Here is a 230686-nt window from a genome sequence, read left to right as displayed (position 1 = left end):
CGAGGGACGCGGCTCGTTCTCGCGCGCGTTCGCCTCGTTCCAGGGCACCGCGAGCGCGGCGCCGGATCAGCGCGACAACCTGGCAGGCCTCTTGAATCTGCTGGGCCGCCCGATCGGGCCGGGAACCGTCGCGCTGACCTTCATGCGCTGACGTTCGCGGCTTGAGCGTGCGCCCGCCTGAGCGGGCGCGTTCGCATTACTGCGGCTGGGCGGCCGCAACCGCCGGCGCGGAAGCGGCTGAAGCCGCGGCCGGCGCCGCCACGCTGCCCGTCTCGCGATCCATCTGCGAGGCATCCCAGCCTCCGCCCAACGCCTTCACGAGCCCCACCGACGACACCATGCGCTGCCCGCCGAGGCTCACGAGCTTTTGCTGGGCGGTGAAGGCAGTGGCCTGCGCGGAAAGCACGTTCTGGAAATCGGTCGTGCCGGCTTTGTATTCGTTCGTGACGATCGAGAGTGCATGCTGCGCCGAATCCACCGCCTGCTGCTGCACGACGATTTCTTGCCCCAGGATGCGCTGCGAAGCGAGGTTGTCCTCCACGTCCTGGAACGCGGCCAGCACGGTTTGCCGGTAGGTGGCCACCTGCTGATCGTAGGCGGCGCGCGCGGCCTCGGTCTGCGCTTTACGCAGCCCGGCGTCGAAGATCGTGCCGGCAAGCGACGGCCCGAGGGTCCAGAAGCGCGACGGCAACTGCAGCAACTGTGACATCACCGAGCTTTCAAAACCGCCGCTTGCGGAAAGCGTGAGCGTCGGGAAGTACGCCGCGATGGCGACGCCGATCTGCTCATTGGCGGACGCCGCCTTGCGCTCTGCCGAGGCGATGTCGGGCCTGCGCTCGAGCAACGCAGACGGCATGGCGAGCGGCACCGTGGGCGGCGTGGCGGTGAGCGGCGACGGCGGGATCGAGAACGTGGAGGCGGGCTGGCCGACCAGCACGGCGATCGCGTGCTCGTCCTGCGCGCGCGCCACACCGTTGTCGATTGCCGAAGCCTGGGCAGACTGCAATTGCGTTTGCGCCTGGATCACATCGGCGCGGCCCGCCACGCCCTGGGCATACTGATTTTGCGTGAGCTGCAGCGACTTCTGGTACGCCACAACCGTGTCATCGAGCAGCTTCTGCTGCGCGTCGAGCGAGCGCAACGTGAAGTAAGTCTGCGCAAGCGTGGCCTGCGCCGATAGACGCGCGTTTGCGAGATCGGCGGCGGCGCCCTGCTGGCTTGCCTCCTGCGAGCTGACGGTGCGGCTCACCTTGCCCCAGAGGTCGGGTTCCCAGGTGGCGTCGAGCCCCAGGCTGACGTTGTTGTTGATGGTGCCGCTCGACAAGCCACCGCTCGAGTTGGCTACGCGCGTGGGCGTGTACGAGCGTGTGCCCGAGAACGTACCGCTGATCACCGGAAAGTACGCCGCGCGTGCCTCGCCCACGAGCGCACGCGCCTGGCGATACGCGGCAGCGTATTGCGCAACGGTCTGATTGCTGGTGTTGAGCTGGTCCATCAGCGCATTGAGCTGCGCATCGTCGTAGATCAGCCACCAGGCGCCGCGGTCGGCGGTATCGGCGGGTTGCGCGACCTTCCATCCCTCGGGCGCTTCCTTGAACGAAGCGGGAGTGGCGGCGCTGGGCCGGTGATAGTCGGGGCCGACTGCGCAGCCTGCCAACTGGAACGCGAGCGCGGCGGCTGCGCACAGCGCCAACGTGGAAAGCGGCGTGGGCGCGCGGCGCGCCAATGACCCGGCGGATCCCGTGGAGGCGCCGGGGCGGACGAAACGGCAAGGCATGCAAGGATTCCTGTCGATGCAACCGGCGCGCAATCGGGCGGCCGGGGGCGCACGGGGTTGTCGCGTCGCGGCAATGGTAGCGCACGCGCGAGTTATTACACGGAATCCGAAAGCTTACGCGTTGGAAGGGTTGGCGGGTGTTACGGCGTGCGACGCGCAGGTTACGCGTCGTTACGGCGGCGCTTCGGTGCGCGGCAGGCGAGCTGGGTGCCTGCGCACGCGGGTGCGGTGGTTGCCGCTGTTGCCGCCGTTGCCTTCGCGGGCGTGGCCGGCACGACCGCCCCCGCCGCTGCGGGTTCTTGCCGCGTGCGCCGACGCTGCGCCCACACCACGGCCACAACTGCGATCGAGCCGCCTGGCAGCGCAAACATGGCCGCGTACAACGCGAGCTTGCGCGAGCGCGCCCACCACGAACCCGCGCTAGCCTTCGCGAAAGCCAGGCGGGCGGTGTCGGTGACGGAACGGCCAAGGCCGCCAAGCGCGTTGATCAGGTAAAGCATGATGCCCAAACGGGTGAACGTAGAAGAATGAAACTGGTTGCCTGTCATAATATTGACTATGCAACCAAATCACAACATACTTTGCAGCGCATCAATGCAACTGTTGTTTTTACGCGCCGATCACTGCGGCAGAGACGGTTGCGGTGCGCTACGCGATTTATCTGCCTGAGCAGCGAAGTAACCCGCTATAATTCGCTCGTTTTTTGAGAGGCTGCAAAGCGAACTGCGATGAGCGACGGTCCTTTCGTCCCGACAAGGCTGGGCGTCGAGCCAAGTCTCGGCTATTTCCTTTCGACTGCGCGCAATGTGCTGGCCGGACGCATCGACCGGGCGGTTGCGCCGCTCGGGCTCACATCGTCGCAAATCGGTGTGATTCTTTTATTGTGGTTCGAGCGCGCCAGCACGCCGAACGAGATGTCGCGCGCGCTCTCGTACGACACCGGCTCCATGACGCGCATGCTCGACCGGCTGGAGAAGAAGGGCTTTCTCGAGCGGCGGCGCAGCGAGGCGGATCGCCGGGTCGTGGAACTGGCACTGACGGATCAGGGGCGCACGGCGGCGCAGCAATTGCCCGACCTGATTGCCGCGGAGATGTCCGAGCAGTTGCGCGGCTTCGCACCCGAAGAAGTCGCGACGCTCGTCCATTTGCTGCAGCGCTTCATCGCGAATGACGGCTCGACCACGCCGCTATGCGCATCGACGGACGACAGCGGTAAAGACGCGCAAGCGCCGACGCAGGAACGCGGCGACTAGCAACGCTGTACGACACGCCGCAGCGCAGCATTGGGTGTAGTTTGATCCAATCACTGTCTGGGCAGAAAATGCACAGACACGGAATAGCAAGTCGGTGTGCGCTGCGCTTCGGGTGCAGAACCGGCCGACTCAACAAGGACACGCAACATGGCAGCTTCCTCTGCGGTGCCCGCGCGGGCCGAACCCGCACCGTTTTCCGGCGGCACGCTCGCGCTCCTCACGGTCGGGCTCGCGCTCGGGACCTTCATGGAGGTGCTGGACACCTCGATCGCCAACGTGGCGGTGCCGACCATCTCGGGCAACCTGGGTGTCGCCAACAGCGAAGGCACGTGGGTCATCTCGTCGTATTCGGTTGCCTCAGCGATTGCCGTGCCTCTCACCGGATGGCTCGCGCGCCGCGTGGGCGAAGTCCGCCTCTTCACGATCTCCGTGCTGCTGTTCACGCTGGCCTCGGCAGCATGCGGCTTCGCGACGAACTTCGAAACGCTCATTGCATTCCGTCTCGTGCAAGGGCTCGTTTCTGGGCCGATGGTCCCGCTGTCGCAGACCATCCTCATGCGCTCCTACCCGCCTGCCAAGCGCGGTCTCGCGCTCGGTCTCTGGGCGATGACCGTGATCGTCGCGCCTATCTTCGGGCCGGTCATGGGTGGCTGGATCACCGACAACTACACGTGGCCGTGGATCTTCTACATCAACGTGCCGATCGGCCTGTTCTCGGGCGTCTGTGCCTACTTGCTGCTGCGCGGACGCGAAACGAAGACGACGAAGCAGCGCATCGACGCCGTGGGCCTCGCGCTGCTCGTGATCGGCGTGTCGTGCCTGCAGATGATGCTCGACCTCGGCAAGGACCGCGACTGGTTCAACTCGACGTTCATCGTCACGCTCGCGATCATCGCGGTGGTTGCGCTCGCGTTCATGCTTGTGTGGGAGGCGACGGAAAAGGAGCCCGTAGTCGATCTATCGCTCTTTCGCGACCGCAATTTTGCGCTCGGCGCGATGATCATCTCATTCGGCTTCATGGCTTTCTTCGGCTCGGTGGTGATCTTCCCGCTCTGGCTGCAAACGGTCATGGGCTATACCGCTGGCCTCGCGGGTCTGGCCACTGCGCCAGTGGGCCTGCTCGCGCTCGTACTTTCGCCGCTCATCGGGCGCAACATGCACCGGCTCGATCTGCGCATGGTCGCGAGCTTCGCGTTCGTCGTGTTCGCGCTCGTTTCGCTCTGGAACTCGACATTCACACTCGATGTGCCGTTCAACCATGTGATCCTGCCGCGTCTCGTGCAGGGTATCGGCGTGGCCTGCTTCTTCGTGCCGATGACGACCATCACGCTTTCGAGCGTTCCTGACGAGCGGCTCGCGAGCGCCTCGGGCCTTTCGAACTTTCTGCGCACGCTTTCGGGCGCGATCGGCACGGCGGTGAGCACGACGTTCTGGGAAGACGCGGCGATTTATCACCATGCCGTGCTCTCGGAATCGGTGAGCCAGTATTCGCCGAACACGATCGCCTACAAGGACGCGCTCGCCAGCCTGGGTTTTGCAGGCCAAAGCCTGACCGCCAAGCTCAACGACGTCGTGACGACGCAGGGCTACATGATGGCCACCAACGACTTCTTCCGCATCTCCTGTGCGATGTTTGTCGTGCTGGCCCTGCTGGTGTGGGTGACGAAGCCGAAAAAAGGCGCGGGACCGGCAATGGGTCATTGACGGTCCCACGAAAGGCCGCCCGCATGAAGCTGCGGGCAACTGGGTGCGCGTTGCGCGCGGCGTTACCAACGCCCCATTTATTGACGCTGCGTAATGCCGCTCGTTTCGATCTCGACGCGACGGTTCTTCGCGCGGCCCTCAGGCGTGGCGTTCGACGCGACCGGCTTCGCGAAGCCGTAGCCGTGCACTTCGTACTGGCTCGCGTGCAGGCCGTGCGACTGCAGATAGTTGCGCACCGTCTGCGCGCGGCGCAGCGAGAGGCGGTCGTTATAAGCCTTCGAGCCGACCGAGTCGGTGTAGCCGCTGATCACGATTGCGCCGATGTTCACGTTGCTGCTTTCCTGGATGAACTGGTCGAGCGTCTGCTTGCCGCCGGGCAGCAGATCGGCCTTGTCGAACGCGAAGTTGGCGTCGGCATTGAGCGTGATCGTGCGCGGCTGGACCTGCGGAGCCGGAGGCGGCGTTTCGACGACCGGCGCTGGCGGCGGGGCCGGCGGCTGCGGCGTCTGACAGATGAACGTGATTTCGCGCGGATCGTCTTCCGGCTTGAACCCGGCAGCGGCGCGGTCCACCGACGAGACGCGCAGCGGCGTCTTGGTGCCGCAGACCTCGTTGACCTTCGCCATGCAGGTCTTGGAGCTTTCGAGCAAGCCGAGACACTGCACGCGGTACGCCTGCGAGCCGTTGGCCAGGGTGACGACGTCGAGATTGTGGGTGGGACCTGAGGCGGTAGTGCAGCCTGCGGCGGCGACGATTACGGCAGCCGCGGCACTGGTGGACAGAAGGCGCAGTTTCATTGTCGATTCGAGTTGTGGATAAGGATGAACGGCCCAGACCACGCAGGCCGAAGCCAGCCCAAGATACGGGCTCCCCAATCCCTCGCTCAATCAGACGATGCCTAAATCGGCAATAGAGGTCCTTCGAAAGTCGTTATGCACGAGTCGTCGCTCTGAGCGCGCGCCAGTGCTACCTGAACCTGGCGCGCCCCGAGTCTTTTGCGGCGATCAAACCAAAGGTCAATGCGCAGAAGTCAATACGCGCTCGAAGCCGGCTCGGCCACCGCCGCGCCAGTCACGCCGGCCGTGTCGCCGCCTGCGCCGGTGGTCGAGTCGCCGGGAATGGGCGCATCGACGCCCGTGCGCACGTACTGCTTGAACGCCGCGCCCGCCGACCACGGGTTGGGCTTGCAGCCGAGCGAGCTGTCGCAGTGCGCGGCGAAGCCGATCGTGGCCGTGCCGTCGGGGTTGGCCGACTTCGTGATTTCATAGGCGAGCAGGCGCCGGCCGCCGCCCGGGCCCGAGGTCTGGATCAGCGTGTCGGTCACGGTCTGCACTTCGTACTTCGAATGACTGCGCACCCAGCCCTCTGCGCGTTGCCACCAGAGATCGCATTCCGCCTTGTTCGAGCAGGTGAGCGGCGCGGTCGCGATCTGCATGACGTCGGGATCGACCTGCCCGCGCGACGCGCAGGCCGCAGCCGTTGCGCACAGCAGGATCGCAAGCATTCGTTTCATGGTGTGGATTCCTCCCGGAGTGAGCCGCGTAGCGCGCGGCCCGTGCATTTTTGGTGTTTTCGGTTTCACTCGCCCGGCGCGCCCGTCGTCCGCGCAGCCCGGTAACGCGGCGCCTACCCTGGTTGGACCGCATCTGCACGCTGGTGTTGCGAGCAAATGCGGTGCCCGGGGCAAACTTCGAGGGGATGTGTGCGCCGCAATGGCGCACTGGCTTGCCGCTCGAACGCGGCCTGGACGCTCTACTCAGACGCTGAAGCGATTGAGCGTATATGCGCGATACGCGGCGACGAACGCGTCGAACGATCCGACTTCGTCGCGCTCGAGTTGCGCCTGCTCTGCGAGCGATTCGCTCGCGAGCGTTTCGAACTCAGCCGTGACCGCCGTGTCGAGCGGACGCGCGAGAAATTGCGCGGCGTGGCGCTCGCTTTGTGCGAGTGCGAATTGCAGGAAGGACTGCTTGTTATCGCGCATGGTTTGCAGCACGCGCGCCGAAGGCGTGAGCGACGGGTCGGCCAGCTTCACGCGTTGTGCCGCGAGCGAGCGCGTATGCTCGTCGCTGCCGTGCGCCGCGTCGAGCACGGCGGCTGCGTGGCCGATTTTCTCGAACAGCTCCTGCGCCCACTCGTGCAGCGAGACGTCCTTGTTCTCGCGCTTGAGCGCGAGACCCGGGCGGCGCCCTTCTTTCGTTACGAGGCCAAAGTTTTCATTCGATTCGGCGTAAGCGTCGGCAGGCAGGAGCGGGCTTTCGTCCAGTGCGCACGCGAGCAGGTAGGCGTCGAGAAACCGTGCGGTTTCGAGTGAAATGCCGATGGGTTCGAACGGATCGATGTCCATACAGCGTACCTCGACGTACTGCACGCCACGCGCGGCGAGCGCATGCAGCGGCCGCTCGCCCGGATGCGTTACGCGCTTGGGCCGAATCGTCGAGTAGAACTCGTTCTCGATCTGCAGCACGTTCGTGTTGATCTGCACCCATTCGCCGTCGCGATGCGTGCCGATCGCCTCGTAAGGCGGATACGGCTGGCTCACGGCTTGCGCGAGCGCGTCGAGATAGCCTGCCAGCGTGTCGTAGTCGGCGCGCAAAGCGGACTGGGCGGTCGTGTTCGAGTAGCCGAGATCGCTCATGCGCAGGCTCGTTGCGTACGGCAGATAGAGCGTGTCGGCGTCGAACGCTTCGAGCTTGTGCTCGCGGCCGCGCAGGAAGCGCGCGTCGAGCGCGGGCGAAGCGCCGAACAGATACATGAGCAGCCAGTTCGTGCGGCGGAAATTGCGGATCAGCGCGAGGTAGCGCTCGGACTGATAGTCGGTGAGCGACGCCGTGGACTGATGATGCGCGTGCAGCACGCGCCACACTTCATCGCTCAGCGAATAGTTGTAGTGGATGCCGGCGATGCACTGCATGGTGCGGCCGTAGCGCAGCGCAAGACCCATGCGATACACGTACTTCAGGCGGCCGATATTCGAGCTGCCGTAGCGCGCGATGGGAATGCCGTCGTCGGTGTCGGGCAAGAGGCCCGGCATCGATTCGTTCCAGAGCATTTCGCCATCACGCGCGAGTACGGCGTAGACGTAGCGGTGCAGCTCGTCGAGCTTCGCGAGCGTGATCGACGCATCGGTCTCGGCAGGCGTAATGATCTCGATCAACGCTTCCGAATAGTCGGTGGTCAGCGACGGATGCGTGAGCGCCGAACCGAGCGCCGCGGCGTGCGGCGTCATGGCGAGGCGGCCGTCGCGCGTCACGCGCAGGCTTTCCTTCTCGATGCCGCGCAGACCGCGCGTGAGCGCGCCGCGATGTGGCCCGTCGCCCAGCACGGAAAGGCGCTGTGCGAGAACGTCGTTCGTGCGTGTTGAGATCGTGTCTGACATTGAGGCAAGTCGGGCTCGGGCCGGCTGCGCGGTGCTGCGAGCGCTCGCCGGCCGGGATTCTTTTCGGTAGCGGGCACTTTAACATCTCGCCGAAAGACCTGCTTGGGCCTGCCTCGGTTGGGGTTTTGGCCCGCCGGCACGCGCTTCCCCGGGGGCGGCGCCCGGTCCCTTGCCCTTCCTTGCTTCGCCCTAGCCGCCGCGCGCCGCGCCCGCTCGATCGGCGATTTCGTTCCACAAATGCATGGCGGCGTACGCGCGCCAGGGGCGCCATGTGTCCGTGCGGGTGCGCTGTTGGGTCGCGCGCACGAGCGCCGGATCGCGCGCCGCGATGGCCTGCATCAGCACGAGATCGGTCGCGGGCCACGCGTTCGCATCGCGCCACGCGCGCATTGCGACGTATTCCACGGTCCACGGCCCGATGCCAGGCAACGCGAGCAGTGCGGCGCGCATCGCGTCGAGATCGGCGGCCTCTGGCGCGATAGTGTCGATTTGTCTGTTTTGGCGCTTGCTACGCGGCTTTTCCTGATCTTTTTCTGCTTTTTCTGCGTAGGCGCGTTCGATTTGCACCGCACCGCTCGCCACGGCCTGCGCGAAGCCCTGCAGCGCGGCCACGCGCTTGCCCGGCATGCCGATGCCCGCAAGATCGGCGGCGGCGAGCGCAGCGGGCGTGGGAAAGCGCCACGCTGTGCGCGCGTGCGCGTGGCCGTCGATGCGCTTGCCCACGCGCTCGACGAGGCGCCCGACAATGGTCGTGGCCGCTTTCACGCTGACTTGCTGCCCGACGATCGCGCGCACCACGAGTTCGAAGCCCGACCACGCACCGGGTACGCGAAGCCCCGGCACGGCCGCGACGAGCGGCGCAAGCCATGGATCGCAGCTCAGATGCGCGGCGACTGCGGCAGGATCGGCGTGCACGTCGAACATGCGTGAGAGCGGCGCGGCGAGTGCCGCCGCGTGCGCGCTGACGGGCCCATCGACCTGCACGACGAGGCAATGCTTGCGCGCGTGACGGCGCACGGCGAGCGTGCCGCTCGCGCCGTTGAAGTCGATCGCGCGCAGCCACGCGCCGTCCTCCACCGCTTCGACGCCCGGCGTCGCGCGGCCGCTGAAAAAGCGCAGAACACGCTGCCAGTCATAGGGCGCGCGAAACGGCAGTTCGAGTGTGGCGCTCTGTGTCTGCGACTCGGTTTGTGCTTCGGGTTGTGGGGCGATGACACTCAAGCAGCGGTCTCCGGTGTTTTGGCGCGGTTCGAGGTCGAACGGTTGTCTTTCGCGCTTTTTGTTGATCGCGTGGTTCCCTGCGATGCACGGATCTCGCCGGCGCGCGATTCAGCGTCGATCAGCGCCGCCTTGCGCTCGAGCCCCCAGCGATAACCCGCGAGCGAGCCGCCCTTCTGCACGACGCGATGGCACGGAATCGCCAGCGCCACCGGATTCGACGCGCACGCGCTCGCCACGGCCCGCACCGCGCGCGGTGCACCGAGCGTTTCGGCGATCTGCGTGTAGCTGCGCGTCTCGCCGTAGGGAATGCGCTGGAGCGCGTCCCACACGCGCTGCTGGAACGCCGTCGCGGCAATGTCGAGCGGCAGATCGAAACGCTCGCGCCGGCCATGCAGATACGCGTCGATCTGCGCGGCGAACGGCGCGACCGCGGCCTTGTCCTCAATGCACAGCGCGTTCGCGAAATCGGCCGTGAGCGCGCCGGTGAGCGTCGTGGCATCGTCGCCGAACGCAATCCGGCAAATGCCCTTTGCCGTTGCCGCGATCAGCACGAAGCCGATCGGCGTGGGCGTGGCGGCGTAGTGAATCGTCAATCCCGCGCCCTTGCGGCGATACGCGGAAGGCGCCATGCCCAGCTCGCCCGGCACGCTGTGATAGAGCCGCGACGACGAGCCGAAGCCGGCGTCGGCGCTCGCGCGCGTGACGTCGGCGCCCTCGCCCAGCGCGTCGCGCAGCACGGCCCCGCGGCGCGCCGCCTGATATTGGCGTGGCGAAACGCCCAGCACGCGCTTGAAGAGGCGCTGCAGGTGAAATGGGCTCAGATGCACGGCTTCGCCCAACTGCGCGAGCGTGAGCCGTTCTTGCGGGTCGGCGTCGAGCGCCGCACAGGCGCGCCGCACGATTTCCAGCTCGCGCGGCAGGCCGCCCGGGCGGCAGCGCTTGCATTCGCGATAGCCGGCGGCGCGTGCGTCGTCGGCCTCGACGAAGAATTCGATGTTTTCGCGCCGCGGCAGCCGCGACGCGCACGACGGGCGACAGAACACGCCGGTCGTGCGCACGGCGTAGAAGAATGCGCCGTCGGCGCGGGCGTCGCGCGACGTGACGGCTTGCCAGCGGTCGGCGTCGTTCGTCCACTCGTGCGCTGGCGTGTCCTTGGCTTTTGCAGGTTTCATCGCTGGTTTCATTTCAGGGACGGCGCTCATTTGAGGGCTCCTCGTGGTGCCTGTCTGTATGCCCTCACTCTAGCTTCGCGTACGGACGATAGCGCGCCGGATCTTGCGCTGTCATTGCGGTCGGCATGGGCCATGAGCGTGCCCTTGCCGGGTACTTATCTGGCACTTTTATGGCCTTCGGTGAATCCCTGGTGGCGCGTTGCCGATTCCCGTGCGACAAAATAGCAACTTTGCGGGTTTTCCCTTAAAAAGTTGTTGCGTCGCGTCAGCCGACTCGGTATAGTGGTTCCTGTCTCCTCCATGTCTCCTCCTGATATGGATTAAGCCCGCTCACAGCAGCGGGCTTTTTTTCGTCCAGCGTTTCTCTCCCCCACCCGCTATTCTCCGCCGATTGCCGTTCGCGAGGCCCGCTGCCATGCGCGCATTCTGCGCAGCCCTGCGTCCACAGGTTCATCATGGAAGCCCTGCACCACCCCGAGGACGCCATGCGGATCAAGATTCGTGAGATCGACCACGTCGTCATTCGAACAGCCGATCTGGCCGCCATGACGCGTTTCTATTGCGAAGTGCTCGGTTGTGAGCCGGAGCGTGAGCAGCGCGATCTCGGGCTCACGCAGTTGCGCGCAGGACGCTCGCTCATCGATCTCGTGACGATCGGCGGTCCGCTCGACCGGGGCGCCGGCGCGCCGCCTGCTGGCGCAAACGGCAACATGGATCATCTCTGTTTGCGTGTGGAGCCGTTCGATGCCGAGGCGCTCACGTCACATCTGACGCAGCATGGTGCGCGCCCCGGCAATGCCGTCGAGCGCTATGGGGCGGAAGGTTTGGGGCCGTCGCTGTATCTGTTCGACCCGGAAGGCAACATGGTGGAACTCAAGGGGCCGCCGCACGCCTGAACGCGCGCGCAGCCGACCGTCAGACGTTTTCGGGGGCCTTGAACACGCTCCATTCGACCGCCACGGGCTCGGCGCTCGTATTGCCGATCCAGGCCGCGCCGTCCTGCACCGTGCATTGCAGGCGCATGGTGCGCTCGGCCAGCGCGCCAAGCGACGCGGCAACGCCCTCGCCCAGCGACCAGACCGTGACGTTGCGCAGGCGCTCGACCTTGTTGCGCACGCCTTGCCACCAGATGTCGGAGGTCCGCCCGCCGTAGGCGATCACGATGACCTCGTCCGCGCGGCCGCTCGCCTTGGCAATACGGCGTTCGTCGGGCTGGCCCACCTCGATCCACGTTTCGATCGCGCCCGTGTAGTCCTTGCACCAGAGGTCGGGCTCGTCCGTATCGGAGAGTCCCTTGCAGAATTCGAGCCGCTCGCTCGCAAAGAGCGCAAACGCGGCGATGCGGACCATCATGCGATCGTCGGTTTCGGAAGGATGGCGCGCGATCGTGAGCGCATGGTCGGCGTAATAGTGCCGGTCCATGTCCGCGATCTGCAGTTCTGCCTTGTAGATGGTTGATTTGAGTGCCATACCGAATTCCGGGCGCGCGAAAGCCGCACATGATAGCGAAGTTTCAAGCAAGCGACGTGCCGGTCGAGTCGACATGCAGCGTGTGTCGATCGCGACGACGCAATGCGGATGGTCTGAGGAGAACGTGACGGGGGTTTGACAGCGGCGCGCGACGCGTTGGATCCGGTCACGGCAGCGTGCCCGTCAATCACGATGGCCCGGCGCACGTGCGTCGGGCCATCTTGCGAGGGGCGCGTTGACACTTCACGAATATCGTCCGGGTGCGACTCGCACGCTTCGCGGGTGAGTGCAATCTCCGGCAGATGGGGATGCGAGCTTATTGCTTGATGAAGCGGTCGCTGGTCCAGAGACCTTGCTCATCGGCGTTCGCCGCGTTGACGAATTCGACGTCATGACCCACCACCTGTACGACGCGGAACGACTGGTTGTCGGGCGTGGACAGACACTGGAATCCTGTGAAGTACTCCTGCATCTGCTGACGCTCGCCGGCCTGCTCGTGCTGCGCGACGGCGTCGAGCTTGTCCTTCGAGAGGCAGCCATAGGAACCCGGCTTGAGCTGCACCGTTTGCTGCGGCTTCACGCCGACATCCTGAGCCTGAACCGCAAAGGCGCAAGCAAAGCTGGCCGCCACGACGGCGATACCGGATAGCATTTTCATGTTTGCCTCCTGCGGAAATTTAGTCAGGTTAGCTATGTATTTAACTCTCATGCCGGACCCGCGTCTTTAAACATAGAAAACGGTTGAAAGACTGCAAGACCGACTTGTGTGCGCTTGCAACAGGCGTGGATGCTTGCAGCATGAAGTCGAGCGGCGCGATGGCATTCGGCTCGCCGCCAAAGGGCGTCAAGCTGCACTCCGAAGCGTTGATTACAAGGCACCGTGCCTTATCCAACAAGCCGCAGCTGGTTATAGCCGGAATAGGACAATCGAACCGGCTTTGATTTAAGCGGTTTAGTAGACGCTTGAATGCGTAATGACGCGGCGCACCTAAAGTCACCTGAGCGCCAATTGCTAGCGGGCGCATTAATGGATTGGCGATAGAATAAAATCGATGCCAGGGCGCGCCTGAAGCTACCAAAAAAAGGTCGCACGCCCTGCTTGCGTACCGCAAAAGTTCGTGGATAAATCGGGCTTCCCAACGGAGGAACCTCCATGACTTTCGCTCACTGGCTGCCGTTCGCGATTGCGTCGGCCATTCTCGTTGCCATTCCCGGCCCCACCGTGCTGCTGGTCGTTTCCTACGCGCTCGGCCACGGCCGACGCTACGCGCTCGCCACCACGGCTGGCGTTGCGCTCGGCGACTTCACGGCGATGACCGCGTCCATGCTCGGGCTTGGCGTGGTCCTGGCGGCCTCCGCCACGCTGTTCTCGGTGCTGAAATGGGTGGGCGCGGCCTATCTGATCTACCTCGGCGCGAAGCTCTGGCGCGCGCCGGTTGGCGAAGGCGCCGCGCCGGACACGTCGGAGACGCGCACTGGCCGCATCTTCGCGCACGCGTATGCGGTCACCGCGCTCAACCCGAAGAGCATCATTTTCTTCGTCGCCTTCGTGCCGCAGTTCATCGACCCGCATGCGGCCATGACGCCGCAGATCGTCGTGTTCGAGGCCACGTTCCTCGTGCTCGCAACGCTCAACGCCGTCTTCTACGCACTGCTCGCAGCGGCCGCGCGCAAGGTCGTGCGCAGCCCGCGCGTGCAGCGCGCGATCAATCGCACCGGCGGCACGCTGCTCATCGGCGCTGGGCTCTTTGCCGCCGCGTGGAGAAAGTCGGCGGCATAACGGCCTCCTTTTTTGGCGCGATTGCGGCCGTGACGCGGGCCACGTTTCGAGGCCCGCGAACCGGGCACGCGGGCTGCTCAGGCTGGCTTGTGATGGTTGGCGAACATTGTTTTGCGCGCTGGATGTGCAAACTGTCGCGTCCCGGCTACAATGCAGTTGCAAACCGCTTGACAACCAGGAGGTTATCGTGATCGAACACGTAATACTGGGCGCGTTTCTGGTGATTCCCCTCGTCATTGTCGTCTTCCTGTTTTCCGACGAAATCCTCGAGGAGCATCGACAGCGCGTGGAAGCGGGCGACGGACACCATATGGACTGGCGTCATCCGTTGCGCAGCCTTTTGCATCACTGAGCGGGCGTACGCATCGCGCGGATGAACGCGCCGAAGCCTATGGGTGGCACTCGTGGAATTCGAGTTCTCCTGGATGGCGTACTTCGTCGCATTGTTCGTGCTGATGGTGCTATCCATCGCGCTCACCCTTCTCTGTCCGTCTGCCGGGCAGCGCGGTAACACGCCGCGCTCGCACGAGGCAGACGCGCACGACGGCGAGCACGCACGCTGACGGGACTCGCTCCCGGCCAGCGCGCGCTGCCAGGCCGCATCTTCCCGTAATTCGTCGTTACCACTTGCTGCACCTGTATCCGGCAATCGGGCTGACAATCGGCCGCATGTTTTCAAAGGTTCTCAGGGAGAACGACATGCGAAAGATGGCAGCCGTTTTGGTGCTGGCGGGGTGTGCGGTGGCGGCGGGCCCCGCGAGCGCGCACGATCACGGCGGTGATGTGGTGGGTGCGCTGGTGGGCGGTGCGTTGATTGGCGCCGCGGTCGGCGCCGTGCTGAACAGCGGCCCGGCGGTGGTGTACCCGGCTCAGCCGGCCTATGTGCAGCCCGCGCCGGTGTATGCGCAGCCAGCGCCGGTCTATGCCGCCGCCCCGGCGGGTGCTGCATGCTACGACCAGTATTCGGGCCGCTATGTGCCCTGCGCGCCGGCGCAGCCCGCGCCGCCTCCGCCACAATACGACGACGGCTACGCGCAGTCCGGCTATGGACAACAGCCGGTTTATGCGCAGCCCGGCGGCGGCTGGTAATTCAGGCAGCGGCGCGCGTACCAAGGCGCGCCGCGCTTCACGCGAGTCATTCCTTGCGCTTAGCCTGTTTGCTCGACTGGCGTCACCCTCAGGTCAAGCCGCTGCGTCAAGCGGATCACACCGATATCCACGGCGCGATCAATGCGCGAAACGTCGAAGAGACGCTGCAGCGTGTCGATGCCGTCCACGGGCAGGCCGTCGATCGTCACGATCGTGTCGTCCACGCGCAAGCCGCCGAGCGCAGCGGGACTGCCCTTGACGATCTCCATCACCCGCACGCCGGTAGTTGCGCTCAGGTCGAAATAGCGCTGCACCCTGCGCGCGATCGGCACCGTGGTGCCGGCAATGCCGATATAGGCCCGGCGCACCCGGCCGTGCGCGAAGAGCTGCGTGATGACCCACTTTGCCGTGTCGATGGCCGTGGCGAAGCAAATGGCCTGCGCACCCGGAATGATCGCCGTATTCACGCCAATCACCTGACCCGCCGAATTGATCAGCGGTCCGCCCGAGTTGCCCGGATTGAGCGCGGCATCGGTCTGGATCACGTCGTAGATCATGCGGCCGGACTCGGAGCGTAGCGAGCGGCCGAGCGCCGACACGACGCCCGTCGTCACCGTTTGCGCGAGGCCCAGCGGGCTGCCCACGGCGATGGCGATCTGTCCGACGCGCAGGCCCGCCGAATCGCCCAGCTGCGCGTGCGGCAGCGCCTCTGGCGCGCCGATGCGCAACACGGCGAGGTCTGTGCTCGGGTCGTCGCCGACCAGGTCTGCACTCTGCGTCGAGCCGTCCGCGAGTGTGACGCTGAGCTTGCTTGCTCCGTGCACCACGTGGCTATTCGTCAGCAAGTAGCCGTCCGGGGTGAACAGGAAGCCCGAGCCGCTTCCGCCGCGTGCGGGCGCTTGGCCCGAAGCGCGCCGCTCGACAGCAATGTGCGCGACGGCCGGCTGCACGCGCTCCAGCGCGCCGATCACAGTGCGCGAATAGGCGTCGAGGAGCGCGCCGTCGTCGATGCCCGCACGCTGGCTCGCGCCGTCGGGAGGGACGCCGCGAGCCAGATCGTCAATGAAGGAAGGTCGTCTGCCCACGATTCTCAATCTCCGAAAAAGTGGGCTGTACATGCAGGGGGCGCGTGGCGTTTTCAAGAGCGCGAGCCGGACCCGTCAAAAGGTTAAGGATTGTTAAATCGGGGCGCAAACCGTTGCTGCGCAAGGGGCAGGCCGCGAGAATGGTGAGGCGGCGACAACCCCTCGGCGCCGCGTAGGATGCCTAATGGCAAGCTCTTGACCGCGGCCCCTGCCGCGGTCTTTTTTGTGCCTGCCGTCCCGGAAAAGAAAAAAGCCCGCTTGCGCGGGCTAATCCATGCTCGGGTGACATGGCGAGGTTAAGCGGGGCGAAGCAAAGTCGTGAACCGGCGAGTCATGCGGCCAGCGCCTCTCGCGCCTTCGTGCCGAAGGCAGCCTGGCGCGTTTCGAGCTCGAGCATGAGCGCGTCGACTGTACGGAACTGGGATGGCGTGATCTGGGCGAGGTCGAGCAGCGCGGAGAGGCGCTCGTACCAGTAATCGAATGAAAAGACGGCCGGTGTCGTGCCAGCGGATAACGAGGGCGCCATTGCGCGCGTGATGTGCGCGATCTCGTCGTCGATGAATCTCATGGTTGCCCCCGTGTGCCGGCCCAGCGTCTTGTAAAAGCGTGTCTCGCCACTTTAGTTCGGCGGTGGCGCGTGTACAGCTATCACATCGGATAGGTCAAGTTCAAAGGTCAGACATCAACCTTTCAAGGGCCTTGTTATGGTCCCCTTAATGTCGCCAGCCGTGGCCGTAATAGCCGCCCACGCCAACCCCGATATCCACCGAAGGCGCCGCATAGTAGCCCGGCGCATAACCGTAGCCATAAGCTGGCGCAGGCGCGTACGCGTATGGCGGCGCCACCACACAACCCGTGAGGCCAGCCGACAAGGCAACCAGAGCCATTGCGCAGAAGAGTGTTTTCATAGTCGTTCTCCTATGGCACCGATTGTCGACGAGCCGCGCCGGGGCAATGGTTTGGAAAAGCAACGATGTGTGTCTACAAATTACAGCCGCCCGCAATGGACGCTGTGGTTTGATGGGGGAAGAGAGTCGTGTTAGCGAGCGGAAGAGACGGGGCGCGCCCGCTAAAGAATCGACTGCTAGTGAATTGATAAATGAATCGCACTACGAATTAAATGACGTTGCAGTTAACTCGTAGTGCGCAACGGAGAAGCTGAACAAGCATTGCTTTTGAGCGCGTCGCCAGGTTGGCTTGGGGGACGGCGGAAAAAGCGCCCAGGCCGTGAGGCCCGAGCGAAGCCGTCGAGTCAACGACGGCGGAGGTATTCATTCAGGTATGCGAAGCGATTGCCGTGGTTCATGGCAAGCGTTTTAGCGATTTTGCCGTGTTACGGATGGTTATACATTGCGTTCCAGTCGGACTTGGGCACCGCCGGGCGGCCCGCATCCGAGTTGCCTGCTGCCGCGCCGCCATAGCCGCTCGTTGCGCCGTTCGCGGCGGCCACCTTGGCTTCGGCGGCGAGAAGGTCGTCGGGGTAGTGCGGGTCGGCCCCTGCGCCCGGACGCCAGCCTGCCTTCTCGAGCTGCACGAGCTCGGCGCGCACCTGGGCGCGGGTAATTGACGCATTCGATTGCGCGAACGACGCCACCGGCACGACGAGGGCAACGGCAACGGCTACGGTCTGGATCAGGGACTTCATGCTAACTACCTCCTTTGGCTTTTGGTTCGGCGCGACAACATGTCTGCATCCGATGAGCGAAAGTCTAGGAGGATTGCCGCCGAGGGTTAACCCTCGTGCTTCGAAGGGATTGTTCCAGGCGGCGGAAGAATGGGTGGGGCGCGATGCGGGGTTACTTCCCGATACAAAACCGGCTGAAGATCACACCCAGCAGGTCATCGGACGTGAATTCACCAGTGATCGAATTCAGCGACTCCTGCGCGAGGCGCAGCTCTTCGGCGAACAGATCGAGCAATTGCGAATTCTGGTCGGCGTGCGCCGCGGCATGGGCGAGATGCTCGCGCGCAGCGCGCAGCGCGATGAGATGCCGCTCGCGTGCGAGATAGACGCTCTGCGCGTCCGCCTGCCAGCCTGCAATGCGCAGCAGCTCCGCGCGCAGCAGCCCGATACCGTCGCCCTGTTTCGCCGAAAGACGCAACTCGCAGACTTCACTACCGCTAACTGCGCGACGCATCGCCACTTCGGGCGCCACGCCCGTCAGGTCGGTCTTGTTGAGCACGCGGACGACCGGCACACCGGCAGGAAAGCGCGCGGCGATCGCCTCGTCTTCGGCGTTCATGCCCGTGCGCGCATCGAGCAGATGCAGCACCACATCCGCGCGGCCGATTTCGCTCCACGTGCGCTCGATGCCGATCTTCTCGACCTCGTCCTCGGTGTCGCGCAAACCTGCCGTATCGATCACATGCAGCGGAATGCCTTCGACCTGGATGGTTTGGGAAATCTTGTCGCGCGTCGTGCCGGCAACGGGCGTCACGATCGCGAGCTCTGCACCTGCCAGCGCGTTCAGCAGCGACGACTTGCCCACGTTGGGCTGTCCCGCGAGCACGACGGAAAGTCCTTCGCGCAGCAAAGCACCTTGGCGCGCCTCGGAGAGCACGTGGTCGAGTTGCGCGCGAATGCGCGCGAGCTTGCCGCGCGCGTCTGCAGCCTCGAGGAAGTCGATCTCCTCTTCGGGGAAGTCGAGCGTCGCCTCAACGAGCATGCGCAACGTGACGACGTCGTCCACCAGCGCGTGGATGTCACGCGAGAATGCGCCGTCGAGCGAGCGGCCGGCCGAGCGCGCTGCCGCTTCCGTACTCGCCTCGATCAGGTCGGCCACGGCTTCCGCCTGGGCCAGATCGAGTTTGTCGTTGAGGAACGCGCGCCGCGTGAATTCGCCAGGCTCGGCCAGGCGTAGTCCGAACTCGCGGCCGGCTTCGATACAGCGCTGCAAAACGAGCTGCAGCACGATCGGACCGCCGTGCCCCTGCAGTTCCAGCACGTGCTCGCCGGTGTACGAATGCGGCGCGGGAAAGGACAACGCGATACCGCGGTCGAGCACGGTGCCGGTCCCGTCGAGGAAAGGCACGTAGCTCGCGTGGCGCGCGACCAGGTTCTGGCCGGTGAGTGCCTGTATCAACGCAGCGGTCGCCGCCGCCCCGGCGCGACCGGCCGAAACGCGCACGACGCCGATCCCGCCACGTCCGGGCGCAGTTGCAATGGCGACGATGGGATCGGAATCGGTGGCGAGCATGATGGACGTGGACCGTGGGGCTGGGCTGGAATCTGGATTGAGTGCGGGGACCGATTACGGCCGCATGCGCACTCTCAAAGCGCGAGGCATTGTAACGCGCCAGACAAAGCGCTTTCCGGCTGGGCAGCTAGCCGAGACTTCTCTGTTTTTATCTTAAATTAGATAAGATTGATCTCAACAAATTCTGTCAGAATTTGGATAGTTTGAGCGGAAGAAGCCACCAATGCCATGCGCATAAGGGAATTTACGGGGATCTCGACCGAAATCATAAGGCCGTCAGAAGCAGGCGAATTATCCCCTAATTACGCTAAATATAGCCTAAATGGTTGTCATCTTCGCTGATTTCGGGCTGCACAATCTGGCCCATGCCGACATCCGACGAAAAAGCCGCCTTTGCCGAACGTCTCAAGTTCGCCATGAAGCGCGCGCCCGAAAAACTGCGCGGCAGTACCGACCTGGCGAACCGGTTCAACCTGCGCCATCACGGCGAGCATCCGGTTTCGCCGCAAACCGCTCACAAGTGGCTCAGCGGCCGCACGATTCCCACGCACGACAAGCTGGAGACGCTGGCGAAATGGTTCGACGTGGATATCCACTGGCTGCACTACGGTCCGCCGGGCAACTCGGGTTCGACCGTGCCGCGGCCCCGCAAGCCTGACGACAAATATCCGGTTTCCGAGGAAACGCTCGAACTGGCCTCGAAGATCGAGTCGCTCAGCGCCCATCACCGCTATCTCGTGCAGGAGCTGGTCGCCCAATTTTATGGCGACGCGGAGAAGAACTAACGCGCGAGCACGAACGCTGCGCTTTGCGGCGTCAAGGAAACGGCAATCCACTCAAGCAAAAAGCCGTCCGGTTCACACCGGACGGCTTTTTTTCGAGCCTTGATTCAAGTGGCGGCGTCACCGCCGCCACTGCACTCAGGCTGCCTTCTTCTTGTTTTTGCCCATCATGCGCGTGATGTAGTACTGCTGCGCGATCGAGAGCACGTTGTTCACGACGTAGTACAGCACGAGGCCCGCCGGGAAGAAGAAGAACATGACCGAGAACGCGATCGGCATGAACATCATCATCTTGGCCTGGACAGGGTCCGGCGGCGTCGGGTTCAGCTTCGTCTGCACGAACATCGAGACGGCCATCAGCACCGGCAGGATGAAGAACGGGTCTTGCTGCGAAAGGTCGTGAATCCAGAGAATCCACGGCGCGCCGCGCATTTCCACCGACGAGAGCAGCACCCAGTACAGCGAGATGAACACCGGAATCTGGATCACCACCGGCAGACAGCCGCCGAACGGATTCACCTTCTCGGTCTTGTAGAGCTCCATGAGCGCCGCGTTCATCTTCTGCGGGTCGCTCTTGAAGCGCTCGCGCAGCGCCTGCATGCGCGGCGTGATCTCCTTCATGCGCGCCATCGACTTGTAGCTGGCGGCGGAGAGCGGGAAGAACACGGCCTTGATGAGCAGCGTGAGCAGCACGATCGACCAGCCCCAGTTGCCCACGTAGCCGTGGATCTTCTCGAGCAGCCAGAAGAGCGGCTTGGCGATGATCGTCACCCAGCCGTAGTCCTTCACGAGTTCCAGACCCGGCGCGATACCTTCGAGCATGCGCTCTTCCTGCGGACCCGCGAAGAGGCGCGCCTGCACGTTGTCCGTCGCACCCGGAGCGATCGTACCGAGCGGCTGCTTCACACCCACGCGGTAGAGCGAGTTGTCGAACTTCTCGACGTAGATGCTGCGCTTTGCGCCTTGCTGCGGAATCCACGCGGTCGCGAAGTAGTGCTGCACCATCGCGATCCAGCCGTTGTCGGCCTGGGTCACGAAGTCCGCCTTGTTCTTGTCGATGTCGCCGAACGTGATCTTCTGGAAGTGATGCTCGTTCGAGTACACCGCCGGGCCGATGAAGGTGTGCGAGAAGCGCGGCGTTTCGACCGGCTCGCTGTCACGCACGATTTCCATGTAAAGCGTCGGCGAAACGGGCGCGCCGCTCACGTTCTGCACCTTCCAGTCCACGCCGATCACGTAGCTGCCGCGCGTGAACGTGTAGGTCTTGGTGACCTTCACGCCGCCTTTCTCGGGCGACTGAAGCGCGATCTGGAAGGTGTTGGCGTCGCCGGTCAGCTCGCGCGGGCCATCGACTGCCGTGAACACGTCGTTGTGGTTCGGGAAGTCGCCGCCGAGCAAGCCCGTGCGTGCAAGGTAGGTGTGGTCGTTCGTGTGGTCGAACAGCGTGATGTACTGGTCCGGACCCTTGCCGTCGGCGCTTTCCTTCACGAGCGACAGCTTCACGAGCGAACCGCCGCGCGTGTCGATCACGCCGTCGTAGACGTCGGTGCGGAAGTGGACGAGCTGGGCTGCGGCCGCAGCCGGCTGGGCGGTGTTCGTCGGCGCCTGGCCCTCGGCGGCAGCGGCCGCCGGCAGGTCGGACGCCCCGTTGGCGGCGCTAGCGGGCGCGGGGCCGCCGGCGGCGGTTTGCGTCTGCGTTTGCGTCGCGTTCGGGAAGAACATCGACTGGCGTCCATGGTCGCGCTGCCAGTTGTCGTACAGCATGACAGCTGACATGAAGAAGATGACCCATAGGACGGTGCGTTTGATATCCATGCGTTGTCTCAGTGTCGATGGAGTGGCGCGTCAGCGCTTTTTCGGAGATGCAGGCGGGACGAGATCGATGCCGCCCGCCGAAAACGGATGGCAGCGGCACAGCCGCCGCGCGGCGAGGTAAGTCCCACGCGCGGCGCCATGATACTGGATTGCCTCGCGCGCGTAATCCGAACAGGAAGGATAAAAACGGCACCGGCTGCCGAGGAGGGGACTCACGGCAAGCTTGTAGAAACGCAGCAGTGCGATCAATACCGTTTGCATGGCGTTGCGGCCTGACTGCGCCGCGCTCGATGACGAACCACGTGCCGCTTGCGCGGCGTCTACGTCGGATAAACCGGACTCGCGCGCCCCGCTCATGATGTGCGGGAACTGCCGTGGTCCGGCGGCGGAACGCTACCGGCCTGGGCACGCGCCGGCTCCTCCGCTGCTTGCCCACTTGGTGCCGCGGCCTGCGCCGCGCAAGGGGTGCGCGCAGATGTCGCAGGCGCAGCGCCGCCACGCCGCGCCACTTCGCGCGCGGCCTTTTCGAGCAGCGTTTCGATCTCGCCGCGGCACAAGGCTTTGAGCCCCGGCGAAGACGCGCCCGGCAGCGCCTTGCGGTCGAACTTCGTATGCAGGCGCAGCAGCAGGTCGAAACCTTCGAACTGCGCACGGCGCACACGAAACGCTTCGCGGGCAATACGTCGCACCAGGTTGCGCGTGACCGCGCGCGGTGCGTACTTCTTGCCGATCACGAGTCCGAGCCGCGCCTCGTTGCCGGTGGGCCGGCCGTACACGACGAAGTGCTCGGTGCGGCGCCAGGGGCGCAAACGAAAAACGGATGAGAACTCATCCGTTTTCAGTAGCCTTGCGGCTTTCGGAAAAGCGGCTTGCGTTCGCGACGGCATGACGCCCCGATCAGTTACCGGGTTCGTCCTGTTCGCCGTGCTCGCGAGCGGGCCGCTACCCGTGATTTCGCTGATAGCGATGCTGCCCGACTTAGACGGCGAGGCGCTTGCGACCCTTCGCACGGCGTGCGTTGATCACTTTGCGGCCACCAGCGGTCTTCATGCGCACGCGGAAACCGTGGGTACGCTTGCGACGGGTAACGGAAGGTTGGAAAGTACGTTTCATGTTGCTCTCACTGTTGAGTTTTGACCGCGGCGAGCATCGCGGAAAAAGGCAATGGCCGGTGGTACTAGGGATTGGTTTTCGAGGAACCCGCTATTTAAGCCGGTTTTTCGTTGGCCGTCAATAGCTTAGGCGATCGAACCTTTTGAAACCGCTGCACCGCACCTGCATTGACTGCTGTAAGGGAACGAACGAACGTGCGTTGATCCGTCCCTGTGGATAACTTCCTGGCGAGGGGATTTCGGCGTTAGAATCTCGCCTATCCCAAGAATCCTGCATGCCGCTCCGGCCCGCCTGCTTGCCGCAAGACCCTTGCCGCGCGGGCTTCCGGAGCAATTGCCGTCGCCTCGTCAGGGCCTCGTCGCGTGTGTGCGACAAGAGCGAAGCGACAACAATGCATGCAAACAAAACGACCACAGCAACTCGATGAACGAATTCTGGCAACACTGTTCCGCACTACTGGAGCGTGAGCTAACGCCCCAGCAGTACGTGACGTGGATTAAACCGTTGGCCCCGGTTGCCTTCGATGCTGCGGCGAACACGCTGCAGATAGCCGCTCCCAACCGCTTCAAGCTCGACTGGGTCAAGAGCCAGTTCTCGGGCCGGATCACCGATCTGGCACGCGACTTCTGGCAGACCCCGGTCGACGTGCAGTTCGTCCTCGACCCGAAGGCGGGCATGCGCGCGCCTCACGTCGCGCCCGCTGCCGCACCGCGTGCGCCTCTGGCCAGTGCGCCTGCGTCGGCTGTCGCCGCCGTCGCGCCGCAACCGGCCGCCGTCACTGGCGGTACGGGCCTCGCCGGCATGGTGCAAGCCGCGTCGGCCGCCGTCGCGCAGGCCACCGCTGAAGACGCCGCCGATCTCGATCTGCCGAGCCTCGACGCCAACGAAGCCGCCGCCGGCCGCCGTACCTGGCGTCCGGGCCAGGGCGCGGCCGCGGCTGCCTCGAACGGCGAACCCGACCCGACCTACGAGCGCTCGAAGCTCAACCCGGTGCTCACGTTCGACAACTTCGTGACGGGTAAGGCGAACCAGCTCGCGCGCGCTGCAGCCATTCAGGTGGCCGACAACCCGGGCATCTCGTACAACCCGCTGTTCCTGTACGGCGGCGTAGGCCTTGGCAAGACCCACTTGATCCACGCGATCGGCAACCAGCTGCTGCTCGACAAGCCGGGCGCGCGTATCCGCTACATCCATGCCGAACAGTATGTGTCCGACGTGGTGAAGGCCTATCAGCGCAAGGCGTTCGACGACTTCAAGCGTTACTACCACTCGCTCGACCTGCTGCTGATCGACGATATTCAGTTCTTCTCAGGCAAGTCGCGCACGCAGGAAGAGTTCTTCTACGCGTTCGAGGCGCTCGTCGCCAACAAGGCGCAGGTGATCATCACGAGCGATACGTATCCGAAGGAAATCTCGGGTATCGACGACCGTCTGATCTCGCGCTTCGACTCGGGCCTGACCGTGGCGATCGAGCCGCCCGAGCTGGAAATGCGCGTGGCCATTCTGATGCGCAAGGCGCAGTCGGAAGGCGTGAGCCTGAATGAGGACGTGGCCTTCTTCGTCGCGAAGCATCTGCGCTCGAACGTTCGCGAACTCGAAGGCGCGCTGCGCAAGATCCTCGCGTATTCGAAGTTCCACGGCCGCGAGATCTCGATCGAGCTGACCAAGGAAGCGCTCAAGGACCTGCTGACGGTTCAGAACCGCCAGATTTCTGTCGAAAACATCCAGAAGACGGTGGCTGACTTCTACAGCATCAAGGTCGCCGACATGTATTCGAAGAAGCGCCCGGCCAATATCGCGCGCCCGCGCCAGATCGCCATGTATCTGGCCAAGGAGCTGACGCAGAAGAGTCTGCCGGAAATCGGCGAGCTGTTCGGCGGCCGTGATCACACCACGGTGCTGCACGCCGTGCGTAAGATCGCCGACGAACGCACCAAGGACGCTCAGCTCAATCACGAGCTGCACGTGCTCGAACAGACGCTGAAGGGGTAACACGCAGACAAGCAGCGCCTGAATGGCGGGGCGAGCGGTCGCATCCGGAAGGGTTTGCCCTGTTTATTTCGCGGATCGCCCCCAATTTAGGGAAGTGGTCCGTTTTCAGGCACAATATGGGTTTAACCGCCCGGCGGTCCGGGGCGGGAAACACGCCGCGGCCTGTGCTGCATCAACCGTCTGAGCGGCGCCGAAGCCGCCGCCCACACTTGCGATTCGTGGGGTCGCGTCGGCAAAACCGGCGCCAGGCGGGCGCGCAGACCGTCACATCAACGAAGGAACTCTATGCAACTGGTCAAGACCGAACGCGATAACCTGCTGAGGCCGCTGCAAACGGTGAGCGGCATTGTCGAACGCCGCCACACGTTGCCGATCCTCGCCAATCTGCTGATCACCAAAACCGGTTCCGACGTCTCGTTCCTGTCGACCGACCTCGAGTTGCAGATCACCACGACCGCCGACTTCGGCGTCGGCAACGACCAGGTGGCCACGACGGTCGCCGCGCGCAAGCTGCTCGACATCCTGCGCGCCATGCCCGACGGCCAGGTCACGCTCACGCTCGCCGACAAGCGCCTCACGGTGCAGTCGGGCAAGAGCCGCTTCGCCTTGCAAACGCTCGCCGCGGACGAGTTCCCCACGGTGGCGCAGGCCAAGGACTTCGGCGCGAACCTCGCGGTGCCGCAGAAAACGTTCCGCCAGTTGCTCGGCATGGTGTATTTCGCCATGGCGCAGCAGGACATCCGCTACTACCTGAACGGCATGCTGCTCGTCGTGGACGGCGACCAGCTCATGGCGGTCGCGACCGACGGCCACCGCCTCGCGTTCTCGTCGATGAAGATCGAAGGCTCGTTCGCGCGCCAGGAAGTCATCATCCCGCGCAAGACCATTCTCGAACTGCAGCGCCTGCTCGAAGACATCGACGACGTGCTGAAGATCGATATCGGCTCCACGCAGGTGAAGTTCACGTTCGGCCAGGTCGAACTGGTTTCGAAGCTCGTGGAAGGCAAGTTCCCCGACTTCCAGCGCGTGATCCCGAAGGCGCACAAGAACACCTTCCAGATCGGCCGCGAAGAACTGCAACGCTCGCTGCAACGCGCGGCCATTCTCACGTCCGACAAGTTCAAGGGCGTGCGCTGCATCATCGAGCCGGGCCAGCTCAAGATCATGTCGACCAACGCCGACCAGGAAGAGGCGCAGGAAGAACTGGAAATCGCCTACCAGGGCGACACCATCGACATCGGGTTCAACGTCACGTATCTGCTCGACGTCCTCGCGAACCTGAAGGTCGACACGCTGGAAGTGAGCCTCGGCGACGCCAGCTCCAGCGCGCTCATCACGATTCCCGAGAACGAGGAATTCAAGTACGTGGTGATGCCGATGCGCATCTAAAAAGCGCGACAGAAGAAGAACACCAGGGGGCGCTGCGCCCCTTTGGCGTTTTTATGGCTTTTTGAAAAAGTCTCGAGCAGTAACACAGGCAGTACGCAGAACCGGAAAATTCCATGACTGATACGAACAACTCGCAACCCGACAACAGCTACGGCGCCTCGTCGATCCAGATCCTCGAAGGTCTGGAGGCAGTGCGCAAGCGGCCCGGGATGTACATCGGCGACACGTCGGACGGCACCGGTCTGCACCATCTCGTCTTCGAAGTGCTGGACAACTCGATCGACGAAGCCCTCGCCGGCTACTGTAACGACATCCACGTGGTGATTCACGCGGACAACTCCATCTCGATCACCGACAACGGCCGCGGCATTCCCACGGACGTGAAGATGGACGACAAGCACGATCCGAAGCGCAGCGCCGCCGAAATCGTGATGACCGAGCTGCACGCGGGCGGCAAGTTCGACCAGAACAGCTACAAGGTCTCGGGCGGCCTGCACGGCGTGGGTGTGTCGTGCGTGAACGCGCTCTCGAGCTTCCTGCGTCTGACCGTGCGCCGCGACGGCAAGAAGCACTTCATGGAATTTCACCGTGGCGTGCCGCAGAACCGCGTGCTCGAAGAGCGCGACGGCTTCACGGTCTCGCCCATGCAACTGCTCGGCGACACCGAAAATCGTGGCACCGAAGTGCACTTCATGGCCGACGAAACCATCTTCGGCAGCGTGGAGTACCACTACGACATTCTCGCCAAGCGTATTCGCGAACTCTCGTTCCTGAACAACGGCGTGCGCATTCGCCTGACCGACCAGCGCTCGGGCAAGGAAGACGATTTCGCCTTCGGTGGCGGCGTGAAGGGCTTTGTCGAGTACATCAACAAGGCGAAGACCGTCCTGCACCCGAACATCTTCTACGTGCAAAGCGAGAAGGACGGCGTGGGCGTCGAAGTGGCGATGCAGTGGAACGACAGCTACAACGAAAGCGTGCTGTGCTTCACGAACAACATCCCGCAGCGCGACGGCGGCACGCACTTGACCGGCCTGCGCGCGGCGATGACGCGCGTGATCAACAAGTACATTGCCGACAACGAAATCGCGAAGAAGGCCAAGGTCGAAACCTCGGGCGACGACATGCGCGAAGGGTTGTCGTGCGTGCTTTCCGTGAAGGTGCCGGAGCCGAAGTTCAGCTCGCAGACGAAGGACAAGCTGGTTTCCTCGGAAGTGCGCGCGCCGGTCGAAGATGTCGTGGCGAAGGCGCTCGAGGAGTTTCTGCTGGAAACGCCGAACGACGCAAAGACAATTTGCAGCAAGATCGTCGACGCTGCACGCGCACGCGACGCCGCGCGCAAGGCGCGCGAGATGACGCGCCGCAAGGGCGTGCTCGACGGCGTGGGCCTGCCGGGCAAGCTCGCGGACTGCCAGGAGAAAGATCCGGCGAAGTCGGAAGTCTATATCGTCGAGGGCGACTCGGCAGGCGGCTCGGCCAAGCAAGGCCGCGACCGCAAGTTCCAGGCAATCCTGCCGCTGCGCGGCAAGGTGCTGAACGTCGAAAAGGCCCGCTACGACAAGCTGCTGTCTTCCGAGCAGATCGTCACGCTGATCACCGCGCTGGGCTGCGGTATCGGCAAGGACGACTACAACCTCGACAAGCTGCGTTATCACCGCATCATCATCATGACCGACGCGGACGTGGACGGCGCGCACATCCGCACGCTGCTGCTCACGTTCTTCTATCGCCAGATGCCCGAGATGATCGAGCGCGGCTACGTGTATATCGCGCAGCCGCCGCTGTACAAGCTGAAGGCGGGCAAGGACGAGCGTTATCTCAAGGACGATTCGGAGCTGAACGCGCATATGCTGCGTCTCGCGCTGCAGGGCTCGGAGCTCGTGCCGAACGAAGGCGCAACGCCAATCTCCGGTGACGCGCTTGGCGAGCTAGCACGCTCGTATCAGCTTGCACGCGGCGTGGTGGATCGTCTCTCGCGTCTGTACGACGAGCGCGCGCTCGAAGCGATCATGGACGGCGTGGCGATCGATCTGTCGAGTGAAGAATCGACCGAGGCATCGGCGCGTGCACTCGAAGCGCAACTGCGCGACGATCCGCTCAAGCCGGAAGTGAGCGTCGTGCCGATGTACGACCAGGTGCGCGAGCAACGTTCGCTGCGCGTGGAGCGCCGCCATCACGGCAACGTGAAGGTCTCGGTGATCGACGAGGAGTTCCAGCTCACCGCCGACTATCAGCAGCTCGTGAACACGGCCAATACGTTCAAGGGCTTGATTGGCAAGAACGCCGTGATCAAGCGCGGCGAACGCAGCATGGCCGTGAACGACTTCAAGAGCGCGATGAAGTGGCTGATCGCCGATGCCGAGCGCAATGTGTCGAAGCAGCGCTATAAGGGGCTTGGCGAGATGAACCCCGGGCAGCTCTGGGAAACGACGATGGATCCGACTGTGCGACGTTTGCTGCGCGTGCAGATCGAGGACGCGATCGCCGCCGACGGCATCTTTACGACGCTCATGGGTGACGATGTCGAGCCGCGCCGTGCGTTCATTGAAAGCAATGCGCTGCGGGCGGGGAATATCGACGTTTGATCGTCCGATGCTGCCGTAGGGCGCCAGAGTAATTGCTACTGGCGCCACAGTTTTGCTACTGCGTGACAAAATAAATGCGACTGGCCTAGAAGAGCCGGTGATTCCTATTTGTGCTATCTCAGTGCGACGGAAAAGTTGCAAAGAGATCGAGAGCGTGTGCGCGGTCGGGGCGAGTGCGGTACGAGGTGCGGCCGCGGACGAGGCGTCCAAAGATAGCGGATTGGAGACATTCCACAGCGGCAGATGTGCCCAGTTCCGCTGTGATCGCTCAGTGCTGGTAGATGGCTTCTAGAGCTACGATCCAATTCGGGGTGAGTGACCCAAGTTCGCACATAACGAATAGCGTCCGGGGGAGGTTGATTTGGCTCGACACGACGATGTGGGTTTGCTGGCATATCATGCGGAGTTCGGCCCAGCGAGGATTTTGAATAGGGAAGGCGATCATCTCACGGTGGAGTTGTTTATCTCGCCTTGGGCGCGCCGAACAATTTCTTCCCCGAAGTCAAAGATTTCGCGATTGGTATTGCAAGAGCAGACCCGTGTTTATTTTCAGCAACGCGGGCAATGGCGCGTCGCCCGCGTGCTTGTTGGCGATACTGCGGCGGATGGTGGCTACGAGTACCAACTTCAACTGCCTAATCGTGTACGTGCGAGTTATCACGAGCGCGACCTGTGGGTCCGGTGTTGGCTACCTCATGATGATCCGACGAGCGCGCTCGCTTGTGGAGGGATGGAAACGCAGTTCTTCCACGAGCGCCGAGTGGCACTTGGAAAAGAACTGGTCGAACAGCGAGCGGCATGTCGTGGGTTGACCGGCATACTGTCGGCGCGCGTTGAATTGGTACCCCATCAAATCGATGTTGCTCGTCGAGTACTAGAGGACCCGCTTCAGCGCTACTTGCTTGCCGATGAGGTTGGCATGGGCAAGACCATCGAAGCAGGCTTTATCGTTCGCCAGTACTTGCTAACCGAGTTGGATGGGCGCGTGATAGTGGTGGTCCCACCTGCTTTACTCGAGCAGTGGCGTCGGGAGCTACACGAAAAGTTCTGCATTGATCAGTTCGCCAACCGCGTGGAACTTCGAGCCAGCGATGACCCCGACCTAGGTGCGACTGTTGCACCAGGGTTGCTGATCGTGGATGAGGCCCACCACCTTGTGAGCGGTGACGTTCCGGGTTGGCTGGTGTCTTGGTCCTCTGAGGCCCAACGCCTTCTTCTTCTTTCTGCAACCCCGACACTGCGCGATCCTGCAGTATTGTTGCGTTTGCTCCGCTTGCTTGATCCGATGAGTTATCAAACGGTGGCGTTGGCGGAGTTTCAGGCCCGATTGGTTCGACAGGACGATTTCGGGGTTTTCGTTCGAGGACTCCGAGTTGATGCGAGCCCCGCGCTTATTAGGCAGCGCTTGCGTCGAATCGACGATCTTTTTCCCGGCGACGAGGTGGTACTGGCTTGCCGGGACACTATTGCGCATGCGATGGAACAGCAGGATAGCCGAGCGCTAGCACTTGAAATGACCCGTTTGCGTTCGCACGTCGCGGACGTCTATCGAATTCATCACAGACTGATCCGTTCACGACGGCGAGATTGTCCAGATTGGGTTTTTCGTCCGCGAGGCAAGAGTCCGTCGCCGCAGGGCGAAGTTGATACTAGCCATCTACGTAGTTCATGGATCGAGGATTCAAGGCTTGAGTTCTGCTTCGAATTGCTGGAGGAATGGCGCGTCGAGGCTGTCGCATTTGTGTCTACCGATGCGTCTGAGCGGCGCGAGGTACGAGACATCTATTGCAGCCTTTTTGAAGCGATGGCCTGTGGGATTGAGTCGTTCGCTCTCGCGGTGAGTTTGGTGCCAAGTCGTTGGATGCTAGATGCGACCAAGGCCGAGTTCGAAAAAGCGATTCTTCCGAGAGGCGAAACTGCGGTTCCGCGGCCCGCTCAACTTGCCGAACACATAAAAAGACAGATCGCTGGAATCCAGCGGACGCGTCCTGGACATAGACCAAAGTTCGCTCTTTTTGGCTCTGATGGTGGAGATCTCGACGGCTGCGCGCGCGCGCTAACCAAATTGTTCGGATCGCGTGCCGTCCTTGACGCTAGGTCTTTCGGACCTAGTGACAATGTCGGCGAAATGTTTCGCTCAAGTCCGGACGCTTTGTTCCTCTTATGCTGCCGCGCGCATGAGGAAGGGTTGAATTTGCACTTTGCGGATGCCCTGGTGCATTTGGATCTCCCTTTGTCTCCGCAACGCATCGAGCAACGCATCGGTCGATTGGACCGATTTGGTCGGTCACATGACGATGTCGAACAAAGGTTCCTCTTCCCTGCGATCGATGAAGATCGCTGCCCGTGGTTAGCTTGGTTCGACTTGCTCGTACACGGTTTTCAAGTATTTAACGTTTCGATTGCGGATGTGCAGTTCGTACTGAACGAGACGGTCGAGATGGCAAGAGACGCGCTATTCGAACAGGGGGCAGTAGGCCTGAAGGCGCTGATCGCGCCCATCCGTGAACGATTAGATACGGAACGTAGCGCGCTCGATGACCAGTACGCGCTTGACCGCGTCTTGCAAGCGGAGGACGAAGCTCATTGCTTCTTCGAACAAATCGAAGATGCGGACGCCCGCGAAGACGAAATGGCTACTGCCGTGCATGAATGGCTAGCACATGCCATGCAATTTGGCGCAGAGCGCCATGGGCCCCGGACGTCATCTTACCGCTGGGAGGACGGCTATACACAACTCCCCGTTATGCCTTGGAAACGGATGTTCAGTAGCGCCCTCAATCAGCCAGTTTCTGCCTCCCGCAAAGCTGTTTGCCTACCCACAAACGGTCGGCGCTCGCAACTCTTGCGACTTGGTAGTCCGCTCTTGCTCGCGATGGAGCGACACTTTCTGTGGGAGGATCGAGGTGTCGCCTTCGCGACGTGGCGTATCGCTCCAGGTACTAGCTTCCACGACTTTCTCGCCTTTCAACTCACATATCTAGTTGAAGCCCGACCGCCGAAAGGGCTTACGCCTGCTGAATTTGCAAGTTGGCGGGCGCGGCTGGATGGAGTGTTACCTCCTTCGCAAGACGTCATTCACGTCGATTCTGAATTGCATCCTATTCGAGATTCTTTCATTTTAGAGTTGCTGCAGGGGCGGTACCGCACTCGTGAAAACAATGGAAACGACTACAACCTCGGCAGCCGTCTTGACGGACTGTATGCGGTGATCGACGCAGCGCAATTCGAGTCTTTGTGTCGTTCGGTACGTGCTCAGTCTGAAGCGATGTTGCGCGCATCGACCGGTTTTCAGGAACGTATGCAGCAGGCGAAAGAGCGTGGCAACGCCAAACTTCTGCAGGGTATCCACCGCTTGCGACAACGTCATGCGCGAACCGATTCTGCGGATGTGCGAATGGATCTGGAGCGCGAAATTGAAATTCATGAAAGCGCTCGTCGAATGCTCGACGATCCGGTGATCCGCCTAGATGCAATCGGCGTCTTTGTGATTAGCGATCGGCCTCCGCAGGGACCGTCGGATAGAAGCATGTCAGCATGATAGTCAACTGCGAAACAGAATTTGCCGCACTTCGCGCTGCTTGCCAGGGACAAGTTGAAGCAGCATCGTTCCGTTGCGTGGCGAAGCCATTTGAGCAGCTACGGTTGGCCTTGCTCGGACCCGACTTAACACGAGAAGAACGACTGGTCCGATTGCGCCACGCTTTGAGGTATGCCGCCACCTCGGATGAACTCGGTCGAATTGATCGTAGCCTGCCACTGCCGCCAGGTGACAAAAACGCTTCCGACGAAGAACTGGCGTTGTTTGGACTCTTTCGTCGCGCATCCCAAGAGGTGGCTGCGCATCAATGGCTTCCTCAATGGTTGAGCGAACATCCCTTACATGGCGTCGATCACGCCGCAATGCAGGCGGCGCCTCGGCCTTGGACACATCGGCCACCCGCATCGGATCCCTGGGTAAAGAAGCATTTGGGCATTGAGGCGTACCGGGGCCCTGGCCAAGCACTGGCCGTCCGTTCGGCTTTGCATTTGGATCATGGGCGGACACTTGCTGTCGTGCTTCCCACCGGTGAAGGCAAAAGTCTAGTGTTTCAGGCGCTTGCGTTGGCGCATCCGAACGAAACTATTGCAGTTGTGGTGCCAACGGTGACGTTGGCGCTGGATCAAGAACTGTCGCTCCAGCGGGTCAATACTAAACACGATCGCTATCATGCCTATGTTGGCGGCGACGAGCAGCGAACGGCCGCTATATCGGCTGCGCTGCGTACAGGTCAACAGGGTCTCCTATTCGCGGCACCCGAGGCGTATGCATCATCGCTGCGTGCCCCACTGCTTCAAGCCGCCCGATTGGGTCGTTTAGCGGCTGTAGTCATTGATGAGGCTCACCTTGTTGAGGCGTGGGGCACCGATTTTCGCAGCGCGTTTCAATGGTTAGGCGCGTTAGTCGCGGAACTACGCACCATATCCCCAGCGGGTGCCAAACCGCGCGTTATCTGTCTCTCGGCGACACTCAGTCAGATTGCATTTGACACACTTGTCACCTTGTTTTCACCTCAAAGCGAGGTTGCGTTAGTTGCTGCCACACGACTGCGACCTGAGCAAGACCTTTGGGTCGCGCCGGTGGCTCCGAGCGTCGACGTTCGTGAAAACCGAGTCATCGAGGCATTGCGGTTTTTACCTCGCCCTGCCGTACTGTACGTTACCCAGCGCTCGGACGCAGACGAGTGGCGCGATCGACTACATAAGTCCGGATTTCGGCGCGTCGGAGTGGTTCACGGAGAGACCAACGCTGCCACGCGTGAAATGGTGCTCCAAAAGTGGCGGGCAGGCGACCTCGATATAGTTGTCGGCACTTCAGCGTTTGGATTGGGCATTGACGCAGGCAATGTTCGTACCGTCATCCATGCCTGTTTGCCGGAAACGCTTGACAGGTACTACCAAGAAATTGGGCGCTCAGGAAGGGATAACCGAGGAGCGGTGGCGCTATTGATTCCTGCCCTCACTGACCTGCCGATTTCCCGCAGACTCAGCCATAAAACGCTTATTGGTGATAGTAAGGGAATCGGCCGGTGGCGCGCACTTTTCCATGCGGGCAAGCGTACCGAAGGCACCGGCCATCGCATCTTGGTTGATATCACCGCCAGACCCGGCTACGAGCCTGACATGCGCTCTGGCCGTAGCGAGGACTGGAATATTAATGTTCTGAATCTCCTCGTTAGGGCCGGCGTGATCCGCTACGCAGGGCTGGAATGGGATGCAAAAAACGAGAGATCGCTGCTGGCAGTTGATATATGTGATCAAGGCCACCTTGATCCTAAGTTGTGGGAGAGTCGAGTTCGTCCGTTTCGTGCACGGATGACAGTAGGAAATCGGCGTGCCCACACCGCGGTACTCTCGCTGCTAGCTAACGAGTCGTGTCCAAGTGCGCTGTTTTCAGGAATGTACCACCTGCAATATCACGGCATCGACTACGACGTTACTCTGGCCTGTGGCGGATGCGTTGCGTGTCGACGCAGTCGCAAAGATGGTTGGTTTGCCAATTGGCCCGTCGCACCTCGCGCGCCCTTTGAAATCGGCTACTTGGCAGGTCGTCTGCAATGCAAGTTTGATGCTAAGGGACGCATTTTTGTGGGTTATGACCGGGACAGTATCCAGTCTCGACGTTTCCAAAGACACTTGCGGCAGTTCATCAGCCTACTTTGGCGTTTGGGGCTTCGGAAGTTCGTTATCGTCGGCGAGAGCCCTAGTGTGCTTCTGGACGTTCTAGAGGAATATCCTTGGTGCGTTGCCGTTGTCGGGCGGACTAGCGGGATTAGCAGCAGTGGGTTACCGCCGGGGCCTTATGCGGTATGGCTCGGAGGGAACGTAAACGCTTCGGAGAGCCTCCTCAGTGAGTCATCGTCGGAAACAAAAAGAATTCTCATAGTCCCCGCTGACCTTTCTGATCCGCGTTACCCTGGAAGTCAGTTGGCCGAACGTCTACCTATGGTGCCGCTCGAGTCGTTGCTTGAGGAATTAGATCAATGACAGTTTTAACTAACTTTCCGGCCATCCCGAACAGAATCGCTATTGCGTGCGAATACTTGCAGGATGCCGGCGCGAGCGGTATTTCTCGCGAACAGTTCGATTCGCAACTTTCGCCTTGGCCGCCCGGCAACGATGAAGAAGAGCGCACAGGTACATCTATGGCGCGTGAGGTACTCCGTGAACTCGAAGCACTAGGCCTAGCGGTCGAAGCGCCATCTGGTATAGGTTTGGCGGGAGAGCTGCCTTTGACGCCAATGAGCTACGGTGATTGGCTGGAATGGTTGATTCCTTGGGCGACGGAACGTTTGAGTGATCTTGGCAAGGCCGACCTGTGTCGCCAAAGCGGGGTTCCGCTTGCATTTGCGTGGCTCTTGAGCCAAGACTCGCGGCGACCTATACGTTCCGCAGGTGCTCACGTTGAGTTGTTGCAGCAGCAGTTCGGGAATGTGGACGCGCTTGGCTTCAATATGAGAAACGATCAACTCTTTCAGAATCTGATCTACTGGGCTCGTTATCTTGGTTACGCTGAGACAATCGGACTTCGCACCAGCCCGAATTCGGGTGGATCCAACTCTGCCAACTACGTCATACCCGATCCCACCAGAGCAATTCGACGTGTCTTACCGCAGATATTCAGCGCCACAAATGAGATGCAAATATCTACTTTCGTAGAACGGTTAGCGGATTTGCTCCCCGTTCTTGAAGAAGGCGGTGCGCGGTTCGAACTTGAGCGGCGATTTACAGGAGCGCTGCGACGAGCCGAACAACACTTCTCCATCGCCACAAGCCTAGCTCTTACGCGGTTGGAGAATGAGGGAATCCTACAGTTGGTATCCGAGTCCGACGCAGACCGATGGGTTATTGGGGACTGGACTGATGCACGATATGTCACCCGCTTACTCTGGCTTGGGGCCCAAGAATGAACGCAATGACGCCTTGTTGGTCACCTGATCAAGTACTGCGAGTCGTGACCTCAGATGCCGAAGAAATATCAGATCACGTATTTAATGCGGTTCACTGCCGCACGGATCTGCAGATGGCAGACACTTGGAACGGTCAACGATATCCAGTGCAAACTGAGGATTTGGTTGAAAAGTTTCTCGAGCCAGGTCGACGTTATGTGCAGGCCGTGGTCCTTGGAGAATCTGGAACTGGCAAGTCGCATTTGATTCAATGGTTGCGCCTGAATCTTCCCAAGCGGTCGGAGGACCTTGTACTGACAATTCCAAAGGTTGGTACGAGTTTGCGTGGCATCGTGGAGCGCATCGTCGAGCGACTTCCTGTGGAAAGCAGGGCGCCTTTCGAGGAAAAGTTGAGAGCTGCGAGTTCGCAAACTACGACACACGAGGCTCGAGTCGACAAGTTTCTATTCTCCCTCGCATGGTCCGTGAAGCACGCCATTGCGGTGCAGTCAAGCGAGGAAATGGACTTGGCCGACATGCTTCCGGATGTCCTAAGCGACCCTAGTTTCCGCAGAGGTTTCTTCAGCGCGGCTGGCGGGACTGTCGACCAGATCGTCCGCCATATCTTTGATAATCCGGAAGGAAGGGATGATCAAGCCGCGCGCCGTCAGTTTCAAATTGGGGACTTGCCGTTGAGTGGCGAACATTACGGGAATGCTGCGCTGCAAGCCCGCGATGCGATTGATTTCATTCGCGGTGAAGCTGGAATGGAGCAGCGTGCAATCGATCTGATGACGAGGGCACTCGAGCCAGCCATCGCACAGACGCTCAACTTTACCGCAGACGATTTGATTGAGTTGATGCGCAATCTCCGAATTCATCTGGCGCAGCGCGGTCAGCGGTTAATTTTACTTATAGAAGACTTTGCTCGTCTGCAAGGGATAGACACGGCACTCTTGCAGGCACTTGTAACTCCGCCGCGCCAAGAAGAAGAGCAACTCTGCGAGTTACGATGGGCTATGGCCGTGACAACTGGCTATTTTCGTAGTCGATTCGACGAAACCGTCCGTACACGTGCCACATTCGTCGTTGACATGGACCGCAGTCAGCCTCCCAGCGTTCCGCAGTTTGCTGTTGGTTACTTAAATGCCATCCGTGTGGGGGAAGCAGCCCTGCTCGCAACACCGTTGGGCGCTCCAATACCGAATCGATGCGATGACTGCGCGGTGCGCACTTCTTGTTGGGAAGCGTTCGGGCAAGAGGGTGGAACTGGCCTGTTCCCATTTAATGCGAGAGCTCTAAACAGTTTGGCGGACCGCGTTGGTGCTCGCCAGGAGGCCGGCTTCAATCCTCGAGTGTTCCTGAAGGCCGTCATCGAACCCGTCATGATGCAACATCACGCCGAGATCATAAACGGCTTGTTCCCCAGCGCGGCTCTGTTGCGCCGAGTTGGTGGCGAAAATCGCTTGCGCGCGCAGACCATCGCTGACCTCGAACGCCGGGACGCTGCTTGGGTTGAGCGGCGAGTAGCACTTCTCGAAATCTGGGACGGCACGGGACAGTTGGTCAATCTTCACCCTGGCATACATCAGGCGTTCGGCTTGCCAGCGCTCGCTAACACGGCCGACTCGCCTCCGGAATCGACCAATCGCGGTGAATCAACTCAAGGGGTAACGCCGACGTCAAGACCTGAATCGCCGCTAATCAGCGCAATTCAGCAGTGGGCTGTTCAACCGGATTCTATTCTTAGTCAGTCTCATGTGCAGAGTCTGCGCGGTCTGATCTACTCTGCGCTCGACGGCTTCATAGACTGGGACGAACTCGGCGTTCAGAAAGCTCTCGCCACGACAGCGTTCCGTCTTGCTAGCATCAACTTTGATCGTCAGCAAACGGCTAGGACGCGCACAGCCATTTCGCTCGAACTGCCACTCCGCACGCGGACGATTGCCCAGACGGCGGTGGCGTTGGAGGCGCTAGTTCGTGTAGTTACCTCGCCTGATACGGGTACAGGCGAGGTAATGCTGGACATAGCTTCACTGCTAAGTGAATTGCAACTATGGGCGAACGAAATCACGGCTCAAATCAAGCGAGTCTTTCGAGGGGACGCGCAATGGGACCCAACTGTCGGTGCAGTCGAGGTGTTGACGCTAACGTTGATGCAAAGCGGCCGAATCAAAGTTGGGGACTCAACGGAGGCAATTGTCGGAAAACTATTCGAGAGGACAGCGCCACCGACAATGACCGCACTAACGTCCACATTTCGCCAGCATAACGAGCGTCTCTCACAACAATATGAGCCTGTTCGGGCGCTATTGAAGGCCTTGTGTTCGGGCTCAAAGGGTGGCCGAATTGGAAATTTCACTCGAATTCAGCCGATATTGCAAGCAGTGCGCGCGCTGCGGCGACGCAATCTACAACTGACTCAGATTCCTCCGACCGAATATGGTATTCAGGATCTTCGACCGCTCGGGGAGCTTTATGGAAGACTACTCGCGGGATACAGCACGGCGTTCGAGGATGAACGAAAAGCGTGGTCGGAATGGTTAGTTCGTGTCCGCCTTGCACTCGGGGACAATTCACGCCGACCTTCGTCGCTTGTAGCGTTGGTAGAACAGTTACTTACCGAAGCTGAGAATGCCGGATTGGACCTAGGTGCCATGCGCGAATCAATGCGTACGCAACTGATGAGCCTGCCAAGTCCAAGAACGATGGACCAAGCCATGGATCATTGGATCGCTCTAGAACTTGCACAAGGAGCAGAAGCCCTGATTCGGTGTGCGCTCGCAAGCGGACAGCGCGTGCAATTGGACCAAGTGATAAATGGCATTGAGGCTATCCTCTCGCGAATTGAGAGCCGGGTCAAAGGAGAGCTTCAGCAAATTGAAGTGGATGTCGGTGAAGGCCTGAATCTCAGCAAAAAGACGATCGGCGAATCGCTGGCCATCTGTGTAACCGCGATCGATCGCTTTGGAATAGAGGAGGAAACAAAGTGAGCGAATCGCATGATGCAGATGCTAGCTTGTTCGACCGCGTCCACGCTGCCCGGAATCAAGTTGGCACGTTGATGGCTCGTCGGCGCGAAAAAGACGAGGCAAAGCATTTCGAGTTGCGTGGTCAGCAACTAAAAGCGCCGAGCGAGTCGCTTCGCGCCTCTGCTTACCGAGGGGTTATTCTTAAGGCTGCTAGGATTCAAGTTCAAGGCATTGATACTGAAGCGTTGGAGCGCTGGCGCAGTCGACTTCAGAACTTACTAGTCGCCTTTGAGGAAGCGCCGACATCCATTCTAGATCCGGTTCCGGGTGACGATGCGCGTAAGATCCTTTTCGAACCGCTGGCGCAGTTTTCTGTGAGCATTCAAACTGCTCTTCAGACTAGCTGGAGATCTTGGGTGCTCGAGCAACAGCCTTCAATTTCCATCGAACTACTAGAGGTGCTCGCCGAGGTCCCCGCCCTCGCAGCGCAAGTTGCGGAAATACGAAATACGTGGGCCAGATTGCGGCAAGTTGCGGGAGCACTGCCTGGTAGCGAGGACGAAATCAGTTCGACCAAGGCGACCGCGGACCGTTTGGTCACTCTGTGGGAGTCACTGGCAGGGGGCGGAATCCCTAGTGAAGTGGTTACATTTTTGCGGTCCGCTGGTCAGCGCAACGGCGCTGCATTCGCTTTGCTCACGACTGAAGTCGCGGACTGGCTTCGAAATCACGATCTTCTAGATACTTTAAGAATCCGTTTGTCATAACGTGAATACCGCTGCTGAAGAACTACTTAATGCGATCGAGCAGGCCGAGATGCGCTCCCTCACTTGGGGCTATGTCGACGGCAGCCTGACCTTCGCGGAAGTCATTCGACTGGCCCAATCATTGGCTGTAGACAAGCAAATGACAAGGACCGCTGAAGACTGTGAGGAACTCGTCGAAGACCTAATCGATGCCCAATTGCTCTTCGAGCGTCGAGGAAGACTGCGCTCCCGCTTTGCTGAGACCGTGCGGCTAGCGGTGCGATCGCGTCAGATGTTCCGGGCCGAACAGTGGCGAGGTGCGCCTCGCCTCGTCGCCGATTTCCGGGTCGATCGTCGACCGAGGCTATTCCCACATCGGGACGTCGTGCCTACGGAAGCATGGGAACACATGCCGGCGATTGTTCGAGAAGATACGCTGCGTCGGAGGTTCTGGGACGCCCTTACCCAAAATGACCAAGGTGCGCCGCTCACATTAGCACGATTTCAAGTTAGAGCGGCCGCACGCTTGCTGAGCGAAACGCCTACCGACAACGCCACAATTGTGACGGCCGGTACCGGGAGCGGTAAGACGTTTTGCTTTTATCTGCCTGCGCTTACAGAAATCGCGACGCAAGTCGCGTCTGGGACCGAGCATACTCTAGCGCTAGCGCTATACCCACGTGTCGAACTGCTTAAGGATCAGCTGCGCGAGGCGGTGCGCCTTTCGGATCGCCTCACGCCACTACTTCAGTCTTCCGGAGCCAGGCCCCTGCGCATAGGTGTCTATTACGGTGATACGCCCCGCAACTGGGAACACTTCGCTTCGCCATATCCGCCCAAAAACTGGAAGCGGCAAGGTCGCGGTTACATTTGTCCGTTTATTCGTTGTCTTAAGTGTGATGGTCCCCTTGCGTGGAGTGAAGACGACGCTGCGGCAGGACAACAGCGCCTGCGGTGTGTCACTGGTCGGTGCAACGGCGAGATTAACAATGTCGTTTTGACGCGAGACGCGTTAAAGGCGGGTGGTTGCGACCTGTTGTTCGTTACAACGGAGTCGCTTAACGCGCGAATAACCGAGAGGGAACTACGGCCCATACTTGGACTTGACCGCCCTTCTAACTCGAAACCGTTGTTCGTCTTGCTGGACGAGGTGCACACATACGCAGGCGCACCCGGAGCGCAGGTAGCCCTCACGATGTCTAGATGGCGAAATGCGCTGGGCCCGAATGCAGCGATTCGCTGGATTGGTCTTTCGGCGACGCTGCGTGATGCAGATGAATTCTTCGCAACGATGACCGGTGTGCCTGCCGTCGACGTCGCAACCATTTCACCTGCAATAGGAGAGTGCTTCGAGCGCGGTGCAGAGTATCAGATTGTCTTGAGAGGAGATCCATCCGGCCAGACAAGCCTGATGTCGACGACGATTCAGACTGCCATGTTAATTGGCAGGATGGCCGACAGCGTAGTCAATCGTACCGGTGGCGTGGTAGGACGAAAGACGTTTTTGTTTACTGACGACCTAGATGTTAACAACCGCTTGTATCACAGCTTGGCAGACGCAGAGGGCTACCTGGTTAGGAACAATCGCCTGTTGCCCGATGGCCAACGTGCTCCGCTAGCAGCCTTACGCGGTGACGGCGCAGAGGCGCTTGAGCGCGACCAAGAGGGTCAACGTTGGTGGGCCGTTGATGAAATTGAGTTGCATAGCTTGGAAAAGCGATTGCCGTTGGGCCGTACGACTTCACAAGACTCCGGTGTTGACGTAAGTGCAACGGTCGTAGTTGCGACTGCTTCATTGGAAGTTGGCTTCAACGACACAACAGTGGGTTTCGTAATTCAGCATAAGGCGCCTCGGGGATCAGCCGGCTTTCTCCAGCGGAAGGGAAGAGCTGGGCGCAGTCAAGCTATGCGTCCGTGGATGATAACGGTGCTATCCGATTACGGTCGAGATCGTGCAGCGTTCGCATCGTACGAGCAACTCTTCGACCCCTCGCTGCCTCCAACAAACCTTCCAGTAAGCAATCTGTATGTGCTTCGAATTCAGGCAACCTTTTCGTTGCTCGAATGGCTCTATCAACGATGGGAGAACAAGCCACCCTTTGCTTACTTGTGGGATGTAGTAGCAAGGCCTAAGGGATACGTGAAATATCGTCGAATCATCGCGGACGTGCTTTCCAGTCTCTTACGAAACGATGATCCATCGCTCCGCCGCACACTCGGAACCCATATCGAGCGTGCGCTGAGAATTCCGCGTGACCGTGTGCAATTACTCCTTTGGCAACCCCCGCGAGGGATCATGCTTGAGGTTATTCCGACGCTGTTACGCAGGCTGTCAACGGATTGGCTGCTCGCCTATCCCACAGAACCGGGTGAAACTGAGCCTTTCGAACGAACACCGCTTCCGGAGTTCTTGCCAAGCCGACTGTTTAGTGAGCTCCAACTTCCTGAGATCAAAGTAACACCGGATCAAGGGCAAGAAGAAGTGATGGCGGTTGGGAGCGCGCTGAATATGTTAGTACCAGGGCGTGTTTCTCGAAGGTTTTCGCCATTCGATTCGACGATTAGTCACTGGCTGCCAGTCGATGTGGAGAGCGCCGAAGCGGCTGTACAGGTCGAGCTAGCGGACTACATACCAATGTACGATCGGGTCGAGATCAACGGCGTCGAATCTCAAGTTGTCCGCCCCCGGCAAATGCGGATGGAGAAAATCCCCGAGCATGTGTTGCCTACGTCTAATGCACGCTGGCAGTGGAACTCAGTCCTGAACGGCGGCGAAGCGCCTGAAATGCTGACCGTTCCCAGCCGAGGTCCTTGGGCGTCACTGGTAAGTCGCGTGGATGCACATACCTATAGTCGCCGCTCCCCGGTTCGGGTGCAGCGTTATGCGGCAGACGGCGAAGCAAGTCTTCGATTGAAATCGGACGGCCGGGTAAGTGAAAGAAGTATCCATTTTGCACTTCGTTTGCATGGCAAGACTGCCGCGGTCGGATTGGAACAAGACGTCGATGGATTGCGTATCTTGATCCATCTGCCCTCGGAGGCGGCTTTGGCCTCTAGGAATAACTGGCCAGACGACGCATTGGCTGTCTGTCGTACGATGCTCTTTCGGGATGTTGTGGTGAACGATTCCCGCTTAAGGGCCTACGGAAACGCATTTCAACTCGATTGGATTGCACAGGTATTTCTGGCGGCAACCATTGTTGCTGCAGACGCGAACGGCTGGGACTTTGCAACGTCATGTGAGCGCGTGACCGTTCGCGAACTCGAGGACGCAGTCGGTATCCTGTTTCCTACCATGGAGACTCCAAACACCGAGTTGACGGATTATCAAGAGGAGGACGATGACACTGATCACGTTGACTCGTTAAACTCCCCGCGAATTGAGCAAAAGCTTGTACGTACTTTGCGACAACTATTCAATGTGAACGCAGTTGTTGCATCACTCCGCGAGTTGGCGCTATCTGCCGCCCAACCCGATGCCGATCTCTGGGGGCGGTGGCTACGAAAATTGCTTTGCGAGACGGTCGCAGTTACGCTTGGCGAGGCTGTTGCATTGATTCTCCCTCGAAATAATGTCACCGATACGTTGTTGTCGGACTGGGAGTGGGACGCAACATCAGAGACTATGACGTTGTGGCTGACCGAGCAAGCATTAGGAGGCGCTGGCCTCGTCGAGGAATTGACGCTCCTCTGCGGCAACGAACCTCGGAAGCTGTTTCGTGCCGCGGAGGCAGCGCTTGCGGCGACAGATGCGGAACGCGCGTCCGAAGCTCTTAGTGCTATGTGCCGAAGAATTTGCTTGGATGATGTTTTTGCCAAGACGGCGGAGCGTTGCGCAGAATCGCTTGGTCATGGACAACGCGTCATGGAACTTGACGCGCTTGCCGACACTCTCCGGCGATCAGGGCATGCGGTTGGAAGGACTTTCGGTGTAAGCGCTAATTCGCGTCTGTTGCGCCCCGGAATGCAAGTTTCAACTTGGCGGCTACTTGTTGAACTGGACGACTATCGAATCGGTTTACAGGCGCGACAAGGTTTCATAGTTGACCTGCGCGTTTTTTGTCGAATTGCAGTAGTCCATCCACAATATGGTACTGCCGTGCGTAGCGAACTTGCTCGTCTTCGTGGAGGCATTCCCGTTGGCGACGGCGAGAGCGCGCAAATTTTGAGCGGAATTTTGTGGCCACAACCTGCCGAGTTGCGTGCGGCACACCGGCCAAGTTGGCATCCCTATCGTGACATCGGAGTAATTGAGACGGGACTCCTGCGTGCACTATTGGATAACGAAGAACCGGCGACGGTCGATGTTTGCGACCCGCAGTGGAAAACGCGGATCGCGGAATATCTAAGCCAGCAGGGAAGCGCTCGCCTGTCAGCGTTCGACGCCGATAGGGAAAAATTGAGTGATGCGATTACTTCCCTAGCTTCAGTTCCGATCGATACGGGGTGGCTTCACCTGTATGCGGCCGTGGAACGTATCGAATCCGCGGAAGGGCGACTCACCGTATTGTTTGAATTGAGGGAGATAGGCTGATGGGCCATCGGGATCTGATTACTCCCCGTCAGCGGCAAGCGCTCGCTGACGTTCTAAGTGGGTGCTTATTGGCGGAACTGCTGGCACCCAGCGAACCGCTGTGGCTAGTATCTGCTTGGGTTAGCGACATCGAAGCCATTGATAACGCAGGCGGCGCCTTTGAGGCCCTTGCTCCGGATTGGCCTCGTGGTCCGATCCGACTGTCGGCTGTATTAGCTCGGATAGTCGAACTTGGTGGCAGTATCTTTGTTGGCATGAACAACGACGCGCACAACGAGAGCTTTGTTGAGCGTCTCAAGTCAATTCACCGATTTGCCCCTCTAAGGGTGCGCTGGGCGGTCGCGGAGCAACTGCATCAGAAGTGCCTTTGCGGCAGCCGATTCGCTTTGCGTGGATCGATGAATGTTACTTGGAACGGCCTAAATGCCAAGGAAGAACAAATGACATTGACCACGACACTGGCCGACGTACAACGGCTTCGACTCGAATTAAACGATCGTTGGGTTAACGCGGCCGAAACTTTCGGAGGGGGGGCATGATTGCGGATTCAGAGGCAACGTCACGACAGATTGCCCTAGACTACGCAAAGTCTAACGTGGTCGGGTCGGAGGCGTCGCGAAGTGTAGCCACTAGTTTAATATCCGCCGATTTCCCGGGGGCGGTCTTTGCGTTTGACGCACGCGTTAATGAGATTTGCGCTGCAGCACCTGACTGGCGACAATGGTATCGTCTTGCGCCGCTGCTCGAGGCAGCTATAGGATATACGCTCAGCGATTTTCCGAAGCCGGCTGAGACAACTTCGGCTCCCGCACGACTCACAGCACTGCTGGGAGGGTATTCGCCAACACTATGGTGCCGCATCCGTCTCTCGGACGATATCCGCCTCAAACAATTGGCTGTCGATGCTTGCAAGTATCTTGTCGTCGAGCTTACTGCTCATGCTGATCTCGTCACTCCCGCGAAGCCGGTTCTCAGTGTGGGTCAGCTCATGGCCCTATTCGAGCGCGCGCTGGATTGCGATGATTTCGGGCGTGCAGATAGTGCGCTACGCGAGATGCAGGAACGGAACCATTTAGATGCAGCGAATGCGCGATTCCTTCGCTTGCGTTGGCTGCATGCGCAAGGTGAGTCGCGGCGCGGCGAGGCACAACAATTGGCTGCGCAAATTCGAGGTTTGGTCGTGCCACGCGAAGTGCGAAAGTTACTTGATTACCTTTAATAAATTGTCAGTAGTCCGGTAAATCAGATTTGGTCCTGAGTGTGCACTTGTCTCCACTTGCCCGACGCGCAACGGAGATGCGAACGAGGCTTGGAAGAGTGTCTTTGAGTTCGTTGAAGAGAAATGTACAAAGATTCTCGAGCGTCGCAGGACCGATCTGGGGAACGTCATCTAGGAATCTGTGATCGAGTAGTTCACGAACCCTCTCAATCTCGCGGCGGACATAGCCTAGATCAATGAGCATCCCGGACCGAGGATCCGGTGAGCCAACTAAGGCAATCTCGGCGTGGTAAGTATGTCCATGGATGCGCTTGCTACCTTCCGCCTCGATCTGCCGGTCAAGAGTATGCGCGGCTTCGAAGAAGAACTCTTGGCTTAGTTCGTAGATCATCGAATCCCAACGATTTTGTGTGTTTGGATGCCAAGATTCCAGCGCGGATTCGCTTGGCAATACGCGATCGCACGAGCGGTGTTGTCAAGTCGCTGGGGGCCGTCCATCGGCTGCCGGTAAAAATTGTCGAAGGACAGTGCAGTGAATCCCGCTGGATCTAGACCGGCCTGCGGAAACACAAGTTTCAACTCGTTTCCGCCGCGAATGGTGAGTTTTGTGCCCGCCTTCGGACTGACGCATATCCAATCTATCCCAGTTGGGGCGGCGACAGTGCCATTTGTCTCAACGGCAATCGAGAAGCCCCTATCGTGAAGTTGGGCGATCAATGCTTCATCCACCTGTAGCAGAGGTTCGCCACCGGTTAGAACTACAAATCGCCGATTACGATCTTCGGACGGCCATAACGCCTCGATTGCGCCAATCAAAGCGACCGCATCGGAGAACTTCCGGCCGCCTTCGCCAGTAGTTCCGACGAAATCGGTATCGCGAAATCGACAAATCGCAGTAGACCGGTCCTCTTCCCGTCCGGTCCACAAATTGCAGTCGGCGAAGCGGCAGAATACTGCAGCACGTCCGGCGTTCGCGCCTTCACCTTGCAAGGTGAAGAAAATTTCTTTCACGCTATACGGCATCGTGCAACTCGCTTGCGAAGCTCTCGTATCCCGCACGCCGCAGATCGCACGCTGGACAATTGCCGCAACCATAGCCCCACGTATGCAGCGTCCGGCGGTCCCCAAGATAGCATGTGTGCGTGTCAGCCTGAATAAGGCTGACCAGTTTTTCACCACCGAGTCGGGACGCCATCTGCCAAGTTTGAGCTTTATCGATCCACATCAGTGGCGCCTCGATCACTAGCGGTTGGCCCATGCCTAGCGCAATTGCCACCTGCAGCGCCTTGAGCGTATTGTCACGACAGTCGGGGTAGCCTGAATAATCGGTCTCACACATACCTCCGATCAGCACCTGCAGACCCCGTCGATAGGCGACTGCTGCAGCCAAAGTAAAAAATAGGAGGTTTCTGCCCGGCACGAATGTATTAGGCAGGCCACTTTCTTGCATCTCAATAGCTTTGCCGACCGTGAGTGCGGTGTCACTGATCTGCCCGAGAATTGAAAGATCGAGCAAATGGTCGCTGCCGAGTTTGGCACCCCATTCGGGAAACTCGTCTCGCAAACCCGTCAATATTTTTTGTCTGCACTCCAGTTCGACTGCGTGCCGCTGGCCATAGTCGAATCCGATAGTTTCGACATGCTCATACCGATCGAGTGCCCAAGCGAGACAGGTCGTCGAGTCCTGCCCGCCGGAGAAGAGAACCAACGCATGCGTTTTCACAAGCAGTTCCTCAATTATGAATTCGCGACCTGACGAGGCTTCCGAAGCGCGCGCTTCATCGAGCGAACGAGATAGTTCGTCAGCAGATCAATATCGCTCGGCGTGTTCTGAATGCCATTCCACGGACGCTCATCGTACGGTGCAAGTCTCCACTGACCGCTCGTCCACGCGGTGTATTCCTTCAGCAGCTTGAGACCATCCTCAAACTCCGTCCGAGTCGTGGCACCCTCACTGGAATAGAGAAACTCCATCACGAATCCCATAGCCACAACACCGGCACCGTGACGCAGACGGGATGTCTTGGGGCTCATACCGACCCATTCACTTCCAAAGACGGTGACAACAGCCTCGAAGAATGCGTTTACGAATTCGTATGCGCGATCCTCAAAATCACCGTCCTTGATGAACTCACGAATAGCACCGTCGGAGGCCGAGTTCATCACGAGTTTCTGCATGGCGGTATCGCTCAGGACTCCCTTGGGGTTCGTATGCTGACGGATTTCACCGTAGAGCGCAGAACCCCTTGTAAAGTTCAGGCGGTCAACAATTCGTGCGGCAAATTTGCGTGCCGTAAAGCGCTCCGGCAAACCCTCGACGTTTGGCAGCAGTTCATAAATGAGCGTCTTGGGCAGCGGACGGGTATTGTTGATCAAGACAAATTGTTGGCGCAGTTCGTTGTAGTCTTTGCAGATGAGAGCGGAGACGAACACCTGGAAGCCGGGCTTCGTGATGCCCGAGAGCGCGCTCAGTCGCTGCTGACCGTCAACGATGAAACCGGGTTTGCCGTCACCAACCTTGATCTCAATGTCCACAACGCCATCGCCCTTGTCCTTCACTTTGACACCACCGATGAAGGCAACAATAAGTGCATTCGGCAAAAGCGCGTCTTCACGCCGGAGATAATCTCGAATCTCCTTAATATGCGTGGCGATCTGATGGCGCTGGAAGCCACGTAGTTGGCCGCTCTCCTCCCGGCCTACGCGTTCAATTTCTGCAAATCCCCAGATCTGTTCCGGGGTTGCAGCAAATGTAAAGACATCGTGCTCCGGGGCCTGTGATGCACGAATTGCCTTGAATCGGTAGACGCTCACAGATGATTCTCCAAAGTACGTTGTACGTGTTTGTGATAGACCCCAAGGTTATGAAAGCCTCGGCGCTTGTTTCGGTTGCTCGAACGGAAGATGATGACGTCGACTCCCGCTTTGCTGCAGATTGAGCAGCGACAGCGTTTCCATGGCGCCTCGTCGAGCGTGCGCTCAACCAGCGTTCGCATCTTCAGGAGTTCCTTTGCATGCTTTTCAATTGGCAGGCCGTCACCAAGTGTCAGGAACTGCTGATAGTCCATAACGGCGTCGAGTGCTTCGGTCGCCTTCCCGCCACCGCTATCAAACTTGCGCAGCGCGGCCAGTGCTTTCTGTTCACGCTTCTGAAGATCTTCAGCACTAAAAATCCCGCGCTTGATACCCTGCATCAGGCGTGGGTTCTCGATAGCCTGCGGAATGCGGATGGCCGCGTAATAGTCCAGCCCCCCTTTGGGTGACTCCATGTAGTAATTCGCCTTCGCATCCTTGAATGCCCGGATAAGCGGAGATGTGGAATCGAAGCTAGTAATGCCGAAATTCGTGAACTGATGGATGCTGTCAGCTTTGGCAAATCCGAGCAGGTGGATATTCGTTTCCGGCTTGATGGCATTACGCAGTGCGTGAAGAACCTGCTTGATGACATCAACCTTCAACGGAACGAGCCCCCCGATCGCCAGATAGCGATAACCCATCTTCTCGAGTCGGACGGCGGCGTCAGCCATGCTCGCGGGCGACCAACCTTGGACGGCTCCCAGCGGTTCGAAGGGATAATCTTCTGCATCCGTCAGGCGCAAGAATTCCTCGGCGTTTGCTAGCGTGATATCAAAGCGCTCAATAACACCGGGGGCCATTGCGCTTTCTGGAGGGTTGTCCGTCAGGCAGTCGAAGATGATGTGGTCAGGTGATACACCATGGGTGAAACCCGCGTCCGAGTAGAACTCAACGACTTCCTGCGGCGGATAGGCTGGAGTTTTGCTATTGGCATAAGCAAATGCACCACAGTCGCCGAGGACCATCGCGTTCTTAAACTTTGGACCGCCATATCGCAGAAACTTACGGACACCATCTCGCAGCATCCGCTGCTCTTCGGCTGTCGAATATCGCACTTTCGAGTTGGCAACACCAGCAGCCTGCCGGACGGCACTCATGGATACGAGCAATCCGTCATACGGCGATGGCGTCATAAGTTCGTGCGCATACATGTCATCCCAGTAGCGACGCCGACCGGGAGCATTTACATCGTTTATAAAGTCGTACCCCGGATCAACATAGTCCTGGGTATCGGAATAGAGAAATTTCATTGTTTCATGGTGTTCGTATAAGCTCGGACCAGTGCTTCCTGCAGCTTTCTGATATCGCGATGTGTGTTCTGGATTTCGTTCCAGGCTAGACCCAGCGATTCCCAGGTTCCCTTAGTCCAGCGGCACGCAGGCGCCATCTTCTCAAGCTCTTTGCGTACCGTCTTGTAGTCCTCGCCAAGTCCTGAGAGACGGGCGTAGATCCGGTCCATAAGCACGCCCATTGCCTCGATGCCTGCTGAGTGCATCAAGCGACTGCTACGCGGATCCGCGCCCCACGCCTCTGGGAATACGTCACGCACTGCGGACCAATAAGTTATGAGGATGTGGTACATGCCCTCAACATCTACGCCATCCCGACCACTTGACTTGTAGGGTGCGAGCGCCCCAAGTGGGTTGTTCATGCTGTTCCGAATCATGGAGATGACGGCTGTATCGGTGATCACGCTGGTACTGCTACCTTTCTCCGAAATCCGCTTGATCAGCTTGTGAAAGGGCGATTCGGGATCACGATTGAGCAGTTTACAAATCTCCGATGGAACCTTGCGCGCACTCAACTCGCGAGGCAGCAAAATACTGCGAGTCTCGGGCAGCAACTCGTTGATTAACCGGGTTGGAAGCGGCTTGGCCTTATTGACCAGAATGAACTGCTCGCGCTGGATTTCCAGACTGTCAGAAACAAAGCCGACGACCGGCACGGGAATGCTCTTACTTCCCGTTTGCGCCAACGCAAGTGATCGCTGCTGCCCGTCGACAATCCAAGCAACCCGTTGTCCCTCGTCGTAGACAGGGATCGTCAGGGTACCCGCTTGCGCAATTCCCTGGTCACCTGTTGGCTTCGTACCACGGGCTGCAGAGAAGTGAACCTCGGGCGACATGGCCAGGATGATCGCGTTCGGGAACAGTACATCCCCTTGATTTAAATAGTCGACGATACCCTTCACATGCGAGCGAATTTCTGGACGCTGAAAGCCCTTGAGTTCGTCGGACTCATCGCGCTCCACCCGCGAGATGTCCGCGACCTTAATGATGTCTGAGCCCTGAATGAAAAAGGCAAAGACATCCAGTTCTACGCCTTGGGTCGTTCGCAGCGCGCGTACCACGATCTCTTTTCTCGCCATGGTGCCATTAGCCCTCGTTGGCCAGATCTTGTTGGAGTCGGTGCCACAGATTGCGGAACCGCGACTGTTCACAGGCAACTAATGCCTCGTCGCGCAGATACCTGAGCAATCGTGCTGACGCGCCGTCAAACCGATCCCAGTTTTTACGCAGAAGAGCCAAAATCTCGCTGTCAGTTTTGCGTTCTCTTGCCGGAATAACTGGCTTCGCTAGTGCGTGCATGGCTGCGGAAACAGATCTCCTAGCGTCATCAATGGAGAGTTGGTGTCCAGTCAGCGCCTCAACGAAATGGCGGAGCGCACGCTGGGGAAAATCGGTGCGCGTGCCAGCATATGACGACCCTTCTAGGCGTTCGTCATAAGGTAGTGCGACATGGCGAGCGTGCTCGGGCACAAGGGTCCGTCCGTGAGCGGACGTGATGATCCGAACTCTGCTAAGTTGCCACTGCGTCAGGGACGCTAGATCTTCAGCAATCAGGGCGATGTAACTTCCCGGAAGCGCGAAGAGCGCGAGGGCATCCGTATTGTTTTCGAGCAATGCACGGACGGAGCGTTGCTGACCCAATTCTGCTGTTAATGCCATCCACCAGTCACTCGGTCTCTTACCTAACTGCGTGAGCAGTGGTTTCAGCGAGTTGTCACCGTCGGCAACAGTCAGGTTGTATGACGGAATTTCCTCCGCAGCACCAACAACCCCTAGTCCCGCAGAGATGATGTGCAGAGTACCGCCTAGCGTGGTGGTTACCTGTCGTGCTTCAGAAAAGGCGCGGCCCATGTAGATGTCCTGCGCCTGGTCTGAGGGAGGGGCTTTCTTGATTGCCCTGCCCCAGCGCGCTGCCACCGATGACAACGAACCGCGCATGTCGGCAGCGGTGAGTGCGACGGTGCCATAACCGGCCCGCTTCCTGTTGGTGCAGTTGGTAACGACGATCACTCTGGAAGTCATAACTGCGTCCACAATCGTAAAATATCTCCCGAAAACTGCACATCAATTAACTGCGTAGTTTCGCACTTGCCGTGGCAAAATTCCAGTGATGCCAAGATTTACCCTTACCCCAATGGGGGGTGTAGCTCGCGCGCAACAGTACACGGAGATTTTTTGGGGACAGATCGTGCCCGAGGTGAGGTGCACCCTGGTAGTCGGGTTAGCCGCGTGCCGTACAAGAACCCGGGAGGACGGGACGCGCACGCCTAAACATGCACTAATTGATCAACTGCCGATCGATATCGCACTGATCCCCCACTAGGCCGCACCCGGCTTACGACAGCAGAGGACTTATGTACGTTTTGATCTATATTGCAGCAGTCGTCGCCGCGAACCTGAGCGTCGCGCACTTTGGACCCGCATCCACGCCGATCAATGCATTCGTGCTCATCGGCCTTGACCTTGCAATTCGCGATCGCCTGCATCTGAACTGGCGAGGCCGTGCACTATGGGCGCGCATGTTTGGCCTGATCGCCGCTGCGGGCGCAGTGAGTTTTGCACTCAATCCAGCATCCGGTGTGATCGCGTTAGCGTCCCTCATTGCATTCAGCGGAGCAGCCGTCGCTAGTGCCCTCGTGTTCCAGGCGGCGCGCCGCCACCCGATTCTGGCACGCGCGAATGGCGCCAACGTCGCTGGCGCCGCTGTGGACTCCCTCATCTTCCCCCTAATCGCATTCGGCACCGTCTTCCCGATGATCGCGGGGCTCCAGTTTCTGGCCAAGGTCGCCGGTGGCGCCATCTGGTCGTGGGTCGTTTTCCGCAACGCCCGCACCATCCTCGGAGCGTTGTCGACTGAATCGGTGGATAGGCCTATGCAAATGTAAGATGCTCAGCGAGACTCCTCCGACAAACGCGTCGGAGTTACTCCCAAGGCCCACCGCCTTGCAGGAAAGCGGCAGCCGCGCGCTCTCTGATTACTTCAGGAGCGGCAGCGACAACCGGCGCGCCATCACGATCGGTTGCGTGTGGACGATTGGAGTACGCTCTCAGTAGTGGTGAGTGCCACGCAGACCCAATAGCAGACGGAGCAACTGTCGACCCAGCCGAATGGTCGTGAGTTTGATTGCCCGTTTCAGCGAGTTCGCGCCCAGCGCGGCCGAGGGGGCATTTCTGGAATAGCGACGAGCCTCTCTGTCGCGCCCGGCGTGCTTCAGCGAGATTATTCCATCCTCCTCCCCACGATGACGAGTGAGGCGGAATCCACCGGCAAAAGGTGAACGCGTTGACTGAGGAACTCTTGGGACGACGTTTGCCTTGATTGCGAGTCGCGCTCGCCCCCCGCGCGCCCACTTACGTCTCTCCCGCGACTCCACGCCGCTCATGTAGATCTGGGTTGGCGCGTAGTACATCGTGACTTTCGTAAAGATGCCTCTTGGCGACTGCCAAACCGACGACCTTATTCAGGCGGCTTGCTCGGACCGGCGACGGCGTCGTGATTCTGCATAGTAGGCGTGAACTGAACGCGTGCATCGCTAGCCCGCGGGAGATCTGCAACATCATTCCGACCTCCCAAATTCTGTGAGTAGGAACCACTCCGATCGCGCTAGGGCACGAGGTAATCTGGGAGTTTCCCGTTTTCTGGCACAGTTCGTTGGCCGTTTTGGACCCCAATCACATAGTGCGTGTAGATCTCTCGCGTAATTGACGATCTGGGGACTTGTAGCATCTTAAAGACAACGACTACCAACGACTGCCACCTGAAAGCAATCTATCGCCTCCCATTCGTTCAAAAAAACAAAAAACAAATATTAATTTGCATCACTAGAAATACATATTCTTAGAGATTCGCCAATTCTCTTGTCGGTGCGATTTCACATCGATTTTGATTCAAAAAAATATGTAGGTCTTGACTTTGCCAAATTTCGCGAAGCAGATTACGCTCGTCTTGTTCCCTCAAAAATTGCGAGACGGATTCTATGAGCGCGCTCGGCGATTTCATACGAGCTAGGCGAAAAATTTTGGGGCTCACCCAAACTGCGCTGGCGATACGTATGGGCGTGGACGACACCTATGTAAGCGCAGTAGAAACCGGAAAGCGGACTCCGGATGGCGAGCAATTCCTGGAATTGATGTCGACGGCGCTGGAGCTCCCTGAGGACCTCAGTCGCTTACTCGCTGCCGCAGCGCGTAAGTCGCAGCGCATTTTCCGATTGCCGGCAGAAATTTCAGCCCGGAAACACGAAGTGCTCCAAGCTCTCGCGATGGACACAGGTCTCACGGACGACGATATGGCAGCGTTTGCAGCTATGCATAGCGCGCTTGCTGCCCGCGGGCGCTGCGTTGGCCAGACAGAAGACTCCAATTTCAGCCAAGGAGGCCCCATGTAAAGAAAAAGCGCCACGAACCCGCAGGCCCGCAGCGCTCTTGGATCAGAACCGGTAAAGATTCGTCTCCTGGACAAAGTCGAGTCTCCACCGATCTGACCTCAGCGTCAAGAGCTTCCTTTCGCCTGCGATTTCCGCCCCCTCCAGATTCGACCATTCGTGATCGATTCGATGGCATCGCGCGCCCGTTGCTCGGGCCTATTCCGACTGGATATTGTCGGAGGGGGAGTTATTTCCGAAACGTAAGCGTCTTCAGCAGACGCGACGGAGCAAACTCTTGCCTAAATTTTCTCAGCCGTTGGCAATTTCTCCTTCATCACGACGCCCGCGCCGCATCGTGACTGTGTCGGGTCGCGGTGTGCGGGGCACTTTCCCCACCCGGAAGTCAGAAAGGCCGGCGCAGTTTGAAAGCCTTAACGAAGCGATGGCGTTGCTGATACTGGAGGTCGCAGCCTCGGTCAAGTCGATCGCCACACAGCCGCAGGTTTTTGAATATCTGCATGACGAATGTCGGCGACGATATACGCCTGACGTCAAAGTCGAGACAGATACGGGTCCCGCGTTCCTCGAGATCAAAGATGACAAGGCGCTCGCCACGCACTCGCAAGCCATCATTCGGTTGAAAGCCGCCATGCAGCATCTTCGGCAACACGGACATCGTTTTTGCATTGTCCTGCGAAGCGATCTCATTGCAGACGATCTCCCGAACAGACTTCAACTACTCCTCTCCGTACGTCCCGCCCGTGGCAGATATCGCCCAAGCCTCAACACGGCCCTCTGGGATCCAGAATACGGAACGTCGCCCTCCAACGAGATATCCGAGAAATGGGAGAACGCAAAGCGTGAATGTGATGATTTACTTCGCCGGGTCATGAAACGCGATCCCGACGATCTCCTGCCTGCCCTGGTTCGATAACGGGAGTTCCAACGTGGCCAACTTCAGAAAAGAACAGATTGTCTTTCGAGGCGAGGGGAAGTATCGCCTTATTCGTACTCAAAACGGTGTCGCCCAGCTCGAAAACGTAGAGACGGGGGAGTATTCCAGCCACAACGAAGCAGATCTTCTGGAAGAATATGTCCGTGGATTTCTGAGGACTGCCGACTCAAAGGAATATCGGCGCCCGCCGAATAACAACGCTATAAGCGATAGTCTCGAAGCTGGTGCCAGTCAATACGCTGACAATCAGGGGGACGCCGAGACGCGCCGCCGCGCGAATTACCTTGTAATGCTTGAACGGTTAGGCGCATTTGGGACCTCTCGATATGAGTTGCGTCGAGCAATCCGCAGGGTCGCCACAGATCTGGACGATCCTAAACCGCCCCATGAGACAACCATATATCGGTGGCGGCGCCGGTACCGCATTGCCCAGTGTGATATCCGCGCTTTGCTAGACAAAACAGACGGCCGCGGTGGCAAGGACCAGTCGAGACTGGATCCCACCGTCGAGGCAATCATTCACGAAAGAATCGAAACCGCTTTCCTGAATAGCAAGCGAGGGACAGCAGAAGATGTATACAACGCCGTATTCCTCGATATCCAGCAGATAAATACTACCCGTATCGAGTCAGAGTGGCTCGAAGTCCCCGGGCTTCGGACTATTCAGCGACGTATCGAACGCATCCCTGCGTTTGATCGTGCACTAGCACGCTATGGTGAGCGCGAAGCGCAACGCAGGTTCGCCGATCAGTTCCGTGCTCGGCGGGTGTCCCGAATCCTGGAACTCGTCGAGATCGACCACACGAAGCTCGACGTCATGTATACGGATGCTAGCGGAAGAACCATCGACCGACCTACCATCACCGTCGTCTTCGACCGCTTTTCTCGATGTGTTCTCGGCTTTTGTATCAGTTCGGCTGGGCATGGTGTCCATGCAGTGTTCGAGGCACTTCGGCACGCGATGATGCCGAAGAGTTACCTGCGAGAACGGTTTCCCGAACTTTCCCTGGAATGGCCGTGTCATGGGTGGTTCGAACGGTTGCTCATGGACAACGGCCGCGAGTTTCACGCGCACGCAGTCGTTGACGCCCTGATGAACCTTGGCGTGATCTGCGAATACGCTGCGTCACGAGACCCGAACGATAAGCCGTTTGTTGAACGCTTTCTCAGAACTCTCAACTACTACTTTGTCCACAAACTTCCGGGAACAACCCTCGCAAAAGTCCACCAACGCATAGGATTCAAGGCTGAAGATGAAGCCTGCCTGACCTTCGACAAACTCAATGAGATGGTCCACGTTTGGATCACGATGGTCTATCACATGAGACCGCATCGTGGACTATCCAAGCGTACGCCGCTCGATGTATGGAAGGAGAGCGCCTCCGCTAATCCGCCGCAGCTCAAATGTAATGCTGACGATCTCAGTATTGAGTTCAGCGAATACGACGAACGCACTCTTCAACACTATGGCATTGATTTTGACGGTTTTTGCTATGTGTCTCCAGAGCTGCTCACGCTTCGCCGAATGCTGCCTGTGAACGCGAAGGTGAAAATCAAAGCACCCTATGAAAACGTTGGCTTTATCTGGGTATGGGATGAAATTGAAGAAGAATACATTGCGGCATACAACACCAATGATCAGTACGAGAATCTGACGCGAGAGCAAGCCAAGCTTTTCAAGGAGATGAGTAAGGTCTCGGATCCCAACCGCCGGACACGAGCACATGGAGAACAGGTAATCCGTGATTCGAGCAACGAGGCAATGAGATCGAAGAAGCTGAGCGAGCGACGGAGGGGGGCTCGCCAGGGTCACCTCACAACAAAACCTCACAATCGTTCGCAACCGGTTGGAGGTCTGTCTGAGATGCTCCCTTCGACTTCTCCACTGACGTCGGAATCAGATGAAATTCCTGTATTCGAGATTGATTCTGTGAACGAAGAGGTAGGTCATGAAAAATAGCCCCGTTCTACGAAAAGCGGTTCAGGATATAAGAACGAGCTTTATCAAGTTTCCTCACGTCAGGAATATCCTGAACGCCATGGACCGATTGTACGATTATCGATGCCTCAACGAAGAACCTGAACATCTAGCGTTGCTTGGCGAGTCCGGTGTCGGAAAATCGACCTTGCTCATCAGATACCGGGATGATCATCCCGCCATAGAACATGATGAACTCACCGAAGTGCCTGTGCTCTATGTGGCGATCGGTCCATCCCCAACCCCAAAAGCGCTCGCGAGTTCAATCCTTCGAGCGCTGGGCGATCCAAAGTGTGACATAGGCAAAGAGGTCGATCTGACCTATCGACTTGTCCTGTTGATCAAGCTGTGTCGGGTACGACTGGTGATCATCGATGAAGCCAACCATCTGATAGATCGCGGCGGTGAGAAAACGCATCACGTAGCGGCCGACTGGCTCAAACGCCTGGTTGATGCCACACGGGTTTCGTTCGTGCTCGCCGGCATTCCACGAACCAGGCGATTGTTCGAAAAAAATGATCAGTTGCGCAGTCGATTTCGAGAGGTCATCGAGATCGACCGTTTCTCGGTGGAGAACGGTTCTGCGGAGTTGCAGTTTCGGGGCGTCCTTTGGGCGTTCAAAAAGGAATATCTGCGCGAAGTTCCGACAATTGATATTTCGAGTGCGACGATGGCACGCAAGTTCGCATTCGCAACCGACGGACGCTTACGCGATATCCGTAGGCTCCTCGTGCGAGCTGTGGAACTTTCTTATCAAGAGAGCGAGCCTAGACTGACCGAAGGCATCCTGTCCGACGCTTTTCGTACGGTAATCCATCCAGGCGCGCCGAATACTCGCAACCCCTTCCACGAGTCATTCAACGAATTGCCACTCGTGAAAGCCGATGAACCTTTTGCCCTTGTGGAGCGCTGACATGGAATTTCCCGAAAGAACCGGCCCGCTATGTCGCCCCAGGCTACTGCCAGACGAGTGGATTGAAACCTACCTTCTTCGCGTCGCACGGGCGAATGGTGTCCCGCGCCCGAAGCTCAGTGACATCGAACGCTTTCGGCCAACGCTCAAGGTCACCGCCGGGACCAAGCCTCAAGGCTATCCAACGTGGGGAGAAGCCTCTTTTCCACGATGGAGTGTGGCTACGCGCGCAAACAGAATCCGATACTGCCCCGCCTGCATGGCCGAGTCACGGCATATTCGTTCGCGTTGGCGTCTGACGACGCTTGAGGTTTGTACGTTGCACCATATCCGGTTGAAGGATGACCTCGCCGAGCCTGTCATGACGCGAGGGCACATGCAGGAAGGGATGCATCTGATCAGCGATATCACTGAAGATCAACTCTGGGCTGGGGCCACCTGCCCGATGCCGGGCGAACGGCGCTATCTTGCCCGCTTATGGGGGGACTTCGAACGATTGATTGTTGAAGGCAATACTTCGGTCGCATTCAATCGGCTGACATACGTCCTGTTTCTGGAGGCGCTGCTCGACGCCCTGGCTACTACCGTACCAGAGTCAGAATCTCTGCCGGTTGATACTCCGCGTTCCACTCGCCTCGCTGCAGTGGTCGAGACGCATCGCCTCGTTTTGGCGGCTGATTCGAACGGCGTTCTTGACTTCCTGGATCAAATCGTAGTCCCTGAGCATCGAAGTGTAGTTCTCAGACGGTTGCGTCGGATGCTGCTCGACGAAGCGTACCGACCGACATGTCTCTCCGCTCTGCCCATCGCAGATCTGCGAAAGCGATTTTTCATGGAGGGGCAGGAGATGTTCGCTTCGCAAGCTGGTAGCGTACGGCTCGGGAGCCGCGAGGTGCCCAAGGGGTGCGTGAGCCTTGAGAACGCAGCGCGGATGATCGGTTGCTCTCAGGATCTCCTGTGGCGCCTTATTCGAAGTCGTATTCTCCAGGGCGCCAGTGCTAGCGGGCGTGAACGGAAGCGATATGCTTACCTCACTCCTCAGGCATTGGAGGCATGTCGCAGGTGGTATGCCTCCATCGCGACACGCGGGCAAGTGAAGGAGCAACTACGGATTGCGCAACGAGGCTATGTGTCCCTGCTCAGTTCGGGGTTGCTGCGCCCGCTACCGTTCATCAAGCGCCCATACTTCCAACGATCAGATCTCACGGAATTGTGCCGTCGGTTCGAGGTGATATCCCAGCCTTGCCCCTCCGATATTTCGCATCTGCAATCGCTGTTCGGGGAGTGGTTGCCCTGTCGAGGCAAATACAGGAGAACCTCACCAGAACTGTTGCAGGAAGCGCTACGTGGTGGCTTTCCCCTTTTCCGTCGACCGGATTGCCCCGGTCTGTCCGCGTACTTTGTTGACTGGAGAGCTATCGATCGAATGGATCGATTCAAAAGGGACGAAGCCGCCAAGCACGCAGGAAAAGCGAGCCCCGTTCAGCAACTTTCGTTGTTCCTGGAATGAATCCCAGTCCAACGCATGAAGCTGATTGGCGCGCCCAAGGAATCGCTCTGTTTGCAGGGCGATTCCTCGTGCGGCCGCGCGCTCACTTCGATGAGAGCTTTCCCGGCTATCGCATGCGGGTTGCGTCAGCCAATGGGTTATCCAATCCATCCTGGTTAGCCTGCATCGATGCCAGGCTCCCGAAAGCAAATGGTATTGCGCGTTGGTGCCCTCTGTGTCTTGCTGAACCTGATTGCTATTGGCGCGAGGCATGGTACTCAGGAAACGCCGCATGTTTTCGACATCAATCCTGGCTCACATCGATTTGCAATACATGCCGACGGCAGTTGCGCTGGAAGCAGGCTCGACTCACGACCTGCATCTGTCGTGCGCAACTGTATGGCGACGATCTAGATGGCTTTTCAGCTGATCTTCAGAGTCTGCTTTCGGCGCCTAATGACTCGAGCATTGGTGCGCTGTCCATTGAGGAGAGATGGAGTCTCGCGCGCTTGCTTGGGGCCTTGTCACAGTTCGGCCTCCAGGGGAAGCCACTGAAGAAGGCCGCTCGACAGAACACATGCATAGAACAAGTGCTGGTGTCTGATGGCGCGTCGCTCATTGTCGATCGAACTGGCTGCTTCAATCTGCTCGATCGGCTGCGCGTGCCTCACGCTAATGCCGGAAATCTTCCTTTGCTGTCGGAGGTCTTTCCGCATTTGCTTGGGATGCTCCGCAAGCAACTTCGTGAAAGTGCGTACACCTGGATGCTGGATCTGCTTGAAGCATATGTCGTCTATTCATCCGAGCATGGAACTCCAGTACTCTGGGAACGAAAGGGTGTTCTGGTCGGCGAAGCATCGCGATGCCAACCTAAAATGCGCAGTTCGACGATTGCTTCAATGCTCTCGCAAACCGGATCGGCAGTGCCAACCAGGCATACCGGAGCCGGGCGGCGGAAGTTCCTTGTCAGTCACGCTGATCTGGAAAAAATGCGCAATGCTCGGAGTTCACTCGTACGATTGAAGGCTGCTGCCCGGTACGCTGGAATGTCGGGCGAACGGGTCCGGGCGCTCGCGAAAGCAAACCTGATTGTCGCAATCGGGAGCCACATCGATAGGAAGTCAATAGACCGTCTACTGGGCGGTATTGCCGAAGCTGGTATCCGGAGCGTTCACGAACTGGACGATCCGATCGGTTTCTCTGAAGCCTTGCGGCTTTATGTGCCGGTCGACGCTTCAGCGAGATTCTTCAGCCAGATCGTGAGCGGCGTTGTGCGTCTGGTGGTCGAGCCAAACGAGATGCCTACACTGCGCACCATCTTCGTCGATCGACAGGATGTGATGGCCCTCATGCAGTTTTTCACGGAGCAGGGAGCCCAAATTTCGATTGTTGAGGCTGCCCGTCGCCTCGGGGTCAAGCAGGAAGTGATGTACCACCTGATCAATGTTGGGCTTCTCAGAACCCGGACTGGCAAACTGCGGCGCCGCGTGGCACGAGTTGTCGAGGTTGACGATCTGAAGAAGTTTGCAGACGAATTTCTACCATTGTCTGCCGTCGCAAGAACCGCGGGAATATCCGTTCGCGAAGCGCCTGGCTGGGCAAAGCAGAATGGTATAGAGATTGTCACCGGACCATCAGTCGACGGCGGGAGGCAGTACTGGATTCGCCGCCCGCGCAGCCCGAATGAGTTGTGAAGCGCGAGCCCAACTTGATCGAGTGAAGCCCGCTTGAAACTTGATTCCATAATGGCGGTGTTTGCCGCGGCCGCTCATCCCCCTCACGCGCTTAAGCGGCGTCAGCGCACGATATGGGCCTATCCAGTGTGGCCACGAATGGTGTGCATCAGCCCCAGGTAGGATGTTCATCGGACAATCCGAGCCATCGCGCGATATCTGCGAGCGCCGCATTACGCATTTCGATGCGTTCTTCTTCGTTTGCTTCCGTCTTGTCAGCAGGCCCGGCGATGGCAGCGCGCAGATAACCGCGAAGTCTTTGAGGAATCGTATGCCCTTCTTCGCGAAACGCGGCAGCGACGTTCGCACGCCATAGTTCGAACTCGCTCCCATTGTCGGGAATTCCGTCAAAAGCCGGTTCGCCATCGCCATTCAGTAGAGCGACGTCATCTTCAGTCCGGTATTTGCTCGGCGATATTAGAGGCCGTTCGATGTGATTGATGAATCCATGCCGCAGGTAAATCGTATGCAGCGAGCTCGCAGGTAGACCGAGCAAGGCGGCGCGCATCGCGATGCCTTCCTTGAGATTTGAGTCGATGCGCACCGAGATCGTCGTCCCAACCCCCGGCTTTGGTGCGACAAACGGCAGACTCATGATGAATAGTTCTTGCGAGTCCGGGTGATGAGTGGACAGCCACTGAATCGCCTTTTCCTTGCTCACCGGCTCCACTTCGTCCACCGTCTTTTGGCCTTCCGGAGCCCAAACCGGTACTTCGCGGTGCGCGATGAAATAGCGGCCCCCCCGGGTGCGGTACAGCTGCTCGACGGCGGCCACAGGTCGCCCGCCATCTACGGGCGGCGCTGTTTGTGTCGAGTCACCCAGGTGGGTCGACGTCCGGGTGTTGTAGGCAACACCGTCGATGACCTGCTTGATGCTTTCAAATTTCTTCATGTTGCGCGGTTGCGAAAGTGTGTGTACGATTGCCTCAGTTTCACGGCACGTAATACAGTAATTTACTGTATTACGTGCCGTCCTCAACTTCGCCGAATCGCCTTCCACGGGGCGAGACGGCGCTCCTTCCGGGGGACCGAAAGATGTGTATCTCGCCCAAACAGATGGATGACCTCGACGAGCGCGCGCGTGCCGTGGAGGATTATGCACGCGCGAACGCAGGCAATAACAGCGCGCAACACGTCGCGGACCGCTACGTCGCCTTGCATGCACAGCATGGCTGGCCGGTTCCCGTTCGCGCAGGCGTGCAAATCGAGCCGCCGCCGGGCCGCCTGTTCCCGAAAACCGTCCGCGGCAAGCACGGCGTCAACTATCAAATCCGCTCGGCGTTTCCGGCCGGCGGTATCTATGTGCGCCTCGAAGACGAGCGCACTGGCGAAGTGGCGGAATACCAGGTCGAGATCAATGGCCTCAACGCCGTCGAGGTCACCGTGAAGCTGCGCTAGCAGCCAGGACAGTGCATCACGCGCTCGCTTTGGCGCGGGCGCGTGATGTTCCGACAGCGAATTAAGGGGCGTGAGAGTGAACAAGCCATCTAAGTTAACGCGTCAAACGCTGTTTGACCTGGGCTTTGCGCACGGAACGGACGTAGATGAGGATCCTTCCGAGCTCGAATTCCGCTCCCGCGTTCGCGAGTACCAACTTGGATATATTGTTGGGCGTAGCTTTGGCGAAGCCGTCAAGCAGGCAAGTCGCCGCGCGGCTGCGGTTGTGGCTGGAGAACTTGGTTGGCGTTTTGGTGTGAGCCTGCCAGAGCTCATGGCTGCTATGAACCTCAGCGAGTAACAACAACAGATCATAAGTCTCGCATATGCGGATGCGTCGGACCCGGATCTGCCACGGCCTGGCGATCGGACGCCACCCGGATAGCAGCAGCTGAGCCTGGCCTATCAGCAGCCGTAGCACACCGCTGGGCAAGTTAAGGCGAGTACCCCCGTTCGAACGACTTTAGTCGCTGGCCGCGACGTCAGTCTGCATCATCGCATAGCGGCTCGCGCGCGCATCAGCGAGCGCGTGATGCCGACCGCCGTGCGTTCGGTAGTAGGCTTCGGAGCGGCGCCGGTCGAGCAAGCCGGCCACATTGACCGCATGCCAGCCAGGCGGCGGTCCGTCGAGCAGATCGCAAAGCAGGTCCCAGTCGCCGCCGTAGTCGAAACACAGCAGCCGTTCCGGCTCGCTGTCGAACTGGCTCAGCCAAACGACGAGCGCTGCGCGCAAGGCCTTGCGCGTGAACACAGACTACGGATGCTGGCCGCGTTGCGGGAGCACCGCCACGCGCACAAACTCGGAACAATTGGTCAGGTCGTACTCCGAGCACTCGCCGTAGAACTCGCGACCGCCATCGGCTACGAGCGCGAGGCTGATGAGTTCGCACTCAAGGAAATCGGTGAATTCGCAATCGACGAAAACGTGCATGATCGTGAGCCGGGTCGGCGATTTCAAAGTTCCAGGCGCTCGCCTGAATGGAGCGGTTCGTTAAGCCTTGGAGTTCCTAGTGCACGCGCAGATTGCCTGCCCGCCCCGCCTCGACAAAGTCGGGCCGCTCATCGTTCGCCAGCATTTCAGCAAATTGCAACGACTGTCGCAAATCTGTGGCGTGCTCCCCTGGAACGGTCTTCAGTGCAAGTGTGGCGTCGAGATCTTGGTCTATTCGGACCGCCATTCAGCGAGCCAGGGCTGCGCCAGCCGGTCCAGCGGCATCAATCGCGTCAGATTTCCGCGCGCCACGCGAGCAGTGCCGGATCGCTGCGCAGCCGTACCGCGATGAGCCGGTACGGCGGGAGACTGCGCCGGTGCTTCTCCGGCCGCAGTTGCGCTGGGTGACCGCCGCAATGGCCTCATTCATCCCGGCAATCGACACATGGCGCGCCGGTATGCGAACGATTCCCCTCAGTTTTCGCGCCATGACGGCCTCAATTCCGACCTGTTTTTCCAGATGACTGAAGTTCAGCGACGTTCTTGCTGGAACGGAATAGCCGCGCGCACCGCCGCCACCACGCGCTGCGACAGTTCGTTGCGCGCGAGGAGCGGGTATTCAGTCTTCAGCGCAGACGGGAGCGTCCCCGTTTCCAGCACGGCCGTGATGATGCGGTCGATGTCGGTATTGGGCCCCTCGATCACGTCCTTGACGCGAAGGCGGGCCTGGGACCACTGGCGTACAGTCGGCGCAGTTAGCATGATGAGGGCTCTCCCTGTTGTGTCGTTCAGATCCGGTGGATGGCCTTCAGCGTGGGAAACGTCCGTCCAGCCAGTCGCGCCAGTCCCAAGCGTAAGCACACTCGTCCTCGCCGCTGATTGCGGGACAGGCTGAGCCGTGCAGTGCGGCGCGAAATGTATCCCGCCAGGGAGTGGGTATGTCCGAGAGGCGCACGTAAGGTGGCCGGCCCTCGCGTTCGATCACGGGCACTGCGTGTAGCGCGGCGCGGCGTTCAGGGGCCTGGGCCAGCTGGCGCAGCCGGAAATTCAGCGCAACCTTGACGCCCGCAGCCGGGGCAATATCGCCCTCGCGCCAGTCGGGCATCGAGACGTGACCGGGCTGCACGCCAGCAGCGAAGAGCAGCTCAGCCATCTCTCGGGGATCATATGCCTCGAAGGTCTCCCCCGTTGCGGGCACCTTGCCGACCAGCATCCCGCGCGCGATGTCATGGACGACTCGCGCACCGATATCGACGCCCGCTGCCGGTCCACCATCGAGCCACACGGCGAGCTCGGTCGGCAGCGGCGCGCCGAACCCACCCCCAGGAGCGGACCCCAGCGCCTGGGCCAGCGCCTGCCTCATCTCGACTGTCGGTCCGTCAACTCCCTCACCATTTTCGAGACGTCTGATTTCGGACTCGGGAATGTTCAGCTGTCCACCCAGTTCTGCCCGTGTTAATTGTCTTGCTTCGCGCGCATGGCGAATCATGTGTCCGTAACAAACCAGCCTTGTGCGCTCTTCATAGCTTTCGCGAAACGCATCTTCCTGCATCAGCTCGTCGCGCAGGTCAGTCAGCCCGTCCATCATTCCCCCTTCACACGTGCAACCGCCAGGGTGACCCGAAACGAGCCGTGCCCGTTCTTGCCATACTACATGCAGGCATGACATCAGGCATCTGACAGAAAGTGATCGCTCCGGGCATAAGACACCTCTATCCTGCACCCGGCCGCGTTCCTTACTTCGACATCCACCTGCGCAGCAGGCGCTGTTTCAGCGCGGCCCGCTCGCGTGGATTGCGCCCCATTTTGCGGGCGATCCGGTCAGCCGTCAGGGCCTGGCGCCCGAACGCCCAGTAAGACTTGCCGTCCTTGTCCATGCTCCAGACGTTACTCGAGTCATTGCGCAGCAGCGTCACGTGATGGGCCAACGCTTCTGGCGATGCGCTCGCCAAGGTAGCGCGCTCACAGGCTCGCCAGCGTTGGTGCCAGCGCTTTTTGTCGTCACGCTCGCTCCCGCTCGTGGTGTGCCCGAAGATTGGGGTTTTGCGTCTGCTTCGGCTCATGTTCTCGGATGCAATGTGATCGGCTCGGTGCGCGTGCAATGGCCATGGGCCTGTCGTGCCCGGTGCTTGTGTTGTAAACGCCATTTATTCATCGGGGTGCTCGCCACGCATGGTGCCAATGAAGCGCTGCGCAAACCGCGCCCTGAGACGCAGACTTATGATCGTGTGCCTGGGGTCAGTGAGTTCGGCCGAGCCGGGCTAACGTAAGGTCATGTGCAAGGCAGGCTACAGTATGCGCGATCGACCGGCAGGTTCGTCCGGATCGATCACATCATCCCTAACAGTGCTGTCTTCAGCGCAATACAGTTCGATAAAACACTGGCCGCCGTTGTAAACGAGTTCGCTCGTGCGGCCATCGCCAAAAGCCCAGTTCGCGAGCGCCTGGAAGCTTGATTCCGGAAGTCGCCATGCACGCGGAACCGCCATTCCACTTTATCGGGCGGCAGCCGGCAAAGAAGCACGATTAATTTGCTCCGTCGTTCTAGCATTGGGACGTCGGTTCCGTCTGCGAAGTGGCGATTCAGACCGCAACGCTAAATTTCGCTTGATTGGTCAATTCCTCGATGGCGCTCGTGTTCCGCCGTTGCCGACTACGTCATGGCAAACGGCCGCAAAGGGCTACGCTGAATCCGTCCCGCCCGGTTCCTCGCTGCCCAGGAATAATAACCTTTCACGATCCTCGTTCTTGAGAAGGATTTCCCACCTGCCTTCCATAAACGTCAGAAGGCGGTGGCCACGATTCCGGATCTGTTTGGGTCCCCACTCGTCGCTCGCCGCCACTTCGATTTCCGAATGCGAGCCATCCGAGTAGCCATTACGAACCTTGGTGCCTGAAGCGTCAAACTTGGGGTGCTTCTTTTTTGAGAACGCGTCGTTCTGTAGTGATGCATTGATCGACATCGACAGGAGCAGCAGGTTGCCGAGAGATCCAGCGTATCGCTGTCTTTGCTCCTCAGGAATGTCCTTGAACGCCGCTTCCCAGTCGGGCGTCGGAGTCTGCGGATATATGTGCTCTATCGAGATACGGTCGCCTCCGGATTTCAGGAGATCGCTCCAGTCCACTTTTTGTTGTCGGGTGTGACGCAGAAGATGCTGCTCGTATTCATAAAGGAAGTAGCGCAGCCCTGACCAGCCGTAATAACCGCGGCCCTCTTCGAATTTCTTGAAGAGGACGTTATGGAATTCATCGATGCGGAGTGTGCCTTCTTGATCAAAGGCATACTTCAACGATGCGTCCAGGCGTCCCGAGATTTTATCGAGCGTCGTCTCGCCTCGATCCAGAGCACGCGCGAGGTTATAAAACTCGCTGCTCCGGTAGTTCGAACGAGCAGAGCCAATCCGGAATGCGATGAAGATAAAGCGCTCGATCCTGCAGAAGATTCGCAATCTCTCCGCTTCGTCCTTGACTACCTTGAGCGCGACCATGACGAGCGGCCGGAAGTACCCCATCCCGATACGGTTGAGGCGGTCAAGCGCGGACCTTTCAACGTCCGACATGTTAGTCGCGAGATGAGGGTAAAAGGAGTTGAACCAGTGGCCGGCGGATTCGCAAAGGCTCGAAACGAAATCCCTGATGTCTTCAGGCGCGAGTTTGCTCCCGTGGGTGTCAGCCGTGCTCTCCTGGATCTCGGTTACCGCGTCGTCGCCCTCGTCAGCTACGGCTTCTGATCGCTGCTCCTCGACGGTATCAAGCCGGACCCCCCTCTCGACCAGATCGCGTACATTTTGGGGCGTGAAATGCTCATCCAGCAGGAATCTCGCGTAATCGCGACCCGTATCACGGGAATACTTGAAATAGGTGATCCAATGGGCTCGAAGGAAGTCGTCGTCGTTCAGCGGCCTGGTTTTGTTCCGCCCGAGTTGGTAATAAACCTCCTTCCACGCGTTATTGATATCGCCGCGGAGAGCTTTTTGACCGGCTAAATCCAGCCGATCGTTCCTATACAACGTTGTCAGATAGATGAGTCTGTTTTTGAGGAGTTCCAGATCAGAAAGCTTTTTCCCACGGTTGTTCATTGTCTCGAAAGCCACGAATACGTCGAACTCTTTATCGATTGCGTACTCGTTGAACAGGAGACGCTTGGTTAGCCTCCTGAACAGATCGGCAAGGCCTTCGAGGCCACTAACAAGGTACATTTCGGCTAGTTGACCGGAAAAGTACTTCTTGGCATTCCCGAGGTTCAACGTGTAGAACGTCTCCTGTACGTCCCGTCCTCCTCGTTCGCCCAAGATGCGGTGGCGGAGGTAATCCTGACTCGGATTGTCCTCGGTATAGCCGAACTTGTATGTCCGGAATCCGCCTCTGGGATTCGTCTTAAAAAGGTAGCGCTCTTCGATGTCCGAAAGCGTCAGACTATCGGTGACATAGATTTCCTTCGCCGGCTTTCCTTCGTACTCGGGCAGTGCGCAGAAGAAATCCACAAACGCCTGGATGAAAACGACGAAAGTCGTCAGGCGCTGCTGTCCGTCGACGACGTGATACAAACGATAGGAATGGTCGTCGACGAGCCAATATTCCTTCGAATCCTTCTCGACCGATGCGTTGCACACCTCCGTCAGCGTCAGCACACCTGTGTAGTGCGACCTGTCCTCATCGAGGTTGATCAAGTCCTCCCAGAAAGCCCTGAGTTGCTCGCGCTGCCAAGCATAGCCGCGCTGGAAGTCGGGGATGCGGAATATTTTTTCTTTGAACAGGCGTTCGAGCGGGATCGGCTTTTCCATCGTAGATATGCGTATTCTCGAGAGTAGTCTGTGGGGCTGCTTACCGAGAAGATTTTGCCCCGAAAATCGAGGGGGAACGGATTGACGAATTCTCAAGACGGGCACGTCGTCGAGCATTTGGCTTGGTTTTGGCGGTATTCGAGAATTTTCTCGGGCCCTTCATTTTCTATCCCTTCTGTCTGCGCGACCTCATTGACGCACTGTGATATGCCGAAAACGAGAACTCAGCGTCGCCAATACTTCCCATATTCTTCAAGCAAACTTTCGTCTAGGTAAATAACCTGATAGTTGTCGTCAAACCTGATCATGCCGTTGTCGTAGGCTCGATGGATGTCGACGCGCAGCGGGATTCCATCATCGCGACTGTTGTCACCGTCCTGCCAACTATGATTCACGAGGTGAGCCGCTTCTAGCAATGCATCCACGGTGCATCCGGTGACCTTACAACGTACTCCATGATAAGCAAAAACTGCCGCTCTGAAGGCCCGTTGATGCAGGCGCTGTTTTACTTCTACCATCCTGTATGTCAGCCAACTGGACGTTTTATCGCTGGGTGCTATGTCGGTCGCCGAATCGAAGTACGAATAGATGACCGCGCCTGACTTCTTGAAGATTTTCTTCAACTCGCGCTGCCGTTCGTCACTGAAGTCTAAATCTACAATTCGAAAGCACTGTGGGTCGCCAACGATGAGCGAATAGATTCCGCTTCCATCACCGTCATCGACGGTTCCTAGATAGTCCCCGAGCCAGAGATGGCAGTTTCGCTCAACGAAATGCATCGCGAACCCCGCTCCGGGTGATACCTGCTTGGGTTTTCCTGGCCAAAATCCGTCAAGCATCTCCCATGCACGTTTCGGTCTGGGTCTGTAGTTCTGTTCGGATTCAGGATCTACGTTTTTTGTGATTACAGCCGGTGCGCCGAGGGTTCTGAGCAACTCAGTCAGTTCAGCGGCAGTAATTGCAGTCGGTTCCATTTTTTGCACCGTCTCTTTGTGGTTACTGGATCTTACCCGAGCGAAGTGACAGAAGCTCGTTTTTTGTAAATTCATAAAGTGTTTGACGATGTAAATGTATATGGAATAGTGCGCCCTTGGCCCGCCTAGGGCGCTTATTGTCACGCTCCGAGGCGCGTTCGAGTGTCGTTGCGAAGCGCGCAGTCGAATCTCGTGCCACTATCCCTTGGGCTGACCGGTCGCTCGAAGCGAGCGGAGACCTTTCACGGCTTCCCAGTTACAGTCAACGACCACTATCAAAGTTTCCCGATCAACGACATCTCATCTGTGGCGACGACACGTGGGCTTTCTCCCTGCCGCCGAGGCCACACCAGCCTTTCTACGGTATGCTTGCTCGGCCGAGCCAAACCTGACTACTTGCACTGACATTTGAGAAATTTGAGAACGCCGCACTTCGCGGCAGGATTTCACAGGAGCATGGGAAATAAGCTGGTCAAAGTTTTTCTTCTCGGGCAAGCACCCACTGTTGAGCGGCCTGTGGACGGGCATCGTCATCGCGCTCACCGGCTTTGTCTTCTCTGAGGGCCTTATCTCGATCACGGACAAACTTCTGCACGCCGCAAAGGCGTTCTGTCAGGGTTGAGATATCTGCGCGGACGTAGACACTGACTGCGGGTAAGGAGACGACTTGCCTCGCCCGTGCCTGCTTTGCAATTGATTGCAAACTCCGGCGGCACGTAAAACAAGTGCAAAGCGAAGAACGTATAGTCGCCGTAACAGCGCCGATATGCCCGTGATCTTGCGCACGCTCTCGCGCCCTCCCTGCGTAGGTGAGTCCGTCGGTTGATTTTGAAAAACGAGTTTTAGAGCGCGTGCGCGGGAGAATTGCGCTCGCATGCGCCAACTCACGGCGTTGCTCTGACTGCAGACACGATGCCCGTGATGGCTATCCTTCTGAGAGCGATGCTAGCCAAAGCAGTGGATTGAAGGGCGACTCGGTCTGCAAATATTTATTACGATCTGCGGGAACGGGGAATACCCCTCAGACTGTTCACTGCTAACGTAAGCATGCTGCATTTCTATCGGTTTCCTACTCAATATCCCTGACGGCTAAAGGCACGAGCCGTCAAACGATGGCTGCAGAGTTGCGGAGGTGAGTCTCGATATGCATGCGATTTGCATATATCTGCACTATTGGTCGATCTCTGGTTACCGTTCAACCGGCACCCGTTCCTTTCATCAGCAACGTCGATAGGGACGGCGCCCGCCGGCGGCATCGTCGCGAGTAGCGATGCATGACCGTGACCTTTTGACAATCGCTGTCTTGCGGCAGATGACCGCAATTCCGAAACGACGTCCCTAAAGTAGTTGCTCCCTCCGCCGATATTGCGTATTCGATCTCTAGCAGGCTGTTGAAATAGCTCCCGCCGTCGTCATCGGAGCGGGGGCGGTAAACGTTGAAGCAAGGGAACGGACAACACTGAGACCGAAACGATGCGCGGAGCGGACGGCTACACCGAGGCGATGTTCACAATGGCGAAACTGGATGACTTCGTGCCTGCCAGCCACCCCTTGCGCCCGATTCGTATCTGGCTGAACGACGCGCTCAAGCGTATGGACCCGTTGTTCGCACGCATGTACGAGAGTGACGCGAAGGGCGGCCGCCCGAGCATCGCCCCAGAGAAGCTGATTCGCGCGTTGCTGTTGCAGGTGCTGTATTCGATTCGAAGCGAACGCATGCTGATGGAGCAAATCTCCTACAACATGCTGTTTCGCTGGTTTGTCGGCCTTTCGATGGACGATATGGTGTGGGACCACTCGACCTTCAGCAAGAACAGAGACCGGTTGCTCGAGCACGACGTCATCGTGGCGCTGTTCAACGAGACGGTTGAGGCGGCGCATGCGCGCGGTTATCTGTCGGGCGAGCATTTCAGCGTGGACGGCACGCTGATTCAGGCGTGGGCCGGGCACAAGAGCTTCGTGCGCAAGAACAAGTCGGATGACGATGCGCCGCCCGATGGCGGTGCGCGCGAGCGCGAGAACTGGCACGGTGAGAAGCGTAGCAACGAGACGCTCGAATCGAGCACGGACAATCAGGCGCAGCTGTTTCGCAAGAGCCGTCGCACCGGTGCGCTGCTTTGCTACATCGGACACCTGCTCACGGATAACCGGCATGGCCTGGTGGTGAACGCGCAGGTGACGCAGGCCAGCGGTACGGCCGAACGCGACGCTGCGGCTCAAATGCTCGCGGACGCAGCGCAAGTTGCCAGCGCCCCCATTACTGTGGGGGCCGACAAGAATTACGACACGGCGGGCTTCGTGGCGAGTTGCCGCGCCAATCGTGTCACGCCGCACGTAGCGCAAAACGACGGCCGCGCGGGTGGCTCGGCAATTGACGCTCGCACGACACGCTGGGCCGGCTACGCTATCAGCCAGCGCAAACGCAAATGCATCGAGCAGGTCTTTGGCTGGGGCAAGACGGTCGGCCGGATTCGTCAGGCTGTGTATCGCGGCCGGGACCGGGTCGAGCAGTTGTTTCTGCTCACTCAGGCGGCCTACAACCTCACGCGTATGCGTACGCTCGCGGGCAGAGCGGCGTAGAAGCGAAATTCGGCGAGGAGACGACATTGGTTCCACCTGAATTGAGAGTGCTCGGCATCAAATCGACTCGGACCAACCCGATGCGGCGACTCTTCGAAAAGAACTGCCGCGCATCGGCGAGGTGTATTTCAACAGCCTGCTAGAACCAAAATCGAGGGATGGCACAAGCATTAAACTTGGACAAGTATTCGGAGTCGCAGCTTTCGCACTGACAGTATGCACGAGTGCATAATTGCAAAATTTGAAAACGGGAATTACGATTTCGTTAGACAGGACGGTGGGTGGCTGCGTAACTATATGTCGTTTTGAGTGTTCGATCGCACGGTATCAGATAATGATTGAGGGGAATGGATAGGTGACTGAGCAACAAAATAATACTGCGACGTTTGATCAAATTCTGGTTGAAGAGGAGAAGCACTATCTCGCGCGGCGAAAGCGCTTAGGCGTGAATTCTAAGGCTGATGCCAGGATTGGGCTCGCTCTTTCTGGTGGCGGGATACGTTCGGCTTGCTTTTGCCTGGGCGTCATCTCTGCCATGCTTGAGCAAGGATGCTGGAGCGAAGTTGATTATGTGTCCAGCGTTTCCGGTGGTGGGTATACAGCAGCAGCCCTCGCACGACGCGTGAAAGGCAACCTGCGTCTTGACGAAAAGATGATAAGTGAATGCCTCGATAGAATGAAATATCGAGGTGGCTTCCTGTCCAATTGGCTGCTACCGATGATTGCTTTCTTGCTCACGTTTGCCTTCTCGGTCGCCCTACCGATCGCAGCGTTTCTATTTGTGGCGGGGACATTGGCAGTCGCCGCGCTACAACACTTGTGGATGCCGGCAATTGCTTTTGGCAGTGGCACCATAATTCTCCTTGCGTGTAGTTTCGTCTCTTATTATAAAAAGAACGATAAATTTTCTAGTTTTCTGGACCTTGCTATCACTTATTTCGTATTTACGGCTCTTTTCTTCATAGCTAGGTCTGTTGGGTTTTCGTCAGGGCATGCCATCTGGTCCTACGCGGCGGTCTCGGCCGGCTTAGTTTTCATCGGTCTTGCCTTGCTATGCGCAACGCCTGACAAACCCCACGTCAGGAGGCGTCAGAAGTGGATCAAGCCCGTCGTATTGCCAGTGGCCATGCTCTCGATGACACTGTGTCTGCTCGCCGGACGAGGACACATAGAGGAGTTCGGGAGTTGGTTGGGACTCGAAAACGTGTCGATCCTGACTATCCTTATCGCGTTGGGTTGCGCGCTGATCGTATGGGTTAGTCCGAACGCGCTGAACGGCGCGCTGCTTTACTACCGATTCAGCTTGCGATGTACATTTAGGCCGTCATGGGAGAGATTTTTTGGATTGAAGCTGCGGGATACTGCGGCAACAAAGACATTTCCCATACATATCATCAACTGCTTTGCGCAATTTTCGCGCGCAAATGGCCGATCAAGAGACGCACTGAAGAAAAGGTTTGAAGGCGCGTCAGTTGATCCAATCCATGAAATGAAGCGACGGGGCGGGGTAAACTTCGCTTGCACGCCTCACTTTTGTGGATCGCGAGCGACAGACTATCTCGCAACCTCGCAGTGGGAATCGCGAGGAACGCTCACGTTGTTCGGCGCGCAAGACCGATTCTGGACGCTTGTCGCCGCGTCGGCCGCTGCGGTCGACACGCATCCAACGCGAATGTCACCACTAAAGCGTATGGCGCTTGCGTTCCTGAATATTGGCTTGGGCGTATGGGTTCGCAATCCCGCCGTAACTGCGAAGCTTGCGACATCTTGGCCGAGCTTTACGTGCAATATCAGAAATTTCCTTGAAGTGAATGCTCCGTCGGACGCGTGGATCCGGTTAAGCGACGGCGGTCACTTCGAGAATCTTGGATTGTATGAACTTGTGGCACGTAAATGCTCGCGAATCATTGTTGTCGACGCGGGCTATGATCCCAATTACGAGTATTTTGACCTTGCGATCGCAACTCGTCGTTGCCTTGAGGACTTTGGCGCTACTATCAAACTGCAGATCGAACGCGGTCGACCGACCGTGGTTACACGCGGAACGATAGAGTATGGCGCCGGAAGCGGTGCGATGCCGGCAGAGCTCATCTACATCAAGCTGTCGGCACTTGAATCGCACTCGTTGCCTTTACGTTTGCGCGCTGCGTACGATGCCGGCTTCCCTCACGAACCGACGGTCAACCAGTTTGTCGATGACGATTTCGTACAGGCCTATTTCTCGTTGGGAAAGGAAAGTGGTGAGATAGCATTGAAGAGCGATGTTACTAATAAGGGAGCATCAGAAGTCGCGCCGTCTGCCGTTGCATAGCTCGTTCACGGTTTCAATCACCGATGCATGTGCGCCAGAATCGCCGTAGCGGACTCGGCACCTAGACCTCCTGAGTCCGCACAATCTATCTGTAACGCTCGCGACTACGTCTTCATCTGGACGGCGCTTCGGCAGTCATGACGCGCGAGCGTTGTGCTCCTGAATCCGCTGTCCGCGGGCCATCCATATGGGGCAACGCATGCAGTAAAAGGGGTGGATTGACGGACGACTGCTTCTACGCTGACGCCTCGAGTGCGGGCTGGTCGAGTGCGATGGTGTCTACGATGGCCTGGAATTCCACGAGCAGATCTGACTGCTGTGCTTGCAGGTACTGATGCACCGATTCATTTTCGAGCAGTCTCGCGAGGTAGCCTTTCGCAAGCACAAGATTGAGGACGTCTTGCCCATATGTCTGCTCCACGAGCTTGTACTGCCCTTGCAGATTGCTCATCTCGCGTTCCATCCTGGCCATCTGCTCGGGAGTTACGCCAGTCAGCCTCCGCGGCTTCTTGCCGTCGACCAGCAGTGAAGCGGTTGTCGCGACGAGCAGCGCCTCGGCGTACGAGACGGACAGGTTGTTTGCGGCAGTCATCAACTCCACACATTCGACCTGTCGTGTCGGCTTCATCTTGCGAAGCGCACGGACCAGTTCCGGCGAGAACTGCCGGTCTTTGAGCAGTTCTGCAGCTTCGGCGCAGATTCCATCCAGCAACGACATCTTCTTGAGGATCAGGGACACGTCAACGGCGAGTGCTTTGGCCAACCGTTCTGGTGAGACGCCTCGCTCGACGGCACGCCGGATCATATGGTGCTCCTGGATCGTCGAAAGACGGTTTACGCGGTTATTGAACGTATAGCTTTCGTCATCCGTTGCGACGAGACAGGAGGCTGCCTCGAATCGAAGGTCCTGGAGCGCGACGAGTCGAAGATGCCCGTCGAGCAGCACATGTTGGCCGGACGTTGGGTCGGCAGGCATGACCGACAGAGGCTCGATCATTCCGACTTCCTCGATTGAGCTTTTGATTTGCCTGAATTTGCGTGTTGCCGTTGCGCCCGGCGATAGGCGTCTGGATGGAAGAACATTCGCGATAGGAACCGTTAGCGGTTCGGGAATGAATCCAAGTGCCACCGTGCTCATACGTTGCTCCCGCCAGGCCATACGCGTTCGGCCAGGTACTTCGGCAACGTAGCCAACGCTTCCGCGCGCAGCAGATTGACGAAGTTTTCGTCGCCGAACAGTTGCCGGAGCGCACCGACCACAAAGAGCAGTCGTTGCTGGGTGAATTCTGCCTTCTTGACCATCGCCTTTTGGCGCCCCACCTCTCGCTGATAGGTCCGCACGAGACTGGAAGTCGTCACGTCCGGAGCCTTTCGGGACATGTTTCGGCCAGCCATTCGCCCGAGGACCTTGCGACGCTCGATAATCCGGCGCGCGTCTATAAGTTGCCGGCCGCGCAGCTTGCCGGAGTCGTATGCCTCCTGCAGGGCAGCCTGAACGGCTTCGTCACTGTCACCAGCGCCGACAATTGAAAGCGCCGCATTCAACGGAATCTTCCCCCTCTCGACTGCAATGACCAATCGCTCCTCGCCGTGACGCAACAACGTAAGAACTCCCTGCACATATTGGGTCGACAGCCCGGTCTTCTCTGCGATGGCCTTTGGTGCATAGCCGCGCTCCTGAAGGTCGCGGATACCGGCGAGCAACTCAAGCGGGCGGTATTGCCTACGCGCGATGTTCTCTGTGAGACTCATAATGAAAGCGTCCTCATCGCTCACGCTGACGACGAGCGCCGGGATGTTCGACTCGCCGAGCGCGCGGAATGCTTTCAAGCGGCCCTCGCCGCAAACAAGAAGATATCGTTCGATTCCATTTGCGCCCGTCCGCGGCGTAACGACGATGGGCTTCTTCAAGCCGATCGCCTTGATGTTGCCGACAATCTCCTCGAAGGCGCGACTGTTTCGCTCACGCGGATTAATCACCTCGATCTGGTCAACTGGAACCATCCGCACTTCAACTGGCTTCCCCTTAACGGTCATGCTGCTCTCCTCAAGCGCGCACGCTGCGCCATGCCATACAGGTATTCGAGCGTGTCGAAGCGATAACTCTCGAACTCAACGGGGTTCCAGTCGGCGAGATGGATACGAGGCTGGCCGAAATCTAGTCGTGGCAGCAGATAGTAGTCGAGCGTTGCATGGTTGCTCCGGTCGAGGCGGACTGCCACAGTGATATCAGGCAGCAGGCTGGTGTCAAACCGGACCTTCCAGTGATTCCTGCCGGAGTCGTTCACCTGGCAGCGGGAGAGGACGATGCATGCGGTAAATTCGCTGTTGACCGTGAGAATGTCGGTCGCCGGATCGCGGGTGACGATGCCACCCAGTGCAGCGATGCGTGTCTCCGTTTCTGCAACGACGCCGGGATGCAGTTTGCGAAGGAAGCGGTTGGTTTCTATATATTGATAGTCGCGGCCCGGAGTAAATCCAACCGTCTGATACGCGCGAATCAGGCTGCCGAAGTGATAGGCGTAGACCGAGGCGGAGGGCATGCCCTCCGTCTCATCGATCACGATCCCTGAGAGGAAGCCACGGCTGCGATATAGGTTACGCAACCGCTCGATGAGTTCTTCACTCGAATAGCGCCGGGCGCGCGCCCGCATGATCCCCTGCGCCGTATAGAACGTTTCGCTCGGGACGACAGGCTCGAATGCCCCATCCTTGCGGATCCACATTTCAGGCGGATTTACGACACGCGTCTTCTTCAGCTTGAACGACACGCGGTTGTATATGTTGTTGCCGATGTACTTCTCGTTCGTGAGTACCTCCCGTACGCTCGCCCTCGTCCAGTTGCGGTTGAGATCAGTCTGGATATGCATGCCGTTCAGACGAGCCGCTATCTCGTATTCGTTTAGTGATTCGTCGATAAACCAGCGGTAGATCAGATTGACCGTTCGCACTTCGCTCTCGGGGCCCGGCATCAGGATGACCCGATCAGTCTGCAGGGATTTGTGATCCCCGCGGAGAAGTTCGCTTTTCATGAGCCCATGCTGATCGACCAGTATGCGGCGCAAGCCATAACCCGCCGGTCCGCCTTGACGGAATCCCAGTTCAATCAGCCGGCACTGTCCTGCAAACACCTTCGCTGACAACTCACGGCTGTATTCGCCGGCCATGGCACGCTTGACGCCCTTGACGATGGTCGAGACTGGCGAGCCATCGTTTTCGAACTGCTCGGCGCAGTAAGCCACGTGGATACCTGCACGCCGACAGATATATTCGTAGTAGGCACTTTCATCCGCGTCCTGAAATCGGCCCCAGCGACTCACGTCGTAGACGAGGATCACTTGAAAATCAGCAGAACCACTTTCGACGTCCCTGATGAGCGCCTGAAGCGCCTGCCGCCCGTCGATACGCAGGCCGCTTTTTCCCTCGTCGGCGTAGGTATGCACAATCGAGAAGCCGCGGTGTGCGGCGTAGTCGCGTATTCGATCGCGCTGGTTCTCCGTTGAATACTGCTGGTGCTCCGTCGACATACGGACGTATTCAGCCGCGCGCACCGTAGAGGTCTGCGTGGCGACTGGTTCTCCTGCGCAATCGAGGTCCACGATCCTGCTCCAGCCAGCAACGGTTGCTCGCTCGCCGCCCGGCGCCGCCATGGCAATCGGATAGTATTCGACGTCAGCTCGTGCCACATGTCGGGCAAGACTGATGCGGGCAATCACAGAGTAAACGTAGCAGGTGGCCCGCCTATAGCAATCGAGTCCTCTCTTTGCAATCAGGCAGCTTAAGGCCGCGGGGCAGACAGGACGGCGATATGCACGGTCCACGCGTTCATCTTTGCAATACCGGCTTCGAGTGCATCAGTCAGAAGGTAGAAGCCTGAGGTGAGCGGCCGGAAAGGAGGCGACGCGTCCATCTTTGCAACGGGGGTAGCGTTTCGTCGCGCATTGCGCTCGCGCTGCATCGCGCAATTGCGGTCACGAGACGCCGGATGGGTTTCCCGGTAGCGCCGCCAGTAGTCAGGGTGACGGGCGCACCAGGTAGCCTGAGCCTTTGCCTGATTCGCGCGGTAGTCGAGATCGGCTCGCATGCGTGCGCGTTGCCAGTTCCGTCGCCTGGCGAGCTGGCACGCCTTCATTGAGCAGTAGCGTTGATTCGGAACGCGTGCGTGCGGAGTGAAAAGTGCACCGCAGGCGGCGCACGTGAGGTTCGGTTTCATGGCAGGGCTCCAGGCGGATGCGCGCGCGGTGGCGTAGGATGGGACAGCTCTCGCGCGGCTGGAAGCGATGCTCGCCCAGTGCGAGTGTGGCGCGGAGCCGTTCCGAACGACCCTCGGCGAGATACGCGCGCCAGCGGCCCACGCCAACGCCAACGCAAAGCTCTCGGCGATCGTTGACTGTGCGATGCGTGCGCATGCTGCCGAATGGTCGTGGTTGTGGACGTGACCTTGATGTCCGTCGGCGTGCGAACCTCGCATCGGGCGCACTGAGCGCCGGGCGGCCGACGCACCAACGCATCATTTCGCCGGTCAGCACGGAAACAGCCGCTATCAGGGGGTATCTCGCGCTTGCCCTCGGCGTGCGACGGCAGACGGTTGCCGACCTCGAAGCGGGTCGCAACGTCGGCCTGCATGTCGCGCTCGGTGTGCTGTCGAATTCCGGCCTCGCTGAGCGCTGGCTGTGCCCGATGAGTGCGCTCCGGCCGCCGCCCCTGGGCGCTCTCCTGCCAGCGCGACGCGGTGCTCGTGCAGTTTCCTTGCTGTGATGCCGGGCTCGGATTACCGCCAAGGCCCCGGTTAGACGCATGAGACCGAAGTGCCCGTAGAGGTTCGAGGATGGATACCGTAACGGGCTTTTTCACAGCACACACCGCACGGCCCTGCACTTGCCGTGCCTTGCGGCTGGGCATGTCCACCCAAAGGCCCGCCCGCCTTCACTGCGCGAGCGTCAAGCTGCGATGATGTTCGAAATATCGAACACTTTCATTGCCAATCTTCCGTCATGTTCTATAAATCGAACATGGACTCAAATTCATCACTCCAATCCCTCGCCGAACGCCTCGGAATCGCAATCCGCGCGCGACGCGTCGCCGCACAACTGTCACAGCGTGATCTCGCGCTCGCACTGGGCGTGCGCCGACAGACGGTTGCTGACCTCGAAGCGGGGCGCAACGTCGGCCTGCATGTTGCGCTTGGTGCACTCGTAAATCTCGGCCTCGCTGACGCACTGGCGGTGCCCGACGCCTGCGCTCCGGCCTCCGCCCCTAGGCGCTCACCGGCGCCGGCATGGCCTGCGAACTGGCAGGTGGTCGAAAATTGGGACCGGTTTGACGCTGCCGCACGAAGCCGGCTTGAAGCCGAGATGCGTCGTGCGCCGTCCGCCGCCGCGAACCGGCGCGAGGCCTTTGTGATGGCATCGTTGGATGTGCGCTCGGCGCGCGTCATCCATTCCCCTGAGTTCGAGGCGCCGGGTGAATTCTGACGGCAACTTCCTCACGCGGGATCAGGCCTGCGCGATCATCCAGTTTGCCAGCAGCGAGGAGTCCGTGCTCATTGGCGGACAGGCAGTGGTCTTCTGGGCCGAACATTTCGGCATCCCGCAACCGTTCCCTGTCCACACCCGCGATATCGGCTTTTACGGCGGCAAGGAAGCCATCGTCGAGGCGGCCTCCCGGCTACAGTCGTATAACCCGCGCGTGTACATGGCTGCGATCGACGACACCACGCCGAACAGCGGAAGGATCGCCGTCGACGTCCGGGGCCTCGATACGCCCTGCGAAATTGACTTCATGTATCTGGTCAAGGGGCTGAGTTCGACGGAAGTGCTCGACAAGGCGATCCGGCTATCGATCGACGGCATCGAGATCAAGGTGCTGCACCCGCTGCTACTGGTGGAAAGCAAACTCACGAACGTCGCCACCAGCCCCCGCAAGCGCGACGCAGCGAGCCTCGCAGAGGCGCGCCTCTCCATCGAAGTGGCGCGGCACTTCATCGCCAGCACGGTCGATCTGAACGATCCTCGCGCGACCCTCAACATGGTCAAGCGCGAGTTACGTTTTGCCAATACCGACGAAGCCCGTTGCTGCTGGTACCACTTCGATCTCGATGTGGTCCGGGTTGTTCCCGCGAACGAGTTGCGCGCCTCGCCGGAGCCAACCATAAAGCGCTTTGCGACTGAAGACATGCCCATCGATCTTCAACGACTCGATGAGCGTCGCGCGCGCTACAGGAACATCGTCGACCGTCAGAAGGCATTCGAAGCATCGCGGCAGGCCGCACCGCAGCCGTCACCGCCGGTTGACAACCGCCCATCGCCATGATCCGGGGCGGTTCGTGGTCAACTCAACGCCGTCGTTCGTCTAAACGGCAACGCCGCCGAAAGCCTGATCGTCTCGCCCATCCCTCATCAATCTACCGTCTCGTGCCGAGACCGCCGGATTCACGCGACGCAAAAATCGGTCAACGCCCAAATTGCTACTACTTTGGCGCGCGCATCTTTCTCCGACCTCGTTTCGGTCGGAGGGGTGGCTGCGCCGGATAGACTTGCCGAGTCCGAGATCAGACGTCTCGAAAATGGTGAGGGGAGAGGCGCTTGCTACATCAGTTCAGAATTCCGCGCCTGATTCCTGGGCGACGCCGAGATGTCGGCATCTGCAGAAACGTCCTTAACAAGGTAGTTTTATATATAATAGATCTATAATTTTAGTGAGGCTGAATTTAAAATATATTAAGACACAGTAGTAGCAGGTTTTTCAATAAATAGAATCGCGAATGGGGTTCGCTCGATGAACTGCTGGCTAGTTAATAGAGAATCTAGAAACGTTTGGATGGATAATCGGGGCTCATCTTATGCGCTTAGAATTGATTCCGGGCGCCGGATCAGGATGCGCCGAAACGACCAAATATTATTACATTCGAGCGGTGTGCGACTATTTCCAGGTGTGTTTTCTGTTAGCGATCTCAAACAAGAAGAGTCCATCGAGGACGGAGGATTTCCGTTCTCAGGTCAAACGGGGGAGCTTGAACTTCCCAATGTCCGCTACAGATATTATATTTCCCTAAGTCAAGTTGACGCATCGAACGAGGCGGTTGAGCTGAGTGATTTGAAATATAGTTTAAGCTTTATTCGAAGGATGGATAATCCGGCGGTTCATTTTCGGCAACCCTATCGGCGTGTCACGCGGTTCGATTTTGAGACGATTTCAAAAGGCAGAATTTTCTGGTCTCGAACTGGATATTTTTCTCTATTCAATGCATTGCCAATAATTTTGCGACTACAGTTTGAATTCGACGAAGTGGTGGATCACGGCACTCTCGAAAATATTAATTACATCATGAAATTCAAAAGAATATCTGATTTTGTTCGACGCACTATAGTTTCCGTCGGAACGCTTCTTCAGGAAACTGAAGAAAGATGGAAAGAACTGCAATTAAAGACGTTTTCCAATCACATTAATTCTTTTGATCAGATTTATTTTTCGACTGAGGACGGACAGTCAGATGACTCCATTGGTCAACAGCTAAAGCATTTTCGGGAATTGTTTGAGGTATTTGGTTCGGAAATCGACGGCGATGATTTGTTATCGAATATTATGTCGGTAGTGACAAGCGAAGATGGTATTGCCTCCGAGCGGCTTTTTGAACGACATTTTGCACAGTTATGAATAAGATAGAGTTGCTCAAGAAGCTCCAATCGACAGAAGCGAAATTAAAGGTGGCATCAGTTTGGAATGGCTCAAAATCAGCCGTAAGCATTGATTCATCTCCATATGTTTTCGAATTGCTTTGCTTTCTTGAGTTGTGTGTCAATTTAGAGTATTCGCATGCACTTGAGTTCGTAAAGCGAAAAAGTGGGGGTAAGGATATTATTAAATTGCCAAAGGCTCCGGGGAATAAGGCGAATTTCTCTTACGTCAAGATTTTAAAGAAAAATGAAAATACCCATGAGTTTGATCTGAATCCCGGAATTAACATAACCGACAACGACAGGAAAGATCGCGCGCCGGATATTTCTATTACAGCAATAACCGGCGACCGAACACCGAACGTGGGGGAGGTAAAGGAGATATGGGATGCCAAATACTCTGCGAAAGACGGGCGACTTAATGACAAGGAGGTGAGTGATTTTTTTTATACAGCTCAACAACTCGGTTTTCCCCGAGATCCGTCAGCGCTCGCAAAAAATTTGCCAGCAAAGGAGTTTAATCGTTCAGGTATTATTACCAACACAAAACCTTCGACCGAACCCGATTCTGTATTTGCGCGCCACAAACTTCATGAAGTAAGTGGTTTTCCGGACGCCGTGTCCACTAGGCCTTGACGAGTGCCGCAGATGCGACGGCTCACACGCGAGGAAGGCGCAATGGCCCGTTATCGTGGCAGCGTGGAGCAACTCGCTTGCAATAAGGGGTATTAGCCGACATGACGGCAACATAGCGTCAGCGTATGTGCCTGTGCTGAGACACATTGGGCTTGGAAGCGCGAGTGCAACGGCCTTGGACTTCCAGCAACACAATGCACACGTTCCAATAATTGCGGCCACCTGTGAAGTGATGTATCGCTAGAAAGTGGTCGCTGATTGCTGGAGAGCAGCATTGTTCATGACCTTCTCCCCACTTGCTCACACTGCGCCGCCTGTGTACTGGCTGAGATCGCCGACATCCGGCACGCACGCCGGCAACGCCTCTGCGCCCTCCCGGTCGAACTTTATCGACATCGTCATTGTCGGCGACGTGCCGAGCGTTGGTCCGGTTTCGATTGCCGTCTTCAATCAGCAGACGATTGGCTCGTCGCCTTACTGCCCACGAAGCAGCCGATCGAGATGGCTGGCCGCCGCCCATCTCTGAGCGTGCGGTTCAGGCGTATCGCTGGAAATCCGCCCAATTGGCGTGTCACCTATGCAGACGTTGCGCTTGTCAGCGAGGCGGCAATCTCCGCGATGCGCGCGCATCGGCCGCGATATGGCAACGTGTACGGACGATCATGTCGAGTTCTGCGCACAGGCGGCGTGACTCCGCCGCCCGGAGCAGTCTCTGTTGCGTATCCGGGTCAGTGCGCGTCGTGCGCTCATAGTTTTATCTTTAAAGTTCAGCAATTCAATAGAACGTCAGCATGACTAATGACTTCGACTGACCGGATCTGGAATCCGCGGCGCTCCGCTATGGGCCTTTCAAATCCAGTGCGCGCGCCTCTATCACGGCTTCTTCGACGCGAGTTCTCCCAAAGGAATATCTGACGCGTAACAGACGCCCGTGAGGAATCCCAGCAGCCTGCTTTCGTTCTCTGGTCTTGAATGAGTGTCGGTGATGGTGTCAAATGCGAGAATAGCGAGCTTGGTGTCGATGACTGGCGGACGATCGAATTGCTTGTTCAAGAGCGCATCGACGGGTTCACGCCGACCAGCAGACTCCTGAGCAATCTGCATAGCTCCGACACTGTGAACTTCACATGCGGAGTATTTTGGTGCGTCGAAAAAGGACTGCGGTGCAGCGCTTGCAAGACCAGTTGTTGCGACGGTTGCTGCAAGCAGAATTGCTTTCTTTATTTTTATTTGACGACGATAGATGCCGGCTAACTGCGCGCTTGAACCCGTGGGTTCACTTCGTCTCAGCTTCGCAATGGAGCGCGAGCGACCCTCTGAAATCGGTCGGGGCGGGTTCTCCCCTGCGGCGTGCCTGGTCGATGGCCGCGGCGTGATTCGCGTCCGCAACGAAGAATTCAACCGCTTTGCGACGGCGCTTTGCATAGTCATACTCGTCGCGCGCGATATCGCCGCCGCCGATGAAAACAAGCATATCGGAAACGTCGACCATCACCCGAGAGGTCGGCGACGGCGTCCCACGTTTATCGATGTAGCCGCCCCACGATTCGTCCTCAATCACGTAGACGATGTCGACGTCGTCCGCGAAGGGGACGTGCTCCTTTCGCGCACGCGTGGACACGATGCCGAGGCTCTCGAAGCCGCGTGACGATGCGAGCGCGTAGACGGCGCCGATGCCCATCCGCGTGGCGCCGGAACAGACGATGTCGGTGCGAGGATCGAGTTTGTCGAGCACTTCGCAGATTATGCGTTGCACGTCGGACTGATCTTCATAGCCGTTGGACGAAAATCCCGAGAAGGTCACAATCCTTCGACCGAGATCGCGAATAGCGCGAATCGCCAGGTCGGCGTCTCTCACCTGATAAATCTTCGGGCACGTGTTACCAGTCATGCTTCCTCATCCTTAGGAGTTTGCTGCAATGTTTGAACGCAGATCGGATCATCTTTTTCTCCTCCGGAGTGGTGGCAAGGTGCGCGACGGTCCTCATCGCTTGTCTGCACGGCGCTTCGTGGTCGCCTAATTTGCTGCGCTATTGCGAGAACGCCTTGTCGTAGAGGTGACCACCTTTGACGAACCAGCACACCGCCCGCGCTCGCGGATTTAAATGTCATTTGACGTGATTTTTCGGCGACGGGGGTTCCACCGTCTTCGCGAGTTCTGCAGTTCTAGATCGTTCAGGAACACGCTTTCGCTGCCTCATTGATAGCCGTATAGTACGGCGAATGCTAGGCTTGGAACACTTCGGCGTAGTGATGACGAGATCTACGCAGATGCAAGCGATTACCAACGTTTTCGAACGAATTCATTTAGATCAGAGCATGGATGCCGACGGTCTCGGCATCTCGCTCGGCGAGTTCGTGCGGTTCGCCGAATACCGCCTTGCTTGTACAAACGCTTCGCATGCTTAAACATTAGGATGTCGACGAGGAAGTGCAAATCGACGCCGAAGCCAGCACACGACACAAGGAACAGTGATTTGTTTGCTACCGTCGCAGAATTCTTTGTCGGTTACCGCACATAGCTTTCCAATTGTTTTTTTAATTTTGACTATCCTAATTTACATAAGCGATCGTTCGTCTCATCGTGCCGTGAGCAGCACGGAGACGCGATGTTCAATTGGGTATTCTCGAAGTCGCAATCGGGATCGTCTTCATCTACCTGTTGCTGAGTCCGACGTGAGCGGCGCTTAATGAAGGCCGGTCGACGACCGGGGCCGTGCCGAAGATTCGATTCGGCGATGGAGACTATTGAACTTTGTGCGGCGGCCGTGCATGGGCGAGAAGCCGAGCACTAAACCCGATAGTTGACCTGTTCATAAGCGGACGCGGCAATGGAAACCAGCCTGTCGGATGCAGAAAGCGCGGCGCGTGAGATCATAGGCGGCAAGGACGCAAAGCTGACTGAGGTGCTCGCTTTGGAGGAAGTGCTTCGCCGTGGTAGAAAATTCGGTACTGCGCGTAAGATTCTGGAGCGCTGCGCGGACCACCGCGATCTGGTGGGCAACGCGGCGCTGCGGCTCAAGGTCGGACAGAAGCGAGCGCTTTGCACTTACAAGGATCCAGACCTCGCAAACGACAAGAAACTCGACGATGCATTCAGGATTCTGCAGTCGGTCGCCGACCTCGAAACGACTGACGATCAAGAGACGCTAGGGCTCGCTGGCGCCATCTTCAAACGGAAATGGGAATTGACCGCTCAGGTGCGGTATCTCGAGTCGTCTTTCGCGTTTTATTATCGCGGCTATCGGCAGGGTGTAGAGACCGACTTTGGATATACCGCGATCAACGCGGCTTTCGTATTGGAGTGCCTCGCCGATATCGTGAGTGTGCCCGACCAACCGGCCAATATCGACGTCTCACTGTCGCCGCAGCGCCGGGAAGCTATGGCGATCCGCAGGGAAATCGTCGATAAGCTGCCATCGCTCCCTGAGCAGCCCGGCAAGGAATGGCTACGCAAAAGATGGTGGTTTCTCGTCACCCTCGGAGAAGCTTATTTCGGCCTCGAAGCCTGTGAACCCGCACGCGAATGGTTGATGAAGGCCGCCGCGCTTCCGGACGTGCCGGACTGGGAGCAGGAAAGCACGGCTCGCCAGATCGGGGCGCTGCTGGTCATGAAAAGGGATCTCGCGCGCCAACGCGAACAGCAAGTCGACCCGCGCCTCGAGGAAGTCCTGCGCGAGTTTCTCGGCGCGGGCTCGCCGGCGCTGGAATCCGCGCTTCGCGGCAAAGTGGGACTGGCGCTTTCGGGTGGAGGCTTTAGGGCATCGTTCTACCATATCGGCGTGCTCGCCAAACTCGCCGAACTGGACCTTCTACGTCATGTCGAATGTCTTTCCTGTGTCTCAGGAGGTTCGATCATCGGCGCGCACTACTATCTGGAGGCGCGTAAATTGCTCCAGGAGAAGCCCGATCAGGAAATCGGGCGAGAGGACTACATCCGCATCGTGCAAAGGATCGAGGCCGACTTTTTCGAGGGCGTCAAGTCGAATGTGCGAACCCGGATCGCCGCCGAGTGGTTGACCAACATGAAGTTGATCTTTTTCCCGGGATATTCCCGCACCATGCGAGCCGGGGAACTGTACGAATCTGAGATCTTTTCTAGGGTCGACGATGGAGAGGGAAACAAGGATCGCTGGCTCAACGACATCAAAATTTGCCCGAAGGGCGCACAGCCCGATTTTTCTCCGAAGGATCACAACTGGCGTCGGGCCGCGAAAGCGCCGGTTCTGGTGCTCAACGCGACGACGCTGAACACCGGGCACAACTGGAATTTCACGGCGTCGTGGATGGGTGAACCTCCTGCGGGTATCGATTCCGAGGTGGACGCGAATTATCGGCTGCGACGAATGTATTACTCGGACGCGCCGTCGCCGCACGAGCGCGTCAGGCTCGGCTACGCCGTGGCGGCGTCTGCTTGCGTGCCGGGCATTTTTGAGCCGCTGACGCTTGCGAACATTTATGAGCGCAAGCCGGCGACCGAAGACCGGATGGTCCGGCCTCTGGTACGGCTGGTGGATGGTGGCGTGTACGACAATCAGGGAGTGGCGGCGCTGCTCGAGCATGACTGCTCTGTGTTGATCGTGAGTGACGCCAGCGGGCAGATGCAGGACCTCGACTTTCCCAGCAACGGCCTCCTTGGCGTTCCGCTGCGGGCGAACAGCATTCTTCAGGCGCGTGTGCGTGTCGCGCAATTCGAACAGCTATCGGGCAGGTTGCGAGGAGGCTTGCTCAAGGGACTTCTTTTCGTCCATCTCAAGAAGGACCTGGAAACAACTCCGGTTGACTGGATCGATACTCAGGAGCCGTCGCCGCCGCCGACACCCGACCCACTGACCAAGTACGGGATACAGCGTCACATTCAGCGCCTGCTTGCCGGCATTCGAACCGATCTCGATTCGTTCTCCGAGACGGAGGCGTATGGGTTAATGGCGAGTGGCTACCTGATGACCGAGCATTATCTCGACAACACGGCGTTGGGCTTTCCTGTCCCCCCGCAGACGCGCCAAGGATGGACTTTTCTTGAGATCGAACGGTTCTTGAAGGATCGGCGCCGCGATGCGCCGCTCGTCACGCAACTCAAGGTAGCCAACACACTTTTCTTCAAGGTCTGGCTGTTGATGCGCCAGTTGCAGATCATTGCCGGCGTTTTCGCGATCTTCGCGCTTACGCTTCTCGCGTACTCAGCGTATGTCAACTGGAATCAGTCCATCTTTACGCTCTCCGTGAAGCAAGTGGCAAGCGCCGTCGGCTTTGCTGCTCTGTCTCTGCTTGGGCTTGGTATGTTCGGAAAATTTTGGAACTATCGCAAGACGGCAACGGAAATACTCATCGGAGTCGGAATGGCGACATTTGGTTTCGCGCTTGCGCGCTTGCATCTACATCTATTCGACAAGCTTTTTCTCTGGCAGGGCACGATGAGGCGGCTCAAAGGCCACGAACCGACCTCGACTGTTGCCCCGGCGCAGCCGGCGCGCCCATGAGTCGACGATCGATATGAATTCCCGCCCCAACATTCTCACCGGATGTTTCATTTTTGCTAGAAGTTCGCCTTTACAAGCTTCATGCCCATTCCTATAACCAACAATAATCTACGGCTCAGTCGCTGGATAACGACGTTTATGCAAAACTCAGGAAGACGAACGGTACGGTTTCTTGAACGACTGCGCTCGCTTGCAATATTCAGCCTGAGTGCGATAAATCTCGTCGCTATTCCGCCTTCCGCCGAAGCTGCCATACCGCCCGCGCGCGAATCGCTCGACCTGCGCGTCATCAAGGTCCGAGAGCGCCTTCAAGACTATTCGAAAGCACAGAAGCACGCGGATGAATCCCGGGACGGAACGGAAACGCTGGCGCAGTGGTTCAAATGGCCAAACTGGGGTAATTGGCCGAACTACTGGAACAACTGGCGAAACTGGTTCAATGGCTGAGTGCCCGGCTCGTCGTCGCCGGGTGATCGAGGTTCTTGCGAGGAGATCGTCGTGGTTGCGTTATCTCCCATTCGCTGGCTGCACGCCCGCCCGCACCGTTCAGACGGCCCCGCGGCACTTCACGCGGAATTCGATGCGAACGATTTCCATCCAGCGCTGAAAACGGATCTACTGATCCTTCAGCCAACGCCGTTCTGCAACCTCGATTGCGACTATTGCTATCTCCCGGACCGCAACGTCAAGGCGCGCATGAGCCTGGAGACGGCCGCCCTCGCAGCGCGGCGGCTCACGCGCGACGATCTCGTGGGCGACAATCTCACCGTCGTATGGCACGCGGGCGAACCGCTTGTCATGGGGCCGGCGTTCTATGACGCTGCGATCAACGCCATCAGTGAGGCGCTGCCTCCCTACTGTGAGGTGAGCCACTCGATTCAGACCAACGCCACTTTGATCGATGGCGCCTGGTGCGACTTGTTCGAGCGTCACGGCATGCACGTGGGCGTCAGTGTGGACGGACCAGCGCAATTGCACGACGCGCATCGCCAGACGCGCAGCGGTAAGGGAACGCATCGTCTCGTCGAACGAGGCATGCGCTTGCTCGCCAAGCGTCGTATCGCATTTCACGCGATCGCGGTGGTGACGGACCTCACGCTGAACCAGCCAGATGCGTTCTATGACTTCTTCATGGAAAACGCGGTAACGGAACTGGGCTGCAACTTCGATGAAGCCGAAGGCGTGCACGCGCGGTCCAGCCTAGCGGATCAGGAAGCATCCCACGCCGCGTTTCTCGCGCGCTTGATGGAGCGGTGGGCCGAAACGGCCGGCGCCGTACGGATACGCGAGTTCGAGCGTTCCTATCGGTCGATCATGCATGCGCTGCCGACCTACGAGTGGCAAGGGCGAAGCTTTCCGCAGAACGCGCAGGTCACGCCATTCGCGATCGTTTCAGTGGCTTGGGACGGCGGATTCTCGACGTTTTCCCCGGAACTGCTCGGCCAGCGTTCGACCGAGTTCGGTGATTTTCTGCTCGGCAACGTCCATACCGGTGGTTTCATCGCAAGCGCAGGTTCGTCGCGGTTCCGACAACTGTGGAATGCGGTGCTGCAAGGCACCGATGCATGCGCGCGGAGTTGTAGCCACTTCAATTATTGCGGCGGCGGCGCGCCCGCCAACAAGCTCTATGAGAATGGCCGGCTGGAGAGCGCTGAGACGCTCTACTGCCGGACCATGGTCAAACGCCCCTTCGACCTCGTGCTGAATCGCCTCGAAACAGAGCTCGAATTCCTTCATCAAAAAGTCTCGGCTGGGAGGCACGCTGAATGAAGAACTATCTGGATTGCCAATACAGCGCGTTCATCAGCTACGCAACCGACGACGACGTGCTGCTATACGACTGGATCAGCACGTTCGCAGGCGAGCTCAACCTTCGCGTTCCCGCCCGCCTGAACGGTGCGAACTGGCGAAAGGTACATCTGAGCGGAAGCACGCCCGTAGTGGCGGGAGCACTGGATGCTCAACTGAAACAGCGCATCGCCAATTCGTTCGCGATGGTCGTCGTCGTGTACAAGAAATACAAGCTCTCGTCGCACTGTCTGAAAGAGCTCCAATATTTTGCCTCCGTATTCGGCGAAGCGGCGCTGAAAGAGAGGCTCTATATCGTCGCCCTGTCGGAGGAGTCCATCGAAGAGCGGCTCGCGTCTGCTGACTGGAAAGCCATTTTCAGGGACTTTGATCCGACCTGGACATGTTTCTACGATGCCATCGACAAGGGCAAAGCGTTGCCCATCTCTGGAGACGATGGCAAGACGAGACCCAAGGCATTCACGGAGATCTTCACCCTGCTCTGCGACGACCTGAGCGAGAAGATCAACGCGACAACGCAGAAGGCACCCGCCGCGCCCGCATTCGTTGCCGCGCAACCGCTGCCCGACGTTCCGGTCGTCACGGCGCAAGGTCCGGGCAGCAGAAATGGGGCGCTGATCTACATCGAAAGCAACATACGCGAGCGTGATGAATGGGAGGCGATCGGCGATCGCATCCGCGCGACCTGGAACAGCCTCGTAGGAAGCGAGTCTGGCGCCACACCACTGGCGCTGTCGGCGAGGGGCCTCCCAGTCGACGATCTCGATAAGTGGCCGAGTCTGTCCGACGCGGACGGCGTCGTCCTTCTCTGGGGGCGAAAGCCTCCCAACGCGCTGATTGCCCAGATCGACAAGGTGGAAGGGAAATTATCAGGGCGCTACCCTGCGCCCGGCATCGTGGCTTACCTCATTCCTCCGCAGAACAGGACCGGTAACAAGTTGCCGGCGTGGGGGTGGAAGGTGCTGCGCTTCAATGCCGACGCCATCAACAAGATCGACGTGGATCCCGAGGAAGCCGATGATCTCAAGAGCTTTCTCAAGAAAATTCTCGATCATTCGAGAGCGCGCGTCTTCACGGGCGAACAACCGCTTCATGGCACGGGGACATCATGCTGATGAGCCAGTCTGCCAGCGAAGAAGAGATCTGGACGCTGCCGTCCGGTCCCTATCCCGGTCTGCGGCCGTTTCTCGCGCACGAAGCCGCACTGCTGTTCGGACGGGATCAACAGGTGAACGACATACTCAAGCGACTACGACGCTCGCGCTTCGTAGCCGTGGTGGGCGGTTCAGGCTCGGGAAAATCGTCGCTAATCTATGCCGGCGTCGAGCCAGCCTTGCGAAGTTTCGGCGTGCGCGGCGCCGGCGACTTCTGGCTTTCCGTCATCGCCACTCCAGGTACCGAAGCCGCGGGCGCCGTAGCTCACGCCTCAACGGCCGACGCGACGCAGGGGCACAATTCGCCGATCGTGCGCTTCGCCGCTAAGTTCGAAGCCTTGTTACGCCCCGAAAAGGATCTCATCGAGCAAGGGCTGAGAAAGCGCTATGCTCGCCCGCCGGACCGGACTCGCGTCGATGAGATCGCCGATGTGTTCAGACAGGAAGGGGGCTTCGCGAGACTGATCGAGGAATATGGTCCCGAACTCAAACTGCCGCCTGGCCTCGAGGCCGTCGAGGCGCACTATCTGTTTGTGATCGACCAGTTCGAAGAAATCTTTCATCCGACCAATGCTCGCAACGAGGAATGTGCCTGCATGGTGGAACGGATCATCGAGCACTTCTTCAATCCACATAAGCGCTGCTATGTCGCCCTGACTATGCGCAGCGAGCACCTTAACGATTGCCCGCGCTTCCTCGGACTGCCCGAGGCGATCAATCGGTCGCTGTATCTCGTGCCCCGACTGGACGAGCCACAACTGAAAGACGCGATCGTCGGTCCGGCAAGGCGATATTTGCGGCTCGTCATGCGTCAGGCCGAAGACCCGAGCGCCCTGCCCGAAACCGTCGATGTGGACGAGGACGTGGTGGCGCGCCTATTGTCCGATACGGTGCAGATCGCCGATCCTGACCATCTGCCGCTCTTTCAGCATGCGCTGTTCCGCCTGTGGGAAGCGGCCTGTCTTCGCGTAAGTCGCCGGGGCGAAGCGATTCCCGCGCGCATCGTCTGGGACGATCTCTGTGTAGCCTGTCTCGCTTGCGACGACCGCAAGGAGATCGGCACCGATAACATTTTGCGTGGTAGCCTCGAATCTTGGGCGCAAAGGCAATATGCCGCCTGCACGGACGTGCAGAGAGAACAGATCGACGCCATGTTGCAGCGGCTCGCATACAAGGACCCGAACACGGGAGCCTATACACAGCAGCGTCTCGAAATCTCCGAGTGTTCGGGCTTCCTCGGCGAAGATTGCGATCCGAAGCAGGTCTGCGATCTGATGAACAAAGTGTTCGTCGAGCCCGCCAACTATCTTTTCTGGGACACCGGCACGCCCGACAAGACGACCCTGAAGGTCTCGCACGAATCGTTCATTCGCGGCTGGGCGCACTTTCGGAAGCTGATCGACACTGAAGCGAACCGCTTCGAAGAATTCGTCACCACGCTGAAGCTGTGCCAGTCATGGCTCAGTGCCGAAGAGAAGGACGAAACTCGTCTGCTGAGCGCGACGGATCTAGGACGCATGCGCGAGAAGAACATTCGCGAAGTGCTCGAGAACAGCGCGACGCGTCAGGCTTGGTTCAAAATGCTATCACTGGACCGGGACGGCGAAACCCTAGCCGGTGTGGAGACGCATCTGGACAAGTTCCTCAAGCTGTCCATCGAGAAGCAGGAGACAGAGGCGTTTCATCGAAAGGCCGTGAAAGTCAGCCTGTACGGCGCGCTAGCGCTCGTCGTGCTGGTCGTGCCGTTCGCGCTCTTCTCGCTGTTCGTGCAAGGCCCGGTCGTGGACCGCGCCGAACATCTGTACGAAGCGGGCGTACTGCTCGGCACGACCCCCGTGCCGAGCATATATGACAGCATCGGAAGCAACAGCGATACCGTCGGTCGCCTGTTGCTTTCAGCAGAACTGATAAAATTCGGGCGCTACGGCGACCCCGACATGATGCAGCAATTCTCTTCACACGTGCTGAAATGGTTCGACTGGCTGCCTCCGGTCAGGCGGCATGAAGACTTTCTCGTCAAGATGGCGAGTCTCGTGGAGCCGCCCGCGAACGGGACCATGCGCAGCATCCTCAGCACGGTAATCTGGGGCGCAGATGGTTTTCCTCCCGCCGGCGCATTTGCGCAACCGAACGTTTTCCGCGACGTCAAATGCTCGTCGCGCGCAAGCCCCAACGATCTGGTCACGGGGACCGTGTTTGAGCAGGGCACATCGGGCGGCGGAATGGACCCTCGTGCCCTGTTCGTCCGATTGGTCGAGAAAGGCCCTGGCGTTTCTGTGTATTCGGCCGAGATTGATACAGACAAAAAGTGTTGGCTGCTCGATGGTGTGTTCGCTGACAATGCGGACCAGGCAGTGATCTTCGATGCGACTCTGCACTACATGTTTTTGACGACTCGAACGTCAGATTACGTCGCCACCTTCGGCAACGCCGGAGTCGTCACGTTGTTCGAGATTCCCTGGGCGGTGAACAAACAGGGACAATCACGCGCGGCGCGCGCGCGCCAGGTGACAGTGCTCGCGAATGGCGACGATGCCGAGGCGGTGCGGACGGCAGCAGGAAGCAGCCATGTAGACGTCGTGAACAGTTGGGCGACGCCGGGCGGTGTCGGCCTCTCGGTTCATGAGCACAGATGGCGGATGGTGTCCGCCGGGTCCGCGATACCGATGCGCATTGAGGACAAACAGGGCACCCTGGACAGCCTCGTACCCGCGACCGGTGAATGTGAGAACCTAGAGTCGATGCGCGCAACAGCAGGCGCTAAGAATGGTGAATCCGGACAAGACGCGGCGACGATGTATCAGGATTCGGAGCGACACTGCATCGAGATTGCGCAGTACTCGAAGGTGATCTTCGATGGTTCGTCGGGCATTTCGCAGGAGACCCGCACGATGCCCGATGGCATGACTCAATTCGCGATTACCGTCTTCGACAAGCCTGCCACAGGAGATCTGTCGAAGGGCGTTTTGCCGATACCCATCGCGAGCCTGACGAACTTCGGACTGTTCAAGGTGGACCAGCCGAACTGGTATGTCGGCAAGGCGGGGCAATACGACGGATGGATCGTGATGCGTACCGAACTCAACGCTCAGGAACATATGTACGGTGCTCCGTGGAGCACGAACGCGCTGATGGCCTTGTTAAAAACCATAAAAGTCCGAGGCGCGGGCTCCGTCCCTGGCGCGACACCGGCCACGGTGAAGTCATCCGCGGCCGTCTTGCACTGATATCTTCTTCAGCTTGAACGACACGCGATTGTAGACGTTGTTGCCAATGTACATTTCGTTCGTCACCACTCCCGGACGCTCGCCCTTGTCCAGTTGCGGCCGAAATCGGGCCAAGGTTGGCGCCCGAGCGTTTATTGTCTGCCGGGCGGGTATGCCCGTCGCCAAACTGATGCCGATAGAGCCTCCTCGCAGTACTACCTTGATGAAGCGCGTATGTCGAAGCCGCTCAGGACTTACAAAGCTGAGTTGATGCGCGGCAGCGCGGCGCGACCCCGGCCGCAACGTGGTTCGACGAAGACGTTCTAGGCAATTGCGAGCGTGGTATCTGATTCGGGATGTCCCCGCGAGGCTCTGTTCATGAGTCAGGGCACGGCTTCATGTGAAGATCGCGAGCGCCGTCGTCCGTGCTCAACGGAGAGGCCGACGAAAATCTGATCGGCCCATCACGCTCTCATCAATTTTCCGTTTCGTGCTACGACCGCCAGATTCGCGTGGCGTAAAATCGGGTCGCACCCAAGCGCTACTACTTTGGCGCGAGCGTAGGCGAGTCGCACTAACTCCGTCGCACCCGACAGGACACTTGTGGCGCGGCCTCTGGCAAGTCCTTGATTTTATGTAGGCGCCGTCTCATTGACTATGGCGCCCTACGGCTGCTGCCATTGAAAAGCAAACGCCCGGTTCCCCGGGCGTTTTTATTTGATGCCGCAACTCGTGCAGCAAAGCCCACCGAGATGCGATGAAAGCGCCCTGAGAGGCGCTATTTTTTTGTCTGGAAGACAGCAAGAACTCGCGCCCGGAAGTATCCACAGCCCTCAGCGGATAACCCTCGGAAAACCCCAGGAAATCACTGTGCATGAATCGGGGATAACCTCGGCAGCCCGAAAAGTGTGGATAAGTTGCCAGCAGCTGCCTGGCGTTGTCCCGTTAACACCCGCAAGGTTATGTTTTTTCCACAGCCTTGTTTACTCAATGGTTTTCCACGGTTATCCACAGAATACCCAGGGCCTTGTTAACTATTACTATGTTTACGTATACATACGTTATTAAAACCTTAGAACCCTCGCATCGGAAACGAAGATGCCGCCATAAAACGCCCCGGCGGCATCGTTCTTACCCTGCAAATCGCACGGCTCAAACCAGCGGGATATAAAGCTCCGTCTTCAGGTCCTCCGGCGCCGCCTCGTCAGGCGTATTCAGATAAACCTCGAACGAAGGCGCCGAAAAGTCCGGCTTGCGCCCGAGCTTCTGCAAGCCTTCGTTGTAAAGCCACATCCACGCTTGCTGCAGCCCCTCATACGGCCCCTTGTGAAGCACCATCGCGTGTTCGCCGCCACGCAGCTGAACCTTCTCGACAGGCGCCAGGATCTCCACATCGGTTTCTTGCCCCAGATGCAGTGCCGCTTTCGAGCGCAGCTTCGATTCTTCGACCGTCTTGGGATCGTCGTAAAAGATGCCGACCATCTTCGAACCGGACGTGCGCACGTTGCGCTCGCCAAGCCATTGCGCGAGCGTGTAGAACGCGTCGCTGATCTTCATGTACGGACCCACGTGGCTGACGGCGAGCAGATCCATTGGCTCGAGGGTGAGGAGCTTCACGTCGCGGTTTTGCATGATGGCGTCTCCAGGTGCACTGGCCACGCGAATGCGCGGCTGCATGCGCCCGAAGATAGCACCGTGCTCCGGTAGACGCCCTCGGCGTGCCGAGGACTCGAGCGTCACAAACTCACACGTGTTACCGGATGCGCCTCGAGCCACGCGTTCTCTTCGTCGTCGTAGAGCCGCGAGCGCGTGAGAAAGCGCAGGCCCGTGGGTCGTTCGAGCGAAAACATGCCGCCGTTGCCTGGCACGGCGTCGATGATGAGCTGGGTGTGCTGCCAGTACTCAAACTGCGCCTCCGTCATATAGAACGGCATCCTGCCGATTTCTCCCAACTGCACGTCGGCATTGCCGACCATGAAGTCACCGACGGGAAAGCACATGGGCGCGCTGCCGTCGCAGCAGCCGCCCGACTGGTGAAAGAGCACCGGGCCATGTTCGCGCGTTAGCTGCTCGATCAGCGCGAGCGCGGCCGGCGTGGCGGTAACACGTTCGACCATCTCGTGACGCTCCTCAGAGGTTGCAACGAAGCAGGCGTCGCGCGCAGTGGCGGCTTCCGGGCCGCAAAAACACCGCGCGCGACGCGCAGGGCACGCAGTGGGATCAGAAGAACCCGAGCGGCTGCTCGCTATAGCTCACGAGCAGGTTCTTCGTTTGCTGGTAGTGGTCGAGCATCATCTTGTGGTTCTCGCGTCCGATGCCCGACTGCTTGTAGCCGCCAAACGCCGCGTGCGCCGGATACGCGTGGTAGCAGTTGGTCCACACACGCCCCGCCTGGATCGCGCGGCCAAAGCGGTAGGCACGCGTACCGTCGCGCGTCCACACGCCCGCGCCGAGGCCGTAGAGCGTGTCATTGGCGATTTCCAGCGCTTCTTCTTCGGTCTTGAAGGTCGTGACGGACACTACGGGCCCAAAGATTTCCTCCTGGAAGATGCGCATCTTGTTGTGACCGCGGAAGACGGTGGGCTTCACGTAGTAGCCGTCGCCGAGTTCGCCGGTGAGTGTGTTGCGCTCGCCGCCAATCAGGCATTGCGCGCCTTCCTGCTTCCCGAGGTCGATATACGAGAGGATCTTCTCGAGCTGCTCCTGTGAGGCCTGTGCGCCGATCATCGTCTTCGTATCGAGCGGGTGGCCTTGCTGGATCGCCGCCACGCGCTTGAGCGCGCGCTCCATGAAGCGGTCATAGATCTTTTCGTCGATGAGCACGCGCGACGGGCACGTGCACACTTCGCCCTGGTTGAGCGCGAACATCGCAAAGCCTTCGAGCGCCTTGTCGAAGTAGCTGTCGTCGTGGTCGAGCACGTCGGCGAAGAAGATGTTCGGGCTCTTGCCGCCCAGCTCCAACGTCACCGGAATGATGTTCTGGCTCGCGTACTGCATGATGAGGCGGCCCGTGGTGGTTTCGCCCGTAAAGGCGATCTTCGCGATGCGCTTGTTCGAAGCGAGCGGCTTGCCGGCTTCGAGACCGAAGCCGTTCACCACGTTGAGCACGCCGGCCGGCAGCAGGTCCTGGATCAATTCGGTCAGCACGAGGAACGATGCGGGCGTCTGCTCGGCGGGCTTGAGCACCACGCAGTTGCCGGCCGCGAGAGCGGGCGCGAGTTTCCACGCGGCCATGAGGATCGGGAAGTTCCACGGAATGATCTGGCCGACCACACCGAGCGGCTCATGGAAGTGATACGCAACCGTGTCGTGGTCGATCTCGGAGATGCCGCCTTCCTGCGCACGCACACAGCCCGCGAAGTAGCGGAAGTGGTCCGCGGCGAGCGGAATATCGGCGGCGAGCGTTTCACGCAGCGGCTTGCCGTTATCGATGGTCTCGGCCACGGCGAGCTTGTGGAGGTTATGCTCGATGCGATCGGCGATGCGGTTCAGAATATTGGCGCGGTCGGTGGGCGAGGTCTTGCCCCACGCGGCTTTCGCTTTGTGTGCGGCGTCGAGTGCGAGTTCGACGTCGGCCTCGCGCGAGCGCGGAATGGACGTGAACGCGTGACCCGTGATGGGCGAGATGTCGTCGAAATACTCGCCGCCGAGCGGCGCCACCCACTCGCCGCCGATGAAGTTGCCATACTGCTTCTTGTACGGGAATTCGGTGGTCAGGAATTGCATGTCCGCGTGATTCATCTCCGTGCTCCTCTGTGTTCTCGATCTCGATATGGACGGGCGCAGCGAGGCCGCGCTACCGCGGGACGCTAACGCGAGAACCATGCCAGCGCGGCGGCGCAGCCGCGTCGCGCCATGCGGTAGCGGCTCAGCGCACGCGTACCCTGAAAATGCGTGATACGCGGGCCATGCATGCAATCGGCGGATTGCGTCAGCCCGGAACAGAGGGGCATTCAACTGCTCAAGAAGTGAACAGCCGGGAAGCGCAATATCGACGGGAGTTGGAGATTTGCGGCGCGCGGGCCGCACTTGAGGTAGGCTTTGCACCCGTAACAGTCAGGAGAGTCTGCATGTCGAGTACATTCGTTTGCCGCAACCAGTCGTGCGGCACCCCGTGGGAACAGAGCGAGGTCGTGATCAAGAACGAAGGGCAGGGGCCCTTGTTCCGGTGTCCGCTGTGCGGTGCCCGCAACTACCTTGAGCAGTTCGAAGACGACGATGGCAACGTCGTCTATGAGCAGGTGGACGGCAAGCCCTTCCTCTGAGCGCTGGCGGCTAGAGGATCTGGGTCGCGAGCGTGATGCCGAAGAAGAAGCCGCCAACCAGGCCAAGCGCACGGCCGACCAGTAGCTGGTTCAGATCCTCGTCCAGCATCATGGGGTCGCGCCGGTCGCGCAGCATCGTTTTCAGCAGCAAGGGGCGGATCAGGAGTGCGCAAGCGGCGATCACGACCGGCACTGCAAGGCGGACAGCCAGGCTGACATGCTTCTCGGGCGGAATATCCAGCCAGACCAGGAGCAGGACCAGAATCGTTGTGACGAGCGCACCGACGATTGCGCCTGCCACGAGCCGGTCGACAGGATGACCGTGCATCATGATTTACCTCGTTGGAACAGTTGACCTGACTATGATCAGCATTTAGTCAGAAAAACCCTATAGGAAGAGTCTGAAAGTGAGATAGGCTATTCGGGATCAAATCATTCGGATTCCGAAGTTTATTGCCGCCGATGCCGTTGCGGACCCGGCAAATGTGGAAAGCGAATGGGCGGCTTGCCGGCGAACGACGAAGCGTGAGAGTCGGGCGGCGAGGCGCCGGTTTCAGCGGCTTCCATCCCCAATTTAGTCAGACGATTTGTTACCTATCCATACGGGTAGGCTGGCGAGCGCCCCGGAGCGTCCTACAGTACTTCATACGATAAGAAACCACGGCAGGACCAACGGGGAAAGCCATGACATTCGTCGAACAGGAAATCGCGCACATCGCGCGCGTGATGCCGCCGTCGCTGGCCGGCGATTTCGAGATGCCGGTGATGGGGGTCGCCTACTGGCGCAAGCGTCTGCACGCGCTTCTCAAGCAGAACCACCTGACTCACGTTCAGCTTTCGACCGTCGACACGCTGCTTCGCCAGCTCGACGGCTTCGAGGCGCTCAGCCGCTGGCTGCCGCGTCCGAAGCAGGCGTCGCGTCACGTGAGGCGGGTGAAGTAGCCCAAGAAAGTGCCCGGGGAGAAATGCAAAAAGCCCGATCGCAACGATCGGGCTTTTTGACTGAATTGGCTGGTGGGGCGTGAGTGACTCGAACACTCGACCTACGGATTAAGAGTCCGCTGCTCTACCAACTGAGCTAACGCCCCCAACAGAAAAAAGATTATGCAGGACTTTTTGGGACTTGGCAAGCCCTTTTCGCAAAATTCCTGAGAATAGTGTGTCGACGCGGCGCAAGCCCTGTCTGCGTGTGCGTTTGCGCCGTCACCGCCGGGGCCGTGCTGTCCCGGTATGATGTCGCCACCCCTGGCGTCAAACCAGGTTTCAAGCCAGTCGCTGTGTGCCGCCTGTTCACCGAGCTTAGGTGGTTGGCTGTAATCGGCCGCAATCGTCGCACGGCAATCCACAAAGGCAAACGATGGACGACAACGCAATCGACGCGCTGCTGGAGCGCGTATTGGCCCCGTGGGTGCGCGCGCTCGGGATGAAGCCCGTCGAGGTCTCCGAAGAGAGCGCCACCTTGCGCCTGCCGTTTTCGGGCGAGCTGCGCCACTCGGGCGGCGTGATCTGCGGCCAGGTTTTCATGGCGGCGGCGGATACGGCCATGATCGTCGCGATATCGGCCGCGCTTGGCGGATTCAAGCCCATGACGACCGTTGCGCTGAACACGAACTTCATGCGCGCGGTGCGCAAGGGCGACGTGCTCGTCACGGCTCGCGTGCTGCGCATGGGCCGCAATCTGGTGTTCGGCGAAATAGAACTCTACGACGAAGACGGCCGGATGGCGGTTCACGCGACCTCGACTTACGCGCTGCTCGATTAAGCTTGGCGCTTCCGATCGTTTTCGGTCGCTTCGAAGGACGTAGAAGGCATGTTCGATCAGGTGGTTTTCGCCGGCGGCGGCAATCGCTGCTGGTGGCAGGCAGGGTTCTGGGACATCGTCCAGCCCGAGCTGCGCATTCGCCCGCGCGTCATTACGGGCATTTCGGCGGGCGCGGCCACCGCGTGCATGCTCTACACGCGCGACGCCGACTGGGTCATGCGCTATTACGAGGAAGCGCTGCGCCACAACAAGCGCAACGCCTACTGGGGCAACCTGCTGCGCGGCGAATCGGTGTTCCCGCATTACCGCATTTATCGGCAGGCGCTGCTCGACATCTACGGCGAACCGTTCACGCAGCTCCAGGACGCGCCTGAGATCCGCATCGGCGTGTCGCATGTGCCGCGCTGGCTCGGCGCGCGCAGCGCCGTGGCGGCGGGTCTCATCGCGTACAACATCGAAAAGCACATTCGCAAGACGCTGCATCCCACGCTCGGGCGCAAGCTCGGGTTTCATCCGGAGTTCGTGACGGCGCAGGAATGCGCGAGCGTGGAGGATCTGGCCGATCTCATCCTGCAGTCGTCGTGCACGCCGCCGTTCACGCCAGTGCTGCGGCGCGACGGCCGCCCGGTGCTCGACGGCGGCATGGTCGACAACGTGCCGGTCGGCGCGCTCGACGAGACGCCCGGCCGTGTGCTGGTGATGGTGACGCGGCTTTATCCGCGTCCGCAGATGTTCGTGGTGCGGCACCAGGCGGCGCAGGGCGTGCAGCAGCGCCTGTACGTGCAGCCATCGGCGAAGGTGCCGATCTCGAGCTGGGACTACACGAGCCCGCAGCAGATGCAGCACGCCTACAACCTCGGCCGCGTGGACGGCGAGCGTTTCCTCGCGCGTTTGCCAGACGTCATGGAATCGGCCGCGCACGCGTAAGCGTACTCGGCCGGATCAGAAGCAACCGGAAAGCAGCGGAGAGGGCGGCGCGCGCCGCCCCCATGCGGTCGCGCTTACTTGCGGCGGCCGCCTTGCAGCGCTTCGGGGTTCGCGACATTTGCGTGGTCGCCCGCATCGAACGCGAGGATGTTGCGGAACGCCGCGCCGAAGTACAGCTCGTAGCTCTCGCGCTCCACATAGCCGATGTGCGGCGTGCAGATCACGTTTTCCATGCGCAGCAGGCTGTAGCCCTGCAGGATCGGCTCGCTTTCGTACACGTCGATCGCGACCATGCCTGGCCGGTTTTGCGAGAGCGCGCCGAGCAGCGCGTTTTCTTCCATCAGCTCCGCGCGGCTCGTGTTGACGAGCAGCGACGTGGGCTTCATGCGCAGCAGGTCTTCCTGCTTCACGATCCCGCGAGTGTCATCGTGCAGGCGTAGATGTAGCGACAGCACGTCGCTCTCTTCGAAAATCGCCTCGCGGCTTGCGGCGGCTTCGTAGCCGTCGGCGCGCGCCGCTTCGAGCGAATGCTCGCGGCCCCACACCAGCACGCGCATGCCAAAGGCCTTGCCGTAGCCGGCCACGAGACGGCCGATCTTGCCGTAGCCCCAGATGCCGAGCGTCTGGCCGCGCATCACTGTGCCGAGGCCAAAATTGGGCGGCATGGCCGACGTCTTGAGGCCCGACTGTTGCCACGCGCCCTGCTTGAGGTTGGCGACGTACTGCGGAATGCGCCGTTGCGCGGCCATGATGAGCGCCCACGTGAGTTCGGCGGGCGCGACGGGCGAGCCGGTGCCTTCAAGGACGGCGATGCCGCGCTCGGTGCAGGCGGCGATGTCGATGTGCGGACCGGCCTTGCCCGTCTGGCTGATCATGCGCAGATGCGGGAGCTTGTCGAGCAGTTGCGAGGTGATGCGGGTGCGTTCGCGAATCAGAACGAGCGCGTCGACTTCGGCGAGACGGCTGGCGAGCTGGCCGAGGCCTCGCACCGTGTTGTTGAAAACCTTGACCTCGTGGTCGGCGAGCAATTGAAAGCAGTCGAGCTTGCGGACGGCGTCCTGGTAGTCGTCAAGGATGGCAATTTTCATGGCGGCGGGTTGTTTTGCGTGTTTTGTATCGCGCCATGCGTGGCGCGACTTCGGTGTTCATCTGGTGGTTATCCCACTATGCAGCGCCGCGAAGGCTGGTATGAATATGGGGAGCCTTCACGTCGCTCGCCGCGTGCAGCATCGGGCATTGCAATTGCACCACCTCAAGGCTACGCACGCAGGATTTTTGACGCGGCAATCAGCCGCGAATTTGCAACTTTTAACAGCTTGTCGGGCTCCGATGCAAGCCGCTTTACAGACGGTTTCGAACCCCAGGCTAAAGGACCTTGACGACCTGCCCAACTGCGCGGACCGATTCGCATGTTGATCTGCCATCAACATTCGGTTCGCATGAGTTGCGCCTCTCGCGTGCAGCGTCTACAAGGGCCGATCCCCTTTTTACAGCCCTAAAAATGGAGACAGCTCGATGAACCATCCCGATTACCAAGCCCAGGCCGCCGCGCAGGTGCCCGCCTGGGTCCGGCACCGGAAATTGATCGATTGGGTGCATAAAATCGCTGCGCATACCCAGCCGGACCACATCGTCTGGTGCGACGGTTCGCAGGAGGAATACGACCGCCTGTGTGCGCAGATGGTCGAGGCCGGCACGATGCGCCGCCTCAATCCGCTCAAGCGCCCGAATTCGTATCTCGCCTGCTCCGATCCCTCGGACGTCGCGCGCGTGGAAGACCGCACCTTCATTTGCTCGCCCAGCAAGGACGACGTCGGCCCCACCAACAACTGGGTCGCGCCTGCAGAAATGCGCACGACGCTCGACGGCCTGTTCGCGGGCTCGATGCGCGGCCGCACGATGTACGTCGTGCCGTTCTCGATGGGCCCACTCGGCTCGCCTATTGCGCATATCGGCGTGGAGCTTTCCGATAGTCCCTACGTGGCCGTGAACATGCGCATCATGACGCGCATGGGCCGCGCGGTGTACGACGTGCTCGGCGAAGACGGCGCGTTCGTGCCGTGCGTGCACAGCGTGGGCGCGCCGCTCGCGGCGGGCGAGCAGGACGTGCCGTGGCCGTGCAACCAGACGAAGTACATCGTCCACTTTCCGGAAACGCGCGAGATCTGGAGCTATGGCTCGGGTTACGGCGGCAATGCGCTGCTCGGCAAGAAGTGTTTCGCGCTGCGCATCGCCTCGACCATGGGCCGTGACGAAGGCTGGCTCGCCGAACACATGCTGATTCTCGGCGTGCGCTCGCCGGAAGGCCGCAAGTACCACGTCGCGGCGGCGTTCCCTTCGGCGTGCGGCAAGACCAACTTCGCCATGCTGATTCCGCCGCCTGCCATGAACGGCTGGGAAATCACCACGATCGGCGACGATATCGCGTGGATCAAGCCCGGCGTCGACGGCCGCCTCTATGCGATCAATCCGGAGGCGGGTTACTTCGGCGTGGCGCCGGGCACCGGAGAAAAGACCAACTTCAACGCCATGGCGACGCTCAAGGAAAACGTGATCTTCACGAACGTGGCGCTCACCGACGACGGCGACGTCTGGTGGGAAGGCATGACCGACGAGCCGCCCGCACACGCAATCGACTGGATGGGCAACGACTGGACGCCCGCCATCGGCAAGGAAACCGGCCGTAAGGCCGCGCATCCGAACGCACGCTTCACGGCGCCGGCTTCCCAGTGCCCGTCGATCGATCCCGAATGGGAGAACCCGAAGGGCGTGGCCATCGACGCGTTCATCTTTGGCGGCCGCCGCTCGACCACGGTGCCGCTCGTGACCGAGGCGCGCGACTGGACCGAGGGCGTCTACATGGCCGCGACCATGGGCTCGGAAACCACGGCCGCGGCGGCGGGGCAGCAGGGCGTGGTGCGCCGTGATCCTTTCGCGATGCTGCCGTTCTGCGGCTACAACATGGCCGAGTATTTCGGCCATTGGCTCGACGTGGGCGAGCGCCTCGCCACGACCGGCGCGACGCTGCCGCGAATTTTCTGCGTGAACTGGTTCCGCAAGGGGCCGGATGGCAAGTTCGTGTGGCCGGGCTTCGGCGAGAACATGCGCGTGCTCGAGTGGATGGTGCGCCGTATCGAAGGCAAGGCCACGGGCGACGAGCACGCATTCGGCGTGTCGCCGCGCTACGGCGATCTCGACTGGAGCGGTCTGAACTTCACGCAGGCGCAGTTCGAACAGGTGATCTCAGTGGACGCCAACGACTGGCGTGCCGAACTCGCGCTGCACGCCGAGCTGTTCGACAAACTCGCTCATGGTTTGCCGGAAGTGTTGAAGGACGCTCGCAAGACGCTGGAAGCACGTCTCTAATCATGTGACGTGAGCGCTCACTAACTGAGTGGCCGCCTTCGGGCGGCCATTTCTATTTCCGGGGTCGAATGCATTGGTGCAGTGCAGAGGCCCGTCTGTTCGGCATCTGACTGGTTATCTCGCTGCGATGCGCAAAATTGTTTCGTTCGAGGTAACAATCGAACCTCTGTTAATGCATTTTGGGGCGCAGTCGCAGAATTCGTAAAGAAAATAAGGGCTTCGGAGGCAACTTCTGCACGATTTCTGCTGTCGTAGGAGAATTCGCGGTTTCCTCCGCTGATTAACAGCGGGGTAGTAACAGGCAGGAGTTGTCTCATGGATCATTTGCAGTCGATGCGAGTATTCGTCAAAGTGGCCGACCTCGGCAGTTTCGCCCGGGCCGCCTCCGCGATGGATATCTCCAACGCGGTTGCGACGCGGCACGTTGCCGACCTCGAAGGTCGGCTGGGCACGCGTTTGCTCAATCGCACGACCCGCAGTCTCTCCCTGACCGAATCGGGTCAGGTCTATCTCGAGCGCGCCCGCCAGATTCTCGATGAGCTCGAGGATGTCGAACAGATGGTCGTCGCGCGCAATCACGAACCCGTCGGCACGCTGCGTATCGTCGCGCCGGTCGTCTTCGGGCTCCACAATCTCGCTCCGGTGCTGCAGACGTACACGCAGCGTTATCCGCAAGTCATTCCCGACGTCACACTGGTCGACCGTCAGGTGGATCTCGTCGAAGAAGGTTTCGATCTGGGCGTCGTGACCGCGCGCCAGATGCGTAGCGCGAGCATTGTCACGCGCCGCCTCACGACCGGCTGCATGACGGTATGCGCGACGCCTGCGTACCTCGAAAAGCACGGTACGCCCACGCGTCCCGAGCACCTCATGGAGCACCCGAGCCTCTCGCTGCCCTCCGAGTATTGGGGCGACGAGCGCGTCTTCACGGGGCCTGAAGGCGAAGTCCGCGTGCGCCCGACCAATGTGATCGTGGCGAACAACACCGAGATGCTGCGCCAGTTCGCGCTGCTCGGCATGGGTATCGCGATTCTGCCGAGCTACCTGATTGGCCGCGACATGACGCGCGGGCGTCTCGTACGGCTGCTTGGCGACTATCGTCTGCCGCAGGTGGAAATCAACGTCGCGTATCCGAGCCGCCGTCACCTGCCGGCCAAGGTGCGCACGTTCATCGACCACCTTGTCGAGCACTTCAGCCAGACGCCGAACAGCCAGCTTGGCGAGCAGTGGGTCAAGGACGGCCTTGCGCGCCCGGCCGTGGCGGGTCGCAATGGCGTGGCGAGCGACGACTACGACGGCGCGCAGCCCGTGCCGGGTGGGAGCCTGCACGACGGCGAGCACAACGGCGTAGAAGCCGATCGCGCGCCGAAGGCAGCCCGCGCTTCGGCGGCGCGCACGCGGACGTCGGCGATTTCGCCGCTATGAGATTGATATCGTCGTTCATCGGACGATAAAAAAGGCGCAGCTTCGTGAGAAGCTGCGCCTTTTTGTTAGGCTGCGCCTTGGTCGAGGCCGGCCCTTGAACGGATCGCTTAGGAGCCCGTCTTGCGCGCCGGCGTCTTGCGGGCGGCCGTCTTGCGTGCCGGTGCGGCTTTGGCGGCCGCCGTTTTGCGTGCGGGCTTGGCCTTGCCTTCTTCTGCCGAATCTGCCGCGTCGTTCGCGGCATCGTCCTTAGCCTCAGCCGATGCTGCCGACTTCTTCGCGGCCGTCTTGGCCGCCGTCTTCGCGCTCGGCTCCTTCTTCTCGAACTCGAAACCGATCTTGCCGTCCGGCTGTTTGACGAGGAAAGCCTTGAAGTTGCGACCCGTACGCGACGACTTGAAGTTCGTCAGCAAGTCGGTCCGGCCTTCGGCCAGCAGCTTCGCCATCTGGTCACGCGTGATTTCCTGCTGGAGGATCACCTTGCCCGAGCGGAAGTCGCAGGTCTTCGGATTCGCGACCGAGTGCTCGCACACATAGCTCATGCCGTGCTCGAACACGTGGCCCTTGCACTTCGGGCAGGCACCCACTGGCTCCTGCTGCGAGAAGTCAGGCGCTTCGCCATCTTCGGTCCCCTGGTCCTGGCCGAAATCGAACTCGAGCTTGTAGTTCTTGATTTCGTCGTCGAACGAGAGCTTGAGGATGGCCGAGAACGGCCGGCCCATCTTGCTGCGGAAGCCCGAGAGCGGGCCGATCGTCTTGTTCTGCAGCAGCTCTTCCACTTCGGGGATTTCGAACTGGCGGCCACCCGGAATCTTCGAGATCGAGAACTCGCACTTCGTGCATGCGAAACGGCGGTAGTTCTCCTTCACCTGGCCGCCGCAATTCGGGCACGGCGTGGTCAACGTCGCGTAGTCGCCGGGGATCGTGTCCGAGTCGTATTCCTTCGCGCGCTTCACGATGGTCTGCGTCATGCGGGCGATTTCCTGCATGAACGCGTCGCGCGGCAGCTTGCCGCGCTCCATCTGCGAAAGCTTGTACTCCCATTCGCCGGTGAGTTCCGGCGCGGTGAGTTCTTCCACGCCCAAGCCGCGCAGCAGTGTCATGAGCTGGAACGCCTTGGCCGTGGGAATCAGCTCTCGCCCTTCGCGCACGAGATACTTTTCGCCCAGCAGACCTTCGATGATGGCCGCGCGCGTGGCCGGCGTGCCAAGACCCTTGGCGGCCATGGCCTCGCGCAGCTCTTCGTCGTCCACGAGCTTGCCCGCGCCTTCCATCGCCGAAAGCAGCGTCGCTTCGTTGTAGCGCGCAGGCGGCTTGGTCACGAGTTGATGCGCTGCGATCTTGTCGGTCTTGACCTTCTCGTCCTTCTTCACCGGCACGAGGTTGGCGTCGTCGCCGGCCGCGTCGCGGCCATAGACCTGCAGCCAGCCCGGTTCGACGAGCACCTTGCCTTCGGTCTTGAAGTGATGACCGGCGACTTCGGTAATACGCGTGGTGACGCGATATTCCGCGGCCGGGAAGAACACGGCGAGGAAGCGCTTCACCACGAGGTCGTAGAGCTTCTGCTCAGGCTCGGAAAGCGACTTCGGCGCCTGCAGCGTCGGGATGATGGCGAAGTGGTCGCTGATCTTCGAGTTGTCGAAAATGCGCTTGTTCGGCTTCACCCAGCCCTTGTCGAGCACCTGCTTCGCGTGCGGCAGGTAGTTGTTGCTCTCCTTGAGCATCTCGAGCGTTTCCTTCACGGTGCCGAGGTAGTCCTCGGGCAGCGCGCGCGAATCGGTACGCGGGTAGGTGAGGACCTTGTGCTTTTCGTACAGCGCCTGGGCGAGACCCAGCGTGTTCTTGGCCGAAAAGCCGAAGCGGCCGTTGGCTTCGCGCTGCAGGCTCGTCAGGTCGAAGAGCGCGGGCGAGAGCTGCGTTGACGGCTTCGATTCTTCGCTTACCGTGCCTTCGCGGCCGTGGCAGGCCGCGACGATGGTTTCGGCGGCCGGCAGGCTCCAGAGGCGCGAGTCGCGCTTTTCCGGATCGAACTCGTCCTTCTTGAATTTCGGGTCGTACCAGCGGCCTTCGTAGAAACCGCCCGCACAGACGAACTCGGCACGCACTTCCCAATAGTCGCGCGCAATGAAGCGGCGGATTTTCTCTTCACGTTCGACGACGATCGACAACGTTGGCGTCTGAACGCGACCGACTGTCGTCAGGAAGAAGCCGCCGCCCTTGCTGTTGAAGGCGGTCATCGCGCGCGTGCCGTTGATGCCAACGAGCCAGTCGGCTTCCGAGCGGCAGCGGGCGGCGTCGGCGAGCGGCTGCATGTCGTGGTCGCTGCGCAGGTTCGCGAAACCGTCGCGAATCGCCTGCGGCGTCATCGACTGGAGCCACAGGCGCTGGACCGGCTGCTTCGCCTTCGCGTGCTGCGCAATGAGGCGGAAGATCAGCTCGCCCTCACGCCCCGCGTCGCAGGCGTTGATGAGCTGCGTGACGTCCTTGCGCTTCATCAGCTTGTTGAGCACCTTGAGCCGCGATTCGCTCTTGGCAATCGGGTTCAGGTCGAAGTGCGGCGGGATCACGGGCAGGTGGGCGAAGCTCCACTTGCCGCGCTTGACCTCGTATTCCTCGGGCGCTGCGATTTCCAGCAGATGGCCGACCGCCGACGAGAGCACGTAGTCGTCGCTCTCGTAGTACTCGTCATGCTTGGTAAAACCGCCCAGAGCGCGCGCGATGTCGTTCGCGACGGATGGCTTCTCGGCGATGATCAGAGCTTTGGACATGACTGGTTGCTTGTGGGTGTATCCGGTTGGCGCCCCGGGGCCGATGCCGCCTGAATGGGCGCTTGGGCGCGATGCCCTGCGTTGCCGCCCCGCACGGGGGGCCGTTCTCGACCGCTTTATAGCACATGGCGCGGCGGCGTCGATTTTTGCGTCATCTCTTGACGACACCCGCGCACGCGCCAGGGCGCCCAATCATAAGGGCGCGCCTGGCCGTGCGGCAAGCGGGGCGTCTGATCGGGGTCAGATGTTGGGTGCGCTCAGACAGCGCTCAAACGGCGCTCAGGGCGGGGCGCAGCTTGGGCGCGTCGGCCACGCCCGGTAGCGCCCTGAGGTCCGAGAGCATGCGCTCGACCACGGCGGCATGCGGCAGGACCGTGCCGAAAAAGCGCGTGGCGTGGCCGTCTTCGATCAGGATCGTCGGGAAGTTCTCGACGTCGAGATCGTCGAAGCGGTCCGCATGAGTTTCGATGTCGATGTACGCGAAGCAGACATCGGGATGCGCATCGGCGATACGGTCGAACGTGGCCCGGTAGTCGCGGCACGTCCCGCACCACTGCGCGCACAGGCACGCGACGAACAGCGTGTCCTGATTGCTGACGCGCTCTGCGATCTTGTCGGCGTCGGTGTCGAGGTCTAGCGCGGGCATGGTCGTTCCTTGCGTTCTCTTATATATAGAGCGGGGTATTTGGCGCGAATGTATCACGGCGGCGCGCGGGCGGTGATGCTCCCCCAATCCACAGCACGAGCCGGCTCACTTCCCACGACTGGCCCGCACGAACCAGCCGCCGGGCAGGGCGTCGAGGTGCCCCGCGAGTTCGAGTTGCAGCAGCGTGCCTTGCAGCACCGCTTCAGCCATGTCGGTGCGTTGGGCAAGGATTTCAACCGTGGCTGGCGCGTGTCCGAGCGCTTCGAGCAGGCGCCGGGCCTCCGCCCCCAAGCTGGCGGGTGGTTTTCGTGCGCCCGCGCGCGAACGTTCGAGCGGCAGCGGCAGAGTCTCACCCGTGTTGCGCCGTGGGCGATCGAACGGAACCGAGACTTTCTGGCGGCGCGGCTCACGCCGTGACGCGAGCGCGCGCCCGGCACCAGAGGGTTGCCCGATGTTCAGCGCTTCGAGCACTTCCTCGGGCGATTCGACCAGCTGAGCGCCCTGCTTGATGAGCCCGTGGCAGCCGCGCGTGAGCGGCGCGTGGATCGAGCCGGGCAGCGCGAATACGTCGCGCCCCATCTCGTTGGCGAGCCTTGCCGTGATGAGCGAGCCGGAACGTTGCGCGGCCTCGATCACCACTACGCCCTCCACGAGCGCGGCGATCACGCGATTGCGCTGCGGAAAGTTCGCGGAACGCGCCGGCGTGCCGAGCGGCCATTCGGAGACGAGCGCGCCGTGCGAGGCGATCTCCGTGGCGAGCGGATGATGGGCCGGTGGGTAGACGAGATCCGCGCCCGTGCCGATCACGGCGACGGTGCCGCCATGCTCGTGGAGCGCGCCGCGATGCGCGGCGCCGTCCACGCCGTGCGCGAGCCCCGAGACGACCGTGAGACCCGCCGCGGCGAGTGTGCGTGCGAAGCGCGCGGCGTCGTCGATGGCCTGCGGCGTGGCGCTGCGGCTGCCCACCACGGCTACCGCGCGCGCGTGAAGCAGCTCGAGCCGGCCCTTTGCGTAGAGCAGCGGCGGTGGATCGGGCATGTCGAGCAGACGTGGCGGATAGGCCGGATCGGCGAGCGTGACGAGCGCGTTGCCGGGCGTCGCGCACCAGGCCTGCAGCGCTTCTAGCTGTGCTGTGAAATCCGGGCGGGGCCCGGCCAGTGCGGCGTGCGCGGCTTGTGCTCCAGCCACCGCGGCGAGTGCGGCGAACGGTTGAGCCAGCACGTTTTGAGGCAGGCCGAACGCGCCGAGCAGTGCACGCAGCGCAGCGGGCCTCAGGCCAGGCGCGAGGGCGAGGCGCAGCCAGGCGGCCAGTTCCTCGGGAGACAACGGCAAGGTCGTCGGCATTGCGTTCCCCGGGCGCGGACGGTTTGCCGCACCTCGTGATAAAATTTTCACCATCCGAAATACACCGTGGCGTCTTTACCCGTGGCACTGCGCGCACGCCTTCAGGCGCGGCGCACTCGCACGGGCGAGCGCGCGTTCAACGTTGAATTGCGGCCGTTTCGTCCGAATATGCGTGCATATCCTCCGTATCCGGCATGGGACCCGCAAGCTGGCCGAATGGCCAGGCCGCGCATCGTTCCCTGTTCCTGGCTTTTTCAGGCGCCCACCGAGAAACCCGTCAAATCATGGCTCTTCTGAACATTCTTCATTACCCGGACAAGCGTCTGCACAAGGTCGCGAAGCCGGTCGAGGTGGTCAACGACCGCATCCGCAAACTGGTCGCCGACATGGCCGAAACCATGTACGCCGCGCCGGGCGTCGGCCTTGCGGCCACCCAGGTCGACGTGCATGAGCGCGTTGTGGTGATCGACGTGTCCGACGCGCACGACGAGCTGCGCGTGTTCATCAACCCGGAAATCATCTGGTCGAGCGCGGAGCGTGAAGTGCACGAGGAAGGCTGTCTTTCCGTGCCGGGCATCTACGACGAAGTCGAGCGCGCGGAAAAGGTGCGCGTGCGCGCGATGAACGAAAAGGGCGAGACCTACGAGGTGGACTGTGAAGGGCTGCTCGCGGTCTGCATCCAGCACGAAATGGATCACCTGATGGGCAAGGTGTTCGTCGAATACCTTTCGTCGCTCAAGCAAACGCGCATCCGCAGCAAGATGAAGAAGCTCGAACGCGCGATGTAATCGCGATTTGATCGCGTTACGTCGCGCCGTCTCTTTCTTCATCAACCAGCCACGCACCGAGCGCCCATGAGCCACACCCTTCGCGTTATCTTCGCCGGCACGCCGGAATTCGCCGCCGCGGCGCTCGCGGCGATTCACGAAGCGGGCTTTGCCGTGCCGCTCGTCCTCACCCAGCCGGACCGTCCCGCGGGCCGCGGCATGAAGCTCCAGGCAAGCCCGGTCAAGCGCTACGCGCAGGAGCACGGCATCGCCGTCGCCCAGCCGCCGTCGCTGCGCCGCACGGGCAAGTATCCGGAGGAAGCGGCCGCGGCGCTGGATCTGCTGCGCGCCACGCCGCACGACGTGATGGTGGTCGCAGCCTACGGGCTGCTGCTGCCGCAGGAAGTGCTGGACATCCCGCCGCGCGGCTGCATCAACATTCACGGGTCTATCCTGCCGCGCTGGCGCGGCGCCGCGCCGATTCACCGCGCGATCGAAGCCGGCGACGACGAGACCGGCATCACGCTCATGCAGATGGACGCGGGCCTCGACACCGGCCCGATGATCTCCGAGGTGCGCACGCCAATCGCGCCGGGCGACACCACGGCGACGCTGCACGACCGCCTGGCGCAACTCGGCGCGAAGCTGATCGTGGATGGGCTTGCCGCACTCGAGCGAGACGGCGCGCTGTCCAACACGCCGCAGCCGGCAGAGGGCGTGACCTACGCCGAAAAGATCGGCAAGCAGGAGGCGGCGCTCGACTGGCGCCGGCCGGCCGTGGCGCTCGCGCGCCAGATTCGCGCGTTCGATCCGTTCCCGGGCGGCGCCGGCACGCTGGACGGCGCGCAACTGAAGCTATGGGCCGCCGAGCCTGTGGAGCGTTCGGCCAGCGCGAGCGCCGAGCCGGGCGAGATTCTCGATGTGAGCCCGGCGGGCGTGGTGGTGGCGTGCGGCGAGGGCGCGCTGCGCCTCACGCAGCTGCAAAAGCCGGGCGGCAAGCGCCTGCCCGCGCGCGAATTCCTGGCCGGCATGCCGCTCGTGGCGGGCCAGCGGTTCCAGTTGCCCGAGGCCCCTGCGGCCTGAACCCGGTTTCGCGCCGGCGCCTGAAAATGGCCGCCAGGGGCGAATGCCGCGCGGTTACCAGCGCGCTAGAATCAATGGCGTTTGAAGCGCGTTTTTCGATTTTGAGGTTGTCATGTTCGGCATCACCCATTTCGGTTTCTTCCTCGTCGCCGTGTTTCTCCTGAACGTGACGCCGGGGCCCGATACGGCCTATATCGTCGGCCGCAGCGTGGCGCAGGGGCGCGGCGCGGGCCTGGTTTCCGCACTGGGTATCTCGGCGGGCTGCTGCGTGCATACGCTCGCCTGCGCGTTCGGGCTGACGGCGCTGCTCGCGGCGTCGGCCACGGCGTTCACGGTCATCAAGATCGTCGGCGCGATCTATCTCGTGTATCTGGGCGTGCGGCTCGTCCTCACGAAGCACGACGCCAAGCCGGCCGAAGGCGCCGCGCAAGCCGCGCCGGCAGCCGCTGCTGCGCGGCCACTTCGCCAGCTCTTCATTTCGGGTTTCTGCACCAACGTGCTCAACCCGAAGGTGGTGCTGTTCTTCGTTTCGTTCTTCCCGCAGTTCGTGACCGCGGGGAGCGAGCACAAAACCCTCGCTTTCCTGACGCTAGGTGCCGCGTTTGTGCTGATGAGCACGGTTTGGAGCAGCTTCGTTGCGTGGGTGGCGGGCAGCGTCACGCAACGCTTGTCGGGCAAGGCTGGCGTGAAGAAGTGGCTCGACCGCACAGTCGGCTCGGCGTTCGTCGGTCTGGGCCTGAAGCTCGCCACGGCCACGCGCTGAGATTGAATTTTTCGCATCTGCCCATATCTAACAAATCGCTTACAATGCGCTCGCCCGCATATGGCTGACTGGCTGGCGGCGGGCGTTCAACGATCGATTGGATCCCCTGGTGGGTGAAGGAGCACAGCACATGTTCAACTGGGTCAAAACCGCGATGTTGATGGCCGCGATTACGGCCCTTTTCATCGTGATTGGCGGGCTGATCGGCGGGCATCGCGGCATGATGCTGGCGCTGTTCTTCGCGCTCGCCATGAACTTCTTCTCGTACTGGTATTCGGACAAGATGGTTCTGCGCATGTACAACGCGCAGGAAGTCGACGAGGCCACGGCGCCGCAGTTCTATCGCATGGTCCGCGATCTGGCCACGCGTGCGGGCTTGCCGATGCCGCGTGTCTACCTCATCAACGAAGACGCGCCCAACGCCTTCGCCACGGGCCGCAACCCCGAGCACGCGGCGGTCGCGGCGACCACGGGTATCCTGCGCGTGCTGTCCGAGCGTGAAATGCGCGGCGTCATGGCGCACGAACTGGCGCACGTGAAGCACCGCGACATTCTCATCTCGACGATTTCGGCCACCATGGCCGGCGCGATCTCGGCGCTCGCCAACTTTGCGATGATCTTCGGCGGGCGCGACGAAAACGGCCGTCCGGCGAACCCCATCGCGAGCATTGCGGTGGCGCTGCTCGCGCCGATCGCGGGCGCGCTGATCCAGATGGCGATTTCGCGTGCGCGCGAGTTCGAAGCGGACCGTGGCGGCGCCGAAATCTCCGGCGATCCGCAGGCGCTCGCCTCGGCGCTCGACAAGATTCACCGCTATGCGCAGGGCATTCCGTTCCCGGCGGCCGAACAGCATCCGGCCACGGCGCAGATGATGATCATGAATCCGCTTTCGGGCGGCGGCTTGCAGAACCTCTTCAGCACGCACCCGTCCACGGAAGAGCGCATTCGCCGGTTGATGGAGATGGCCGCGGGCGGCAGACGCTAGTGCGCCAGGCAGTCACAAAAAAACGCCTCTTCGGAGGCGTTTTTTTATTCAACCCGTCGCCGCGGCGTCGCCGTCTACGTGTCGCATCTCTGTTCGGGCCGAAACCCGCAGTGTCCGTTGATGCAAGGAAACCACGAAGAACACGAAGTAGACGCCAACGAACCAGGACACATCGAGCGCGTAGTACACATGTCCAAACTTGACGACGATCCACGCGGTGATGAACGCCAACGGTACGGCATAGAAGAACACGCGATCCATCCGGTTATCGCGGGTGCTGCTCTGGAATAGCGAAACGTAGCAGCACGCGAAAAACGGCGCGATGTCGTATTCCTTCATTCTCGGATTCAGCGCGAGACAGAATGCGAGGGCATAGAACAGCCGGCCAGGTATGTTGGCGTTTTCGAGAACCATGAGTCGCCGCCCGCGCAACGGGTTGACCGCGTACACGAATAGCGCGACGACAACCCCTTCGTAGAACAGCACGTCCTCCAGCGTCGACAGCGTGCGGACGTGCTGTTCGAGTATCCCGAACAGCACGAGCCCGGAATCGTTCTGGGCGAGCATCTGCCAGCGCAGCAGGGTTTCGAAGTCGGTCCACAGACGCGGTTCCAGCACGAGCTGTGCGATGGTTGCGAGCGCAACACACAAAGGCACGGCGAAGAAATACCGCATGCCTTTGGGGATAAAAAAGAACACGAGGGCGTACGTGAGGAAGTAGATCTTGATGGAGGCGAAAAGGGCGATGAAAAACGCCAACGCGCAATACTTTGCCGTCGCGCTGCTGCTCGGCTGCGAGGCGTGCTGCGAACTACGCGTCGAAGCGTCCTGAGAAGCCGCATAAAAGAGCGCAATGATCAGCAAGTGAGCGAAGATCGCGAAGTTTCCCGTCAGCATGCCGCCCACGCCTGCGCCACCGGTCAGAAAACCCAGCGCACCCGCCACGATGAAATCCGCGTGCCTGACGCTCCAGGCGAAATAGATCAGCGAAGCGGCAACGAACGCCAGATAGAGCCAGTGAAACGGCATGCGCGCGAAGAGATTCAGGAAGATAGGCGGATAGACGAAGGGAAATCCGTGCGGGATATACGGATTTGCGCCGCGCTTGAACTGGTCCAGCGCGTAGGCATACACCTTGTAGTCCCAGAAAGGCGCGAACAGCTTTCCCCGTCCCTGCTGGTACACGGAAAAGAGCGCAACGAAGGCCAGGAACGCGAAGTCGTGTTTCTTCCCGAGTGGTTTCATGATGGCCGCGACGAAGCTTGAGGAGGCGTTTTCTGTCGCCATCATGGGGCGAGCCGTTAGTCGGCATCCGCCAATATGTATCCAGACGAATTGATCGCCGCCGCCCTGCGCGCGCGGTGCGCCCAACCCGAATCGAACAGGGCTGGCAGTGTTGCGCGCTCGCCACGCTACAATGGCTCGCTTGTGCATCATTGACGCCGCGATTCACTGCGGCCCGCATCCGGTTTCTTCATGACATCCAGCCCATCCCGGCGACCCAGCAAGCCGTCTCACGGCAAAAAGAGTTCCGCATCGTCTGAGCGCCGGCAGGGCGCAACGCCGGCGCGTAGCGACGCCGTGCACCTGGCCCCTGATTCGCTCGGCTTCGCGCTCGACCAGGCTGCACATGCGGTCGGTGCGGTGCGCGCAGGTGCGGCGCTGCCCGCCGCGCTCGCGAGCGCCTTCGCCGCCTTGCCCGCCGACTTCTCGCCGCAGGCTCGCGGCGCCGTGCAGGACATCGCGTATCGCACGATGCGGCGCCTGGGCACGGTCGACTGGCTGATCCGGCAGCGCGTGAGCAAGGCGCCCGCGCCGCACGTCGCGAATCTGCTCGCCTGCGCGCTGGCGTTGCTCGTGGAAGACGAGGCGAGCGCCGCCTACACGCCGTTCACGGTCGTCGATCAGGCCGTGCGCGCCGTGGGCGCGCGCCGCGAGATCGCCTTCGCGAAGGGGCTCGTCAACGCGGTGCTGCGTGGCTTCTTGCGCGAGCGCGACGCGGCGCTTGCCGCCGCCGGGGCCGATGAAACCGCACAGTGGAACTATCCGCGCTGGTGGATCGACGCGGTCCGTGCCGCGTGGCCCACGCAGTGGCAGGCAATTCTCACCGCTGGCAACACGCAAGGCCCGCTCACGCTGCGCGTGAACGCGCGCCGCTCTAGTGCCACCGAATACGTTCAGCGGCTCGCCGCCGAAAACATCGCCGCCACGCAGATCGGCGAACACGCCGTGCGTCTCGCCGCGCCGCTGCCGGTGGATCGCATTCCCGGCTTCATGGCGGGCGACGTGTCCGTGCAGGACGCTGGCGCACAGGTGGCCGCGCAAATCCTCGGCGTGCGCGACGGCATGCGCGTGCTCGACGCGTGCGCGGCGCCTGGCGGCAAGAGCGGCCATCTGCTCGAACTCGCCGACATCGACCTGATCGCGCTGGAGAGCGATGCCACACGCGCTGCACGCATCGGCGAGAATTTCGCGCGCCTTGGCTTCGCGCAAGACGATCCCGCACATCCGGCGCGCCACGCAAGAATCGTGGTCGGCGACGCGGGCAATCCCGCCGCGTGGCACGACGGCGAGCTGTTCGATCGCATCCTCGCCGACGTGCCGTGCTCGGCCTCGGGCATCGTGCGCCGCCATCCGGACATCCGCTGGCTGCGCCGCGAGAGCGACATCGCGGCGCTGGCCGCCGAGCAGCGCCGCATTGTCGATGCGCTGTGGCCGCTCGTGAAGCCGGGCGGCGAACTGCTCTACGTGACCTGCTCGATCTTCCCCGAGGAAGGCGAGGCGCAGGCGCGCTGGTTTGAAAGCACCCATGCGGATGCGGTACGATTGGACGCCCCGGGGCAACTGCTGCCCGAGGCGTTCGGCGCGCCGGCCCGGGGGCCGGGACGCGGCGCAGTCAAAGAGGCACGGCACGATGCCGATGCAAAGTCCGTAGTGACGGCAACCGACTGCCCCGTTCCCGATCGCACCGCAGATCACGACGGATTCTTCTACGCGCGCTTTCAGAAACGGTGACCATCAAACGCTTCTTCCCGCTGCGGTTCGCGGCCCTGATCTGGCTGGTGCTCGCCGTCGTCGGCTTCGTGGCCGCAACGCCGGCGCGCGCCGACTCGATCGCGGTGCAGCGCGCGTCGCTCCAGGCCGACAGCAACGGCTGGAGCCTCGACGCCCGCTTCGACTTCGACCTCAACAGCAGCCTGGAAGACGCGGTCAACAAGGGCATTCCGCTCTACTTCACCACCGACTTCGAGCTCACGCGCGCGCGCTGGTACTGGTTCGACGAACAGCCGGTGAGCGTTTCGCAAAGCATTCGCCTGTCGTTCCAGCCGCTCACGCGCGAGTACCGCGTCTCGAGCGGCGGCCTGCAGCTCGGCTTCTCGTCGCTCGCGGAAGCGCTCGCGGTCATCAAGCACGTCACTTCGTGGCACGTGATCGACCCCAAAGACGTGCATGCGGGCGAAACGTACACGGCCTCGGTGCGCATGCAGCTCGACGTCGCGCTGATGCCCAAGCCGTTCCAGATCGACGCCGTGAACAACCGCGACTGGAACCTCGCTTCCGACTGGAAGCGCTTTAACTTCACGGTGACCGAACGTGCTAAATAAAGTGCGCCGCGCCACCAGCTTCAGCAGCGTCGTCGTCAAGCTGCTCGTTTCCACCGTCGCGTTCACCGCGACGCTGCTGCTCGTCCTGCTCGCCGCGGCGAGCGCGAACACCGAGTTCTTCGACCGCTACTACGGCTGGCTCTACGCGGCCAATATCGTCGTCGCGCTGATCTTCCTGTCGGTGGTCACGGCGCTGATGATCGTGATCGTCGTACGCTTGAGGCGCGGCAAGTTCGGCACGCGCCTGCTGGCCAAGCTCGCGTTCTTCTTCGCGCTCGTGGGCGTGGTGCCGGGCGGCATCATCTATATCGTTTCGTATCAGTTCGTCTCGCGCTCGATCGAGTCCTGGTTCGACGTGAACGTGGAAACCGCGCTCACGGCGGGTCTGAATCTCGGGCGCGGCATGCTCGACGCCTCGCTGTCCGATCTGCAAACCAAGGGCCGTCTGATGGCCGAGCAGATCGCGAGCGGCGACGCCGCGGGCACGACGCTCACGCTGCTGCGCGCGCGCGACCAGTTCGGCGTGCAGGACGCGATGATCGTCGAGCCGGTGCGCAGCATGTCGGGCGCCGCGCCGGAAATGCACGTGGTGGCGCAGGCGTCGAGCAACTTCTCGTCGCTCATGCCCGCCGATATGCCCACGTCGCTCATGATCGATCAGGCGCGCGGGCGCGGCTATGCGGCGATAGAGGGCGAAGTGGACGGCGACCCGCATCAACTTGGCTCGAAGGGCGCGCTGCGCTTGCGCGTCGTTACGCGCATTCCCGATGCGAACACAACGGATCTGCAGCCGGTCGAGCGCTTCCTGCAACTGGAGCAGCCGGTGCCGGCCGCGCTCGCGCGCAACGCCGACGCCGTGCAGCGCGCGTACCGCGAGTATCAGGAGAAGGCGCTCGGCCGCACCGGCCTGCGCAAGATGTATATCGGCACGCTCACGCTCGCGCTCTTTCTCGCCACGTTCGTCGCGATGATGCTGGCGCTCGCGCTCGGCAACCAGCTTGCGCGGCCGCTCTTCCTGCTCGCGCAGGGCACGAAGGAAGTGACCGAGGGCGACTACACACCGAAGCGCGAAATCAAGTCGCGTGACGAACTGGGCTTCCTCACGCAGTCGTTCAACGCGATGACGCGCCAGCTTTCCGAAGCGCGCCAGGCCGTGGAGAAGAACCGCGTCGCGCTCGAGCATTCGAAGGCGTATCTCGAGAGCATTCTCGCGAACCTCACGGCGGGCGTGTTCGTGTTCGACCGGCAGTTCCGCCTCACGACGGCGAACCCCGGCGCGGAGCGCATCTTCCGTCAGCCGTTCCAGACGCAGCTCGGCGTCGCGCTCGACCATATCGGCGCGCTCACCGAGTTCGGCGCGATGGTGCGCAAGGCCTTCGCCGACCAGGAAGCTTCACGCACGGATCGCGAAGGCGACGATCAAGATCGCGGGCACTGGCAGCAGCAGTTCTCCGTGCCGATTCCGGGCGAGACCGATCCGCTCACGCTGCTCGTGCGCGGCGCGCGCCTCGTGTCCGATACGGGCCGTGACGCCGGCGACATGCAAACCTCGGGCTATGTCGTGGTGTTCGACGACATCTCCGACGTGATCTCGGCGCAGCGCTCGGTGGCGTGGGGCGAAGTCGCGCGGCGTCTTGCGCACGAGATCAAGAATCCGCTCACGCCGATCCAGCTCTCGGCCGAACGCCTGCAGATGAAGCTCTCCGACAAGCTCGCGCCAACCGACGCCGAAGTGCTCAAGCGCGGCGCGACCACCATCGTCAATCAGGTCGCGGCGATGAAGCAGATGGTCGACAACTTCCGCGATTACGCGCGCACGCCGCCTGCGGTGCTCGCGAACCTGCAGCTCAATGAACTCGTGAGCGAAGTGCTCACGCTCTACGGTGCGGGAGAAGGCAAGAGCGCGATCAAGGTCGAGCTCTCCGACTTGCCGGTCATACGGGGCGACGCCACGCAGTTGCGCCAGGTGATCCACAACCTGCTGCAAAACGCGCAGGACGCCGTGGCCGACACGCAGAATCCTCACGTGACGCTCGAGACCCGCGCCGTAGAATACGGAGACCCCGACGCGCAAGGCCGCACGCACGTGGCGGTGCGTCTCACGGTTTCGGACAACGGCCCGGGCTTCCCGGCGCGCATCCTCACGCGCGCGTTCGAACCCTATGTGACGACCAAGGCCAAAGGAACAGGACTCGGGCTTGCGATGGTCAAGAAGATCGTCGACGAGCACGGCGCGCGCATCGACATCCGCAATCGAATGAAAGCGGGCGATGCGATCGAAGGCGCGCAGATCTCGATTCTCTTTCTCCAGTTGGCAGACGACATCCCCCCGGATGCCGCCACGCCAGGACCCGGCCGAGCCGTGGCGGGGCAGGCGCGTGCCGACGCGGAGCAGGGATCAAAAGCAACAGTGCAGACAAGGGCAGCGTAAATGGCAACCATCCTGGTGGTAGATGATGAAATGGGCATCCGGGAATTGCTCTCGGAGATCCTCAGCGACGAAGGGCACGTCGTGGAGCTTGCGGAAGATGCGCAGCAGGCGCGCGACTTCCGGCAGCGCCAGGTGCCGGACCTCGTGCTGCTCGATATCTGGATGCCGGACACCGACGGCGTGACGCTGCTCAAGGAATGGGCCGCGCAGGGGCATCTCACGATGCCGGTCATCATGATGTCGGGGCACGCGACGATCGACACGGCGGTCGAGGCGACGAAAATCGGCGCGCTCAACTTCCTCGAAAAGCCGATCGCGCTGCAAAAGCTGTTGAAGGCGGTCGAGCAGGGGCTCGCGCGCGGCACGGCGGCGCCGGTCGCGCCGGCCACGGCGGCGGCGGCGGGGAAATCGGCCGCGGGCGGCCCGGCGGTCGTGGCATCGGCGGCGGCATTGCCGGTGCTGGGCGCCGACGGCGTGCATGGCATGCAAGCGGGCGCGACGGCCACGCAAACGGCTTCGATCTCGTTCGACATTCCGCTGCGCGACGCGCGCGACGCGTTCGAGCGCGCGTACTTCGAGTACCACCTCGCGCGCGAGAACGGCAGCATGACGCGCGTGGCCGAAAAAACGGGGCTTGAGCGCACGCACCTGTACCGCAAGCTCAAGCAGCTCGGCGTGGATCTCGGCAAGAGCAAGGGCGAGTGAGGGTGCGAGCGGCGTGGCCCGGCTAACGAATTTCGCGAAAGCACTTGGCAAACGCGGAATAGGTCGCTATACTCTTCTTTCTTCGTTGGCCCGGTAGCTCAGTTGGTAGAGCAGCGGATTGAAAATCCGCGTGTCGATGGTTCGATTCCGTCCCAGGCCACCAGAATGCAGCCCCAGGAGATCGTTCGATTCCTGGGGCTTTTTCGTTGTGCGCGCGTTGGGTTCATTGTCTTGCGGTTCGAATTCCCGACGTCGACGGTATCCAGGGTATAAGGGTGCGCCAATGCCCGTGCTGGGACCCCGGCCTATACTGCATGAGCCGGCGCGGGGTTGTCCCTGCCGGTCCGCCCGGACGCATCGAGCAACGCAGGCAAGCAGCGCTGGCACGCAACGAACGCATTCGCGCGGAAACCTCATACACGGAGTTTCACGGTGACTCGAACTGAAGCCAAGGGCGCGCTCGTACTGTTTTCCGGCGGCCAGGATTCGGCCACGTGCCTCGCATGGGCGCTCGACCGCTACGAGAGCGTCGAGACGCTCGGCTTCGATTATGGCCAGCGTCATCGCGTCGAACTGGAGTGCCGCGAAGGCTTTCGCGCGGCGATCGCCAGCACGTTCCCCGAGTGGGGCAAGCGTCTCGGCGACGATCACATGATCGATCTTTCGGTGCTCGGCTCGATCAGCGACACGGCCATGACGCGCGAGATCGAGATCGAAACGGCGGCGAGCGGCTTGCCGAACACCTTTGTGCCGGGCCGCAACCTGATGTTCATGCAGATCGCCGCGGCGATCGCTTATCGTCGCGGGCTCAAGGTGCTCGTCGGCGGGATGTGCGAGACGGACTTCTCGGGCTACCCCGACTGCCGCGACGACACCATGAAGGCGCTGCAGGTGACGCTCAATCTCGGCATGGACACGCGCTTCGTGCTGGAAACACCGCTCATGTGGCTCGACAAGGCAGACACGTGGCGGCTCGCCGAAAAGCTGGGTGGCGAAGCGCTGGTGGACATGGTGCGCGTGGAAACGCACACCTGCTACGTGGGCGAGCGCGCCGAGCTTCACCCATGGGGCTTCGGCTGCGGCGAGTGCCCGGCGTGCAAGCTGCGCAAGCGCGGGTATGAAGCGTATCTCGCTGGCGAGAACGTGACGGAAGCACCGGTCTGAGCGTAGGGCTCGGGCCGCGCACGACTTTCGCAGTGAAAATGCTCAGGGCCGCGTACGGGCGGCGCACCCTGCCAGCACGTTGAACACGCGCCCGAGACCAACCGGCTTTGTACGCGCGCTGCGCGCATAAGCCAGAACCAGGCTGCACCATGACTTACGCGGTAAAGGAAATTTTCTACACGTTGCAGGGCGAGGGCGCGAACGCCGGGCGTCCGGCCGTGTTCTGCCGGTTCGCCGGCTGCAATCTCTGGTCGGGCCGCGAGGAGGATCGCGAGGAAGCCGTTTGCCGCTTCTGCGACACCGACTTCGTCGGCACCGATGGCGAGAACGGCGGCAAATTCCGCACGCCTGAAGAACTCGTCGCGAAGATCGCATCGCTGTGGCCCGAAGGCGAAGGCAACCGCTTCGTGGTCTGCACGGGCGGCGAGCCGATGCTGCAGATCGACCCGCCGTTCGTCGACGCGCTGCATGCGGCCGGCTTCGAGATCGCGATCGAAACGAACGGCTCGCTGCCGGTGCTCGACACCATCGACTGGATCTGCGTGAGCCCGAAGGCCGACGCACCGCTCGTCGTCACGAAGGGCAACGAGCTGAAGGTCGTCGTGCCGCAGGAAAACCAGCGCCTCGCCGAGTACGCGAAGCTCGATTTCGAGTATTTTCTCGTGCAGCCCATGGACGGCCCGTCGCGCGACCTGAACACGAAGCTCGCGATCGACTGGTGCAAGCGCCATCCGCAGTGGCGCCTGTCGATGCAGACCCACAAATACCTGAACATTCCCTGATTCACGCGAATTTTTCTGAAGAAGCGCCGTGCTGACGATCACCCGAAAACTCGAATTCGACGCGGGCCACCGCATCCCCGACCACCGCAGCCAGTGCCGTAACCTGCACGGCCATCGCTACGTGCTCGAAATCACGCTGGAAGGCGACCTCGTCGAAACCGAAGGCGCGCCCGACCGCGGCATGGTAATGGACTTCGCCGACGTGAAGTCGCTCGCGAACCAGCATCTCGTCGATCTGTGGGATCACGCGTTCCTCGTCTTCTCGGGCGATACGCAGGTGCGCGGCTTTCTCGAAACGCTGCCGGGCCACAAGACGGTCGTGATCGACCGCATTCCGACCGTGGAGAACCTCGCGGCCATCGCGTTCGATATTCTCGCGAACGTGTACGACGCGCACTACGGCGTGAACCTGCGCCTGCACAAGCTGCGCCTGTACGAAACGCCGAACTGCTGGGCCGAAGTCACGCGCGACTGACGCGCGCCAGTTCCGCCCAAGCCGCCTCACCGGCGGTCTCACCCTCGCTCCGACGACCCGCGCAAGGCGGGTTTTCCGCGCCGTCCGGCAAATTTTTGTCGCGGTATGATCATTGCCGCAAGGCCTGCGCATCCCCGCGTGCGGCCCGACAAACACATAACGGAGCGAGACCTGCCGGCTGCTGCGCTGCCGGGCGACACACCGCCCGCGCCTCGCGCGCGCCCCGCAGCCTCGCCGGGAGCACGGCGATGAGCACCTTCACCAATCCCCTCAAGGAACGCCTCAAGGAGGCGGAGCCGCTATTCGGTCTATGGCTTTCGATGGGCAGCGAAACCGCTGCCGAGGCGCTTGCGCACGCCGGTTTCGACTGGCTGCTGATCGACATGGAGCACACCCCGAACGACAGTGGCGACACGATCGCCCAACTGCGTGCCATTGCCGCCGCGCATATGCCCACCGAGCCCGTGGTGCGTGTGCCCGACAGCGAGCCGTGGCTCGTGAAGCATGTGCTCGACGCGGGCGCGCGCACGGTGATGTTTCCCAATGTGGCCTCGGCTGAAGAGGCCGCGCGCGCCGTGAGCCTCACGCAGTACCCCGACGCGAGCGCGCCTGGCGGCCAGCGCGGCGTGGCGGGTGTGGTGCGCGCGGCGGCCTACGGCATGCGGCGCGATTACCTCCAGGGCGCGAACGCGCAGATCGCGACGATCGTGCAGATCGAGTCGGCGGCGGCGCTGGCCGAAGTCGAGAAGATCGCCAAGGTGCCGGGCGTCGACTGTCTGTTCGTGGGGCCTGCCGATCTCGCGGCGAGCCTGGGCCATCTCGGCGACTCGAAGCATCCCGACGTGCTCGCCGCGATGCGGCGCATTGTGGCCGCCGCACGCGACGCGGGGGTGGCTGCGGGCATTTTCGCCATGGATCCGGCTGGCGCGAAGCAGTATCGCGAGATGGGTTTCAGCTTCATCGCTCTTGCCGCCGACGTGATCTGGCTCGTGCGCGCGACGCGCCAGGCGCTTCAGGAGGCGAGGTCATGAGGCGTCCGGAAGCCCTTTTTGAGCGGCTACTTGCGCGGTTCTTTGCGCAAATGGTGCGCGCGGTCGCCATCGGCTGTCTGGCGGGCGCGGCGCTCGGCGTGAGCGGCTTCGCCGCAGCGGCCGACGGCGCTAGCGCCACGCCTGGCGCCGAATCCGATCCGCAAACGGCCAACGCCGTTGCCGACTACAACGCGGGCAATCTCAGCGCGGCGCGCGCCGAGTTCCAGGCGGCGGCCGAGCGCGGCAACCGGCTGGCGGAGTTCAACTACGCGATGATGCTGGTGAACGGCGAAGGCGGCGCCGCAGACGTGGGCGAGGGCCGCAAGTGGCTGCGCAAGGCGGCGGACGCAAACATGTCACACGCGCAGTATGTGTACGGGAAGATGTACGACGATGGCGACTTCGTCGAGCGCGATCCGGTACAGGCGCACCAGTGGTTCCTCAAGGCAGCGAAGCAAGGCCATGTGCAGGCGGAGCTTGCGCTCGCGAATCAGTTCCTGGACGGGCGCGGGACCACGCGCGACAACAAGCAGGCGTTCTACTGGTACAAGAAGGCCGCCGAGGGTGGCGACATGACGGCGCAATACGTCACCGGCTCGTTCTATGAGCGCGGCGGCGACGGCGTGCCGAAGAACCTCAACGTCGCGCGCGCGTACTATGCGGCGGCGGCGGCGCAGGGCGATCCCGTCGCGCGGCTGAAGTACCAGCAGTTGAGCGCGCAACTGATGAAGTCGGCGCCTACGCAGTAAGCACTCGAAAATCGCACGCTGAAACGACAAAGCGCCGGACTCTGCCGGCGCGTTGTCGTTTGGCGCATCGAAAAAGCGGCGAGGCGGCCCGCTGCATCACTAACTTTGCATCAACCGCTTCTGGCGTCCCACGCTCATGATGAGCCCGATCGCCACGCCGAGCGTGGTGAGCGCCGTGCCGCCATAGCTCATGAACGGCAGCGGCACGCCCACCACGGGCAGGATGCCGCTCACCATGCCGATGTTGACGAACGCGTAGGTGAAGAACGCCATCGTGAGCGATCCGGCCAGTAATCGCCCGAAGAGCGTCGCGCCATTTGCGGCGATATAGAGCCCGCGCGCGATCAGACACATATAGAGCGTGAGCAGCACGAGGCCGCCCGCCATGCCGAACTCCTCGGAGAACACCGCGAAGATGAAGTCGGTGTGCTTTTCGGGGATGAATTCCAGATGCGACTGCGTACCCTTCAACCAGCCCTTGCCGAGCGGGCCGCCCGAGCCAATCGCGATCACCGCCTGGATAGTGTGGAAGCCCTTGCCGAGCGGATCGGACGTGGGGTCGAGCAGCGTGCAGATGCGGTGCTTCTGGTAGTCGTGCATGAGCGGCCAGTTCACCTGCGGCTGGCAGATCTTGTCCTGGAACGCGGCGATCGAGGCCACCGCGATCACGCCTGCGATCAGCACCGGCACGATCAGCTTGAACGAGAGCCCCGCGAAATAGATGACGAAGAGGCCCGACGCGAACACGAGCACGGCGGTGCCGAGATCGGGCTGCTTGGCGATCAGGCCGACCGGCACGAGCAGAATCACGAAGCCGACGACGAAGTCGTACCAGCGCATCACGCCTTCGCGGCGCTGGTAGTACCACGCGAGCATGAGCGGCGTGGCGATCTTGAGGATTTCCGAGGGCTGAATCACCACACCCACGTTGATCCAGCGCTTCGCGCCCTTGCGCGTGAGGCCGAATAGCGCCACGGCAATCAGTAGCGCGATGCCGAAGGTATAGATCGGCACGGCGAAGCGCATGAGCGTATTGGGCGGCACATTGGCGAGCGCCCACATCAGCACGAAGGTGAGCATGATGTTGCGCAGCTGGTCTTCCACGCGGCCCGGCACGTCGAGGCTCGCGCTGTACAGCGTGACGATGCCCACGCACAGCAGCAGGAACACGGTGAGCGCGAGCGGGCGGTCGAAGCCGAGAAACATTTTGCGCAGCGTGTCGAGCACGGCGCGCTTGTCGATCTTGTCGAGCTGGAAGAAAGGCATGGTGACTCCTTACTCGTCGATGCCGCCCGTTGCGGGCTTGGGCGGCGGTGCGAGCGTGGCCGCGTCGCTCGCGCTGGCGGGCCGGCGCGGGCGATGGGGGCCAGGGCCGAAGTGACGGGGCACGGAGGCGGGCGCGGGGCGGGCGGCGCCCGTGTCGGGCGTGCCATTCGCGCTGGCGGTACCGCCGTTCACGGCGTCGGTTGCAGAGGGCGCATCAGGACTGACGTTCTGGCTGGGCTTGTGCGTCTTGCCCGCTGCGCTGCTGGTGGGTGTGGGCCGCGCCGCTGCGCCGGGAGCCGAAGCCGGACCCGCAACGGCCGCACCCGAGGCTTCAGAGGCCGCCGCCGCAGCAGCTGCAGCCGAAGCTGCCTCGGCCGCCGATGCCGCGCCGGGAATCGGCAGCGGCGTGAAGCCGGCGGCGACCCGCACAGGCTGCACGACGGGTATTGCGGGCGTGCCCGAAGCCGCGCCGGGCGCCGCTCCAGACGCCGCGCCGGACGCCCCAGCAGACGCGGCCTCGGGCGGCGCGCCGATCACCGGCGCGGACGCATCCTCGGTGGCCGAAGCCGCCGCGGCCACGGCCGCCTGCTGGACGCCCGGCTTCAGGCGGTCGACGAGATAGTAGTCGAGCACGCGGCGCGCGATCGGGCCTGCGGCCTGTGCGCCCCAGCCGCCGTTTTCGACGATCAGGGCGAGCGCGATCTGCGGCTTTTCGGCCGGTGCGAACGCGATGAAGAGCGCGTGGTCGCGCAGGTTTTCGGCCAGCGCATGCGCCTTGTACTTGCCGCCTTGCAGCGAAAACACCTGCGCCGTGCCGGTCTTGCCCGCCGACGTGTAGGGCGCGTTGCGGAAGACCTGGAACGCGGTGCCCGACTGGTTCATCGTCACGTTTTCCATGCCGCGCTTCACGACGTCGATGTCGGCCTGGCTCACGTTCAGACGGCCGCTTTGGCTTGGCACCGTGAGACGCTCCTGCTTCGTGATCGGATTCTCGATCTCCTTCACGAGGTGGGGCTTCATGAGCACGCCGTTGTCGGCGAGCGTGGCCGTGGCGTGCGCGAGCTGCAGGATCGTGAACGAGTTGTAGCCCTGGCCGATGCCCAAACTGATCGTCTCGCCCTCGTACCACCTCTGCTGCTCGGGCTTGCGATACGCCTTGCGCTTCCATTCGGTGGAGGGCAGGATGCCGCGCGCCTCGCCCGCGATATCGATACCGGTGAGCTGGCCGAAGCCGAGCGGCTTCATGAAGTTCGCGATGTTGTCCACGCCCAGGTCGTGCGCGAGCATGAAGAAGTAGGTGTCGTTCGACACCATGATCGCGCGGTTCATGTCGACCCAGCCCTGGCCCGAGCGCACGTCGTTGTTGAAGCGGTGGCCGCCGAACATGTAGTAGCCGGGGTCCGAGAAGCCCCACTGCGGCGTGCGCTTGTGCAGCGTGAGCGCGGCGAGCGCCATGAACGGCTTGTAGGTCGAGCCCGGCGGATAGGTGCCGTGCAGCGGGCGGTTCAGCAGCGGGTGATCGGGCGAGTTGTTGAGCTCGTCCCAGGTCTGCTGGTCGATGCCGTCCACGAACGAGTTCGGGTCGAAGCTCGGCGCGGAGACGAACGCGAGAATGTCGCCGGTGGAAGGCTCGATTGCGACGAGCGCGCCGCGCTTGCCCGCGAAAGCCTGCTCCGCCACCTGCTGCAGGGCAATGTCGATCGAAAGCACGAGGTTGTTGCCAGGTGTCGCCTGGGTGCGCGAAAGCGTGCGCACGGGGCGGCCGCCCGCCGTCACTTCCACTTCCTCGAAGCCGGTCAGGCCGTGCAGCTCGGTTTCGTAGCTCTGCTCGACGCCGATCTTGCCGATGTAGTCGGTGCCGTTGTAGTTGTTCGCGTCGAGACGCGGATCGTAGTGCTCCTGATCGTTGTCGTTCTGGTCGCTGGCGTCGTCGATGCGCTCCTGATCGCGCTGCGAAATACGGCCGATATAGCCGATCACGTGCGCGGCCGTCGGACCGAGCGGGTATTGGCGGAACAGGCGCGCGCGCACTTCCACGCCGGGGAAGCGGAAGCGCTGGGCAGTGAAGCGCGCGACCTCGTCGTCGGTCAGGCGCGTGCGGATCGGCAGGCTCTCGAAATTCTTCGAGTCTTCGAGCAGCTTCTTGAAGCGGCGGCGGTCGCGCGCATCGATCGGGATCACGGTCGACAGCTGGTCGATCGTGTTGTCGAGCGTGTCGGTGAGCTTCGAGGGCGTGATTTCGAGCGTGTACGCGGAGTAGTTCTTCGCGAGCACGACGCCGTTGCGGTCCGTGATGATGCCGCGGTTCGGCACGATCGGCGCAACGGAAATGCGGTTTTCGTCCGCCTGCAGCGAGTATTTGCTGTGGTTCCAGACCTGCAGGTAGAGGAAGCGGAACGCGATCAGCCCGAAGCAGACGAACACGAACAGCCCCGCCGCCGCGACGCGCAGGCGGAACTTCGTGAGCTGCTGCTGGGTGTCCTTGAATTCGGTCATGCTGTCAGACCCTGGCCCCACTGTTCCATGCGCGAGGAACGGCGGGCCGGGGTGCGTAAGAGGTAGTCAAGCGAGTCGTCCAGCGGCGAGCGCGCGCCGCTCAAATGGGCCGGGTGTCGTCGGGATCGACGGGGCGGCGCTGCGGCAGGAGCAGCAGCACGCTCGCGACCGGCCAGAGGAGGGCCTCGACGAAGCCGCTGATGAGGTAACCCCAGCCGGGAAACGACGCGCCCATCAGCAGGCGGATCACGAACGGCACGACTTGCGCGCCGACCAGCATGGGCGTGACGGCGAACATTTGCAGGCCGATCGACATCCACAGCACGCGGCGGTGAATGGTGATCGCGCCATACGAAAGCAACGTGTACGCGAGCGCGTGCTCGCCGAGCAGGTTCGCGTTGTGGACGTCCATGAGGAGCCCGAGGAAGAACGCGACGCCCATGCCGACCTTGCGCGGCTGGTGAATGTTCCAGAACAGCAGCACGAGCACGACGAAATCCGGCACGCCGGGCATCTTGCCCCAAGGCAGCAGGTTCAGCAGGAACGCCGCCGCAAGGCTGAAAACGATGAAGTACGGATTGACCGGCTGGAGAATGTATTGCGGACGCGGCATCAATGGCCCCCTTGCTCAACGGCCTTCGCTGCCTCTTCCCGCAGGCTCTCCTTGGGCCTTTTCTCGGGCTGTTTTTTATCCGCCGGCTTCTTTTCGGCGGTGGGTGCGTTTGCTGCGGGCTTTGCCTGCTGCGCGGGGGCGGCCGGCGCCGTGGCGCCCGACGCGCCTGCCGCCGCGGCAGGCTTCGCCTTCGCGTCGTCGGCTTTCTTGTCGGCCTTCTTGTCCGCGGCCTTGGCGGGCTTCTTCTTCGCGTCCTTCGCCTCGGCGGCTGCCGCGGCTTCTTCGGCGATGATCGGGTTGGGCGGCACCTGCGGGACATAGTGCAGCACGAGCACCTGGCGCGCCCCGCGCACGGCGGCGAGCGGCAGGCAGACCACGCGCGCGAATGCCGTATCGGCCTGCTTGTCCACGCGCAGCACCTTCGCGACCGGCAGCCCTTGCGGATACACGCCGTCGAGCCCGCTCGTCACGAGTTCGTCGCCCACTTGCAGATCGGCGCTGATCGGCACGAAGCGCAGGTCGAGCAGGTCGCCCTTCGCCGTGCCGTAGATCACGCTGCGCAGCCCCGTGCGCACGACTTCGACCGGCACGGCCTGGTCTTTGTCGGTGACGAGCGTGACTTCGGATTGCATGGGGAACACGCGCGTGACCTGGCCGATCACGCCGTCTTCGCTCAATACCGGCGAGCCGTTCTGGATACCCTGCTGCGAACCGCCGCCGATCACGACCTTCTGCGTGAACGGGTCGCGCGTGTCGTACTGGATGTCGGCAGGCGTGGTTTGCGCGCCAATGCGCTGCGAGAGCTGCAGCAGCGCGCGCAGGTGCGCGTTTTCGGCTGCGAGCGAAGCGGCCGCGTTGGCCTGCTGCGAAAGCTGGAGATTGCGCACGTGCAGCTGCGTGTTCTCGGTGCGCAGCGAGGAACTCGTCACGGCCAGATCGGCGGCGCCCATAAAGAAGTCGCGCGGCACGAGGGCCGCGCGTTGCAGCGGGTACAGGCCCGCGCCGAGCACGCCGCGCACGATCTCGAGCGTCTTGAAGCGCGCGTCTGAGACGAGGAGCGCGAGCGACAGCACGACGAAGAAGATCAGCCGTGCGAGTGCCGATGGGCCCTGTTTAAAGAGGGGCGGCGGACTGTATTCCATGGTCGGCGCCGGGGGCGTGTGCGGTTCGGTGAAACAGAGGGTGTAACGGAGGGCGCAACGAAGTGTGAAACATCGGCGCCCCGAAGGCCGCCCCGTTGCGGGCCCCGTGGCGGCGCGTGCGCCGCCACGCCATCAGTGGCGCAGCGACGCCGAAACCGCGCCGCGGGCGAGCGCAGCGGTGCGCGGCGCGCTTACTCGTACGAGAAGATGCTGCCAAGCTTGTCCATGCGCTCGAGCGCCATGCCCGAGCCGCGCACCACACAGGTGAGCGGGTCTTCGGCCACGAGCACCGGCAGACCGGTTTCTTCGGCGAGCAGGCGATCCAGGTCGCGCAGCAGCGCGCCGCCGCCCGTGAGCATCATGCCGCGCTCGGCGATGTCGGCGCCCAGTTCCGGCGGCGTTTGTTCGAGCGCGATCTTCACCGACGAGACGATCTGGTTCAGCGGGTCGGTGAGCGCTTCGAGAATTTCGTTGCTCGAAATCGTGAAGCTGCGCGGAATGCCTTCCGACAGGTTGCGGCCCTTCACTTCCATTTCCTTGACTTCGGAACCCGGGAAGGCCGAACCGATTTCCTTCTTGATGGCTTCGGCGGTTTGTTCGCCGATCAGCATGCCGTAGTTGCGGCGGATGTAGTTGACGATCGCTTCGTCGAACTTGTCGCCGCCCACGCGCACCGAGCCCTTGTAGACGATGCCGCCGAGCGAGATCACGCCCACTTCGGTCGTGCCGCCGCCGATGTCGACGACCATCGAGCCCGTGGCTTCCGAAACCGGCAGGCCTGCGCCGATTGCGGCGGCCATCGGCTCTTCGATCAGGTAGACCTGCGAGGCGCCCGCGCCGTGCGCGGCTTCCTTGATCGCGCGGCGCTCGACCTGGGTCGAACCGCACGGCACGCAGATGATGATGCGCGGCGACGGCGAGAACATGCGCGACTCGTGCGCCGTCTTGATGAACTGCTTGATCATCTGCTCGGTGACGGTGAAGTCGGCGATCACGCCGTCCTTCATCGGGCGGATGGCTTCGATGTTGCCCGGGACCTTGCCGAGCATCTGCTTGGCTTCCTTGCCGACTGCCTGAATCGTCTTCTTGCCGTTCGGGCCGCCTTCCTGGCGAATGGAGACGACCGAGGGTTCGTCGAGGACGATGCCCTTGCCGCGCATGTAGATCAGGGTGTTGGCGGTGCCGAGGTCGATCGCCAGGTCGTTGGAGAAGTAGCTACGCAGAAAACCGAACATTCAAAAATCCTGTCTCGCTTGTGGCCGACCTTCCAGCTCTGTGGGCGAGGGCGGCAGCGGATAAATTAACAGCCTCAGGGCGTCGTGCTCCGCCGCGAGAGCACTCCGGCATCGCTGCGGAGGGCGTCGCAAGGGGCGCCACGAGGGGCCTGAAACTGCGGGGATGGTTACCGGAGGCAGCCAGGCTGCACCGCCCGTTTGATCTTGTCTGGCCGCATTGTGCTGTGGTCAGAACTGAAAGGCGGATGCAAGGCGGTCCGGGTTTGGGTCGAACGCGTAATGATACCTTATAATTTTGCCTGTTTTGCAGGATCCGGAAGGCAGTTTTTGACCTCATCGAAGCTTTCCTCCAGAGCCGGATCCGGCGCGATAAACCGCTGTTGCAGCACCGAATTTCCGCACTGCCGCAGCTTCTTTTTCCGGTGACCGCATGGCCCTGACCCTGAACGATGTGAAGCGCATCGCGCATCTTGCGCGCCTCGAACTGGCCGACGCCGAAGCCGGCAATACGCTCGAACGCCTGAACGACTTCTTCGGCCTCGTCGAGCAGATGCAGGCCGTGGACACGACTGGCATTGCGCCGCTCGCCCACCCGATCGAGCAGATCGAGGATGTTGCGCTGCGCCTGCGCGAGGACGCCGTGACCGAAATCGTCGATCGCGAAGCGCTCCAACGTCCCGCGCCCGCGGTGCAGGACGGACTTTACCTCGTACCGCGCGTGATTGAGTAAACGCGCAGCATTTTTTCGCCATTTTCGAATTCCTACGAGTCATCAGAACAGTTCGAAAAGGCACGGACGCCCGAGTTTTCGCGGGTTTTCCGGGAAGCGGCCCGCACGTTTGTCAACGTCCGTCGAGCCGCTTTTCGGACGGCGCAACGATCTGATTTCGACCACGCCGTGACGTTCTTCCAGGAATCACGCAATGCATGACAAAAGCTTGACCGAACTGCGCGCCGCGCTGGCTGCGAAGGAGTGCTCCGCAGTCGAGCTGGCCCAGCACTTTCTGGGCCGGATTGAGGCGCATCAAGACCTGAACGCTTTCGTCGACGTCAATCCCGAATTGACGCTCGCCCAGGCCAAAGCCGCCGACGCGTTGCTGCACTCGGGCCACGCGGGCCCGCTCGCGGGCATTCCGCTCGCGCACAAGGACGTGTTCGTCACGCGCGGCTGGCGCTCGACCGCTGGCTCGAAGATGCTTGCTAACTACGTGAGCCCGTTCGACGCGACCGTGGTCGAACGGCTCGAGCGCGCGGGCATGGTCTGCCTCGGCAAGACCAACATGGACGAATTCGCGATGGGCTCGTCCAACGAGAACTCGCATTTCGGCGCCGTGAAGAACCCGTGGGACACCAAGGCCGTGCCGGGCGGCTCGTCGGGCGGTTCCGCCGCAGCCGTCGCCGCGCGCCTCGCGCCCGCCGCCACCGGCACCGACACCGGCGGCTCGATTCGCCAGCCGGCGTCGTTCACGGGCGTGACGGGCATCAAGCCCACGTACGGCCGCGTGTCGCGCTACGGCATGATCGCGTTCGCCTCGTCGCTCGACCAGGGCGGCCCGTTCGCGCAGAACGCCACGGATTGCGCGCTGCTCCTGAACGCCATGGGCGGTTTCGACGAGCGCGACTCGACGAGCCTCACGCACGAACACGAGGACTACACGCGCTTCATCGGCCAGACGTGGAGCGCCGGCGCGAACGCCGACAAGCCGCTCGCGGGCCTGCGCATCGGCCTGCCGAAGGAGTATTTCGGCGCGGGCCTCGCCGACGACGTGCGCGCCGCCATCGACGCCGCGCTCAAGACGTACGAGTCGCTCGGTGCGACGCTCGTGGAAGTCACGCTGCCGAAGACCGAGCTGTCGATTCCCGTGTATTACGTGATCGCCCCGGCGGAAGCGTCGTCGAACCTCTCGCGCTTCGACGGCGTGCGCTTTGGCCACCGTGCGGCCGAATATCGCGATCTGCTCGACATGTACAAGAAGTCGCGCGCCGAGGGCTTCGGCCCTGAGGTGAAACGCCGCATTCTGGTGGGCACCTACGTGCTTTCGCACGGCTACTACGACGCGTACTACCTGCAGGCGCAGAAAATCCGCCGCATCATTGCGCAAGATTTCCAGGAAGCGTTCAAGCAGTGCGACGTGATCATGGGTCCGGTGGCCCCGAGCGTGGCATGGGACCTCGGCGCGAAGGGCGACGATCCGCTGCAGATGTACCTCGCGGACATCTACACGCTTTCCACGAGCCTCGCGGGCCTGCCCGGCATGAGCGTGCCGTGCGGCTTCGGCGCGGGTGCGAACGCGCAGCGACCCGTCGGTCTGCAGATCGTCGGCAACTATTTCAACGAGGCCCGCATGCTGCAGGTCGCCGACGCTTTCCAGCGCGCGACCGACTGGCATCGCAAGGCGCCGGCAGGGGTGTGAACATGGCAACACAGTGGGAAGTCGTTATCGGTCTCGAAACGCACGCGCAATTGTCGACGGCGTCGAAGATCTTCTCAGGCGCATCGACGCAGTTCGGCGCCGCGCCCAACACGCAGGCCTGCCCCGTCGATCTCGCGCTGCCGGGCGTGCTGCCGGTCATGAACCGCGGCGCCGTTGAGCGCGCGATCCAGTTCGGCCTGGCGATCGGCTCGACGATCGCGCCGCGCAGCATCTTCGCGCGCAAGAACTACTTCTATCCGGATCTGCCGAAGGGCTATCAGATCAGCCAGTACGAGATTCCGGTCGTGCAGGGCGGGACAATCACGATCCAGGTGCCGGCCAACGAAAAGGCAGGCACCGAGGCGTATGAGAAGACCGTGAATCTCACGCGCGCCCACCTGGAAGAAGACGCGGGCAAGTCGCTGCACGAAGACTTCGCGGGCATGACAGGCATCGACCTGAACCGCGCGGGCACGCCGCTGCTCGAAATCGTTACGGAACCCGAAATGCGCAGCGCGGCGGAAGCCGTGGCCTACGCGAAATCGCTGCACACGCTCGTCGTGTGGCTCGGCATTTGCGACGGCAACATGCAGGAAGGCTCGTTCCGTTGCGACGCGAACGTCTCCGTGCGTCCGGTCGGTCAGAAGGAATTCGGCACGCGCGCCGAGATCAAGAACCTGAACTCGTTCCGCTTCCTCGAAGAAGCCATCCAGTACGAAGTGCGCCGCCAGATCGAGCTGATCGAAGACGGCGGCACGGTGGTGCAGGAAACGCGCCTCTACGACCCGGACAAGCGCGAGACGCGTTCGATGCGCAGCAAGGAAGACGCGCACGATTACCGCTATTTCCCCGACCCCGACCTCATGCCGCTCGTGATCGACGCAGCGTGGGTCGAGCGCGTGAAGGGCGGGATGCCGGAGCTGCCCGCGACGATGCAAACGCGCTTTGTCGAGCAGTACGGCGTGACGCCGTACGACGCGAACGTGCTCACGTCGAGCAAGGCGATGGCTGTGTATTTCGAAGCCGTTGTCGCGAAGGCCGGCGCCGCGCAGGCCAAGGCCGCCGCCAACTGGCTGATGGGCGAAGTCTCGTCGCAGCTCAATCGCGAAGGCCTCGACATCGAAGCCTCGCCGGTCTCGGCTGCGCAGTTCGCCGTGCTGCTTGCGCGCATCGCCGACGGCACGATCTCGAACAAGATCGCCAAGGAAGTGTTCCAGGCGATGTGGGACGAGAAGGCAGCAGACGAAGGCGCCGCCGACCGCATCATCGAAGCGAAGGGCCTCAAGCAGATTTCGGATACCGGCGCGCTCGAAGCGATCATCGACGAGGTGCTCGCGGCGAACCAGAAGTCGGTGGAAGAATTCCGCGCGGGCAAGGAAAAGGCCTTCAACGCGCTGATCGGCCAGGCCATGAAGGCGACGAAGGGCAAGGCGAATCCGCAGCAGGTCAACGAACTGCTGAAGAAGAAGCTGGGCTGAGTCTGGGTGCGGCCCGCCTGATTCGGGCATGCTAGCGAGGCGGCGTCGTGCGTAGCAGTGCGGCGCCGCCTTGCCGCTTCAGGCGCGCACAAGAGCACTAACCTGCTTTGCCATCTGTATTCACGAGAGAGGAGAACAACGCATGTCCAAGGTCCCGAGTCTCGACGATTACCGCGTGCCGTACTTCGGCGACAAGAAGGCGCCGACGTTCTCGCTCAGCGCGCTCGACCCCGCCGCGAAGCCGTTTTCGAGCGGCAGCAAGGACGGCGACCGCGATCGCCTCTCTGAAGTCGGCAAGCAGCTCGACGTGCTGCAGGAGCGTTTGCACGCCCAGCGTCACCAGCGCGTGCTGCTCGTGCTGCAAGGCATGGACACGAGCGGCAAGGACGGCACGATCCGCGGCGTATTCCGCGAGGTCGACCCGCTCGGCCTGCGCATCGTGCCGTTTCGCGCGCCCACGCCCATCGAGGCCGCGCACGACTTTCTCTGGCGCGTGCACATGCAGGTGCCGGCGGCGGGCGAGCTTGCGATCTTCAACCGCAGCCACTACGAGGACGTGCTTGTGCCGCGCGTGATCGGCCAGATCGACTCGGCCGAATGCGAGCGCCGTTACCGCCAGATCCGCGATTTTGAATCGCTGCTGGCCGAGAGCGGCACGTCGATCATCAAGTGCATGCTGCACATCTCGAAGGACGAACAGAAGAGCCGCATCCAGGCGCGTATCGACGATCCGACCAAGCACTGGAAGTTCGACGTATCGGATCTCGAAGCGCGCAAGCACTGGGACGCCTACCAGGCTTCGTACCAGGACGCGCTCGCGGCCACCTCCACGGAATACGCGCCGTGGTACGTGATTCCCGCAGATTCGAAGACGCATCGCAACGTCATGGTGGGCGAGTTGCTGCTACGCCTGATGGAAAGCCTGAAGCTCGAATTCCCGCCGGCCAAGGCCGAACTCAAGGGTGTCAAGATCGACTGAGCCCGATCGAATCCCCTCGCGCGGCGCAGATCAGCGCGGCGCGAGAAAACGTAAAAGCAGCGTAAAAGCAGCGTAAAAGCAGCGCAAAATCAAGAGGAAAGAAGACATGTTGCGTGTGATCACCGCGAATCTGAACGGCATCCGCTCGGCGGCGAAGAAGGGCTTTTTCGAATGGTTCGGCGAGCAGAAAGCCGACGTGCTGTGCGTGCAGGAAATCAAGTGCTCGCAGGACGACATGACGCCCGAGTTTCTCGCGCCGCACGACTTCACGGGCTACTTCCAGCATGCGGTGAAGAAGGGCTATAGCGGCGCGGGCGTCTACTCGCGCCACGAGCCCGACGACGTCATCATCGGCTTTGGCAGCGAAGAGTTCGACCCGGAAGGGCGCTATGTGGAAACGCGCTACGGCAATCTCTCGGTGATTTCGGTGTACGTACCTTCAGGCTCGAGCGGCGAAGAACGCCAGGCCGCAAAGTACCGCTTCATGGACGAATTCATGCCGCATCTCGCCGAACTCAAGCGCGAGCGCGAAGTGATCGTGTGCGGCGACGTGAACATCGTCCACAAGGAAATCGACATCAAGAACTGGAAGGGCAACCAGAAGAACTCCGGTTGCCTGCCCGAAGAGCGCGCGTGGCTCACGAACCTCTTCGACGACGTGGGCTACGTGGACGTGTTCCGCACGCTCGACCCGCGCCCCGAGCAATACACGTGGTGGAGCAACCGCGGCCAGGCGTATGCGAAGAACGTAGGGTGGCGTATCGACTATCAGATCGCGACGCCCGGCATTGCGCACAAGGCGAAGAAGACGTCGATCTTCAGGGACATCAAGTTCAGCGACCACGCGCCGCTGACCATCGACTACGACTACAAGGTCAAGCGCTGACGCTCACGCCGGCGCGCTGCGAAACCGCTTTCAGGGCGCCGAAACCACCTTGCGCTTCTGCACGGCCGGGATGCCTTGGTAGTCGGGCAACTCGGCAAGCGGCTTGCCGATCGCCTTCGCATAGAGCGGCATCATGTCGGCGAGGCGCTTGGCGATATCGGCGCGTCGCGCCGGCGTGTACGGATGCACGTAGATGAAGCCCTGATCGCGGTCGGCGCGCGTCGCCGCCGCGAGCTTGTCCCAGAGCGTGAGTGCCGCGCGCGGATCGAAGCCCGCACGCGAGGCGATATCGCTGCCGATCACGTCGGCTTCGGTTTCGTCGGCGCGTCCATAGTGCATCTCCACGAGCTGCGAGCCGATGCCGAGCGGAAATACCCCGAGATCCGCGAGCCCGAAGAGTTGCGGCACGCTGCCCGATTCGATTTGCGCGGCTTGCTGCTCGCCCAGGCGCTCGCGCACGTGCTCGCGCACCGCATGCGCGATCTCGTGGCCGAGCAGCATGCCGAACTCGTTGTCGTTGAGCTTCACGCGGTCGAGCAGGCCGCCGTACACGACGATCTTGCCGCCCGGCAGCGCGTACATGCGAATGTCGTTCGAGCGGATCACTGCCACTTCCCACTTCCAGTTCTTGACGCGATCGCTCCACTTCAACGCGTAAGGCGCGAGCCGGTCGACGAACGCGCGCACGCGCTGCACGTGCGGATCGCTTTCGGCATAGAGGCGGTTCGAATGGGCCGCGCCGCGCACGATCTCGTTGAATTCCGCAGTGGCCTGCGCTTCGAGCATCGGTGAGGGAATCAGGTTGCGGTACACAGCGGCATTGCCGAAGCGCACCACGCGGCCCGTGTTCGGCACACCGGGGGAGAGGGTGCTCTGCGTCGCGTTCGCATTCGCATTCGCATTCGCACTGCTGTTTGCTGCGTTGTTTCCCGCGCTGTTCGCCGCGCTGTTCACCGTACCGTTTGCGTTACTCGTTGGATTGACTGCGCCGGTGCTTGCGCTCGCGGCGCTGCCCGTTGGCGGCGTTGCGGCGTTGCCCGGCACGGCCGCCGGGGCGCTCGTGGCGCCCGGGCTGTCGGCAGCCCACGCATTCCATGCGCCGAGGGCCGGCCAGGCCGCGGCAAGGGCCATCGCGAGCGCGCGCACACCGCGGCGCTGCGGCGCGCGCTGGCGTTGCACGGCGGTCTCATGCGTGCTCACGACCGGACTCTCCACGGGGCAATACGAATGAGCAGGAGCATACCCGGTACCGCGAGCACCGTGCAGACGATGAAATAGTCGAACCAGCCGATTCGCGCGACCACGTAGCCGCTCGCGGCGGAGGCCAGCGTACGCGGCACGGAGGCGAGACTCGTAAAGAGTGCGAACTGCGTGGCGGTGTAACGCGGATCGGTCGTGCTTGCGATATAGGCAGTGAACGCGGCGAGCGTGAGGCCTGTCGCAAAGGTCTCGAAACCGTACACGAGCGCGAGCGCTACCGCGCGCGGGTCGAGTGTGAATTGCACGTTCGCGCCGAAGAGGCCTGCTGCCCACGAGACCGCGTGGCTCACGGCGATCACCGCATCGTAGATCGCCGCAAGCGAGGGCGAGCCTGCGCCGAGCTGCGCGAGCCACGCGAAGCCGAGCGTCGAAATCATCTGCAGGAAACCGAAGATCCAGAGCCCGCGCCCAATGCCGATTTTCACCAGCGCCACGCCGCCGATAATGCCGCCCGCGAGGCTCGCGCCGAACGCGGTCATCTTGGCGATCACGCCGATCTCGGTGCGCGAGTAGCCGATGTCGAGGAAGAACGATGTGGACAGCGTGGTCGCCATCGTGTCGCCGAGCTTGTAGAGGAAGATGAAGGCGAGCACGAACAAGGCGGCGGCGAGGCCGTCGCGGTGCACGAACTCGGCGAACGGCTGCACGATCGCTTCACGCAGGTTCTTCGGCGGCGCGCCATGCACTTCGGGCTCTTTCACCACGAGCGTCATGATCATGCCGGGAATCATGAACGCCGCCGTGACCACGAACACGGTGCTCCACGGCAGGTGGTCGGAGAGGATCAGCGCGAGCGAGCCCGGCACGAGCGCCGCGATCTTGTACGCGTTCACATGTACTGCGTTGCCGAGACCCTGCTGCGTGTCGGTGAGCAGTTCGCGCCGGTAGGCGTCGATGGAGATGTCCTGGCTCGCGCCGAAGAACGCCACGAGCGCGGTGAGCGCGGCCACGGTCCAGATCGAATCTTTCGGCGAAACGTAGCCAAGTGTGCCGATGGCGAGCGCCACGAGAATTTGCGTGACGAGCATCCAGCCGCGCCGCCGCCCCGGGCGCCAGCCCGGCAGGCGCGGCACGTAGCGGTCCATGAGCGGCGCCCAGACGAACTTCCAGGTGTATGGGAACTGGATCAGCGCGAAGAGGCCGATCTCCTTGAGATTGACGCCCTCGGAGCGCAGCCACGCCTGCACCAGATAGACGAGCGTGAAGAGCGGCAGCCCGGAGGTAAAGCCGAGGAACACGCAGATCAGCATGTGCGTATTCAGATACGCACGCCAGCCGGGGTGGGATTCGTGAGCGGCGAGGTGATCGTTGCGGGCGGGTGCCTCGTGGGGCGGATTCTGCATGTCGTCGTTAGCGGCGGCGGTGTTGGGTGCGGTTCCTCGCGAACCGGTCGGTCAGAAAAACACACGACGCCGCGCACGGCGTCATTTTTTTCTCACGCGATAGACCGCAAGACTACCACGCCAGTTCACACCCCAACGCACGGTCTGACCCCCATGCAGCACGGCGCGGTCGAGAATTTCGATGCCCACCTCGGGCGCGAGCGCCTCGAAGTCCTTCACCGTGAGAACACGCACGTTCGGCGTGTTATGCCACTGGTAGGGCAGCGACTTCGAAACCGGCATGCGTCCGCGCAACACCGAAAGCCGATGCGGCCAGTAGCCGAAGTTCGGGAACGAGACAATGCACTCCTTACCCACGCGCGCCGTCTCGCGCAGGATCGCGGCCGTCTGGTGAATGGTCTGCAGCGTTTGCGAGAGGATCGCGAAGTCGAAGCTCGCGTCTTCGAAGAGGCGCAGGCCGTCTTCCAGGTTCTGCTGGATCACGTTGATGCCGTTCTTCACCGAAGCGAGCACGCCCGCGTCGTTGATCTCGATACCGTAGCCCGTGCATTCCAGCTCTTCGGTGAGGAGCGAGAGCAGCGAGCCGTCGCCGCAGCCGAGGTCGAGCACCTTCGCGCGCGGTTCGATCCAGCGCGCGATGGTGCGAAAGTCGGGACGGGCGGAAAGACTGTCGAAAGCGCTCTGGTTCATGCGCCCACCTCTGCAGCAATGCGTTCGTAGTAAGCGCGCACCACATTGTGATAGCGCGCGTCGTCGAGCAGGAAGGCGTCGTGGCCGTGCGGCGCGTCGATTTCCGCGTAGGTCACCTGGCGCTTGTGATCGAGCAGCGCCTTCACGAGTTCGCGCGAGCGCGCGGGCGCGAAACGCCAGTCGGTCGCGAAGCTCGCCACGAGGTACTTCGCCTTCGTGTGCGCGAGCGCGCGCGTGAGGTCGCCGTCATACGCCTTGGCCGGGTCGAAGTAGTCGAGCGCGCGCGTGATCAGCAGGTAGGTGTTGGCGTCGAAGTAGTCGGCGAACTTGTCGCCCTGATAGCGCAGGTACGACTCCACTTCGAATTCCACGTCGAAGTTGAAGTTGTATTCGTCGACGGCGCCTTCCGCGCGGCGCAGCGCGCGGCCGAATTTTTCGGCCATGTCGTCGTCGGACAGATAGGTGATGTGGCCGATCATGCGCGCCACGCGCAGGCCGCGGCGCGGCTTCACGTTGTGCGCGTAGTAGTCGCCGCCGTGGAAGTCGGGGTCCGAGAGGATGGCAGAGCGCGCGACCTCGTTGAACGCGATGTTCTGCGCCGAGAGCTTGGGCGTGGACGCGACCACGATGCAGTGGCCGAGGCGCTCCGGATAGCGCAGGCTCCATGCAAGCGCCTGCATGCCGCCCAGGCTGCCGCCCATGACCGCGGCGAACTTATCAATGCCGAAGCGATCGGCCACGCGCGCCTGGGCGTCCACCCAGTCTTCGACGGTCACGACCGGAAATTTCGCGCCATAGGGCTGGCCGGTAGCCGGGTCGATGCTCATCGGGCCGGTCGAGCCAAAGCACGAGCCGAGGTTGTTCACACCGATCACGAAGAAGCGGTTGGTGTCGAGCGGCTTGCCCGGGCCGACCATGTTGTCCCACCAGCCCACATTTTTGGGATCGTCTGCGTAGACGCCCGCCACGTGGTGCGAGGCGTTGAGCGCGTGACAGACGAGCACCGCGTTGCTGCGCGCGGCGTTGAGCGTGCCGTAGGTCTCGACCACGAGGTCGTACCCGGCCAGCGCCGTGCCGTTCTGCAGTTGCAGGGGCTCGTCGAAATGCAGTGTTTGAGGAGCGACGATGCCGATCGATTCCATTCGTTCCGCCTTGGTTGTTCGGGCGGCTAAACGGTGTCGGCGGGCGCGGAGTGCGAAGGGGTTGGCGCAGCTGACGACCTCTTTAGCCGCATTTATATCGAACTCCAGGCCAGAGGCTCTGGGAGTTCACGCGCCCGCAATCGAGTCAGCAAATCGGCGCGTGGGTATTGCATAAGGAACGCAGAGTATATCGGAAAAAGTGCAAAGCGACGCGGCGCACAGGAAGGCGCGCCGGGCGGCGTGGTCTCGCCCGGCGCAGTTGCGTCGGCCCTTCACGTGTCCGCGCGCCGCGCGAGGCTGCGAAGCCTTATCACGTCTTCGGCGCGGAAGGATGTGCGTTGCGCCAGCGGCGCAGCTGCAAGGCCGCGATGATCATCAGGAGGCCGTAAAGCACCGCATAGGCGGCGATCACCCAGATTAGCGAGAGCGCGCCCGCGCCGGGGAACATCGCGAAGAAAAAGCCCACCGTGGCCGAAAGCAGCCCTGAAATCCCGACCGCCCACGGGTGGGCAATGGCGTGCCGGTACTGAATGGCGTAGACGATTTCGAATATGCCCGTGAAGAACGCCCACACGCCGATGATCATCACGAGGACGATGGCGGTCTCGCCGGGCCAGAAGAACGCGACGAGCCCGGCGATCACGCCGATCAGACCGATGATGACGTAGGTCCAGCGCCGCGTGCCGCCGCCGCGCGCACCGTAGATGAGCGCGAACGCACCGTCGACGATGGCGTAGGCGCCCCAGACGATGGCAAGCGTGAGTACGGTGAGCCCGGGCAGCGAGAAGGCGAGCACGCCGAAGGCGATGGCGGCGAGACCGCGTGCGATCAGCCAGCCCCAGTGGGCGGAGAGGCTGGTGAGGATGGGCGGAAGGCCGAAGGGAGGAACGGGACGGTTCATGCGGCGGTTCTCCTTGTAGCGACGCGAGCAGCCGCCACGGAAAAACGCCGCGCGGCCGCGCTATTGAAGAATGATGCGGATCTGCTCGTCGGCGTGCTCGCTCGGCGAACGAGTGAAGCCGCTTTGCGCATAGCGATGCCAGCAACCGATCACATAGCGCACGACCAGATTCGCACGTACCGCTGGATCGTATCCCTTGGCGGCAGGCTTCGCGTTGACATGGTCAGACCCCGCAATCGCTTTGCGCTCGGCCTCTTGCGCAAGGTCAACGCGCAGGCACTGGCGCAGCGAAGCCTCGACACGATCGAGCATCTGGTTCACGCGTTCGGCGAGGCGCTCGTGCTCGCCCACGAGGGCCTCGCAGGTCAGCACGCGGGTCATGCCCGCGTTGCGCGTGGAAAAGTTGACGAGCATGAGGGCGATCGCGCGCGCCTGCAGCACGCCGCTCGGTTCTTTTTCGACGATCTGGTTGATAAGCCCGAAGAGCGTCTGCTCGATGAAATCGATCAGGCCCTCGTACATCTGGGCCTTGCTCGCGAAATGGCGGTACAGCGCGGCTTCGGAAACGCCGAGGCGCGCGGCGAGCGCCGCCGTGGTGATTTTCTCGCCGCGCGGCGCCTCGAGCATGGTGGCGAGCGTCTGGAGAATATGGATACGGCGTTCGCCCGGTTTCGGGCGGGGAGCGCGGCGGGCCGCGCCCGGCGATTCTGCTGCTTCGACTGCTTCACGCGTTTCTGTCGGCTGCATGGATATCGTCCCTGGCGTTGGCCCCTGGGCTTACGCTCCCCCGTTTGACTTCGAGCGTCCCGACTGCAGGCCTGGTTTCAGGGATTTTAGCGAACGAATGCGACGATCGACATAGTGAGGCCTGCCGGTGCCAGGCAGATGCGCCGGCAAATGCCCGGTGATCCAGACGGTTCGGATGCCGAGACGCCGGTAACGCTTGAGGTGGCTGCGCGTGTCTTCGACCAGGATGGCATCGGCGAGCGCCACGCCCGCGCGGCGCAGCGTGCCGCGCAACATCCCGCAGTCGGGCTTGGCGCGCCAGTGGCTGCGCGCGCGCATGCCTTCGATGGCGATCACACGCTCGAAGAGCCGCTCGATGCCGAGCGCCGCGAGCACCGCGTGCGCGTAGTCCTCGGGGCCGTTGGTGAGGACGATCTTGCGCCCGGGCAGCGCGGCGAGCGTGCGCGCGAGCCCGCGCTCGGCGTGCAGCATGCCGTGCAGGTCGTCGAACGTGTGCACGACCTTGAGGAAGTCGTGCGGGTCGATCGGATGGTGGCGCGCGAGGCCGAGCAGCGTCGCACCGTAGCGGCGCGTGTAGCTTGTGCGCAGGTGATTGGCTTCGTCGCGGCTCACGCCGAGCGCGTCGACGATGTACTGCGTCATCCCGGCGTTGATGGCCGGGAAGATCGCACGCGACGCGTTGTGCAGCGTGTTGTCGAGATCGAAGAGCCAGACGGGGGCGCCGTAGCCCGGGCCGCGAGAGGCGACGCCCGGCGTGCGGGCGACGCGGCGCGGCCGATGCCGGGCACGCCTGGCATGAAGGCTGGAGTCGGTCATCTCGTGCGTGAGACGCGACGGCGGCACACAGCCGCCGCCGGTGGGCGCTCGCTTAATGCGAGCGGATCATCGTGCCGAACGGCTGTTCGGTCAGGATTTCCAGCAGCACCGAGTGCTCGATGCGGCCGTCGATGATGTGCACCGAACGCACGCCGCTCTTGGCCGCGTCGAGCGCCGACGAGATCTTCGGCAGCATGCCGCCCGAGATCGTGCCGTCTTCGAACAGGGCGTCGATCTCGCGGGCCGAGAGGTCGGTGAGCAGATTGCCCGCCTTGTCCATCACGCCGGGGATGTTCGTCATCATCACGAGCTTTTCGGCGTTGAGCACCACCGCGAGCTTGCCCGCCACGAGGTCGGCGTTGATGTTGTACGAGAGGCCGTCTTCGCCGAAGCCGATCGGCGAGATCACCGGAATGAACGCATCGTCCTGGAGCGCCTTCACGACTGCCGGATTGATCGCCTCGACTTCGCCCACCTGGCCGATGTCGATGTACTGACCGGGGTTGTCGCGGTCCGGCATCATCAGCTTGCGTGCGTGGATCAGGCCGCCGTCCTTGCCGGTCAAGCCGACCGCATGGCCGCCGAAGTGGTTGATGAGCGTGACGATGTCCTGCTGCACCTCGCCGCCGAGCACCCACTCGACGACTTCCATGGTTTCCTCGTCGGTCACGCGCATGCCCTGGATGAAGGTGCCTTGCTTGCCGATCTTCTTGAGCGCCGTGTCGATCTGCGGGCCGCCGCCGTGCACGATGACCGGATTGATGCCCACGAGCTTGAGCAGGATGACGTCGCGCGCGAAGCCCTGCTTGAGACGCTCTTCGGTCATGGCGTTGCCGCCGTACTTGATGACGACGGTTTTACCGTGGTACTGGCGGATGTAAGGCAGCGCTTCGGCCAGAATTTCTGCTTTCAGGGTGGGTGCGATCTGCGAAAGGTCGAGAGGCTCGGACATGGCGGCGGAGACTGGACGAAAAACGGACGAAACTCGCGGACGAAGATCCGCGGACGAAAAACGCGGCCGCAAAACGGTCGAAACAGGCCGGATTGTACAGGACTGGCGCGGTGCAACAGGGAAAACGGCGGGGAAACGACGCACGTCGGACGGGCAGCGCGGCGCGTGCGCAACATGGACGCCATCGCGCCGGCAGCGCGGTAAAACGGGGCGAAATCGGGAGAAAGCGGCGGGTGGCGAAGGCGGCCCGTGGCGAGCCCGGCGAAGAGCACGCGCGCGGGCTGTGGCATCATCTCTGTGTCGCCAACCCATGGCTTCGAGAGGAGTGCGCGCCATGACCGCCTCCGCCGTGCCCGCCACAGGCATGAAAAGCGCCCGCTGCCCGCGCTGCGGGAAAAGCTTCGACTGCGGCAGGAACACCGAACCCTTCGATTGCTGGTGCAAGTCGCTGCCCGCCTTGCCTGTGAGCGAACTCGACCCGCGCGGGCGGTGCCTTTGCCCCGAATGCCTCGCGGCGGCGGCGGCTCCGGCCTTGGGAGCCGCGCCGAAGGGCAGGCGCGCTATGCCTTGACCCGCGTACCCGCTTGCGCACTGCGTTGCGAACCACGCGCAAGCGCCGCGAGATCGGCGCTGACCTCGTCGAGCACGGGCTCCCACTGTTTGAACGTCTTTTGCCGGTAGAGCCGGGTATTCGGATACCACGGGCTGTCGCTGCGATCGAGCAGCCAGACCCAATGCGGATTCACGTCGAGCAAGACCCAGGTGCGCTTGCCGAGCGCGCCCGCGAGGTGGGCGCTCGACGTGCACACGGAAATCACCAGATCGAGCGAGTCGATGAACGCCGCGGTGTCGTCGAAGGTTTTCCACTGCGCGCTGAAGTCGTCCACCTCGAAGCCGGCATGGCGTGCCGCGGCGATGTCTTCCTCTGCGCCGGGCTGCAGCGAGTAGAACGCCACGCCTTCGATGCCTGCGAAATGCCGGGCATACCGGTCGAGCCCGACGCGACGAAACGGATTGCGTTTGTGCGTGAGGCTGCCTGTCCACGCGAGCCCGACCTTCAGGCGCTTTTCGCCCGCCAGGCGTTCGCGCCAGTGCGCCGCCGCCTCGGAGTCTGCCTTGAGGTAACCGGTGGGTCCGGGGATCGTCGCTTCCCGAGTGCCGAAGATGAGCGGCAGGCTCAGCAGCGAGACTTCGCAATCGTACGGCGGCAGGTTTTCGACGGGGCCGCCCACGCTGTACAGGTCGCAATGACTGCCCAGGCTGCGCGCGAGCAGCGCGCCCATCTGCGGGAACGAATTCCAGACGAGCCGGCCGCCTTCGCGATGCACGCGCTCGGCGAGCATGGGCACGTAGCGGCAGAACTGCAGCAGGTCGCCCATGCCCTGTTCGCCCCATACCAGCAACGTGCGTCCCGCGAGTGGCTCGCCGCGCCACTCAGGCTTCGGAAAGACCGGGCGGCCCGCGGCCAGCTCGCTCGCCCCGCTCCAGCGCAACTCATGTCCGGGCCAGCCTTGCGCATAGTTGCCCCTTAGAAGCTGGGTCATCGACAGGTTCACGCGTAGCGATGCGTCGTTGGGCGCATACTGGCAACCGGCGCGCGCGGCGCGTTCGGCCTCGTCCCACTGCTGGGCTTCCTTGCAGGCCATCGCGTAGTTGTTCAGGGCAAGCGGGCTCTGAGGCGCGAGTTCGAGCGCCCGTCGGCTGGCTTCGATCGAACGCGCCGGGTCGCTATCCGTTGGGAATACGCGCGCAAGGTTGATCCAGGCGTTGGCGTCGCCGGGCGCTTCGGCAACCGCTTCTTCCAGCAGCGGCAGAATCTGGGCATCTCCAAAATTGATCTGCATCAAAGCCGTTGCAAGATTGTTGCGCAGATTTGGAAACGTACGCGCGATCGCCAGCGCGTGACGGTAAGGTTCTACCGCTTCGGCATGACGGTTTGCAAACTGCAGCGCGAGGCCCGCGGCGAACCACGCGGCGGCCCGCTCCGGCGCGAGCCGGGCGAGCGCGGTACTCACGCGCACGGCTTCTTCCGCCAAGGCGCTATCCTGTGCGCGGGCCGCGATGAGCATGAGCGTGTCGTCGTCGAAGCCACGCATCAAGGTGCGCGTGGCGGCCAGCAATTCGTGTGCGGACGCATCGGTTGCCTGCGCGGTTGCACCGGCGGCGGCCGCGTCGATGAAATCGAGAAAGAGACTGCGCACAGGTTGGAGCACGTCAGGAAGCGAGGTCTGCATGATTCGTTCTTGCTTGTCAGAAAGCGCCGACGCAAATGTCGTCGGCGGATGACATAGATTGAAGCAAACCTTTTCAAGATGATGAATCAGACAAGTCTTAACCGGTAAACTGACAGCATGCATCGCATAACCGTCAGTGCTCGTGTCAATCTCAGCCATCTGTTCTGGCTGCGCAGTCTCGCCATCATCGGCCAGCTCTGCACGATCGCGTTCGTGCAGCTCTTCATCGGCGTGCAGCTGCCGCTGCCCGCCATGCTGTTCGTGATCGCCATGGAAGTGGCGTTCAACGGCGTGACCTGGCTGCGCGTCACGCAGGATCGGCCCGAGTCGAACCTCGAATTGTTCGGCCAGCTTTGGGTCGATCTCGGCGCGCTTTCCGCGCTGCTCTTTCTTTCCGGCGGCACGACCAATCCGTTCGTCTCGCTCTATCTGCCTTCGCTCGCCATCGCGGCCGCCGTGCTGCCGTGGTATCTGACCGCGTGGCTCGCGGCCTTCGCCGTGGCCTGCTACGTGCTGCTTGGCTTCGACAACGTGCCGCTCAATCTCGACAACCCCGCCAACCTGTTCGACTACTATCGCGCGGGCATGTGGGTGAACTTCATGGTGAGCGTGTGCCTGATCGTGTGGTTCGTCGCGCGTATGTCGCGCGCGCTGCGTCAACGTGACACAGCCCTTGGCGACGCGCAGCAGCGCCTGTTGCGCGACGAGCGCGCCGTGGCGCTGGGCGTGCAGGCCGCCACCGTGGCGCACGAGATCGGCACGCCGCTCTCGACCATCGCCATGCTCACCGAAGAACTGCGCGATGTCGCGCGCACGGACAAGGGCCTCGCCCCGTATTCCGCGGACCTCGAGCTGCTCGACAAGCAGATCTCGCTTTGCACCTCGGCGCTCGCACGGCTCAGAAGCCGCGCATCGTCCACGGGCGCGCGCCAGCTCGTGAACGAATGGCTCGGGCCGTTCGTCGAGCAATGGCGCCTGCGCCATCCGCATGTGAAGTTCGAACTCCTCGACGATGGACCCGGCGACTTTGCTCTCGACGATACCGTCGCCGTTGGGCAGATTCTCACCATCCTGCTCGACAATGCCGCACGCGCCAGCCGCGATTTCGTGACCTTGCGCGCCTATGCGGCCGCGCGAGCCGGGTACGTCGATTTCGAAGTCTGCGATGCGGGGCCCGGCATTCCGTCATCGCTGCGCGCATCGCTTGGCGCCGCGCCTGTAGATAGCACCCAGGGCGGTCACGGCGTCGGGCTGTATCTGGCGTTTTCGTCTGCGGCGCGGCTTGGCGGCTCGATCGAGCTCAACGATGTCACGTCGCCCGGCAGCGCGTCGGGCGAAGTGAGCAGCGCAGACGACGAGACGCCGGCCGGCGCCGCAACCGGCAGCGGCATGCGCACGCGCCGCGCGCGCGGCACCCGTGCGGTGCTGCGCTTGCCGGCAAAGCAGGTCAAGGCGGGTGAGGCGGGTCAGGCGAACCCGGCAGCGGCGGCGCGAGAAGGCGCAACGTCCGCGGGTTTGGAGATTGGATCAGGCGAGGGGCCTAGCCGCCCCGACGCCGCGTAACAACACGGAGAATTAGGCATGAGCGAAATGAGTTTTCTGGTCATCGACGACGACGAAGTGTTCTCGGACATCCTCACGCGCGGCCTCACGCGGCGCGGCTTCGAGGTGAAGCAGGCACACAATGCAGAAGAGGCGATTCGTTTCGCCAACCAGCAAAAGTTCTCGCAGATCACCGTGGACCTGCATCTCGGCAACGATTCAGGCCTGTCGCTCATCGCGCCGCTGCGCGAACTGCAGCCGGACTCGCGCATGCTCGTGCTCACGGGCTACGCGAGCATCGCCACGGCGGTGCAAGCCGTGAAGGACGGCGCGGACAACTATCTCGCCAAGCCTGCGAACGTCGAGATGATTCTCTCGGCACTCCAAAGCGATGCGAGCGCCATGCAGGCCGAAGAAGCCATCGAGCACCCCGCACCGCTCTCGGTGGCGCGCCTCGAATGGGAGCACATCCAGCGCGTGCTGGCCGAGCACAACGGCAACATCTCGGCCACGGCGCGCGCGCTCAACATGCACCGCCGCACGCTGCAGCGCAAGCTCGCGAAGCGCCCGGTGCGCCAGTAAGCACGCCAGAGGCGGCAAAAGAAAAGGGACCCCGCGGGGTCCCTTTTTCATGCGTCATGCTTCGCGCTTAGAGCACGTAGCGCGACAGGTCTTCGTCCTGCGCCACTTCGCCGAGCGCCTTGTCGACATAGGCCGCGTCGATCGTCACGCTCTTGCCCGCGTGATTGCCCGCTGCGAACGATACGTCTTCCAGCAGCTTTTCGATCACCGTGTACAGACGGCGCGCGCCGATATTCTCGGTCTTCTCGTTCACGGAGTAGGCGATTTCCGCGAGGCGGCGAATACCGTCTTCCGCGAAATCGAGCTGCACGTCCTCGGTTGCAAGCAGCGCCTGATACTGCTTGACGAGGCTCGCATCCGTCGCGACCAGAATCGCTTCGAAGTCCTTCACGGAGAGCGAGTCGAGTTCCACGCGAATCGGGAAACGGCCCTGCAGTTCGGGGATCAGATCGCTCGGCTTCGCGAGGTGGAATGCGCCACTCGCAATGAACAGAATGTGATCGGTCTTCACCATCCCGTACTTCGTGTTGATGGTCGTACCTTCCACGAGCGGCAGCAGATCGCGCTGCACGCCCTGGCGCGAAACCTCGCCGCCGCTGCCTTCGTTGTTACGCGAGGCGATCTTGTCGATTTCGTCGAGGAACACGATGCCGTTCTGCTCGACGTTCTGCACGGCCTTGGTCTTGACCTCTTCGTCATTGAGCATCTTCGACGCTTCTTCGTCGGTCAGGACCTTGAGCGCTTCCTTCACCTTGAGCTTGCGGCGCGTTTTCTTGCCGCCGCCGAGGTTGGCGAACATCGAGCGGATCTGCTCGGTCATGTCTTCCATGCCCGGCGGCCCCATGATGTCCATGCCCACTTGCGGCTGCTCGACATCGAGCTCGATTTCCTTGTCGTCGAGCTGGCCTTCGCGCAGGCGCTTGCGGAAGGTCTGACGCGTGGCATTGTCGCCGCCTTCGGCGTGGCTCGTTGCATCGGACGAACCGAAGCCCACGGGACGCGCGCTCGGCAGCAAGATGTCGAGAATGCGGTCTTCGGCCTGGTCGGTGGCCTTGCTGCGCACCTTGCGCATTTCCGTTTCGCGCGTCTGCTTCACCGAAATCTCGATGAGGTCGCGCACGATGCTGTCCACGTCGCGGCCCACGTAGCCCACTTCGGTGAACTTGGTCGCTTCGATCTTGATGAACGGCGCATCGGCGAGTTTCGCGAGACGTCGCGCGATCTCCGTCTTGCCGACGCCCGTCGGCCCGATCATGAGGATATTCTTCGGCGTGATTTCCTGGCGCAGCGGGTCGGCGACCTGCTGGCGGCGCCAGCGGTTGCGCAGCGCGACGGCCACGGCCTTCTTCGCGTTCGCCTGGCCGATGATGTGCTTGTCGAGTTCCGAGACGATCTCGGCGGGGGTCATGGTGCTCATCCTGATTCCTTCTCGTCTGTCCGGCGGTTTCGCGAGTTATTCGATGGTTTCGATCACGCGGTTGTGATTCGTGTAGATACACATGTCGCCCGCGATTTCGAGCGACTTTTCGACGATCTCGCGCGGCGAGAGTTCGGTGTTGTCCACGAGCGCGCGGGCTGCGGCCTGCGCGTACGCGCCGCCCGAGCCGATCGCGCAGATGCCTTCTTCGGGGTCGAGCACGTCGCCGTTGCCGGTGATCACGAGCGTTGTGGTCGCGTCGGCGGCGATCAGCATGGCTTCGAGGCGGCGCAGCATGCGGTCGGTGCGCCAGTCCTTGGCGAGTTCGACAGCGGCGCGCGTGAGGTTGCCCTGGTGCTTTTCGAGCTTGGCTTCGAAGCGGTCGAGCAGCGAGAACGCGTCGGCGGTGCCGCCGGCGAAGCCGACCATGACCTTGCCGCCGTAAATGCGCCGGACCTTCTTCGCGCCACCCTTCATGACGATGTTGCCGAGTGTGACCTGGCCGTCGCCGCCGAGCGCGACCTTGTCGCCGCGCCGCACGGATACGATCGTCGTGCCGTGAAATTGCTCCATGTGCGTTCCTTTTTACCGTTGATGCCGGGTTGGATGCGTAGGTGGAATGCCTGCCGCTTTCGGTGGGCGCAGCGGCGCTCGCGCGCTTTACATGCATTGGGGCGCCACTGCCCTGAATCCGGGTGCGTCGCGCGCCTTGAATGCGCCGCGAGCGCATATCACCTGGAGTTTAGGGCGGCGCTGGGCATATCAAGGGCCGCGGGTGCAGAAAACGGCGCGGTGTCCGCTGGCGGGCGCGCATGGCGAAGGGGGCGGGACGGCCGAAGAAAAACCCGCGCGCAAAATAAAAAAGCGCACGGGGCTCCGTGCGCTTCGACAGGGAAGGCAAGTTGCTAGCCGCGCAAGCAGCGCTTCGCGGCCAGAAAAAAGCTCAATCGCCGAACAGCTTCTGGCGCAGTTCGCGCCGCTCCTGCGCTTCGAGCGAGAGCGTGGCGGTCGGGCGCGCGAGCAGACGCGGGATGCCGATCGGCTCGCCCGTTTCTTCGCACCAGCCGTAGTCGCCGGAATCGATGCGCGCGAGCGATTGCTGCACCTTCTTGAGCAGCTTGCGTTCGCGGTCGCGCGTGCGCAGCTCGAGCGCATGCTCTTCTTCGATCGTCGCGCGGTCGGCCGGATCGGGAACGATCACGGTTTCGCGCAGATTCTCAGTGGTCTGTCCCGCATTGCGGAGGATTTCCGCCTGCAGCTGTTCGAGCCGGTTCTTGAAGAAGGCGAGCTGATCCTCGTTCATGTAATCCTTGTCGCTCATCTTCAGGATTTCGGCTTCGGTCAAGAGTCGTTTCGTCGTCATCTGGCTTGCTTCTTCAATGAGTGAGGCAAAACTGGCACATCTTGCCTGCACTTTTGTGTTGCCCGCAGTGGCCGCGGTGGCCTTTACCAACCTTTACCACTTTGCCAGGCGCAGTTACCGCGCCGTTATTGCGCGCTGGCGGGCACGGACGATGAACTGTCGTGACGCCCGAAGCGCCGCTGCGGGGCCGAACTCCTCTGGAAACCGGTCTTCAGATGCTCCTGAGGCATATATCGTACCGACTGCGCGCTGCGACGCGATGCGCTGCCGGTGGGGCGTCCCTCGGCTGAAAACCGGGGCACCTCTCTTCCAGTGGGGCCGTATTGTAACCGAACCGCAAACTTGCGCCGCAAGCGGGAAATCCCTGCAGTGGCCCGCCTGTCACCAGGCCGTTTGCGGACCGGTCGATATCCAGAAAATATAACGCGCCAATCGTGAAAAAGCGATGGTCGGGTACGTTATTTGGCGCACGAAGCAGGAAGAGATCGTGGCGCAGGCCGCAGACGCAGCGCCAGCGCCACGTTGCGGCGCGCAAAATCCAGACGAAAACGCCCGGCTGTGGGCCGGGCGTATCTGAAAAAGCCTGGAAAACGGGAGGATTCCGTCAGGCGAGGCAGGCGTCGAGCCCGTCGGTGATGAGGTCCTGCGGCAGCTCGATGCCGATGAACACCATCTTGCTGCTCTTCTTCTCGATCGGCAGCCACTTGGCGGCCAGGTCGCTGCCCATCATCTGGTGCACGCCCTGGAACACCACCTTGCGGTCCACGCCCTTCATGTAGAGCACGCCCTTGTAGCGCAGGAGGCGCTCGCCGTAGATCTGCAGGATGCCGCCGAGGAAGTCCTCCAGGCGGTTCGGATCGAACGGGCGGTCGCTGCGGTAGACGAACGACTTGATCTTGTCGTCGTGATGCGCGTGGTGGTGGTGGTGGCCGTGGTCGTGGCCTTCGTGGCTGCACTGGCCGTGATCGTGGTCGCAGTCGGCGTGATCGTGATCGTGCGCGTGATCATGCGCGTGTGCGTGACCGTGGTCATGATCGTCTTCGGCGAGGAAGTCCGGGTCGATTTCGAGCTTGGCGTTCAGGTTGAAGCCGCGCAGGTCGAACACTTCCTTGATGTCGGCCTCGCCGAAATTCACCTGGCGGATCTGCGCCTTCGGGTTCATGTGCAGCACGCGATGACGCAGGTCGGCGAGTTCTTGCTCGTCGACGAGGTCGGCCTTCGTGATGAACAGGCGGTCGGCGAAACCGACCTGGCGCTGCACTACTTCGTGTTCGTCGAGCTGATGGTTGCCGTGCTTGGCATCCACGAGCGTGATGATCGCGTCGAGCAGGAATTCGTCGGCGATCTCGTTGTCCATGAAGAACGTCTGCGCGACCGGGCCCGGATTCGCGAGGCCCGTGGTTTCGATCACCACACGGTCGAAGTCCAGCTTGCCGTCGCGCTTTTGCTGCGCGAGGTCGCCGAGCACACGCGAGAGATCGCCGCGGATCGTGCAGCAGATGCAGCCGTTGCTCATCTGGATGATCTGCTCGTTGCTGTCCTGCACGAGGATTTCGTTGTCGATGTTCTCTTCGCCGAACTCGTTCTCGATCACGGCGATCTTCATGCCGTGCTTTTCGTTCAGGATGCGCTTGAGCAGCGTGGTTTTGCCGCTGCCGAGAAAGCCGGTCAGGATGGTGACGGGAATCATGCTGGTTGCCATGCTGTCTGCCTGGTAGGTGTTCGGGGGTACGTTCGGGCGCGCCGCTTCATGCTGTCGCGGCCTTCGAGTGTTACAACATAACTTCCTATTGAAACATATCTGCGCCGCGCCCGCATGCGGCGGCCGGGTGCGAGACCGGCGAGCGCCATTCGGGGCGGGAACAGACGCCGTGAAAGAGGCGCAGCGGCGCGCCGCCCAAAGGGCTCAAATAAGGCCGCTTCAGGCGATTTGCAACAGCAGGCCCTTCAGATATTCGCCTTCCGGGAACGCCGTGAGCAGCGGGTGATCCACGCCGGCGCCCAGGCGCTTGAGGATGCGCGCGTCCACTCGGGCGTCGGCGGCGGCGCCCGCCACGATCTTCTGGAACAGCGCCGAATCGATCGCGCCCGAGCACGAATAGGTGAACAACAGACCGCCCGGACGCAGCAGCTTGAAACCGGTGAGATTGATGTCCTTGTAGGCGCGCGCGGCGCGGTCCACGTGCTCGCGCGAGGCCGCGAACTTGGGCGGATCGAGCACCACGAGGTCGAAGCGCTCGCCTTCGTCGTAGAGGCGGCGCAGCGTCTTGAAGGCGTCGGCGTCGAGCCAGGTGGCGAGCGCCGCATCGAAGCCGTTCGCCTCGACGTTTTTCTGCGCCGTGGTGAGCGCTTCGCCCGACGAGTCGATCGACACCACGCGTTTTGCGCCGCCCTTCATGGCCGCGAGCGAGAAACCGCCGGTATAGCAGAAGCAGTTGAGCACCTCGCGCTCGCGCGCGTAGGTCTGCACGAGCGCGCGGTTGTCGCGCTGGTCCACGTAGAAGCCGGTCTTGTGGCCATTGCGCACGTCCACGTGATAGCGCACGCCGTTCTCGCTCGTGATGATCGTTTCGGGCGGCTCGCTGCCGGCGAGCAGGCCGGTGATCTGTTCGAGCCCTTCCTTCTCGCGGATCGACACGTCCGAGCGCTCGTACACGTTCGGGCAGCCCGTTGCCGAGGTGAGCGCCGCCACGATCGCTTCCTTCCACGCCTCGACGCCGGCCGCCATGAACTGGCACACGAGCTGGCCGCGGCCTTCGCCACCGTCTTCGATGTAGTAATCGACGATCAGGCCCGGCAGGCCGTCGGCCTCGCCGAAGATCAGGCGCACCGCGCCCGTGCCGCTCACCATTGCGCGGCGGTCGGCCACGGCGCGCTGCACGCGGCGCTTGAAGAACGCATGGTCGATCGGCTCGTTTTCGTCGAAGCTCCACACGCGCGCGCGGATCTGCGAATGCGGGCTGTAGGCGGCGCGCCCGAGAAAGCGGCCGTCGGCCGCGCGCACGATGACCGTTGCGCCGGGCGCGGGCTTGCCTTCCACGCGCTCGATCGCGTTCGCGTAGACCCACGGATGGCGGCGCAGCAGGGATTTTTCTTTGGACGGCTTGAGGGTGACGATATTCATGATGGCTTCAATGCTGGGTGACGGAGCAGGCGCAGTGTGGCGTTGCATGCCACTTGGCGCGAACTCCGCCGCGCTTTAATCGCGCTTCTTGGCGCGCGGATGCGCGGTGTCGTAGACCTTCGCGAGATGCTGAAAGTCGAGCGACGTGTAGACCTGGGTGGCCGCGATGCTCGCGTGGCCGAGCAGTTCCTGCACGGCGCGCAGGTCGCCGCTCGACTGCAGCAGATGCGTGGCGAACGAGTGGCGCAGCACGTGCGGGTGCACGTTCGCCGGAATGCCCGCCGCGATCGCGGCGCGCTTCACGCGCTCGCGCACCACGCCCGGCGCCATGCGGTTGCCGCGCACGGAGAGAAAGAGCGGGGCGTCGTCGTGCTTGACGAAGGCGCTGCGGGCGGCGAGCCAGGCGTCGAGCGCGTCGAGCGCCTTGCGCCCGACCGGCACCATGCGGTGACGGTTGCCCTTGCCGAGCACCTCGACTTCGGCGGCGTCGCGCTTGAGCCAACCGGCCGATTCGTAGCCGTCGCGCTTCACGTAATGCACATCGAGCCCCACGAGTTCCGCGAGACGCAGCCCCGACGAGTAGAACAGCTCGAGCATGGCGCGGTCGCGCAACGCCTCGGGGCCGCCTGCTTCCACGCCGGCGACGGCGGGCGCTTCCATGAGATGCGTGGCGTCGTCGACGGAAAGCGCCTTCGGCAGCGTTTTGGCGCGTTTGGGCGCACGCACGGCGGCCACGGGATTCGCGTCGATTTCGATGCGGCCCGCGAGCCAGCGATAGAAGGCGCGCCAGGCCGACAACCGGTGCGCGATGGAGCGCGCCGAAAGGCCGCCCGCATGCGCGCGCGCCACCGCGCCGCGCACTTGCGCGGGCGTGACCGATTCGAGCGGCTTGCCGCCCGCGAGCTTCTTCAGCTCGTCGAGTTCATGCGTGTAGCCGCGCAGCGTGTGCTCCGAGAGCCGCCGCTCGTGTTCGAGCATCGCGAGATAGTCGGCGATCGGATCGGTTGGGTTCACGTTGGGCGGCCTGGATGAGCGTCAGTGCGGCAGCAGGCGCGAGAGCGCCGCGCTCGCGAGTGCGCCAATCTGCGTGAGAAAGTCCGTAGCCATGCCGTCGTGGAAGCGGCGCGGGTCGGGCGAGCCCATCACCAGCAGGCCGAAGGCTTCGCCCGCTGGCGCATCGTTCGAGGCAACGGCGGGTACGCGCAGCGCGATGATCGCGACCGATTCAGCGGTGCCGTCGGTCGAGTCGAGCCATTGCGCGGCCTCGAAGCCTGTATTCGCGCCGCAGTAGGGCGTTTCGAGGCTGTTCGCGAAGATGCGCACTTCCTCGCCGGTCTGGCGCGCGAAATCGGCCTGCCCGTAGGCCTCGGCCACGTCCCACAGGCGCAGCGCGGCCTGCGGCATGTCGAACACGTCGCGCAGATTCTGCGTGATGGAGCGCGGCAGCGCGTGCGGATCGCGCTCGGCGATCATGCGCGTGGTCCAGCGGTTGAACTTCGCGGCGATCGAATCGTTCTCGTGGCCGTAGCGCAGCAGCTCCGAAAGACGGCGCTCGAGATGCTTGTTCTTCTCGCGCAGCATTTCCATCTGGCGTTCCTGCAGCGAAACGGCAGCCTTGCCGTGCGGATTGCCTAGCTTGATCGTCGCGAGCAGTTCGGCATGCTCAACGAAAAAATCGGGGTGGGCGAGCAGATAGTCGGCAACTTCGCGATCGTTCATGTTGTGGACGCGTTGTAGTTGTAAGGCGCGCACGGTGGCGCGCAGTCTGTCATGCGTTTGAGTTTTCGTGCGGCGCGACGTTCTCTCATTACGTGCGCCGCAAGGCCCGAAGCGAGCCGAATTCGGCCCGAAGCGCGCTAGTCGGCCAGCTCGATCTCGCCTTCGAACACGGTGGCGGCCGGGCCCGCCATGGTGAGCGCGGCGGATTCGTCGCGCGCGCCGTCCCAGGCGATGGTCAGCATGCCGCCATGCGTGTGCACCTTCACGGGCGAGTCGAGCAGCCCGCGGCGAATGCCCGCCGCCACGGCCGCGCACGCACCCGTGCCGCACGCGAGCGTTTCGCCTGCGCCGCGCTCGAATACGCGCAGCTTCACTTCGTTGCGCGAAACGATCTGCATGAAACCGGCGTTCACCTTGTTCGGGAAGCGCGCGTGCGTTTCGATGACCGCGCCTTCCGCCTTCACCGGGTACGCTTCGACGTCGTCGACCACCTGCACTGCGTGCGGGTTGCCCATCGAGACGACCGACACCCAGCGCCGGGCGCTATTCACGTCGAGCGGCCAGAGCGTGTCGTTGCCTTCGCGGCGGCCTTCCAGGCCGTTCGCGTTGAACGGCACGTGCGCGGGTTCGAACTCGGGACGGTCCATGTCGACGACGACTTCACCGTTTTCCTGCACGACGAGCGTGATCGTGCCCTTCTGGACCTGCACGCGCACACGGTTCGAATCGGTGAGCTTGCGGTCGCGCACGAATTTCACAAAGCAGCGCGCGCCGTTGCCGCAGTGCTCGACCTCGCCGCCGTCGCAATTGAAGATGCGATAACGGAAGTCCACGCCTTCCACGGTCGGCTTCTCGACGATCAGCAACTGGTCCGCGCCGATGCCGAAGTGGCGGTCGGCGAGCGCGCGCACGCGCTCGGGCGTGAGCGCGAGGTCCTGGCTGTAGCCGTCGAGCACGACGAAGTCGTTGCCCGCGCCGTGCATCTTGGTGAATTTGAGTTTCATGCCGTTATTGTAAGCGAGGCCCGGGCGAAAACCCGGGCCTCGAGCGTGGGCGCAACGTTCAGCGCATCGTTCAGCTGTAGACGCTGGGTTCGCCCGGCGGCCGCGTCTTGAAGCGCTTGTGGACCCAGTAATACTGCTCGGGAATGCGCGGAATCTGTTCTTCGAGGAAAGCGTTCATGCGGCGCGCGTCGAGATCGTCGTCGCCGGTTGGATAATTTTCCCAAGGTTTGAACACTTTCAGCCGATAACCCTTGTAATTGGGCAACACCTCGCCGATGAACGGTACGACCTGCGCATGACCCACCTTCGCCAAACGCCCGACCGCCGTGAGCGTGCACGCCGGCACGCCGAAGAAGGGTACGAACGTGGAATTGCGCATGCCGTAGTCCATATCGGCGCCGAGCATCACGGGCTTCTTGTCGCGCAGCCAGCGCAGCACGGCGCGCGCGCTGTCCGCGCGGCTGACCATTTCCGCGCCGAAACGGCTGCGTCCCGCCTTCGCCGCGGCTTCGAACTCGGGGTTCGAGAACGGCTGGTAGAGCGAGCCGCAGGGCCGGTGCAGCGAGTAGTTGAGGAACATGGAGCCCGCCTCGATGCCCACGAAATGCAAGCCGAGGAAGAGTGTGGGCGGCAGGTTCGGATCGGTGAGATCGATCTCGCTGTCGAGTTCGACGATCTTTTCGAGCTTCTTCGCCGAGGCGAACCATTGCACGCTGCGCTCCATGTAGCTGCGAATGGCGTGACGGAAGTGCTGCCCCGCCACTTCCTCGCGCTTTTCGTCGCTCCACTCGGGAAAGCACAGGCGCAGATTCGTATGAACAACGCGCTTGCGGCGGCTCGGAATCTTGTAGAGCAGCCAGCCGAGGCCGTCGCCCAGACGCGCGACAAAGCCATAGGGCAGGATCGCGAACAGCTTGAGCAAGCCGATGGCGAAACGGGAGCCGAGTTTGCCTAGCATGCGTGAACTCCGCTGCAAGGCTTGCAAACTGTGAGGAAGGAAACGAACGGCACGCGGGAGTACCCTGCGACAATTTAAGGAAGTCGCTATAATAAGGGCTTCGCCGAGTTAATAGACAACTTGCGGGGCGAAGCCGGATGCCAGTCAATGACCGAGTCACTGACAACAACCGGGCAGCAATTCCGCTAAAGCGTCGCCGCTTCAAAGCTCCCGAAGCTGGCTACGTGAACTCAACCGTCACCAGCTACAAGGAGCCTGACACGTGGCAAACGACTATTTCTTCACCTCCGAATCCGTCTCCGAAGGCCATCCGGACAAGGTCGCCGACCAGATCTCGGACGCGATCCTCGACGCCATCCTCACGCAAGACAAGTACTCGCGCGTTGCAGCGGAAACGCTGTGCAACACGGGTCTCGTCGTGCTCGCCGGTGAAATCACCACCACGGCCAACGTCGACTACATCCAGGTCGCGCGCGACACGATCAAGCGCATCGGTTACGACAACACCGACTACGGCATCGACTACCGCGGCTGCGCGGTGCTCGTCGCTTACGACAAGCAGTCGCCGGACATCGCCCAGGGCGTGGACCGCGCACACGACAACAACCTCGACCAGGGCGCCGGCGACCAGGGCCTGATGTTCGGCTATGCGTGCGACGAAACGCCCGAGCTGATGCCGCTGCCGATCCACCTTTCGCACCGTCTGGTCGAGCGCCAGTCGAACCTGCGCCGCGACGGCCGTCTGCCCTGGCTGCGTCCGGACGCGAAGTCGCAGGTCACGATCCGCTACGTCGACGGCAAGCCGCACGCCATCGACACCGTCGTGCTCTCCACGCAGCACTCGCCGGACATCGACCTTGGCACGCTGCGCGAAGCCGTGATCGAAGAAGTCATCAAGCCGGTGCTGCCGTCTGAACTCATCAAGGGCGACATCAAGTTCCTCGTGAATCCGACCGGTCGCTTCGTGATCGGCGGCCCGCAGGGCGATTGCGGTCTCACGGGCCGCAAGATCATCGTCGACACGTACGGCGGCGCAGCCCCGCACGGCGGCGGCGCGTTCTCGGGCAAGGATCCGTCGAAGGTGGACCGTTCGGCCGCCTACGCTGGCCGTTACGTCGCGAAGAACATCGTGGCCGCCGGCCTCGCGTCGCGCTGCCTGATCCAGGTTTCGTACGCGATCGGCGTGGCTGAGCCGACTTCGGTCATGGTCAACACGTTCGGCACCGGCAAGGTGTCGGATGCGACCATCACGAAGCTCGTGCGCGAGCACTTCGACCTGCGTCCGAAGGGCATCATCCAGATGCTCGACCTGCTGCGCCCGATCTACGAAAAGACCGCCGCTTATGGCCACTTCGGCCGTGAAGAGCCGGAATTCTCGTGGGAAGCGACCGACCGCGCACTCGCGCTGGCCGAAGCCGCCGGCACGGAGCCGGTGAGCGCAGCCATCGCGTAAGCATTCGCAAGCTGGCATCGCGCCAGCCGGCGGCAACGCCGGTCAAGCGCGATGTGGTGCCGAAGAAAAACCCCGCAGGGCGCAAGCCCGTGCGGGGTTTTTGTTTTTTGCGGTGCCTGCTGCGAACTGCGCAGCGTGGGCCGCGCGCGGGTCTTAGCGCATGGCGAAGCCGAACCAGCCCGTGCTGCTCGCGCCCATGCGGCGCGGCTTGCGCGTGCTGCGCGCCACATGCACCGTGGCGGGCGCGGCGAGCGTGCGCAGCGGCGCGTTCGGGCGATAGAGCAGCGTGCGCAGCGAGAAGTGGCGCGAGCCCGAGCGCATGCGCAGTACGGCGAAGAACGAGTGGAACCAGGTGCGCATGCCGTCGACGGGCTTCGTCTCCCGAACCTGTTGTGCGAGCGCGCGGGTGCGTGCGGCGTGGTGGCGCAGTGCGCGCACCAGATGACGGCGGGCCGGACGGGCCGCTTTCAGGGCGGTGTGGGCGGCGTGAGACATGCGTTGAGTATCGAAGAGGGTATGCATGGCGGTTGAGCAATCGGGTTCGAGGTGCGCCTCGCGCGACGCTTTGCGTCGAGCAGCAAACGTGCCTGTCTTCCAGGGCATCACGAATTGGGTGGACGGGAGACGGGCCGCATGGCGCGGCGTAGGACGCGACGCGACGGATTCTTCTGTTGGAGCGCCTTGTGCGGCAAGGCGTTCACGGCGATCCGTCCGTGCGATGAGAATTCGACAATGTAAAACAACATGCGCAACAGGCTACACGCGAATCATGACCGCAGAAAGTCGGTTAATACCCGGCCCTGCGCGCCTTTGATGCACACGATCCCACCCTTTGTCCTCATCGCGGTGCGTGCGCGCCATTCGCGTGCGGCTCCATCGACGCGACGCATGGAGCCACCTCGTGTGACAGCGTGGTCCTTCCCGCCGTGCCGGCACGCTTTACAATCGAAGCGTCGGCGCGCGCCGACGCCTCGGCCTCGTCGTTTCGCGTCATCGTGTAACGAAGCCACAACGCAGGCTGCGGCCCTTGCTCGCATCGAGATCGCATAACGGAAGTCCCATGTCAGTCCAGTCAAAGAAAGAACAGGTGCAGGCGCTGCGCGAGCGCGGCTTCGTGGTCGTGCCGGGGCTCGTCTCGCCCGAGCGCTGCGAGGCGATCAAGCAGGTTGCGCAGGAGCAGTTGCAGGCGGCTGCCGCGCCGCTCGAATTCGAAGCCGATTTGCGCTACCCCGGCGCGCCCGAATCGAAGGACGCCCCGGGCGGCCATACGGTGCGGCGTTTGCTCGACGCGTACTCGCGCCACGCGCTGTATCGCGAATGGGCCACGTCGCCGGAAATCGCGGGGTGGATGGAGTTGTATTTCGGCGAGGAGCCGGTCCTCTCGTGCGCGCATCACAACTGCATGATGACGAAGCACCCGCACTACGGCAGCCTCACGGGCTGGCACCGCGACGTGCGCTACTGGTCGTTCGAGCGCGACGACCTCGTTTCGGTCTGGCTCGCGCTCGGACCGGAGAAGATGGAAAACGGCGGCCTGTGGTTCGTGCCGGGCTCGCACGAGGCGCCGTTCACCTCGGAGCGCTTCGACGCCGCGAAATTCTTCCGCGCCGACCTGCCCGAGAACCAGGCGTGGATCGACCGCGCGATCGCCCCGACGCTCGCCGCCGGCGACGTGGTTTTCTTCCACTGCAACACGCTGCATTCGGCGGGGCAGAACCAGAGCGATCAGGTGAAGTTTTCGCTCGTGTACACGTACCACGGCGCGAGCAACGTGCCGCTGCCGGGCACGCGCTCGGCGGCCAAGCCCGAGGTGAAGTTCTGAGTGAAGTTCCGGGCCGGCGCTGCGTGGCGTTCGCCTAGCGCCGGCGCCCCGACATCGTGAGGCCGGTGATGCCCGCGAGCGTTGCTGCGATGCCGCCCCCGATCAGGAGGATCGTGCGGTTGGTGGGCGCGCCGGTGAAGAGACGCGACATGTCGTTCGCGAACGAATGGAGCGACTGGCCGCCGAAGTACAACAGGACGACGCCACAGGCGATGAGCGCGATCGATATCGCTTTGGCCATGAACAACCTCTCGCAAAGGATGGACGCCGCAGTGTAGGCGAGTGGCCGCGGCGCGTCCAGGGAGCGAGTTTTTCTCGCGGCCCGGCGTGCGCGCCCGCGTACCTTACATGGCCTTTCCCGCATAGTGGGCATCTGCACGGCTCGGGCGGATTGGCTAACATAGCTGCCTCACGCGAGCAGCACGCCCCACAGCGCGCCCGCGCCCATCCCTTCGCTCACTACCCGTTTTCGCCGAGGATCACCATGGCTTACGAAGCAGCCTCAGAACGCTATTCGGACATGCAGTACCGCTTTTGCGGCAAGTCGGGGCTCAAGCTGCCCGCACTGTCGCTCGGTCTGTGGCACAACTTCGGCGATACCACGCCGATTTCGACCCAGCGCGACATCCTGCGCACCGCGTTCGATCTCGGCATCACGCACTTCGACCTCGCGAACAACTACGGCCCGCCGTACGGCAGCGCCGAAACGAACTTCGGCCGCATTTTCAAGGACGATTTCCGTCCGTACCGCGACGAGTTGCTGATCTCGTCGAAGGCAGGCTGGGACATGTGGCCGGGCCCGTACGGCCAGGGCGGCGGCTCGCGCAAGTACGTGCTCGCGAGCCTCGACCAGAGCCTGCAGCGCATGGGCCTCGACTACGTCGACATCTTCTATTCGCATCGTTTCGACGTGGAAACGCCACTCGAGGAAACGGCTGGCGCGCTGGCCACGGCCGTGCAGCAGGGCAAGGCGCTGTATGTCGGCATCTCGTCGTATTCGCCTGCCAAGACGCGCGAAATGGCCAAGTTGCTCGCCGAATACAAGGTGCCGCTGCTCATTCACCAGCCGTCGTACAACATGCTCAACCGCTGGGTCGAGGAAGAACTGCTCGACACGCTCGAGGACCTCGGCACAGGCAGCATCGCGTTCACGCCGCTCGCGCAGGGCGTGCTCACGAACAAGTACCTGAACGGCGTGCCCGAAGACGCGCGCGTGAACCGCCCGGGCGGCGGCTCGCTCAAGAGCGAGCATCTGAGCACACAGAACATCGAGCACGTGCGCAAGCTCAACGACCTCGCGCTGCGCCGCGGCCAGAGCCTCGCGCAAATGGCGATTGCCTGGACGCTGCGCGGCGGCCGCGTGACCTCGGCGCTGATCGGCGCGAGCCGCGCGGAGCAGGTGCGCGAGAACGTTGCGGCGTTGAAGAACCTGGAGTTTTCGAAGGAAGAACTCGCGGAAATCGACCGCTATGCGACCGAAGGCGGCGTGAACCTGTGGGAGAAGCCGTCGACTGATCAGCACATCTGAACGGCACGTTTCCCGGCACAACGAACCGCCTCCTTGCGAGGCGGTTTTTTTATGCGCGAAAGATCGAGTAAGTGCGTGCAGCGGCAGCGAGGCGCGCCATTCTTCGGTTTGTCATGTGGCCCTGCTAACGTCGCGCCAGCCTTTGCCGCGAGGAATTTCCATGGAGTCCTTGAGCGCCGAATCCGAAGCGCTTTCCCCCACCGCCACGCGCACCGAACGCGCCGGGCGGCCCGAACGTGCGATGCGCCCGCCGCAGCCCGCAACGTCGGCTCGCGCAAATGCCGCAATGATTGCGTTCGCGTTCACGGCGCTGTGCTACGAACTCGTGGGCTTGCCGCTTTTGCTGGACGCGGCAGGCGGCCCGACGTTCGCCCTGCTGGCAACGCTTGCGCCCGTCGTGCTCGCCACGCCGATCCACTGGGGGCTCATCCACGAAGGCATACACGGACAACTCGCGCGCGACCGGCGCGTGAACGAGTGGCTCGCGCGCGTGCTCGCGATCGGCCTGGCGATGCCGTTCGACGCCGTGCGTTTCGGACACCTGATGCATCACCGCTTCACGCGCGAACCGTTCGACCGCCCTGATGTGCACGACCTGCACGACGCGAGCGGCCCGCGCTGGCGTCGCCGTGTTTCGTACTATGCGCGGTTGATGGGCGGCCTGTACGTGGCCGAATTGCTGCTGCCGCTGCTGGCTTTCATGCCCGTGCGCCTCACACGCGCCATCATCGAGCGTGGCGTGGGGGCGCACGGACGCGAAGGCGTGCAGGTGCAGCGACTCTTCGCGAACCACGCCGCCGATCCCGTGAGGCGCAGCCGCGCGCGGCGCGACTGGCTCGCCTCGCTCGCGCTGTACGCCGCTTCGTTCGCGCTGTACGGCAAGGCTTGGCCCGTGCTGCTCGCGGCGATGTACCTGCGTGGACTGTGGCTATCGGTAGCCGATAACCTGCCGCACTACGGCGTCGCGCTCGACGAACCGGGCCGCGCGCGGGATTTCCGTGTGCCGCGCGTTCTGGGCGTGCTGCTCATGAATCATCACCTGCATCGCCAGCATCATCTGCATCCGACGCTGCCGTGGACGGCGCTGCCCGCAATCGCGCACGCCGAAGAGGCCGCAGGCGCGGCGGCGCGGGCGGACTATCTCGCCGCCGCGTTGCGTCAGTTCAAGGGATTGCAGCCGGGCGTCGATCCCGGCTGAGGTGGAGGGTGCGAGCGAATGGCGCGCGTGCGCGCAAACCGCGGCGCGTTGCGCCGCGAGGATGCCGCTTCGTCAATTTGCGCCGGCTACATCAGCGCCGGCAGCGTCTCGACAAGCGCAACGGCTGCGAGCACGCCGATCAGCGCGCCGATCACGCGTAGCGTGTTGTGTCTGAATTCCGTCGCGCACGGCACCGCGCCAAGAAAGAGCGCGCCAGCGAGGGCCATCGGGATGATCATCACGAAATCGCCAATCGTGAAATAACCTTCCATGCTCGTCTCCTTATCGTATGGGCGACGCGGGCGCGCAATGGTTGTCGTTCTCGTTGCCATGCCAATGGCATGAAGTTGCGGCCCCGGGCCTGAAATCGAGTATAGGTGAGGGCGGCGAGCGCGGCGGCGCGTGTGTGTGCCGTGACGCGCATCGTGAAGCGCATGCCGCGCCGCAAAAGCCCGCCAGAAGCGGCGTTGCGCTGCGGTGCGATGCGCGCGGGGCGCAATTCGCCAGTCGTCTAAATATTACGGACGCCTTTCGATTGCCGCGGCGCGCGGCGCACAACAATGCAAGTGCGCACGTTGTGTTCCGCGCCGGGCGATATCGCGAACTCAGGCCGCCCCAGTGCGTTCGCGTGCCCGCAGCCTGAGCGCCAGCGCGAGCCCCACGACCAGCAGCACGATCACGAGGCCGGCCACGCCGGCCCAGCCCGCCGCAGTCCAGAAGTGCCCGCCGATGGAACCCATCACGCTCGAGCCGACGTAATAGGCCAGCAGGTACAGCGCGGCGGCCTGCCCCTTCGCTTCGCGCGCGAGCCGTCCAACCCAGCCGCTCGCCACCGCATGCCCGGCGAAGAAGCCAATGGTCAGGCAGGCGATGCCCGCCGCGATGGCCGCGAGCGGCGCGAATAACGTGAGCACGACGCCCGTGAGCATCAGCGCGAGACTGGCGACCAGCACGCGGCCGCGCCCGAAGGTGTCGGCCATGCGGCCCGACCACGGCGAGGCGACCACGCCGGTCAGGTAGACGAGGAAAATCGCGCCGATCGCTGCCTGACTCATGCGATAGGGCGGCGCGATCAGCCGGTAGCCGATGTAGTTGTAGAGCGTGACGAAGCTGCCCATCAGCACGAAGCCCATGGCGAACAGCATGGGCAGCCCCGGCCGCGCGAAATGGCGCAGCAGGGCCGAGCGATGATGCGTCAAGCCGAGGCCGCTCTTCGGCACGAAGTGTCGCGAGGGCGGCAGGAGCGAGCGGAACGCCAACATGGAAGCGAGCCCGAGCACGCCGATCACGGCGACTGCCGCACGCCAGCCGAACAGGTCGGTGACGATGCCCGTGATCACGCGCCCCGCCATGCCGCCGATGGCCGTGCCGCCCACGTACAGGCCCATCGAAAGGCCGAGGCCGTCCGGGTGCATTTCTTCGGCGAGCCAGGCCATGGCCACGGCGGGCACGCCACCGAGCGCAATGCCCTGCAGCGTGCGCAGCACGAGTAGCTGATGCCAGTGCGGCACGAAGGCGGTGGCGAGCGTGAGCAGCGACGACGCGCACAGCGACGCGGTCATCATGCCGCGCCGGCTCCAGCCTTCGGAGACAAAGCCCGCAATGAAGATCGCGATGGCGAGCGCCGCCGTGGTGAACGAGAGCGAGAGGCTGCTCTGCGCGGGGCTCACGCCGAAGGTTTCGGAGAACGCAGGCAGCAGCGGCTGCACGCAGTAGAGAAGCGAAAAGGTGGCGTAGCCGGCGAACAGCAGCGCGAGGCTCGCGCGCCAGAATTCGGGGGTGCCGCGTTCGATGTACGGAACGGCGGAGGGCGCGGAATTGCGCGAGGCGCCCGGTGATGCAGTCACGAGTCAATCTCCAGCAATATTACAAAGGCGCAACGATACGCCTGTTGGGCGAATGACGTGGTCGAGCGCCGCAGGAGAGGCGGCGCTGGCGGCTTAGCCCGGCGAGCGGGCGGCGTCCGGCTGCGCGCCGCGAGCGGCGCTTGGTGCGCTCGCCGAAGCGCCTTGTGGCCCGCTGGCGGGCTGCGCTTTTTGCACGTCGTCCGGATGCACGAGCGCCGCATCGCTGGGCAAATCCGCCGCGCTCCAGCCGCCGCCCAGCGCCTTCACGAGCGCGACGCTCGCCGCCATGCGCCGGCGCGAGATCGCCACGGCCTGGCGTTCGTTGTTGAGCGCCGTGGTTTGCGCGACGACCACGTCGAGGTACGTGATCGCGCCGCCGAGATAGCGATTGTTGATGGTGACGAGCGTGCGCTGCGCGGCGTCCACCGCGCGGTCCTGGGCCGTCGCCTCCTGCTCCAGCACGCGCAGCGCCGCGAGGTTGTCCTCGACGTCGCCAAAGGCGTCGAGCACCGTTTGACGGTACTGCGCCACGTTCTCGTCGTACTGGGCACGCGCTTCGTTGCGCACGGCCTCGCGCCCCCCGAAGTCGATCAGCGTGCCCGCGAGCGTCGGTCCGAGCGACCAGAAGCGCGCGGGCGCGACGAGCCACTGGCTGAAGTTGGTGGCCTCCAGGCCGCCCGTGACCGCGAGCATGAGGGTCGGGAAGAACGCCGCCGTCGCCACGCCCACTTGCGCGTTCGCGGCGGCCACGCGGCGCTCGGCAGCGGCAATGTCGGGGCGCCGTTCGAGCAGCGTGGATGGCACGCCCGGCGGGCTCGTGATCGCGCGCACCGTGTAGGCCTCCTTCGGTGCGACGGCGAGCGTGAACGTGGAAGGCGACTGCCCGATGAGAATCGCAATGGCATGTTCGAGCTGCGCGCGCTGCACGCCGAGATCGATCGCCTGCGCTTCGGTGGTCTGCAGCTGCGTTTGCGCCTGGCCCACATCCGCGTCGGTGGCGATGCCGCCCGCGTAGCGATGCTGCGTCAGTTCGAGCGATTCGCGATAAGCCTGGATCGTGTCGTCGAGCAATTGCCGTTCGCGGTCGAGGCCGCGCAGCTCGAAGTAATCGGTCGCGAGTTCGGCCTGCATGGAGAGCAGCACGGCCTGCATGTCGGCAGCGCTTGCCTGTGCATTGGCCCTGGCGGCCTCGACGTTGCGCGCGACGCGGCCCCAGATATCGGGCTCCCATGTGGCGTCGATGCCGACGGCGTAATCATTGATCGTTTGACCGGCCTTCGACGTGTACAGGACGTTCTGCGAGGTGCGGTAGCGCGAAAAGTCGCCGCTCGCCGTCACGAGCGGAAAATAGCTCGAGCGCTGCTGCGCCACGTTCGCGCGCGCCGCGCGAAAATGCGCCTGTGCGGCTTGCACGTTCTGGTTCGCGCTCTCGACCTGGGCTTCGAACTTGTCGAGCGCGAGGTCCGCGTAGATTGTCCACCACGCGCCGCGCGGCACGTTGTCCGCAGGCTGCGCAATCGTCCAGCCCGTGCCTTCGAGCTCCTTGAACGTCGCGGCCACGGGCATGCTGGGGCGTACGTAGTCGGGCCCAACCGTGCAGGCGCCGAGCCCCCCGAGCAGGGCCAACGCGAGAAGTCGAACGCGTGCGCGCCTCATCATTCGCCCTGCGCTTGCGCGTTGCTACCCGCACCGCTCGCGCCATGCGCCGCACCTGCCTCGTGCTGCGGCTGCACGATGCGCACGGGCGTACCGTCGACGATCGCGTCCTGCGGATTGACGATCACGCGCTCGTCTCCCGCGAGCCCCGCGGCCACAGCGACGCGGGTGCCGAAGTCGGTGCCGAGCGTGACCTTCACCAGCTTCACGCGGTTTTGCGCGTCGACGGTTGCCACCTTCACGCCGTCCGGGCGGAACAGGAAGGCGTTGCCGGGCAGCGTCATCGGCGTGCCCGAGCCGTCGAGCGCGAAGTGCACCTGCGCATACGCGCCGGGCAGCAGTTCGCCGCTGCGGTTGTCGACATCGACTTCCACGAGCATCGTGCGCTGCTGCGCGTCGACCGCGCCCGCCGTGCGCGCGACGATGCCAGGGAAGTGCTTGCCCTGCTCCTCGTTGAGCGTGAGATACGCATGCTGCTGCACGCGGATCTGCTGCGCGTAAGCCTGCGGCACGTTCGCGTACACGCGCAGCCGGTCGGCCTGCGCGAGATGAAACAGCTCTTTCTGCGAGCTGCCGCCGTTGCCCGCGTCGATGAGCGCACCCACGTCCACGTTGCGCGCGGTGACGATGCCGTCGAAGGGCGCCGTTACGCGTTCGTACGACTGCAGTTGCGAGAGCCGCGAGACGTTGAAGCGCGCGGAATCGAGCGTGGCCTTTTTCGCGAGCATGTCGCCGACTTTTTCGTCGGCGTCCTGTTTCGCCACCGAGCGCGTTTGCAGCATCTGCGTCCAGCGGTCGGCCGTGGTTTTCGCGAGCGCGTAATTGGCTTCGGCGTTGGCGAGATCGGCGCGCGCGGCACGCAGTTGGTCATCCACTTCGGGTGCGTCGATTTCGGCGAGCAACTGGCCCGCCTTCACGTGCGCGCCGATGTCGAAGTACCACTTGCGCAGATAGCCGTTCGTGCGCGCGTAGATCGGCGTGTCGAGAAACGCCTGCACGTTGCCGGGCAACACGAGGTCGAGCGCGCGCGCCGAGCGCTGTGGCGTGACCACCTGCACGGAGAGCGTGCTCGCGGTCTTCGCGTCGCGCTCGAGCGCCGCGTGCGCGCTATGGCGCGACCAGATGCCCTGCGCGGCGAGCCCGATCACGATGAGCGCGGCGAGCACGATAGGCCAGCGTCGCGGCTTGTGCGGGCTATGCGGCGCTTGCGGCGGAGGCGTTTGCGAATGATTCGTCATGACAGGGTATTCATGATTTGGGCACTACGTTTTCACTGGCGCGCTGGCGGCGCTCGCCGAGCTTGCGGTAGATGAGCGAGAACACCACGGGTACGAAGATCAGCGTGGCGAGCGTGCCCACCGCGAGGCCGCCGATCACGGCGCGCCCGAGCGGCGCGTTCTGCTCGCCGCCTTCGCCGAGGCCAATGGCCATCGGCACCATGCCGATCACCATGGCGAGCGCGGTCATGAGCACCGGGCGAAAACGCGTGTAGCCCGCTTCGATCGCGGCGCGCGCCGCGTCGCCGTGCAGGCGCAACTGCTCGCGCGCGAAGCTGATGACGAGAATGGAGTTCGCCGTGGCAATGCCGATACACATGATCGCGCCCGTGAGCGCGGGAATGGACAGCGTGGTGTGCGTGAGGAACAGCATCCAGACGATGCCCGCAAGCGCGCCCGGCAGCGCCGTGATGATGATGAACGGATCGAGCCACGACTGGAAGTTCACGACGATCAGCAGATACACGAGCACGATCGCGAAGACGAGACCGCCGAACAATCCGGAGAACGAATCGTTCATCGTCTGCACCTGGCCGCGCAGCTTGACGGTGGAGGTTTTCGGCAGCGCGTCGCGCGTCTGGTCGATGATCTTCGCGATGTCGTCGGAAACGGCGCCGAGGTCGCGCCCGTCGGCGGTGCCGTAAATGTCGATGGTGGTCTGCGCGTTGTAGTGCGTGACCACCGCGTCGCCCGCCACGCGCTGCATGCTTGCGAGCGAGCCGAGAATATTGCTGCGGCCGTTCGCGGTGAGCGGAATGTTCGCAAGCGACTGCAGCGAATCGATCGTGTATTGCGGCGCTTCGGTCACGACGTTGTAGCTCACGCCGTTGACCGGGTTGAGCCAGAACGTGGGCGTGGTCTGCTGGCTGCCCGAGAGCGTGATGAGCAGATCGCTTGCCACGTCCTTCTGCGTGAAGCCCGCCTGCTGCGCGCGCGTGCGGTCCACGTCGATGAAGATGCGCGGCAGGTCCGCGGGCTGCTGGATGCGCGCGTCGACGAAGCCGGGCACGCCGCGCAGCCGCGCGAGCAGCTTCGCCGCGAACGCGCGGTTTCCCGCCACGTCGCGGCCCACGATCTGCACGTCGATAGGTGAGGGCATGCCGAAGTTCAACGTCTGACTCACGATATCCGCGGGCAGGAAGGCGAACTGCACGCCCGGGAACTCGTCGTTGAGCGTGCGGCGCAACAGGCGTACGTAATCCGCCGTGGCGTGGTGATCTTCGTTCAGCGAGATCAGCACGTCGGCGTCGGAGGTGCCGATGGTGCCCGTGTTGCTGTACGAAAGGTTGATGCCCGAGACCGGCAGGCCGATGTTGTCGATGATCGAATGCAGCTCGCCCGGCGGAATCAATGTACGCACGCGCTTGTCGATCCGATCGACGAGCACGGCGGTTTCTTCCACGCGCATGCCGGTTTTCGCGCGCACGTGCAGCGCGATGGTGCCGGCATCGACTTGCGGAAAGAAGTCGCGCCCGAGAAACGGCATGAGCAGCAGCGACGCGCCACAGCAGGCGAGAAACGCCACGACGAACCACACGGGATGCTTCACGCGCGCCGCAAGAAACACGCGATAGCGCTCGCGTAGCCCCTCGAAGCCGCGCTCGAACGCGAGGTGCACGCGCATGAACGGATTGCGTGTCGTGCGATGCAGGTCGGCGGCCTTGTGATGATGGCGCATCAGGTACTTCGCGAGCGTGGGCACGAGCGTACGCGAGAAGAAGTACGAGGCCAGCATGGCGAACACCACGGCTTCCGCGAGCGGGATGAAGAGGTAATGCGCCACGCCCGTGAGCAGGAACATCGGCACGAACACAATGCAGATGGAGAGCGTCGAGACGAGCGTGGGAATCGCGATCTGGTGCGCGCCGTCGAGAATTGCCTGTTCCAGCGTCTTGCCTTGCTCCAGCTGCTGGCTGATGTTCTCGATGGCGACCGTTGCGTCATCAACGAGAATACCCACCGCGAGCGCTAGCCCGCCGAGCGTCATGATGTTGATGGTCTCGCCGAGCGCCGCGAGCACGATGACCGAGGTGATCATCGAAAGCGGAATCGAGACCGCGATGATGAGCGTGGCGCGCCAGTTGCCGAGAAAAAGCAGGATCATGAGCGCCGTGAGCGCGGCGGCGATGAGCGCTTCGCGCAGCACGCCCTGGACGGAGGCGCGCACGAAGAGAGACTGATCGGCGACCGGATCGATATTGAGCGACGACGGCACGAGATTGCGCAGCGTCGGCATCATCTCCTTGATGCGATCGACGATTTCGAGCGTGGACGTATTGCCGCTCTTGTTGATGGTGAGGAGCGAGGCGCGCTGACCGTCCACGCGCACGATGTTGGTTTGCGGCACGTAGCCGTCGCGCACGTGCGCGACGTCGCGGATATAGATCGTGCCGCTTGCCGTGGTTTTCACGGGAATGTCGTTCAAGCCCGCTAAGCTGTTGGGGCTTGCGTTCATCGTGACCGAATATTCGGTCGCGCCTATTTTCGCCGTGCCGGAGGGCAGGATGAGGTTCTGCGCGCTGATCGCGTTCACCACGTCCATGGGCGAGAGATTGTGCTGCTGCAGCGCGCGCTGGTTGATGTCGACCATGATTTGCCGCTGCTTGCCGCCATAGGGCAGCGGCGCGGAGGCGCCCGGCACGGTCGCGAGCTGCGTCTTCAGGAAGTTGTTGCCGTAGTCGAACAACTCCTGCTCGGTAAGTTGCGGTGAGGAAAGCGACAGGCGCAGGATCGGCACAGTCGAGGCGTTGTAGCGCAGAATGAAGGGCGGCTGGATGCCAGGCGGCAGCGAGCGCAGCTGCGCTTGCGAAAGCGCCGTGACTTCGGCGAGCGCTTCCTGGATATTGGCGTGCGGCTGGAAGAAGATCTTCACGACCGCGATACCGTTGAGCGAGGTCGATTCGGTGTGCTCGATATCGTTGACCGCCACGGAAAGGCCGCGCTCGTAGTTGAGCACGATGCGCTTTTCCATTTCGTCGGCGGGCAGGCCGGTGTAGGTCCAGATCACCGAGAGCACCGGGATGTCGATGTTCGGGAAGATGTCCGTGGGCGTGCGCAGGATCGTCAGCGGCCCGACGATCAAAAGCAGCAACGCGAGCACGACGAACGTGTACGGGCGCTTGAGCGCGAGTCGAACGATCCACATGGAACGACGGGTTCCTTCGCTGGTGGCGGAGTGTGGCTCGCGCGGCTGGTCTGGCCGCGATGGCGAGCGTTTAGGTTATCGGTACCGTGGCCGGCTATGATGGCGCGCTTGAGGTCTTTGCCTGTGCTGCGCCTGGCCTTTGTGGTGCACGGTTGGGACAGGACTATAGCGCCAGTCACGAGGCATCAGCGTACTTTTTCAGGGACTGCCCTAGCAAGGGCGCTGAAAATGGGGTTTACCATCTGTTACAGTCAGCTTTTCGTAAGTTGCGCGAACGAGGCGGGGCGGAGCAGTGACGGTGCGCGGCGGCGTCTTTACGGCGTCGTTGATACACCCCCCTATTTTTTCGCTTTGCGCATGCGCTCAAACAAGCAACAATGGGGATGCCAAGGGTCCGGCCGTGCTTAAGCGCGCGGAACGAGCGGGTCGCCCGAAGCACGTTTGGATGCGCGCGCAACCGTTGGTGCGCATCGGTTTTTTTGTCAGCATGCCGACCGGTTTTCCTTCGAGGGAGCCGGCGAAGGTAGCGAGGTAACGGGGAAACATCATGCAAATCGGTTCTATCGTCCGTTCCGTTCATATCGCCGTGCCACAGGGCGCGCGCGGCATCGTGATGCGCATTCTCGGCGACATGGCGATGGTGACCTGGTATGCCGGGGAGCCTGGCTCGTCGAAGCAACTCAGCACCGAGCCCTTTTTTCTCGAAGATCTGATCGATACGGGCGAGCACGTCATGCCCGCCGGCGCGCAGATCCACTGAGCCTGGGCTCTGTGACACGTTGACGAGGCGCGCCGCGCCTCGTCGCAGGGTTGCGCGCCGCGTTTGTGTTCATCGTGCCCGCCGTGGCGCACCGCGTGCTCGCAGCCACTGCCCGCAAGAGGCACAATTGCGGGTATGAATTACGATCCTTCTCCTCTTCCGGGCGAACCTTCCGGCCCCGGCAATTCCAGCGACCCGCAAGCCGCGCCCTACGCGCGTCTCACGCCTGAATGCGTGCTCGACGCCGTGGATGGCGTGCTGATGCCGGCCAACCGCCGCACGGATGGCCGCATGCTCGCGCTCAACAGCTACGAGAATCGCGTGTACCAGGTGGGCGTGGAAGACGAGGCGCCCCTCATCGCCAAGTTCTATCGCCCCGAGCGCTGGAGCGACGAGGCGATACTCGAAGAGCACGCCTTCGTCGCCGAACTCGCCGCGCGCGAGATTCCCGCTGTGCCCGCGCTCGCCTTCGAAGGGCGCACGCTGCACGAGTTCGACGGGTTTCGCTTCTCGCTTTTCGAGCGCCGTGGCGGCCGCGCACCGGACCTCGACCGCAGCGACACGCTCGAATGGCTGGGCCGTTTCATCGGCCGCATTCACGCGGTGGGCGCGACAAAACCTTACGCAGCACGCCCCACGCTCGACATTCAGACGTACGGCTACGAGCCGCGCACGTATCTGCTGGAACATGGCTTCGTGCCCCCCGATGTGCGTGAAGCGTGGCAGGCCGCGGTCAATCTCGCGCTCGAAGGCGTGGAGGCGGCATTCGAGCGCGCAGGCGACGTGCGTTCGCTGCGCCTGCACGGCGACTGCCATCCGAGCAACGTGCTCTGGACCGACGCCGGCCCGCATTTCGTGGACTTCGACGACAGCCGCATGGGTCCCGCTATCCAGGATTTGTGGCTGCTGCTGCCCGGCGATCGCGCGGGAGCCTCGCGCGCGATGGCGGATCTGCTCGCCGGTTACGAGGACTTCTGCGAATTCGAGCCGCGCGAGCTGCATCTCGTCGAGGCGCTGCGCACGCTGCGCCTCATCCACTACTCGGCGTGGCTCGCGCGCCGCTGGCACGATCCCGCGTTTCCGGCCGCCTTCCCGTGGTTCAACACGCAGCGTTACTGGGAAGAGCGCATTCTCGAACTGCGCGAGCAGATCGGCGCGATGCAGGAAGGGCCGCTCTGGCCCGTGTGAACGCTGAACGCGGCGCGCAGGTTCACTGCGCGCTCGCCGGACTGCCGGGCGAGGCGCCCTGCGCAGATGGCTTGACGATCAATTGCGCGCGCAGGTCGCGCGCCATCGTCTCGAACGCGGGGCGCATCTGTGCGAAATCGTCGGCGCTGCACACGTCGCTTGCGAAATGCGTCTGGCCCGTACGCGTGACGCGCAGCACGTTCGCCTCTGCGTCGAGCGCGTACTGCGAACTGAAATCGATGAAACGATTGTCGGCGTGCTGCGGCATGGGCACGTCGAGCACGCGCATGCCCGGCGGCAGGACGATGCGCGTGCGCTCGGTCATCACCACGTTGCGGCACATGAACGGCTGCGTGCGCCGCGGCTCGCCGAGCCAGTAGCGCAGATTCGCGTCGAGTCCACCCACGAAGCTCGTGAGCGTGGGCACAGGCGTGGTCATCTCCGGGTCGACGAAACCGTCGAAGGTGCCCGTGAGCGTGAGCACGAGCGGTCCCGCCGTGGCGTCGAGCGGGCTGGAGGCGAGCGTGGCGTTGCCGCGCAGGTTGGCGTTGTGCAGCTCCCATTGCAGCGACTCCTCGCGCTGCGCAGGCGTTTGCAGGCGCAGCACGCTGCGTGTCTGTTCGGCGGACCAGCCCTGCGCCTGCAAGCGGTAGATGAAGCGCGCCGAGCCGTCCGGCGCGACCGTGATGTCGAGATCGCTCTCGCGTGTGGTCGAGGCCGTGGCGGGCGTGCGGACCTGCGTGCCGTCGCCGGCGAGCACGGCCACGCGGTCCATATCCGTCGACGGCAAGTAGCCGAACTCGATGTTGCTCGCGGTGGAGTCGGCGAACATCTGCAGATCGGGCAGCCAGGTGATGACGTGATTGATCACGCCGAAGCCCGGCACGCTCGGCAGCGTGTAGACCGTGCCGCTGTTCACGAGCGCCGGCATGCTGCGGATGCCGACGGCGTCGAGCAGCGCGCCGTAGAGCGCGACATGGTCCTTGCAGTCGCCATAGCGGTTTGCGAGCACGTCGCTGGCGCGGTGCGGCACGATCTCGCCGCGCCCGATATTCATCGCCACGTAGCGGATGTTGCGGCGCACCCAGTCGTAGAGCGACTGCGCCTTCGCGCGCGGCGTGTCGTCGTGCGCCGTGAGCGTGAGCGCGAGACGCACGATGGCCGGGTCGCGCACGGTCGGATCGGCGGCCGCCTCGCGATAGACCTTCGCGAAGGCCGCGTAATCGGGGAAGGTGGACACCATCAGCCGGTCGCCGTAGCTCACGTAGGCCACCGAGCCGTATTCGAGGCGCTGGAAATTCGACTTGTCGTAGCGATACTCATAGCGCGTGCGGCCGTTCACCGTGGCGGGCGGCAAAACGGTAAAGCCGCGCGCGTCGGCGTAGAGCGGCACTTTCGCTGGCAGGTCGTAGATCACGCGGAAGTTGTGCGTGGGCGCGAGGTCGGGAGGCGTGAAGTCGCTGAACCAGCCCGGCACGAGCGGCACGCGCTGGATCTTGCGCCACGTGAGATGCACGCGCGCGCCGGGCTCCACGGCCGGGAACACGATCACCTTGTCCTGCACGTCCTGGAACATCGGGGCGTCGAACGAGCGCACTTCCTGCACGTCGCGGATCTGCTCGGGCCGCACGTCGTGGCGGCCGCCCTGGGCGTCCTCGGTCCACGCTTCGAGCACCTCCACGTGGGCCATCTCGCGGTTGAACCACACGTAATACTGGCCTGCGCGCGCAATGCCGGCCTCGGTGTTCACGCGCAGCGTGAGCGAGTCGAGCTTGGTGTACGAGCCGTCCGCGTTGACCGTGAAGGTCTGCGTTTCCGATTCGTTCGTGTAGGGCGCCTGCGCGGCGCTGCCCGCCGGATTCAGTTCGCCCGCTTCGAGGGGCACAGGCGTGAGCTGCGCCACGCCCGGGCGCAGGTCGGCGGCGAAGGTTCCCGTAGCGGGGCCGAGCACGGCTAGGCAAAGAGCGAGAGCGAGGCGCATTGGGGGGCTCGGCAGGGGTCGGGTCGCGGATGGGCGCTACTCCCGTCACTTAAAAGTCATGCAACCGGCTTGTCAAGCGGATGGCCCGCACACAGCCCGCAGGGGGCCCTGTATCGAGCATTGAGTCTAAATGCTGGGCCGCGCCATGAAACGCCCGCTTGCGTCGTTGTCCCTGGCGTCCTGCGGCGCCGCCGCCAGTTTGCTGCGCACGCAACAATCGGCCGAGCGCGACGGCGCGCGGGCCGCTGAAGGCCATATGTATGTTTACCTCATATTGCCAAGGCAGCGCCTGGGGTCTAAGGTTCGTGCAGCCGTCAAGCGGCAAATAAGTGTTCTGTGCGCTAACGCACAAAAGAGCACGTAAGACCACGCCTACCAACAGCCATTTTGGATGGGACCAGAGAGAGCGCCCACCCCTCGCTCCACCTCTGGTTGATTCGGGAGATCCCATGAGCAGCGTTGCAGATTCGACGCGCGGTGCGCAAAGCGCACCTTTCTTTTCCAAAGAGGCGACCGTCGCCCCGCCGGGCTTTTCGCGCTGGATGGTGCCGCCCGCAGCGCTGGCCGTGCATCTGTGCATCGGCCAGGCCTATGCGTTTTCCGTGTTCAACGCGCCGCTCACGAAGGTGATCGGCATTACGCAGTCCGCGCCCGATGACTGGTCGCTCACCACGCTTGGCTGGATTTTTTCGCTTGCCATCGTGTTTCTCGGCCTTTCCGCCGCCTTTGGCGGCAAATGGCTCGAACGTGTGGGCCCGCGCCGCACGATGTTTACCGCGGCATGCTGCTTTGGCGGCGGTTTCCTCGTTTCCGCGCTCGGCGTGTATCTGCATCAGATCGCGCTGCTCTATCTCGGCTACGGCGTGATTGGCGGCATCGGCCTTGGGCTCGGCTACGTCTCGCCAGTTTCGACGCTGATCCGCTGGTTCCCCGACCGCCGCGGCATGGCAACGGGCCTCGCGATCATGGGCTTCGGCGGTGGCGCGATGATCGCCGCGCCGCTCTCCGTCATGCTGATGAAGCACTTCGCGAGCGACACGAGCGCGGGCGTCGCCCAGACCTTCGTGGTGCTCGGCGTGGCGTACTTCATCTCGATGTCGATCGGCGCACTCGCCATCCGCGTGCCCGCGCCCGACTGGAAGCCCGCGGGCTGGACGCCGCCGGTCGTCGCGAAGAAGCTCGTGTCGAACCAGCATGTGCACATCGACCAGGCGCTCAAGACGCCGCAGTTCTACCTGATCTGGCTCGTGCTGTTCCTCAACGTGACGGCTGGCATCGGCATTCTGGGTCAGGCCTCGGTCATGATTCAGGAAAGCTTCAAGGACACGGTGACCGCCGGCGCGGCGGCGGGCTTCGTTGGCCTGCTCTCGCTCTTCAACATGGGCGGGCGCTTCGTGTGGGCTTCGGCTTCCGACTGGGTGGGCCGCAAGAACACCTACTTCATTTTCTTCGTGTTCGGCGCGGTGCTCTATTACGCGGTGCCGCAGTTCGCGCAGAGCGGCAACATCGTGCTGTTCGTGCTGGCGTACTGCCTGATTCTCTCGATGTACGGCGGCGGCTTCGCGACCGTGCCCGCGTATCTCGCGGACATGTTCGGCACGGCGTTCGTCGGTGGCATTCACGGCCGTCTGCTCACCGCGTGGGCGGCTGCAGGCGTGGCGGGCCCGGTGCTCGTGAACTACGTGCGTGCCTATCAGGTCGCGAACGGCGTGGCGAAGGCCGACGCGTACACGATGACTGTGCACATCATGGCTTCGCTGCTCGTGCTCGGCTTCATCTGCAATCTGCTCGTGCGCCGCGTGGACGCGAAGCATCACATGAGCGAGACGCAACTCGCCGCCGGTAAATAAGGAGGAACGCGCAATGTCTAGTCAAGCTGCCCCGAAATCGTCAAACACGGCGCTGATGGCGATCTTCTGGCTTTACGTGCTGGTGCCGCTCGTGTGGGGCGTGACCAACACGCTCACGCAGGCGATGAAGCTGTTCGGCTGATGCCTCGACGTTGAAGTGAAGCGAGGCGGCGCGAGCCGCCCGCAAAAAACCCGTACTGCGGGCCGCCGACGCGAGTCGCGGCCCGCAGTTTTTTTGGGGGCGCGTAGTCGCGTGCACGCTTGTGGCGATCCCTCGCCGCACGGCAGTACGATGCGTTTTCGTAACGCGGCATCCGGAGACGGACGATGGTGCGGATCATGATGATCCTGCTAGGCGTGGAGTATCTGCGCGAGCGCTGGCGCGGCGTGATGGCCGTGGGCGTGATGAGCGCGCTCGTGGGCGCGGCGCTCTTTATCGACGCACTCGACGGCGTGCTGTATTTCCATATCGCGCCGTTCGCGTGGCTGCTGCTGATCGAAGGCCTCGCCACGCTCGCGGTGGCATGGACCGGCATGGGCGGCCAGCGCACGCTGCGCTATGTGAAGGGCTTCGGTTTTTGCATCACTGCGGTGCTCGTGCTTTCGGGCTACCGGCACGCGTCGTTCATTATTTCGATGGTGTTCGCCACGCTCTTTCTCGCCGATGGCCTGCTGCAGATCGCGTCGGCCTGGGTCGTGCGCTATCGCACGTGGCGTCTCGCGCTGGCGGGCGGCGCGCTGCAGATCGCCATCGCCATCTTTCTCTACCAGCCTTATCCCACGCACTACAAGGGCACCGTGCCGTACTGCCTCGGGCTCATTCTGATGTTCGCCGGCTGGAACCTGCTGCTGCTCGCGTTGCGCGCGCGCCGGCTTGCCGTGAATCCGGCGGCGGCGCAGGGCGGCGCGGCAGCGCTCGTGGCGAGCGCGGTGGGCGCGGCGAATGCGGCCAAAGGCCAGGCGCAGAGACTCGCACAAACCGTGTTCGACGGGCCGCCCGCGCCGCACGAGCACGCGCTCACGGTACACGTGTGGACGCCAGTGGGCACTTCGAGAGCCGAGGCGCGGCGCCAGCCGCTCATCGACCGTTATATTGCCGCCGTCGATCGTGATGGCGTGATTTCCACGGGGCACGCCGCGCTCGAATCGCCCGAGCGCGTGTACATCAGCCTCTATCCGGCCGTGGAAATCGATCGTTCTCCCGATGAATTCACGCGCACGCTGCGCGCGACCCGCGAGAACGACGTGCCGGGCCTTTTCCAGCCCGACTACGTAACGGAGTCGCAGGCGTGGTGTCCGTCCACGCGTCAGGTGCGCATTCGCAACTACGATCCGCTTCGGCTGGAAAGCTTCTGGCAGCGCTATCGCGAGGACACGACCTATAACCTCACGCACCGCAATTGCTCGAGCACGGTTTCGCACGCGCTGGAGGCGGCGCTCGAAGGCGCGACGCCGCGTGTGTGGGGCCACGGGTGGCTCGCGTTCGCGCGCATGCTCACGACGCCGGAGCTATGGGTGGCGGCGCAGGTGCGCAAACGCGGCCAGACAATGGCGTGGACGCCGGGACTCACGCTCGACTACGCTCGCGCGCTGAGCATGCTGGCGGACCCGCGTCCTTCGGGATGGACGCGCATGCTCAGATCGCTGCGCGCGCGAATGTTAAGACGAGAGCGCAGGCACGAGCGCGAGCGCAAGCACGAGGCCGATCGCGACGGGCGCTCGCCTCACGCGTGAAGCTAACAACAAACCGGCCTCACACGTCGCACGTCGATCCCGCACCCGCCGCGTGTTCGCGCGCGGCCTTGGCGCCTTCCACCTGGAGAATGGTCGGCAGGGACACACCGTTCTTCGCCGCCGTGACCTCCGCGAGGATCGACACCGCGATCTCCGGCGGCGTGCGGCTGCCGATGTAAATGCCCACCGGGCCATGCAGCCGCGCGAGTTCCGCTTCGCTCAGGTCGAACTCCTTGAGCCGCTCGCGCCGTGCCGCGTTGTTGCGCCGCGAGCCCAGCGCGCCCACGTAAAACGCGGGGGTCTTGAGCGCTTCCATTAACGCGAGGTCGTCGAGCTTGGGGTCGTGCGTGAGTGCGATCACGGCGCAGCGTTCATCGAGCTTCATGTCGAGCACGGTGTCGTCGGGCATGGTGCGCACGAGCGCCGTGCCGGGCACGTCCCAGATGTCGGTGTATTCCTCGCGCGGGTCGCACACGGTCACCTGGTAGTCGAGCCCCACCGCGATCTGGCAAAGATAGCGCGAGAGCTGCCCCGCGCCGATCACCAGCATGCGGTAGCGCGGGCCGTGAATCGTGAGCAGGCGCGCGTCGTCGAAGTCCACGCCATCGGTCGCTTTTGCGGGGCCGAGCGTGGCGTGGCCGGTCGCCATATCGAGTGTGCGCGCAACCAGATCGCCGCGCTCGACGGTTTGAAGCAGTTCGCGAATGCCCGAGGCCTCCGAGAGCGGTTCGAGCACGAGCTGGATCGTGCCGCCGCATGGCAGTCCGAAACGATGCGCCTCTTCAGCCGTGATGCCGTACTTCACCGCCTCGGGTCTGGCGATCGTGACGCCTTCGCGGCGCACGCGGTCGATCAGATCGTCCTCGATGCAGCCGCCCGAAACGGAACCGACCACGTGGCCATCGTCTCGCACCACGAGCATCGCGCCCTCGGGGCGCGGCGACGAGCCCCACGTTTTCACCACTGTCACCAGCAGCGCGCGGTGCCCTGCGTCGAGCCAGTTCACGCTGGATTTCAGGACTTCGAGATCCACGCTGTCCATGATCGTTTCCTCTTCGGTGTTTCCTCTGCGCTTTCGCCTTGCGGCTCGCCTTCTGCGTCGCTCGCGGCAGGCGTCGCCGCTTCGTCGGTATTGTGCTGCGCGTCGCTGCCGAGCTGTTCCCCGAAACGCTTGAAAAACTCGCCTGCGATCTTGCGCGCCGCGCCGTCCACGAGGCGCGAGCCGATCTGGGCGAGCTTGCCGCCCACCTGGGCGTTCGCGGTGTACGTGAGCGTGGTCGACTCGTCGCCGGCGGATTCGAGCTTCACGTGCGCGTCGCCCTTGCCGAAGCCCGCTGCGCCGCCCTGGCCCTCGAAGACGATCGTATAGCTGTTTGGTGCTTCGATGTCGGCGAGCTGCATGCGGCCCTTGAAGCGCGCCTTCACCGGACCCACGGCGGCGGTCAGCGCGACAGCGTAGGCGTTCTCGCCATCGGCTTCGATGCTTTCGCAGCCCGGTATGCACGCCTTGAGGATCGCCGTGTCGTTGAGCGCTTCCCAGGCGCGCTGTTGCGGCACCGGCAGCGTGTGGCTTTCGGTCAACTCCATCGTGTGGCTCCTTGCGTACGTGCAACCGGCGCGGCTTCGCACAGGCTGCGCGCGAACGCTTCGAGGCTGTCGAGATTGTGGACGGGGTAATGCGCGTCGACGTGCGGCAGCATTGCCTGCACGCCGCGCGCTTTGGGGGTGAAATCGCGGTAGCGCAAGAGCGGATTGAGCCAGGTCACGCGGTGCGCGAAGCGGTGCAGGCGCGCCATCTCCTCGCCGAGCAGGCTGCATTCATCGTGATCGAGCCCGTCGGTGACGATCAGCACCGTCGCGCGGCCGCCGAGCATGCGGCGCGCCCAGCGGCGGTTGAATTCGGCCAGCGTCGCGCCGATGCGCGTGCCGCCCGACCAGTCCGCAACCTGGGTGGCGAGCTGCGCAAGCGCGACATCGGGGTCGCGTTCGCGCAGCGCGCGCGTGGCGTGCGTGAGGCGCGTGCCGAACAGAAACACCTGCAGGCGTTCGCGCGATTGCAATAACGCGTGGCAGAAGTAGAGCACCGCACGCGAATAGCTGCTCATGGAGCCCGAAATGTCGAGCAGCAGCACGAGCGGCAGCTTGCGCTCCACGGGCGCGCGATATTTCCATACGGTCCAGTCGCCGCCCGCGCGCACTGCGTGGCGCGCGCTCGCGCGCAAATCGGCGTGCGTGCCGTGCGACGATGCCTTCAGGCGCCGCGTGCGTTCGGTGGCGAGCGGCAGGCGGCGTGCGCGGATCAGGTGGCGCAGCGCGCGCCATTCGTCGGCGGAAAGCGTGTCGAAGTCGCGCTGGCGCAGGCGTTCTTCGGCGCTGAACGTGGCATGCGCGCGCAACTCGTGCTCTTCGTGCGAGGGCGGCGGCTTCGCGCCGGGGCGGGTGGCCGGGCGTGCGGCGAGCGCGTCGGCGAGGCGGTTGTTGCGGCGCGGCGGCGGCACGCCGCCTTGCACCTTCGGCAACAAGAGCGCGCGCAGCTTGCCTTCGAAATCGGGATCGCGCCAGAAGAGGGCGAAGGCGGCGTCGAAGATCTCGCGCTCGTCGGGCGCGCTCGTGAGGAGCGCGGCGAGCGCCGCATGCACGTCGTCGCGGCGGCCGAGGTCGATATGGCGCAGCGCTTCGATCGCGTCGACGGCGCGCGACGGCGACATCGGAAGGCCCGCGCCGCGCAGCACGCGCACGAAATGCACGACGTTGCGCGCGAACGTGGGCAGGGTGTTGATCGAGGCGGTTTCGTTCGCGGCTGCGGACATCGTGCTCACTCCGCGAGCGCGAGCGTTTGCGCGATGCGTTGCGCGTCGAGCTGCGCGAGGTCGTCCTGGTACTTGAGGAGCACGCCCAGCGTGTCCTGCACCGATTGCGGATCGAGTTCCGTCACGGCGAGCGCGGAAAGCGCGCGGCACCAGTCGATCGTTTCGGCAATGCCGGGCGCCTTGAAAAGGTCCATGGTGCGCAGCTGATGCACGAACGCCACGGCGCGATGCTGCAATTCCGGGGAGGTTTCAGGTGCGCGCGCAGCCACGATCGCGAGTTCGCGCGCGCGGTCGGGGTAGCCGAGCCATTGATAAAGGCAGCGCCGCTTGAGCGCGTCGTGCACTTCGCGCGTGCGGTTCGAGGTGATGATGACAAGCGGCGGCGTACTCGCGTGCACGGTGCCGTACTCGGGAATCGATACCTGGAAGTCCGAAAGGAGTTCGAGCAGGAAGGCTTCGAACGGTTCGTCGGCGCGGTCGATTTCATCGATCAGCAGCACGCGGCGTGCAGAAGGATTCTGCGGATCGGGTTGCAGGGACTGCAGCAGCGGGCGCTTCAAAAGAAATTCGTCGCGGTAGAGCGTGTCGTTGCGTGGCTTTTCGCCGGCGGCTTCGGCAAGACGCAGCGCCATGATCTGGCGCGGGTAGTCCCACTCGTAGAGCGCGCTCGCCGTGTCGAGCCCTTCGTAGCATTGCAGGCGCAAGACCGTCGTGCCGAGCATCGCCGCGGCGGCCTTCGCGAGTTCGGTCTTGCCCACGCCCGGCTCGCCTTCAAGAAAGAGCGGCCGCTCCATGCGCAGCGCGAGAAAGAGCGCCGTGGCGAGCTCGCGGCTCGCGAAATAGCCGCGCGCTTCGAGCTGCGCGAGGGTGTCGTCGATCGAGGCGGATTGCATGAGTCTGTCGTGCTGGCGCGGATCAAAGGCGGCGAGCGCTTCCGTGCAAAAGAGGAAGCGCTCGCCCTCGGGACTAGCCTAGCCGTTGGCCTTCGCCACCGCGCGCGCCGCGAGCACCGGTATGAGGTGCGCGCGATACGCCGCGCTCGCGTGCAGGTCAGTGTTGAGGTCGTCGTCGGCGACTTTTACCGCGCGTGCGGCCTCGGGCGCGAAGTTCGTCTTCAGCGCGCTTTCCAGCGCGCCTTCGCGGAACACCGATGGCCCGGCGCCCGTGACGGCCACACGCACCTCGCCGGGGTATTTCGCGACGAACACGCCCGTGAGCGCGAAGTGCGAGGCCGGATTGCAAAACTTCTCGTAGGCCGCGCGCTCGGGCACCTGGAATTCGACGGACACGATCAGCTCGTCGGGCTCCAGCGCCGTTTCGTACATGCCGAGGAAGAAGTCGTCGGCCGCGATGCGCCGCCGGTCCGTCACCACCGTCGCGTTCAGCGCGAGCACCGCAGCCGGATAATCGGCGGCGGGGTCGTCGTTCGCGAGCGAGCCGCCGAGCGTGCCGAGCGCGCGCACCTGGCGGTCGCCGATCATGCCCGCGAGGTCCGCGAGCGCCGGCAGCGTGTTGCGGATCTGCGCGTTTTCGGCGACGTCGGCATGGCACACGGCCGCGCCTATCTTCACCACCTTGCCGTCCACCTGCACGGCTTTGAGCTCGGGAATGCGGGTGACATCCACGAGCGTGGTGGGCTGCGCGAGGCGCAACTTCATCGCCGCGAGCAGGCTCTGGCCGCCGCCGAGGAATTTGGCGTCGGCATCGGCCGCGAGGGCTTTCACGGCACCTTGCGCGTCAGTCGCGCGCTGATAGTCGAATGCGTACATGGAGCGCCTCCGCTCAAGGTTGTGAAGTGGCCTGCGCGGCCTGGATTGCTTGCCATACCCGATGCGGCGTGGCCGGCATCTGCAGGTCCTTCACGCCTAACGGCGAGAGTGCGTCCAGAATCGCGTTGATGACGGCGGGCGGCGAGCCGATCGCGCCGGCTTCGCCGCAGCCCTTCACGCCAAGCGGATTGTGCGTGCACGGCGTGCCTTTCGCGGTTTCCACCGTGTACGAAGGCACATCCGACGCGTGCGGCATCGCATAGTCCATGTACGAGCCCGAGAGCAGCTGGCCGCTCTCGTTGTCGTACACGCACTGTTCGAGCAGCGCCTGGCCGATGCCTTGGCCCAGACCCCCATGCACCTGGCCTTCGACGATCATCGGATTGATGACGTTGCCGAAGTCGTCCACGGCGGTAAAGCGTTCGATGCGCGTTTCGCCCGTCTCGGGATCGACTTCGACTTCGCAGAGATACGCGCCCGACGGATACGTGAAGTTGGTCGGGTCGTAGAACGCGCTTTCGTCGAGGCCCGGTTCGAGCGTCTCCAGCGGATAGTTGTGCGGCACGTACGCGGCGAGCGAGATTTCCGCGAAGGTCTTCGTGCGGTCGGTGCCTGCCACGCGGAATACGCCGTCGACGAACTCGATGTCCTCCACGCCCGCTTCGAGCATATGCGCGGCGATCTTCTTCGCCTTCGCTTCGATCTTGTCGAGCGCCTTCATGATGGCCGAGCCGCCCACCGAGATCGAGCGCGAGCCGTAGGTGCCCATGCCGAACGGAATGCGGCCCGTGTCGCCATGCACGATCTCGACCTGCTCGATCGGCACGCCTAATCGATCGGATACGACCTGCGCGAAGGTCGTCTCGTGGCCTTGGCCGTGGCTGTGCGAGCCCGTGAACACCGTGACGGAACCGGTCGGGTTCACGCGGACCTCGCCCGCTTCGAACAGGCCCGCACGCGCGCCAAGCGCACCGGCGATGTTCGATGGCGCGAGCCCGCACGCCTCGATGTAGCATGAGTAGCCCAGACCTCGTAGCAAGCCTCGCGCCTTCGATGCGTCGCGCCGCGCGGCGAAGCCGTTGACGTCGGCGAGTTCGAGCGCGCGTCCGAGGCATGCTTCGTAGTCGCCTGTGTCATAGGTGAGGCCCACAGGCGTGGCATACGGGAAGCTCGTGATGAAGTTGCGGCGGCGGATCTCGGCGCGATCGATGTTCATCTCGCGTGCGGCCGTTTCCACGAGACGCTCGACCACGTAGGTGGCTTCCGGACGCCCTGCGCCGCGATATGCGTCCACCGGCACCGTGTTCGTGAACACGGCTTTCACTTCTGCGTAGATCGCGGGCGTGGTGTACTGGCCCGCGAGCAGCGTGGCGTAGAGAATGGTCGGCACGCTGGAAGCGAACGTCGAGAGATACGCGCCCATGTTCGCCGTGGTGTGCACGCGCATGGCGAGGAACTTGCCATCTTTGTCGAGCGCGAGTTCGGCTTTCGTTACGTGATCGCGGCCGTGTGCGTCGGATATGAAGGACTCCGATCGTTCGGCGGTCCACTTCACCGGACGGCGGATTTTCTTCGAGGCCCACGTGAGCGCGACATCTTCGGCATACAGAAAGATCTTCGAGCCAAAGCCGCCGCCCACGTCGGGCGCGACGATGCGCAGCTTTGTTTCGGGCAGCCCGAGCACGAACGCGGCCATGAGCAGGCGCTCGACGTGCGGGTTCTGGTTGGACACGTACACGGTGTAGCTGTCGTCGTGCTGCGAGTAGCTCGCGTTCACGGCGCGCGGCTCGATGGCGTTTGGAATGAGCCGGTTGTTGACGATGTCGAGCGTCGTTACGTGCGCGGCCTGGGCGAACGCGGCGTCGGTCGCGGCCTTGTCGCCGTGGCCCCACGTGTAGCAGGTGTTGTTCGCCACGCCGTCGTGCACGAGCGGCTGTCCCGCGTCGGCCGCGTGCGCCGTGTCGACGATGGCGGGCAGTTCTTCGTAATCGACTTCGACGAGTTCGGCGGCGTCCTTTGCGGCCTTGACCGAATCGGCGATCACGAGTGCGACCTGGTCGCCCACGTGGCGCGCTTTCTCGTGCGCGATCACGGGATGCGGCGGCTCGTTCATCGGCGTGCCGTCGATGCTATGGATGAGCCAGCCGCACGGCAGGCCGCCCACGTTTTCCGCCGCGAGGTCCGCGCCGGTGAAAACAGCCACGACGCCAGGCGATGCTTTCGCCGCGTTGGTGTCGATGCTCTTGATACGCGCATGCGCGTGCGGCGAGCGCACGAACACGGCGTAGGTTTGCGCGGGCAGCACGACGTCGTCGGTGTACTGGCCGGCGCCGGTGAGGAAGCGGAAGTCTTCCTTGCGCTTCACCGGCGCGCCGATCATGCGATTGGGTTCGGGTGCGTTCATGGTGGCCTCCCGAGTCACGCCGTCGTGGCGGCAGCGGTTGCGCCCGCGCGCATTTCCTGCGCGCCCGCGACCACGGCCTTCACGATGTTGTGATAGCCCGTACAGCGGCAGAAGTTGCCGTCCAGGCCTTCGCGCACGTCCGCTTCAGTGAGGTCGGGCTTGTCGGCGGCGAGCGCGGTCGCGCACATCACCATGCCAGGTGTGCAGAAACCGCATTGCAGGCCGTGGCATTCGCGGAACGCGGCCTGCATCGGATGCAGCGTGCCGTTTTTCGCGAGGCCTTCGATCGTCGTCACCTCCATGCCGTCGCATTGCACGGCGAGCTGGTTGCACGACTTGATCGCGCGGCCGTTCAGGTGGACGGTGCAGGCCCCGCATTGCGCCGTGTCGCAGCCGACGTGCGTGCCGGTGAGACGCTGCTGTTCGCGCAGGAACTGGACGAGGAGCGTGTGGGGTTCGACCTCGGCGGTCACGGGCGCGCCGTTGACCGTGAGGCTAATACTGATCGTCATTGATTGTCTCCAATGTCGACCGGAGCCGGTGCTGCGCGTGACTCCGGTCCCATACCATGTGATGGGATAGAGACCTGCCTGGGCCCGCTTTTTTACACTGAATCGACCGCCATAACCGCCCGCAATCGAACTTGCCCGTCTCAAGCATTGCGCCTCATTGCGCGCGCAACGCATGCCGCCGCGCAAAACGCGCGAGGCGATTCGGGCGAGTGGAACAAGTGCGGGTGGAGCGGAATCTGGGTCCGGCTGGTGCCTTGCTCTTCAGTGAAGCCTGGGGGTGACGCCCGGACAGTAAAGCACACTTTACTGAATTCCGCTGCGCGGGGTTTTACCCTCCAGAATGCTTGCGAAGCGCGTAAAAAAACGGCCCGCCTCGATGACTCGGGGCGGGCCGTTTGCGTTGCAGTGCAGCGATTAAAGCACGATCACGCGCTGATCAATCGTGATGCACCGGCTCATGCGGTGCGTGCGCGAGGCGCGAATGCCGGCGCGAGTAGCCGAAGTAGACGATCAGGCCGAAGCCGGTCCAGACGAGGAACGCAACCCACGTGAGCGGCTGGAGGTTGATCATGAGAAAGAGGCACGAGGCCACCGCGAGAATCGGCACCACGGGCACGCCCGGGCAGCGGAACGCGCGCGGCAGGTGCGGGTGGGTCTTGCGCAGCACGAGCACGGCGATCGACACCATCGAGAACGCGGCGAGCGTACCGATGTTGATGAGTTCGGCGAGCACGTTCAACGGCACGAGCGCGCCGATCAAACCGAAGAAAATGCCCACGAGCCAGGTCGTGAAGAACGGCGTGGCGAAGCGCGGGTGCACCTTCGACAGTTTGGCGGGCAAGAGGCCGTCGCGCGACATCGCGTAGATGATGCGGGTCTGGCCGTAGCTCATCACGAGGATCACGGTGAGCATGCCGAGCACGGCGCCCAGATCGATGAAGCCCGCGACCCAGTTTTCACCCACCACCTGCAGCGCGAACGAGACCGGGTGGCCAACATGGGCGAAGCGCGGCGAGGGCACGATGCCGGTCACGACCGCCGCCACGGCGACGTACAGCACCGCGCACACGGCGAGCGAGGCGATGATGCCGATAGGCAGATCGCGCTTGGGGTTCTTCACCTCCTCGGCGGCGGAAGACACCGAGTCGAAGCCGATGAACGCGAAGAACATCACGGCCGCGGCGCCGAACACGCCGCGCCAGCCGTTGGGCATGAACGGATGCCAGTTCGCGGGGGTGACGTGGAACACGCCCACGGCGATCACGAGCAGCACCACGGTCACCTTGATCGCCACCATGATGTTGTTGATGCGCGTGGATTCGCGCACGCCCACGGAGAGGAGCGCCGTGATCGCCATCATCACGAGGAAGGCGGGCAGGTTGAAGAGCGTGTGCACGCCGGGCACGGCGCCGGGTGCGGCCGTGAGTGCCGCGGGCAGCGTGAGGCCGAAGCCGGAGAGCAGCGACTGCAGGTAGCCGGACCAGCCCACCGAGACCGCGGAAGTGGCGAGCCCGTACTCGAGCATCAGGTCCCAGCCGATCACCCACGCGGCCAGCTCGCCGAGCGTGGCGTACGAGTAGGTGTAGATCGAGCCGGCCACGGGAATGGTCGAGGCGAATTCGGCGTAGGCGAGCGCGGCGAAGCAGCAGGCCACCGCCGCGAACAGGAACGAGAGCATGAGGGCCGGGCCGGCCTGCACGGCGCCCGTGCCGGTCAGCACGAAAATACCGGTGCCGATGATCGCGCCGATGCCGAGAAAGGTGAGGTCGAGCGCGCCGAGTGCTTTTTTCAGGCCGGCGCCCTTCGCGCTCGCCTGCAGCATGTGTTCGACGTTCTTCTTGCGAAAGAGGGACATTTGGCGGGGAACTCCACTTAAAACGCGCGAAGGCGAGGAACCGGCGCGGTGGGTCGACCCACCCCCGCCTTCGCCGGCTTCGCGTGCCGGATGTCTGGGGGAAACCCTAAATTTTAGCGGATGTACTGTGGGAGACCGGTTGAGCAGGGTCGCAAACGTACGTTTTGCGCGGACGATTCCGCCGCAAACCGGGACGCGCGAGCGCGATCCTTGCCGGGACCCGCGCAAACGGCGAATTTCATTTCCGGATCAACGGGTTGTGGCGAGAAGGCAGCCTTGATGCCGCCATGTCGGCTGGGATCAGGCGCTGACGGTAGGCGAGAGGTCGACGAGCCGGTTGCTCATCACGTAGAAGGTCAGCTCGGCGTTGTTGGTGAGCTTCATTTTTTCGAGCAGGCGCGTGCGGTAGACGCTCACCGTCTTCACCGAAAGCGAGAGCGCGTGCGCGATGTCGGTGAGACGTTTGCCTGAGGCGAGCATGCACAGCGTCTGGTATTCGCGGTCGGAGAGCTTCTCGTGCGGCAGTTGCTCGCCGTCCACCAGCACGTAGTCGGCGAGTGCTTCGGCCATGGCCGGGCTCACGTACTTGCGGCCCGCGGCGACCTGCTGGATCGCCCCGATCATCTGCGCGGCGTCCACCGTCTTCGAGAGATAGCCCGCTGCACCCGCCTTGAGCGCGCGCACCGCGTATTGATCCTCGCGATACATCGAGAACATCAGCACCGGCACGCGCGGCGCCTTTTTCTTGGCGCGCTTGAGCACTTCCACGCCGTTCATGTCCGGCAGCGAGATGTCGAGCAGGACCACGTCGCACACATGCTTCGCGATCGCGGCGAGCGCCTCGGCGCCCGTTTGCGCCTCGATGACCTCGGTGGCGATGCCGCGGTCGAGCAGCAACTGGCGAACGCCCTGGCGCACGACGGCATGGTCGTCGACGAGCAGGATGCGATGGGTCATGAGCGGGCGCCTTCTTTCATAAGGAGGGGCGAGGCGGAATGGGAGACGGCAAGCAGCGCGTCCCAGGCAAAGCGCGCGCGCACGGTCGTGCCGCGCTGGGGGGCTTCGTGCTGTGCGCCGTCGTGAACCGCGCGCGCGAGGCCGCCCTTGACGGCGCGCAGCGAGCCGCCGAAGGCGGCGCAGCGCTCGCGCATGCCGGCGAGGCCGTAGTGACCCGAGCGGGCGTCGCGTTTTTCGGTGCTGCCGTCGTTCTGACCGTACGACGGGTTGCGGCGCGTGCGGCCGGCGCTGCGCACGAGGCCGATGCCGTCGTCGGCGACGGTGAGCGTGAGGTGGCGCGCGGTGCTTTCGAGCCGCACCTCGGCGCACGTGGCCTGCGCATGGCGCGCCACGTTGGCGAGTGCTTCCTGGGCGACCCGGAACACGGCGAGCGCGGCCTCGGCAGGCAGACGTGCGAGGCGCGCGTCGTCGCTGGCGTTGGCCACGCGGGCGGCGAGGCCCGTGCGCGCGGCGAAGCCTCGCACCCAGCCCGAGAGCGCGGGAGCAAGGCCCGCATCGAGTTGCGGCGCGTGCAGGCCGTCTAGCACGTGGCGCATCGCGCCAGTCGCGGCTTCGAGCGAGCGGGCCACGAGCGCGAGCGCCTCGGCGCATTGCGGCGGGGCGTTGGCGGGCAGCCAGGTGTGAACGTTGGCGAGCGCGAAGTGCGTGGCGGCGAGCTCCGCGCCAACGCTGTCGTGCAGGTCGCGCGCGAGACGGTGGCGCGCGGCTTCGTCGGCGTGAATGGATTGGGCGGCGCTGCGGTGGGACAGCGTCCGGTCGAGGTCTTCGAGCGCGGCCACCGTGGCCGCTTCGTCGGCGGCGGACCATGCGAGGAAAGCGAAAACGTCGACGCCATGAGCGGCGCGCGGCGCATCGCCGGCAGGCGTGCGCGCGTTCGGCGCGGCATATCTCGACGTTTCCATCCATCCCCCGTTCAGGAACCGGTTCCTGCTGTCAGACATCCGTCGGTATTGGACTCTCCGGCGTGACGGCAAACAGCACGGCGCAGCGTAACGAAATTTACAACCAGTAACAACCTGGCTCTGCCCCTGGACACGGCGCAGTGTATCCAATGTTGCGCTGCGATAATATCTTAAAAATAAAAAAACTTCAGGCTGGACAAGGGTTAGCGACAAAACCTCAGGTGTAGCATGAGGTCGCAGGTCTTTGTCATGTAGGAAAAATACTGACAGGAAAGGTATCGTATTTGTGTGACAACTGTAACTGCCTTCTCAGCAAATCCTCGGCAAAATAAGGGGCCAAATTAAAACGTCCGGGCGAAAAAAAACCGGAGCGCAAGGCTCCGGTTTTTCGAGTCGCGGGCGACGAGGGCGCGGCGCTCAGCCGACGAACGCCTTTTCCACCACGTAGTGACCCGGCTCGTTGTTGCTGCCTTCCTTGAGGCCGGCCTGTTCGAGCAGCTCGACGGTGTCGCGCAGCATGTGCGTGCTGCCGCAGAGCATGATGCGGTCGCGCTCCGGCGAGAACGGCGGCAGGTCGAGGTCTTCGAACAGCTTCTTCGTGTCGATCAGCTCGGTGATACGACCGCGGTTGTCGAACACTTCGCGCGTGACGGTCGGGTAATACACGAGCTTCTCGCGCACGATCTCGCCGAGGTATTCGTGCTCGCGCAGCTCTTGAGTGATGAAGTCCTTGTACGCGAGTTCGTCGACGAAACGGCAGGTGTGCGTGAGCACGATCTTGTCGAAGCGGTCGTAGATGTCCGGGTCCTTGATGATCGACATGAACGGGGCGAGGCCCGTGCCGGTCGAGAGCATCCACAGCACCTTGCCGGGCAGCAGGTTGTCGGCCACCAGCGTGCCGACGGGCTTCTTGCCGATCAGAACCTTGTCGCCGACCTTCAGATGCTGCAGGCGCGACGTGAGCGGGCCGTCCGGCACCTTGATGCTCAGGAACTCGAGATGCTCTTCATAGTTCGCGCTCGCGAGCGAGTACGCGCGCATCAGCGGCTTGCCGTCCACTTCGAGGCCGACCATCGTGAACTGGCCGTTGTCGAACCGCAGGGCCTGGTCGCGCGTGCAGGTGAAGCTGAAAAGCGTGTCGGTCCAGTGATGGACGCTCAGAACGGTTTCTTCGGTGAATTTGCTCATGGTTCCTGAAGTGCGAAACAAGCGCCGCCTGACTGCGGCGATCCTGCCGGCCTGCTGTCCAGTACAGCGTAGTCTTTGACGATATGCCCGGGACCCGGATGCGCGAGTCCCTGTTGTGTTGCCAGTTCGCTTCGCTGCGAACGAAGCGCAATCCGCTATTTTACCGCGCTCGAGCCGCGAAGACCTGCGTGATCCCGCTCGATGCCGCTTGTCGATCCGCCTGAACCGGGTTGGGTTCCCCAAGCGCTGCAAGGGAGGGTGGCTCGCTGCGGCAGTGTGTGCTGGCTCCCGCACGCGGGCGCAACACGTATCGGCGCGCATCGGCGGGTCTGCTGGCGACGGCAAAAGGTGGCGGCGGTCAGCCGCGCGCTCACGCGGGCCCGCGCTGAACCTTGCCAGGACCCGCGAGAGCGGGGTCTCGTGCGGCTGGCAACGCGCGCCAGATCCCGATCAGGCGACCGGCGCGTGCGAATTTTCGGCTAGATGATACCGGAAGCTCTGACAGCCCGCAGCATTGACCCTGCTGGCGGGGCAGTTTCGGCGCTACTTTTAGGCGCCGATGCGTGCGTAATGGCGCCATTTTCGACGCTGCAGCAATGGTGCGGCAGTGCGCCGCGGCGCGTGAAATGCATGAGGCGCGCGAGACCTGTGACCGCGCCCTAGCGGTCGGCCGCGAGCTTCACGCCGAGCCCGATCAGCGCGGCGCCGCAAAACGCGTCGATGGGCCGGCGCAGGCGGCGGTAGCCGCGCTGGGTGCGGTCGTCGGCGAACAGGAAGGCGAGGCTGCAATGCCAGCCGAACGACATCGTGGCGACCGTGGCGAGCGCGACACCGTAGAACCACAGCGGCGGGTGCGCCGGAAACACGGCCGCGAACACGCTGGTCCAGAACACGCACGACTTGGGGTTCGTGAGGCAGGTAATGAGTCCGGCGCGCCAGGTGCGCAGCCAGGCGCGTCGGTCGGCGGGAGGCAGCGGTGCGACGACGGCTTGCGCCGCGGCGGCCAGTTCCCGCCGCACGCCCGAGCGCAGCAGCTTGAGCCCGAACCAGACGAGATAGAGCGCGCCCGCCACGCGCACGCCGTTGTAGAGCCAGCCAATGTGCTGCAGCACGGCCGCGAAGCCGAGCATGGCGAGCGCCGCCCAGAGTGTGGAGCCCACCCCCACGCCCGCGGCCGACGCTACGCCGAGGCCCCTGCGGCCGGCGAGCGAAAGCTGCGTGACCATGAAGAAGTTCGGGCCTGGGCTGATGAGCGCAAACAGATAGACGACAACGATCTGCAGCAGCGTGGCTAAGTAATGCATCTGAGGACACCTGACGAAACGCGCGGCGCGCGCGACCCGACATCTTAGCGTGGGCTCGCGCGCGCCGCTGGCCGCGATCGGGTGAGTGTCGCGCGGATGCTTCGGCTGGGCAGCGCGCCCAGGTTCAGCGCGTCAGTCTTCGAGGCGCAGGCGCGCCATGTACGGCAGGTGGTCGGAGAGCCAGGCGGTTTCCTGCGCGGGCTGGATCAGTTCGACGGGCTTCAGGCCCCGCACGAACATCTTGTCGAGCGCGAGCGCCGGGGAGAACGCCGGGAAAGTGCGCGCCGGTTCGCCAAGCAGCGTCGCGACTTCCTGCAGGCCATGCTCGGCAAACAGCGGCACGGAGTCGTTGCGCCAGTCGTTGAAGTCGCCCGCCAGCACGAGCGGCCCCTGCGGCGCCTCCTTCACGATCCAGTGCGCGATCCAGTTCATCTGCCGCAGCCGCGCGCTGCGCGTGAGCGCAAGATGCGCGCACAGCAGCGTGACGGACTGCCCGGCGACGTTTGCGCGCGCAACGAGCAGCCCGCGCCGCTCGAAGCGGTGCGCGGAGATGTCCCAGCGTCCGCCCAGATCGAGCGGATGCGGCGAGAGGATCGCATTGCCGTGCCGCCACGACGGCTTGAACACGTTGGGCCCGAGGGCGATCTGCAATTCGAGCGCGGTGGCGATTTCGGTGGCCTGGCAGTGCCAGACGTCGTCGAGCGGGTCGCCCAGCTGCGCGCCGAAGGCGGAGGCCAGCACCGGCTGCGGCAGGCGGCGGGCCATCGCTTCCTGGAGAAACCAGGCGTCGGCGTGGGTGGACTGCACCCAGCGCCGCATGGCCTCCCAGGCCTCGAAGCCCAGCGGCGAGCGGCCCTTGTGCAGATTCCAGCTCACGGCGACGAAGTCTTTGCTCTGCGAGGTGTCGATGAGCGGTTGTTCGGGATTTCGCATGCGTTTTTTCTAACGGATTGGGTCACGCCGGGTCATGCTTAGCCTCTGCGCGTTCTCACTGTGCGGTATCACTGCGCGGACGCGGACGGCGGCGCCAGCGTTGCGCGCACTCGATACGCAAGCGAGGGGTTCTGGTCGACGATCTGCCAGCTCACCCATTGCCCGTCCGGCACGATCAGGCCCGGATGGCTCGCATTCACCTGGCGCGGCTGCGGCGGCAGCCGGCAGCCTTCGGGCGTGCTCGGCGCGGCGTCGGTTTCGAGCGTTTCCTGCGCGTCGATCGACAGGATGACCTGGTTCGCGCGCACCTGCAGCGGCGAAACGGTGATCGTGCGCGACAGATCGATACTGCCTGCCGGCTGGTCCTTGCAGCCCACGCTGTGCGAGACGACTTTGTGATGCGTGTCGGTGTGCGCCTGGCCGATCGAGGTCGTGGCATTGAACGCGTCGATTTGCTGGCCGTCGCGCATGACCTGCAGTTCCCACTGGACTGCGCCCTGCGTGACAGGTGCCGCTGCTGGCGCCGCAGCAGACGCAGCGGAGGCGGTTTGCGGCGGGGGCGGCGGCGATGAGGCCGTCGGGGCTTGCGCCGGCGCGCACGCGCTTGTTCCCGCGAGAGCGGCGAACAGCGTCACGGCAAGGCGATGTTTCCACAACTTCATATGACTGGCTCCGTGCACGGCGCCGCGCGAAGCGACGGTGTCGGCAACGCTACGGCGGGGCGGATACGTTCTGACCATCGATCCTATACCGGGTTCGCAAACGCCGGACCGCAGCGGTTCATCCAGACATGGGGACGCGGCGGGCACGCTTCAACCGTGGCGCGCCGAGCGATTAGTTATTGAAGTGCAACAACCATAAGTTCGATGGGGTGATTCGCCGCATATTGTTGTCGTGACTGCAACGCAGACTTGTTCCTTATCGGGATGGTTTTTCGATAGCTCGTGTTTACACTGGCCTCGACGTGTCCAACACGTTGTTCGGATTGCACCGGCTGGCCAGCATGTGTTGCAAAGCTTGCCGGGCATCGCCACGAAGGAGCCTCGCCATGAAGAAGTCCGTCACGCTTGCTGCCCTGCTGGTCAGCGCCGCCACCGCCCTTGCCGCCGCGCCCGCATTCGCAAGCGGCGAGTCGGCGCCTGCGGCGGTTCAATCGCTGTCCGTCGCGGCCGTCGCCACGCACACCGCCCCGAAGACGCGCGCCGAAGTGAAGGCCGAACTGGCCAGCGCCCGTGCTCACGGCGGCGAACTGAGTCTGGACCCGAATTCGCCGGCGTATCCGCAGCAATATGCGATGGGCGGTTATACCGCGCCGCGCGAGCAGGCCGCGGCGGGCTTCTTCCACGTTCGCGGCGCCGCCAACTGACGCTCCAGCTGCCGCGTTCTTTGTTCCCTTCCGCTCTTTCCAGGCGAGAGTCTGGCGTAGCCTCGCCGCCGGGCAGCGTACAATTTTTGTCATACGGCGGCGCGATTTTTGCGCCGCTGGCCCCATGGCAGAGAGGATCGCGACGCAGCCGGCCAGTCTGCCGGCGCGGCGAAGGCGGGACGCAGGGACATGGACCAGATCGAATGCGTGGTGATCGGCGCGGGCGTGGTCGGCCTCGCCGTAGCGCGTGCGCTTGCCGCGCGCGGGCGCGAGGTGATCGTGCTCGAAGCCGCCGAGGCTATCGGCACCAGCACCAGTTCGCGCAATAGCGAGGTCATTCACGCCGGGCTCTACTACCCGCGCGGCTCGCTCAAGGCAACGCTCTGCGTGCGCGGGCGTGAAATGCTCTACGAGTACTGTGCGTCGCGCAACGTCGCGCATGAGCGCTGCGGCAAGCTGCTCGTCGCCACGGCGGCGAACCAGATTCCGCAACTCGAGGCGATCCGCGCGCGCGGCAAGGAAAACGGCGTGTTCGACCTCACGCGCATCAGCGGGAGCGAGGCGCTTGCGCTCGAACCGGCGCTCGAATGCGTGGCCGCCGTGTACTCGCCGCAAACCGGCATCGTCGACAGCCATCAGCTCATGCTCGCGCTGCAAGGCGACGCCGAGCGCGACGGCGCCGTGATCGCGCTGAAGTCGCCGGTCGAGTCGATCGATGCGCTCGGCGGCGGCTTCACCGTGAAGACTGGCGGCGACGCGCCGATCGACATCCGCGCCGCCTGCGTGGTCAACAGCGCAGGCCTTTATGCCACCAAGCTTGCCAAGCGCATCCGCGGGCTCGACGCGCGCCACGTGCCGCCGTTCTATCTTGCGCGCGGCAATTACTTCAGCGTTTCGGGGCGCGTGCCGTTCACGCGCCTCATCTACCCGATGCCCAACGACGCCGGCCTCGGCGTGCATCTCACGCTAGACCTTGGCGGCCAGGCGCGCTTTGGCCCCGACGTCGAATGGATCGATGCGATCGATTACGACGTCGACCCACGCCGCGCCGATTCCTTCTACGCGCAGATCCGCACCTATTGGCCCGCGCTCCCCGACGGCGCGCTGCAGCCGGCCTACGCGGGCATTCGCCCGAAGCTCTCCGGCCCGGGCGAAGCCCCCGCCGACTTCATGATCCAGGGGGCGGCGTCGCATGGCGTGCGCGGGCTCGTGAACCTGTTCGGCATCGAGTCGCCGGGGCTCACGGCGTCGCTCGCGATCGCGCAGCGCGTGTGCGAGATGGCTTCGTTCGATTGATCGGTGGGCGCGTCATTGCCGCCCAAGCGGCATCATGCCGCTGACTTATCTCCAGCATTGCAGCGCCACCGGGGCTTGCTTCGTTGTTAAGCTTCTTCGCGACGCCGCCACCAGAGCGGCTAAGAGGCATGCGCGGCGTGCGCCACACGAAAATCGCCGCGCGAAAACCCAGCGAATGAATCGCCACAATACTGGAGTGAGTCACATGAAATCGTCCCGCCGCAGCTTTCTGATTACGAGCATCGGCGTCGCTTCGACGCTCGCGCTTTCGCGCCAGGCCTTCGCCGACGCGCCCAAGGCTGCCGAATCCGATCCCACCTCCCAGGCGCTCGGCTACAAGCTCGACGCGACCAAGGTCGACAAGGCGAAGTTCGCGAAGTACGCCGCCGGTCAGGACTGCAGCAACTGCACGTTCTACCAGGGTAAGGCCACCGACGCGTTCGCGCCGTGCCCGATGTTCGGCGGCAAGCAGGTCGCGGGCAAGGGCTGGTGCAGCGCCTACAACAAGAAGGCGTGATGAAACGGCGCGGGCGGCGCAGCGCGTAGACCCCACACGCCTCGCCGCCCGCGCGTCGTACGTAAGCGCGCTAGAGTCGCGCCTGCAGCAAAGGCGGCCGGCGGTTGAACCACGGCCGCGCCGCCTCCAGTTGCGCGGCGAGCCGCAGCAACAACGCGTCGTTGCCCTCGCGGGCGGCGAACTGAACGCCTATCGGCAGCCCGCGCGCGTTCCACGCGAGCGGCACCGACATCGACGGCTGGCCCGTCAGATTGAACAGCTCCGTGCACCCCGCCCACGCGAACGCCTTGTTCGAGGCTTCGGTCAGCAGCTTTCTCATCAGCACTTCCATCGGCATGGCCGTGACCGCGCGCATCTGGATGCGCTCGCTCTGGCTCGGCTTCAGTTCGCCGATCTTCACCGGCGGCGCGGCGAGCGTCGGGCACAGCAGCACGTCGTAGCGCTTCATCAGGTCCGCGAGCTGCGCCGTGATGCGCTGCTGCACGTCGAGCGCCGCGGGCAGCTCGCGCTCGCCGAGCTTCTGGCCGACGTGCGCCATGGCCCACGTCGAGATTTCGAACTCCCGGCGGCGCGGCTTCGTGCCCGTGATGTCGTCCGCGTGCAGCACGTACTGTTCGGCCACCACCGACCACAGCATGAGGAACGCCTCGCGCGCCTCCGCGTAATTCACGGGCAGCGAATACGGCTCCACGCGATGGCCGAGCGAGGCGAGCAGTGCGGCGGCATCGTCGAGCGCGCCGCACACTTCGGGCGAGAGCGTGTCCGCGAACATCGGCTCGGTCAGCAGCGCGACGGCGAGCGGCTTCGAGCCGTCTAGCGGCGTGCGCGCGGCGTCGAGGAAGGTGCCGCTCGCACCGGCAGGCAGCGCGGGGTCGCCGGCGATCAGGTCGAGCATGAGCGCGCTGTCACGCACGCTGCGCGAAACCGCGAGATCGACGCCGAGCGCACCGGGCGGCGGCGGCACGTCGGACGCCGGCTGGAACGCGCGCGACGGTTTGAAGCCGAAGAGCCCGCAGCACGACGCCGGAATGCGGATCGACCCGCCGCCGTCGGACGCGTGCGCGAGCGGCACGATGCCCGCCGCGACCGAAGCGGCCGCGCCGCCGCTCGAGCCGCCGGGCGTGTGATCGAGGTTCCACGGGTTGCGGCACGGGCCGAACAGCTCGGGCTCGGTGTAGGGCATTTGCCCGAGTTCGGACGCGCTCGTCTTGCCGAAGATGTTCAGGCCCGCAGCGCGAAATCTTGCGACCACGGGCGCGTCGGCGGTGGGGATGTAGTGGCGGTAGTGGCGGCTGCCGAGCGTCATGCGCAGCCCGGCCACCGCCGCGCCAAGGTCCTTCACGAGAAACGGCACGCCCGCGAGCGGGCCTTCGGTTAGCGCGTTCACACCGTTGCCGGACGCCTCGATGCGCAGCGCACGCTCGCGCGCCGCCTCGTAGTCCTTGAGGACGATGGCGTTGATTGCCGGATTGGTGGCTTCCGCGCGGGAGATGGCGGTGTCGAGCAGTTCGCGCGCGCTCACTTCGCGGCGGCGCACGAGATCGGCGAGGCCGATGGCGTCGTATTCCAGATAGTCGGACTGCAAGGCGCGCACTCCTCGTCGTCGGGTTGGGGCTGGGTTTGCTCGAAACGGGCAGCGTACGCAAGGAGTGTAAGCGGGCGGCGCGCTCGCCGGGTGTGTCGTTGCGCGCGCATCGACGCATCAACGCGCGCGCGTGACGACAGACGGGCGGTGGCAAGACGGCCGCCGCCCGCGAGACAACGGTATTACAGATGCTCGGCGAGGAAGCTCAGCGTGCGGCCGTGCGCGAGCGCCGAAGCATGCTGGTTGTACGACGCACGCACCGAGCAGTTGAAGCCGTGATCGGCGTTCGGGTACAGGTGGAATTCGGCGTTCGGGCGGCCCGCGAAACGCTCCTTCACCTGGCCCACCGCCGAGAGCGGAATGCCGTGATCGAGTTCGGCGTAGTGGAAGAGGATCGGCTTGGTGACCTTGTCGGCGAGGTCGAGCTGATTCTGGATGCCGCCGCCGTAGTAGGACACCGCAGCATCCACCGAGCCGCTCGCGGCCGCGAGATAGGCGAGACGCCCGCCGAAGCAGTAGCCGATCGCCGCGACCTTGCCCGTGCACTCGGGCAGCGCGCGCAGCGTGGCCGCCGTCGCGGCGATGTCCTCGACCACGAGATTGACGTCCGTCTTCTGCATCAGCGCGATGCCGCGGTCGCGGTCCGCGCCCACGTATTCGAGCTCGACGCGCGGGGCCGCACGCCAGAACACGTCGGGGGCGATCGCCACGTAGCCGTCGAGCGCGTATTGCTCGACGACGTCGCGGATGTGCCCGTTCACGCCGAAGATTTCCTGCAGGATGACGATGCCCGGGCCCTTGCCGCCCTTGGGCAGCGCGAGATACGCGCCGAAGCTGTCATTGCCGGCGGGAATGTCGATCCATCTGGTCGAAACGCTCATGTTGTTTCTCCGTCTTCATTAAGGAGTCGTGCAATGCGCCGCGGTGGGCCGGCCGTGTGCAGGCAGCGGGCCAGCGCGCCGCTCGCGGCGCATCGCGAAATCGGGGAGCCAGTTTGCCATAGGCCCTTGACCCTCTGCAGCGCAGGTCAATCTCGCAAGCGGATCGTAATGATCTCGATTATTCATTTTTCGGGCAGGCGGGGTTTGGCTAGAGTCGGGAGCGATTTGCATCGTCACGCCTCATTCAGCCAGACAAGGATCGCGTCATGAATTCTGTTCCCGCCTTGCGCACGTCGCCCGACTTTTCCACCCCGTTCAGCCGCCGGTTCGGTTTGCGCCTGCCGCTCGTGCAAGGGCCGATGGCGGGCGGTCCGACCACGCCGGCGCTCGTCGCGGCGGTTTCGAACGCGGGGGGACTCGGCTTTCTCGCCGGGGCGGCGCTTGCGCCCGAGAAGATCGCGAGCGAAGTCGCCGCGATTCGCGCGCTCACGGACAAGCCCTTCGGCGTGAATCTTTTCGTGCTCGACCCGGCGAATCCCGACGATGCCACCGTGCGTCGCGCACTCGAAGCCATCGATCCGGTGGCCGCGCACCTGGGTCTGCCGCCAGGCGAGGCGCTCGCACGCTACGCGCCGGACTTTCGCGCGCAGCTCGATACGGTGATCGAGCTGCGCGTGCCGGTCGTGAGCTTTACGTTCGGCCTCTTGCCAGCAGCCGATGTCGCGCGCCTGCACGCAGCCGGAAGCTACGTGATGGGCACGGCGACGCACGTGGCCGAAGGCCTCGCGTGGCGCGACGCGGGCGCGGATGCCATCGTCGCGCAAGGTGCCGAAGCGGGCGGCCATCGCGGCACGTTCATCGGCGAGGCGCCGCACGCGCTCGTGGGCACGATGGCGCTCGTGCCGCAGCTTGTGGATGCGGTGGATGCCGCCGGCCTGCCCGTGCTGGCAGCGGGCGGAATCATGGACGGGCGCGGCATCGTCGCCGCACTCGCGCTGGGTGCGCAAGGCGTGCAGATGGGCACCGCGTTTCTTGGCAGTGCGCAAAGCGCGATTCCCGCCGACTGGAAGGCGCGGCTGCGTGCATCGACGGATACGGCGACCTCGGTCACGCGCGCGATCACAGGGCGCCACGCGCGCGGTATTCGCAACGCACTCATGCAGCAACTCGAGGCGCGGCCCGAGACGGTCGCGCCGTACCCCGTGCAGAACGCGCTCACGCAACCGTTGCGGCAGCACGCGGCGCGCGCTAACGACGGCGATTATCTTTCGCTGTGGTCGGGCCAGGGCGCACCGCTCTCACGCGCGCGCGAGGAAGGCCTCGGCGCAGGCCAGATCGTCGAAGCGCTCGACGCCGAATGGCGCGCGGTGCTCGGCAAACTCAGCGGCGAAATCAGTGGCGAAATCAGCGGCGAAATCAGCGGCAAACCCAGTCACGAATCGTGAGGCACGTAGCCGCATGAGATGGGCGCGGGCAACGCATCGGCATCCGAAATTAATCGAATACTTACTTGAACCGGCGCGCGCCAAAAACGCGTGCCCGGCAGCAATACAACTCGCAAACGTTATCGCGAATGCGAGGGATTTTCATATCGTCGTAATGCGTCCTGGTGTATTCCCGGAACGCGTGCGCTAACACACCAATAACTCCCGTCAAATAATCTCAAAAATGATTCGCGCCGGGCGCCTCAGGGAATCTCCCAATAATTGGATCCAAAGTCGGGATGCCTTATTACATAAGCCTTGCGGTCGATTGATCAGGGTTTCGAACTGTTGTTGCAGGACGCATATTGGTACTCGCACCAATATCTGAAAAAAGTCCCCCAAATTAATTTGATCACCTACACTTGCGCGCAAGTATGGATGGGCGGCCCGCCATGAACGGGTCATTCGACATACTGGCCAGGTGCATCAAGGATGCATCCTGCGTGGTCGTCCGCACGGGGAGCGACACGTTCGGGGCGCGGGAGCACTGGGCGATTACGTAGCTTTTGGGTTCGAAACTGGAGACTTACATGAATATCAAGCTTCACAAGCTGTTGCCGATCAGCGCGGCGGCCATGCTGGCAGCGTCGTTCGCAACGGTGTCGAGCGCCGACGAAACGATCAAGATTGGTCACGTCGCGCCGCTTACGGGCGGTATTGCGCACCTCGGCAAAGACAACGAAAACGGCGCACGTCTCGCAGTCGAAGAGATCAACGCGAAGGGCCTCACGATCAACGGTCAGAAGATCACGCTCGTGCTCGACGCACAAGACGACGCAGCTGACCCGCGCACGGCTACCCAGGTTGCGCAGAAGCTCGTCGACGACAAGGTCGTTGCCGTTGTCGGCCACTTGAACTCGGGCACGTCGATTCCGGCATCGAAGATCTACAGCGATGCGGGCATCGTGCAGATCTCGCCGTCGGCCACGAACCCGGCCTACACGCAACAAGGCTTCAAGACGACCTACCGTGTCGTGGCGACCGATGCCCAGCAAGGCCCGGCGCTCGCGAACTACGCGGCGAAGAACCTGAAGGTCAAGACCGTTGCCGTGGTCGACGACTCGACGGCTTATGGCCAGGGTCTCGCGAACGAATTCGAGAAGACCGCCAAGGCACTCGGCATGAACGTGGTGTCGCATGACGCGACCAACGACAAGGCCGTGGACTTCCGCGCCATTCTCACGAAGATCAAGGGCGAAAACCCCGACGCGATCATGTACGGCGGCATGGACGCCACCGGCGGCCCGTTCGCGAAGCAAGCCAAGCAGCTTGGCCTGCGCGCGAAGGTGCTCGCGGGTGACGGCGTCTGTACCGACAAGCTGGCCGACCTCGCCGGCGACGCGACCGACAACATCGTGTGTTCGGAAGCCGGCATGGCGCTCGAAAAGATGCCGGGCGGCAAGGAATTCGAAGCCAAGTTCGAGAAGCGCTTCGGCCAGCCGATCCAGATCTACGCACCGTTCACGTATGACGCCGTGTACATCATCGTCGACGCCATGAAGCGTGCGAACTCGACCGATCCGGCCAAGATCCTCGCCGCCATGCCGACGACGGACTACAAGGGCGTGATTGGCGAGACGACCTTCGACTCGAAGGGCGACCTCAAGCACGGCGTGATCTCGCTGTACAACTACAAGTCGGGCAAGAAGTCGCTGCTCGACGTCGTGAAGATGTAAGTCGCGTTTCGCGATTTCGCTCACGCGATTGGAAAAGCCCGCGGGTTTCGGCCCGTGGGCTTTTTTTCGTCCGGAGTTTCGCGTGACGCTTGAGTCGATGCGCTGCGTTGCGCTTTTAGATCCCCAGCCGCCGCAACACCTTCGGCCCCGCAAATGCCACGAGCGCCGCGCACAACGCGACGACGGCGAGCCCGACCGTGAGATTGGTCACCTGCGTAATGCCGCCGATCACCACCGGCCCGAACAGCAAGCCGAAATACGCGATGCCCGCCACGTGCGCTAGCCCTTCGGCTGCGTGGATGCCTTTCACGCGCGCGGCGGCTGCGAACAGCACCGGCATCATGTTGGCGAGGCCGAGGCCCATGAGCGTGAAGCCCGTGAGCGCCGTGAACGAGAACGGCAGCAGCAGCGCGCCGATCATGCCCGCGCATGCGAGCGAGGCGCTCGCCATCACGAGCTGCGGCGCGCCAAAGCGTGCGCGCACGGCGTCGCCGGCGAAGCGCGCCGCGGCCATGCCGCCCGAGAACGCCGCGTACGCTGCGCTAGCGAGCGCAGGCGTTGCGAGCACGACGTCGCGCATATAGACCGTGGCCCAGTCGTACATTGCGCCCTCGGCGATCAGCGCGATGAGCGCGATGGCGCCAAGTGCCCAGAGCGCGGGCGTGCGCCAGCGGTTGCCGGTTTTCGCATGCTCGCCGTGCGTGGCGTGCGGCACATGCGGCAGGACGGCCGGGCACGAGACAAAGAGCACGAGCGCCGCAAGCGCCGACGCCAGAAACAGGTGCAGCGCCGGCGCCATGCCGTGCGCGAGCAGCGCGCCGCCAATCGCCGCGCCCGCCATGCCGCCCAGGCTGAACATGCCGTGCAGCCCCGACATGATCGGCTTGCCGACGGCTTCTTCCACGGCACTCGCTTCGGCGTTCATGGCGACGTCGAGCGTGGCCATGCCCACGCCGAAAAACGCGAGCACGACGATCAGCATCCAGTAATACGGAACCACCAGGATCAGCGCGCCGCACACGGACATCGTGAGGCCGCCGGCGAGGCACGCGCGTCGCGAGCCCACGCGCGCGATCCAGCCGCCGATGGTCGTCATCGCCGCAATCGAGCCGCCCGCCACCGCGAAAAGCGCGTAAGAGAGCAGCGCCGCGCTCAGATGGAACTTGTCGCGCACGGTCGGCACGTGCACGCCCCACGACGCGTACATCATGCCGGCGATGAAAAAGAGCGCCATGGTCGCGATGCGCGCGCGATGACGCGTGGCGGCGGGCAGCGCCCGATGGTGGGCGGCGGGGCTCGCCACGGAGATGGCGGGATCGGTCGTTCGGTCGGACACGGGAATTCCGGGCAGAAGGAAGAGAGGAGACCAGGAAGGCGTCTGAAAGCAAACGATGATTCTAACGAAGGTGCGACTCGGCTGTCGGAGCGCGTTTGCCGAGGCAACTGCTCTAATATCGAGAGGATCCGCCGTTCGAGGACGCGCCCTTGAAGATTCCTGCCCACGCCCCGCTGCATTTGCTGCATCAAACGCCCACCGGCACGCTCGCCACGCACTCGCGCGAGCCGCGCGGCTTCCCGTATCCCACGCTGCTGCCATTCGCACCCGACGCGCGGCACCGCCCGGTGATCCTCGTGAGCCGCCTCGCCGAGCACACGCGCAATCTGCTCGACGACCCGCGCGCGGGCTTTCTCGTCGCGCACGCGCCGGACGCCGACGTGCTGAACGCGCCGCGCGCCACGCTGCTCGGCCGCTTCGAACCGGTCGATGCTGCCGACCGCGAAGCGAACGAGGCGCTGGCGCGGCGCTACGTGCGCTATCACCCGGACGCCGAGCGTTATCTCGCACTCGGCGACTTCACCTTCTGGGGCATGCAGATTGAGCGGCTGCGTTATATCGGCGGGTTTGGCGCGATGGGCTGGATGGAGGGCGCCGATCTCGACACGCTGGAGCCACTCGCACCCGCCGACGAAACCACGCTGATCCGCTTTTTCGAAGCCCACCCCGCGCGCCGCGCCGGACTCGATCTGGCAGGGGTGGACCGCTACGGCGCCGATCTTGTGATCGACGGCGCGCGCACACGCTTCGTTTTCGATGCGCCGCAGTCTGATTTGCAAACCTTGCATGCGGTGCTAGCGGACTGCATTGAGCGCCATATGCCCTGACGGGATTTTGTGTTCCGTGTGGGCGTTATCCGCCCGTGTATATAGCGTGTCGTCTCATGCTGCTTCGCAGCAACCCGTTTCTGTCCCCGTTGATTGGCCCAAAGTTGTCATGGGATGAAATGTTTGACGTATTTCAAAGCATTTAATTTTCATCCGCTGCTAATTATGAGATGGGGATTTATCTGGCAAATGCGAGATTTAGTAAAAATACCGATTTGCACGAAATGACAATGAGTTAGACGCTTGCCGGAAGCGACAGGATTCGAAATTTGGTTTAAATTATTTTTATTCCTTACGCGCATCCCGGCATTCAATTCTGTGTTAATCTCGCCACCGATTTCCGAGGCGCGCATCTATCAATCGGCATACTGGCGCGAGATCAGTAGCCATTAAGATCAAACCACAAGGGCACCTATGTCTTCCTACAAGGAACTCCTCGCTCAGCGAGAAAAGCTGGAAAAGCAGATTGAAGAGGCGAAGGCTCGCGAATATGCCGAGGTCCTCGACGAAATCAAGCAGAAAATGGCCGACTACGGCATCACCCTGGCAGAACTCGGTGGCGGCCGCGCTAGCGCCAAGGCCGCGAAGGCAGCCAGCCGCTCGCGCGCAAGCGTCGCGCCGAAATACCGCGATCCCGACAGCGGCAGCACCTGGTCGGGCCGTGGCAAGCCGCCGCGCTGGATCGCCGGTCAAGACCGCGATCGTTTTCTGATCCAGAAGTAAATCAACGTGTCAGCGGCGCGTTTGAACGCGCTGTGCATGAGTCGAAGCAGGAGCGGAATCGGGCAAGGTATCGCCTGATTTCCGAAAACAAGAAGCCGCGCAGTCCGGGGACGCGCGGCTTTTTGATTTACTGCGCCGCGCCCGATGGGAACGGGCAGTACCCGCGGCTTGAATGAGAATGCTTCTTGGTATTGTAGGCATCTGATTTAAAAGAGATTTTTAGGGGAATCCATAAAATCGACGCATACGGTCGCTACAATCGCGGTTATTCCCTAATTTGCTCTCTCGCCGCGCATGACTGCTTCTGTCGCCCCACCGTTATCAGATAAACACGCAGTCGCGCGGCGGACCACGTGGGTCAGCGTTGCCGTCAATAGTGTTCTGGTGGTGCTGCAAATCGTCATCGGCGTGATTGCGCATTCGCAGGCGTTGATCGCCGACGGCGTACATTCACTGGCCGATATTGTTTCCGACTTTGTCGTGCTACTAGCCAACCGGCATAGCGGCGCAAAGCCGGACGCCGATCATAACTACGGCCACAGCCGTTATGAAACGGTTGCGTCGTTATTCCTCGGCGCATTATTGATTGCGGTGGGCGTGGGCATGCTGGTGCGCGCCGGCACGCGCATCATGAATCTCGGCGATATTCCGGCACTGCACGTGAGCGCGCTGGTCGTTGCGCTCCTCGTGCTGGTTTCCAAGGAAGGGCTCTTTCGCTACATGCTGCGCGAGGCGCAGCGCGTGCGTTCGGCCATGCTGATCGCCAATGCGTGGCATGCGCGCTCGGACGCGGCTTCGTCACTCGTGGTGGCGATCGGTATTGTGGGCAGTTTGGCGGGCGTGCGGCTGCTCGATCCGATCGCGGCGGCCATTGTCGGCTTCATGGTCGCGCGCATGGGTTGGGTGTTCGGCTGGGACGCGCTGCAGGACCTCTCCGACCGCGCGCTCGACGAAGCCGCGGCCGCCGACTTGCGCGCGCTGCTGGTGAGTACGCCCGGCGTGCTCGACGTGCACGAGATGCGCACGCGCAAAACCGGCGATCTCGCGCTCGTGGATGCGCACATCCTCGTCGATCCGCTGATTTCGGTTTCGGAAGGGCATTACATTGCGGAGACGGCGCGCGCTCGCCTGCTCACCGATCCACGCGTGCTCGACGCGCTGATACACGTCGATCCCGAAGACGACATGCATGTGCGCTCCGTGGCCAATCTGCCGCCGCGCGACGACGTGTCGGAGCGCTTGCGTAATGCGCTGGCGCAGCACGACGTGCATGTCGAAGCGGTGACGCTGCACTACTTGAGCACGGGGCTGGAAATTCAGGTGGTGCTGGCGGCAGCCGACGACGCCCGCCGTCTTGCCGCAGTGGACCTGGATGCGCTACGCGCGCGCTTGGGCGCGAACAAGCTCGACGTGATGCAGTCGCTCGATGCACACGGCACGCTGGCAACGCACGACAAACCGCGCGAGACAGATTGAATCGCGAATCGCGATTCGCGATGAGTAAGCGGCGCGGCAAAAACGCCGCCGCGCCTTCGCGGCTTCAAAGCGGCAATTGCGTGTCGAACTTGATTTCCCGCAGCACGACGCTCGTGCGCACCTGCGCCACGGCGGGAATGCGGAAGATGCGCTCGTGCAGGAAGGCGTCATAGGCCTTGATGTCGGGCGCAACGATCTTGAGGATGTAGTCCGATTCGCCGGTGGTGCTGTAGCACTCGGTGACTTCGGGGCAGGTGGCGATCTCGCGCTCGAAGGCTTCGACGCCGCCTTCGGTGTGTCGCGTGAGATGGATATGCGCGAGCGCGCAGACGTGCAGGCCCAGCTTCTCGCGATCGAGCAGCGCCGTGTAGCGCTGGATCACGCCCGACTGTTCCATGTCCTTGATTCGGCGCCAGCACGGCGTGCTGGATAGCCCCACCTGGTCGGAGATTTCCTGCACCGAGCGGCGCGCGTCGAGCTGCAGCAGGCGCAGGATCTTCTGAGAGAACGTATCGAGTGTCAACTGCGCCTCCATTGCGTCGCTGTATTCCTGAATGGTAGAGGCCAGGAGAACAGAACGCAATGCGAAGCACAAATGATGAGGGAGATTACCTAATTTGCCGGAGCGCTCGCGGCGTTTTGCCCTGAGTCGTCCCCATCAGCGACGAGCGCGGCTTGCTGCGCGCGCAGGTCGGCCAACATGTTGCAGAAGAGGGCGCCTTGCTCGATCGCGTCGTCGAGCGCGACGTGCGTGTGCGGATGGTCGTCGAACCAGTGCTTCGGAAAGCGCGGCTTGATGCACTTGCGGTACGGCAGGCCCGTCATCGCGAAGGCAAGCGTCTTGATGTCGAGCGCCGACCACGAGAACGGGCAGCGCCCGGCGAAGCGCATCATGTACCAGAACATGAAGGTGAAATCGAAGCCCGCCGGCATGGCCACGAACACGGGCTTGCCGGGCAGCGCCTCCACCCATTCCACATAGGCGACGAGCGCCGCCGCCGGATTTTGCAGATCCTTGCGGCAAGCGGCCCACGCCTCGGGTTGCGTCTCCCACCAGGCGGCTTGCACCGGGTGCGGCGCGGCGCCTTCGAGCATCTCGAGATTGGCCGAGAACGTGGCGATCAAACGCTTGTCGGCGGTGTACGCCGCCGAAGCGAAACTCAGCATCGAGTGCGGGCCGGGAATGGGACCATCGGCCTCGACGTCGGTGCTGACGTAAATCTCCTCAATGGCAGCTTGATTCATCGTACTTTTCACTCTCATCCAGGTACGCCATCTGCGACGTAGGGGTTGGAGCGGCGCTCCTCGCCGAATGTCGAAACCGGGCCGTGGCCCGGCACGAACGTGACGTCGTCGCCGAGCGGCCAGAGCTTTTCACGGATCGAACGAATCAGGTCGGCATGATTGCCGCGCGGAAAGTCCGTGCGGCCGATCGAACCCGCGAACAGCACGTCGCCCACCGTGGCGACCCGGTGCTTGCGGCTAAAGAAGATCACATGACCCGGCGTGTGCCCGGGGCAGTGATAGACCTCGAGTTCTTCGTCGCCAAAGCGCACGGTGTCGCCGTCGTGAAGCCAGCGCGTGGGCTCGAACGCCTCGGCGTGACCGAAGCCGAAGCGCACGCTCTGCTGCGGCAACTGATCGATCCAGAAGCGCTCGTCTTCCTGCGGTCCTTCGATCGGCACGCCGAACTTTGCAGCGAGCGCCTTCGCGCCGGCGCAATGGTCGAGATGGCCATGCGTGAGGAGCACCTTCTCCAGTTGCACGCCCTGGCGCTCGATCTCGGCCTCGATGCGCTCGAGATCGCCGCCCGGATCGACGACGGCGGCACGGTTCGTCGTTTCGTCGACGAGCAGCGAGCAGTTTTGCTGGAACGGCGTGACAGGAATCAGCGTGATTTTCATGCGGGGTTCGTGGGCGGTTTTGTGCGGCTCAGGTCTTGCGGGGCGCAAGCCGCGGCGCTTCGAAAGCGACGGTGCGCGCCGGTGGCCACAGCCAAAGGATCGATTGTACCGGGGTGCAGGAAGCGCCGCCGACGCTGCTCGCGGCGGTCTGAATCCCTTGTCAGACAAGGGATGCGGCGGCGCAAGACAAACGGCTTTGTTACATCAATAGTGAAAAATCATGGAGTTTTGTGGGGCATCGGCGTGACAGGAATAACTTTTGGGTATAATGCGATCCATCACGCACGGAATTCGTGCTTTCAAAGGGCGGTGTGACCTTCGCAAAAAAAGAGGTCGCGTACACCGCCGTCAAGCAGTGCTGTCGTTGAAGACGGGCCGAAGAAGGCTGCCTTACAACAAGATAGCAAATCAGGTGTCGAATCCGTTCGACGCCGCACGTCTTGCCCAGCCAGGTGCCACGCGCCTGCAACGGCCTACATGCCGTGACGCTGGGTGGGGCCTACGCCGCCGTTCCTGTGCGCCGAGAGTTTCCGGCGCGCCTGAACGAGTTTCATCGTTCGATGGCGGCATGTGGGGTCTGGTCAGGCTGCCGGGGACAGGTTGCGCCAGACGTGAAAGATAACTAGCGGTTAGCGGCTAAATAGGGCTGCATCCGGGCATTGGCACGCGTTCGCCTTTTTCATTCCAGGCGAGCGATGGCGTAGCTTTGCCCGCGACCGCCGAAGCCTTTCCGACAACGCGCACACATGGCGCGGGACAGGCTTCGAACACGTGATGGCAATGTTATGAACCTTAGACTGACTCGACGACGACTCGGGAGTCTCGCAGCCGTGTCCATTCTGGCCGGTTGTGCCATGCCGCCTGCCCAGCAGGACCAGGCCACCAGCGACGCCCTTCGCACGAAGGACGCCGCCTTCACCGCGCCGCAGGGCTACGGCTCCGCGCTCGCCGCGCTGCCCGCATCGGGCACCGCCAAGGACAACTCGCTCGCGAACGCCGATGCGATCGACGAGAACAGCCCGGACGTTCACTCGTTCCACCAGACCGGCCGCGCCTCGTGGTATGGCCGCGCGTTCCACGGCCGCCGCACTGCGAGCGGCGAGCGCTTCAACATGAAGGCGCTCACCGCTGCGCACCGCACGCTGCCGCTCGGCTCATACGTGCGCGTGAGCGTGCCCGGCACGTCGAAGTGGGTGGTGGTGAAGATCAACGACCGTGGCCCGTACGCGCGTGGCCGTGTGCTCGACCTCTCGTATGCCGCCGCCAGGCTCCTTGGCGTGCAGCACGCGGGTACGGCGAAGGTGGACATCGAAGGCCTCACGCGCCAGGAAGCGAAGGCCGCGCAAGCGGAGATGGTTGCCGCGAACTCGAGTATCGACAACTAAGCGCGTTCGTTTGGGCGTGGCGCTGAGTGCGCCGCGACGCGCCTGAGACTGAACCGCCTGGTCGCGTTGGATGTATATGCGAAGGGCCGCCTGATTGACTCAGGCGGCCCTTCGGTTTTTCTGGCTCGTGTTTTTGGTTGTTATCGGCTGGCGGCTCAGTCGTCCGCTTCTGCCTCGCCTTCACCCTTCAATTCCAGCGCCCGCGCGTAGAGCGCGTTACGCGACGCGCCTGTGAGCGCCGCCGCGATCTTCGCCGCGCCCTTCACCGGCACCTCCTGAAGCAGCACACGCAAGAGCGCGTCGTGATCGGCTTCGCCTTGCGCTTGCTCGCTCGCGCCTTCCACCGCCAGAACGAACTCGCCGCGCTGATGGTTTGCATCCGCTGCCAGCCACGTTGGCGCTTCGGCCAGGGTGCCGCTCCAGAGCGACTCGTGTAGTTTCGTCAATTCGCGGGCGATGAGGATGCGGCGCGCGGGGCCGAACGCATCGGCGAGCGACTGCACGGTTTCGACGATGCGATGCGGGGCTTCGTAAAACACCATCGCGTGCGTATGCGCGGCGAGCGGCTGCAAAGCGGCTGCGCGTTGCTTGGGCTTGGGCGGCAGGAAACCGAGGAACGTGAACGTCGACACCCAGTCGCCGGCCGCGGAAAGCGCCGTTGCGAGCGCGCTCGCGCCGGGCAGCGGCACGACGTTCAGGCCGGCGGCGCGCACGGCGTCTACGAGCTTGGCACCCGGATCGGAAATGCCGGGCGTGCCCGCGTCGGAAACACAGGCCACGCGCTCGCCCGCGCGCAGAAACTCGATCACGCGTTGCGCCGCTTCGCGCTCGTTGTGCTCGTGCACGGCGACGAGCGGCTTCGAAATGCCGTAGCGGGCGAGAAGCTGGCCGGTGTTGCGCGTGTCTTCGGCGGCGATGCGATCGACGAGACCGAGCACGTGCAGCGCGCGCAAGGTGATGTCGGCGACATTGCCAATGGGCGTTGCCACGACGTACAGCGTGGCGGCCGGATACTGCTGGGCCTGTGCGAGTTCGAAGGGGGACGAGAGGGACGTCATGACACGGAACGCGCGAATGCAGGAAAAGAGGCCGACATTGTGCCACGCGGGCGCGAACGCACCCGAGCGAAGCGGCGCGAACGAACGCGTACGCGCAGACAACTTTAGTGCGCGAGCGCAGTCGAATGCCAAACGCCGCGCGACAGGTGCGCGTTTCGAAGCGCATGCGCTAGCGTTTTTGCGGCGCGAAGGGTTGGAGCTTGTCGCGCGCAACGTGAATTGTCGAGGTGGCGAACTCGATCTCGTGATGCGCGAGCGAGACGGCACGCTGGTGTTCGTGGAAGTCCGCGCACGCGCGCGGCCGGAATTCGGCGGCGCGGCGGCAAGCGTGGGGTGGCGCAAACAGCAGCGCGTATTGCGCGCGGCGCGCTACTTTCTCGCGACGTGGCGACCTGCCGATGCAAGTGGTGAAGTGCAGACGCCGCCCGCGTGCCGCTTCGACGTGATCGCGTTCGAGAGCGGCCGGCTCGTGTGGCTGCGCGACGCGTTCCATGCGCAAGCCCACGAGAGCTAAAACTGGGGCAATAAAAACAAGGGTGAAAATGAACGCCCTCGAGTGCGCTAAACTTGCGGCACGCCGCAATACGCGGAAATTTTGCGATACCCGCAGTACAGATTAGAGAGTCGATGTCCGTCGAACGCATTCAACAGCACTTCCGCGATAGCGCAGCCATTACGCTCGCGGCCATGGAAACCCTGGCGGTCCCAATTGCCGCCGCGGTCGATACGATGTTCGCCGCGCTGGCGAACAGCAACAAGATCCTCGCATGCGGCAATGGCGGCTCCGCCGCCAACGCCCAGCAACTCGCCGCCGAACTGATTGGCCGCTTCGAGCGTGAACGCCCGGGCCTGCCCGCGCTCGCGCTGACCACCGACGCCTCGGTGCTCACCGCCGTTGCCAACGACTACGCGTACGAGCAGGTATTCGCGAAGCAGGTGCGCGCGCTTGGCCAGCCGGGCGACGTGCTGCTCGCCATCACGACCTCGGGCAACTCGGTGAACGTGCTGGCCGCCATTCAGGAAGCGCACGAGCGCGAGATGGTCGTGATCGCGCTGACCGGGAAGGGCGGCGGCGACGTGAACAGCGTGCTCGCCGATACCGACATTCAGCTGTGCGTGCCGAGCGACCGGACGGCGCGGATTCAGGAAGTGCACCAGTTAATACTTCATTGCCTGTGCGATGGCATCGACGCGATGCTGCTGGGCGAAGACTGACACCGTAAGACGAAGAGAGGGGAAGTTGATGAGCAGATACGGCATGACGCGCGCGCTGGCACGGACCACGCTCACGATCGGCTTCGCAGCCTCGCTCTGCGCAAGCCTGCAGGGCTGCTTCCTGGCGCTGGCGGGCGCGGCGGGCGGCACGGCGCTGGTGGCAACCGACCGCCGCACGGTAGGCTCGCAAACCGAGGACCGAGAGATCCAGGTGAAGGCGCTGGCCGACCTCGGCAAGCAACTGCCCGATACGGCGCACGTGAACGTGGCGGTGTTCAACCAGCGCGTGCTGCTCACGGGTGAAGTGCCCGACGACGCCTCGAAGCAGAAGGCCGAGAGCATTGTGCGAGCGGTGACGAACGTGGGTTCGATCGTCAACGAACTGGCGGTGCAGCCGGCTAGCTCGTTCTCCTCGCGCGCGAACGACTCGTACCTCGAAGGACGCGTGAAGGCGGAGCTGATTGCCTATAAGGACATCTCCGCGAACAACTTCAAGGTGGTGAGCGAGCGCGGCACGGTTTATCTGATGGGGCTTGTGACGCCCGATGAAGGCAATATCGCTGCCAACGCGACCGCCGGGGTGATGGGCGTGACGCAGGTGGTGAAGTGCTATCAGTACATCGATCCGCAACAGGCAGCAGTGGCGACGGCGGCTGCGGCCAGTGCGCCGGCGGCGGCGCCTGCTGCCGATGCGCCGACGGTTGGAGCGGTGCCGGATTCGGGTGTGACCTCGCAGCCTATTGAGCACCAGGCGCCCGCGCCGGTGACGAATTCTTCGGCTACGCGGCCGGGGAATACGGGGGCTATGTGATGGGGCGGTTTGTTGGTGGTTTTGTTGCCGCGGTCGTGGTTGCTGGGGCGGGTTTTGGAGTGGCTTCGCCGGCGTTTGCTGCTGTGGCGGATGGGTTGAAGGTGGCTCAGGCTAATGCTTGCATGGGGTGCCATGCGGTGGATCGCAAGCTGGTTGGGCCTTCGTTTAAGGATGTCGCTGCTAAGTACAAGGGCGATGCTGGGGCCCAGGCTAAGCTCGAGAAGAAGGTGCGGGACGGTGGGGCCGGGGTTTGGGGGGCTATTCCTATGCCGTCTCACCCTGGGATGAGCGCCGGCGATATTCAGTCCGTCGTGAGCTGGGTGCTCGCTGGGGCGCCTTCGAAGTAGGTTTGCGCGGGGTCAAATTTGACGCTTGGCAAAACTGATTTTGTGTGGGTAGAATCGGTAGTTCGTTGGGGCGGTAGCTCAGCTGGGAGAGCGTCGCGTTCGCAATGCGAAGGTCGGGAGTTCGATCCTCCTCCGCTCCACCAAGATTTTCTTTAAAAACAACGCACTACATCTTGCGATGTCGTGCGTTGTTTTGCTTTCAGACGCGATGTTTCGCGCACTGCGTGTGGGAAATTTGTGGCAGAGCGCGCCCACACTGCCGTTCATGCCGGTGAGTGGTAAAAAGACGCGCCGAAGTCTACCGTTACCTCGCCCCCCCCTCCTGCGAACCTTGCAGACATCTGCCAACTACTGCGGCCGTGTGCATGAAAGCGCCACGGCCCTTACGTGCCAATGTCCATGCAAGCGTTACTCACAGTCGACCAGTTAGCTGAACACCTGCACAAGTCCGCCGCGAGCATCCGTAGCGACGCGACGCGCAATCCGCTATCCCTTCCTCCAATTTGCAGGCTGCCTAACACCAAACGCCTTCTTTGGCGCGTCGAAGACGTCGAGCAATGGATTGCGCGACATGTAGGTGGCGTTGAGGTCCGCGGCGCAACGATCCAGCCACAACCTTTGAAGCGTCGCCGGGGGCGTCCAAACAAAGCCGAATCCGTAGCGAAGCTCCGCACGCGTTGATTCAACGCGATGGGCACTAGAGGCTTGATGGTACGCGTCGGCGACGAAGACAACGTCAACCTGTCCGAACGGGGTTTAATGGCTGGACCGAGCGTGTCAAAAGGGCGAACGACTAAGGAGTTGCTCGATGTTATCGCCGGAATGGCTAAGACAAGTCGGGAGCGCGCAGTTGGCGATACCCCTGATTGCCGGTCGGAGGCACCCCGATTCTTCGACGAGAGGGAATTGCCGCCGTGCGCAGACTTCGAGCGAGCCATTCCCAATGACTTATTGCGATCAGCTGTGTTTGGCGCCTTTCGCAAAGGGTACCGTCCCGTGCAAGTTGAAGGCTGCGAATCCAAGGATCGCAGCCTTCTTTCCTTTGATCGCTCGAATTTGCGAGCAGCGTGTCCAGAGACCTTCGCATTTGAGAGGCCGAGCGCCCTCCCAAATCTTTTTTGAAAGACTGGATCCACAAATCCACTCGTAGTACGCTGCCTCACAACAGCAACCGAAAGCGACGTCCTCCCGCACCGCACAAAAATGCCTGCCACCAGCGTCCGCAGCACCACCGGCCTAGCCTTAACGGCCGAAGAAGAGGCCTACCGCTTCCTGCTGGAGGCCATCATCGAAGGCCGCTACGCAGCAGGGCAGCGCATCGTTGCCGAAACGGTTGCAGAAGAACTCTCAATGAGCCGCATGCCGGTACGCGCAGCGCTCAAAAGGCTCCACACAGAAGGCCTGATCATCCAGCGCCCGAACCGAGGCGCAATCGTCCGCGGCCTCACAGTAGAAGAAGTCCGGGACATTTTCGACATGCGCATTGCGCTCGAATGCCTGGCCATGCGCGTAGCCGCTCCGCGCTGCACCGAAGCCCACCTAACCAAACTCCAGCGCCTGCTAGAAGACATGGACGCCTGCGTAGGCGACACAGACACCTGGGTCCAACGCCACTGCGCGTTCCACGAATACCTGTGTGAAATCAGCGGCCGCACGCGCCTCTACCAGCAAATCCACTCGCTCTACACGCTGATAGAAGGCCCCATGCGCCTGTGGATCGAGCAAGCCACTTTCAGACGCAAACGCGCACGCGACGCCCACCAGATCCTCATCGACGCATTGCGCACCCGCGACCCAGCGCAAGCCGAGCAAGCGCTACGCGAGCACCTCGAATCAACCGTTCCCCAGATCATCAAGTTTCTAGAATCGCCCGCGTCACGAGCATGACGCGTCGGCATCCTAACTGTCGTCGTATCTCACGCAGCTCACTTTCAGCCAGGAGCCTCTCGATGTCAGCAATTCAGTTCAAGCGTCTTCGTCTCGCCGCCTGCGCAGGCTTGGCGGTTCTGGCACAAGCGGCCGGAGCATCAGCAGCGCACGCCGCCGATCTGGGCCTCGTGAAAGGCGGCACGCTCACCTACTGTTCGAGCATGGACGCGCCACCGCTCGCGTCCTACGACGAGAACCAGCAGCCGCGCGGCTTCTCCGTCGACGTGGCGCAAGACATCGCGAAGCAGCTCGGCAATCTCAAGGTCGAGTGGAAGGTCATGTCCTTTAGCGGACAGATTCCGGCGCTGCAAGCGAAGCAATGCGATCTCGTGATCGGCCAGCTCTTCGACAAGCCCGAGCGCCGCCAGATCATCGACATCGTCGACTACATGTATTCGAGCCAGTCGATCATGGTGCCGCGCGGCAACCCGCGCCACGTGCGCTCGCTCGACGACCTCTCCGGCAAGAAGGTCGCGGTGCTCAACGGCACGACCATCAGCACGCTGCTCGACAAGGAAAACGAGAAGCTCAAAGCCGCAGGCAAGCAGCCCATGAACATCGTTGTCTATAGTTCGGATGCCGATGCATTTCAGGCCTTCCGTCTGAATCAGGTCGACGCCTACGGCACCACGGCGGAAAGCGCCGCGCACTTCCAGCAGGTCTCGGGCGACATGTTCGAGGAGGCGGTGCCGGGCTTCAATCGCATCGCAACGGGCATTGGCGCGCGCAAGGGCGAGCCGCTTTCTCCGGCGGTCGCGAAAGCCGTGGCCGATCTCGTGAAGAGCGATCGCTACAGCAAGATGCTCGCCACCTGGAAGCTCGAAAACGATCGCCTGTGAGCGCGGGGTGACGCCATGAATTTCAGTTGGGAAATCTTCCGGAAATTCCTGCTAGACCCGAGCCCGGCGTATCTGCACGGTTTGTGGCTCACGTTCTCGATCAGCGCTTGCGCGATCGTGTTCGGCGCCACGCTCGGGCTCATCGTCGCGCTCATGCGGCTTTCGTCGAGCTTGCCGGTGCAGTATCTCGCGCGCGGCTATATCTGGGTCATGCGCGGCACGCCGTTGCTCATGCAGATCGTGTTTCTGTACACCGCATTTGCCGCGGCGAACATCTTTCACTTTCACGATCTCGACTTCGGCATCATCTCGCTGCCGGGCAACATTCAGGCCGCCGTGCTCGCGCTCGGCATGAATTCGGCGGCATATCAGGCGGAGATCATTCGCGCGGGCTTGAGTTCGGTGGACAGAGGCCAGTACGAAGCGTCGCGCTCGCTCGGCATGACTTCGGTGCTGCTCATGCGGCGCGTCGTGCTGCCGCAAGCGTTCCGCATCATCGTGCCGCCGCTCGGAAACGAGTTCAACGTCATGCTGAAAAACACCACGCTCGTGAGCGTGATCGGCGTGCCGGAACTGCTGCTCAGCACGCAGATGATCACATCGGTGAACTTCCGCGTGTTCGAGCTGTATCTCGTGCTCGGCATTTACTTCCTCGCGCTCACCACGCTCTGGGGCTTCGTGCAGCGGCGGCTCGAATCGCACTTCGGCCGCGGCGAGGCGAAGCCGGCTGCGAATACGCGTCTCTTTGGCGCGCAAACGATGAAACTGCTGCGAGGACGTTGACATGAGCGTTGACATGAACGAAGCACGCGAAATCGTCATCGAGGCGTCGGACATTCACAAGTCGTTCGGCGCGACCAAGGTGCTCAACGGCATTTCGTTGAGCGTTGCGAAGGGGGAAGTGGTGGTGCTCATCGGCTCGTCCGGGTCGGGCAAGACCACGTTCATTCGCTGCCTCAATCTGCTCGAGTCGTACGACAGCGGGCGGGTGCGCGTGAACGGCCATCTGCTCGGTTTTGTCGAGCGACCGAACGGCACGCTGGTGCGCGATTCCGGGCGCCAGCTCGCACGGCAGCGTCGCGACATCGGCATGGTGTTCCAGCGCTTCAATCTGTTTCCGCACATGACGGCGCTGGAGAACGTGATCGAGGCGCCCATCCACGTGCTGAAGATGCCGCGCGAAGAAGCGGTCAAGCAAGCAAAAGCGCTGATTGCGCGCGTGGGTCTTGCCGATCGCGCCGACCACTATCCGTCGCAGCTTTCCGGCGGCCAGCAGCAGCGTATCGCCATCGCTCGCGCGCTCGCCATGCAGCCGAAGGTGCTGCTCTTCGACGAGCCCACCAGTGCGCTCGATCCGGAAACGGTAGGCGAAGTGCTACAGGTGATGAAAGAGCTTGCCGAAGACGGCATGACGATGGTCGTCGTCACGCACGAAATGGGCTTTGCTCGCGAGGTGGCCGACCGCGTGGTCGTGCTCGACCAGGGCGAGCTGATCGAAGAGGGGCCGCCCGAGCGCATCTTCACCGCGCCTTCGCATCCGCGCACGCAGACGTTCTTGAAACGCACATTGCGCACTGCAATGCCCGCGTCCGCGTAAAAGACGTAGCCGCGATGCAGCGTCACGTGAAATAAAACATCATCAGGACACCAAAGAGGAGAACGCGTCGATGCGTAACTTCGAAACGCCGGGCCGCTCGCTCGTCATGGCTCGCAATGGTATGGCCGCAACCTCGCATCCGAGCGCCACGCTCGCGGCCGTGCAGATTCTCGCTGCAGGCGGCAACGCCATGGACGCCGCAATTGCCGCGTGTGCGGTGCAGTGCGTAGTCGAACCGGGCTCAACTGGTGTGGGCGGCGACTGCTTCGCGCTCTATTCGCGCGGCGGCACGGATGACGTAATTGCCTATGACGGCTCGGGCTGGGCCCCCGCAGCAGCAAGCGCAGAGCGCTTGCGCGCAATGGGCATAGAAACGATTGCGCGCCATTCGCCGCATGCAGTCACGGTCCCGGGCGCGGTGGACGCATGGACCACGCTCCATCGCGACCATGGCCGCTTGCCGCTGCGCGACGTGCTCGCGCCGGCAATCCGTTTCGCGGAAGAAGGCTACGCCGTCGCGCAGCGCACCGCGCACGACTGGGCCGCAGAGGTAGAGACGCTCTCGCGTGACGCCGTAGCGCGCACGACCATGCTCGTGGATGGCGCCGCGCCGCGCGCCGGCTCGACGCATCGTCAGCCGCGCCTCGCAAACACGCTGCGCGCCATCGCCGAAACGGGCCGCGACGCTTTCTACCGAGGCACCGTCGCTGCCGATCTCGTTGCGCAACTTCAGGCGCATGGCGGCTTGCACACGCTGGAAGACTTCGCGCAATTCCACGGCGAGTACGTCACGCCGATCCGCGCGAAATTCCAGGGCTATGACGTGATCGAATGTCCGCCTGCGGGGCAGGGTGTCATCGCGCTGCTGTTGCTCCGCCTGCTCGACAAATACGACGCCGAAGGCAGCCCGCTCGACGCCGACCGTCTGCATCGCGAGATCGAGGCGGCGAAGCTCGCGTACGCGGTGCGCGACGCCGTGCTAGGCGACCCGCGCCATGGTGCCGTCGATGTCGATCGCCTGTTGTCCGACGAGTACGTCGACAAACTGCGCAGCCGCATCGACCTCGAAAGCGTGCTGGACCCGGCCGCCGCGATCACCCAGGTCGAACACCGCGACACGGTCTACATCACCGTGGTCGATCGCGACCGCAACTGCGTGAGCTTCATCAATTCGTTGTTCTATCCATTCGGCAGCGGGTTGATGGGCAAAGAATCCGGCGTGATGCTGCACAACCGCGGCATGAGCTTCTCGGTGGAGCCGGGTCATCCCAACGCCATCGCGCCGCACAAGCGGCCGCTGCACACCATCATCCCGGGCATGGTTGCGCGCGATGGCCGCGTGCAGATGAGCTTCGGCGTGATGGGCGGCCACTATCAGGCGATGGGCCACGCGCATTTCCTCTCGAAGGTGCTGCATTACGGCCTCGACATGCAGGCCGCGATGGATCTGCCGCGTGTCTTCCCGCGCCCAGGGACCGGGACTGTGGAAATCGAATCGACATTGCCGGACAACACGCGTGCGGCGCTTGCCGATCGCGGCTTCAAGCTCGTGCCGGCAGCCGGCCCGATTGGCGGCTCGCAGGCTATTCGTATCGACTGGGAGCGGGGCGTGTTGACCGGCGCATCCGATCATCGCAAGGATGGCTGCGCGCTCGGATATTGAACAAGCACGCTGCCGAGAAAAGAAAGGGGCGCGAGCCCCTTTCTACTTATTGGCTGATTTCGGCTTCAACGAGCTTTGCAAGCAACCCCAGCGACTCCTGCCAGCCGAGATAGCACGCTTCGACCGGAATGATCTCCGGTATGCCTTCCTGCACGACGGTCATTTCCGCGCCGAAAAACACCGCGCGCAATTCCACCGTCGTCTGCATGGTGCCGGTCAGGTGCTCATCCTCGAACACGCCGGTGTAACGCAATCGCTCGTTCGGCACGAGTTCGAGATATTCGCCGCCGAACGAATGACCGTGGCCGGCCGTGAAATTCTTGAACGACATCCGGTAACGGCCGCCGACTTTCGCGTCGAGTTCATGGACGGTGCACGTGAAGCCGTTGGGCGGCAGCCATTTCACGACCGCGCTGGCGTCGAGGAACGCGCGATAGATGCGCTCGGGCGGTGCGCGCAGCACGCGGTGCAGGCGGACGGTGTTCGATGCCATGGCTAAGCTCCCAGGGTGGTGGATCGCCCTGCAATAGTAGGCCACCCGCCCGGGGCCCATCGCCTAAACTTCCCAATACCGAACGCCCGGCCGCACACCCATCGGCCGGATAGCCCGCAGCCGCTCACCCGCGGCACCCGGAGGTCACCATGAGCGCTCAACCGCTTGCGATGCATCAGGTTGACTACGAAGGCTTCGAGATCCACGTCAGCGCCACGCCAACCGAAGAGGGCGCGAACCGCTACACCTACACGGCCTACGTGTGCCATCCCGGCGCGAATCCCGCGAAGCCGGGCCACACGGTCACCTATCACGCGGACGGCGACGAAACCTGGCGCAGCGAGCAGGACGCCACCGAAGAGGCGGTGCACGTGGGCCGCAGCATCATCGACGGCACGCACCCCGATCTTTCCGTGCTCTCGCTCGTGACCCACGGCTTTTGAGCCGGGCGGCCCGCGCTGGAAAAGCGGGCCGCATGCGGCGCGAGAGGGAAGGAGGAAAAAGGCCCGGACCGCAGTCCGGGCAAAGCCACCGGATTTCCGGCGGCGGAGGTTTTCGTGGGCGTGCCGCTCTTTGTGGCGCGCGCGTTGCACGCGCGGCGCAGAAATGAACGGCGGGCCCGCTCTCTCTCAATTGGGAGAGCGGGCCCGCCAAGCGAAGCTACGCGTCGTGCACTAGCACCACGCGTGCGCCGCGATTACTGGCCGAAGTAGGTCGGCTTGATGTTCGGTGCGCGGGTGCCGGACTGGACGCTGCCGTTCGTCGATGCGCCGTAAGCCGTGGCTTGCGCTGCGCCGTTCTGCTGGGCGACGCGCGCCTCGGCAGCCTGCAGGTCTTCCGGATAGTACGGGCTCGACAGGTTCGGACGGTAGCCGGCCTTTTCCAGCTGGACCAGTTCGGCGCGAACTTGAGCGCGCGTCACGGGCGCTTGCTCGGCTTGTGCGAACGACAGGGCCGGAGCGGCGAGGACGGTAGCGGCGAGTGCAGCAGCAATCAGATTCTTCATGGTAACAACCTCCGAAAATTATGTGGTCGGTTCGTAACAATCTTGTTGCTCGAATCGTTGGTGAGACTTTATTGCAGTGCACTTCAAAGAAAAACACCGCAATCCAGCAAACATAATTACTTGAATTGCAATAATTCCGTGAGCCCGCGGCGCTTCGGCCGGGTCGGGCGCCGCGTGGTGAGGCAAAATAGGGCGCGCGAGGCCGCGCGTTGCGACGGCTGCGTATCCCAATTGCTTGCTGCGAAACCCATTTCGAAGTTCAAGGAGAAACGCAATGAAGAACTCTCTCGGCCGCCAGGCACTGATTGCCGCCGCGCTGGCGGGTCTTGCGACGGCCGGTGCGGGCGTGGCCCACGCGGACGACACCGTGAATTGCTACGGCGTTGCCAAGGCCGGCCAGAATGATTGTTCGAGCAAGACCGGCGTGCACGATTGCGCGGGCCAAGCCAAGGTCGATCACGACAAGGGCGACTTCAAGACCATGCCGAAGGGCACGTGCGCGAAGCTGGGCGGCACGCCGGAAAAATGAGCCTCGCGGCTGAGCGGGCGCGCCAAAAAGAGCGCGCAAGGTGAGCGCGCCAGGCGCATTGAGTGGCGTGGGCATCGGCCTGCGTCACGCGCATTACGACGCTTTCATGGCGGGGCCGCCTGCCGTCGACTGGGTCGAGGTCCACAGCGAGAACTACTTCGGTGATGGCGGCTACGACCTGCATGTGCTCGAAACCGTACGGCGCGATTTGCCGGTGAGCCTGCACGGCGTGGGGCTCGGACTTGGCTCGGCTGCGCCGCTCGATACGGCGCATCTCGCGAGGCTTGCGCAGTTGGTGGCGCGCATCGAGCCCGCTGTGGTGTCCGAGCATCTATGCTGGGGCGCGAGCGCACAAGGCGCGCTGCACGATCTGCTGCCAATGCCGCTCACGCAAGCCACGCTCGACCACTTGAGCGCGCGCGTCTCGCAGATGCAAGACGCGCTGGGCCGCGCTGTACTGATCGAAAATGTTTCGACCTACGTACGATTTCGCGGCGATACCTACAGCGAGGCTGAATTCCTTGCGGCGCTCGCGCAGCACACGGGCTGTTGCGTCCTGCTCGACGTGAACAATCTGTACGTGAATCAATGCAACCACGGTGAAGATGCACTGGCGGCAATGGCCGCACTGCCGCCGCAGATCGTTGGTGAGATTCATCTGGCGGGGCATCGCGCAACGCCTGCCGCCGTGATCGACGATCACGGCTCGCGCGTCGCGCCGGCGGTTTGGTCTCTGTATGAGACCGCACTCGAGCGATTTGGCGCGACGCCCACGCTCATCGAGTGGGACACGGCGGTGCCGCCGCTCGAGGTGCTGCTCGACGAGGCGCGTCTCGCGCGCGAACGGTTCGCGAAGCACGCGCATAGCGCGACGGAGTTGCGCTCGTGACCGCGCGCGACACACTGGAAGCGATGCAGCAAACCTTCGCCGCCGCGTTGGACGATCCCAACGGCGATGCGGCGCTCGCCAACGAGATGCTTCCCGCCGATGCAGCGCTGCTGCACGAGCGCATGGGCCTTTATCGCGGCAACGGTCGCGCGGCGCGGCGACTTGCGCTCGCGAACGCCTATCCAGTACTCGCGGCCCTAACTGGCGAGACCTACTTCGAAGCACTCGCGCTAGCGTACGCGCGCGCGTATCCTTCGCGCGATGCGGACCTGAACCGCTTCGGCGCGCAGTTGCCTGACTTCATCGAACGATACGAGACCGACGCGCGGTACGCGTATTTCGGCGATGTCGCGCGACTCGAATGGGCGTTGCATACGGCCAACTATGCAGCGAACGCCGCGCCGCTCGACGCGCAGCAATGGCAAGCGCTGGGCGCAGCGCGTCTCGCGCAATCGCATCTCGTTGTGCACCCGGCATGCGCTGCGCTCGCGTTGCGCTTCGAGGCCGTGGCGATCTGGCGAGCGCATCAGCCGGACGGCGTATGGCCTGAGCGTGTGGACGTGCCCTCGTGGGCGCTCGTGGTCAGGCCGCAATGGCGGCCTACAGTGCTCGTGCACACACACGCCGCGCACGCAGCGTTCGTCGCACTGCGAGACGGCGCCACGCTCGACAAGGCGCTTGCCGAGGCATTTGACATCGACCCGGCTTTCGACTTCGGTGGTCAATGGCGCGCGTGGATAGACGCGCGCGCAATCGTCGGTGTGCGCGGCGACTGACCACGCGGCATGACTCGCTCATACGGAGTCTCGCCATAAAGCAGAGGAATCCAAAATAACAAAGACAATGCGCCTCTCGAAAACGCACTTTATTCAGGAGAATAGGGCACAAAAAACGAGCCCCGCCCCAAACGACCACCCCCAATCGGACTTGCCCGCATAGCAACGCTCCACGCGGCATGCGAGGATGAATGCATACGCACAGCATGCGTCCGCCGGCCGTTGTACACTCGGTTGCACCCCGGCGCGCGCGGCGCCGGACATCGTCCGCGGTCGGGCGCAGGCAAGCGCCTGGCAACCGGCGCCCGTGCAAGGCCAGCCCCCGAAGGCCCGAGATGATCATCCGCCGACCGAACGCCGTGCTTGCCATCGGCATTGCGCTCGCCGCAGTGCTGACGCTGGTCGCCGCGTGGGTCATGGCGCAAATGCGGCACGACGCGCTTGCGAGCGCCCGCGCGTCCGCCTCCAACATGGCACTGCTTTTCGAGCGCGACACCGCGCGCAATTTCGACGTCTACGACCTTTCGCTGCAAGCCGTCATCGACGCCATTGACGATCCGCGTCTCGCCGCGCTGCCCGCCGACATTCGCCAGAACGTGCTGTTCGACCGCTCGGCCACGGCAAAGAATCTCGGTGCGATCTTCGTCACCAACGCGGCGGGCGATGTGGTCTTCGATTCGCGTTCGGTGCCGCCGCGCGTGCTCAATATCGCCGACCGCGACTATTTCATCGCGCAGCGCGACTCGCCGCACGCGGGACTCTTTCTGAGCCATCCGTTCATTCCACGTGACGGTCCCGCCAACGCGACGATCGGCATGAGCCGCCGTCTCTCGAACCCCGACGGCTCGTTCGCGGGCGTCGTGGTCGGCACGATGCGGCTCGATTATTTCCGGCACCTGTTCGGTGGCGTGAACATTGGCACGAACGGCACGGTGGCGCTCACGCTCGCAGACGGCACGCTGCTCATGCGCCGCCCGTACGATCCGCAACTGATCGGCAAAAGCATCGCGGAATCCGAACTCTTCCAGCGTTTCCAGCGGTCGCAGGCTACCGGTTTTTTCTCGCTCGGCCCGATAGACGGCGTGCGGCGCTGGTTCGCGCTGCGGCGCGTGGAAGGCTATCCGCTCGTGTTCAGCGTGGCCGTCGCGGCGGACGACATCTACCGCGAATGGCGCGTGCGCGCCTGGATCATCGGCACGCTCACGGCAGTGCTGGACGTTTCGCTGATCGCGCTCGCGTTGATGTTCACGCGCCAGTTGCGCCAGCGTGGCGCGGTGGAGGCGGAGTTGCGCGTGCAGGCGGGCACCGATGCGCTCACGTCGCTCGCGAACCGGCGCGCCTTCGAAACCCGCGCGGACCACGAATGGGCGCGCGCACGCCGCTCGGGCAGCCCGCTCGCGCTCGTACTGATCGATGTGGACCGCTTCAAGCGCTACAACGACCGCTATGGCCACCTGGCGGGCGACGACGCGCTCGCGGCCGTCGCGCATGCGCTCGGCGCACACGCACGCCGTGCGGCGGACTGTGCTGCGCGCTACGGCGGCGAGGAGTTCGTGCTGCTGCTGCCCGAAACGGGCGAGGCCCAGGCGCTCGCGCTGGCCGAGAAGGTGCGCGCCGCGATCGAGGCGCTGGCGCTGCCGCACGCCGATAGCCCCAACGGCGTGCTGACCGTGAGCGTGGGCGTGGCGTGCACGACGCAAAGCGGGTTTGCAGACTGGCGCGCGCTGACCGACGCCGCCGACGCGGCGCTTTATACGGCCAAGCGTTCGGGCCGCAACCGCGTAGCGGCATGGCTGCCGGCAGCGACCAACGACGCGCGCGGCGCGGATCTCGAAGGCCGCACCGGCTGACCGCGATCAAATTTTACCCGGATGATATTGCGCACCGTAATTTACCCGGGTAATATTCGCCCATCATTGGAAATCAAGAAGGAGAAAAACGATGGTGGTGGCGAACGGTTGCACGGCATTTGCGGGTACGCGTCTGGTTGCGCGGGGCGCGCCGCTTCAGGTGGCGCTGGCGGTCAAGGCGGAACTCGAGCGTGAAGGCAACGAAAACGGCGCGGCGGTGCTGGTTTTCGACGACTGCGACGCGCGTCCGGTGGAGTTCGATCTGCGCGGCACCGAACAGGATATCGAGGCGCGACTCGTCGCGCAGGCAAGCAGCGAGCAGGCCGCAGCGGCGCTGAATGCTGTAGACGAAGAAGCGCAGGAAGACGCCCCGCGTGGCCGCGGCCGCCCGAAGCTTGGCGTGGTCGCTCGCGAGGTGACGCTGCTGCCGCGTCATTGGGACTGGCTCGGCGCGCAGCCCGGCGGCGCCTCCGTAGTGTTGCGCCGACTCGTGGATTCGGCACGCCACGCGAGCGAGGCACGCGAACGCGTGCGCGCGGCCCAGGAAGCCGCGCATCGCTTCATGACCGCACTGGCCGGCAATCTGCCGAATTATGAGGAGGCGTTGCGTGCGCTCTACGCGGGCGAGCGAAGCCGTTTCGAAGCGGCGAATGCACCCTGGCCGGAGGACGTGCGCGACTATGCGCGGGAGTTGGCGCAAGCCGCATTCGCCTGAACGCACGAACGGCCAATGTGGGGCAAGGAGGGACTCAGATTGAGCGGGCAAAAAAAAACCGCTCAAGCGGGGGAGCGAGAGCGGAGAAGTCGGAGAGTTTACAACTTACAACCTACAACCTCTGCATGAACTGTCATGGGGTCACGCAGCAACGAAAGTCTAGGTCTCGTATCCTGCCCCGAATATAGGAGGAGTCTGAAACTCCATTCGGCATTCACTTAAGACCTCGTATCGGCGAACGCCGGCATGGTTTCGGACGCCTGACATCCGGCTTGCCACGCGGATTGCGGCTCCGTACACTCCCGCCTGATCTGCATCAAGGGCGGCCGTTGCTGCGAGGCGCCAACAATCAAAACCAGAACCAAAACCGCAAATCACGCCGACAAGAGGAACCCATGTCCGACTCCTATTTCCCACGCTGGCGCGCGCAGACGGGTGACACCCGCGGTGTCGTCGCCCCCGATGAGCGCCTCGCCTGGCCGCAGATGTTCGCCATGGGCGTGCAGCACGTCGTCGCCATGTTCGGCTCGACCGTGCTCGCGCCGCTGCTCATGGGCTTCGACCCGAACCTGTGCATTTTCATGTCGGGTGTCGGCACGCTGCTGTTCTTCGTGGTGGTGGGTGGCCGCGTGCCGAGCTATCTCGGTTCGAGCTTCGCGTTCATCGGCCTCGTGATCGCCGTGACGGGCTACGGCGGGCAGGGCGCCAATCCCAACATTCCCGTGGCGCTCGGCGGCATCATCGCGTGCGGCGTGGTGTATACGCTGATCGGCCTGCTCGTTTCGGCGGTCGGCACCAAGTGGATCGAAACGCTCATGCCGCCCGTGGTGACTGGCGCGATCGTCTGCGTGATCGGGCTGAATCTCGCGCCCATCGCCGTGAAGGGGGTGAGCGGTTCGACCTTCGACTCGTGGATGGCGATCGTCACCGTGCTCTGCGTGGGCGGCGTGGCCGTGTTCACGCGCGGCATGCTGCAGCGCCTGCTGATTCTCGTTGGCCTGCTGATCGCCTATGTGATCTACGCGATCATCACGAACGGCATGGGCCTCGGCAAGCCGATCGACTTCTCGATCGTCGCGAACGCCGCCTGGTTCGGCATGCCGAAGTTCACCGCGCCTGTGTTCGACCCGCACGCCATGGCGCTGCTCGTGCCGATCGCCGTGATTCTGGTGGCGGAGAACCTCGGCCACATCAAGGCCGTTTCCGCGATGACGGGCTACAACCTCGACCGCTACGTGGGCCGCGCGTTTATCGGCGACGGCCTCGCCACGATCGTTTCGGGCTTCGCGGGCGGCACGGGTGTCACGACCTACGCGGAAAACATCGGCGTGATGGCCGTGACGAAAATCTACTCGACGCTGGTGTTCGTGATCGCCGCAGTCATTGCGCTCGTGCTCGGCTTCTCGCCGAAGTTCGGCGCGGTCATTCAGACGATTCCGGGCCCGGTGCTCGGCGGCGTCTCGATCGTCGTGTTCGGTCTGATTGCCGTGACGGGCGCGCGCATCTGGGTCGTCAACAAGGTGGACTTCTCGGACAACCGCAACCTCATCGTCGCCGCCGTCACGCTCGTGCTCGGCGCGGGCGACTTCTCGCTCAAGCTCGGCGGCTTTGGCCTCGGCGGCATCGGCACCGCCACGTTCGGCGCGATCATTCTCTACGCTCTGCTGCGCCGCAAGCCGGCGCAGGAAGCGGCGGTCTAAGCTTCACCGCTAATGCGGCGCCGGTCCTCGGCGCCGCGTTTTCCCACTCCCAATCTTTCGATCCGCGCCGCGCTCGCGCTTCTTAGCTGCGGTTGCGTCCGCGCGTGGTCATCGCCGTTTCCGAGAGATCGACTTCGCGCATCAGCTTCGCCAGCGTTTCGTCGTTGATCTGCATCTGGTTGCGCAGCTTGAGCAGCGTCGCGCGTTCGGCGCGCATGCCCGCGAGGCGCATTTCCAGCTCCAGCGCGTCCGAGCGGCGCGCGTGCGCGCTGCGGTCGCGGTCGGCGTCGAGCGAGGCGAGGCGCCGGCGGTAAGTGTCCATCACGCGCGCGGTCGTGTCGGCGGCGTAGGTGGCCTGCGATTCGTCGAGATCCTCGCTCACCTTTTCGTGCACCGCGTCCACCGCGCGGATGCCCGCCTGCGCCGCCTGGATGCGCGCCTGGCGCTCCTCTGCCGCGTGCGGTCCCTGCGCGCCGCGCCGCACGCCGCGCAGCAAGAGCGGCAGGCCGACGATCGCCACCAGCAGCGAAGCGAGGATCACGCCCGTCGCGATGAAAATGGCGCTGTCGCGCCCTGGCAGCGGGCTGCCGTTGGCGAGCGCCACGGGTAGCGAGAGCACGCCCGCGAGCGTGACTGCGCCGCGCACGCCCGCCACCGTGGTGATCGCCACCGTGCGCAGGCCCGGCACCGCGTTCGCCACGCCGTGACGCGCGGCGCCGCGGCTCGCCACCCAGCGCAGCAGCCACACCCAGCCAAAGCGCATGGCGTAGAGCGCCGCGAGCACGGCGGCGATATAGCCGATGAGGCGCAGCATCTGCACGTTGCTCGTGTGGTGCGCGTCGAGCAGTGCCTTGCCGAGAATGCCCGGGAACTGCAGGCCGAGCAGCGTGAACACCATGCCGTTGAAGACGAACTCGATCATCGACCAGGTACTCGTTGCGCGCACGCGTGTCGACACCGGTCCTTTGTGCGCGACGCTCGTGTAGTTCATCGTCATGCCGGCGGATACCGCCGCGAGCACGCCGGACACTTCGAGGTGCTCGGCGAACAGATACGCCGCAAACGGAATCAGCAAGGTCAGCACGACGCCGGGCGCGGGGTCGCCTTCTTCGGTCACGTTGAGAAAGCGCTCCGAAACGAAGCTGAAGAGCCAGCCGATCAGCGCCCCCAGCGCGAGACCGCCCGCCGCGATCAGCACGAAGCTCAGCGCCGCCGCGCGCAGCGAAAAATAGCCGGTGAGCGCGGCCACCACGGCGAACTTGAGCGCGACGAGGCCCGAGGCGTCGTTCATCAGCGCTTCGCCTTCGAGGATGTGCATGAGCTGCGAGGGAATCCGGTCCTTGCCGGCAATGCCCGCGAGCGCCACGGCGTCGGTGGGCGAGAGCACGGCGGCGAGCGCGAAGGCGACGGGCAGCGAGATCTGCGGCACGAGCCAGTGCACGAAATAGCCTACGGCAACGACCGTCAGCAGCACGAGGCCGAGCGCGAGCATGAGAATCGCGCGGCGCTGCATGAAGAACTCGCGCTTGGGCATGCGCCAGCCGTCGGCGAACAGCAGCGGCGGAATGAACAGCGC

The 230686-nt window shown here is 62.6% G+C and carries 205 protein-coding genes, 3 tRNA genes and 2 pseudogenes (2 of these 210 only partly in view); 105 read left to right on the top strand and 105 right to left on the bottom strand.

All coding sequences use genetic code 11. From position 1 onward, the window contains the following. Positions 1-151: the 3' end of a type II secretion system protein N gene (locus U5A58_RS02065; RefSeq protein WP_321934474.1), read on the top strand. It extends 629 nt beyond the left edge of the window; the window shows 151 of its 780 coding nt (coding positions 630-780); the start codon falls outside the window, past its left edge; its stop codon occupies positions 149-151. Between the two features lie 45 nt (positions 152-196). Here the strand turns inward: U5A58_RS02065 and U5A58_RS02060 are convergent, their stop codons facing one another. Together U5A58_RS02060 and U5A58_RS02055 are read right to left on the bottom strand one after the other, a co-directional pair. Beyond that, positions 197-1777 (bottom strand): efflux transporter outer membrane subunit, encoded by a 1581-nt coding sequence (locus U5A58_RS02060; RefSeq protein ID WP_321960105.1) that lies wholly within the window; start codon positions 1775-1777, stop codon positions 197-199. A 161-nt stretch (positions 1778-1938) separates the two neighbouring features. Further along, the gene (locus U5A58_RS02055; protein ID WP_321960104.1) at positions 1939-2277 is read right to left on the bottom strand and encodes a hypothetical protein; all 339 of its coding nucleotides are present in this window, start codon (positions 2275-2277) and stop codon (positions 1939-1941) included. A 228-nt stretch (positions 2278-2505) separates the two neighbouring features. Between U5A58_RS02055 and U5A58_RS02050 the strand changes: the two genes are divergently transcribed. Next, positions 2506-3030 carry a MarR family transcriptional regulator gene (locus U5A58_RS02050; protein ID WP_321960103.1) on the top strand — a complete coding sequence of 175 codons (525 nt, stop codon included), beginning with the start codon at positions 2506-2508 and terminating at the stop codon, positions 3028-3030. A gap of 147 nt (positions 3031-3177) precedes the next feature. After that, entirely contained in the window at positions 3178-4734 is a 1557-nt protein-coding gene (locus U5A58_RS02045; protein WP_321960102.1) for a DHA2 family efflux MFS transporter permease subunit, read from the top strand. A 77-nt stretch (positions 4735-4811) separates the two neighbouring features. Here U5A58_RS02045 and U5A58_RS02040 read toward each other — a convergent pair whose 3' ends face one another. From U5A58_RS02040 to ada, 5 genes are all read right to left on the bottom strand, one after another. Next, positions 4812-5531 carry an OmpA family protein gene (locus tag U5A58_RS02040; protein ID WP_321907247.1) on the bottom strand — a complete coding sequence of 240 codons (720 nt, stop codon included), beginning with the start codon at positions 5529-5531 and terminating at the stop codon, positions 4812-4814. A gap of 233 nt (positions 5532-5764) precedes the next feature. Next, entirely contained in the window at positions 5765-6247 is a 483-nt protein-coding gene (locus tag U5A58_RS02035; protein WP_321960101.1) for a hypothetical protein, read from the bottom strand. 243 nt (positions 6248-6490) lie between these two features. Then, on the bottom strand, positions 6491-8113 hold the full coding sequence (gene gshA, locus U5A58_RS02030) for a glutamate--cysteine ligase (protein WP_321960100.1): 1623 nt from the start codon (positions 8111-8113) through the stop codon (positions 6491-6493). Positions 8114-8302: 189 nt separating this feature from the next. After that, positions 8303-9325, bottom strand: coding sequence for a DNA-3-methyladenine glycosylase family protein (locus U5A58_RS02025; RefSeq protein ID WP_321960236.1), 1023 nt, complete (start codon positions 9323-9325; stop codon positions 8303-8305). 5 nt (positions 9326-9330) lie between these two features. Further along, positions 9331-10506, bottom strand: coding sequence for a bifunctional DNA-binding transcriptional regulator/O6-methylguanine-DNA methyltransferase Ada (gene ada, locus U5A58_RS02020; RefSeq protein ID WP_321960099.1), 1176 nt, complete (start codon positions 10504-10506; stop codon positions 9331-9333). Between the two features lie 485 nt (positions 10507-10991). On the opposite strand from ada, the gene U5A58_RS02015 reads away from it, so the two are divergent. Further along, positions 10992-11402: a VOC family protein gene (locus U5A58_RS02015; protein ID WP_321960235.1), complete on the top strand. Its 411-nt coding sequence runs from the start codon at positions 10992-10994 to the stop codon at positions 11400-11402. Between the two features lie 19 nt (positions 11403-11421). Here the strand turns inward: U5A58_RS02015 and U5A58_RS02010 are convergent, their stop codons facing one another. Then, on the bottom strand, positions 11422-11976 hold the full coding sequence (locus U5A58_RS02010) for a YaeQ family protein (RefSeq protein ID WP_321960098.1): 555 nt from the start codon (positions 11974-11976) through the stop codon (positions 11422-11424). Positions 11977-12292: 316 nt separating this feature from the next. Then, positions 12293-12634, bottom strand: a complete 342-nt coding sequence (gene sap1, locus U5A58_RS02005; RefSeq protein WP_321960097.1) for a surface attachment protein Sap1 — start codon at positions 12632-12634, stop codon at positions 12293-12295. A 495-nt stretch (positions 12635-13129) separates the two neighbouring features. Here sap1 and U5A58_RS02000 point away from each other — a divergent pair, with 495 nt between their 5' ends. The 4 genes from U5A58_RS02000 (at position 13130) to U5A58_RS01985 (ending at position 14845) form a co-directional block, all read left to right on the top strand. Then, entirely contained in the window at positions 13130-13756 is a 627-nt protein-coding gene (locus U5A58_RS02000) for a LysE family translocator (protein ID WP_321960096.1), read from the top strand. Between the two features lie 187 nt (positions 13757-13943). Then, positions 13944-14108, top strand: coding sequence for a hypothetical protein (locus tag U5A58_RS01995; RefSeq protein WP_176732878.1), 165 nt, complete (start codon positions 13944-13946; stop codon positions 14106-14108). A 43-nt stretch (positions 14109-14151) separates the two neighbouring features. Next, positions 14152-14319, top strand: a complete 168-nt coding sequence (locus U5A58_RS01990; RefSeq protein WP_321960095.1) for a hypothetical protein — start codon at positions 14152-14154, stop codon at positions 14317-14319. Positions 14320-14455: 136 nt separating this feature from the next. Next, positions 14456-14845 carry an ecotin precursor gene (locus U5A58_RS01985; protein ID WP_321960094.1) on the top strand — a complete coding sequence of 130 codons (390 nt, stop codon included), beginning with the start codon at positions 14456-14458 and terminating at the stop codon, positions 14843-14845. 59 nt (positions 14846-14904) lie between these two features. Here the strand turns inward: U5A58_RS01985 and U5A58_RS01980 are convergent, their stop codons facing one another. The 5 genes from U5A58_RS01980 to mnmE form a co-directional block, all read right to left on the bottom strand. Then, positions 14905-15930: a S1C family serine protease gene (locus U5A58_RS01980; RefSeq protein WP_321960093.1), complete on the bottom strand. Its 1026-nt coding sequence runs from the start codon at positions 15928-15930 to the stop codon at positions 14905-14907. A 331-nt stretch (positions 15931-16261) separates the two neighbouring features. Continuing rightward, positions 16262-16498, bottom strand: coding sequence for a hypothetical protein (locus U5A58_RS01975; RefSeq protein ID WP_321907264.1), 237 nt, complete (start codon positions 16496-16498; stop codon positions 16262-16264). Between the two features lie 145 nt (positions 16499-16643). Further along, on the bottom strand, positions 16644-16838 hold the full coding sequence (locus U5A58_RS01970) for a hypothetical protein (RefSeq protein WP_321946768.1): 195 nt from the start codon (positions 16836-16838) through the stop codon (positions 16644-16646). A 425-nt stretch (positions 16839-17263) separates the two neighbouring features. Further along, a complete protein-coding gene (locus U5A58_RS01965; protein WP_321960092.1) occupies positions 17264-17575 on the bottom strand; it encodes a DUF4148 domain-containing protein in 312 nt (103 codons plus the stop codon). 151 nt (positions 17576-17726) lie between these two features. Beyond that, positions 17727-19127: a tRNA uridine-5-carboxymethylaminomethyl(34) synthesis GTPase MnmE gene (gene mnmE / locus U5A58_RS01960; RefSeq protein ID WP_321960091.1), complete on the bottom strand. Its 1401-nt coding sequence runs from the start codon at positions 19125-19127 to the stop codon at positions 17727-17729. A 365-nt stretch (positions 19128-19492) separates the two neighbouring features. Here mnmE and U5A58_RS01955 point away from each other — a divergent pair, with 365 nt between their 5' ends. Further along, the gene (locus U5A58_RS01955; protein WP_321907272.1) at positions 19493-19912 is read left to right on the top strand and encodes a transcriptional regulator; all 420 of its coding nucleotides are present in this window, start codon (positions 19493-19495) and stop codon (positions 19910-19912) included. A 135-nt stretch (positions 19913-20047) separates the two neighbouring features. On the opposite strand, the gene yidC is transcribed toward U5A58_RS01955, so the two are convergent. The 4 genes and pseudogenes from yidC to rpmH form a co-directional block, all read right to left on the bottom strand. Continuing rightward, the gene (gene yidC, locus U5A58_RS01950) at positions 20048-21724 is read right to left on the bottom strand and encodes a membrane protein insertase YidC (protein ID WP_321960090.1); all 1677 of its coding nucleotides are present in this window, start codon (positions 21722-21724) and stop codon (positions 20048-20050) included. A 30-nt stretch (positions 21725-21754) separates the two neighbouring features. After that, positions 21755-21985, bottom strand: coding sequence for a membrane protein insertion efficiency factor YidD (gene yidD, locus U5A58_RS01945; protein WP_042266160.1), 231 nt, complete (start codon positions 21983-21985; stop codon positions 21755-21757). Positions 21986-22188: 203 nt separating this feature from the next. Next, positions 22189-22611 (bottom strand): annotated as a pseudogene (rnpA, locus tag U5A58_RS01940) (ribonuclease P protein component); the annotation flags it as partial. 91 nt (positions 22612-22702) lie between these two features. Next, positions 22703-22837 (bottom strand): 50S ribosomal protein L34, encoded by a 135-nt coding sequence (gene rpmH, locus U5A58_RS01935; protein WP_026120950.1) that lies wholly within the window; start codon positions 22835-22837, stop codon positions 22703-22705. Between the two features lie 423 nt (positions 22838-23260). Here rpmH and dnaA point away from each other — a divergent pair, with 423 nt between their 5' ends. From dnaA to U5A58_RS01880, 11 genes are all read left to right on the top strand, one after another. Continuing rightward, positions 23261-24829, top strand: a complete 1569-nt coding sequence (gene dnaA / locus U5A58_RS01930) for a chromosomal replication initiator protein DnaA (RefSeq protein WP_321960089.1) — start codon at positions 23261-23263, stop codon at positions 24827-24829. Between the two features lie 285 nt (positions 24830-25114). Beyond that, a complete protein-coding gene (gene dnaN / locus U5A58_RS01925) occupies positions 25115-26218 on the top strand; it encodes a DNA polymerase III subunit beta (protein WP_028203240.1) in 1104 nt (367 codons plus the stop codon). Between the two features lie 113 nt (positions 26219-26331). Then, entirely contained in the window at positions 26332-28803 is a 2472-nt protein-coding gene (gyrB, locus tag U5A58_RS01920; RefSeq protein WP_321960088.1) for a DNA topoisomerase (ATP-hydrolyzing) subunit B, read from the top strand. 361 nt (positions 28804-29164) lie between these two features. Then, complete coding sequence (gene dpdE / locus U5A58_RS01915; RefSeq protein WP_321960087.1) at positions 29165-32344, top strand: protein DpdE; 3180 nt, start codon at positions 29165-29167, stop codon at positions 32342-32344. Next, a complete protein-coding gene (gene dpdF / locus U5A58_RS01910; RefSeq protein ID WP_321960086.1) occupies positions 32341-34830 on the top strand; it encodes a protein DpdF in 2490 nt (829 codons plus the stop codon). Before dpdE ends, dpdF begins: the two co-directional genes overlap by 4 nt. Further along, positions 34827-35753, top strand: coding sequence for a protein DpdG (gene dpdG, locus U5A58_RS01905; RefSeq protein WP_321960085.1), 927 nt, complete (start codon positions 34827-34829; stop codon positions 35751-35753). Before dpdF ends, dpdG begins: the two co-directional genes overlap by 4 nt. Beyond that, positions 35750-38725 carry a protein DpdH gene (gene dpdH, locus U5A58_RS01900; RefSeq protein ID WP_321960084.1) on the top strand — a complete coding sequence of 992 codons (2976 nt, stop codon included), beginning with the start codon at positions 35750-35752 and terminating at the stop codon, positions 38723-38725. Before dpdG ends, dpdH begins: the two co-directional genes overlap by 4 nt. Then, positions 38722-39471, top strand: coding sequence for a hypothetical protein (locus U5A58_RS01895; protein WP_321960083.1), 750 nt, complete (start codon positions 38722-38724; stop codon positions 39469-39471). Before dpdH ends, U5A58_RS01895 begins: the two co-directional genes overlap by 4 nt. Before the next feature lies 1 nt (position 39472). Further along, positions 39473-43984, top strand: coding sequence for a protein DpdJ (gene dpdJ, locus U5A58_RS01890; RefSeq protein WP_321960082.1), 4512 nt, complete (start codon positions 39473-39475; stop codon positions 43982-43984). Beyond that, positions 43984-44523 carry a phospholipase D-like domain-containing protein DpdK gene (dpdK, locus tag U5A58_RS01885; RefSeq protein WP_321960081.1) on the top strand — a complete coding sequence of 180 codons (540 nt, stop codon included), beginning with the start codon at positions 43984-43986 and terminating at the stop codon, positions 44521-44523. Before dpdJ ends, dpdK begins: the two co-directional genes overlap by 1 nt. Further along, the gene (locus U5A58_RS01880) at positions 44520-45203 is read left to right on the top strand and encodes a hypothetical protein (protein WP_321960080.1); all 684 of its coding nucleotides are present in this window, start codon (positions 44520-44522) and stop codon (positions 45201-45203) included. Before dpdK ends, U5A58_RS01880 begins: the two co-directional genes overlap by 4 nt. 7 nt (positions 45204-45210) lie before the next feature. Here U5A58_RS01880 and U5A58_RS01875 read toward each other — a convergent pair whose 3' ends face one another. The 7 genes from U5A58_RS01875 to U5A58_RS01845 are packed head-to-tail and all read right to left on the bottom strand — an operon-like array spanning position 45211 to position 51370. After that, the gene (locus U5A58_RS01875; protein ID WP_321960079.1) at positions 45211-45594 is read right to left on the bottom strand and encodes a 6-carboxytetrahydropterin synthase; all 384 of its coding nucleotides are present in this window, start codon (positions 45592-45594) and stop codon (positions 45211-45213) included. After that, positions 45591-46226, bottom strand: a complete 636-nt coding sequence (queE, locus tag U5A58_RS01870) for a 7-carboxy-7-deazaguanine synthase (RefSeq protein ID WP_321960078.1) — start codon at positions 46224-46226, stop codon at positions 45591-45593. The genes U5A58_RS01875 and queE (U5A58_RS01870) overlap by 4 nt, the downstream gene beginning before the upstream one ends. Beyond that, entirely contained in the window at positions 46216-46926 is a 711-nt protein-coding gene (queC, locus tag U5A58_RS01865; RefSeq protein WP_321960077.1) for a 7-cyano-7-deazaguanine synthase QueC, read from the bottom strand. The genes queE (U5A58_RS01870) and queC (U5A58_RS01865) overlap by 11 nt, the downstream gene beginning before the upstream one ends. 14 nt (positions 46927-46940) lie before the next feature. Continuing rightward, on the bottom strand, positions 46941-48017 hold the full coding sequence (gene dbpB, locus U5A58_RS01860; protein ID WP_321960076.1) for a DGQHR domain-containing protein DpdB: 1077 nt from the start codon (positions 48015-48017) through the stop codon (positions 46941-46943). Next, entirely contained in the window at positions 48014-49309 is a 1296-nt protein-coding gene (dpdA, locus tag U5A58_RS01855) for a tRNA-guanine transglycosylase DpdA (RefSeq protein WP_321960075.1), read from the bottom strand. The genes dbpB (U5A58_RS01860) and dpdA overlap by 4 nt, the downstream gene beginning before the upstream one ends. Continuing rightward, positions 49306-50427 carry a DGQHR domain-containing protein DpdB gene (gene dbpB, locus U5A58_RS01850; RefSeq protein WP_321960074.1) on the bottom strand — a complete coding sequence of 374 codons (1122 nt, stop codon included), beginning with the start codon at positions 50425-50427 and terminating at the stop codon, positions 49306-49308. Before dbpB (U5A58_RS01850) ends, dpdA begins: the two co-directional genes overlap by 4 nt. Before the next feature lie 7 nt (positions 50428-50434). Continuing rightward, the gene (locus U5A58_RS01845) at positions 50435-51370 is read right to left on the bottom strand and encodes a hypothetical protein (protein ID WP_321960073.1); all 936 of its coding nucleotides are present in this window, start codon (positions 51368-51370) and stop codon (positions 50435-50437) included. Positions 51371-51702: 332 nt separating this feature from the next. Between U5A58_RS01845 and U5A58_RS01840 the strand changes: the two genes are divergently transcribed. The 7 genes from U5A58_RS01840 (at position 51703) to U5A58_RS01810 (ending at position 60744) form a co-directional block, all read left to right on the top strand. After that, on the top strand, positions 51703-52233 hold the full coding sequence (locus U5A58_RS01840) for a VUT family protein (RefSeq protein ID WP_321960072.1): 531 nt from the start codon (positions 51703-51705) through the stop codon (positions 52231-52233). Positions 52234-53325: 1092 nt separating this feature from the next. After that, positions 53326-53736 carry a helix-turn-helix domain-containing protein gene (locus tag U5A58_RS01835; protein ID WP_321960071.1) on the top strand — a complete coding sequence of 137 codons (411 nt, stop codon included), beginning with the start codon at positions 53326-53328 and terminating at the stop codon, positions 53734-53736. 274 nt (positions 53737-54010) lie between these two features. Then, positions 54011-54649 carry a TnsA endonuclease N-terminal domain-containing protein gene (locus tag U5A58_RS01830; RefSeq protein WP_321960070.1) on the top strand — a complete coding sequence of 213 codons (639 nt, stop codon included), beginning with the start codon at positions 54011-54013 and terminating at the stop codon, positions 54647-54649. Between the two features lie 13 nt (positions 54650-54662). Beyond that, positions 54663-56630 carry a Mu transposase C-terminal domain-containing protein gene (locus U5A58_RS01825; RefSeq protein ID WP_321960069.1) on the top strand — a complete coding sequence of 656 codons (1968 nt, stop codon included), beginning with the start codon at positions 54663-54665 and terminating at the stop codon, positions 56628-56630. Further along, complete coding sequence (locus tag U5A58_RS01820) at positions 56620-57561, top strand: TniB family NTP-binding protein (RefSeq protein WP_321960068.1); 942 nt, start codon at positions 56620-56622, stop codon at positions 57559-57561. Before U5A58_RS01825 ends, U5A58_RS01820 begins: the two co-directional genes overlap by 11 nt. 1 nt (position 57562) lies before the next feature. Continuing rightward, positions 57563-59071: a TniQ family protein gene (locus U5A58_RS01815; RefSeq protein WP_321960067.1), complete on the top strand. Its 1509-nt coding sequence runs from the start codon at positions 57563-57565 to the stop codon at positions 59069-59071. 326 nt (positions 59072-59397) lie between these two features. After that, on the top strand, positions 59398-60744 hold the full coding sequence (locus U5A58_RS01810; RefSeq protein ID WP_321960066.1) for a hypothetical protein: 1347 nt from the start codon (positions 59398-59400) through the stop codon (positions 60742-60744). A 148-nt stretch (positions 60745-60892) separates the two neighbouring features. Here U5A58_RS01810 and U5A58_RS01805 read toward each other — a convergent pair whose 3' ends face one another. Further along, entirely contained in the window at positions 60893-61675 is a 783-nt protein-coding gene (locus U5A58_RS01805) for a hypothetical protein (RefSeq protein WP_321960065.1), read from the bottom strand. Positions 61676-61839: 164 nt separating this feature from the next. Here U5A58_RS01805 and U5A58_RS01800 point away from each other — a divergent pair, with 164 nt between their 5' ends. Further along, the gene (locus U5A58_RS01800) at positions 61840-62181 is read left to right on the top strand and encodes a hypothetical protein (RefSeq protein WP_321960064.1); all 342 of its coding nucleotides are present in this window, start codon (positions 61840-61842) and stop codon (positions 62179-62181) included. A 76-nt stretch (positions 62182-62257) separates the two neighbouring features. Beyond that, positions 62258-62521 carry a hypothetical protein gene (locus U5A58_RS01795; RefSeq protein WP_321960063.1) on the top strand — a complete coding sequence of 88 codons (264 nt, stop codon included), beginning with the start codon at positions 62258-62260 and terminating at the stop codon, positions 62519-62521. 162 nt (positions 62522-62683) lie between these two features. Here U5A58_RS01795 and U5A58_RS01790 read toward each other — a convergent pair whose 3' ends face one another. From U5A58_RS01790 to U5A58_RS01760, 7 genes are all read right to left on the bottom strand, one after another. After that, positions 62684-62971, bottom strand: coding sequence for a hypothetical protein (locus tag U5A58_RS01790; protein WP_321960062.1), 288 nt, complete (start codon positions 62969-62971; stop codon positions 62684-62686). Positions 62972-62974: 3 nt separating this feature from the next. After that, positions 62975-63178, bottom strand: a complete 204-nt coding sequence (locus U5A58_RS01785; protein ID WP_321960061.1) for a hypothetical protein — start codon at positions 63176-63178, stop codon at positions 62975-62977. 504 nt (positions 63179-63682) lie between these two features. Further along, positions 63683-63913: a hypothetical protein gene (locus U5A58_RS01780; protein ID WP_321960060.1), complete on the bottom strand. Its 231-nt coding sequence runs from the start codon at positions 63911-63913 to the stop codon at positions 63683-63685. 46 nt (positions 63914-63959) lie between these two features. Then, positions 63960-64739 (bottom strand): helix-turn-helix transcriptional regulator, encoded by a 780-nt coding sequence (locus U5A58_RS01775; RefSeq protein WP_321960059.1) that lies wholly within the window; start codon positions 64737-64739, stop codon positions 63960-63962. Positions 64740-64887: 148 nt separating this feature from the next. Further along, the gene (locus U5A58_RS01770) at positions 64888-65214 is read right to left on the bottom strand and encodes a hypothetical protein (protein WP_321960058.1); all 327 of its coding nucleotides are present in this window, start codon (positions 65212-65214) and stop codon (positions 64888-64890) included. A 618-nt stretch (positions 65215-65832) separates the two neighbouring features. After that, positions 65833-67935, bottom strand: a complete 2103-nt coding sequence (locus tag U5A58_RS01765; RefSeq protein ID WP_321960057.1) for a DUF262 domain-containing HNH endonuclease family protein — start codon at positions 67933-67935, stop codon at positions 65833-65835. Between the two features lie 224 nt (positions 67936-68159). Further along, a complete protein-coding gene (locus U5A58_RS01760; protein WP_321960056.1) occupies positions 68160-68909 on the bottom strand; it encodes an HNH endonuclease signature motif containing protein in 750 nt (249 codons plus the stop codon). A 1473-nt stretch (positions 68910-70382) separates the two neighbouring features. Here U5A58_RS01760 and U5A58_RS01755 point away from each other — a divergent pair. Together U5A58_RS01755 and U5A58_RS01750 are read left to right on the top strand one after the other, a co-directional pair. Continuing rightward, positions 70383-71489 (top strand): IS5 family transposase, encoded by a 1107-nt coding sequence (locus U5A58_RS01755; RefSeq protein WP_321960055.1) that lies wholly within the window; start codon positions 70383-70385, stop codon positions 71487-71489. Between the two features lie 355 nt (positions 71490-71844). Next, the gene (locus tag U5A58_RS01750) at positions 71845-73800 is read left to right on the top strand and encodes a hypothetical protein (protein ID WP_321960054.1); all 1956 of its coding nucleotides are present in this window, start codon (positions 71845-71847) and stop codon (positions 73798-73800) included. 235 nt (positions 73801-74035) lie between these two features. On the opposite strand, the gene U5A58_RS01745 is transcribed toward U5A58_RS01750, so the two are convergent. The 4 genes from U5A58_RS01745 to U5A58_RS01730 all read right to left on the bottom strand — a co-directional run bounded on the left by U5A58_RS01745 (position 74036) and on the right by U5A58_RS01730 (position 78013). Further along, entirely contained in the window at positions 74036-74938 is a 903-nt protein-coding gene (locus U5A58_RS01745) for a plasmid partitioning protein RepB C-terminal domain-containing protein (RefSeq protein ID WP_321960053.1), read from the bottom strand. Beyond that, positions 74935-75837 carry a ParB/RepB/Spo0J family partition protein gene (locus tag U5A58_RS01740; protein ID WP_321960052.1) on the bottom strand — a complete coding sequence of 301 codons (903 nt, stop codon included), beginning with the start codon at positions 75835-75837 and terminating at the stop codon, positions 74935-74937. Before U5A58_RS01740 ends, U5A58_RS01745 begins: the two co-directional genes overlap by 4 nt. After that, on the bottom strand, positions 75834-77450 hold the full coding sequence (locus tag U5A58_RS01735; protein ID WP_321960234.1) for a recombinase family protein: 1617 nt from the start codon (positions 77448-77450) through the stop codon (positions 75834-75836). Before U5A58_RS01735 ends, U5A58_RS01740 begins: the two co-directional genes overlap by 4 nt. Positions 77451-77578: 128 nt before the next feature. Continuing rightward, on the bottom strand, positions 77579-78013 hold the full coding sequence (locus U5A58_RS01730) for a hypothetical protein (protein ID WP_321960051.1): 435 nt from the start codon (positions 78011-78013) through the stop codon (positions 77579-77581). A 781-nt stretch (positions 78014-78794) separates the two neighbouring features. On the opposite strand from U5A58_RS01730, the gene U5A58_RS01725 reads away from it, so the two are divergent. The 5 genes from U5A58_RS01725 (at position 78795) to U5A58_RS01705 (ending at position 82638) form a co-directional block, all read left to right on the top strand. After that, positions 78795-79274, top strand: coding sequence for a helix-turn-helix domain-containing protein (locus U5A58_RS01725; RefSeq protein ID WP_321960050.1), 480 nt, complete (start codon positions 78795-78797; stop codon positions 79272-79274). Beyond that, on the top strand, positions 79264-80112 hold the full coding sequence (locus U5A58_RS01720; protein WP_321960049.1) for a hypothetical protein: 849 nt from the start codon (positions 79264-79266) through the stop codon (positions 80110-80112). The genes U5A58_RS01725 and U5A58_RS01720 overlap by 11 nt, the downstream gene beginning before the upstream one ends. Positions 80113-80676: 564 nt before the next feature. Next, positions 80677-81456, top strand: a complete 780-nt coding sequence (locus tag U5A58_RS01715) for a hypothetical protein (protein WP_321960048.1) — start codon at positions 80677-80679, stop codon at positions 81454-81456. A gap of 11 nt (positions 81457-81467) precedes the next feature. Further along, positions 81468-82112, top strand: coding sequence for a hypothetical protein (locus U5A58_RS01710; RefSeq protein WP_321960047.1), 645 nt, complete (start codon positions 81468-81470; stop codon positions 82110-82112). A 274-nt stretch (positions 82113-82386) separates the two neighbouring features. Next, positions 82387-82638 carry a hypothetical protein gene (locus tag U5A58_RS01705; RefSeq protein WP_321960046.1) on the top strand — a complete coding sequence of 84 codons (252 nt, stop codon included), beginning with the start codon at positions 82387-82389 and terminating at the stop codon, positions 82636-82638. Between the two features lie 347 nt (positions 82639-82985). On the opposite strand, the gene U5A58_RS01700 is transcribed toward U5A58_RS01705, so the two are convergent. Further along, positions 82986-83216 (bottom strand): hypothetical protein, encoded by a 231-nt coding sequence (locus U5A58_RS01700; protein WP_321960045.1) that lies wholly within the window; start codon positions 83214-83216, stop codon positions 82986-82988. A 172-nt stretch (positions 83217-83388) separates the two neighbouring features. Next, positions 83389-83970 carry a hypothetical protein gene (locus tag U5A58_RS01695; RefSeq protein WP_321960044.1) on the bottom strand — a complete coding sequence of 194 codons (582 nt, stop codon included), beginning with the start codon at positions 83968-83970 and terminating at the stop codon, positions 83389-83391. A 413-nt stretch (positions 83971-84383) separates the two neighbouring features. On the opposite strand from U5A58_RS01695, the gene U5A58_RS01690 reads away from it, so the two are divergent. The 6 genes from U5A58_RS01690 to U5A58_RS01665 all read left to right on the top strand — a co-directional run bounded on the left by U5A58_RS01690 (position 84384) and on the right by U5A58_RS01665 (position 93782). Next, complete coding sequence (locus tag U5A58_RS01690; protein ID WP_321960043.1) at positions 84384-84521, top strand: hypothetical protein; 138 nt, start codon at positions 84384-84386, stop codon at positions 84519-84521. 422 nt (positions 84522-84943) lie between these two features. Further along, complete coding sequence (locus tag U5A58_RS01685; RefSeq protein WP_321960042.1) at positions 84944-87592, top strand: tetratricopeptide repeat-containing protein; 2649 nt, start codon at positions 84944-84946, stop codon at positions 87590-87592. A 138-nt stretch (positions 87593-87730) separates the two neighbouring features. Then, the gene (locus U5A58_RS01680; RefSeq protein WP_321960041.1) at positions 87731-88039 is read left to right on the top strand and encodes a hypothetical protein; all 309 of its coding nucleotides are present in this window, start codon (positions 87731-87733) and stop codon (positions 88037-88039) included. Continuing rightward, the gene (gene grrM, locus U5A58_RS01675) at positions 88040-89362 is read left to right on the top strand and encodes a cyclophane-forming radical SAM/SPASM peptide maturase GrrM/OscB (RefSeq protein ID WP_321960040.1); all 1323 of its coding nucleotides are present in this window, start codon (positions 88040-88042) and stop codon (positions 89360-89362) included. Then, positions 89359-90516, top strand: coding sequence for a hypothetical protein (locus U5A58_RS01670; protein WP_321960039.1), 1158 nt, complete (start codon positions 89359-89361; stop codon positions 90514-90516). The genes grrM and U5A58_RS01670 overlap by 4 nt, the downstream gene beginning before the upstream one ends. Beyond that, the gene (locus U5A58_RS01665; RefSeq protein WP_321960038.1) at positions 90510-93782 is read left to right on the top strand and encodes a hypothetical protein; all 3273 of its coding nucleotides are present in this window, start codon (positions 90510-90512) and stop codon (positions 93780-93782) included. The genes U5A58_RS01670 and U5A58_RS01665 overlap by 7 nt, the downstream gene beginning before the upstream one ends. Here U5A58_RS01665 and U5A58_RS40825 read toward each other — a convergent pair. The 4 genes and pseudogenes from U5A58_RS40825 to adh form a co-directional block, all read right to left on the bottom strand. Further along, positions 93777-93889: pseudogene (locus tag U5A58_RS40825) on the bottom strand (recombinase family protein); the annotation flags it as partial. The gene U5A58_RS01665 and the pseudogene U5A58_RS40825 sit on opposite strands and share 6 nt — an antisense overlap. 1024 nt (positions 93890-94913) lie before the next feature. Beyond that, entirely contained in the window at positions 94914-95393 is a 480-nt protein-coding gene (locus U5A58_RS01660; protein ID WP_321960037.1) for a GyrI-like domain-containing protein, read from the bottom strand. A 104-nt stretch (positions 95394-95497) separates the two neighbouring features. Further along, positions 95498-95878, bottom strand: coding sequence for a DUF779 domain-containing protein (locus tag U5A58_RS01655; RefSeq protein WP_321907282.1), 381 nt, complete (start codon positions 95876-95878; stop codon positions 95498-95500). 103 nt (positions 95879-95981) lie between these two features. Beyond that, positions 95982-97502, bottom strand: coding sequence for an aldehyde dehydrogenase (gene adh / locus U5A58_RS01650; protein WP_321960036.1), 1521 nt, complete (start codon positions 97500-97502; stop codon positions 95982-95984). Positions 97503-97831: 329 nt separating this feature from the next. Here adh and U5A58_RS01645 point away from each other — a divergent pair, with 329 nt between their 5' ends. After that, a complete protein-coding gene (locus U5A58_RS01645; protein WP_069264575.1) occupies positions 97832-98026 on the top strand; it encodes a hypothetical protein in 195 nt (64 codons plus the stop codon). A 10-nt stretch (positions 98027-98036) separates the two neighbouring features. Here U5A58_RS01645 and U5A58_RS01640 read toward each other — a convergent pair whose 3' ends face one another. After that, complete coding sequence (locus U5A58_RS01640; protein ID WP_321934462.1) at positions 98037-98357, bottom strand: hypothetical protein; 321 nt, start codon at positions 98355-98357, stop codon at positions 98037-98039. A 353-nt stretch (positions 98358-98710) separates the two neighbouring features. On the opposite strand from U5A58_RS01640, the gene U5A58_RS01635 reads away from it, so the two are divergent. Continuing rightward, positions 98711-98968 carry a hypothetical protein gene (locus U5A58_RS01635; protein WP_158756626.1) on the top strand — a complete coding sequence of 86 codons (258 nt, stop codon included), beginning with the start codon at positions 98711-98713 and terminating at the stop codon, positions 98966-98968. A 70-nt stretch (positions 98969-99038) separates the two neighbouring features. On the opposite strand, the gene U5A58_RS01630 is transcribed toward U5A58_RS01635, so the two are convergent. Beyond that, positions 99039-99114 (bottom strand) — tRNA-Lys (locus tag U5A58_RS01630). A 269-nt stretch (positions 99115-99383) separates the two neighbouring features. Between U5A58_RS01630 and U5A58_RS01625 the strand changes: the two genes are divergently transcribed. Both U5A58_RS01625 and U5A58_RS01620 read left to right on the top strand, forming a co-directional pair. Then, on the top strand, positions 99384-99788 hold the full coding sequence (locus U5A58_RS01625) for a PaaI family thioesterase (RefSeq protein WP_321934461.1): 405 nt from the start codon (positions 99384-99386) through the stop codon (positions 99786-99788). Positions 99789-99836: 48 nt separating this feature from the next. Further along, positions 99837-100715, top strand: coding sequence for a patatin-like phospholipase family protein (locus tag U5A58_RS01620; RefSeq protein ID WP_201698344.1), 879 nt, complete (start codon positions 99837-99839; stop codon positions 100713-100715). A 74-nt stretch (positions 100716-100789) separates the two neighbouring features. Here U5A58_RS01620 and U5A58_RS01615 read toward each other — a convergent pair whose 3' ends face one another. Beyond that, the gene (locus tag U5A58_RS01615; RefSeq protein WP_321934460.1) at positions 100790-101803 is read right to left on the bottom strand and encodes a D-2-hydroxyacid dehydrogenase family protein; all 1014 of its coding nucleotides are present in this window, start codon (positions 101801-101803) and stop codon (positions 100790-100792) included. Between the two features lie 427 nt (positions 101804-102230). Between U5A58_RS01615 and U5A58_RS01610 the strand changes: the two genes are divergently transcribed. Both U5A58_RS01610 and U5A58_RS01605 read left to right on the top strand, forming a co-directional pair. Then, positions 102231-104081, top strand: a complete 1851-nt coding sequence (locus U5A58_RS01610; RefSeq protein WP_321960035.1) for a phosphoenolpyruvate carboxykinase (GTP) — start codon at positions 102231-102233, stop codon at positions 104079-104081. 315 nt (positions 104082-104396) lie between these two features. Beyond that, entirely contained in the window at positions 104397-105506 is a 1110-nt protein-coding gene (locus U5A58_RS01605) for a LysR family transcriptional regulator (RefSeq protein ID WP_321907294.1), read from the top strand. A 107-nt stretch (positions 105507-105613) separates the two neighbouring features. Here U5A58_RS01605 and U5A58_RS01600 read toward each other — a convergent pair whose 3' ends face one another. The 3 genes from U5A58_RS01600 to dprA form a co-directional block, all read right to left on the bottom strand. After that, positions 105614-108271, bottom strand: a complete 2658-nt coding sequence (locus U5A58_RS01600) for a DNA topoisomerase III (RefSeq protein ID WP_321960034.1) — start codon at positions 108269-108271, stop codon at positions 105614-105616. A 268-nt stretch (positions 108272-108539) separates the two neighbouring features. Further along, a complete protein-coding gene (locus U5A58_RS01595; protein ID WP_321907297.1) occupies positions 108540-108917 on the bottom strand; it encodes a thioredoxin family protein in 378 nt (125 codons plus the stop codon). Between the two features lie 105 nt (positions 108918-109022). Further along, positions 109023-110261, bottom strand: coding sequence for a DNA-processing protein DprA (dprA, locus tag U5A58_RS01590; protein ID WP_321960033.1), 1239 nt, complete (start codon positions 110259-110261; stop codon positions 109023-109025). A gap of 284 nt (positions 110262-110545) precedes the next feature. Between dprA and def the strand changes: the two genes are divergently transcribed. From def to htpX, 4 genes are all read left to right on the top strand, one after another. Continuing rightward, on the top strand, positions 110546-111049 hold the full coding sequence (gene def, locus U5A58_RS01585; RefSeq protein ID WP_158756635.1) for a peptide deformylase: 504 nt from the start codon (positions 110546-110548) through the stop codon (positions 111047-111049). Positions 111050-111115: 66 nt separating this feature from the next. Next, on the top strand, positions 111116-112111 hold the full coding sequence (fmt, locus tag U5A58_RS01580; RefSeq protein WP_321960032.1) for a methionyl-tRNA formyltransferase: 996 nt from the start codon (positions 111116-111118) through the stop codon (positions 112109-112111). A 112-nt stretch (positions 112112-112223) separates the two neighbouring features. After that, entirely contained in the window at positions 112224-112874 is a 651-nt protein-coding gene (locus tag U5A58_RS01575; protein WP_321960031.1) for a LysE family translocator, read from the top strand. Between the two features lie 130 nt (positions 112875-113004). Beyond that, positions 113005-113859, top strand: a complete 855-nt coding sequence (gene htpX / locus U5A58_RS01570) for a zinc metalloprotease HtpX (RefSeq protein WP_321960030.1) — start codon at positions 113005-113007, stop codon at positions 113857-113859. Positions 113860-113907: 48 nt separating this feature from the next. Here htpX and U5A58_RS01565 read toward each other — a convergent pair whose 3' ends face one another. Continuing rightward, complete coding sequence (locus tag U5A58_RS01565) at positions 113908-115104, bottom strand: hypothetical protein (protein WP_321960029.1); 1197 nt, start codon at positions 115102-115104, stop codon at positions 113908-113910. A gap of 231 nt (positions 115105-115335) precedes the next feature. Between U5A58_RS01565 and rsmB the strand changes: the two genes are divergently transcribed. The 10 genes from rsmB (at position 115336) to U5A58_RS01515 (ending at position 124801) form a co-directional block, all read left to right on the top strand. Then, positions 115336-116874: a 16S rRNA (cytosine(967)-C(5))-methyltransferase RsmB gene (gene rsmB / locus U5A58_RS01560; RefSeq protein WP_321960028.1), complete on the top strand. Its 1539-nt coding sequence runs from the start codon at positions 115336-115338 to the stop codon at positions 116872-116874. Continuing rightward, positions 116871-117464, top strand: a complete 594-nt coding sequence (locus U5A58_RS01555) for a DUF4390 domain-containing protein (RefSeq protein WP_321907311.1) — start codon at positions 116871-116873, stop codon at positions 117462-117464. Before rsmB ends, U5A58_RS01555 begins: the two co-directional genes overlap by 4 nt. Then, a complete protein-coding gene (locus U5A58_RS01550) occupies positions 117454-119895 on the top strand; it encodes a PAS domain-containing sensor histidine kinase (protein WP_321960027.1) in 2442 nt (813 codons plus the stop codon). The genes U5A58_RS01555 and U5A58_RS01550 overlap by 11 nt, the downstream gene beginning before the upstream one ends. Continuing rightward, positions 119896-120600 (top strand): response regulator transcription factor EsaR, encoded by a 705-nt coding sequence (gene esaR, locus U5A58_RS01545; protein ID WP_321907313.1) that lies wholly within the window; start codon positions 119896-119898, stop codon positions 120598-120600. Positions 120601-120687: 87 nt separating this feature from the next. Further along, positions 120688-120763: transfer RNA gene (locus U5A58_RS01540), tRNA-Phe, on the top strand. 269 nt (positions 120764-121032) lie between these two features. Further along, positions 121033-121764 (top strand): 7-cyano-7-deazaguanine synthase QueC, encoded by a 732-nt coding sequence (gene queC / locus U5A58_RS01535; protein ID WP_321934451.1) that lies wholly within the window; start codon positions 121033-121035, stop codon positions 121762-121764. A 149-nt stretch (positions 121765-121913) separates the two neighbouring features. Beyond that, positions 121914-122546, top strand: a complete 633-nt coding sequence (gene queE / locus U5A58_RS01530; RefSeq protein ID WP_321907317.1) for a 7-carboxy-7-deazaguanine synthase — start codon at positions 121914-121916, stop codon at positions 122544-122546. 31 nt (positions 122547-122577) lie between these two features. Beyond that, a complete protein-coding gene (gene queD, locus U5A58_RS01525) occupies positions 122578-123021 on the top strand; it encodes a 6-carboxytetrahydropterin synthase QueD (protein ID WP_110854557.1) in 444 nt (147 codons plus the stop codon). Positions 123022-123269: 248 nt separating this feature from the next. Further along, complete coding sequence (locus U5A58_RS01520; RefSeq protein ID WP_321960026.1) at positions 123270-124052, top strand: HpcH/HpaI aldolase family protein; 783 nt, start codon at positions 123270-123272, stop codon at positions 124050-124052. A 50-nt stretch (positions 124053-124102) separates the two neighbouring features. Continuing rightward, positions 124103-124801 (top strand): tetratricopeptide repeat protein, encoded by a 699-nt coding sequence (locus tag U5A58_RS01515; protein WP_321960233.1) that lies wholly within the window; start codon positions 124103-124105, stop codon positions 124799-124801. A 99-nt stretch (positions 124802-124900) separates the two neighbouring features. On the opposite strand, the gene rodA is transcribed toward U5A58_RS01515, so the two are convergent. From rodA to U5A58_RS01490, 5 genes are all read right to left on the bottom strand, one after another. Next, a complete protein-coding gene (rodA, locus tag U5A58_RS01510) occupies positions 124901-126067 on the bottom strand; it encodes a rod shape-determining protein RodA (RefSeq protein ID WP_158756648.1) in 1167 nt (388 codons plus the stop codon). Between the two features lie 9 nt (positions 126068-126076). After that, positions 126077-128563, bottom strand: coding sequence for a penicillin-binding protein 2 (gene mrdA / locus U5A58_RS01505; RefSeq protein ID WP_321960025.1), 2487 nt, complete (start codon positions 128561-128563; stop codon positions 126077-126079). Between the two features lie 100 nt (positions 128564-128663). Then, a complete protein-coding gene (gene mreD, locus U5A58_RS01500; RefSeq protein WP_321907324.1) occupies positions 128664-129176 on the bottom strand; it encodes a rod shape-determining protein MreD in 513 nt (170 codons plus the stop codon). After that, positions 129176-130318 (bottom strand): rod shape-determining protein MreC, encoded by a 1143-nt coding sequence (gene mreC / locus U5A58_RS01495; RefSeq protein ID WP_321960024.1) that lies wholly within the window; start codon positions 130316-130318, stop codon positions 129176-129178. The genes mreD and mreC overlap by 1 nt, the downstream gene beginning before the upstream one ends. A gap of 191 nt (positions 130319-130509) precedes the next feature. Further along, entirely contained in the window at positions 130510-131553 is a 1044-nt protein-coding gene (locus U5A58_RS01490; protein WP_004189550.1) for a rod shape-determining protein, read from the bottom strand. 430 nt (positions 131554-131983) lie between these two features. Between U5A58_RS01490 and gatC the strand changes: the two genes are divergently transcribed. The 5 genes from gatC (at position 131984) to U5A58_RS01465 (ending at position 137310) form a co-directional block, all read left to right on the top strand. Beyond that, positions 131984-132283 carry an Asp-tRNA(Asn)/Glu-tRNA(Gln) amidotransferase subunit GatC gene (gene gatC / locus U5A58_RS01485; protein WP_028203206.1) on the top strand — a complete coding sequence of 100 codons (300 nt, stop codon included), beginning with the start codon at positions 131984-131986 and terminating at the stop codon, positions 132281-132283. Between the two features lie 193 nt (positions 132284-132476). Beyond that, a complete protein-coding gene (gene gatA / locus U5A58_RS01480) occupies positions 132477-133967 on the top strand; it encodes an Asp-tRNA(Asn)/Glu-tRNA(Gln) amidotransferase subunit GatA (protein WP_321960023.1) in 1491 nt (496 codons plus the stop codon). 2 nt (positions 133968-133969) lie between these two features. Next, positions 133970-135445 carry an Asp-tRNA(Asn)/Glu-tRNA(Gln) amidotransferase subunit GatB gene (gene gatB, locus U5A58_RS01475; protein ID WP_321960022.1) on the top strand — a complete coding sequence of 492 codons (1476 nt, stop codon included), beginning with the start codon at positions 133970-133972 and terminating at the stop codon, positions 135443-135445. A gap of 142 nt (positions 135446-135587) precedes the next feature. Further along, positions 135588-136424: a polyphosphate kinase 2 family protein gene (locus U5A58_RS01470; protein WP_321960021.1), complete on the top strand. Its 837-nt coding sequence runs from the start codon at positions 135588-135590 to the stop codon at positions 136422-136424. A gap of 106 nt (positions 136425-136530) precedes the next feature. Next, the gene (locus tag U5A58_RS01465) at positions 136531-137310 is read left to right on the top strand and encodes an exodeoxyribonuclease III (RefSeq protein WP_321960020.1); all 780 of its coding nucleotides are present in this window, start codon (positions 136531-136533) and stop codon (positions 137308-137310) included. A gap of 30 nt (positions 137311-137340) precedes the next feature. Here U5A58_RS01465 and U5A58_RS01460 read toward each other — a convergent pair whose 3' ends face one another. The 8 genes from U5A58_RS01460 to argB all read right to left on the bottom strand — a co-directional run bounded on the left by U5A58_RS01460 (position 137341) and on the right by argB (position 145161). After that, positions 137341-138441, bottom strand: a complete 1101-nt coding sequence (locus tag U5A58_RS01460) for a M48 family metallopeptidase (protein WP_321960232.1) — start codon at positions 138439-138441, stop codon at positions 137341-137343. 65 nt (positions 138442-138506) lie between these two features. Beyond that, entirely contained in the window at positions 138507-139913 is a 1407-nt protein-coding gene (locus tag U5A58_RS01455) for an AmpG family muropeptide MFS transporter (protein ID WP_321934521.1), read from the bottom strand. An 81-nt stretch (positions 139914-139994) separates the two neighbouring features. Continuing rightward, positions 139995-140603, bottom strand: a complete 609-nt coding sequence (gene metW, locus U5A58_RS01450; RefSeq protein WP_112170109.1) for a methionine biosynthesis protein MetW — start codon at positions 140601-140603, stop codon at positions 139995-139997. Beyond that, positions 140600-141745: a homoserine O-succinyltransferase MetX gene (gene metX, locus U5A58_RS01445; protein ID WP_321960019.1), complete on the bottom strand. Its 1146-nt coding sequence runs from the start codon at positions 141743-141745 to the stop codon at positions 140600-140602. Before metX ends, metW begins: the two co-directional genes overlap by 4 nt. A gap of 310 nt (positions 141746-142055) precedes the next feature. Next, complete coding sequence (locus tag U5A58_RS01440; RefSeq protein WP_321960018.1) at positions 142056-142646, bottom strand: HdeD family acid-resistance protein; 591 nt, start codon at positions 142644-142646, stop codon at positions 142056-142058. A gap of 60 nt (positions 142647-142706) precedes the next feature. Then, a complete protein-coding gene (gene slmA / locus U5A58_RS01435; RefSeq protein ID WP_321960017.1) occupies positions 142707-143393 on the bottom strand; it encodes a nucleoid occlusion factor SlmA in 687 nt (228 codons plus the stop codon). Between the two features lie 30 nt (positions 143394-143423). Beyond that, positions 143424-144209 carry a pyrimidine 5'-nucleotidase gene (locus U5A58_RS01430; RefSeq protein ID WP_321960016.1) on the bottom strand — a complete coding sequence of 262 codons (786 nt, stop codon included), beginning with the start codon at positions 144207-144209 and terminating at the stop codon, positions 143424-143426. Between the two features lie 52 nt (positions 144210-144261). Continuing rightward, positions 144262-145161 (bottom strand): acetylglutamate kinase, encoded by a 900-nt coding sequence (gene argB, locus U5A58_RS01425; protein ID WP_233878880.1) that lies wholly within the window; start codon positions 145159-145161, stop codon positions 144262-144264. Between the two features lie 334 nt (positions 145162-145495). Between argB and U5A58_RS01420 the strand changes: the two genes are divergently transcribed. Beyond that, positions 145496-145732, top strand: a complete 237-nt coding sequence (locus U5A58_RS01420) for a cysteine-rich CWC family protein (RefSeq protein ID WP_321960015.1) — start codon at positions 145496-145498, stop codon at positions 145730-145732. On the opposite strand, the gene U5A58_RS01415 is transcribed toward U5A58_RS01420, so the two are convergent. Next, entirely contained in the window at positions 145722-147395 is a 1674-nt protein-coding gene (locus tag U5A58_RS01415) for a hypothetical protein (RefSeq protein WP_321960014.1), read from the bottom strand. The two genes, U5A58_RS01420 and U5A58_RS01415, sit on opposite strands and share 11 nt — an antisense overlap. A 117-nt stretch (positions 147396-147512) precedes the next feature. Here U5A58_RS01415 and U5A58_RS01410 point away from each other — a divergent pair, with 117 nt between their 5' ends. Beyond that, complete coding sequence (locus U5A58_RS01410; RefSeq protein ID WP_321960013.1) at positions 147513-148958, top strand: ATP-binding protein; 1446 nt, start codon at positions 147513-147515, stop codon at positions 148956-148958. A gap of 18 nt (positions 148959-148976) precedes the next feature. Further along, complete coding sequence (locus U5A58_RS01405; RefSeq protein WP_321907348.1) at positions 148977-149519, top strand: response regulator transcription factor; 543 nt, start codon at positions 148977-148979, stop codon at positions 149517-149519. A 67-nt stretch (positions 149520-149586) separates the two neighbouring features. Here U5A58_RS01405 and hslU read toward each other — a convergent pair whose 3' ends face one another. From hslU to U5A58_RS01360, 9 genes are all read right to left on the bottom strand, one after another. Then, a complete protein-coding gene (gene hslU / locus U5A58_RS01400; RefSeq protein ID WP_321960012.1) occupies positions 149587-150936 on the bottom strand; it encodes an ATP-dependent protease ATPase subunit HslU in 1350 nt (449 codons plus the stop codon). Between the two features lie 36 nt (positions 150937-150972). Beyond that, entirely contained in the window at positions 150973-151509 is a 537-nt protein-coding gene (gene hslV, locus U5A58_RS01395) for an ATP-dependent protease subunit HslV (RefSeq protein WP_321907352.1), read from the bottom strand. A gap of 370 nt (positions 151510-151879) precedes the next feature. Then, positions 151880-152299 carry an RNA polymerase-binding protein DksA gene (gene dksA / locus U5A58_RS01390; protein ID WP_028203189.1) on the bottom strand — a complete coding sequence of 140 codons (420 nt, stop codon included), beginning with the start codon at positions 152297-152299 and terminating at the stop codon, positions 151880-151882. Between the two features lie 604 nt (positions 152300-152903). Continuing rightward, positions 152904-153989, bottom strand: a complete 1086-nt coding sequence (locus tag U5A58_RS01385; protein ID WP_321960231.1) for a GTP-binding protein — start codon at positions 153987-153989, stop codon at positions 152904-152906. A gap of 231 nt (positions 153990-154220) precedes the next feature. Then, positions 154221-155423 carry a class I SAM-dependent rRNA methyltransferase gene (locus U5A58_RS01380; protein WP_321907354.1) on the bottom strand — a complete coding sequence of 401 codons (1203 nt, stop codon included), beginning with the start codon at positions 155421-155423 and terminating at the stop codon, positions 154221-154223. Positions 155424-155498: 75 nt separating this feature from the next. After that, positions 155499-156401 carry a tyrosine recombinase XerC gene (xerC, locus tag U5A58_RS01375; protein ID WP_321960230.1) on the bottom strand — a complete coding sequence of 301 codons (903 nt, stop codon included), beginning with the start codon at positions 156399-156401 and terminating at the stop codon, positions 155499-155501. Between the two features lie 57 nt (positions 156402-156458). Next, on the bottom strand, positions 156459-157142 hold the full coding sequence (locus tag U5A58_RS01370; protein ID WP_321907356.1) for a DUF484 family protein: 684 nt from the start codon (positions 157140-157142) through the stop codon (positions 156459-156461). A 137-nt stretch (positions 157143-157279) separates the two neighbouring features. Further along, positions 157280-158146 carry a diaminopimelate epimerase gene (gene dapF, locus U5A58_RS01365; RefSeq protein ID WP_321960011.1) on the bottom strand — a complete coding sequence of 289 codons (867 nt, stop codon included), beginning with the start codon at positions 158144-158146 and terminating at the stop codon, positions 157280-157282. Between the two features lie 70 nt (positions 158147-158216). Beyond that, complete coding sequence (locus U5A58_RS01360) at positions 158217-159104, bottom strand: lipid A biosynthesis lauroyl acyltransferase (RefSeq protein WP_321907360.1); 888 nt, start codon at positions 159102-159104, stop codon at positions 158217-158219. Between the two features lie 262 nt (positions 159105-159366). Here U5A58_RS01360 and metK point away from each other — a divergent pair, with 262 nt between their 5' ends. Continuing rightward, on the top strand, positions 159367-160557 hold the full coding sequence (gene metK / locus U5A58_RS01355; RefSeq protein WP_321907362.1) for a methionine adenosyltransferase: 1191 nt from the start codon (positions 159367-159369) through the stop codon (positions 160555-160557). Positions 160558-160710: 153 nt separating this feature from the next. On the opposite strand, the gene U5A58_RS01350 is transcribed toward metK, so the two are convergent. Further along, positions 160711-161079 carry a hypothetical protein gene (locus U5A58_RS01350; RefSeq protein WP_321960010.1) on the bottom strand — a complete coding sequence of 123 codons (369 nt, stop codon included), beginning with the start codon at positions 161077-161079 and terminating at the stop codon, positions 160711-160713. Positions 161080-161617: 538 nt separating this feature from the next. Here U5A58_RS01350 and U5A58_RS01345 point away from each other — a divergent pair. Beyond that, positions 161618-162379: a phytanoyl-CoA dioxygenase family protein gene (locus U5A58_RS01345; protein WP_321907365.1), complete on the top strand. Its 762-nt coding sequence runs from the start codon at positions 161618-161620 to the stop codon at positions 162377-162379. Between the two features lie 34 nt (positions 162380-162413). On the opposite strand, the gene U5A58_RS01340 is transcribed toward U5A58_RS01345, so the two are convergent. Beyond that, entirely contained in the window at positions 162414-162620 is a 207-nt protein-coding gene (locus U5A58_RS01340) for a DUF3185 family protein (RefSeq protein ID WP_201698297.1), read from the bottom strand. A 243-nt stretch (positions 162621-162863) separates the two neighbouring features. On the opposite strand from U5A58_RS01340, the gene mgrA reads away from it, so the two are divergent. Then, positions 162864-163907 carry an L-glyceraldehyde 3-phosphate reductase gene (gene mgrA, locus U5A58_RS01335; protein WP_321907368.1) on the top strand — a complete coding sequence of 348 codons (1044 nt, stop codon included), beginning with the start codon at positions 162864-162866 and terminating at the stop codon, positions 163905-163907. A gap of 160 nt (positions 163908-164067) precedes the next feature. After that, the gene (locus U5A58_RS01330; RefSeq protein WP_321960009.1) at positions 164068-165105 is read left to right on the top strand and encodes a fatty acid desaturase family protein; all 1038 of its coding nucleotides are present in this window, start codon (positions 164068-164070) and stop codon (positions 165103-165105) included. A gap of 86 nt (positions 165106-165191) precedes the next feature. On the opposite strand, the gene U5A58_RS01325 is transcribed toward U5A58_RS01330, so the two are convergent. The 5 genes from U5A58_RS01325 to U5A58_RS01305 all read right to left on the bottom strand — a co-directional run bounded on the left by U5A58_RS01325 (position 165192) and on the right by U5A58_RS01305 (position 173030). Beyond that, positions 165192-165377, bottom strand: a complete 186-nt coding sequence (locus U5A58_RS01325) for a hypothetical protein (RefSeq protein WP_028203177.1) — start codon at positions 165375-165377, stop codon at positions 165192-165194. 333 nt (positions 165378-165710) lie between these two features. Further along, the gene (locus U5A58_RS01320) at positions 165711-166952 is read right to left on the bottom strand and encodes an MFS transporter (RefSeq protein ID WP_321946790.1); all 1242 of its coding nucleotides are present in this window, start codon (positions 166950-166952) and stop codon (positions 165711-165713) included. Positions 166953-167045: 93 nt separating this feature from the next. Then, on the bottom strand, positions 167046-168611 hold the full coding sequence (locus U5A58_RS01315; protein ID WP_321960008.1) for an efflux transporter outer membrane subunit: 1566 nt from the start codon (positions 168609-168611) through the stop codon (positions 167046-167048). Continuing rightward, positions 168608-169846, bottom strand: a complete 1239-nt coding sequence (locus tag U5A58_RS01310; protein ID WP_321960007.1) for an efflux RND transporter periplasmic adaptor subunit — start codon at positions 169844-169846, stop codon at positions 168608-168610. The genes U5A58_RS01315 and U5A58_RS01310 overlap by 4 nt, the downstream gene beginning before the upstream one ends. 10 nt (positions 169847-169856) lie before the next feature. Then, positions 169857-173030: an efflux RND transporter permease subunit gene (locus tag U5A58_RS01305; protein WP_321934439.1), complete on the bottom strand. Its 3174-nt coding sequence runs from the start codon at positions 173028-173030 to the stop codon at positions 169857-169859. Between the two features lie 547 nt (positions 173031-173577). Here U5A58_RS01305 and U5A58_RS01300 point away from each other — a divergent pair. Next, positions 173578-173790, top strand: a complete 213-nt coding sequence (locus U5A58_RS01300) for a hypothetical protein (protein WP_321907377.1) — start codon at positions 173578-173580, stop codon at positions 173788-173790. Between the two features lie 126 nt (positions 173791-173916). Continuing rightward, on the top strand, positions 173917-174978 hold the full coding sequence (locus tag U5A58_RS01295) for a serine/threonine protein kinase (RefSeq protein WP_415774156.1): 1062 nt from the start codon (positions 173917-173919) through the stop codon (positions 174976-174978). Positions 174979-175000: 22 nt separating this feature from the next. Here the strand turns inward: U5A58_RS01295 and U5A58_RS01290 are convergent, their stop codons facing one another. Next, entirely contained in the window at positions 175001-176959 is a 1959-nt protein-coding gene (locus U5A58_RS01290; RefSeq protein WP_321960005.1) for a DUF3857 and transglutaminase domain-containing protein, read from the bottom strand. A gap of 449 nt (positions 176960-177408) precedes the next feature. On the opposite strand from U5A58_RS01290, the gene U5A58_RS01285 reads away from it, so the two are divergent. The 3 genes from U5A58_RS01285 (at position 177409) to U5A58_RS01275 (ending at position 180543) form a co-directional block, all read left to right on the top strand. Continuing rightward, positions 177409-178809, top strand: coding sequence for an OFA family MFS transporter (locus U5A58_RS01285; RefSeq protein ID WP_321907384.1), 1401 nt, complete (start codon positions 177409-177411; stop codon positions 178807-178809). 13 nt (positions 178810-178822) lie between these two features. After that, positions 178823-178951, top strand: a complete 129-nt coding sequence (locus U5A58_RS01280) for an MFS transporter small subunit (RefSeq protein ID WP_321907385.1) — start codon at positions 178823-178825, stop codon at positions 178949-178951. A gap of 185 nt (positions 178952-179136) precedes the next feature. Beyond that, complete coding sequence (locus U5A58_RS01275) at positions 179137-180543, top strand: DUF308 domain-containing protein (protein ID WP_321946795.1); 1407 nt, start codon at positions 179137-179139, stop codon at positions 180541-180543. A 19-nt stretch (positions 180544-180562) separates the two neighbouring features. On the opposite strand, the gene U5A58_RS01270 is transcribed toward U5A58_RS01275, so the two are convergent. The 14 genes from U5A58_RS01270 to U5A58_RS01205 form a co-directional block, all read right to left on the bottom strand. Further along, positions 180563-181585, bottom strand: coding sequence for an XdhC family protein (locus U5A58_RS01270; RefSeq protein WP_321960004.1), 1023 nt, complete (start codon positions 181583-181585; stop codon positions 180563-180565). Then, a complete protein-coding gene (locus U5A58_RS01265) occupies positions 181558-182130 on the bottom strand; it encodes a carbon monoxide dehydrogenase subunit G (protein ID WP_321960003.1) in 573 nt (190 codons plus the stop codon). Before U5A58_RS01265 ends, U5A58_RS01270 begins: the two co-directional genes overlap by 28 nt. Next, on the bottom strand, positions 182121-183353 hold the full coding sequence (locus tag U5A58_RS01260; protein ID WP_321960002.1) for a VWA domain-containing protein: 1233 nt from the start codon (positions 183351-183353) through the stop codon (positions 182121-182123). The genes U5A58_RS01265 and U5A58_RS01260 overlap by 10 nt, the downstream gene beginning before the upstream one ends. Positions 183354-183358: 5 nt before the next feature. Then, positions 183359-184246: a MoxR family ATPase gene (locus U5A58_RS01255; RefSeq protein ID WP_321960001.1), complete on the bottom strand. Its 888-nt coding sequence runs from the start codon at positions 184244-184246 to the stop codon at positions 183359-183361. Between the two features lie 78 nt (positions 184247-184324). Next, a complete protein-coding gene (locus U5A58_RS01250; RefSeq protein WP_321960000.1) occupies positions 184325-185122 on the bottom strand; it encodes a xanthine dehydrogenase family protein subunit M in 798 nt (265 codons plus the stop codon). A 13-nt stretch (positions 185123-185135) separates the two neighbouring features. Next, positions 185136-187526, bottom strand: coding sequence for a xanthine dehydrogenase family protein molybdopterin-binding subunit (locus tag U5A58_RS01245; protein WP_321959999.1), 2391 nt, complete (start codon positions 187524-187526; stop codon positions 185136-185138). Positions 187527-187540: 14 nt separating this feature from the next. After that, positions 187541-188038, bottom strand: a complete 498-nt coding sequence (locus U5A58_RS01240) for a (2Fe-2S)-binding protein (RefSeq protein WP_321907397.1) — start codon at positions 188036-188038, stop codon at positions 187541-187543. Positions 188039-188474: 436 nt separating this feature from the next. Beyond that, a complete protein-coding gene (locus U5A58_RS01235) occupies positions 188475-189893 on the bottom strand; it encodes an amino acid permease (RefSeq protein WP_321959998.1) in 1419 nt (472 codons plus the stop codon). A gap of 300 nt (positions 189894-190193) precedes the next feature. Beyond that, positions 190194-190850: a response regulator transcription factor RqpR gene (gene rqpR, locus U5A58_RS01230; RefSeq protein ID WP_321907401.1), complete on the bottom strand. Its 657-nt coding sequence runs from the start codon at positions 190848-190850 to the stop codon at positions 190194-190196. Then, positions 190847-191812, bottom strand: coding sequence for a sensor histidine kinase (locus tag U5A58_RS01225; RefSeq protein WP_321959997.1), 966 nt, complete (start codon positions 191810-191812; stop codon positions 190847-190849). Before U5A58_RS01225 ends, rqpR begins: the two co-directional genes overlap by 4 nt. Before the next feature lie 417 nt (positions 191813-192229). Then, positions 192230-193000 carry a ferredoxin--NADP reductase gene (locus U5A58_RS01220; protein WP_321907404.1) on the bottom strand — a complete coding sequence of 257 codons (771 nt, stop codon included), beginning with the start codon at positions 192998-193000 and terminating at the stop codon, positions 192230-192232. 659 nt (positions 193001-193659) lie between these two features. Then, positions 193660-194304, bottom strand: coding sequence for a LysE family translocator (locus U5A58_RS01215; RefSeq protein ID WP_321959996.1), 645 nt, complete (start codon positions 194302-194304; stop codon positions 193660-193662). A 132-nt stretch (positions 194305-194436) separates the two neighbouring features. Next, on the bottom strand, positions 194437-195237 hold the full coding sequence (locus tag U5A58_RS01210) for an endonuclease/exonuclease/phosphatase family protein (RefSeq protein ID WP_321907407.1): 801 nt from the start codon (positions 195235-195237) through the stop codon (positions 194437-194439). A 68-nt stretch (positions 195238-195305) separates the two neighbouring features. Continuing rightward, positions 195306-195893 (bottom strand): hypothetical protein, encoded by a 588-nt coding sequence (locus U5A58_RS01205; protein ID WP_415774155.1) that lies wholly within the window; start codon positions 195891-195893, stop codon positions 195306-195308. 392 nt (positions 195894-196285) lie between these two features. Here U5A58_RS01205 and U5A58_RS01200 point away from each other — a divergent pair, with 392 nt between their 5' ends. The 3 genes from U5A58_RS01200 to U5A58_RS01190 all read left to right on the top strand — a co-directional run bounded on the left by U5A58_RS01200 (position 196286) and on the right by U5A58_RS01190 (position 198416). Further along, on the top strand, positions 196286-196603 hold the full coding sequence (locus tag U5A58_RS01200; protein WP_321959994.1) for a DUF4148 domain-containing protein: 318 nt from the start codon (positions 196286-196288) through the stop codon (positions 196601-196603). Between the two features lie 189 nt (positions 196604-196792). Continuing rightward, positions 196793-197899 carry an NAD(P)/FAD-dependent oxidoreductase gene (locus U5A58_RS01195; protein WP_321959993.1) on the top strand — a complete coding sequence of 369 codons (1107 nt, stop codon included), beginning with the start codon at positions 196793-196795 and terminating at the stop codon, positions 197897-197899. A 205-nt stretch (positions 197900-198104) separates the two neighbouring features. Next, positions 198105-198416, top strand: a complete 312-nt coding sequence (locus tag U5A58_RS01190; protein ID WP_028203157.1) for a high-potential iron-sulfur protein — start codon at positions 198105-198107, stop codon at positions 198414-198416. A gap of 70 nt (positions 198417-198486) precedes the next feature. On the opposite strand, the gene U5A58_RS01185 is transcribed toward U5A58_RS01190, so the two are convergent. Further along, positions 198487-200001: an amidase gene (locus U5A58_RS01185; protein WP_321959992.1), complete on the bottom strand. Its 1515-nt coding sequence runs from the start codon at positions 199999-200001 to the stop codon at positions 198487-198489. 182 nt (positions 200002-200183) lie between these two features. Then, complete coding sequence (locus U5A58_RS01180) at positions 200184-200882, bottom strand: dienelactone hydrolase family protein (RefSeq protein WP_321907414.1); 699 nt, start codon at positions 200880-200882, stop codon at positions 200184-200186. Between the two features lie 266 nt (positions 200883-201148). Between U5A58_RS01180 and U5A58_RS01175 the strand changes: the two genes are divergently transcribed. Both U5A58_RS01175 and U5A58_RS01170 read left to right on the top strand, forming a co-directional pair. Continuing rightward, the gene (locus U5A58_RS01175) at positions 201149-202327 is read left to right on the top strand and encodes a nitronate monooxygenase (RefSeq protein ID WP_321959991.1); all 1179 of its coding nucleotides are present in this window, start codon (positions 201149-201151) and stop codon (positions 202325-202327) included. Positions 202328-202896: 569 nt separating this feature from the next. Continuing rightward, positions 202897-204042, top strand: a complete 1146-nt coding sequence (locus tag U5A58_RS01170; RefSeq protein WP_321907416.1) for a branched-chain amino acid ABC transporter substrate-binding protein — start codon at positions 202897-202899, stop codon at positions 204040-204042. 115 nt (positions 204043-204157) lie between these two features. On the opposite strand, the gene U5A58_RS01165 is transcribed toward U5A58_RS01170, so the two are convergent. After that, a complete protein-coding gene (locus tag U5A58_RS01165) occupies positions 204158-205378 on the bottom strand; it encodes an MFS transporter (RefSeq protein ID WP_321934427.1) in 1221 nt (406 codons plus the stop codon). Positions 205379-205527: 149 nt separating this feature from the next. Here U5A58_RS01165 and U5A58_RS01160 point away from each other — a divergent pair, with 149 nt between their 5' ends. The 3 genes from U5A58_RS01160 to U5A58_RS01150 all read left to right on the top strand — a co-directional run bounded on the left by U5A58_RS01160 (position 205528) and on the right by U5A58_RS01150 (position 208404). Then, positions 205528-206205 (top strand): HugZ family protein, encoded by a 678-nt coding sequence (locus U5A58_RS01160; protein WP_321959990.1) that lies wholly within the window; start codon positions 205528-205530, stop codon positions 206203-206205. A 414-nt stretch (positions 206206-206619) separates the two neighbouring features. Then, positions 206620-206928 (top strand): H-NS family nucleoid-associated regulatory protein, encoded by a 309-nt coding sequence (locus U5A58_RS01155; protein WP_069265202.1) that lies wholly within the window; start codon positions 206620-206622, stop codon positions 206926-206928. 294 nt (positions 206929-207222) lie between these two features. Beyond that, positions 207223-208404 (top strand): cation diffusion facilitator family transporter, encoded by a 1182-nt coding sequence (locus U5A58_RS01150; protein WP_321959989.1) that lies wholly within the window; start codon positions 207223-207225, stop codon positions 208402-208404. A gap of 64 nt (positions 208405-208468) precedes the next feature. Here U5A58_RS01150 and U5A58_RS01145 read toward each other — a convergent pair whose 3' ends face one another. The 3 genes from U5A58_RS01145 to U5A58_RS01135 all read right to left on the bottom strand — a co-directional run bounded on the left by U5A58_RS01145 (position 208469) and on the right by U5A58_RS01135 (position 210308). Next, a complete protein-coding gene (locus tag U5A58_RS01145) occupies positions 208469-208939 on the bottom strand; it encodes an Lrp/AsnC family transcriptional regulator (protein ID WP_174479506.1) in 471 nt (156 codons plus the stop codon). Between the two features lie 77 nt (positions 208940-209016). After that, the gene (locus U5A58_RS01140) at positions 209017-209649 is read right to left on the bottom strand and encodes an exonuclease (RefSeq protein WP_321959988.1); all 633 of its coding nucleotides are present in this window, start codon (positions 209647-209649) and stop codon (positions 209017-209019) included. 14 nt (positions 209650-209663) lie between these two features. After that, positions 209664-210308 (bottom strand): MBL fold metallo-hydrolase, encoded by a 645-nt coding sequence (locus U5A58_RS01135; protein ID WP_158756708.1) that lies wholly within the window; start codon positions 210306-210308, stop codon positions 209664-209666. 785 nt (positions 210309-211093) lie between these two features. Here U5A58_RS01135 and U5A58_RS01130 point away from each other — a divergent pair. Then, positions 211094-211693: a septal ring lytic transglycosylase RlpA family protein gene (locus U5A58_RS01130; RefSeq protein ID WP_321959987.1), complete on the top strand. Its 600-nt coding sequence runs from the start codon at positions 211094-211096 to the stop codon at positions 211691-211693. Between the two features lie 155 nt (positions 211694-211848). Here U5A58_RS01130 and rsmI read toward each other — a convergent pair whose 3' ends face one another. Then, complete coding sequence (rsmI, locus tag U5A58_RS01125; RefSeq protein ID WP_321934424.1) at positions 211849-212751, bottom strand: 16S rRNA (cytidine(1402)-2'-O)-methyltransferase; 903 nt, start codon at positions 212749-212751, stop codon at positions 211849-211851. Positions 212752-212767: 16 nt separating this feature from the next. On the opposite strand from rsmI, the gene U5A58_RS01120 reads away from it, so the two are divergent. From U5A58_RS01120 to ggt, 10 genes are all read left to right on the top strand, one after another. Then, a complete protein-coding gene (locus U5A58_RS01120) occupies positions 212768-213265 on the top strand; it encodes a YraN family protein (RefSeq protein ID WP_321959986.1) in 498 nt (165 codons plus the stop codon). Between the two features lie 113 nt (positions 213266-213378). Then, the gene (locus U5A58_RS01115) at positions 213379-213966 is read left to right on the top strand and encodes a phosphoheptose isomerase (RefSeq protein ID WP_321959985.1); all 588 of its coding nucleotides are present in this window, start codon (positions 213379-213381) and stop codon (positions 213964-213966) included. Positions 213967-213994: 28 nt separating this feature from the next. Beyond that, on the top strand, positions 213995-214777 hold the full coding sequence (locus U5A58_RS01110) for a BON domain-containing protein (RefSeq protein ID WP_321959984.1): 783 nt from the start codon (positions 213995-213997) through the stop codon (positions 214775-214777). Continuing rightward, positions 214777-215124 (top strand): c-type cytochrome, encoded by a 348-nt coding sequence (locus U5A58_RS01105; RefSeq protein ID WP_321959983.1) that lies wholly within the window; start codon positions 214777-214779, stop codon positions 215122-215124. Before U5A58_RS01110 ends, U5A58_RS01105 begins: the two co-directional genes overlap by 1 nt. A 67-nt stretch (positions 215125-215191) precedes the next feature. Then, positions 215192-215267 (top strand) — tRNA-Ala (locus U5A58_RS01100). 1060 nt (positions 215268-216327) lie between these two features. Beyond that, on the top strand, positions 216328-217011 hold the full coding sequence (locus U5A58_RS01095) for a GntR family transcriptional regulator (RefSeq protein ID WP_321959982.1): 684 nt from the start codon (positions 216328-216330) through the stop codon (positions 217009-217011). Between the two features lie 62 nt (positions 217012-217073). Further along, the gene (locus U5A58_RS01090) at positions 217074-217892 is read left to right on the top strand and encodes an ABC transporter substrate-binding protein (protein ID WP_321907453.1); all 819 of its coding nucleotides are present in this window, start codon (positions 217074-217076) and stop codon (positions 217890-217892) included. A gap of 15 nt (positions 217893-217907) precedes the next feature. Beyond that, positions 217908-218675: an amino acid ABC transporter permease gene (locus tag U5A58_RS01085; RefSeq protein WP_321959981.1), complete on the top strand. Its 768-nt coding sequence runs from the start codon at positions 217908-217910 to the stop codon at positions 218673-218675. 13 nt (positions 218676-218688) lie between these two features. Continuing rightward, the gene (locus tag U5A58_RS01080; RefSeq protein ID WP_321907459.1) at positions 218689-219489 is read left to right on the top strand and encodes an amino acid ABC transporter ATP-binding protein; all 801 of its coding nucleotides are present in this window, start codon (positions 218689-218691) and stop codon (positions 219487-219489) included. Between the two features lie 70 nt (positions 219490-219559). Continuing rightward, the gene (gene ggt, locus U5A58_RS01075; RefSeq protein ID WP_321959980.1) at positions 219560-221152 is read left to right on the top strand and encodes a gamma-glutamyltransferase; all 1593 of its coding nucleotides are present in this window, start codon (positions 219560-219562) and stop codon (positions 221150-221152) included. 46 nt (positions 221153-221198) lie between these two features. On the opposite strand, the gene U5A58_RS01070 is transcribed toward ggt, so the two are convergent. Then, complete coding sequence (locus tag U5A58_RS01070) at positions 221199-221645, bottom strand: SRPBCC family protein (RefSeq protein ID WP_158756736.1); 447 nt, start codon at positions 221643-221645, stop codon at positions 221199-221201. 149 nt (positions 221646-221794) lie between these two features. On the opposite strand from U5A58_RS01070, the gene U5A58_RS01065 reads away from it, so the two are divergent. Then, positions 221795-222088 (top strand): hypothetical protein, encoded by a 294-nt coding sequence (locus U5A58_RS01065; RefSeq protein WP_158756737.1) that lies wholly within the window; start codon positions 221795-221797, stop codon positions 222086-222088. Positions 222089-222342: 254 nt separating this feature from the next. Here U5A58_RS01065 and U5A58_RS01060 read toward each other — a convergent pair whose 3' ends face one another. Beyond that, complete coding sequence (locus tag U5A58_RS01060; RefSeq protein WP_233879016.1) at positions 222343-222651, bottom strand: DUF4148 domain-containing protein; 309 nt, start codon at positions 222649-222651, stop codon at positions 222343-222345. 274 nt (positions 222652-222925) lie between these two features. Here U5A58_RS01060 and U5A58_RS01055 point away from each other — a divergent pair, with 274 nt between their 5' ends. From U5A58_RS01055 to U5A58_RS01030, 6 genes are all read left to right on the top strand, one after another. After that, complete coding sequence (locus U5A58_RS01055; protein ID WP_321907464.1) at positions 222926-223180, top strand: DUF2282 domain-containing protein; 255 nt, start codon at positions 222926-222928, stop codon at positions 223178-223180. 40 nt (positions 223181-223220) lie between these two features. Then, entirely contained in the window at positions 223221-224069 is an 849-nt protein-coding gene (locus U5A58_RS01050; RefSeq protein WP_321959979.1) for a DUF692 domain-containing protein, read from the top strand. Then, a complete protein-coding gene (locus U5A58_RS01045; protein WP_321959978.1) occupies positions 224066-224845 on the top strand; it encodes a putative DNA-binding domain-containing protein in 780 nt (259 codons plus the stop codon). The genes U5A58_RS01050 and U5A58_RS01045 overlap by 4 nt, the downstream gene beginning before the upstream one ends. A gap of 335 nt (positions 224846-225180) precedes the next feature. After that, complete coding sequence (locus U5A58_RS01040) at positions 225181-226695, top strand: sensor domain-containing diguanylate cyclase (RefSeq protein WP_321959977.1); 1515 nt, start codon at positions 225181-225183, stop codon at positions 226693-226695. 91 nt (positions 226696-226786) lie between these two features. Then, complete coding sequence (locus U5A58_RS01035; RefSeq protein ID WP_321959976.1) at positions 226787-227410, top strand: DUF2239 family protein; 624 nt, start codon at positions 226787-226789, stop codon at positions 227408-227410. A 395-nt stretch (positions 227411-227805) separates the two neighbouring features. Then, on the top strand, positions 227806-229110 hold the full coding sequence (locus U5A58_RS01030; protein WP_321959975.1) for a solute carrier family 23 protein: 1305 nt from the start codon (positions 227806-227808) through the stop codon (positions 229108-229110). 82 nt (positions 229111-229192) lie between these two features. Here the strand turns inward: U5A58_RS01030 and U5A58_RS01025 are convergent, their stop codons facing one another. Beyond that, on the bottom strand, positions 229193-230686 hold the 3' portion of the coding sequence (locus U5A58_RS01025; protein WP_321959974.1) for a Na+/H+ antiporter. It continues 174 nt past the right edge of the window; the window shows 1494 of its 1668 coding nt (coding positions 175-1668); the start codon falls outside the window, past its right edge — the gene reads right to left on this strand; its stop codon occupies positions 229193-229195.

It is taken from the genome of Paraburkholderia sp. J7 (assembly GCF_905220155.1).
GTDB lineage: Bacteria > Pseudomonadota > Gammaproteobacteria > Burkholderiales > Burkholderiaceae > Paraburkholderia.
This window is presented reverse-complemented; position numbering and strand designations above follow the sequence as displayed.

Bases quoted from the DNA above. Each gene is read 5' to 3' on its own strand.
- U5A58_RS02060 (WP_321960105.1), bottom strand. From the start codon at position 1,777: ATGCCTTGCCGTTTCGTCCGCCCCGGCGCCTCCACGGGATCCGCCGGG.
- U5A58_RS02055 (WP_321960104.1), bottom strand. From the start codon at position 2,277: ATGCTTTACCTGATCAACGCGCTTGGCGGCCTTGGCCGTTCCGTCACC.
- U5A58_RS02050 (WP_321960103.1), top strand. From the start codon at position 2,506: ATGAGCGACGGTCCTTTCGTCCCGACAAGGCTGGGCGTCGAGCCAAGT.
- U5A58_RS02045 (WP_321960102.1), top strand. From the start codon at position 3,178: ATGGCAGCTTCCTCTGCGGTGCCCGCGCGGGCCGAACCCGCACCGTTT.
- U5A58_RS02040 (WP_321907247.1), bottom strand. From the start codon at position 5,531: ATGAAACTGCGCCTTCTGTCCACCAGTGCCGCGGCTGCCGTAATCGTC.
- U5A58_RS02035 (WP_321960101.1), bottom strand. From the start codon at position 6,247: ATGAAACGAATGCTTGCGATCCTGCTGTGCGCAACGGCTGCGGCCTGC.
- gshA (WP_321960100.1), bottom strand. From the start codon at position 8,113: ATGTCAGACACGATCTCAACACGCACGAACGACGTTCTCGCACAGCGC.
- ada (WP_321960099.1), bottom strand. From the start codon at position 10,506: ATGAAACCTGCAAAAGCCAAGGACACGCCAGCGCACGAGTGGACGAAC.
- U5A58_RS02015 (WP_321960235.1), top strand. From the start codon at position 10,992: ATGCGGATCAAGATTCGTGAGATCGACCACGTCGTCATTCGAACAGCC.
- U5A58_RS02010 (WP_321960098.1), bottom strand. From the start codon at position 11,976: ATGGCACTCAAATCAACCATCTACAAGGCAGAACTGCAGATCGCGGAC.
- sap1 (WP_321960097.1), bottom strand. From the start codon at position 12,634: ATGAAAATGCTATCCGGTATCGCCGTCGTGGCGGCCAGCTTTGCTTGC.
- U5A58_RS02000 (WP_321960096.1), top strand. From the start codon at position 13,130: ATGACTTTCGCTCACTGGCTGCCGTTCGCGATTGCGTCGGCCATTCTC.
- U5A58_RS01985 (WP_321960094.1), top strand. From the start codon at position 14,456: ATGCGAAAGATGGCAGCCGTTTTGGTGCTGGCGGGGTGTGCGGTGGCG.
- U5A58_RS01975 (WP_321907264.1), bottom strand. From the start codon at position 16,498: ATGAGATTCATCGACGACGAGATCGCGCACATCACGCGCGCAATGGCG.
- U5A58_RS01970 (WP_321946768.1), bottom strand. From the start codon at position 16,838: ATGAAAACACTCTTCTGCGCAATGGCTCTGGTTGCCTTGTCGGCTGGC.
- U5A58_RS01965 (WP_321960092.1), bottom strand. From the start codon at position 17,575: ATGAAGTCCCTGATCCAGACCGTAGCCGTTGCCGTTGCCCTCGTCGTG.
- mnmE (WP_321960091.1), bottom strand. From the start codon at position 19,127: ATGCTCGCCACCGATTCCGATCCCATCGTCGCCATTGCAACTGCGCCC.
- U5A58_RS01955 (WP_321907272.1), top strand. From the start codon at position 19,493: ATGCCGACATCCGACGAAAAAGCCGCCTTTGCCGAACGTCTCAAGTTC.
- yidC (WP_321960090.1), bottom strand. From the start codon at position 21,724: ATGGATATCAAACGCACCGTCCTATGGGTCATCTTCTTCATGTCAGCT.
- yidD (WP_042266160.1), bottom strand. From the start codon at position 21,985: ATGCAAACGGTATTGATCGCACTGCTGCGTTTCTACAAGCTTGCCGTG.
- rpmH (WP_026120950.1), bottom strand. From the start codon at position 22,837: ATGAAACGTACTTTCCAACCTTCCGTTACCCGTCGCAAGCGTACCCAC.
- dnaA (WP_321960089.1), top strand. From the start codon at position 23,261: ATGAACGAATTCTGGCAACACTGTTCCGCACTACTGGAGCGTGAGCTA.
- dnaN (WP_028203240.1), top strand. From the start codon at position 25,115: ATGCAACTGGTCAAGACCGAACGCGATAACCTGCTGAGGCCGCTGCAA.
- gyrB (WP_321960088.1), top strand. From the start codon at position 26,332: ATGACTGATACGAACAACTCGCAACCCGACAACAGCTACGGCGCCTCG.
- dpdF (WP_321960086.1), top strand. From the start codon at position 32,341: ATGATAGTCAACTGCGAAACAGAATTTGCCGCACTTCGCGCTGCTTGC.
- dpdG (WP_321960085.1), top strand. From the start codon at position 34,827: ATGACAGTTTTAACTAACTTTCCGGCCATCCCGAACAGAATCGCTATT.
- dpdH (WP_321960084.1), top strand. From the start codon at position 35,750: ATGAACGCAATGACGCCTTGTTGGTCACCTGATCAAGTACTGCGAGTC.
- dpdK (WP_321960081.1), top strand. From the start codon at position 43,984: ATGGGCCATCGGGATCTGATTACTCCCCGTCAGCGGCAAGCGCTCGCT.
- U5A58_RS01880 (WP_321960080.1), top strand. From the start codon at position 44,520: ATGATTGCGGATTCAGAGGCAACGTCACGACAGATTGCCCTAGACTAC.
- U5A58_RS01875 (WP_321960079.1), bottom strand. From the start codon at position 45,594: ATGATCTACGAACTAAGCCAAGAGTTCTTCTTCGAAGCCGCGCATACT.
- queE (WP_321960078.1), bottom strand. From the start codon at position 46,226: ATGCCGTATAGCGTGAAAGAAATTTTCTTCACCTTGCAAGGTGAAGGC.
- dpdA (WP_321960075.1), bottom strand. From the start codon at position 49,309: ATGAAATTTCTCTATTCCGATACCCAGGACTATGTTGATCCGGGGTAC.
- dbpB (WP_321960074.1), bottom strand. From the start codon at position 50,427: ATGGCGAGAAAAGAGATCGTGGTACGCGCGCTGCGAACGACCCAAGGC.
- U5A58_RS01845 (WP_321960073.1), bottom strand. From the start codon at position 51,370: ATGACTTCCAGAGTGATCGTCGTTACCAACTGCACCAACAGGAAGCGG.
- U5A58_RS01840 (WP_321960072.1), top strand. From the start codon at position 51,703: ATGTACGTTTTGATCTATATTGCAGCAGTCGTCGCCGCGAACCTGAGC.
- U5A58_RS01835 (WP_321960071.1), top strand. From the start codon at position 53,326: ATGAGCGCGCTCGGCGATTTCATACGAGCTAGGCGAAAAATTTTGGGG.
- U5A58_RS01820 (WP_321960068.1), top strand. From the start codon at position 56,620: ATGAAAAATAGCCCCGTTCTACGAAAAGCGGTTCAGGATATAAGAACG.
- U5A58_RS01815 (WP_321960067.1), top strand. From the start codon at position 57,563: ATGGAATTTCCCGAAAGAACCGGCCCGCTATGTCGCCCCAGGCTACTG.
- U5A58_RS01805 (WP_321960065.1), bottom strand. From the start codon at position 61,675: ATGAAGAAATTTGAAAGCATCAAGCAGGTCATCGACGGTGTTGCCTAC.
- U5A58_RS01800 (WP_321960064.1), top strand. From the start codon at position 61,840: ATGGATGACCTCGACGAGCGCGCGCGTGCCGTGGAGGATTATGCACGC.
- U5A58_RS01780 (WP_321960060.1), bottom strand. From the start codon at position 63,913: ATGCTAACTGCGCCGACTGTACGCCAGTGGTCCCAGGCCCGCCTTCGC.
- U5A58_RS01775 (WP_321960059.1), bottom strand. From the start codon at position 64,739: ATGATGGACGGGCTGACTGACCTGCGCGACGAGCTGATGCAGGAAGAT.
- U5A58_RS01770 (WP_321960058.1), bottom strand. From the start codon at position 65,214: ATGAGCCGAAGCAGACGCAAAACCCCAATCTTCGGGCACACCACGAGC.
- U5A58_RS01765 (WP_321960057.1), bottom strand. From the start codon at position 67,935: ATGGAAAAGCCGATCCCGCTCGAACGCCTGTTCAAAGAAAAAATATTC.
- U5A58_RS01760 (WP_321960056.1), bottom strand. From the start codon at position 68,909: ATGGAACCGACTGCAATTACTGCCGCTGAACTGACTGAGTTGCTCAGA.
- U5A58_RS01755 (WP_321960055.1), top strand. From the start codon at position 70,383: ATGCGCGGAGCGGACGGCTACACCGAGGCGATGTTCACAATGGCGAAA.
- U5A58_RS01745 (WP_321960053.1), bottom strand. From the start codon at position 74,938: ATGAGCACGGTGGCACTTGGATTCATTCCCGAACCGCTAACGGTTCCT.
- U5A58_RS01740 (WP_321960052.1), bottom strand. From the start codon at position 75,837: ATGACCGTTAAGGGGAAGCCAGTTGAAGTGCGGATGGTTCCAGTTGAC.
- U5A58_RS01735 (WP_321960234.1), bottom strand. From the start codon at position 77,450: ATGGCGGCGCCGGGCGGCGAGCGAGCAACCGTTGCTGGCTGGAGCAGG.
- U5A58_RS01730 (WP_321960051.1), bottom strand. From the start codon at position 78,013: ATGAAACCGAACCTCACGTGCGCCGCCTGCGGTGCACTTTTCACTCCG.
- U5A58_RS01725 (WP_321960050.1), top strand. From the start codon at position 78,795: ATGTTCTATAAATCGAACATGGACTCAAATTCATCACTCCAATCCCTC.
- U5A58_RS01715 (WP_321960048.1), top strand. From the start codon at position 80,677: ATGCGCCGAAACGACCAAATATTATTACATTCGAGCGGTGTGCGACTA.
- U5A58_RS01700 (WP_321960045.1), bottom strand. From the start codon at position 83,216: ATGCAGATTGCTCAGGAGTCTGCTGGTCGGCGTGAACCCGTCGATGCG.
- U5A58_RS01690 (WP_321960043.1), top strand. From the start codon at position 84,384: ATGCAAGCGATTACCAACGTTTTCGAACGAATTCATTTAGATCAGAGC.
- U5A58_RS01685 (WP_321960042.1), top strand. From the start codon at position 84,944: ATGGAAACCAGCCTGTCGGATGCAGAAAGCGCGGCGCGTGAGATCATA.
- U5A58_RS01680 (WP_321960041.1), top strand. From the start codon at position 87,731: ATGCAAAACTCAGGAAGACGAACGGTACGGTTTCTTGAACGACTGCGC.
- U5A58_RS01670 (WP_321960039.1), top strand. From the start codon at position 89,359: ATGAAGAACTATCTGGATTGCCAATACAGCGCGTTCATCAGCTACGCA.
- U5A58_RS01665 (WP_321960038.1), top strand. From the start codon at position 90,510: ATGCTGATGAGCCAGTCTGCCAGCGAAGAAGAGATCTGGACGCTGCCG.
- U5A58_RS01660 (WP_321960037.1), bottom strand. From the start codon at position 95,393: ATGCAAAACCGCGACGTGAAGCTCCTCACCCTCGAGCCAATGGATCTG.
- U5A58_RS01655 (WP_321907282.1), bottom strand. From the start codon at position 95,878: ATGGTCGAACGTGTTACCGCCACGCCGGCCGCGCTCGCGCTGATCGAG.
- adh (WP_321960036.1), bottom strand. From the start codon at position 97,502: ATGAATCACGCGGACATGCAATTCCTGACCACCGAATTCCCGTACAAG.
- U5A58_RS01645 (WP_069264575.1), top strand. From the start codon at position 97,832: ATGTCGAGTACATTCGTTTGCCGCAACCAGTCGTGCGGCACCCCGTGG.
- U5A58_RS01640 (WP_321934462.1), bottom strand. From the start codon at position 98,357: ATGATGCACGGTCATCCTGTCGACCGGCTCGTGGCAGGCGCAATCGTC.
- U5A58_RS01635 (WP_158756626.1), top strand. From the start codon at position 98,711: ATGACATTCGTCGAACAGGAAATCGCGCACATCGCGCGCGTGATGCCG.
- U5A58_RS01625 (WP_321934461.1), top strand. From the start codon at position 99,384: ATGGACGACAACGCAATCGACGCGCTGCTGGAGCGCGTATTGGCCCCG.
- U5A58_RS01620 (WP_201698344.1), top strand. From the start codon at position 99,837: ATGTTCGATCAGGTGGTTTTCGCCGGCGGCGGCAATCGCTGCTGGTGG.
- U5A58_RS01615 (WP_321934460.1), bottom strand. From the start codon at position 101,803: ATGAAAATTGCCATCCTTGACGACTACCAGGACGCCGTCCGCAAGCTC.
- U5A58_RS01610 (WP_321960035.1), top strand. From the start codon at position 102,231: ATGAACCATCCCGATTACCAAGCCCAGGCCGCCGCGCAGGTGCCCGCC.
- U5A58_RS01605 (WP_321907294.1), top strand. From the start codon at position 104,397: ATGGATCATTTGCAGTCGATGCGAGTATTCGTCAAAGTGGCCGACCTC.
- U5A58_RS01600 (WP_321960034.1), bottom strand. From the start codon at position 108,271: ATGTCCAAAGCTCTGATCATCGCCGAGAAGCCATCCGTCGCGAACGAC.
- U5A58_RS01595 (WP_321907297.1), bottom strand. From the start codon at position 108,917: ATGCCCGCGCTAGACCTCGACACCGACGCCGACAAGATCGCAGAGCGC.
- dprA (WP_321960033.1), bottom strand. From the start codon at position 110,261: ATGCCGACGACCTTGCCGTTGTCTCCCGAGGAACTGGCCGCCTGGCTG.
- def (WP_158756635.1), top strand. From the start codon at position 110,546: ATGGCTCTTCTGAACATTCTTCATTACCCGGACAAGCGTCTGCACAAG.
- fmt (WP_321960032.1), top strand. From the start codon at position 111,116: ATGAGCCACACCCTTCGCGTTATCTTCGCCGGCACGCCGGAATTCGCC.
- U5A58_RS01575 (WP_321960031.1), top strand. From the start codon at position 112,224: ATGTTCGGCATCACCCATTTCGGTTTCTTCCTCGTCGCCGTGTTTCTC.
- htpX (WP_321960030.1), top strand. From the start codon at position 113,005: ATGTTCAACTGGGTCAAAACCGCGATGTTGATGGCCGCGATTACGGCC.
- U5A58_RS01565 (WP_321960029.1), bottom strand. From the start codon at position 115,104: ATGAAACCACTCGGGAAGAAACACGACTTCGCGTTCCTGGCCTTCGTT.
- rsmB (WP_321960028.1), top strand. From the start codon at position 115,336: ATGACATCCAGCCCATCCCGGCGACCCAGCAAGCCGTCTCACGGCAAA.
- esaR (WP_321907313.1), top strand. From the start codon at position 119,896: ATGGCAACCATCCTGGTGGTAGATGATGAAATGGGCATCCGGGAATTG.
- queE (WP_321907317.1), top strand. From the start codon at position 121,914: ATGACTTACGCGGTAAAGGAAATTTTCTACACGTTGCAGGGCGAGGGC.
- U5A58_RS01520 (WP_321960026.1), top strand. From the start codon at position 123,270: ATGAGCACCTTCACCAATCCCCTCAAGGAACGCCTCAAGGAGGCGGAG.
- U5A58_RS01515 (WP_321960233.1), top strand. From the start codon at position 124,103: ATGGTGCGCGCGGTCGCCATCGGCTGTCTGGCGGGCGCGGCGCTCGGC.
- rodA (WP_158756648.1), bottom strand. From the start codon at position 126,067: ATGCCTTTCTTCCAGCTCGACAAGATCGACAAGCGCGCCGTGCTCGAC.
- mrdA (WP_321960025.1), bottom strand. From the start codon at position 128,563: ATGACCGAATTCAAGGACACCCAGCAGCAGCTCACGAAGTTCCGCCTG.
- mreD (WP_321907324.1), bottom strand. From the start codon at position 129,176: ATGCCGCGTCCGCAATACATTCTCCAGCCGGTCAATCCGTACTTCATC.
- mreC (WP_321960024.1), bottom strand. From the start codon at position 130,318: ATGGAATACAGTCCGCCGCCCCTCTTTAAACAGGGCCCATCGGCACTC.
- U5A58_RS01490 (WP_004189550.1), bottom strand. From the start codon at position 131,553: ATGTTCGGTTTTCTGCGTAGCTACTTCTCCAACGACCTGGCGATCGAC.
- gatC (WP_028203206.1), top strand. From the start codon at position 131,984: ATGGCCCTGACCCTGAACGATGTGAAGCGCATCGCGCATCTTGCGCGC.
- gatA (WP_321960023.1), top strand. From the start codon at position 132,477: ATGCATGACAAAAGCTTGACCGAACTGCGCGCCGCGCTGGCTGCGAAG.
- gatB (WP_321960022.1), top strand. From the start codon at position 133,970: ATGGCAACACAGTGGGAAGTCGTTATCGGTCTCGAAACGCACGCGCAA.
- U5A58_RS01470 (WP_321960021.1), top strand. From the start codon at position 135,588: ATGTCCAAGGTCCCGAGTCTCGACGATTACCGCGTGCCGTACTTCGGC.
- U5A58_RS01465 (WP_321960020.1), top strand. From the start codon at position 136,531: ATGTTGCGTGTGATCACCGCGAATCTGAACGGCATCCGCTCGGCGGCG.
- U5A58_RS01460 (WP_321960232.1), bottom strand. From the start codon at position 138,441: ATGGCCCTTGCCGCGGCCTGGCCGGCCCTCGGCGCATGGAATGCGTGG.
- U5A58_RS01455 (WP_321934521.1), bottom strand. From the start codon at position 139,913: ATGCAGAATCCGCCCCACGAGGCACCCGCCCGCAACGATCACCTCGCC.
- metW (WP_112170109.1), bottom strand. From the start codon at position 140,603: ATGAACCAGAGCGCTTTCGACAGTCTTTCCGCCCGTCCCGACTTTCGC.
- metX (WP_321960019.1), bottom strand. From the start codon at position 141,745: ATGGAATCGATCGGCATCGTCGCTCCTCAAACACTGCATTTCGACGAG.
- U5A58_RS01440 (WP_321960018.1), bottom strand. From the start codon at position 142,646: ATGAACCGTCCCGTTCCTCCCTTCGGCCTTCCGCCCATCCTCACCAGC.
- slmA (WP_321960017.1), bottom strand. From the start codon at position 143,393: ATGCAGCCGACAGAAACGCGTGAAGCAGTCGAAGCAGCAGAATCGCCG.
- U5A58_RS01430 (WP_321960016.1), bottom strand. From the start codon at position 144,209: ATGACCGACTCCAGCCTTCATGCCAGGCGTGCCCGGCATCGGCCGCGC.
- argB (WP_233878880.1), bottom strand. From the start codon at position 145,161: ATGTCCGAGCCTCTCGACCTTTCGCAGATCGCACCCACCCTGAAAGCA.
- U5A58_RS01420 (WP_321960015.1), top strand. From the start codon at position 145,496: ATGACCGCCTCCGCCGTGCCCGCCACAGGCATGAAAAGCGCCCGCTGC.
- U5A58_RS01415 (WP_321960014.1), bottom strand. From the start codon at position 147,395: ATGCAGACCTCGCTTCCTGACGTGCTCCAACCTGTGCGCAGTCTCTTT.
- U5A58_RS01410 (WP_321960013.1), top strand. From the start codon at position 147,513: ATGCATCGCATAACCGTCAGTGCTCGTGTCAATCTCAGCCATCTGTTC.
- U5A58_RS01405 (WP_321907348.1), top strand. From the start codon at position 148,977: ATGAGCGAAATGAGTTTTCTGGTCATCGACGACGACGAAGTGTTCTCG.
- hslU (WP_321960012.1), bottom strand. From the start codon at position 150,936: ATGAGCACCATGACCCCCGCCGAGATCGTCTCGGAACTCGACAAGCAC.
- hslV (WP_321907352.1), bottom strand. From the start codon at position 151,509: ATGGAGCAATTTCACGGCACGACGATCGTATCCGTGCGGCGCGGCGAC.
- dksA (WP_028203189.1), bottom strand. From the start codon at position 152,299: ATGACGACGAAACGACTCTTGACCGAAGCCGAAATCCTGAAGATGAGC.
- U5A58_RS01385 (WP_321960231.1), bottom strand. From the start codon at position 153,989: ATGATTCCCGTCACCATCCTGACCGGCTTTCTCGGCAGCGGCAAAACC.
- U5A58_RS01380 (WP_321907354.1), bottom strand. From the start codon at position 155,423: ATGAATATCGTCACCCTCAAGCCGTCCAAAGAAAAATCCCTGCTGCGC.
- xerC (WP_321960230.1), bottom strand. From the start codon at position 156,401: ATGCTCGAACACGAGCGGCGGCTCTCGGAGCACACGCTGCGCGGCTAC.
- U5A58_RS01370 (WP_321907356.1), bottom strand. From the start codon at position 157,142: ATGAACGATCGCGAAGTTGCCGACTATCTGCTCGCCCACCCCGATTTT.
- dapF (WP_321960011.1), bottom strand. From the start codon at position 158,146: ATGAAACTCAAATTCACCAAGATGCACGGCGCGGGCAACGACTTCGTC.
- U5A58_RS01360 (WP_321907360.1), bottom strand. From the start codon at position 159,104: ATGCTAGGCAAACTCGGCTCCCGTTTCGCCATCGGCTTGCTCAAGCTG.
- U5A58_RS01350 (WP_321960010.1), bottom strand. From the start codon at position 161,079: ATGCATACCCTCTTCGATACTCAACGCATGTCTCACGCCGCCCACACC.
- U5A58_RS01345 (WP_321907365.1), top strand. From the start codon at position 161,618: ATGTCAGTCCAGTCAAAGAAAGAACAGGTGCAGGCGCTGCGCGAGCGC.
- U5A58_RS01340 (WP_201698297.1), bottom strand. From the start codon at position 162,620: ATGGCCAAAGCGATATCGATCGCGCTCATCGCCTGTGGCGTCGTCCTG.
- mgrA (WP_321907368.1), top strand. From the start codon at position 162,864: ATGGCTTACGAAGCAGCCTCAGAACGCTATTCGGACATGCAGTACCGC.
- U5A58_RS01330 (WP_321960009.1), top strand. From the start codon at position 164,068: ATGGAGTCCTTGAGCGCCGAATCCGAAGCGCTTTCCCCCACCGCCACG.
- U5A58_RS01325 (WP_028203177.1), bottom strand. From the start codon at position 165,377: ATGGAAGGTTATTTCACGATTGGCGATTTCGTGATGATCATCCCGATG.
- U5A58_RS01315 (WP_321960008.1), bottom strand. From the start codon at position 168,611: ATGATGAGGCGCGCACGCGTTCGACTTCTCGCGTTGGCCCTGCTCGGG.
- U5A58_RS01310 (WP_321960007.1), bottom strand. From the start codon at position 169,846: ATGACGAATCATTCGCAAACGCCTCCGCCGCAAGCGCCGCATAGCCCG.
- U5A58_RS01305 (WP_321934439.1), bottom strand. From the start codon at position 173,030: ATGTGGATCGTTCGACTCGCGCTCAAGCGCCCGTACACGTTCGTCGTG.
- U5A58_RS01300 (WP_321907377.1), top strand. From the start codon at position 173,578: ATGCAAATCGGTTCTATCGTCCGTTCCGTTCATATCGCCGTGCCACAG.
- U5A58_RS01290 (WP_321960005.1), bottom strand. From the start codon at position 176,959: ATGCGCCTCGCTCTCGCTCTTTGCCTAGCCGTGCTCGGCCCCGCTACG.
- U5A58_RS01285 (WP_321907384.1), top strand. From the start codon at position 177,409: ATGAGCAGCGTTGCAGATTCGACGCGCGGTGCGCAAAGCGCACCTTTC.
- U5A58_RS01280 (WP_321907385.1), top strand. From the start codon at position 178,823: ATGTCTAGTCAAGCTGCCCCGAAATCGTCAAACACGGCGCTGATGGCG.
- U5A58_RS01275 (WP_321946795.1), top strand. From the start codon at position 179,137: ATGGTGCGGATCATGATGATCCTGCTAGGCGTGGAGTATCTGCGCGAG.
- U5A58_RS01270 (WP_321960004.1), bottom strand. From the start codon at position 181,585: ATGGACAGCGTGGATCTCGAAGTCCTGAAATCCAGCGTGAACTGGCTC.
- U5A58_RS01265 (WP_321960003.1), bottom strand. From the start codon at position 182,130: ATGGAGTTGACCGAAAGCCACACGCTGCCGGTGCCGCAACAGCGCGCC.
- U5A58_RS01260 (WP_321960002.1), bottom strand. From the start codon at position 183,353: ATGTCCGCAGCCGCGAACGAAACCGCCTCGATCAACACCCTGCCCACG.
- U5A58_RS01255 (WP_321960001.1), bottom strand. From the start codon at position 184,246: ATGCAATCCGCCTCGATCGACGACACCCTCGCGCAGCTCGAAGCGCGC.
- U5A58_RS01250 (WP_321960000.1), bottom strand. From the start codon at position 185,122: ATGTACGCATTCGACTATCAGCGCGCGACTGACGCGCAAGGTGCCGTG.
- U5A58_RS01245 (WP_321959999.1), bottom strand. From the start codon at position 187,526: ATGAACGCACCCGAACCCAATCGCATGATCGGCGCGCCGGTGAAGCGC.
- U5A58_RS01240 (WP_321907397.1), bottom strand. From the start codon at position 188,038: ATGACGATCAGTATTAGCCTCACGGTCAACGGCGCGCCCGTGACCGCC.
- U5A58_RS01235 (WP_321959998.1), bottom strand. From the start codon at position 189,893: ATGTCCCTCTTTCGCAAGAAGAACGTCGAACACATGCTGCAGGCGAGC.
- rqpR (WP_321907401.1), bottom strand. From the start codon at position 190,850: ATGACCCATCGCATCCTGCTCGTCGACGACCATGCCGTCGTGCGCCAG.
- U5A58_RS01225 (WP_321959997.1), bottom strand. From the start codon at position 191,812: ATGGAAACGTCGAGATATGCCGCGCCGAACGCGCGCACGCCTGCCGGC.
- U5A58_RS01220 (WP_321907404.1), bottom strand. From the start codon at position 193,000: ATGAGCAAATTCACCGAAGAAACCGTTCTGAGCGTCCATCACTGGACC.
- U5A58_RS01215 (WP_321959996.1), bottom strand. From the start codon at position 194,304: ATGCATTACTTAGCCACGCTGCTGCAGATCGTTGTCGTCTATCTGTTT.
- U5A58_RS01210 (WP_321907407.1), bottom strand. From the start codon at position 195,237: ATGCGAAATCCCGAACAACCGCTCATCGACACCTCGCAGAGCAAAGAC.
- U5A58_RS01200 (WP_321959994.1), top strand. From the start codon at position 196,286: ATGAAGAAGTCCGTCACGCTTGCTGCCCTGCTGGTCAGCGCCGCCACC.
- U5A58_RS01195 (WP_321959993.1), top strand. From the start codon at position 196,793: ATGGACCAGATCGAATGCGTGGTGATCGGCGCGGGCGTGGTCGGCCTC.
- U5A58_RS01190 (WP_028203157.1), top strand. From the start codon at position 198,105: ATGAAATCGTCCCGCCGCAGCTTTCTGATTACGAGCATCGGCGTCGCT.
- U5A58_RS01180 (WP_321907414.1), bottom strand. From the start codon at position 200,882: ATGAGCGTTTCGACCAGATGGATCGACATTCCCGCCGGCAATGACAGC.
- U5A58_RS01175 (WP_321959991.1), top strand. From the start codon at position 201,149: ATGAATTCTGTTCCCGCCTTGCGCACGTCGCCCGACTTTTCCACCCCG.
- U5A58_RS01170 (WP_321907416.1), top strand. From the start codon at position 202,897: ATGAATATCAAGCTTCACAAGCTGTTGCCGATCAGCGCGGCGGCCATG.
- U5A58_RS01155 (WP_069265202.1), top strand. From the start codon at position 206,620: ATGTCTTCCTACAAGGAACTCCTCGCTCAGCGAGAAAAGCTGGAAAAG.
- U5A58_RS01150 (WP_321959989.1), top strand. From the start codon at position 207,223: ATGACTGCTTCTGTCGCCCCACCGTTATCAGATAAACACGCAGTCGCG.
- U5A58_RS01145 (WP_174479506.1), bottom strand. From the start codon at position 208,939: ATGGAGGCGCAGTTGACACTCGATACGTTCTCTCAGAAGATCCTGCGC.
- U5A58_RS01140 (WP_321959988.1), bottom strand. From the start codon at position 209,649: ATGAATCAAGCTGCCATTGAGGAGATTTACGTCAGCACCGACGTCGAG.
- U5A58_RS01135 (WP_158756708.1), bottom strand. From the start codon at position 210,308: ATGAAAATCACGCTGATTCCTGTCACGCCGTTCCAGCAAAACTGCTCG.
- U5A58_RS01130 (WP_321959987.1), top strand. From the start codon at position 211,094: ATGAACCTTAGACTGACTCGACGACGACTCGGGAGTCTCGCAGCCGTG.
- rsmI (WP_321934424.1), bottom strand. From the start codon at position 212,751: ATGACGTCCCTCTCGTCCCCCTTCGAACTCGCACAGGCCCAGCAGTAT.
- U5A58_RS01120 (WP_321959986.1), top strand. From the start codon at position 212,768: ATGCAGGAAAAGAGGCCGACATTGTGCCACGCGGGCGCGAACGCACCC.
- U5A58_RS01115 (WP_321959985.1), top strand. From the start codon at position 213,379: ATGTCCGTCGAACGCATTCAACAGCACTTCCGCGATAGCGCAGCCATT.
- U5A58_RS01110 (WP_321959984.1), top strand. From the start codon at position 213,995: ATGAGCAGATACGGCATGACGCGCGCGCTGGCACGGACCACGCTCACG.
- U5A58_RS01105 (WP_321959983.1), top strand. From the start codon at position 214,777: ATGGGGCGGTTTGTTGGTGGTTTTGTTGCCGCGGTCGTGGTTGCTGGG.
- U5A58_RS01095 (WP_321959982.1), top strand. From the start codon at position 216,328: ATGCCTGCCACCAGCGTCCGCAGCACCACCGGCCTAGCCTTAACGGCC.
- U5A58_RS01090 (WP_321907453.1), top strand. From the start codon at position 217,074: ATGTCAGCAATTCAGTTCAAGCGTCTTCGTCTCGCCGCCTGCGCAGGC.
- U5A58_RS01085 (WP_321959981.1), top strand. From the start codon at position 217,908: ATGAATTTCAGTTGGGAAATCTTCCGGAAATTCCTGCTAGACCCGAGC.
- U5A58_RS01080 (WP_321907459.1), top strand. From the start codon at position 218,689: ATGAACGAAGCACGCGAAATCGTCATCGAGGCGTCGGACATTCACAAG.
- ggt (WP_321959980.1), top strand. From the start codon at position 219,560: ATGCGTAACTTCGAAACGCCGGGCCGCTCGCTCGTCATGGCTCGCAAT.
- U5A58_RS01070 (WP_158756736.1), bottom strand. From the start codon at position 221,645: ATGGCATCGAACACCGTCCGCCTGCACCGCGTGCTGCGCGCACCGCCC.
- U5A58_RS01065 (WP_158756737.1), top strand. From the start codon at position 221,795: ATGAGCGCTCAACCGCTTGCGATGCATCAGGTTGACTACGAAGGCTTC.
- U5A58_RS01060 (WP_233879016.1), bottom strand. From the start codon at position 222,651: ATGAAGAATCTGATTGCTGCTGCACTCGCCGCTACCGTCCTCGCCGCT.
- U5A58_RS01055 (WP_321907464.1), top strand. From the start codon at position 222,926: ATGAAGAACTCTCTCGGCCGCCAGGCACTGATTGCCGCCGCGCTGGCG.
- U5A58_RS01040 (WP_321959977.1), top strand. From the start codon at position 225,181: ATGATCATCCGCCGACCGAACGCCGTGCTTGCCATCGGCATTGCGCTC.
- U5A58_RS01035 (WP_321959976.1), top strand. From the start codon at position 226,787: ATGGTGGTGGCGAACGGTTGCACGGCATTTGCGGGTACGCGTCTGGTT.
- U5A58_RS01030 (WP_321959975.1), top strand. From the start codon at position 227,806: ATGTCCGACTCCTATTTCCCACGCTGGCGCGCGCAGACGGGTGACACC.